Origin of the sequence: Pelomonas sp. SE-A7 (assembly GCF_030345705.1) — a bacterium.
GTDB lineage: Bacteria > Pseudomonadota > Gammaproteobacteria > Burkholderiales > Burkholderiaceae_C > JAUASW01.
In genome coordinates this window covers 1-226,104 of the sequence record NZ_JAUASW010000001.1, presented here as the reverse complement: position 1 = coordinate 226,104, position 226,104 = coordinate 1, and the positions used below count along the sequence as shown (strand labels likewise).

The 226,104-nt window shown below is 67.5% G+C and carries 205 protein-coding genes, 4 tRNA genes and 1 pseudogene (1 of these 210 only partly in view); 93 read left to right on the top strand and 117 right to left on the bottom strand.

The genetic code is table 11. The annotated features are described in order from the left end of the window. The 4 genes from QT382_RS01045 to glk all read right to left on the bottom strand — a co-directional run. Positions 1–1,091: the 5' portion of an alpha-amylase family glycosyl hydrolase gene (locus QT382_RS01045; RefSeq protein WP_289252193.1), read on the bottom strand. Its footprint begins 244 nt before the window's first position; only the first 1,091 of its 1,335 coding nucleotides appear in the window; its start codon is at positions 1,089–1,091; its stop codon lies off the left edge, out of view. Positions 1,092–1,130: 39 nt separating this feature from the next. Beyond that, positions 1,131–2,648 carry a tryptophan halogenase family protein gene (locus QT382_RS01040; protein ID WP_289252192.1) on the bottom strand — a complete coding sequence of 506 codons (1,518 nt, stop codon included), beginning with the start codon at positions 2,646–2,648 and terminating at the stop codon, positions 1,131–1,133. A gap of 74 nt (positions 2,649–2,722) precedes the next feature. Continuing rightward, complete coding sequence (locus QT382_RS01035) at positions 2,723–5,596, bottom strand: TonB-dependent receptor (protein ID WP_289252191.1); 2,874 nt, start codon at positions 5,594–5,596, stop codon at positions 2,723–2,725. A 264-nt stretch (positions 5,597–5,860) separates the two neighbouring features. Then, positions 5,861–6,838 carry a glucokinase gene (glk, locus tag QT382_RS01030; protein ID WP_289252190.1) on the bottom strand — a complete coding sequence of 326 codons (978 nt, stop codon included), beginning with the start codon at positions 6,836–6,838 and terminating at the stop codon, positions 5,861–5,863. Positions 6,839–7,250: 412 nt separating this feature from the next. On the opposite strand from glk, the gene QT382_RS01025 reads away from it, so the two are divergent. The 3 genes from QT382_RS01025 (at position 7,251) to QT382_RS01015 (ending at position 10,639) form a co-directional block, all read left to right on the top strand. Continuing rightward, positions 7,251–9,164, top strand: coding sequence for a glucokinase (locus QT382_RS01025; RefSeq protein WP_289252189.1), 1,914 nt, complete (start codon positions 7,251–7,253; stop codon positions 9,162–9,164). Positions 9,165–9,196: 32 nt separating this feature from the next. Further along, entirely contained in the window at positions 9,197–9,961 is a 765-nt protein-coding gene (locus tag QT382_RS01020) for a substrate-binding periplasmic protein (protein WP_289252188.1), read from the top strand. 84 nt (positions 9,962–10,045) lie between these two features. Further along, a complete protein-coding gene (locus tag QT382_RS01015) occupies positions 10,046–10,639 on the top strand; it encodes a dioxygenase family protein (RefSeq protein ID WP_289252187.1) in 594 nt (197 codons plus the stop codon). Between the two features lie 4 nt (positions 10,640–10,643). Here the strand turns inward: QT382_RS01015 and QT382_RS01010 are convergent, their stop codons facing one another. Then, positions 10,644–11,075 (bottom strand): YciI family protein, encoded by a 432-nt coding sequence (locus QT382_RS01010; RefSeq protein ID WP_289252186.1) that lies wholly within the window; start codon positions 11,073–11,075, stop codon positions 10,644–10,646. A gap of 100 nt (positions 11,076–11,175) precedes the next feature. Between QT382_RS01010 and QT382_RS01005 the strand changes: the two genes are divergently transcribed. Continuing rightward, positions 11,176–13,611 carry a penicillin acylase family protein gene (locus QT382_RS01005; RefSeq protein ID WP_289252185.1) on the top strand — a complete coding sequence of 812 codons (2,436 nt, stop codon included), beginning with the start codon at positions 11,176–11,178 and terminating at the stop codon, positions 13,609–13,611. On the opposite strand, the gene QT382_RS01000 is transcribed toward QT382_RS01005, so the two are convergent. From QT382_RS01000 to QT382_RS00925, 16 genes are all read right to left on the bottom strand, one after another. Next, positions 13,577–15,289 (bottom strand): DUF418 domain-containing protein, encoded by a 1,713-nt coding sequence (locus QT382_RS01000; protein ID WP_289252184.1) that lies wholly within the window; start codon positions 15,287–15,289, stop codon positions 13,577–13,579. The genes QT382_RS01005 and QT382_RS01000 overlap by 35 nt on opposite strands. Positions 15,290–15,557: 268 nt before the next feature. Beyond that, positions 15,558–16,421 (bottom strand): Rossmann-like and DUF2520 domain-containing protein, encoded by an 864-nt coding sequence (locus QT382_RS00995; protein ID WP_289252183.1) that lies wholly within the window; start codon positions 16,419–16,421, stop codon positions 15,558–15,560. Between the two features lie 5 nt (positions 16,422–16,426). Continuing rightward, positions 16,427–17,623, bottom strand: a complete 1,197-nt coding sequence (locus tag QT382_RS00990; RefSeq protein ID WP_289252182.1) for an acyl-CoA dehydrogenase — start codon at positions 17,621–17,623, stop codon at positions 16,427–16,429. A gap of 32 nt (positions 17,624–17,655) precedes the next feature. After that, positions 17,656–18,066 (bottom strand): RidA family protein, encoded by a 411-nt coding sequence (locus QT382_RS00985; protein ID WP_289252181.1) that lies wholly within the window; start codon positions 18,064–18,066, stop codon positions 17,656–17,658. Then, entirely contained in the window at positions 18,063–18,485 is a 423-nt protein-coding gene (locus QT382_RS00980; RefSeq protein WP_289252180.1) for an acyl-CoA thioesterase, read from the bottom strand. The genes QT382_RS00985 and QT382_RS00980 overlap by 4 nt, the downstream gene beginning before the upstream one ends. A 4-nt stretch (positions 18,486–18,489) precedes the next feature. Further along, complete coding sequence (locus QT382_RS00975; protein WP_502929804.1) at positions 18,490–19,197, bottom strand: ABC transporter ATP-binding protein; 708 nt, start codon at positions 19,195–19,197, stop codon at positions 18,490–18,492. Then, entirely contained in the window at positions 19,194–19,943 is a 750-nt protein-coding gene (locus QT382_RS00970) for an ABC transporter ATP-binding protein (RefSeq protein WP_289252179.1), read from the bottom strand. Before QT382_RS00970 ends, QT382_RS00975 begins: the two co-directional genes overlap by 4 nt. Then, a complete protein-coding gene (locus tag QT382_RS00965) occupies positions 19,936–20,895 on the bottom strand; it encodes a branched-chain amino acid ABC transporter permease (RefSeq protein WP_502929803.1) in 960 nt (319 codons plus the stop codon). Before QT382_RS00965 ends, QT382_RS00970 begins: the two co-directional genes overlap by 8 nt. Then, positions 20,896–21,819: a branched-chain amino acid ABC transporter permease gene (locus QT382_RS00960; protein ID WP_289252178.1), complete on the bottom strand. Its 924-nt coding sequence runs from the start codon at positions 21,817–21,819 to the stop codon at positions 20,896–20,898. A gap of 23 nt (positions 21,820–21,842) precedes the next feature. After that, complete coding sequence (locus tag QT382_RS00955; protein ID WP_289252177.1) at positions 21,843–23,018, bottom strand: ABC transporter substrate-binding protein; 1,176 nt, start codon at positions 23,016–23,018, stop codon at positions 21,843–21,845. 18 nt (positions 23,019–23,036) lie between these two features. Next, complete coding sequence (locus tag QT382_RS00950) at positions 23,037–24,650, bottom strand: AMP-binding protein (protein ID WP_289252176.1); 1,614 nt, start codon at positions 24,648–24,650, stop codon at positions 23,037–23,039. 11 nt (positions 24,651–24,661) lie between these two features. Next, the gene (locus QT382_RS00945) at positions 24,662–25,816 is read right to left on the bottom strand and encodes an acyl-CoA dehydrogenase family protein (protein ID WP_289252175.1); all 1,155 of its coding nucleotides are present in this window, start codon (positions 25,814–25,816) and stop codon (positions 24,662–24,664) included. Between the two features lie 2 nt (positions 25,817–25,818). After that, positions 25,819–26,667, bottom strand: a complete 849-nt coding sequence (locus QT382_RS00940; RefSeq protein ID WP_289252174.1) for an enoyl-CoA hydratase family protein — start codon at positions 26,665–26,667, stop codon at positions 25,819–25,821. After that, positions 26,664–27,173, bottom strand: coding sequence for a MarR family winged helix-turn-helix transcriptional regulator (locus QT382_RS00935; protein WP_502929802.1), 510 nt, complete (start codon positions 27,171–27,173; stop codon positions 26,664–26,666). The genes QT382_RS00940 and QT382_RS00935 overlap by 4 nt, the downstream gene beginning before the upstream one ends. After that, positions 27,170–27,919, bottom strand: coding sequence for an SDR family NAD(P)-dependent oxidoreductase (locus QT382_RS00930; protein ID WP_289252173.1), 750 nt, complete (start codon positions 27,917–27,919; stop codon positions 27,170–27,172). Before QT382_RS00930 ends, QT382_RS00935 begins: the two co-directional genes overlap by 4 nt. Beyond that, on the bottom strand, positions 27,916–30,261 hold the full coding sequence (locus QT382_RS00925) for a bifunctional salicylyl-CoA 5-hydroxylase/oxidoreductase (RefSeq protein WP_289252172.1): 2,346 nt from the start codon (positions 30,259–30,261) through the stop codon (positions 27,916–27,918). The genes QT382_RS00930 and QT382_RS00925 overlap by 4 nt, the downstream gene beginning before the upstream one ends. A 198-nt stretch (positions 30,262–30,459) precedes the next feature. Between QT382_RS00925 and kynB the strand changes: the two genes are divergently transcribed. From kynB to QT382_RS00900, 5 genes are all read left to right on the top strand, one after another. Further along, entirely contained in the window at positions 30,460–31,083 is a 624-nt protein-coding gene (kynB, locus tag QT382_RS00920) for an arylformamidase (RefSeq protein ID WP_289252171.1), read from the top strand. Position 31,084: 1 nt separating this feature from the next. Further along, a complete protein-coding gene (gene kynU / locus QT382_RS00915) occupies positions 31,085–32,389 on the top strand; it encodes a kynureninase (protein ID WP_289252170.1) in 1,305 nt (434 codons plus the stop codon). Further along, on the top strand, positions 32,386–33,237 hold the full coding sequence (gene kynA / locus QT382_RS00910; protein ID WP_289252169.1) for a tryptophan 2,3-dioxygenase: 852 nt from the start codon (positions 32,386–32,388) through the stop codon (positions 33,235–33,237). Before kynU ends, kynA begins: the two co-directional genes overlap by 4 nt. A gap of 54 nt (positions 33,238–33,291) precedes the next feature. Further along, positions 33,292–35,103, top strand: a complete 1,812-nt coding sequence (locus QT382_RS00905; protein ID WP_289252168.1) for an aminopeptidase P family protein — start codon at positions 33,292–33,294, stop codon at positions 35,101–35,103. Between the two features lie 131 nt (positions 35,104–35,234). Beyond that, positions 35,235–35,450 (top strand): hypothetical protein, encoded by a 216-nt coding sequence (locus tag QT382_RS00900; RefSeq protein ID WP_289252167.1) that lies wholly within the window; start codon positions 35,235–35,237, stop codon positions 35,448–35,450. Between the two features lie 23 nt (positions 35,451–35,473). Here the strand turns inward: QT382_RS00900 and QT382_RS00895 are convergent, their stop codons facing one another. Together QT382_RS00895 and QT382_RS00890 are read right to left on the bottom strand one after the other, a co-directional pair. Further along, entirely contained in the window at positions 35,474–36,280 is an 807-nt protein-coding gene (locus QT382_RS00895) for a LytR/AlgR family response regulator transcription factor (RefSeq protein ID WP_289252166.1), read from the bottom strand. Continuing rightward, positions 36,277–37,374: a sensor histidine kinase gene (locus tag QT382_RS00890; protein ID WP_289252165.1), complete on the bottom strand. Its 1,098-nt coding sequence runs from the start codon at positions 37,372–37,374 to the stop codon at positions 36,277–36,279. The genes QT382_RS00895 and QT382_RS00890 overlap by 4 nt, the downstream gene beginning before the upstream one ends. A 124-nt stretch (positions 37,375–37,498) precedes the next feature. On the opposite strand from QT382_RS00890, the gene QT382_RS00885 reads away from it, so the two are divergent. Beyond that, positions 37,499–37,936 (top strand): DsrE family protein, encoded by a 438-nt coding sequence (locus QT382_RS00885; RefSeq protein ID WP_502929801.1) that lies wholly within the window; start codon positions 37,499–37,501, stop codon positions 37,934–37,936. A 21-nt stretch (positions 37,937–37,957) separates the two neighbouring features. Here the strand turns inward: QT382_RS00885 and QT382_RS00880 are convergent, their stop codons facing one another. Then, the gene (locus QT382_RS00880; RefSeq protein ID WP_289252164.1) at positions 37,958–38,206 is read right to left on the bottom strand and encodes a hypothetical protein; all 249 of its coding nucleotides are present in this window, start codon (positions 38,204–38,206) and stop codon (positions 37,958–37,960) included. A 490-nt stretch (positions 38,207–38,696) separates the two neighbouring features. On the opposite strand from QT382_RS00880, the gene QT382_RS00875 reads away from it, so the two are divergent. The 5 genes from QT382_RS00875 to QT382_RS00855 are packed head-to-tail and all read left to right on the top strand — an operon-like array spanning position 38,697 to position 42,323. Then, positions 38,697–39,743: an ABC transporter substrate-binding protein gene (locus QT382_RS00875; protein WP_289252163.1), complete on the top strand. Its 1,047-nt coding sequence runs from the start codon at positions 38,697–38,699 to the stop codon at positions 39,741–39,743. 10 nt (positions 39,744–39,753) lie between these two features. Then, positions 39,754–40,335 carry an SCO family protein gene (locus QT382_RS00870; RefSeq protein WP_289252162.1) on the top strand — a complete coding sequence of 194 codons (582 nt, stop codon included), beginning with the start codon at positions 39,754–39,756 and terminating at the stop codon, positions 40,333–40,335. Beyond that, the gene (locus tag QT382_RS00865; protein ID WP_289252161.1) at positions 40,332–40,784 is read left to right on the top strand and encodes a cupredoxin domain-containing protein; all 453 of its coding nucleotides are present in this window, start codon (positions 40,332–40,334) and stop codon (positions 40,782–40,784) included. Before QT382_RS00870 ends, QT382_RS00865 begins: the two co-directional genes overlap by 4 nt. Beyond that, positions 40,781–41,563 carry an ABC transporter permease gene (locus QT382_RS00860; protein WP_289252160.1) on the top strand — a complete coding sequence of 261 codons (783 nt, stop codon included), beginning with the start codon at positions 40,781–40,783 and terminating at the stop codon, positions 41,561–41,563. Before QT382_RS00865 ends, QT382_RS00860 begins: the two co-directional genes overlap by 4 nt. Next, entirely contained in the window at positions 41,553–42,323 is a 771-nt protein-coding gene (locus QT382_RS00855; RefSeq protein ID WP_289252159.1) for an ABC transporter ATP-binding protein, read from the top strand. Before QT382_RS00860 ends, QT382_RS00855 begins: the two co-directional genes overlap by 11 nt. A gap of 3 nt (positions 42,324–42,326) precedes the next feature. On the opposite strand, the gene QT382_RS00850 is transcribed toward QT382_RS00855, so the two are convergent. Together QT382_RS00850 and QT382_RS00845 are read right to left on the bottom strand one after the other, a co-directional pair. Beyond that, positions 42,327–42,905 (bottom strand): GNAT family N-acetyltransferase, encoded by a 579-nt coding sequence (locus QT382_RS00850; protein WP_289252158.1) that lies wholly within the window; start codon positions 42,903–42,905, stop codon positions 42,327–42,329. Continuing rightward, positions 42,905–43,153, bottom strand: a complete 249-nt coding sequence (locus tag QT382_RS00845) for a DUF2917 domain-containing protein (protein ID WP_289252157.1) — start codon at positions 43,151–43,153, stop codon at positions 42,905–42,907. Before QT382_RS00845 ends, QT382_RS00850 begins: the two co-directional genes overlap by 1 nt. 154 nt (positions 43,154–43,307) lie before the next feature. Between QT382_RS00845 and gcvA the strand changes: the two genes are divergently transcribed. After that, positions 43,308–44,231, top strand: coding sequence for a transcriptional regulator GcvA (gcvA, locus tag QT382_RS00840; protein ID WP_289252156.1), 924 nt, complete (start codon positions 43,308–43,310; stop codon positions 44,229–44,231). Between the two features lie 123 nt (positions 44,232–44,354). On the opposite strand, the gene QT382_RS00835 is transcribed toward gcvA, so the two are convergent. The 5 genes from QT382_RS00835 to QT382_RS00815 form a co-directional block, all read right to left on the bottom strand. Continuing rightward, on the bottom strand, positions 44,355–45,788 hold the full coding sequence (locus tag QT382_RS00835) for a hypothetical protein (RefSeq protein ID WP_289252155.1): 1,434 nt from the start codon (positions 45,786–45,788) through the stop codon (positions 44,355–44,357). A gap of 296 nt (positions 45,789–46,084) precedes the next feature. Next, a tRNA-Ser gene (locus tag QT382_RS00830) sits at positions 46,085–46,175 on the bottom strand. A gap of 71 nt (positions 46,176–46,246) precedes the next feature. Further along, positions 46,247–47,542 (bottom strand): serine--tRNA ligase, encoded by a 1,296-nt coding sequence (serS, locus tag QT382_RS00825; protein ID WP_289252154.1) that lies wholly within the window; start codon positions 47,540–47,542, stop codon positions 46,247–46,249. Positions 47,543–47,629: 87 nt separating this feature from the next. Next, positions 47,630–48,616 (bottom strand): 4-hydroxy-3-methylbut-2-enyl diphosphate reductase, encoded by a 987-nt coding sequence (gene ispH, locus QT382_RS00820; protein WP_289252153.1) that lies wholly within the window; start codon positions 48,614–48,616, stop codon positions 47,630–47,632. Beyond that, a complete protein-coding gene (locus tag QT382_RS00815) occupies positions 48,616–49,059 on the bottom strand; it encodes an FKBP-type peptidyl-prolyl cis-trans isomerase (protein ID WP_289252152.1) in 444 nt (147 codons plus the stop codon). Before QT382_RS00815 ends, ispH begins: the two co-directional genes overlap by 1 nt. A 48-nt stretch (positions 49,060–49,107) precedes the next feature. On the opposite strand from QT382_RS00815, the gene radC reads away from it, so the two are divergent. From radC to QT382_RS00800, 3 genes are all read left to right on the top strand, one after another. Then, the gene (radC, locus tag QT382_RS00810) at positions 49,108–49,782 is read left to right on the top strand and encodes a RadC family protein (protein ID WP_289252151.1); all 675 of its coding nucleotides are present in this window, start codon (positions 49,108–49,110) and stop codon (positions 49,780–49,782) included. Beyond that, positions 49,779–50,414 carry a Smr/MutS family protein gene (locus QT382_RS00805; protein WP_289252150.1) on the top strand — a complete coding sequence of 212 codons (636 nt, stop codon included), beginning with the start codon at positions 49,779–49,781 and terminating at the stop codon, positions 50,412–50,414. The genes radC and QT382_RS00805 overlap by 4 nt, the downstream gene beginning before the upstream one ends. A 175-nt stretch (positions 50,415–50,589) precedes the next feature. Further along, the gene (locus QT382_RS00800; protein ID WP_289252149.1) at positions 50,590–51,240 is read left to right on the top strand and encodes a hypothetical protein; all 651 of its coding nucleotides are present in this window, start codon (positions 50,590–50,592) and stop codon (positions 51,238–51,240) included. Between the two features lie 15 nt (positions 51,241–51,255). On the opposite strand, the gene QT382_RS00795 is transcribed toward QT382_RS00800, so the two are convergent. Genes QT382_RS00795 through QT382_RS00785 form a run of 3 tightly spaced genes read right to left on the bottom strand, consistent with a single transcriptional unit; the run spans position 51,256 to position 53,181 of the window. Then, positions 51,256–51,645 carry a group II truncated hemoglobin gene (locus QT382_RS00795; protein WP_289252148.1) on the bottom strand — a complete coding sequence of 130 codons (390 nt, stop codon included), beginning with the start codon at positions 51,643–51,645 and terminating at the stop codon, positions 51,256–51,258. A gap of 10 nt (positions 51,646–51,655) precedes the next feature. Beyond that, entirely contained in the window at positions 51,656–52,459 is an 804-nt protein-coding gene (locus tag QT382_RS00790; RefSeq protein ID WP_289252147.1) for a MinD/ParA family protein, read from the bottom strand. Beyond that, entirely contained in the window at positions 52,456–53,181 is a 726-nt protein-coding gene (locus QT382_RS00785; protein ID WP_289252146.1) for a GGDEF domain-containing protein, read from the bottom strand. Before QT382_RS00785 ends, QT382_RS00790 begins: the two co-directional genes overlap by 4 nt. A gap of 196 nt (positions 53,182–53,377) precedes the next feature. Here QT382_RS00785 and QT382_RS00780 point away from each other — a divergent pair, with 196 nt between their 5' ends. From QT382_RS00780 to QT382_RS00770, 3 genes are read left to right on the top strand one after another with little or no spacing between them, the layout of a single operon-like run. Continuing rightward, a complete protein-coding gene (locus QT382_RS00780; RefSeq protein ID WP_289252145.1) occupies positions 53,378–54,232 on the top strand; it encodes a CheR family methyltransferase in 855 nt (284 codons plus the stop codon). Between the two features lie 37 nt (positions 54,233–54,269). Continuing rightward, positions 54,270–54,938 (top strand): chemoreceptor glutamine deamidase CheD, encoded by a 669-nt coding sequence (gene cheD / locus QT382_RS00775; protein WP_289252144.1) that lies wholly within the window; start codon positions 54,270–54,272, stop codon positions 54,936–54,938. Positions 54,939–54,968: 30 nt separating this feature from the next. Beyond that, complete coding sequence (locus QT382_RS00770) at positions 54,969–56,057, top strand: protein-glutamate methylesterase/protein-glutamine glutaminase (protein WP_289252143.1); 1,089 nt, start codon at positions 54,969–54,971, stop codon at positions 56,055–56,057. A 15-nt stretch (positions 56,058–56,072) separates the two neighbouring features. Here the strand turns inward: QT382_RS00770 and QT382_RS00765 are convergent, their stop codons facing one another. Beyond that, positions 56,073–56,435 carry a nuclear transport factor 2 family protein gene (locus QT382_RS00765; protein WP_289252142.1) on the bottom strand — a complete coding sequence of 121 codons (363 nt, stop codon included), beginning with the start codon at positions 56,433–56,435 and terminating at the stop codon, positions 56,073–56,075. Between the two features lie 304 nt (positions 56,436–56,739). On the opposite strand from QT382_RS00765, the gene QT382_RS00760 reads away from it, so the two are divergent. Then, entirely contained in the window at positions 56,740–57,672 is a 933-nt protein-coding gene (locus tag QT382_RS00760; protein WP_289252141.1) for a LysR substrate-binding domain-containing protein, read from the top strand. On the opposite strand, the gene hemW is transcribed toward QT382_RS00760, so the two are convergent. The 5 genes from hemW to QT382_RS00735 form a co-directional block, all read right to left on the bottom strand. After that, the gene (gene hemW / locus QT382_RS00755) at positions 57,629–58,840 is read right to left on the bottom strand and encodes a radical SAM family heme chaperone HemW (protein ID WP_289252140.1); all 1,212 of its coding nucleotides are present in this window, start codon (positions 58,838–58,840) and stop codon (positions 57,629–57,631) included. The two genes, QT382_RS00760 and hemW, sit on opposite strands and share 44 nt — an antisense overlap. 74 nt (positions 58,841–58,914) lie before the next feature. After that, entirely contained in the window at positions 58,915–59,520 is a 606-nt protein-coding gene (rdgB, locus tag QT382_RS00750; protein ID WP_289252139.1) for an RdgB/HAM1 family non-canonical purine NTP pyrophosphatase, read from the bottom strand. A 5-nt stretch (positions 59,521–59,525) separates the two neighbouring features. Further along, positions 59,526–60,260, bottom strand: coding sequence for a ribonuclease PH (gene rph / locus QT382_RS00745; protein WP_289252138.1), 735 nt, complete (start codon positions 60,258–60,260; stop codon positions 59,526–59,528). A gap of 52 nt (positions 60,261–60,312) precedes the next feature. Continuing rightward, positions 60,313–61,233 (bottom strand): PP2C family protein-serine/threonine phosphatase, encoded by a 921-nt coding sequence (locus tag QT382_RS00740; protein ID WP_289252137.1) that lies wholly within the window; start codon positions 61,231–61,233, stop codon positions 60,313–60,315. Next, the gene (locus tag QT382_RS00735; RefSeq protein ID WP_289252136.1) at positions 61,230–62,198 is read right to left on the bottom strand and encodes a serine/threonine protein kinase; all 969 of its coding nucleotides are present in this window, start codon (positions 62,196–62,198) and stop codon (positions 61,230–61,232) included. Before QT382_RS00735 ends, QT382_RS00740 begins: the two co-directional genes overlap by 4 nt. Positions 62,199–62,229: 31 nt before the next feature. On the opposite strand from QT382_RS00735, the gene QT382_RS00730 reads away from it, so the two are divergent. The 4 genes from QT382_RS00730 to QT382_RS00715 all read left to right on the top strand — a co-directional run bounded on the left by QT382_RS00730 (position 62,230) and on the right by QT382_RS00715 (position 66,388). Continuing rightward, on the top strand, positions 62,230–63,141 hold the full coding sequence (locus QT382_RS00730; RefSeq protein ID WP_289252135.1) for a YicC/YloC family endoribonuclease: 912 nt from the start codon (positions 62,230–62,232) through the stop codon (positions 63,139–63,141). A gap of 18 nt (positions 63,142–63,159) precedes the next feature. Continuing rightward, positions 63,160–63,780 carry a guanylate kinase gene (gene gmk, locus QT382_RS00725; RefSeq protein WP_289252134.1) on the top strand — a complete coding sequence of 207 codons (621 nt, stop codon included), beginning with the start codon at positions 63,160–63,162 and terminating at the stop codon, positions 63,778–63,780. A 22-nt stretch (positions 63,781–63,802) separates the two neighbouring features. Continuing rightward, entirely contained in the window at positions 63,803–64,006 is a 204-nt protein-coding gene (gene rpoZ, locus QT382_RS00720) for a DNA-directed RNA polymerase subunit omega (protein WP_124452325.1), read from the top strand. A 111-nt stretch (positions 64,007–64,117) separates the two neighbouring features. Next, complete coding sequence (locus QT382_RS00715) at positions 64,118–66,388, top strand: RelA/SpoT family protein (RefSeq protein WP_289252133.1); 2,271 nt, start codon at positions 64,118–64,120, stop codon at positions 66,386–66,388. 9 nt (positions 66,389–66,397) lie between these two features. Here the strand turns inward: QT382_RS00715 and greB are convergent, their stop codons facing one another. Then, entirely contained in the window at positions 66,398–66,958 is a 561-nt protein-coding gene (greB, locus tag QT382_RS00710; RefSeq protein WP_289252132.1) for a transcription elongation factor GreB, read from the bottom strand. Positions 66,959–67,098: 140 nt separating this feature from the next. Here greB and QT382_RS00705 point away from each other — a divergent pair, with 140 nt between their 5' ends. Beyond that, positions 67,099–68,163: a CaiB/BaiF CoA transferase family protein gene (locus tag QT382_RS00705; RefSeq protein ID WP_502929800.1), complete on the top strand. Its 1,065-nt coding sequence runs from the start codon at positions 67,099–67,101 to the stop codon at positions 68,161–68,163. Between the two features lie 58 nt (positions 68,164–68,221). On the opposite strand, the gene QT382_RS00700 is transcribed toward QT382_RS00705, so the two are convergent. From QT382_RS00700 to hemC, 6 genes are all read right to left on the bottom strand, one after another. Then, positions 68,222–68,298 (bottom strand) — tRNA-Arg (locus QT382_RS00700). 84 nt (positions 68,299–68,382) lie between these two features. Further along, a tRNA-Arg gene (locus QT382_RS00695) sits at positions 68,383–68,459 on the bottom strand. An 83-nt stretch (positions 68,460–68,542) separates the two neighbouring features. Continuing rightward, on the bottom strand, positions 68,543–69,793 hold the full coding sequence (locus QT382_RS00690) for a heme biosynthesis protein HemY (protein ID WP_289252130.1): 1,251 nt from the start codon (positions 69,791–69,793) through the stop codon (positions 68,543–68,545). A 9-nt stretch (positions 69,794–69,802) separates the two neighbouring features. Further along, positions 69,803–70,903, bottom strand: a complete 1,101-nt coding sequence (locus QT382_RS00685; protein WP_289252129.1) for a uroporphyrinogen-III C-methyltransferase — start codon at positions 70,901–70,903, stop codon at positions 69,803–69,805. Between the two features lie 26 nt (positions 70,904–70,929). Further along, complete coding sequence (locus QT382_RS00680) at positions 70,930–71,688, bottom strand: uroporphyrinogen-III synthase (RefSeq protein ID WP_289252128.1); 759 nt, start codon at positions 71,686–71,688, stop codon at positions 70,930–70,932. A 19-nt stretch (positions 71,689–71,707) separates the two neighbouring features. Next, positions 71,708–72,643, bottom strand: coding sequence for a hydroxymethylbilane synthase (hemC, locus tag QT382_RS00675; protein WP_289252127.1), 936 nt, complete (start codon positions 72,641–72,643; stop codon positions 71,708–71,710). 160 nt (positions 72,644–72,803) lie between these two features. Here hemC and ppc point away from each other — a divergent pair, with 160 nt between their 5' ends. Then, positions 72,804–75,629, top strand: coding sequence for a phosphoenolpyruvate carboxylase (ppc, locus tag QT382_RS00670; protein WP_289252126.1), 2,826 nt, complete (start codon positions 72,804–72,806; stop codon positions 75,627–75,629). Positions 75,630–75,960: 331 nt separating this feature from the next. Here the strand turns inward: ppc and QT382_RS00665 are convergent, their stop codons facing one another. From QT382_RS00665 to QT382_RS00650, 4 genes are read right to left on the bottom strand one after another with little or no spacing between them, the layout of a single operon-like run. Continuing rightward, positions 75,961–76,137, bottom strand: a complete 177-nt coding sequence (locus QT382_RS00665) for a hypothetical protein (protein ID WP_289252125.1) — start codon at positions 76,135–76,137, stop codon at positions 75,961–75,963. 51 nt (positions 76,138–76,188) lie between these two features. Beyond that, positions 76,189–76,998, bottom strand: coding sequence for a LytR/AlgR family response regulator transcription factor (locus tag QT382_RS00660; protein ID WP_289252124.1), 810 nt, complete (start codon positions 76,996–76,998; stop codon positions 76,189–76,191). Positions 76,999–77,028: 30 nt separating this feature from the next. Next, positions 77,029–78,204, bottom strand: a complete 1,176-nt coding sequence (locus QT382_RS00655; RefSeq protein WP_289252123.1) for a sugar-transfer associated ATP-grasp domain-containing protein — start codon at positions 78,202–78,204, stop codon at positions 77,029–77,031. 31 nt (positions 78,205–78,235) lie between these two features. Next, positions 78,236–79,318, bottom strand: coding sequence for a sensor histidine kinase (locus tag QT382_RS00650; RefSeq protein ID WP_289252122.1), 1,083 nt, complete (start codon positions 79,316–79,318; stop codon positions 78,236–78,238). 65 nt (positions 79,319–79,383) lie between these two features. Here QT382_RS00650 and argH point away from each other — a divergent pair, with 65 nt between their 5' ends. Genes argH through dinB form a run of 3 tightly spaced genes read left to right on the top strand, consistent with a single transcriptional unit; the run spans position 79,384 to position 82,590 of the window. After that, a complete protein-coding gene (argH, locus tag QT382_RS00645) occupies positions 79,384–80,787 on the top strand; it encodes an argininosuccinate lyase (RefSeq protein WP_289252121.1) in 1,404 nt (467 codons plus the stop codon). Next, positions 80,784–81,275: a hemerythrin domain-containing protein gene (locus QT382_RS00640; protein WP_289252120.1), complete on the top strand. Its 492-nt coding sequence runs from the start codon at positions 80,784–80,786 to the stop codon at positions 81,273–81,275. The genes argH and QT382_RS00640 overlap by 4 nt, the downstream gene beginning before the upstream one ends. 49 nt (positions 81,276–81,324) lie before the next feature. Continuing rightward, a complete protein-coding gene (dinB, locus tag QT382_RS00635) occupies positions 81,325–82,590 on the top strand; it encodes a DNA polymerase IV (protein WP_289252119.1) in 1,266 nt (421 codons plus the stop codon). Here the strand turns inward: dinB and QT382_RS00630 are convergent. The 4 genes from QT382_RS00630 to QT382_RS00615 form a co-directional block, all read right to left on the bottom strand. Next, entirely contained in the window at positions 82,581–83,366 is a 786-nt protein-coding gene (locus QT382_RS00630; RefSeq protein ID WP_289252118.1) for a PEP-CTERM sorting domain-containing protein, read from the bottom strand. The two genes, dinB and QT382_RS00630, sit on opposite strands and share 10 nt — an antisense overlap. Before the next feature lie 233 nt (positions 83,367–83,599). After that, positions 83,600–83,950 (bottom strand): MmcQ/YjbR family DNA-binding protein, encoded by a 351-nt coding sequence (locus QT382_RS00625; RefSeq protein WP_289252117.1) that lies wholly within the window; start codon positions 83,948–83,950, stop codon positions 83,600–83,602. Then, entirely contained in the window at positions 83,947–84,897 is a 951-nt protein-coding gene (locus QT382_RS00620; protein ID WP_289252116.1) for a tRNA dihydrouridine synthase, read from the bottom strand. The genes QT382_RS00625 and QT382_RS00620 overlap by 4 nt, the downstream gene beginning before the upstream one ends. Next, positions 84,894–85,415: a YgjP-like metallopeptidase domain-containing protein gene (locus QT382_RS00615; protein WP_289252115.1), complete on the bottom strand. Its 522-nt coding sequence runs from the start codon at positions 85,413–85,415 to the stop codon at positions 84,894–84,896. The genes QT382_RS00620 and QT382_RS00615 overlap by 4 nt, the downstream gene beginning before the upstream one ends. A 26-nt stretch (positions 85,416–85,441) precedes the next feature. Here QT382_RS00615 and QT382_RS00610 point away from each other — a divergent pair, with 26 nt between their 5' ends. Beyond that, positions 85,442–85,741, top strand: coding sequence for a 2Fe-2S iron-sulfur cluster-binding protein (locus QT382_RS00610; RefSeq protein ID WP_289252114.1), 300 nt, complete (start codon positions 85,442–85,444; stop codon positions 85,739–85,741). Positions 85,742–85,747: 6 nt separating this feature from the next. Here the strand turns inward: QT382_RS00610 and QT382_RS00605 are convergent, their stop codons facing one another. The 4 genes from QT382_RS00605 to minC form a co-directional block, all read right to left on the bottom strand. Further along, the gene (locus QT382_RS00605; RefSeq protein ID WP_289252113.1) at positions 85,748–87,418 is read right to left on the bottom strand and encodes a serine hydrolase domain-containing protein; all 1,671 of its coding nucleotides are present in this window, start codon (positions 87,416–87,418) and stop codon (positions 85,748–85,750) included. A gap of 281 nt (positions 87,419–87,699) precedes the next feature. Continuing rightward, positions 87,700–87,960: a cell division topological specificity factor MinE gene (minE, locus tag QT382_RS00600; protein WP_289252112.1), complete on the bottom strand. Its 261-nt coding sequence runs from the start codon at positions 87,958–87,960 to the stop codon at positions 87,700–87,702. A 14-nt stretch (positions 87,961–87,974) separates the two neighbouring features. Further along, complete coding sequence (minD, locus tag QT382_RS00595; RefSeq protein WP_289252111.1) at positions 87,975–88,787, bottom strand: septum site-determining protein MinD; 813 nt, start codon at positions 88,785–88,787, stop codon at positions 87,975–87,977. A gap of 22 nt (positions 88,788–88,809) precedes the next feature. Beyond that, the gene (gene minC, locus QT382_RS00590; protein ID WP_502929877.1) at positions 88,810–89,652 is read right to left on the bottom strand and encodes a septum site-determining protein MinC; all 843 of its coding nucleotides are present in this window, start codon (positions 89,650–89,652) and stop codon (positions 88,810–88,812) included. A 666-nt stretch (positions 89,653–90,318) separates the two neighbouring features. On the opposite strand from minC, the gene QT382_RS00585 reads away from it, so the two are divergent. From QT382_RS00585 to QT382_RS00550, 8 genes are all read left to right on the top strand, one after another. Beyond that, positions 90,319–90,504: a hypothetical protein gene (locus tag QT382_RS00585; RefSeq protein ID WP_289252109.1), complete on the top strand. Its 186-nt coding sequence runs from the start codon at positions 90,319–90,321 to the stop codon at positions 90,502–90,504. Between the two features lie 98 nt (positions 90,505–90,602). After that, on the top strand, positions 90,603–92,648 hold the full coding sequence (metG, locus tag QT382_RS00580; protein ID WP_289252108.1) for a methionine--tRNA ligase: 2,046 nt from the start codon (positions 90,603–90,605) through the stop codon (positions 92,646–92,648). Between the two features lie 157 nt (positions 92,649–92,805). Then, complete coding sequence (locus tag QT382_RS00575) at positions 92,806–94,470, top strand: SulP family inorganic anion transporter (RefSeq protein WP_289252107.1); 1,665 nt, start codon at positions 92,806–92,808, stop codon at positions 94,468–94,470. Positions 94,471–94,509: 39 nt separating this feature from the next. Then, positions 94,510–94,713, top strand: coding sequence for a DUF3460 family protein (locus QT382_RS00570; protein ID WP_289252106.1), 204 nt, complete (start codon positions 94,510–94,512; stop codon positions 94,711–94,713). A 13-nt stretch (positions 94,714–94,726) separates the two neighbouring features. Beyond that, a complete protein-coding gene (locus QT382_RS00565) occupies positions 94,727–95,593 on the top strand; it encodes a segregation and condensation protein A (protein WP_502929799.1) in 867 nt (288 codons plus the stop codon). A gap of 110 nt (positions 95,594–95,703) precedes the next feature. After that, positions 95,704–97,506 (top strand): GMC family oxidoreductase, encoded by a 1,803-nt coding sequence (locus tag QT382_RS00560; protein WP_289252105.1) that lies wholly within the window; start codon positions 95,704–95,706, stop codon positions 97,504–97,506. Beyond that, complete coding sequence (locus QT382_RS00555) at positions 97,506–98,129, top strand: gluconate 2-dehydrogenase subunit 3 family protein (RefSeq protein WP_289252104.1); 624 nt, start codon at positions 97,506–97,508, stop codon at positions 98,127–98,129. Before QT382_RS00560 ends, QT382_RS00555 begins: the two co-directional genes overlap by 1 nt. 11 nt (positions 98,130–98,140) lie before the next feature. Then, the gene (locus QT382_RS00550; RefSeq protein WP_289252103.1) at positions 98,141–98,803 is read left to right on the top strand and encodes a 3-keto-disaccharide hydrolase; all 663 of its coding nucleotides are present in this window, start codon (positions 98,141–98,143) and stop codon (positions 98,801–98,803) included. Positions 98,804–98,828: 25 nt separating this feature from the next. On the opposite strand, the gene QT382_RS00545 is transcribed toward QT382_RS00550, so the two are convergent. Genes QT382_RS00545 through QT382_RS00535 form a run of 3 tightly spaced genes read right to left on the bottom strand, consistent with a single transcriptional unit; the run spans position 98,829 to position 100,680 of the window. Further along, on the bottom strand, positions 98,829–99,542 hold the full coding sequence (locus QT382_RS00545) for a response regulator (protein WP_289252102.1): 714 nt from the start codon (positions 99,540–99,542) through the stop codon (positions 98,829–98,831). 39 nt (positions 99,543–99,581) lie between these two features. Continuing rightward, the gene (locus QT382_RS00540) at positions 99,582–100,034 is read right to left on the bottom strand and encodes a MaoC family dehydratase (protein WP_289252101.1); all 453 of its coding nucleotides are present in this window, start codon (positions 100,032–100,034) and stop codon (positions 99,582–99,584) included. Between the two features lie 19 nt (positions 100,035–100,053). After that, positions 100,054–100,680 carry a ParA family protein gene (locus QT382_RS00535; protein WP_289252100.1) on the bottom strand — a complete coding sequence of 209 codons (627 nt, stop codon included), beginning with the start codon at positions 100,678–100,680 and terminating at the stop codon, positions 100,054–100,056. 84 nt (positions 100,681–100,764) lie between these two features. Between QT382_RS00535 and kefF the strand changes: the two genes are divergently transcribed. From kefF to QT382_RS00520, 3 genes are read left to right on the top strand one after another with little or no spacing between them, the layout of a single operon-like run. Further along, positions 100,765–101,388: a glutathione-regulated potassium-efflux system oxidoreductase KefF gene (gene kefF / locus QT382_RS00530; RefSeq protein ID WP_289252099.1), complete on the top strand. Its 624-nt coding sequence runs from the start codon at positions 100,765–100,767 to the stop codon at positions 101,386–101,388. Beyond that, positions 101,378–103,204, top strand: coding sequence for a glutathione-regulated potassium-efflux system protein KefC (kefC, locus tag QT382_RS00525; protein ID WP_289252098.1), 1,827 nt, complete (start codon positions 101,378–101,380; stop codon positions 103,202–103,204). Before kefF ends, kefC begins: the two co-directional genes overlap by 11 nt. 31 nt (positions 103,205–103,235) lie before the next feature. Continuing rightward, positions 103,236–103,667, top strand: coding sequence for a DUF1841 family protein (locus tag QT382_RS00520; RefSeq protein ID WP_289252097.1), 432 nt, complete (start codon positions 103,236–103,238; stop codon positions 103,665–103,667). A 48-nt stretch (positions 103,668–103,715) separates the two neighbouring features. Here the strand turns inward: QT382_RS00520 and QT382_RS00515 are convergent, their stop codons facing one another. The 3 genes from QT382_RS00515 to flgA form a co-directional block, all read right to left on the bottom strand. After that, complete coding sequence (locus QT382_RS00515; RefSeq protein WP_289252096.1) at positions 103,716–104,135, bottom strand: hypothetical protein; 420 nt, start codon at positions 104,133–104,135, stop codon at positions 103,716–103,718. A gap of 22 nt (positions 104,136–104,157) precedes the next feature. Beyond that, positions 104,158–104,487, bottom strand: a complete 330-nt coding sequence (gene flgM, locus QT382_RS00510; protein WP_289252095.1) for a flagellar biosynthesis anti-sigma factor FlgM — start codon at positions 104,485–104,487, stop codon at positions 104,158–104,160. A gap of 151 nt (positions 104,488–104,638) precedes the next feature. Next, a complete protein-coding gene (gene flgA / locus QT382_RS00505; protein ID WP_289252094.1) occupies positions 104,639–105,355 on the bottom strand; it encodes a flagellar basal body P-ring formation chaperone FlgA in 717 nt (238 codons plus the stop codon). A 140-nt stretch (positions 105,356–105,495) separates the two neighbouring features. Here flgA and flgB point away from each other — a divergent pair, with 140 nt between their 5' ends. From flgB to QT382_RS00445, 12 genes are read left to right on the top strand one after another with little or no spacing between them, the layout of a single operon-like run. Beyond that, positions 105,496–105,906, top strand: coding sequence for a flagellar basal body rod protein FlgB (gene flgB, locus QT382_RS00500; RefSeq protein ID WP_289252093.1), 411 nt, complete (start codon positions 105,496–105,498; stop codon positions 105,904–105,906). Positions 105,907–105,925: 19 nt separating this feature from the next. Continuing rightward, on the top strand, positions 105,926–106,336 hold the full coding sequence (gene flgC, locus QT382_RS00495; RefSeq protein WP_289252092.1) for a flagellar basal body rod protein FlgC: 411 nt from the start codon (positions 105,926–105,928) through the stop codon (positions 106,334–106,336). 14 nt (positions 106,337–106,350) lie between these two features. Then, positions 106,351–106,992: a flagellar hook assembly protein FlgD gene (locus QT382_RS00490; RefSeq protein WP_289252091.1), complete on the top strand. Its 642-nt coding sequence runs from the start codon at positions 106,351–106,353 to the stop codon at positions 106,990–106,992. Positions 106,993–107,045: 53 nt separating this feature from the next. Beyond that, positions 107,046–108,440, top strand: a complete 1,395-nt coding sequence (flgE, locus tag QT382_RS00485) for a flagellar hook protein FlgE (RefSeq protein ID WP_289252090.1) — start codon at positions 107,046–107,048, stop codon at positions 108,438–108,440. A gap of 23 nt (positions 108,441–108,463) precedes the next feature. Then, entirely contained in the window at positions 108,464–109,189 is a 726-nt protein-coding gene (gene flgF, locus QT382_RS00480; RefSeq protein ID WP_289252089.1) for a flagellar basal-body rod protein FlgF, read from the top strand. Positions 109,190–109,198: 9 nt separating this feature from the next. Continuing rightward, entirely contained in the window at positions 109,199–109,981 is a 783-nt protein-coding gene (flgG, locus tag QT382_RS00475) for a flagellar basal-body rod protein FlgG (protein WP_289252088.1), read from the top strand. Between the two features lie 15 nt (positions 109,982–109,996). Then, on the top strand, positions 109,997–110,674 hold the full coding sequence (locus QT382_RS00470) for a flagellar basal body L-ring protein FlgH (RefSeq protein WP_289252087.1): 678 nt from the start codon (positions 109,997–109,999) through the stop codon (positions 110,672–110,674). 43 nt (positions 110,675–110,717) lie between these two features. Continuing rightward, on the top strand, positions 110,718–111,845 hold the full coding sequence (locus tag QT382_RS00465) for a flagellar basal body P-ring protein FlgI (RefSeq protein ID WP_289252086.1): 1,128 nt from the start codon (positions 110,718–110,720) through the stop codon (positions 111,843–111,845). 2 nt (positions 111,846–111,847) lie between these two features. Further along, complete coding sequence (flgJ, locus tag QT382_RS00460) at positions 111,848–112,702, top strand: flagellar assembly peptidoglycan hydrolase FlgJ (protein ID WP_289252085.1); 855 nt, start codon at positions 111,848–111,850, stop codon at positions 112,700–112,702. A 19-nt stretch (positions 112,703–112,721) separates the two neighbouring features. Further along, positions 112,722–114,716, top strand: a complete 1,995-nt coding sequence (flgK, locus tag QT382_RS00455; protein ID WP_289252084.1) for a flagellar hook-associated protein FlgK — start codon at positions 112,722–112,724, stop codon at positions 114,714–114,716. Positions 114,717–114,728: 12 nt separating this feature from the next. Beyond that, the gene (gene flgL, locus QT382_RS00450; RefSeq protein ID WP_289252083.1) at positions 114,729–115,940 is read left to right on the top strand and encodes a flagellar hook-associated protein FlgL; all 1,212 of its coding nucleotides are present in this window, start codon (positions 114,729–114,731) and stop codon (positions 115,938–115,940) included. Between the two features lie 6 nt (positions 115,941–115,946). Continuing rightward, positions 115,947–117,152 (top strand): EAL and HDOD domain-containing protein, encoded by a 1,206-nt coding sequence (locus tag QT382_RS00445; RefSeq protein WP_289252082.1) that lies wholly within the window; start codon positions 115,947–115,949, stop codon positions 117,150–117,152. 12 nt (positions 117,153–117,164) lie between these two features. On the opposite strand, the gene QT382_RS00440 is transcribed toward QT382_RS00445, so the two are convergent. After that, positions 117,165–117,767: a hypothetical protein gene (locus QT382_RS00440; protein ID WP_289252081.1), complete on the bottom strand. Its 603-nt coding sequence runs from the start codon at positions 117,765–117,767 to the stop codon at positions 117,165–117,167. Positions 117,768–117,856: 89 nt separating this feature from the next. Here QT382_RS00440 and QT382_RS00435 point away from each other — a divergent pair, with 89 nt between their 5' ends. From QT382_RS00435 to QT382_RS00425, 3 genes are read left to right on the top strand one after another with little or no spacing between them, the layout of a single operon-like run. Continuing rightward, positions 117,857–120,259, top strand: a complete 2,403-nt coding sequence (locus QT382_RS00435; RefSeq protein WP_289252080.1) for a PAS domain-containing hybrid sensor histidine kinase/response regulator — start codon at positions 117,857–117,859, stop codon at positions 120,257–120,259. After that, entirely contained in the window at positions 120,256–122,502 is a 2,247-nt protein-coding gene (locus tag QT382_RS00430; RefSeq protein ID WP_289252079.1) for a putative bifunctional diguanylate cyclase/phosphodiesterase, read from the top strand. The genes QT382_RS00435 and QT382_RS00430 overlap by 4 nt, the downstream gene beginning before the upstream one ends. Positions 122,503–122,511: 9 nt before the next feature. Beyond that, a complete protein-coding gene (locus QT382_RS00425) occupies positions 122,512–124,317 on the top strand; it encodes a GGDEF domain-containing protein (protein WP_289252078.1) in 1,806 nt (601 codons plus the stop codon). 12 nt (positions 124,318–124,329) lie between these two features. On the opposite strand, the gene QT382_RS00420 is transcribed toward QT382_RS00425, so the two are convergent. The 18 genes from QT382_RS00420 to QT382_RS00335 all read right to left on the bottom strand — a co-directional run bounded on the left by QT382_RS00420 (position 124,330) and on the right by QT382_RS00335 (position 141,313). Further along, positions 124,330–125,676 (bottom strand): methyl-accepting chemotaxis protein, encoded by a 1,347-nt coding sequence (locus QT382_RS00420; RefSeq protein WP_289252077.1) that lies wholly within the window; start codon positions 125,674–125,676, stop codon positions 124,330–124,332. A 53-nt stretch (positions 125,677–125,729) separates the two neighbouring features. Further along, positions 125,730–126,443, bottom strand: coding sequence for an RNA polymerase sigma factor FliA (locus tag QT382_RS00415; RefSeq protein ID WP_289252076.1), 714 nt, complete (start codon positions 126,441–126,443; stop codon positions 125,730–125,732). A 17-nt stretch (positions 126,444–126,460) separates the two neighbouring features. Continuing rightward, positions 126,461–127,279, bottom strand: a complete 819-nt coding sequence (locus tag QT382_RS00410; RefSeq protein ID WP_289252075.1) for a MinD/ParA family ATP-binding protein — start codon at positions 127,277–127,279, stop codon at positions 126,461–126,463. A gap of 29 nt (positions 127,280–127,308) precedes the next feature. Beyond that, complete coding sequence (gene flhF, locus QT382_RS00405) at positions 127,309–128,907, bottom strand: flagellar biosynthesis GTPase FlhF (RefSeq protein WP_289252074.1); 1,599 nt, start codon at positions 128,905–128,907, stop codon at positions 127,309–127,311. Further along, entirely contained in the window at positions 128,904–131,003 is a 2,100-nt protein-coding gene (gene flhA, locus QT382_RS00400) for a flagellar biosynthesis protein FlhA (protein ID WP_289252073.1), read from the bottom strand. The genes flhF and flhA overlap by 4 nt, the downstream gene beginning before the upstream one ends. Further along, positions 131,000–132,166, bottom strand: coding sequence for an EscU/YscU/HrcU family type III secretion system export apparatus switch protein (locus QT382_RS00395; protein ID WP_289252072.1), 1,167 nt, complete (start codon positions 132,164–132,166; stop codon positions 131,000–131,002). The genes flhA and QT382_RS00395 overlap by 4 nt, the downstream gene beginning before the upstream one ends. Positions 132,167–132,329: 163 nt before the next feature. Then, entirely contained in the window at positions 132,330–132,968 is a 639-nt protein-coding gene (locus QT382_RS00390; RefSeq protein ID WP_289252071.1) for a protein phosphatase CheZ, read from the bottom strand. Between the two features lie 19 nt (positions 132,969–132,987). Further along, complete coding sequence (cheY, locus tag QT382_RS00385) at positions 132,988–133,380, bottom strand: chemotaxis response regulator CheY (RefSeq protein WP_282826079.1); 393 nt, start codon at positions 133,378–133,380, stop codon at positions 132,988–132,990. 27 nt (positions 133,381–133,407) lie between these two features. Continuing rightward, positions 133,408–134,361 carry a flagellar motor protein MotB gene (motB, locus tag QT382_RS00380; protein ID WP_289252070.1) on the bottom strand — a complete coding sequence of 318 codons (954 nt, stop codon included), beginning with the start codon at positions 134,359–134,361 and terminating at the stop codon, positions 133,408–133,410. 10 nt (positions 134,362–134,371) lie between these two features. Beyond that, on the bottom strand, positions 134,372–135,229 hold the full coding sequence (gene motA, locus QT382_RS00375) for a flagellar motor stator protein MotA (RefSeq protein ID WP_289252069.1): 858 nt from the start codon (positions 135,227–135,229) through the stop codon (positions 134,372–134,374). Between the two features lie 168 nt (positions 135,230–135,397). Further along, positions 135,398–136,123, bottom strand: coding sequence for a class I SAM-dependent methyltransferase (locus QT382_RS00370; RefSeq protein WP_289252068.1), 726 nt, complete (start codon positions 136,121–136,123; stop codon positions 135,398–135,400). A gap of 3 nt (positions 136,124–136,126) precedes the next feature. Continuing rightward, a complete protein-coding gene (flhC, locus tag QT382_RS00365) occupies positions 136,127–136,663 on the bottom strand; it encodes a flagellar transcriptional regulator FlhC (RefSeq protein WP_289252067.1) in 537 nt (178 codons plus the stop codon). Positions 136,664–136,678: 15 nt separating this feature from the next. Beyond that, the gene (gene flhD / locus QT382_RS00360; RefSeq protein WP_289252064.1) at positions 136,679–137,002 is read right to left on the bottom strand and encodes a flagellar transcriptional regulator FlhD; all 324 of its coding nucleotides are present in this window, start codon (positions 137,000–137,002) and stop codon (positions 136,679–136,681) included. A 142-nt stretch (positions 137,003–137,144) separates the two neighbouring features. After that, entirely contained in the window at positions 137,145–138,191 is a 1,047-nt protein-coding gene (locus tag QT382_RS00355) for a glycosyltransferase (protein WP_289252066.1), read from the bottom strand. Between the two features lie 82 nt (positions 138,192–138,273). Beyond that, positions 138,274–138,810: a flagellar transcriptional regulator FlhC gene (gene flhC, locus QT382_RS00350; protein WP_289252065.1), complete on the bottom strand. Its 537-nt coding sequence runs from the start codon at positions 138,808–138,810 to the stop codon at positions 138,274–138,276. A 15-nt stretch (positions 138,811–138,825) separates the two neighbouring features. After that, positions 138,826–139,149: a flagellar transcriptional regulator FlhD gene (gene flhD, locus QT382_RS00345; protein ID WP_289252064.1), complete on the bottom strand. Its 324-nt coding sequence runs from the start codon at positions 139,147–139,149 to the stop codon at positions 138,826–138,828. A 142-nt stretch (positions 139,150–139,291) separates the two neighbouring features. Next, entirely contained in the window at positions 139,292–140,767 is a 1,476-nt protein-coding gene (locus QT382_RS00340; RefSeq protein WP_289252063.1) for a class I SAM-dependent methyltransferase, read from the bottom strand. 15 nt (positions 140,768–140,782) lie between these two features. Continuing rightward, positions 140,783–141,313, bottom strand: coding sequence for a hypothetical protein (locus tag QT382_RS00335; RefSeq protein WP_289252062.1), 531 nt, complete (start codon positions 141,311–141,313; stop codon positions 140,783–140,785). A gap of 686 nt (positions 141,314–141,999) precedes the next feature. Between QT382_RS00335 and QT382_RS00330 the strand changes: the two genes are divergently transcribed. The 8 genes from QT382_RS00330 to QT382_RS00295 all read left to right on the top strand — a co-directional run bounded on the left by QT382_RS00330 (position 142,000) and on the right by QT382_RS00295 (position 148,909). Beyond that, positions 142,000–142,839 carry a flagellin N-terminal helical domain-containing protein gene (locus QT382_RS00330; RefSeq protein ID WP_289252061.1) on the top strand — a complete coding sequence of 280 codons (840 nt, stop codon included), beginning with the start codon at positions 142,000–142,002 and terminating at the stop codon, positions 142,837–142,839. A 356-nt stretch (positions 142,840–143,195) separates the two neighbouring features. Continuing rightward, positions 143,196–144,035, top strand: a complete 840-nt coding sequence (locus tag QT382_RS00325) for a flagellin N-terminal helical domain-containing protein (protein ID WP_289252060.1) — start codon at positions 143,196–143,198, stop codon at positions 144,033–144,035. A gap of 215 nt (positions 144,036–144,250) precedes the next feature. Then, entirely contained in the window at positions 144,251–145,108 is an 858-nt protein-coding gene (locus tag QT382_RS00320) for a flagellin N-terminal helical domain-containing protein (RefSeq protein WP_289252059.1), read from the top strand. A 142-nt stretch (positions 145,109–145,250) separates the two neighbouring features. Continuing rightward, positions 145,251–146,699: a flagellar filament capping protein FliD gene (fliD, locus tag QT382_RS00315; protein WP_289252058.1), complete on the top strand. Its 1,449-nt coding sequence runs from the start codon at positions 145,251–145,253 to the stop codon at positions 146,697–146,699. A 150-nt stretch (positions 146,700–146,849) separates the two neighbouring features. Next, positions 146,850–147,287: a flagellar export chaperone FliS gene (gene fliS, locus QT382_RS00310; protein ID WP_289252057.1), complete on the top strand. Its 438-nt coding sequence runs from the start codon at positions 146,850–146,852 to the stop codon at positions 147,285–147,287. A 58-nt stretch (positions 147,288–147,345) separates the two neighbouring features. Beyond that, positions 147,346–147,645, top strand: coding sequence for a flagellar protein FliT (locus tag QT382_RS00305; protein WP_289252056.1), 300 nt, complete (start codon positions 147,346–147,348; stop codon positions 147,643–147,645). Between the two features lie 23 nt (positions 147,646–147,668). Beyond that, a complete protein-coding gene (locus QT382_RS00300) occupies positions 147,669–148,418 on the top strand; it encodes a flagellar brake protein (RefSeq protein WP_289252055.1) in 750 nt (249 codons plus the stop codon). A gap of 5 nt (positions 148,419–148,423) precedes the next feature. Next, positions 148,424–148,909 (top strand): prepilin-type N-terminal cleavage/methylation domain-containing protein, encoded by a 486-nt coding sequence (locus QT382_RS00295; RefSeq protein ID WP_289252054.1) that lies wholly within the window; start codon positions 148,424–148,426, stop codon positions 148,907–148,909. 25 nt (positions 148,910–148,934) lie between these two features. Here the strand turns inward: QT382_RS00295 and fliE are convergent, their stop codons facing one another. Then, entirely contained in the window at positions 148,935–149,258 is a 324-nt protein-coding gene (fliE, locus tag QT382_RS00290) for a flagellar hook-basal body complex protein FliE (protein WP_289252053.1), read from the bottom strand. Between the two features lie 183 nt (positions 149,259–149,441). On the opposite strand from fliE, the gene fliF reads away from it, so the two are divergent. From fliF to fliR, 13 genes are all read left to right on the top strand, one after another. Further along, positions 149,442–151,145: a flagellar basal-body MS-ring/collar protein FliF gene (gene fliF, locus QT382_RS00285; protein ID WP_289252052.1), complete on the top strand. Its 1,704-nt coding sequence runs from the start codon at positions 149,442–149,444 to the stop codon at positions 151,143–151,145. Between the two features lie 23 nt (positions 151,146–151,168). After that, a complete protein-coding gene (gene fliG, locus QT382_RS00280) occupies positions 151,169–152,164 on the top strand; it encodes a flagellar motor switch protein FliG (protein WP_289252051.1) in 996 nt (331 codons plus the stop codon). Between the two features lie 12 nt (positions 152,165–152,176). Further along, positions 152,177–152,965 carry a FliH/SctL family protein gene (locus QT382_RS00275; protein ID WP_289252050.1) on the top strand — a complete coding sequence of 263 codons (789 nt, stop codon included), beginning with the start codon at positions 152,177–152,179 and terminating at the stop codon, positions 152,963–152,965. After that, on the top strand, positions 152,962–154,386 hold the full coding sequence (fliI, locus tag QT382_RS00270; RefSeq protein ID WP_289252049.1) for a flagellar protein export ATPase FliI: 1,425 nt from the start codon (positions 152,962–152,964) through the stop codon (positions 154,384–154,386). Before QT382_RS00275 ends, fliI begins: the two co-directional genes overlap by 4 nt. Before the next feature lie 36 nt (positions 154,387–154,422). Then, complete coding sequence (gene fliJ / locus QT382_RS00265) at positions 154,423–154,890, top strand: flagellar export protein FliJ (RefSeq protein WP_289252048.1); 468 nt, start codon at positions 154,423–154,425, stop codon at positions 154,888–154,890. 58 nt (positions 154,891–154,948) lie between these two features. After that, on the top strand, positions 154,949–156,586 hold the full coding sequence (locus tag QT382_RS00260) for a flagellar hook-length control protein FliK (RefSeq protein ID WP_289252047.1): 1,638 nt from the start codon (positions 154,949–154,951) through the stop codon (positions 156,584–156,586). A 143-nt stretch (positions 156,587–156,729) separates the two neighbouring features. After that, complete coding sequence (locus QT382_RS00255) at positions 156,730–157,323, top strand: flagellar basal body-associated FliL family protein (RefSeq protein WP_289252046.1); 594 nt, start codon at positions 156,730–156,732, stop codon at positions 157,321–157,323. Positions 157,324–157,357: 34 nt separating this feature from the next. After that, the gene (gene fliM / locus QT382_RS00250; RefSeq protein WP_289252045.1) at positions 157,358–158,362 is read left to right on the top strand and encodes a flagellar motor switch protein FliM; all 1,005 of its coding nucleotides are present in this window, start codon (positions 157,358–157,360) and stop codon (positions 158,360–158,362) included. Further along, positions 158,352–158,801 (top strand): flagellar motor switch protein FliN, encoded by a 450-nt coding sequence (gene fliN, locus QT382_RS00245; protein ID WP_289252044.1) that lies wholly within the window; start codon positions 158,352–158,354, stop codon positions 158,799–158,801. Before fliM ends, fliN begins: the two co-directional genes overlap by 11 nt. 74 nt (positions 158,802–158,875) lie before the next feature. Next, the gene (gene fliO / locus QT382_RS00240) at positions 158,876–159,220 is read left to right on the top strand and encodes a flagellar biosynthetic protein FliO (RefSeq protein ID WP_289252043.1); all 345 of its coding nucleotides are present in this window, start codon (positions 158,876–158,878) and stop codon (positions 159,218–159,220) included. Then, on the top strand, positions 159,210–159,965 hold the full coding sequence (gene fliP / locus QT382_RS00235; RefSeq protein WP_289252042.1) for a flagellar type III secretion system pore protein FliP: 756 nt from the start codon (positions 159,210–159,212) through the stop codon (positions 159,963–159,965). Before fliO ends, fliP begins: the two co-directional genes overlap by 11 nt. A gap of 89 nt (positions 159,966–160,054) precedes the next feature. Then, the gene (gene fliQ, locus QT382_RS00230; RefSeq protein ID WP_289252041.1) at positions 160,055–160,324 is read left to right on the top strand and encodes a flagellar biosynthesis protein FliQ; all 270 of its coding nucleotides are present in this window, start codon (positions 160,055–160,057) and stop codon (positions 160,322–160,324) included. Positions 160,325–160,346: 22 nt separating this feature from the next. Beyond that, on the top strand, positions 160,347–161,111 hold the full coding sequence (gene fliR / locus QT382_RS00225; protein WP_289252040.1) for a flagellar biosynthetic protein FliR: 765 nt from the start codon (positions 160,347–160,349) through the stop codon (positions 161,109–161,111). A gap of 2 nt (positions 161,112–161,113) precedes the next feature. Here the strand turns inward: fliR and QT382_RS00220 are convergent, their stop codons facing one another. The 9 genes from QT382_RS00220 to QT382_RS00180 all read right to left on the bottom strand — a co-directional run bounded on the left by QT382_RS00220 (position 161,114) and on the right by QT382_RS00180 (position 171,361). Further along, complete coding sequence (locus QT382_RS00220; protein ID WP_289252039.1) at positions 161,114–161,620, bottom strand: YfiR family protein; 507 nt, start codon at positions 161,618–161,620, stop codon at positions 161,114–161,116. After that, on the bottom strand, positions 161,617–163,602 hold the full coding sequence (locus tag QT382_RS00215) for a TonB-dependent receptor plug domain-containing protein (protein ID WP_289252038.1): 1,986 nt from the start codon (positions 163,600–163,602) through the stop codon (positions 161,617–161,619). Before QT382_RS00215 ends, QT382_RS00220 begins: the two co-directional genes overlap by 4 nt. Further along, positions 163,580–164,923 (bottom strand): sensor domain-containing diguanylate cyclase, encoded by a 1,344-nt coding sequence (locus QT382_RS00210; RefSeq protein ID WP_289252037.1) that lies wholly within the window; start codon positions 164,921–164,923, stop codon positions 163,580–163,582. Before QT382_RS00210 ends, QT382_RS00215 begins: the two co-directional genes overlap by 23 nt. Before the next feature lie 147 nt (positions 164,924–165,070). Beyond that, on the bottom strand, positions 165,071–166,387 hold the full coding sequence (locus QT382_RS00205; protein WP_289252036.1) for an ABC transporter permease: 1,317 nt from the start codon (positions 166,385–166,387) through the stop codon (positions 165,071–165,073). A 2-nt stretch (positions 166,388–166,389) separates the two neighbouring features. Then, positions 166,390–167,559 (bottom strand): ABC transporter permease, encoded by a 1,170-nt coding sequence (locus QT382_RS00200; protein WP_289252035.1) that lies wholly within the window; start codon positions 167,557–167,559, stop codon positions 166,390–166,392. Positions 167,560–167,574: 15 nt separating this feature from the next. After that, positions 167,575–168,261, bottom strand: a complete 687-nt coding sequence (locus QT382_RS00195) for an ABC transporter ATP-binding protein (RefSeq protein WP_289252034.1) — start codon at positions 168,259–168,261, stop codon at positions 167,575–167,577. Beyond that, entirely contained in the window at positions 168,258–169,463 is a 1,206-nt protein-coding gene (locus QT382_RS00190; RefSeq protein ID WP_289252033.1) for an efflux RND transporter periplasmic adaptor subunit, read from the bottom strand. The genes QT382_RS00195 and QT382_RS00190 overlap by 4 nt, the downstream gene beginning before the upstream one ends. A gap of 114 nt (positions 169,464–169,577) precedes the next feature. Then, positions 169,578–170,219 carry a response regulator gene (locus tag QT382_RS00185; RefSeq protein WP_289252032.1) on the bottom strand — a complete coding sequence of 214 codons (642 nt, stop codon included), beginning with the start codon at positions 170,217–170,219 and terminating at the stop codon, positions 169,578–169,580. Beyond that, the gene (locus QT382_RS00180; protein ID WP_289252031.1) at positions 170,216–171,361 is read right to left on the bottom strand and encodes a hybrid sensor histidine kinase/response regulator; all 1,146 of its coding nucleotides are present in this window, start codon (positions 171,359–171,361) and stop codon (positions 170,216–170,218) included. Before QT382_RS00180 ends, QT382_RS00185 begins: the two co-directional genes overlap by 4 nt. 301 nt (positions 171,362–171,662) lie before the next feature. Between QT382_RS00180 and QT382_RS00175 the strand changes: the two genes are divergently transcribed. Genes QT382_RS00175 through QT382_RS00155 form a run of 5 tightly spaced genes read left to right on the top strand, consistent with a single transcriptional unit; the run spans position 171,663 to position 177,096 of the window. Further along, the gene (locus QT382_RS00175) at positions 171,663–172,082 is read left to right on the top strand and encodes a hypothetical protein (RefSeq protein WP_289252030.1); all 420 of its coding nucleotides are present in this window, start codon (positions 171,663–171,665) and stop codon (positions 172,080–172,082) included. Positions 172,083–172,135: 53 nt separating this feature from the next. Further along, positions 172,136–172,498: a response regulator gene (locus QT382_RS00170; protein WP_289252029.1), complete on the top strand. Its 363-nt coding sequence runs from the start codon at positions 172,136–172,138 to the stop codon at positions 172,496–172,498. A gap of 31 nt (positions 172,499–172,529) precedes the next feature. Further along, positions 172,530–174,635: a chemotaxis protein CheA gene (locus QT382_RS00165; protein ID WP_289252028.1), complete on the top strand. Its 2,106-nt coding sequence runs from the start codon at positions 172,530–172,532 to the stop codon at positions 174,633–174,635. Between the two features lie 51 nt (positions 174,636–174,686). Then, positions 174,687–176,501, top strand: a complete 1,815-nt coding sequence (locus QT382_RS00160; protein WP_289252027.1) for a methyl-accepting chemotaxis protein — start codon at positions 174,687–174,689, stop codon at positions 176,499–176,501. Positions 176,502–176,547: 46 nt separating this feature from the next. Further along, the gene (locus QT382_RS00155) at positions 176,548–177,096 is read left to right on the top strand and encodes a chemotaxis protein CheW (RefSeq protein ID WP_289252026.1); all 549 of its coding nucleotides are present in this window, start codon (positions 176,548–176,550) and stop codon (positions 177,094–177,096) included. Between the two features lie 67 nt (positions 177,097–177,163). On the opposite strand, the gene QT382_RS00150 is transcribed toward QT382_RS00155, so the two are convergent. Further along, positions 177,164–179,716 carry an ABC transporter permease gene (locus QT382_RS00150; protein ID WP_289252025.1) on the bottom strand — a complete coding sequence of 851 codons (2,553 nt, stop codon included), beginning with the start codon at positions 179,714–179,716 and terminating at the stop codon, positions 177,164–177,166. A 97-nt stretch (positions 179,717–179,813) separates the two neighbouring features. On the opposite strand from QT382_RS00150, the gene QT382_RS00145 reads away from it, so the two are divergent. Next, on the top strand, positions 179,814–180,641 hold the full coding sequence (locus tag QT382_RS00145; protein WP_289252024.1) for a dioxygenase family protein: 828 nt from the start codon (positions 179,814–179,816) through the stop codon (positions 180,639–180,641). 23 nt (positions 180,642–180,664) lie between these two features. Next, positions 180,665–180,738: transfer RNA gene (locus tag QT382_RS00140), tRNA-Gly, on the top strand. Positions 180,739–180,778: 40 nt separating this feature from the next. Here QT382_RS00140 and asnB read toward each other — a convergent pair. Then, positions 180,779–182,635, bottom strand: a complete 1,857-nt coding sequence (gene asnB / locus QT382_RS00135; RefSeq protein WP_289252023.1) for an asparagine synthase (glutamine-hydrolyzing) — start codon at positions 182,633–182,635, stop codon at positions 180,779–180,781. A gap of 328 nt (positions 182,636–182,963) precedes the next feature. Between asnB and QT382_RS00130 the strand changes: the two genes are divergently transcribed. The 3 genes from QT382_RS00130 to QT382_RS00120 all read left to right on the top strand — a co-directional run bounded on the left by QT382_RS00130 (position 182,964) and on the right by QT382_RS00120 (position 189,472). Continuing rightward, entirely contained in the window at positions 182,964–185,621 is a 2,658-nt protein-coding gene (locus QT382_RS00130) for a helix-turn-helix transcriptional regulator (protein ID WP_289252022.1), read from the top strand. A 92-nt stretch (positions 185,622–185,713) separates the two neighbouring features. Then, positions 185,714–186,772, top strand: a complete 1,059-nt coding sequence (locus tag QT382_RS00125) for a beta-keto acid cleavage family enzyme (protein ID WP_289252021.1) — start codon at positions 185,714–185,716, stop codon at positions 186,770–186,772. Between the two features lie 195 nt (positions 186,773–186,967). After that, positions 186,968–189,472: a sensor domain-containing diguanylate cyclase gene (locus QT382_RS00120; RefSeq protein ID WP_289252020.1), complete on the top strand. Its 2,505-nt coding sequence runs from the start codon at positions 186,968–186,970 to the stop codon at positions 189,470–189,472. Here QT382_RS00120 and QT382_RS21110 read toward each other — a convergent pair. The 9 genes and pseudogenes from QT382_RS21110 to QT382_RS00080 form a co-directional block, all read right to left on the bottom strand. Continuing rightward, the gene (locus QT382_RS21110; RefSeq protein WP_502929876.1) at positions 189,457–190,029 is read right to left on the bottom strand and encodes a GGDEF domain-containing protein; all 573 of its coding nucleotides are present in this window, start codon (positions 190,027–190,029) and stop codon (positions 189,457–189,459) included. The two genes, QT382_RS00120 and QT382_RS21110, sit on opposite strands and share 16 nt — an antisense overlap. Beyond that, positions 190,027–190,896 (bottom strand): annotated as a pseudogene (locus QT382_RS21105) (MASE4 domain-containing protein); the annotation flags it as partial. The pseudogene QT382_RS21105 and the gene QT382_RS21110, both read right to left, overlap by 3 nt. A gap of 149 nt (positions 190,897–191,045) precedes the next feature. Beyond that, entirely contained in the window at positions 191,046–193,094 is a 2,049-nt protein-coding gene (locus QT382_RS00110; protein WP_289252018.1) for a PKD domain-containing protein, read from the bottom strand. Between the two features lie 82 nt (positions 193,095–193,176). Beyond that, complete coding sequence (locus QT382_RS00105; protein ID WP_289252017.1) at positions 193,177–195,579, bottom strand: efflux RND transporter permease subunit; 2,403 nt, start codon at positions 195,577–195,579, stop codon at positions 193,177–193,179. A gap of 15 nt (positions 195,580–195,594) precedes the next feature. Continuing rightward, the gene (locus QT382_RS00100; protein ID WP_289252016.1) at positions 195,595–196,560 is read right to left on the bottom strand and encodes a WD40/YVTN/BNR-like repeat-containing protein; all 966 of its coding nucleotides are present in this window, start codon (positions 196,558–196,560) and stop codon (positions 195,595–195,597) included. Between the two features lie 10 nt (positions 196,561–196,570). Continuing rightward, positions 196,571–197,920 (bottom strand): DUF1329 domain-containing protein, encoded by a 1,350-nt coding sequence (locus tag QT382_RS00095; RefSeq protein ID WP_289252015.1) that lies wholly within the window; start codon positions 197,918–197,920, stop codon positions 196,571–196,573. Between the two features lie 17 nt (positions 197,921–197,937). Beyond that, positions 197,938–199,599: a DUF1302 domain-containing protein gene (locus QT382_RS00090; protein ID WP_289252014.1), complete on the bottom strand. Its 1,662-nt coding sequence runs from the start codon at positions 199,597–199,599 to the stop codon at positions 197,938–197,940. Between the two features lie 90 nt (positions 199,600–199,689). Next, positions 199,690–201,222, bottom strand: coding sequence for a methyl-accepting chemotaxis protein (locus QT382_RS00085; protein ID WP_289252013.1), 1,533 nt, complete (start codon positions 201,220–201,222; stop codon positions 199,690–199,692). 11 nt (positions 201,223–201,233) lie between these two features. Beyond that, complete coding sequence (locus QT382_RS00080) at positions 201,234–202,133, bottom strand: TauD/TfdA dioxygenase family protein (RefSeq protein WP_289252012.1); 900 nt, start codon at positions 202,131–202,133, stop codon at positions 201,234–201,236. A 133-nt stretch (positions 202,134–202,266) separates the two neighbouring features. On the opposite strand from QT382_RS00080, the gene QT382_RS00075 reads away from it, so the two are divergent. Then, on the top strand, positions 202,267–203,271 hold the full coding sequence (locus QT382_RS00075; protein WP_289252011.1) for an AraC family transcriptional regulator: 1,005 nt from the start codon (positions 202,267–202,269) through the stop codon (positions 203,269–203,271). On the opposite strand, the gene QT382_RS00070 is transcribed toward QT382_RS00075, so the two are convergent. From QT382_RS00070 to QT382_RS00020, 11 genes are all read right to left on the bottom strand, one after another. Next, positions 203,268–204,509 carry an EAL domain-containing response regulator gene (locus QT382_RS00070; RefSeq protein WP_289252010.1) on the bottom strand — a complete coding sequence of 414 codons (1,242 nt, stop codon included), beginning with the start codon at positions 204,507–204,509 and terminating at the stop codon, positions 203,268–203,270. The genes QT382_RS00075 and QT382_RS00070 overlap by 4 nt on opposite strands. Before the next feature lie 173 nt (positions 204,510–204,682). Continuing rightward, positions 204,683–205,318, bottom strand: a complete 636-nt coding sequence (locus tag QT382_RS00065; RefSeq protein ID WP_289252009.1) for a DsbA family oxidoreductase — start codon at positions 205,316–205,318, stop codon at positions 204,683–204,685. Beyond that, the gene (locus QT382_RS00060; protein ID WP_289252008.1) at positions 205,315–206,286 is read right to left on the bottom strand and encodes a quinone oxidoreductase family protein; all 972 of its coding nucleotides are present in this window, start codon (positions 206,284–206,286) and stop codon (positions 205,315–205,317) included. Before QT382_RS00060 ends, QT382_RS00065 begins: the two co-directional genes overlap by 4 nt. 21 nt (positions 206,287–206,307) lie before the next feature. After that, positions 206,308–207,612 carry an MFS transporter gene (locus tag QT382_RS00055; protein WP_289252007.1) on the bottom strand — a complete coding sequence of 435 codons (1,305 nt, stop codon included), beginning with the start codon at positions 207,610–207,612 and terminating at the stop codon, positions 206,308–206,310. A gap of 8 nt (positions 207,613–207,620) precedes the next feature. After that, on the bottom strand, positions 207,621–208,631 hold the full coding sequence (locus QT382_RS00050; RefSeq protein ID WP_289252006.1) for a YeiH family protein: 1,011 nt from the start codon (positions 208,629–208,631) through the stop codon (positions 207,621–207,623). After that, on the bottom strand, positions 208,628–210,256 hold the full coding sequence (locus QT382_RS00045; protein ID WP_289252005.1) for a 3-(methylthio)propionyl-CoA ligase: 1,629 nt from the start codon (positions 210,254–210,256) through the stop codon (positions 208,628–208,630). The genes QT382_RS00050 and QT382_RS00045 overlap by 4 nt, the downstream gene beginning before the upstream one ends. A gap of 153 nt (positions 210,257–210,409) precedes the next feature. Next, the gene (locus tag QT382_RS00040) at positions 210,410–211,942 is read right to left on the bottom strand and encodes a methyl-accepting chemotaxis protein (RefSeq protein WP_289252004.1); all 1,533 of its coding nucleotides are present in this window, start codon (positions 211,940–211,942) and stop codon (positions 210,410–210,412) included. Positions 211,943–212,076: 134 nt separating this feature from the next. Beyond that, the gene (locus tag QT382_RS00035; protein ID WP_289252003.1) at positions 212,077–214,398 is read right to left on the bottom strand and encodes a response regulator; all 2,322 of its coding nucleotides are present in this window, start codon (positions 214,396–214,398) and stop codon (positions 212,077–212,079) included. Continuing rightward, entirely contained in the window at positions 214,380–215,351 is a 972-nt protein-coding gene (locus QT382_RS00030; RefSeq protein ID WP_289252002.1) for a diguanylate cyclase, read from the bottom strand. The genes QT382_RS00035 and QT382_RS00030 overlap by 19 nt, the downstream gene beginning before the upstream one ends. After that, the gene (locus QT382_RS00025) at positions 215,351–220,198 is read right to left on the bottom strand and encodes a CHASE domain-containing hybrid sensor histidine kinase/response regulator (RefSeq protein WP_289252001.1); all 4,848 of its coding nucleotides are present in this window, start codon (positions 220,196–220,198) and stop codon (positions 215,351–215,353) included. The genes QT382_RS00030 and QT382_RS00025 overlap by 1 nt, the downstream gene beginning before the upstream one ends. Before the next feature lie 98 nt (positions 220,199–220,296). After that, positions 220,297–221,793: an NAD-dependent succinate-semialdehyde dehydrogenase gene (locus QT382_RS00020; protein WP_289252000.1), complete on the bottom strand. Its 1,497-nt coding sequence runs from the start codon at positions 221,791–221,793 to the stop codon at positions 220,297–220,299. A 184-nt stretch (positions 221,794–221,977) separates the two neighbouring features. On the opposite strand from QT382_RS00020, the gene alaS reads away from it, so the two are divergent. Together alaS and QT382_RS00010 are read left to right on the top strand one after the other, a co-directional pair. Then, the gene (alaS, locus tag QT382_RS00015; protein WP_289251999.1) at positions 221,978–224,605 is read left to right on the top strand and encodes an alanine--tRNA ligase; all 2,628 of its coding nucleotides are present in this window, start codon (positions 221,978–221,980) and stop codon (positions 224,603–224,605) included. A gap of 145 nt (positions 224,606–224,750) precedes the next feature. After that, positions 224,751–225,275: a GNAT family N-acetyltransferase gene (locus QT382_RS00010; protein WP_289251998.1), complete on the top strand. Its 525-nt coding sequence runs from the start codon at positions 224,751–224,753 to the stop codon at positions 225,273–225,275. Between the two features lie 628 nt (positions 225,276–225,903). On the opposite strand, the gene QT382_RS00005 is transcribed toward QT382_RS00010, so the two are convergent. Beyond that, positions 225,904–226,104, bottom strand: a 201-nt coding sequence (locus QT382_RS00005; protein ID WP_289251997.1) for a hypothetical protein, incomplete at its 5' end; no start/stop codon positions are given.

The window sequence follows — 226,104 nt, the reverse complement described above, 5'->3', positions numbered from 1 at the left end:
TGCAGCTCGTAGCTCTTCCACTGGACGGCGTCCTTCTCGAAGAACTCCAGCCGCTTGTCCAGCCGCGACTCCTGGCCGCCGTAGACCAGGGGCATGCCCGGCAGCGTGAACGTCAGCGCCGCCAGCGCCTGATAGGCCTCGCCGTAGAGCTCGCGGTCCGTGCCGTGCCAGGAGTTGAAGTCATGGTTGCTGGTGAAGCGCATGCGGTAGGCATGGCGCGGATAGACCTTGGCCGCCTTGCCCCCGTTCTCGGCCTTGAGCCAGGCCCGCAGCTCGGCCGCGCCGGCCTTGCCCTTGCCTATGGCCTTGAACACGTCGGCCAGGTCCCAGCTGTAAGTCATGTCGAAGGCACTGCGGTGCAGCTCGGGCTTGTCCGACTCGGCCAGCATGAAGACCGGCTTGATCGCATCGAGCTCGCGGCGCGCCCGCTCCCAGAAGTCGGTGGGCACCAGGCTGGCGACGTCGCAGCGGAAGCCGTCCAGGTCCACTTCCCTGAGCCAGAAGGCCATGGCCGAGATCATGGCCTTGCGCAGGTCTTCGCTGCGGTAGTCCAGGGCAACCACGTCGGTCCAGTACTCGGGCTCGGGGCCCTCGTGGAAGGTGACCGGAAAGATCTCGCCCTTGTCGTTCAGCTTGTACCAATCCTTGTGCTGCGTGGTCCAGGCATGGTCCCAGGCCGTGTGGTTGGGCACCCAGTCCAGGATGATCTTGAAGCCCAGGCCATGGGCCTGCTTGACCATGGCCTTCATGTCGTCCAGCGTACCGAACTCGGGGTTGACGGCCGTGTAGTCGCTGATCGAGTAGTAGCTGCCGAGGCCGCCCTTGCGCTCCTTCTTGCCTATCGGTTGCAGCGGCATGAACCAGAGGATGTCGGCCCCCAGCTTGCGGATGCGCGACAGGTCCTTGGCAAAGGCCTTGATCGTGCCTTGCTGCGTGTGCTGGCGCAGGTTGACCTGGTAGATCGTGGCCTGGCGGGACCAGGCCACATGGGGCATGTCGGTTGCAGCGTTCTGGCTCATGGCTTGGAGAGGCAAGGCGCCCAGGCAGGCCGTGGCGGCCACGGCCTGTAGCAGCCGGAACAGGGATCTCATGGGAATCAATCCTTTCGCGGCCGGCAGGCGGCCTGGCGCCTACATCTTCAGCGGCGCGGCCTTGCAATGCTGCGCGATGTAGGCCGAGTGCTCGGGCATCACGTCCACGCACTTGCCAATCACCTCGCGCACCGCTTCCAGGAATTCCTCGATGCCGGCCTCGGTCTGCACGTCCACCAGCGGGTGGTAGCCGCGGGTCTCGAGGTTCTGGCCCTCCATCACCTGCAGCCAGCCCACCTCGGTGAACAGCTCGTTGTTGAAGCGGAAGATGCGGCCGTGGCTGCGGTAGAGGTCCATCTTCTCCTTCAGCGTCTCGGGAATCTCCATCGAAGCGCAGGCCTTCCAGAACTCCGAGTCGGTGCGCTGGTTCAGGTGGTAGTGCAGGATGATGAAGTCGCGGATGCGCTCGAAGTGGAAGCGGCTCTGGCGGTTGAATTCCTCGACATCGGTGGCGCTGAAGCCCTGGTCGGGGAAGAAGTCGATCAGCTGCTGGATCGAGGCCTGGATCAGGTGGATGCTGGTCGATTCCAGCGGCTCCAGGAAGCCGCTCGAGAGGCCGATGGCCACCACGTTCTTGACCCAGCTCTTGTTGCGCATGCCGGTCTTGAACTTGATCATGCGCGGGTCGGCCAGCGGCTTGCCGTCCAGGTTGGCCAGCAGCGTGGCCGCGGCCTCGTCGTCGCTTATCGCATTGCTGCAATAGACATGGCCGTTGCCGATGCGGTGCTGCAGCGGGATGCGCCATTGCCAGCCGGCCTTGTGCGCCGTCGAGCGGGTGTAGGGGGTCAGCACCGGCGCCGACTCGCAGGGCACGGCCAGCGCGCGGTCGCAGGGCAGCCAGTGCGTCCAGTCCTCGTAGCCGGTCTCGAGCAGCTGCTCGATCAGCAGGCCACGGAAGCCGGAGCAGTCGATGAACAGATCGCCTTCGATCCGCTCGCCGCTCTTGAGCACCACCGCGTCGACATGGCCGTCACCCTCACGCCGCGTGGCATGAGAGATCATGCCCTCGGTGCGCTTGACGCCGCGCTGCTCGGCCAGCTTGCGCAGGTAGCGCGCATAGAGGCTGGCGTCGAAGTGGTAGGCGTAGGCGATCTCGCCCAGCGGCGAGTTCGGCAGGTCGGCCTGGGCCGGCAGGAACTTGTTGGCCTTGGAGGCCATGCGGGTGATGGAGTACTCCTCCAGCGGCCGCGCCTTGCCGGCCATGTGCTGCTTGCGCCAGTACTGCTCGAAGGGCACGGTCCAGAGGTCCTGGCCCACGCGGCCGAAGCCGTGCATGTAGCGGTCGCCCAGCCGGCCCCAGTTGACGAACTCGATGCCCAGCTTGAAGGTGCCCTGGGTTTCGCGCACGAACTCGTTCTCGTCCAGGCCGATGGTCTTGTTGAAGCGCTGGATCATCGGGATCGTGGCCTCGCCGACGCCGACGATGCCGATCTCGTCGGACTCGACGAGTCGGATCTCGTAGCGATTGCGCAGCACGGTGGCCAGGGCCACGGCGCTCATCCAGCCGGCGGTGCCGCCACCGACGATGACGACGGTCTTGATGGGGGTCTGCTTCATGCTCGAAGAATAAAGAAAAAAGAACCCCTGCGGGCCAGGGCCGGCAGGGGTCAAGTCGAGGAGCCGGAGGAGGCTTACAGCTTGTAGTTGATGCCGAACAGGTAGGTCTTGCCGTACTTGATCTTGTCGGTCACCACGTTGCGGTCCGTGTTGTAGCGCTGGAACTCCGAGTTCGTCATGTTGTTGCCCTGGGCCAGCAGGGACAGGCCCTTCAGCCAACCGGACTGGAACTCGTAGGACAGCTGCAGGTCCACGATGGACTCGCCCTTGATGAAGGTGAGCTGGCGGTTGTCCTGGAAGTCGCTGACCTCACCCAGGAAGTCCGAGCGATGGCGCTGGGCCACGGCGATCTGGAAGCCTGCCTTCTCGTAGTAGAAGCGCAGGTTCGTGACCTTCTTGGACAGGCCCGGCATCGGGATCTTCACCGTGCCCACGTTCTCCACCGAGAAGCCCGAGGTGGGCAGCTCGACCGAGCTCGAGGTGTCGGAGTGGTTCAGCATGATGCCGAAGCCGTCCAGCCACGAGGACACGAAGTTCAGCGGCACGTTGATCGCGAACTCCATGCCGTGGATGTTGCCGCCTTCGCCATTGATGGGCTGGTTCAGCAGGCCCACGGTCGAGCCCTTGTTCGGGCCGGTGGTCGGCAGCGGCGTGGCGGCGCTGGTGTAGGGCTTGAAGTCGAACACCGTCGGCACGCGCAGGATGTAGCTGTCCAGCTTCTTGTAGAAGCCGGCGGCGCTGAAGTAGCCCTTGTTGCCGAAGTACTTCTCGTACGACAGGTCGATGGCCTTGGCGCGGAACGGATTCAGCTTCGGGTTGCCGCCGTCGCCGGTCAGGATCTGCACACCGGTGTTGTTGACCGTGTAGCCCAGGCTGGCCCGCATGTCGTTCATGTTGGCCCGCGACAGCACCTTGGCCGCAGCGAAGCGCATCACCTGGTCACCACCCAGGTCGAAGTTCATGTTCAGGCTGGGCAGGATGTCGGTGTAGGTCTTGCCCTGGGCCACGGTGGCACCCGGGCAGGTCGCGGCGGTGTTGCCGGTGCAGTTCGCACGGTCCACGTTGAAGCCGGTCGACGACTGGTCGGTGTGGACCATCTGGAGGCCGACATTGCCGCGGTAGGGCAGACCACCCAGGTCGCCATCGAGGTCGCCCTTGAAGTAGCCGGTGGTGACCTTTTCCTTGACGCTCCAGTCCTTGTTCAGGATGTCGGAGTCGACCTTCTTGGCCAGGTCGTAGATCGAACCCAGCGAACCACGCGGATCCCAGGACACGACCTGCAGGCCCGTGGTGCCGGCAATGGCCACATCAGAGCCCGGCACGGCGGTGGCGCCATAGGGGTCCGTGCCCTTGATGAACAGACGGCCTTCCTGGGTCTGGCGGATCTTCTCGCGGTTCGTCACGTTGATGCCGAACTCACCGCTGACGATGGGGCCCCAGCCCAGATCGGTCTTGCCCGACAGGCGGAAGCTGTCGATCTTGTCCTGCACATGCGGCAGGGCGACATAGCCGGCCTGCGGCGAGCCTTCGCCACCCGACCAGCCGTCCACGTCGGTCAGCTTGGCGATGGCGCGGTCGGCATAGCTCAGGCTGGTCGTGTACTTCACGTCGGTGAAGTTCTGGCCATTGAAGCCGGTCCAGCTGATCGAACCCAGGCCGGCAGCGCTCTTGTTGCCATTGCCCGGCTGGCCGGCCGTGGTTTCGTAGCGCGAGGAGTCGCGAACGACCTTGGACTGCGAGATGTCGGCCAGCAGCGTCCAGTCCTTGAGCTTGAGCTTGTTGTTCCAGCCCCAGGACTTCAGGCTGTCGTCACCGCCTTCGAAGTGGTTGCGCACCACGCCCTTGTAGTTGCTCAGCGTGCCCGATGCGACCACGCCGTTGGCGATGGTGTAGTTGGTGATCTGGCCGCGCGGGTCGTAGGCGCTGTTGTCATCGTCGCCGATGGCGCCTTCCAGACCGGTCTTCTTCAGACCGAAGCGGCCCTTGGAATAGAAGTAGTCGAAGGTCGACTCGAAGTCCTTGTTGGGCTTCCACTGCAGCGTGGCCATGCGGCCTTCACGGGTGGCCGTGCTGTTCTCGGTATCGGCGGTGAAGCCGCCCATCACGTTGACCTTGTTGACACCGGTGGTGCAACCGGCCGGCGGGGTCGGGCCGTCACAGGCCAGCAGCGGCGAACCAGCGCCACCGCTAGGAGCGAACGGCAGCGTCCAGCCGCCCCAGGAATTGAACTTCTGCTGGTCGGCGCCCTTCTCGTCGAACTTGACCAGGCCCACGGCCACGCCGATGGTCTTGTCGGCGAACTGGTCGATGTAGCTGACCGACTTGCGCGTGCCCGTGCCTTCACCGGCACCCGAGGCCACGCCGGTGCGCTGCTTGCGGTAGTTGACCGCGGCCTGGCGGCTGCTGAAGTTCAGCGGACGCACCGTCTGCAGGTCGATCGTCGAAGCCAGGCCCTGGCCGACCAGGGCGCCGTCCGGGCTCTTGTAGATCAGCACCGAAGCCAGCAGCTCCGACGGATAGAGGTCGAACTCGACGCCGCGGCTGTCGCCGCTGGAAGCCTGCTCGCGGCCGTTCAGCAAGGCGCCGTTGAAGTCGGGCGACATGCCGCGCACGCTGACGCTGGAGGCCTTGCCGGTGGACTTGTTGCGCTGCGAGGCGACGCCCGGCAGACGGGAGACCGATTCAGCGACGCTGGCATCGGGCAGCTTGCCGATGTCTTCGGCCGAGATCGCTTCGATGATGGAGTCCGAGCCCTTCTTGGCCGAGATCGCATCCTCGATGCCCTTGCGGATGCCGGTCACCGTCACGGTCTCCAGCGTCTGCGGTTGGGCCTGCGGCTGCTGCGCGGGCGCAGTCTGCGCATGGGCGCCAGCCATCATGAGCACCGTGCAGCCAGCCACCACCGGGCTGAGACGGAAAAGCTCACGCGTCTGTCGTGCTTTCGTCATCGTTTGTCTCCTGAAGCTTTCTTGGAACAACACAGCCCCGCAACGATCTGGAGTAGTTCTTGTCGGGGATTCGGGAACTTGTTTTGAAGAATTCTGTACTAAAACTAGATCGCATCCAATACAAAGGAACCCCTAAGTTCGCTTTCTTGATTGCGGATTTGCACAAAAAACACAGGCAAACCTAGGGTAACCACCATGCAATCCGGGTGAAATCAAAGTGCCGCTGCCATTCGGTGGTTTGCATTAGTAGTTCAACTACATGAACTACAGGTCAATCTGCTCCAAGGCCAGTGCCGCACCACTGAGGGCCGCCAGCGTGTCGGTGATCAGCACCGTGGGCACGACCTCGAGATAGCCGCGGAACCGCCCCTTGGCCTCGAATCGCTCGCGAAAGCGCGAACGGAAAAACAGCTCACCCAGCCTCGGCACGATGCCGCCACCGATATAGACACCCCCCCGCGCACCCAGGGTCAGGGCCACGCTGCCGGCGAAGCCGCCGAGCAGGGCGCAGAACACTTCCAGAGTGCGGACGCAGAGCGCATCACTGCCCGTGGTACCGGCCTCGACGATCTGCTCGGCAGTCAAGGCCGGCGCCACCATATGCCCGGCCTGTCGCGCCACGGCACCATGCAGGACCGGCAGCCCGATGCCAGACAGCAGCCGCTCGGCCGAGACATGGGCGTAGTCCCGCCGCACCAGGGCCAGCAGCTCGCTCTCATAGTCATCGGCCGGCGCCAGCGTGGCATGGCCACCTTCGCCCGGCAGCGCTACCCAGCCGTGCGCGGTCTCGATCACGCCGCCGACACCGAGCCCGGTACCCGGGCCGATCACGGCCAGCGTGCCCTTGGGCGTGGGCAATCCATCGGGCGCATGCAGCTGGTCGCCGCGCAGCCGCGGCAGCGACAGGGCCAGTGCCTCGAAGTCGTTCAGCACCAGCAGCTTGTCCAGGCCCAGGCGTGTGCGCACGGCCTCGATGGAAAAGCTCCAGGGACTGTTGGTGAACTCGACCCGATCACCGGCAATCGCGGTCGCCACGGCCACCGCGCCCAGCACCGGCTTGATAGGCAGAGCATCCGCCCCGCCCGGCAAGCCTGCCAGGTAGGACTCGACCGCCTCGGCCAGCCCGGCATGGGCAGCCACCGGCAAGGTGCGCACATGGACCACCGATCCGCCACTCTTCTCGACCAGACCGAAGCGGGCATTGCTGCCGCCGATGTCAGCCACCAGGCAGGGCTGATTCATCGGCCAAGCCTCCAGGCTGGCAGGACGAAACACGGGAATTGGCGCACGCAGGAACGCAAAGGCAACAGAGCTGACACGGGCTGAACCCCGCCCCCGCGGTTGGCCTGGCCGCAATGCGAACGGCGCCGACCCCGGGGGCTGAAGGATTGGTACAAGTTGGCAGAAGGTAGCAAAACTACATCATCTTCACAAGAGCATCGCCACTCATCTATGAGATTGTTGGTTTTCGTCAGTGAAGATCGACTGTAACTTGGCTACAGACCCCTGGGTTTCATCGACTCGCCAGCGGCTTGGGGATGGCGACAATGAAGCAAAATTTCCTGACGCCACCGGCGCCATGCCCCAAATCGGGGAGCCTAGGCGCCTTGATAATCGCGCGCCACCTGCTCCCCAGCCTTCTCGAAGCGCCGCCATGCCTCCATTCGACAACCCTCGACTGATTGCCGACATTGGCGGCACCTATGCCCGGTTCGCGCTGGAGGAGGCGCCGGGCGAGTTCAGCCAGATCGCTTCGCTGCGCTGTGCCGAGCACCCCGACTTCCACGCCGCCGTCAGCGCCTACCTGGCCTTGCTGCCGGCCAGCATCGAGGTGCGCCACGCAGCCATCGCCATCGCCAACCCGGTCGAAGGCGATTCGGTGCGAATGACCAACTACCACTGGCAGTTCTCCATCGAGGAAATGCGCCAGCGCCTGGGGCTGGACACCCTGGTCGTGGTCAACGACTTCACCGCCCTGGCCATGGCCGTGCCCCGTCTCAAGCCCAGCGACCTGCGCAAGATCGGCGGCGGCGAGGCGCGCCGCCAGAGCGTCATCGGCGTGCTGGGCTCGGGCTCGGGCCTGGGCACCTCGGGCCTGATTCCCTCGGGCGACGGCTGGATCTCGCTGGGCGCCGAGGGCGGCCACACCAGCTTCTCGCCGCGCGACGAGCGCGAGATCGACATCCTGCGCTTCGCCTGGCAGCAGTTCGAGCACGTTTCCTTTGAGCGCCTGGTCTCCGGCCCTGGCCTGGAGCTGATCTATCGCGCACTGGCCCAGCGGGCCGGCGTGGGTGCCACGCCGCTGTCAGCACCCGACATCACGCAGCGCGCGCTGGAGGCCAGCGACCCGGTCTGCGTCGAAGCCCTGGAAATGTTCTGCGCCCTGCTCGGCACCGCGGCGGCCAACCTGGCCGTGACCCTGGGCGCCCTGGGCGGCATCTATATCGGCGGCGGCATCGTGCCGCGGCTGGGCGCCTATTTCGACCAGTCGCGCTTCCGCAGCCGTTTCGAGGACAAGGGCCGCTTCCGCGACTACGTGTCCGGCATCCCGACCTATGTGATCACTGCCGAGCAGGCCACCTTCATGGGCGCCTCGGCCATCCTGGATGCCCAGCTACGCACACTGGAAGGCACGCCGGGTTCGGCCATCCTCAGCCAGATCCGCCGTGCCCGCAGCGAGCTCTCGCCGGCCGAGCTGCGCGTGGCCGAACATGTGCTTGCCCACGCGCGCGACGTGCTCAACGACCCGATCGCCGAGATCGCCAAAGCCGCCCACGTCAGCCAGCCCACGGTGATCCGCTTCTGCCGATCGCTGGGCTGCGAGGGCCTGTCGGACTTCAAGCTGCGCCTGGCTTCGGGCCTGACCGGCACCGTGCCGGTGACCCACACCCAGGTGATGCACGACGACTCGGTGGTGGAGCTGGGCACCAAGGTGCTGGGCAACACCGCCTCGGCCATCCTGCAGGTGCGCAGCGAGCTGAACCGCGAAATGATCGACCGCGCCATCGAGCTGCTGATCCAGGCCAACCGCATCGAGTTCTTCGCCGTCGGCCATTACGGCGTCGTGGCCCAGGATGCGCAGTTCAAGTTCCTGCGCTTCGGCGTGCCCAGCAGCGCCCATACCGACCCGCGGCTGCAGACCCTGGCCGCCGGCGTGCTGGGGCCGCGCGACGTGGCCGTCATCATCAGCAGCAGCGGCAAGCTGAGCGAGCTGCTGGAGGTAGCCGACAAGGCGCGTGAACGCGGCGCCGCCGTCGTCGCCATCACGGCCAGCCAGTCGCCGCTGGCCAAGAAGGCCGATGCCACGCTGATCGTCGACCATGTCGAGGACGTGTCCACCCACCTGCCCATGATCAGCCGCATCCTGCATCTGCTGGTCATCGACATCCTGACCGTCGGCGTGGCCATGCGCCGCAACCCCGACGGCGTGCCGGCCCTCAGCGGCAGCGCCGACGAGGCGCTGGACGAAGCCCAGCCCTCGCCGGTCAGCCGGCCGGCCGCCCGTAGCGCCGCCCCCGGGGTCAGCATGGCCTCGCCGCTGGCCAAGCTGACCTCGCACAGCCGCTGAGGCAAACGGACTGACAAGACACGATGGCGGGCATGCTGCGCTGCTTGCTGTTCTGCCTGGCCGGCATGACCGGCGGGGCGCAAGCCGCCATCAGCATCTGCTTCAACCAGGAGCTGAACGACCCGGCCGCCCATCCGGTGGCCGTGGAGCTGATCCAGGCCGTGGCCCGGCGCGCGCCTGAGCTGGAGATCCGCCTGGTCCCGCTGCCCTGGGCCCGCTGCCTGCGCGAAGCCGCGCTCGGTGAACACGACGGTGCCCTGGCCGCCAGCCATACGCCCGAACGTGCCGCCGGCCTGGCGTTTCCGCTGCAGGCCGACGGCCAGCTCGACGACAGCCGCCGCATGTTCGCGCTCGGCTACTGGCTGCTGCGGCCGACCGGCAGCCCGCTGCGCTGGGACGGCCAGCAGTTCCGCGGCCTGGCCGAAGCCCAGCAGCCCCTGGGCGCGCAGCGCGGCTATTCCATCGCCGAGTTCGCGCGTCAGCACGGAGCCGCGGTCGACGACGGCTCCCCCACGGCGCAGGCCATGATGAGGAAGCTGGAGCTGGGCCGTTTGTCCGGCGTGCTGGTCTCCCAGGCCCATGCCAAGGACCTGGCGGCCGATCCGCAATGGGCCGGCAAGCTGGAGACGGCCGGGCCCCTGCTGCTGCGCAAGTCCTACTTCCTCGTGTATTCACACGGCTTCATCGCCAAGCGCGGAGCCCTGGCCGAGCGGCTCTGGAGCCTGCTGGCCCAGGAGCGCGAGAGCCCGGCGTTCAAGCGGCTCTACCAGCATCAGCTGGGCGCCGGCCAGCCCTGAAGCCACCGCGTCTGCTGGTTTGCACTCTCCCTCAAGGCAAGGAAGCGGGCCAGAATGCCGGTCCCTCCTGCTCCGAGGTCCCCCATGTCCGTGCTGCTGCGTCAGCATCGCCTGAATGACCGCCGCCAGCTCTTGCAGCTGACCGCCGGCACCCTGGTGCTGGGCGCCGTGCCGGCGCTCGCGGCAGCCAACGAGGACGTGCCGGAGACCGAAGCCAACTGGGAAGGACCGTTCTACAAGGCCGGCGCGCCGCTGCGCTCGTTGCTGCTGGAGCCCGGCATGGCCGGCACGGTGCTGACCCTGAACGGCCGGGTGCTGGACGTCCATGGCCAGGCCCTGAAGCGCGCCCTGCTGGACTTCTGGCAATGCGACAGCCAGGGTGTCTATGACCAGGCCGGCTACCGGCTGCGCGGCCGCATGGAAACCGACGAGCAGGGCCGCTTCCAGTTGCGCACCATCAAGCCAGTGGCCTACGGCCTGGGCTCGGCCCGCAGGCCTGCCCACCTGCACGTCAAGGTCAACGCGGTCGGCGGCCCGGTGATCACCACCCAGCTCTATTTCCGCGGCGACCCCGAACTGCGCGCCGATGCCGAGGCCAAGCCCTCCCTGGTGCTGGCGCCGCAGCGCCTGGGCAGCGAGCTGATCGCCCGCTACGACTTCGTGGTCCGCACCGGCTGAAGGCTCAGCGCGGCTTGGCCGCCTCGATCTCCGCCCTCAACCTGTCCTCCTGCTCGCGCAGCTCCGGCGTGAACTCGGTGCCGAAGTCCTCGGCTTCGAAGACCGGGCGGATCTCGATGATGGAATCGCTCTCCATGGGATTGGGGCAGCGCCTCACCCAGGCGACCGCCTCGTCCATGGACTTGACCTGCCAGAGCCAGAAGCCGGCAACCAGCTCCTTGGTCTCCGTGAAGGGCCCGTCGGCGACGCGGCGGTCCGGGCCGCTGAACAGCACCCGCGCCCCGGCCGAGCTGGGCTTGAGGCCCTCGCCCGCCAGCATGATGCCGGCCTTGACCAGTTCCTCGTTGAAGGCGCCCATGGCGGCCAGCAGTTCGGTCCTGGGCATCTGGCCGGCCTCGGACTCGGCCGTGGCCTTGACGATCACCATCACACGCATCTCGCATCTCCTTGGGTTCTGACCGGCATCCGCGCCGCATCTGAACACACGACGGACGGCATGGCGGCAAATCGACACGCCTCGACTATGCTCGCCGCCCATGGCCCGTAGACACCCTCGCCCCCCGCTGACCCTGCTGGCCGCGCTGGCCCTGCAGGCCTCGCTGCCGGCTCAGGCCGAAAGCCTCAAGCTACCGGGCCTATCGGCACCGGCCGAGATCCTGGTCGACCGCTGGGGCGTGCCTCACCTCTATGCGCAGAGCAACGATGACCTGTTCTTCCTGCAGGGCTACAACGCGGCGCGCGACCGGCTGTTCCAGATCGACCTGTGGCGGCGTCGCGGCCTCGGCCGCCTGGCCTCGATCTTCGGCCCCAACTTCGTCGAGCAGGACCGCGCCTCGCGCCTGATGCTGTACCGCGGCGACATGGCGGCCGAATGGAAGCGCTACGGTCCCTCGGCCCAGCGCATCAGCGAACGCTTCGTGGCCGGCATCAATGCCTTCATCGACCAGGCCTCGCGTGAGCCCGATCTGCTGCCCTTCGAATTCCGCTACTTCGGCTATGCGCCGGAGAAATGGCAGGCCGAGGACGTGGTGCGCATCCGCAGCCATGGCCTGACCCGCAACCTCAGCTCCGAGCTTTCGCGCGCCGTCATGGCCTGCCGGGGCTCGCTGGCCCATGACGAGGTGCGCAACAAGCTGTCGCCCGCCTGGGAAACCAAGCTGCCCGAGGGCCTGGACCCCTGCATCCCGCCCGAGGTCTACCGCAGCTATGCGCTGGCCACCCAGGGCGTGCAGGTCGCCGGCCGCGAAGACCGACGCGGCGCCTGGGACGGCGCCGACGAAGCCTCGCTGCAGCTGGCCGCCGCGCCATTGCGGCCGCCCGAGGGCAGCAATGCCTGGGTGCTGGCGCCGTCCAAGACCGCCACCGGCCGGCCCATGCTGGCCAGCGACCCGCACCGTGCCCTGGCCAGCCCCTCTCTGCGCTACATCGTCCACCTGAATGCGCCGGGCCTGTCGGTCATTGGTGCCGGCGAGCCGGCCCTGCCGGGCGTCTCCATCGGCCACAACGGCACGATCGCCTTCGGCCTGACCATCTTCGCCACCGACCAGGAAGACCTGTTCGTCTACGAGACCCGGCCCGGCAAGCCCGATGAATACCGCTACCGCGATGGCTGGGAGAAAGTGCGGCGCGTCAGCGAGAGCGTGCCGGTGCGCGGCGGCAGCCCGGAGAAGGTGGAGCTGGTCTTCACCCGCCATGGCCCGGTGCTGCATGCCGACCCGGCCCGCAACCGCCTCTATGCGCTGAGGACCGCCTGGACCGAGCCCGGCACGGCGCCCTACTTCGGCAGCATCGACTACATGCGGGCCCGCAATTTCGAGGAGTTCCGCAAGGCCATGGCCAACTGGGGTACGCCCAGCGAAAACCAGCTCTATGCCGACACGGCCGGCAACATCGGCTGGGTCAGCGGCGGCCTGGCGCCGATCCGCAAGAACTGGGACGGCCTGCTGCCGGTTCCCGGCGACGGCCGCTACGAATGGGGCGGCTTCTGGAGCGGCGAGCAGTTGCCCTGGTCGTACAACCCCAAGCAGGGCTGGATCGCCTCCAGCAACGAGCAGAACCTGCCGACCGGCTATCCCTACCAGGAGCGCAAGCTGGGTTTCGAATGGGCCGCCAACGCGCGCTGGCAGCGCGTGGCCGAGCAGCTCAAGGCCAAGCCCCGGCTGGACATGGAAGACATGAAGGCGCTGCAGAACGACCTGCTGTCGATCACAGCACGGCGCGCGCTGGCCGTGCTGCGCGAAGTCAAGCTGGAGTCGGGCACGGCCAAGACGGCCGCGGCCCTGTTGCTGGCCTGGGATGCCCGCGTCAGCGGCAGCTCGCCGGCCGCGGCGCTGTACGAGGTCTGGTGGTCGCGCCACCTGGGCGCCGTGGTCAAGGACGCGGTGCTACCGGCCGCCACCGCCCGACTGCTCAGCTCGGCCGACACCGAGTTCGTCATCGACGCACTGGAGCAGCCGGCCAAGCCGCTGGGCGGCACGGCCAAGCGGGACGAGCTGCTGGACCGCAGCCTGGCCAAGGCCTGGGAAGAGATGGTGCGCGTGGCCGGCAGCGATGCCGCCAGCTGGCGCTGGGAAAGGCTGCACCAGGTGATGCTCCCGCATCCGCTGGGGCGTGCCGCCGAGCCGGCCGTGCAGGCCCGGCTGAGCGTCGGCCCCTTCCCAAAGCAGGGCGGCAACGACACGGTCAACATCTCAAGCTATGACCCGTCCAGCCTGCGCCAACTGGGCGGCGCCTCGTTCCGCATGCTGATCGACGTGGGCAGCTGGGACGAGTCGCTGGCGGTCAACACGCCGGGGCAGTCCGGCAACCCGGCCAGCCCGCATTACCGCGACCTGGCACCGCTGTGGTTGAAGGGGGAGTACTTCCCCCTTCTCTACACGCGGGCCCGGGTCGAGGCGGCGACCGGGCAGCGCATCGAGCTGCTGCCCGCCGCCGCCGTCAAGCCGCCGCCGAAACCGGCTGCGTCGCGCTAGCGATGCGCAGCTTGGGCAGCTCGCGGTAGGTGAAGCCGCGCCACAGCCATTCCATGGGGCCGTAGCGGAATTTGCTCAGCCACCAGTGGCTGAACGCGATCTGGCCGGCATAGACCGCGACCACGAACAGCATCTGGACACTGCGCGGCATGCCCCAGTGGCCGAGGCCGTAGCCGTAGAAGTACAGCGTGCAGATCAGCGACTGCATCAGGTAGTTGGTCAGCGCCATGCGGCCGGCCGGCGCCAGCCAGCGCACGAAGCCGAAGCTCTTGCTGTGCAGGGCCACCACCATCAGGCCCACATAGCCCAGGCAGGCCGGCAGGTTGCCCAGCGTCCTCAGGCCATGGGCGATGCCCCAGCCGTCGTACTGGTTGCCCGGCGTGTGCGAGACCGTGATGAAGCAGGTGGCCAGGCCCAGGCCTATGCCGACCGGCAGGCCCCACAAGGCCATCTTGCGGAACAGCGGCAGGTGGCGCTCGGTGTTGTCCATCACGCCGGAGCGAACGAACCAGGCGCCCATCAGGAACATGCCGACCAGCAGCACGGCGAAGCCGGCGTCGCCGGCCGCCTTCTCCGGGAACTGGGCGGCGCGGCGTTCCATCACCTCGTAATAGCTGCCGGTGGTGAAGAGCTTGGTTTCCTTGACGCGGTTCTCGGCGCCTTCCTTCAGGCGCTTTTCCTTGTCCTTCTTGGCCTGGGCGGCCTTCTCGGCCTTGGTCAGGGGCTTGGGCTTGTCGGCGGCCGAGGCGGCCTTGGCCATCGAGGCCGCGGCCTGGACCGGCGAGGCCGAAGGTGCCACCAGAGCCACGGCCGAAGCCGGTGCCTCAGCGGTCACGGCCGGCCTGGCTTCGCTGCCGGCAGGGGCGACCGTGGGATCGGGCGAGAAATGCTGGACCAGTGAGCCGGCCGTCATGCTCAGGCCGGCGAACACATAGATGCTGGCGGCCATGCGCAGGCTGCGCTTCTCGGCCGGCTCGTAGTACTTCCAGGACAGCCAGCCGGTGATCAGGAGCATCGGACCGAAGACCGACAGCGGCAGGCGGGCCTCCATCGGCCCGTCAGGCAGGGCCCAGAACACGCCGGCGGCGATGCTCATCAAGAGGCCGATCAGCATCAGCAGGAAGCTGAACAGCGGAATGCCTTTGACCTTCTTGGGCGAGCGCATGTAGACGCCCAGCAGTCCGGTCAAAATCAGGCCGACCATGACGGCGAACATCGCATTGGCCACAAAGCCGAGGCCCAGGGCCACGAGGATGCCAATGAAGATGGGCCAGGGCCGGCCGTACAGCACGATCATCAGGCCCAGCGCACCGACGGCGTAGCTGAACAGGATGTCGCCCTCCCAAAGGAAGATGTAGTGCAGGGCCCCGAACACGCCCAGGGCCAGCACGCGGCGCAGATAGACCTTCTTGAACTCGCGGCCGGCCTTCTCGGCGCGCACCAGCATCACCGCGAAGCCCATGCCGAACAGCAGGGAGAAGATGGTCCAGAACTTGCCGGCCACGAAGTAATTGACGAACCAGTTGGCCAGCCACTCGATGCCGGTGGCGTCACGCGGAATGCCGTCGTTGAACGCGGAGAACGGTCGGTTGAACCATTCGATGTTCATCAGGAAGATGCCCAGCAGCGCGAAGCCGCGCACCACATCGAGGGCCTCGATGCGCTGTCCTTCGGCCACGGGGGCGAAGGACGCTGGGGGGGATGATGCCGTCGATGCGGCCTCTTCGGGTCCTGCTGCAGCTTGCGCTGAATTCATGGGAACGCTCCTCGGTAGAGTCGAAGCTGGGGTCGGCTTTGTTTGCGTGACAGGGTTTTGCCCCGTCCGCGGTGCCGGTGCCGCGCATCCTCGCAGTCCGGGCGACGAATGGAAGCCCCTATGCGACAAAACGACAATAGGCCGGCCTGACCGGCTCAGCGAGCGATGTTTCCCTGATACAAGCGCCGGCTCAAGACGCCAGCAGCAGGCGCAGCCGCTCCAGCTGGGTCGGACTCAGCCGGCCGGACTGCGCCGCCAGCTCCAGCTGCCGGCGCGAGAACTCCCGGTACAAGCGCCCATGCTCACCGCCCAGCGCATCCAGGGCCCGCAGGTGCTCGGCCACAACGCCGGCATCGCCGCGCGAGATCGGCCCGGCCTGGGCCCCTGCCAGGCCACGGCGCTCGGCCGCTTCCAGCGTGGAGCGAGCCAGCGGCAGCAGGGCCTTCAGGGTTTGCTCGGGGGTCAGGCCCAGGGTCTCGCCCCAGATCTGGCGGGACTCGTCCAGCATGGACAGCAGAAAGCTGGCGGCATAGCTGGCAGCGCCGTGATACGCGGCGCGCTGCCCGGGCTTCAGGTCCAGCGGCTGCAGGCTCAGGCGCAAGGCCAGGTCCTTCAGCCTTTGACGCAGCTCCGCGCTACTGGCCTCGATACCGACGCTGCAACCCGGCAGACGCTGCAGGGCCAGCTCGGGGTCTGAAAAGATCTGCAGCGGATGAAAGCCGCCGACGGCCGCACCGGCCGCCCTCGCCGCTTCAAGCGCGCTCAGGTCGGTAGCGCCGCTGCAATGCACGACGGCCTGGTCGGCCCGCCAGGCAAGCGCCTCGCACTGCGAGCGGATCGCGTCGTCGGGCACGCACAGGAACACGAGAGAAGCGCGCGCCGCAGCGTCCTGTGCCGGCAGCGCACGGCAGGCAGTCAAGCGCGACGCCAGCGCCTCGGCCTGCTCCGGCCTTCGGCTGCCCAGCGCAGAAACAGACTGGCCCGCGGCGTCGAAGGCGCGGGCCAGGGTCTGGCCGAGGCGGCCACAGCCGATGATGGCGATGCCGCCATCCATGGCCGTCAGAACGCGGCGATGCCCGTCTGGGCGCGGCCCAGGATCAGCGCATGGATGTCATGCGTGCCCTCGTAGGTGTTGACCACTTCGAGATTGACCAGGTGGCGGGCGATGCCGAACTCGTCGCTGATGCCGTTGCCGCCCAGCATGTCGCGCGCGGTGCGGGCAATCTCCAGGCTCTTGCCGCAGCTGTTGCGCTTCATGATGGAAGTGATCTCGACCGCGGCCGTGCCCTCGTCCTTCATGCGGCCCAGGCGCAAGCAGCCTTGCAGGCCCAGGGTGATCTCGGTCTGCATGTCGGCCAGCTTCTTCTGCACCAGCTGGTTGGCGGCCAGCGGCTTGCCGAACTGCTTGCGGTCCAGCGTGTACTGGCGGGCGGTATGCCAGCAGTCCTCGGCCGCGCCGAGCGCGCCCCAGGCGATGCCATAGCGGGCGCTGTTCAAACAGGTGAACGGGCCCTTCAGGCCGCGCACCTCGGGGAAGGCGTTCTCCTCCGGGCAGAACACCTCGTCCATGACGATCTCGCCGGTGATCGAGGCGCGCAGTCCGACCTTGCCGTGGATGGCCGGGGCGGAGAGGCCCTTCCAGCCCTTCTCCAGCACGAAGCCGCGTATTTGTCCATTTCCTGCGCCTTCGTCCTCCTTGGCCCAGACCACGAAGACATCGGCCACCGGGCTGTTGGTGATCCACATCTTGGAACCGGTCAGCGAGTAGCCGCCGGCCACCTTCCTGGCGCGCGTGACCATGGAGCCGGGGTCCGAGCCATGGTTGGGTTCGGTCAGGCCGAAGCAGCCTATCCATTCGCCGGTGGCCAGCTTGGGCAGGTATTTCTGCTTGGTCGCTTCGTTGCCGAATTCGAAGATGGGCACCATCACCAGCGAGCTCTGCACGCTCATCATCGAGCGGTAGCCCGAATCGATGCGCTCGACCTCCCGGGCCACCAGGCCGTAGCTGACGTAGTTGAGGCCGGGGCCGCCGTACTCGGCCGGGATGGTCGGACCCAGCAGGCCCAGCGAACCCATCTCGCGGAAGATCTCCAGGTCGGTGCGCTCATGGCGGAAGGCTTCGAGCACGCGCGGCGCCAGCCTCTCCTGGCAGTACGCCGCCGCAGCGTCGCGCACCATGCGCTCGTCTTCAGTCAGCTGCTCGTTCAACAGCAGCGGATCGTCCCAGTGGAAACTGGCCTTGGTCTTGGTGCTCATGTCTTGTCTCTATTGATGCGGGATGGCGGCCATTATTGCGGGATCACCGCGGTGACCTCGATCTCGACCTTGGCGCGGTCCTCGATCAGGCCCGCCACCTGCACAGCCGTCATGGCAATGCCGTATTCGCGGCCAAGCACCTCGCGGTAGACCTGGCCGACCTCGCGGCCGCGGGCGACGTACTCCCGCTTGTCGAGCAGATACCAGGTCATGCGCGTGATGTGCTCAGGATTCGCACCGGCCTCGGCCAGCAGGGCCTTGATGTTCAGCAGGGCCAGGCGGACCTGGGCGACGAAATCGTCGCTCTCGAACTGGCACTGGCCGTTCCAACCGATCTGGCCGGCCACGAAGACCTGGCGGCCGGTAGCGGCCACGGCATTGGCATAGCCGCGCGGCGCGACCCAGCTCGCGGGCTGAAGAATCTGCTTGCTTGTGGTGGTCATTCGTTCACTCCTTGCGCCCGTTCCAGCGCGGCGCGCAGGTCGGCGGGAAATTCTTGTGCCTGGTGCGTCTCCAGCGAGGTGCAGACCAGCACCTGGTCGAAGCCGACGCGCAGGCCGTCATCACTGCTGAACTCGACACGCAGCGTCAGCGAGGTGCGGCCGAGACGCTGAATGGCGATGCGCTGGACCAGCTCATCGCCCATGCGGCTGATGCGCTTGAACTCGGTGTTCAAGCTGACCGTCGGCAGCCCGACGCGGCGAGGCCCCAGCAGCTCGGCGTAGGCAATGCCCAGGCCCTGGCTGATCCAGTCTTCGATCACGGCATTGAGCATCTCGAAATAGCGCGGATAGAAGACGATGCCGGCCGGATCGCAGTGGCCGAAGCGGACTGGCTCGCGTCGTTCGTAGACGAAGTTCATCTCTTCAGACTCCGAGGTAGCGCTGCCATAGGCCATGGTCGGCATCGAGCTGCTCGCTGGAGCCTGACCAGGCGACCCGGCCGCGCTCCAGGATGGTGTGTCTATCGGCCAGCTGGATCAGGCGCTGCACGTATTTGTCGACCACCAGAATGGTCTGGCCCGAGTCGCGCAGCTGGCGCAGGCAGCGCCAGATCTCCTCGCGTATCAGCGGGGCCAGGCCCTCGGTCGCCTCATCCAGGATCAGGAGCCGCGGATTGGTCATCAGCGCGCGGCCTATGGCCAGCATCTGCTGCTCGCCGCCCGAGAGCTCGTTGCCCATGTTCTGCTGCCGCTCCTTCAGCCGCGGGAACAGGGCATAGACCCGCTCCAGCGTCCAGGGCTCGGAAGCCTCATGGCGATTGGCCGCAAATGCCAGCAGCTGCTCGCGCACCGTCAGATTGGGAAAGATCTGGCGGCCCTCGGGCACCACGGCCAGACCGGCGCGGGCGACGCGGTCGGCACTCCAGCCGGTGATGTCCTGGCCCGCCAGGCGGATGCGGCCGCCCCCCGGCGCCAGCCAGCCGACCAGGCAGCGCAAGAGCGTGCTCTTGCCCATTCCGTTGCGGCCGAGCAGCGTGGCGACCTGGCCCGCCTCGATGGACAGGTCCAGGCCGAACAGCACCTGGCTGTCGCCATAGCCGGCTTGCAGGCCCTGGATTTCGAGCAAGCTCATGCGTGGACCTCGTCGCCCAGGTAGGCCGCCTTGACCTCGGGATGATTGCGGATCTCGTCCGGCGAGCCCGTGGCGATCACGCGGCCGGCCACCAGGGTGGAGATGCGGTCGGCCAGACGGAACACCGCGTCCATGTCGTGTTCCACCAGCAGCACGGTGAAGCGGCCCTTGAGCGCCAGCAGCAGCTCGACCATCTGCTCGCCCTCCTCCGGCCCCATGCCGGCCATGGGCTCGTCAAGCAGCAGCAGGCGGGGCTTCGTTGCCAAGGCCAGCGCCAGTTCCAATTGACGCTGCTCGCCATGGGCCAACACGCCGGCCATCGCGCCAGCTTGCGGAGCCAGGCCTACCCGAATCAGCAAGGCCTCGGCCTCCTCGCGCAGGCCGGCATCGCGCTCGGCCACGCCGAACCAGCGGGCACCGCGGCGCGCTTGCAGCGCGAGGCGCAGGTTGTCGAGCACCGTCAGGCGCTTGAAGATGCTGGTGATCTGGTAGGAGCGGGTCAGGCCGGCCTTGACATGGGCGGCCATGTCGGCGCGGGTCAGGTCTTGCCCGGCAAAGCGCACCGAGCCGGCGTCGGGCATCAGCGCGCCCGAGAGCTGGTGGATCAGCGTGGTCTTGCCCGCGCCGTTGGGGCCTATCAAGGCATGCAGCTCGCCTTCGTTCACCTCGAACGAGGCCTGGTCGGTGGCGACCAGGGCGCCGAAGCGCTTGACCAGGCCCTGGACCTGCAGGAGCGGCTCAGCCATTCGAACTCCTGCGGGCCCAGAGACCGGCCACACCGCGCGGCGCGAACAGCACGACGGCCAGCAGCAGCAGGCCCAGGCCCATCTGCCAGTGGATGGTGTAGCTGGACAGCAGCTCCTCCAGCAGCAGCAGCACGGCCGCGCCCAGGGCCCCGCCCCACAGCGCGCCGGCGCCGCCGATGATGACCATCACCATCAGCTGGCCCGACTGCGACCAGTGCAAAAGCTGCGGCGTGACCAGTCCGCCCAGATTGGCCAGCAGTGCGCCCGCCAGGCCGGCGATGGCGCCGGCCAGCACGAAGGCCTGCCACTGCACGGCACGCACCGGCGCGCCCAGGGCGTTCATGCGGGTCTCGTTCTCGCGCTGGCCCTGCAGCAGCCAGCCGAAGGGACTGTTGAGCAGGCGCTTCAAGCCGGCCAGCACCAGGGCCGCGATCAGCAGCGCTGTCCAGTACAGCTGGGCGTCGTCCTTGAGGTCCAGGCCGAAGCCGAGCTGCGAACGCTGGGCCAGCGGCAGGCCGTCGTCGCCGCCATAGGCCTTCAGCGAGACCATCAGGTAATAAAACATCTGGGCAAAGGCCAGCGTGATCATGATGAAGTAGACGCCGCGGGTGCGCAGGCTGATCCAGCCGATCAAGGCCGCGGCAAGACCTGCCACCAGGCACGCCGCCGGCCAGGCCACATAGGCCGAGACCACGCCGGCATCGGCCAGGATGCCGACCGTGTAGGCCCCGAGCCCCACATAGGCCGCATGGCCGAAGCTGACCAGGCCGCCGAAGCCCAGGATCAGATTGAGGCTGGAGGCGGCGATGGCGAACACCAGGATGCGCGTCGCCACCACGGTGTAGAACTCCAGGCCCATCGCCTGCAGCGCAGGCGGCAAGGCGGCGAGCAGAGCCAGCAGAACCCAGCTCCAGCGACCCAGGCCGCGGTGATGAAGAGACAAGGCCGTCACTCAACCACTCCTGGCGGGGAAGAGTCCCTGAGGCTTCCAGAACAGCACGGCCGCCATCAGCAGATAGATCAGCATCGAGGCGAGCGCCGGCCCGACGTTGGAAGCCACCTCCGGCGTCGCCAATTGGCGCAGCAGCATGGGCAGCAAGGTGCGGCTGGCGGTATCGACCAGGCCGACCAGCAGCGAACCCACCAGGGCGCCGCGTATCGAGCCAATGCCGCCGATGACGATGACGACGAAGGCCAGGATCAGGATGCTCTCGCCCATGCCGACCTGCACCGCCAGCAGCGGCCCCAGCAGCGAGCCGGCCAGCGCGCACAGCGCGGCGCCAAGTCCGAACACCAGCGTGAACAGCCTCCGCGTATCGACGCCCAGGGCCATCGCCATGGGCCGGTTCGAGGCGCCGGCCCTCACCCACATGCCAATGCGGGTCCGCGTCACGCCCAGCCACAGGCCCAGCGCCACGGCCAGGCCGACGCCGATGATCAGCAGTCGATAGCTGGGATACAGCAGGCCGGGCAGCAGCTCGACCGGACCGGACAGCGCCGCCGGCGTGTTCAGCATCAGCGGCTGTTCGCCCCAGACCATGCGCACGCCCTCGTTCAGGATCAGGATCAGCGCGAAGGTGGCCAGCACTTGCGACAGGTGGTCGCGCTGGTAGAGCCGCCGCAGCAGGCTCCACTCAAGCAGCATGCCCAGCAGGGCCGTGCCCAGCATCGCGGCCACGACCGCGGCCACGAAACCACCACCGGCCGCGAGCACGGCAGCGGCCAGATAGGCGCCGACCATGTAGAGCGATCCATGGGCCAGGTTGATCATGTCCATGATGCCGAACACCAGGGTCAGCCCGGCGGCCAGCAGGAACAGCATCAGGCCGAACTGCAGGCCGTTGAGCAGCTGCTCGGTGACGAGGATCCAGTCCAAGCCTCAGCCCCGCATCTTCTTCATCACTTCATCTTGCAGCTGGCCGCATAGGCATCCGCATGCTGGCTGAAGATCTTGTACAGCGTCCGGTTGGTCACCTGGTTGGCCGTGTTCTTGGTGATCACGCGCAGGTAGTAGTCCTGGATCGGGTACTGGTTGTTGTTGAAGCGGAAGTCGCCGCGCACCGAGTCGAACCGTGCCGCCTTCAGCGCCTTCAGCAGGGCCGCCTTGTCCTCGACCTTGCCCTTGACGTCCTTGACCGCGCCGTCCATCAGCCGCGCCGCGTCATAGCCCTGGCTGGCATACAGCGAAGGCAGGCGGCCGTACTCGGCCTTGAAGTCGGCGACGAATTTTCGGTTGGCCGTGTTGTCCATGTCATGGGCCCAATGCGAGCTGTTGAACATGCCCAGCATCGGGTCGCCCACGGCGCGTATCACGTCCTCGTCGGCCGAGAAGCCCGGGCCGAACAGCGTGATGTCCTTGGACAGGCCGGCGCCGACGAACTGCTTGATGAAGCTGATGCCCATGCCGCCCGGCAGAAAGATGTACATGGCATCGGGCTTGGCGGCACGCGCCTGGGCCAGCTCGGCCGCATAGTCCAGCTGGCCGAGCTTGGTGTAGATCTCGTCGGCGATGACCGCGTTCGGGCCCTTGTAGAAGCGCTTGAAGCCGGTGATCGCGTCCTTGCCGGCTGGGTAGTTGGGCGCCAGCACCACGAGCTTCTTGAAGCCCTTCTCCAGCACCGTCTTGCCCACGGCCTCGTGCAGGTTGTCGTTCTGCCAGGCCACGTTGAAGAAGTACGGGTTGCACTGCTCGCCGGCGTACTGCGAGGGGCCGGCGTTGGCGCTGATGTAGGGCACCTTGGCGTCGAACACCGTCGGACCCACGGCCAGCATCACGTTGGAGAACACGATGCCGGTCATCAGGTCGACCTTGTCGCGCTTGAGCAGTCGTTCGGCGGTCTGCTTGGCCACCTCGGGGTTCTGCTGGTCGTCGGCCGTGACCAGCTCGATGGGCACGCCGCCCAGCTTGCCGCCGCTGTGCTTGAGGCCCAGCAGGAAGCCGTCGCGGATGTCCACGCCGAGGCCGGCACCGGCGCCGGACAGCGTGGTCAGCAGGCCGACCTTGACCTTGTCGGCGGCCATCAAGGGCGTGGCGGCCAGCAGCGCCAGGGCGGCGCAGAGAATCGTCTTCCTCATCGTTCTCTTCTCCATGTCTCAGGGGGTTTGGCGCAGACGGAAGCGTTGCAGCTTGCCGGTCTCGGTGCGCGGCAGGGTGGCGCGGAACTCTATCGCACGAGGGTATTTGTACGGGGCGATGTTCGCCTTGACGAAGGCCTGCAGCTCCTTGACCAGATCAGGCCCGGCCTCATGGCCGGCACGCAGCACCACGAAGGCCTTGACGATCTGGCCGCGCTCCTCGTCGGCCTCGCCGATCACGCCGCATTCGGCCACGGCCGGATGGGCCAGCAGCGCGCTCTCGACCTCGGGTCCGGCGATGTTGTAGCCGCCCGAGATGATCATGTCGTCGGTGCGGGCCTGGTAGATGAAGTAGCCGTCCTCGTCCACCAGGTAGGAATCGCCGGTCAGGTTCCAGCCGTTCAGCACATAGTTGCGCTGGCGGTCGTCGGCCAGGTAGCGGCAGCCGGTCGGGCCCTTGACCGCCAGGCGGCCCACCTGGCAACGCGGCAAGACCTGGCCCTCATCGTCCAGCACACAGGCCTGGTAGCCCGGCACCGGCAGGCCGGTGGCGCCGGCCCGGGCCGTCTCCTCGGTGTGCGAGATGAAGATGTGCAAGAGCTCGGTCGCGCCTATGCCGTCGATCATCTCGAGGCCGGTCACGTCCTTCCACAGCTGGCGCGTGGCCGCCGGCAGGGCCTCGCCGGCGCTGACGCATTTGCGCAGGCTGCTGAGGTCATGCTGACCGACCAGCGGCGCCATGGCCCGATACGAAGTCGGCGCGGTGAAGCAGACCGTGGCCCGGTACTGCGCGATGGCAGGCAGCAGCAGATCTGGCGCCGCCTTCTCCAGCAGCACGGTGGAGGCGCCCACGCTCATCGGAAACAGCACGAGACCGCCCAGGCCAAAGGTAAAAGCCAGCGGCGGGCTGCCGATGAAGACGTCGTCGGCCGTGGCGCGCAGGCAATGTGGCGGCCAGCAGCGGCAGATCGCGATCACGTCGCGATGGAAATGCATGGTGCCCTTGGGCTGGCCGGTCGTGCCCGAGGTGAAGGCGATGATGCAGCAGTCGTCGGCCGCGGTGTCCACGTTGGCGAACACCGGGCTCTTGGCTCGAGCCCGGGCTTCGAGACCGTCGGCCGCCTCGCTCATGTAGTTGCAGACGGTCTTCAGCGTGGGGCACTGGACCTGGGCCAGCGACAGCTCCTCGGCCAGCCGCGCATCGCATAGTGCATGGCTGACCTCGGCCTTCTGTATCACCTGGCCCAGCTCCTTGGCGCGCAGCAGGGGCATGGTGGCCACGGCAATGGCGCCGACCTTCATCACCGCGAACCAGCAGGCTGCCAGCATGGGCGAGTTGGCGCCGCGCAACAGCACGCGATTGCCGGGCTTTACGCCCAGGTCTTCGACCAGGACATGAGCGATGCGATTGGCCTCGGCCTGCAGCTCCGCATAGCTCCAGCGCACGCCGGCGCCCTGGATGCAGAGCCGGCCGCCCTGCCCTTGCTCGACCCAGCGGTCCAGCAGCTCGTGGCTGCAGTTCAGCTGCGGCGGGAACTGCAGCTCGGGCAGCTCGAACACCAGCTCCGGCCATTGATCGCGCGGTGGCAGGTGGTCGCGCGCAAAGCTGTCTACATGTGCGGTGGTGGCCATGGTTCTCACGCTCAGCTTTTCAGGAGGTCTTTGCCGATGATCAGTTGCTGGACTTCGCTCGCGCCCTCGTAGATGCGCAGCGCCCGGATTTCTCGGTACAGCGATTCGACGACCTCGCCGCTGCGCACGCCGCGCCCACCGTGAAGCTGCACGGCAGCATCGATCACGCGCTGGGCGCCTTCGGTGGCCATCAGCTTGGCGATAGCGGCCTCGCGGGTCACGGTCTGGCCCTGGTCGCGCTGCCAGGCGGCGCGGTAGACCAGCAGGGCCGAGCTGTCGACGGTGCAGACCATGTCGGCCAGCTTGGCCTGGGTCAGCGGCAGGTCGGCCAGGCTGGCCCCGAACATGGGTCGGGTCCTGGCCTGGTGCAGGCCTTCCTGCAAGGCGCGGCGGGCAAAGCCCAGCGAGGCGGCGGCCACCGAAGTGCGGAACACGTCCAGCGTGCGCATCGCCACCTTAAAGCCTTCGCCGGGCGCGCCGACCATGGCTGACTTCGGCACGCAGCAATTCTTGAAGCGCAGCCGCGCCAGCGGATGCGGGGCGATCACCTCGATGCGCTCGGCGATCTCGAAGCCCGGCGTGTCGGCATCGACGATGAAGGCCGAGATGCCTCGGGCCCCGGGCGCTTCACCGGTGCGTGCGAACACCACGTAGAAGTCAGCGATGCCGCCGTTGGAGATCCAGGTCTTCTCGCCGTTCAGCAGATAGCCCTCGCCGTCGGCCACCGCCGCGCACTGCATCGCGGCGACATCGGAACCGGCCTCGGGTTCAGACAAGGCAAAAGCTGCCAGCGCCTCACCGCGAGCCACTCGCGGCAAGTAGCGCTGGCGCTGTTCGGCCGTGCCGGCCAGCGAGATCGCGCCCGAGCCCAGGCCCTGCATGGCAAAGGCGAAATCGGCCAGGCCGTCATGGCGCGCCAGGGTCTCGCGCAAGAGGCAGATGGCGCGGGTGTCTATCACCTCGGCCGCACCGCCCAGGGCCGTGCCGGCGATGGCGTGCTTCAGCCAGCCACCCTGGCCCAGCTGCTTGACCAGGCCCTTGCAGGCCTCATCGACATTGGAATGATCGACATGGCCCAGATGCTCGGCGCACCAGGCCTCCAACTGCTCGGCCAGGCCGCGATGCGCCGCATCGAAGAACGGCCATTCAAGATGCTTGAGGTGCACGTTCAGTCTCCCTTGAACTCGGGCTTTAGCTTGGCCACGAAAGCGTGGTACGCCCGGTGAAAGTCCTGGGTCATCATGCAGATCGCTTGCGCCTGGGCCTCGGATTCGATGGCCTCGTCCACGCCCATGGCCCATTCCTGGTGCAGCATCTTCTTGGTCATCGCATGGCCGAAGCTGGGGCCTGCGGCAATCTGCTCGGCCCAGGCCAGCGACTCTTCAAGCAACTGCTCCGGCGCGGGCATGCGGTTCAGGAAGCCCCAGCTGAAGGCCTCTTCGCCGCCCAGCGAGCGGCCCGAATACAGCAGATCGGACGCACGGCCCTGGCCCACGATGCGCGGCAGCAGGCTGCAGGCGCCCATGTCGCAGCCGGCCAGGCCGACGCGGGTGAACAGGAAGGCGGTCTTGCTGCGGGCCGTGCCAACACGCAGGTCGGAGGCCATGGCGATGATGGCGCCGGCGCCGGCGCAGATGCCGTCAATCGACGAGATCACCGGCTGCGGGCAGGCCCGCATGGCCTTGACCAGGTCGCCGGTCATGCGCGTGAACGCCAGCAGGTCGGGCATGCTCATCTGGGTCAGCGGGCCGATGATCTCGTGCACGTCGCCACCGGAGCAGAAGTTGCCGCCGGCACCCTGGACCACGATGACCTTGACCTCGTCCACATAGCTCAGCGTGCGGAACAGATCGCGCAGCTCGGCATAGGACTCGAAAGTCAGCGGGTTCTTGCGCTCGGGCCGGTTCAGCGTGATCAGGCCCACGCTGCCGCGCTGCTCCCACAGAAAGTGCTCGGGCTGCCAGCCCTGCAGGCTGCGGTGGTTGCCGCTGGCCAGATGTTGGTTGCTGCTGCTCATGCGTTGCTCTTCCTCTCGTCCTGTTCCAGCTGCGCCAGATGGCTCTTGAGCCCGGCCAGCAGCGTGTAGATCTCGCTCTTCTGCTCGGCGTTCCAGCCGCCCAGCAGCTCGACCACCCATTGCTCATGGGTGGCCGCCCATTTCCTGAACTGGCGCCTGCCGGTCGCGGTCAGCTTGACCGTGAACGAGCGGCGGTCGGTGGCATGCGGCTCGCGCACGACCTGACCCTCGGCCTCCAGCTGGTCCACCACGCCGGTCACATTGCCGCCGGTGACCATCAGCCGTCGCGACAGCTCGCGCATCGTCATGCCTTCGGGATGACGCTCCAGTTGGGCCAGCAGGTCGAAGCGCGGCAAGGTGGTGGCGAAGTCCTGGCGCAGGCGCTGGCGGATCTGATCCTCGATGCGCGTGGTGCAGGCCAGGAGGCGCAGCCAGAGCCGGAGCGCCTGGTGGTCCTGGTCGCTGACGCGCGATTCCAGGTCGGGGCTGTGGTCCTGGGTGATCACATGGTCTCCCCGCCGCTGACCGCAATCGCCTGGCCGGTGATGGAGCCGCTCTCGCGACGCGCCAGCCACAGCACGGCGGCGGCCACCTCCTCGGGCTGTATCAACCGGCCCTGCGGATTGCTCGCTGCCAGTTCGGCGCGGGCCTCAGCCGCCGAGCGGCCGGTCTTGGCCTGGATGGTGGCGATGGCGTTTTCGACAATCTCGGTCTCGGTGTAGCCGGGGCAGACCGCGTTGACCGTGAGATCGCCCTTCTTCGCCAGCTCCAGCGCCAGCGAACGGGTCAGGCCCAGCACGCCATGCTTGGCCGCGCTGTAGGCCGCCACATAGGCATAGCCCCTGAGCGCGGCCGTGCTGGCCACGTTGATGATGCGGCCGAAGCCCTGCTCCAGCATGCCGGGCAGCGCCTCGCGGCAGCAAAGGAAGGTGCCGGTCAGGTTGACCTGCAAGAGCCGCTGCCAGGTCTCCAGCGAGGTCCTGGCCAGCGGCGCGGTCTCGACCTGGCCGGCGTTGTTGACCAGGATGTCCACGCCACCGGCCGCGGCGAACGCCGCCTTGACGCTGGCTTCGTCGGCGACGTCGCAGACCTGGATCGCCACCTCGCCCATCAGCAGGGCCTGCTGCTTCTCCAGCCGCTCCAGGCTGCGGCCCATCAGCGTGACCCGCACACCTTCCGCCAGCAGCGAAGTGGCAATGGCGGCGCCAATGCCGCTGCCGCCGCCGGTGACGATGGCTCGTTTGCCTTTCATACACCCAGCGCCTTGTTGGCCTGCTCGGCCGCCGCCACATTGCCGGCGCGCTGGCGTTCGAACTCGCGCTCCAGCTGCGACTTGCCGGACAGGTATGGCTTCGGCCAATCCAGGCCCACCGGGCCGCGATAGCCTATGCGCGCGGCCTCGGTCAGGGTCCAGGCCGGATTGGCCAGATGCGGACGTGCGACCGCACAGAGGTCGGCGCGGCCCGAGGCAATGATGGAGTTCACATGGTCGGCCTCGGAGATCGCGCCGACCGCGATGGTGGCTATGCCCACGCGGTTGCGGATGCTCTCGGAGAAAGGCGTCTGCCACATGCGGCCGTAGACCGGCTTCTGCGCCTTGGTGACCTGGCCCGAGGACACATCGATCAGGTCGGCGCCGGCCTCTTTGAAGGCCGCGGCGATCTGCACTGCGTCTTCCGGCGTGATGCCGCCCTCGGCCCAGTCATGGGCTGAGATACGCACCGACAGCGGCTTGTCCTCAGGCCAGACGGCGCGCATGGCCTTGAAGACTTCGACCGGGTAGCGCAGCCGGCTTTCCAGCGAGCCTCCGTAGTCGTCCGTGCGCCGGTTGGTCAGCGGCGAGATGAAGCTGGACAGCAGATAGCCATGGGCGCAGTGCAGCTCCAGCCAGTCGAAGCCAGCGGCCGCGGCGCGGCGGGTGGCGGCGACGAAATCCTCGCGGACCCGGTCCATGTCGGCCCGGTCCATGGGCTTGGCCGTCTGGCTGACGCCCTCTATGTATTGCTGGCTGGAAGCAGCCAGCAAGGGCCAGTTGCCTGCAGCCAGCGGCTGGTCTTCGCCAGCGCCCTCCCAGGGCACGCAGGTCGAGCCCTTGGGGCCGGCATGGCCCAGCTGCATCGCAATCTTGGCGCTGCTGCTGGCGTGCACATGCTCGACGATGCGCCGCCAGGCTTCGCCCTGCTCGTCGGTCCACAGCCCCGGGCAGCCGGGCGTGATGCGGGCGTCGGACGAGGTGCAGGTCATCTCGGCGAACACCAGGCCGGCGCCACCCAGGGCACGGGCACCGAGGTGAACCAGGTGGTAGTCACCGACCAAGCCGTCCGCGCAGCTGTACTGCGCCATGGGCGAAACCACGACGCGGTTCTTGAGCTCGACGCCGCGCAGCTTGAAGGGCGTGAACATGGGCGGCACCTGGGCCGCCACGCCGGACCGGCCGGCCAGCCAGCTTTCGAACTCGCCCACATAGCGCGGGTCGCGCAGCCGCAGGTTCTCGTGCGAGATCCGCTGCGAGCGGGTCAGCAGCGAATAGGCGAACTGCTCGGGGTCCAGCCGCGCATGGCGCTCCACGTTCTCGAACCATTCGGTCGAGTTGCGCGCCGCGTTCTGGATGCGCAGCACCTCGATCGTGCGGCTGGCCTGGTAGGCCTCCAGTGCTGCGCCGAGCTCGTTGCCGCTGGCGGCGATGTCATGCGCCAGTGCGATCGAATCCTCCAGCGCCAGCTTGGTGCCCGAGCCAATCGAGAAATGCGCCGTGTGGGCCGCATCGCCCATCAGCACCACCGGCACGCCATCCTCGGCACGGCGGTGGACCCAGGTCTTGCAGACCACGCGCGGAAAGCGAATCCACTGCGCCGAGCCGCGCAGATGGCTGGCATTGGAGATCAGCTTTTCGCCGCCCAGCACCTGCTCGAACAGCTTCTCGCAGAAGGCGATGCCCTCTTCCTTGCTCATGTCCTCCAGGCCGGCGGCGCGCCAGACTTCCTCGGGCGTCTCGACGATGAAGGTCGAGGTCTGGTCGTCGAACTTGTAGGCATGGGCCTGGAACCAGCCCCATTCGGTCTTCTGGAAGTCGAAGCTGAAGGCGTCGAACAGCTTGTTCGTGCCCAGCCAGACGAAGCGGCATTGGCGCAGGTCCACGTCGGGCAGGTAGCTGGCGGCGTACTTCTGGCGGATGCGGCTGTTCAGGCCGTCGGCCGCAATGATCAGGTCGGCCTCGATCCCGGCGTCGTCCTGCACATCCTGCTCGTAGCGGATTTCCACGCCCAGCTCGACGCAGCGGCGCTGCAGGATGTCCAGCAGCTTCTTGCGGCCAATACCGCAGAAGCCGTGGCCGCCGGAAACGATGCGGCGGCCCTCGATGTGGACCGCGATGTCGTCCCAGTGGTTGAAGGCGTCGAGGATCTCGTCGGCGGTCTGCGGATCGGCCTCGCGCAGCGCGGCCAGGGTCTGGTCCGAGAACACCACGCCCCAGCCGAAGGTGTCGCCGGCGCGGTTGCGCTCCAGCACCACCACCTGGTGTGCCGGGTCCTGCTTCTTCATCAGCAGGGCGAAATAGAGGCCGGCCGGGCCGCCGCCAATACAGCAGATGCGCATGGGTCGATGCTCGCCGCTCAGGGGTTCAGGAATGCGACGAACTTTAGGCATCGATAGTTGAAGTGTCAAATACATGCAAACCCGGCCACCATGACCAGGGGCGGCTTGACAGCCCGTTGGAATTAACCGACACCACGACCAGCCCGGCCGCGCTAAGGTCCGCCCCGAATTTTTCCTGCCCTTGCCTGCCCGCCCACCATGCCTCGCCTCTGGGACATCTCACCGCTGGTCTCGCCCGACGCACCGATCTTTCCGGGTGACGAGCCCTATTCGCTGCGCTGGACCGCACGGCTTTCGCCGGACTGCCCGGTCAACCTGAGCGCGATCACCATGTCGCCCCATGTGGGCGCCCATGCCGACGCGCCGCTGCACTACGGCGACGGCCAGCCGAGCACGGCCGAGGTGGCGCTCGATGCCTACCTGGGCCCCTGCCGCGTGATCCATGCGATCCACTGCGGACCGTTGATACGCATCGAGCATCTGCAGCATGCAGCGGCCAATCTGCCGCCCCGCGTGCTGGTGCGCTGCTGCGAGAAGGCCGACGAGCGCTGGAACCCCGACTTCACGGCCTATGCGCCCGAGACCGTCGAATGGCTGGCCTCGCAAGGTGTGCGCCTCATCGGCCTGGACACGCCCTCGGTGGACCCCGCCTCAAGCAAGAGCCTGGACAGCCACCAGCAGCTCCTGCGCCTGGACCTGCGGGTGCTGGAGAACCTGGTGCTGGACGAAGTGCCCGAGGGCGACTACGAACTGATTGCCCTGCCGCTGAAGCTGGCCGGCGCCTGCGCCTCGCCGGTGCGGGCCATCCTGAGAGAACTCTGAAATGACGACCACGAGACAAGACTGCGAAGTCCTCGACGCCGAGGACAGCCTGCGTGAACTGCGCCATCAGTTCGAACTGCCCGAGGGCCTGATCTACCTGGACGGCAATTCGCTGGGCGTGCTGCCGCGCGAGACCGCGGCACGGGTGCAGCAGGTGCTTGCGCAGGAATGGGGCCGCGACCTGATCAAGAGCTGGAACACCGCGGGCTGGATCCACCTGCCCGGCCGCATAGGCGACAAGATCGCCCGGCTGATAGGCGCCTGGCCCGGTGAATGCGTGGTCGCCGATTCGACCTCGCTGAACCTCTACAAGGTGCTGGCGGCGGCGCTGCAGATGGTGGCCCGCGATGCTTCGCCGCAGCGCCGCACCATCGTCTCCGAGCGCAGCAACTTCCCCACCGATCTCTACATCGCCGAGAGCCTGGCCCGGCAGCATGGCTTCGAGCTGAAGCTGATAGCCGCCGTGGAAGAACTGCCAGCGGCCTTGAACGACAGCACGGCCGTGCTGATGCTCACCCAGGTCAACTACCGCACCGGCTACATGCATGACATGGCGGCGGTGACTGCAGCCGCCCATGCGGCGGGGGCGCTGACGGTCTGGGACCTGGCGCATTCGGCCGGCGCGATTCCAGTCGATCTGAACGCAGCCCAGGCCGACTTCGCCATAGGCTGTGGCTACAAGTACCTGAACGGCGGCCCCGGCGCGCCGGCCTTCGTGTGGGTGAATCCGCGCCACGCGGACCGCTTCTGGCAGCCGCTGTCCGGCTGGCTGGGCCATGCGGCGCCGTTCCAGTTCACGCCCGACTACCAGCCGGCGCCCGGCATCCAGCGCTACATCTGCGGCACGCCGCCCATCCTCTCGATGGCGGCCTTGGAATGCGGCGTGGACACGGTGCTGGCAGCCGAGCCGCTCGGTGGCATGGCGGCGCTGCGGCGCAAGTCCGTGGCGCTTTGCGAGTGCTTCATCGAGCTGGCCGAAGAGCGCTGCGGCGTGCTCGGTGTACGCCTGGCATCGCCTCGCGACGCAGCCCGGCGCGGCAGCCAGGTCTGCCTGAGCCTGGAGGCGCCGCTGCACGAGGCCGGCTATGCGGTGATGCAGGCGCTGATAGCCCGCGGCGTGATCGGCGACTTCCGTGCCGGCGATCCGGCCCGTCTGGAGGTCCTGCCCCACATCCTGCGCTTCGGCTTCACGCCGCTCTATGTCGGCTTCGCCGACGTGTTCGATGCGGTCGAGCATCTACATGCGGTGCTGACGACAGAGGAATGGCGCCGCCCCGAGTTCAACAAGCAAGGCGCCGTGACATGAGCTGTCCCCACCACCCCACCGAGTCCATCGTGAAGGACGAAGGCGCCCAGCTCGACTTCTCCAAGGACATGAGCTACGGCGACTACCTGCAACTGGACCAGATCCTCACGGCCCAGAAGCCGCTCTCGCCCGAGCACAACGAGATGCTCTTCATCATCCAGCACCAGACCTCGGAGCTGTGGATGAAGCTGATGCTGCACGAACTGCACGGCGCCGTGGCCTGCGTGGCGGCCGACCAGTTGCCCGAGGCCTTCAAGATGCTGGCGCGGGTCTCGCGCATCATGGAGCAGCTGGTCCACGCCTGGGATGTGCTGTCGACGATGACGCCACCCGAGTACACGGCGATCCGGCCCTATCTCTCCAACAGCAGCGGCTTCCAGAGCTGGCAGTACCGCGAGATCGAATTCATGCTGGGCAACAAGAACCCGGCCATGCTCAAGCCCCATGCCCACCGGCCCGATTTGCTCAACCAGGTGCAGGCCGCCTACCAGTCGCCCTCGCTGTACGACGAGGTTCTGCGCCTGATGGTCCGGCGCGGCATTGCCATGCCCGAGAGCCACACGCAGCGTGACTGGACGCAAGCCTATGCGGCCAGCGACGAGGTCAAGGCGGGCTGGCTGGTGGTCTACCGCGACCCCAAGAACCACTGGGACCTGTACCAGATGGGCGAGGAACTGGTGGACCTGGAAGACGCCTTCCGGCTCTGGCGTTTTCGCCATGTCACCACGGTCGAACGGGTGATCGGCTTCAAGCGCGGCACCGGCGGCACCGGCGGTGTCAGCTACCTGCGCAAGATGCTGGATGTGGTGCTGTTCCCTGAACTTTGGGCCCTGCGGACCGAGCTATAGGAAAATTGGCGCTTTCGCCCCCAAGCCACAAGCCCGGAGAGAGAGAGAGCCGACATGGACACCCGCACCCACACGATCACGCTGCGCCTGGAACGAATCCGCGACGCCCTGCGCGCCGCCGGCTGCCACGCCGCCCTGATCCCCTCGGCCGATCCGCATCTCTCCGAGTACCTGCCGGACCGCTGGCAGGGTCGCCAATGGGCCTCGGGCTTCACCGGCTCGGTGGCCACGCTGGTCGTGACCCTGGACGGCGCCGCCCTGTTCGCCGACAGCCGCTACTGGACCCAGGCCGAGGCCGAGCTGGCCGGCACCGGCATCGAGCTGATCAAAGTGATGACGGCCGCCGCCTCCAACTACATCGACTGGATGGTCGCCAAGCTGCCCGCCGGCCAGACGCTGGCGGTCGATGGCCAGGTGCTGGGCCTGGCCCTGGCCCAGCAGATCCGCGCTGCGCTGACCGCCGCCGGCCTGAAGCTGAACACCGGCGTCGATGTGATCGCCAGCAGCTGGCAGGACCGCGCCGACCTGCCCACCGCCCCGGTCTACGAACACCTGCCGCCGCAGGCCAGCGTCAGCCGGGCCGACAAGCTGGCCCAGGTGCGTGCCGCCATGGCCGCGCGCGGCGCCAGCCACCATTTCATCTCCACCGTCGATGACGTAGCCTGGCTGCTGAACCTGCGCGGCGCCGACGTCAGCTACAACCCGGTCTTCATGGCCCACCTGCTGCTGGACGGCCAGCAGGCCACCTTGTTCCTGGCCCCCGGCAAGATCGATGCGGCACTGCAGGCCCGCCTGGCGGCCGATGGCGTCAAGCTGGCCGCCTATGAGCAGGCACCGGCCGCCCTGTCGGCCCTGCCTGCATCCGCGACCCTGCTGGTCGATCCGCGCCGCGTGACCCTGGGCCTGCGCGAGGCGGTGGCGGCCGGCGTCAAGGTGGTCGAGTCCATCAACCCCAGCACCCTGGCCAAGAGCCGCAAGACCCTGGAAGAGGCGGTCCATGTGCGTGAGGCCATGGAGCAGGACGGCGCCGCCATGTGCGAGTTCTATGCCTGGTTCGAGGCCGCCCTGGCCGCCGGCGAGCGCATCACCGAGCTGACCGTGGACGAGCATCTCTCGGCCGCGCGCGCCCGCCGCCCGGGCTTCGTCGGCCTGAGCTTCAACACCATCGCCGGCTTCAATGCCAACGGCGCCCTGCCCCATTACCGCGCCACCGAAGAATCGCACAGCGAAATTAAGGGCGACGGCCTGCTGCTGATCGACTCCGGCGGCCAGTACCTCGGCGGCACGACCGACATCACCCGGGTCTGGCCGATTGGCCAGGTCAGCGCCGCGCAGAAGCGCGACTACACCCTGGTGCTGCAGGGCACGCTGGCCCTGTCGCGCACCTGCTTCCCGCGCGGCACCTTGAGCCCGATGCTGGACGCCATCGCCCGCGCGCCCATGTGGGCCCATGGACTGGACTACGGCCATGGCACCGGCCATGGCGTCGGCTATTTCATGAATGTGCATGAAGGCCCGCAGAGCATTTCCAAGGCGGTGCCGGAGGCCGCCATGGCCATGGAGCCGGGCATGATCACCTCGATCGAGCCGGGCATCTACCGGCCGAGCCAATGGGGCGTGCGCATCGAGAACCTGGTGCTGAACGTGGCGCTGGAAACGCCGGAGCAGGGTCAGTTCGGCGACATGCTGGCCTTCGAGACGCTGACACTGTGCCCGATCGACACGCGCTGCATAGACCTGGCCCTGCTGCGCCCGGACGAAGCCGCCTGGCTGAACCAGTACCACGCCGAGGTGCGCCGCCGCCTGAGCCCGCTGGTCTCGGGGCCGGCTCTTGCCTGGCTGCAGGCCCGCACCGAAGCGATCTGAAGGAAAAGCGCGGAAAACGGGCGACGAAAGGCGATTTCCTCGCCTTGACTCGCCTGGAAGCGCCCTGCACTGGCACCTAGACTTGTGGCGTGGTCGCCGCTTGCGCGGCCCGCAGCAGCAAGGAGCCGGTCATGGACAGCCAGACACTTCTTACCGCCGCCCGCCGCTGGCGCGCCGAACACATGATCAAGAGCTATGTGCACCGCTTTTCTGACAGCTGGTTGCACAGTGCGCTGATGATCGCCGTGGTCGTCGTCGCCACCATCGCCATGGTCAAGGCCATCGAAGTCGGCGTGACGGTATTGCAACTCGACAAGGTGGTGGTCACCGGCCAGCCCAGTCGCTGACGGCCAGTAGCTTTCTCGCCAGCTCACATCTGCCGGAACAGGTGCAGGTAGCTGCGGCTGACCGGCAGCACTTCCGAGCGGCCGCGCAGATGGATGTCGGCCGTCTCGTTCGGGCCGCGCGTCAGGTGGCTCACCGAGCGCAGGTTCACCACCACCGAGCGGTGGACCTGGGCAAAGTACTTGGGGTCCAGCTGTTCGATCAACTCGCGGATCGACATCCTTATCAGGGCCTCGCCCTCGGCCCAGACCACCAGGGTGTATTTCTCGTCCGAACGCAGGAAGTCGATCTGGTCCACCGGAATCAGCTTCAGCGTCTGGCCCACCGAGGCCCGCACCCACTGCAGATGGCCCTCGCCGCTTGAGGACGAGGCGCTGGCCGCCGGCCGGCGCAGAACGTCAGCCAGCTGCTCAATCGCCGCTTCAAGAACGCTCGCGCTCAGCGGTGCTCCGGCCGCGGGCGTGTCGGCAAGGCGCTCACGCAGCCGGCCTATGGTGTCGGCCAGGCGCTGTTCCTCGAAGGGCTTGACCAGGTAGTCCAGCGCCCCCTGCTCGAAGGCCTGGACCGCGTACTGCTCATAGGCCGTGACAAACACCAGCTGCGCCCGGCGGCCGATCTGGCGGGCGGCTTCCACGCCATTCAGGCCTGGCATGTGCACATCCAGGAAGACCACATCGGGCCGGAACTGCTCGAAAAGCTCCACGGCCTCACGGCCGTTGCGGGCCTGGGCCAGCACCTGCAGTTCGGGCCAATGGCGGGCCAGCGAGCGCTCCAGGCTGTCGCGCAGCAGCGGTTCGTCATCGGCGATCAAGGCGGTGGGCAGGCGGCTCATTGGGGTCGAAACTCGATCACGGCGCGCAGGCCGTGCGGTTGATTTTCAGTGAGGTCCAGGCGGGCGGAGTCGCCGTAGAACATCTTCAGCCGCTCGCGCAGATTGCGAAGGCCGGTGCCTGAGCCGACCGACTGGGTCAGGCCCACGCCGCTGTCGCTGCACCAGATCCGCACCAGGCCACCGGGCCGGGTTTCTCCACCGAGCTCGATGCGGCCGCCGACCTCGCTTGGGTCTATGCCATGCCGCACCGCGTTCTCGACCAGGGTCAGCAGGGCCATGGGCGGGAAGCGCAGGCGCTGCAGCGGCTCGGGCAGTTCGATCATGTAGCTGAGGCGGTCGGGCATGCGCAGGTGCATCAGCTCCAGATAGGCCCGCACCAGGCCCAGCTCGTCGGCCAGGCTCGAGGTCTCGTCGTGCAGGCGCGGCATGGCGGCACGCAAGTAGCTGATCAGGCTGCGCAGCACCGGCGCAGCCTGGGGCGAGCCGGTCTCGACCAGGGCCCGGATATTGGCCAGGGTGTTGAACAAGAAATGCGGTTCGACCTGGGCTTGCAGCACACGCAGCCGGGCATCGAGCGCGCGACGTTCCAGTTCGCTGCGTTCCAGCTCGAAGCGCAGAGACTCGTTGCGAGCCTCGGCATCGCGCTGGCGGTAGAGCGCCCCCATGGCCAGCAGCGGGGCAACCAGCAGGCCTGAGCCGGCGATCCACAAGAAACCCAGCAAGCGGCCTTCGCTGCGCATCAGCGCCGTCAGGTCGCCTCCGACCGAAACCAGATAGACCAGCAGTGTCGCGGCCGGCACCGTCAGCACAACGACCACGACCTGCATCAGCCAGCGCGCCATCCAGCGCGGCAGCCGCCGCGGCCATTGGCCGGCGGCAGAAAACGCCAGCAGGCCCAGCAGGGCCACGAACAGGGTGCGGCCCAGCAGCACCGGCAGCGGTGTGATGAAGATCGGGTCCAGCAGGCAGGCGGCCAGCGCGCCCAGGGCCAGCGTCAGCGCCACCCGCTTGGCCGACAGCGAGGCCACGAACCCGCCCCAGGCCTCTCTATGGCTGGGAACGGGCACAGGCAGGACCGGGTGACTGGAACTCATGGCCGCGAGCGTAACCACTGGCGCTGGCCGGTCCAAGCCAGGAGCGGCCGGCAGGCGACGAATGACGGTTTGCCGCCCTTGAACGGCGAAGCACAATGCAGCACCCCACCTGGAGCTGTGCACCATGTCGTCGATTCGCAAATTCCTGTTCGCCCTGATGAGCCTGGCCGCCCTGGCCCTGCCCCTGTCCGCCCAAGCCCAAGCCGCCGGCCCCGACCAGGTGGTCTATCACATCAGCGATACCGCCAGCCAGGCGCTGGGCGGGCTGCGCAACATCAAGAACCACCTGGACACCGATCCCAGCGCCAAGATCACCGTCGTGACCCATGCCCAGGGCGTGGACTTCCTGATGCAGGACGCCAAGGACCGCAACGGCAACCCCTACGAGATCGCGGTGCAGGAGCTGGTCGGTCGGGGCGTGAAGTTCGAGGTCTGCGAGATCACGCTGAAGAACCGCAGCCTCAAGAAGGAGCAGTTCATCGTCGAGGCCCAGTTCACGCCCTCCGGCGTGGTGCGCCTGGCCAAATTGCAGCGCCAGGGCTACGCCTACATCCGCCCCTAAGCTGAAGCGCCCCCTGCTGGCTCAGGCATGAGCCAGGGCGCCGCACATCACCACGTCGCGGCCGGCATTGACGGCAAAGCGCAAGGCCTCGGCCGGCGTGGACCAGGCGAAGCCGCCGGCCAGCGATTCGTCTCTGTAGGTTTCGCGGCGGGATTTGTCGCCCCTTACCCGCATCACGACCACGGCGGCCACATAGCCATAGGCCCTGGGCCTTTCGACGGCGCCGGCGTAGATCCGGTAGTCGCCCGCATCGACTTCTTGGAAATGCATGTCCGGCTCCTGAGCGGCTGAACTGCTGCCGCGAGAGCCGCACTTTGCGCCGCCGGCCTGGGCTGCCGTATCACCATTTGGTGGGAGCCCCTCCACTGGCTAGTGGAGGCATCGGTAACTCGCGGCAGGCCGTCCGCAGTGTGCACTTGGCACTGGACGGGCCTGCCGCAATACCCGGCCGCGCGCTCAAATATCGCTGCAGCAGCCGCCTCCTCCCCAGGAGTTCTATATCGCCTCGGGTTGGGCCTCGAGGCGCAGCCTGCGCTGGGCTGTGAATGCGTCGAACTATAAATCAATCAAATCGATCATTCAATGGAATTTTCAAGCAATTCGCATTAAATCAATCAATGCTCTCGCGGTCGGCAATAGATCACGGCGGCGCGGGGGCCTTCAATCGCCCATGGACCCCGAGGCCGCCCCGCGCAAATGCCGATTCGGCGAAGGCCGGGTCTGGCCCAGAATCCGGGGGTCCGCGGCCCCAGCAGTTCCGATGTTTCCCGCTCCGCCCTCTCTTCCCGACCCCGACCGCCGCCTGCTGCTGCAGCGCGCCCTGGCCGCCGGCCTCCCAATGCTGGGAGCCAGCAGCGCAGCCCGGGCCGCCGCCAAGCCCCTGCAAGTGGGCGGCCTGCCTGTCACCTGCAACCTGACCCTGCCCGTGGCCTGCATGGCCAGGGGGGCGGCCAATGCGGCCGACAAGAGCGGCGGCCCCAAGTACGACTACGAGTTCAGCAAGTACAACGGCTGGCCCGAGATCAAGGAGTCCTTGATGACCGGGCGCATCCAGGCGGCCTACATGCTGGCGCCGCTGGTGATGGACCTGGCGGACAAGAAGATCCCGGTCAAGATCGTCTCGCTGGGCCATCGCTCGGGTGCGGTGATCATGGTCAGAACCGATTCGCCCTACAAGAAGTTCAAGGACCTGACCGGCAAGCGCATCGCCATCCCCAGCCGCTTCGCGGTGGACTTCCTGTTCCTGCGCAAGATGCTGGCGCTGGAAGGCATGTCGCCCAAGGACCTGCAGATCGTCGAGATGCCGCCGCCCGACATGCCGGCGGCCCTGTATGCCAAGGCAGTGGATGCCTATTGCACCGGCGAGCCCTTCGGTGCCGCCGCCCAGCGTGCCGGCTATGCCCGGGTGCTGCGCATGACCCGCGACGAATGGCGCAACTACATCTGCTGCGTGCTGACCGTGCGCGAGGAACTGGTGCGCGAGAACCGGCCCATGGTCCAGGACCTGGTCAACACCGTACTGGGCGCCGGCCAGTGGCTGGACCAGCAGCAGGCCAACCGCGAGAAGGCCGTGGCCATTGCGGCCGGCCGCAAGTTCTTCAATCAGGACCCCAACATCATCCGCTTCGTGATGGAGAACCCGACCGACCGCGTGACCTATGGCGACCTGCGCATGATCCGCGCCGAGTTCGACGAGCTGATGCAGCTGTCCATGGATGCCGGCACCCTGAAGGCACCGGTGGCCTACGAGAAATACGTGGACGAGAGCTTTGCGCGTGCCGCCAAGGCTTCGGCCATCCTGCTTTGAGGTCGCCGTCATGACGATCATGCGCGCCCTCGCCGGCCTGGCGCTTTGCCTGGCCTCTCTCACCCTGGTTGCCGCCCCCGCGCTGAAGGCCGGTGTGTTCGACCCGCCGCATGCAGCGCCCGAGTTCTCGCTCAGCGGCTCGGATGGCCAGGAGCTCAGGCTCTCGCGCTACCGCGGCAAGCTGGTGCTGCTGGTGTTCGGCTTCACGAACTGCCCCGAGGTCTGCCCCACCACGCTGGCCACGCTGGCCCAGGCACGCAAGTCGCTGGGTGCGAAGGCCGCTTCGGTCCAGGTGGTCTACGTGACCGTGGACCCCGAACGCGATGACCTGGCGCGCATCCGCCAATACCTGGGCGCCTTCGATGCCAGCTTCGTCGGCGGCACCGGCAAGCCGGCCGTGCTGGAGAGTCTGCGGCGCGACTATGGCGTGATGGCGACCAAGGTGGGCCAGAGCGCAGGCGGCTACGGCATGAACCACTCGACCTCGGTCTATCTGATCGACCGCGAGGGCCGGCTGCGCGCCCTGATGCCCTATGGCCGCAAGGCCGCCGACTTCGTCCACGACCTCCAGCTGCTGCTGGCCGCCAAGTGAAGCGCAGCTTCGCTCTGCTGGCGGCAGGCCTCGCCGTTTCTCTGCTGTCGCTGGCCGGCTGGGCGGCGCTCGCACCCATCGACATGCCGGCACCCGAGGCACGGGAACAGCTGTTCGAGATCCCGGCCGGCACCTGGAAGCGCCGCATGGCCGGCGATGCGGTCGAGATCCTGCCCGACACGCTGCACCTCAGGCTGGGTGTCAAGGACGTGCTGCTGCTGCGCAACCGCGACGAGGTGCCCCAGGTCTTCGGCCCGGCGCTGATCATGCCCGGCCAGAGCTTTCGCCTGCCCTTCGAGGTCGCCTCCACCTACAGCTTCGCCTGCACCGCCCACGCCAGCGGCCAGATGAGCGTGGTGGTCGCGCCGCCGCCGGCCCAGGGTCTGGAAAGGCTGCGCTGGCGCATGAGTCACTGGCTTCGACAACTGCAAGGCGAATTACGCACATGACGAGTCGCTCCTCCCAGGCGGGGTCGCTGCCGGCCCGCCTCCTGCCGCCGCTGGCGGTCATTGCCATCGTCATCGGCGTCTGGTGGTGGGTCGTCGCTGCCTCCGAAAGCCCCATCTTCCCCACGCCCTGGCAGGTCGTCACCGGCACGCTGGAGCTGGCCCAGGACGGCACGCTGTGGGAGCACATCACGGCCTCGCTCTATCGCGTCGGCCTGGGCTTCGGCCTGGCGGTCGCGGTGGCGATTCCGCTGGGCCTGTGGATGGGCTGGGTGGCCGGGGCCTACCGCACGCTCAATCCGATCTTCCAGATGCTCCGGCCGATCTCGCCCATCGCCTGGATTCCGCTGGCCATCCTGTGGTTCGGCGTCGGCGACCTGTCGCCGATCTTCCTGATCTTCATTTCCTCGGTGTTCCCGATGATCGTGCAGACCACCTCGGGCGTTCACACCATAGAGCGGCGTTACCTGCGGGCGGCGGCCAACTTCGGCGTGTCGCGCACCGTGCTGTTCCGTCGCGTGGTGATTCCGGCCGTGCTGCCCGAGATCATCGTCGGCATGCGCATAGGTATTGGCGTGGCGTGGCTGGTGGTGGTGGCGGCCGAGATGATTGCGCTGCGCTCGGGCCTGGGCTACCTGATCATGGACTCGCGCAACGCCGGCAACCGCTACGACCTGGTGATCGCCAGCATGATCATCATCGGCCTGATTGGCCTGCTGCTCGACGGCGCGACCCGCCTGCTCGAGCGACTGAAAACCGTGCGGTGGCGCTATGTCCGATAAGAACAAGAAACCCAAGATCGTCATCGACGCCATTCGCAAGAGCTTTGCCTCGGCTCGCGGTGAAGCTCTGCCAGTCATCGCCGGCGTCAGCCTCGAGGTCGAAGACGGCGAGTTCGTCGCCATCGTCGGCCCCTCGGGCTGCGGCAAATCGACGCTGATGAACCTGATCGCCGGCTTCGAGAAGCCCGATGGCGGCGCGGTGCGCATCGACGGCGACGAGGTGAAAGGCCCGAGCCCCAAGGGGATCGTCATCTCCCAGCATGGTTCGGTCTTCCCATGGCTGACCGTGCAGCAGAACCTGATGTTCGGCCTCAACGACGAGGACCACGGCGAACAGCACGCCGAGCGCGCCGCGCTGGCGGATCACTATGCCGAGATGGTCGGGCTCAAGGGCTTCGAGGGTGCCTATCCGCACGAGCTGTCCGGCGGCATGCTCAAGCGCGTGGAGCTGGCACGGGCCCTGATCGTCAAGCCCGAGGTGCTCTACCTGGACGAGCCCTTCTCGGCGCTGGATGCGCTGATGAACATGAAGATGCGCAACGAGCTCTTGCGCATCCTGGCCGAGGAACGGCACACGGTGCTGCTGATCACGCACGACGTCGAAGAGGCCATCTACATGGCGGACCGCGTGCTCGTGCTGTCGCCACGGCCCACGGCCATCCAGGCCAGCTTCAAGATCGATCTGCCGCATCCGCGTCGCCTCGCCAGCCCTGAAGCACAGGCGCTGCGCGAAACGCTGCTGAAGGAATTGGGGCTCTGAGCCTCAGACCGGATAACGGACCTTGACCAGCTGAGGCCCCTGCGGGTTGGCCAGCACCTGGGCGCCCAGGCCACGCATCAGCACCTGCATGCGGCGGTTGTCGGCCAGCACGTCACCGACCAGGGCCCGTATGCCCTGAGCACGGGCATGCGTCGCGAGGCGCGCAATCAGCGTGCGGCCCAGGCCCAGGCTTTGCCAGGCATCGGCCACCGCCAGCGCGAACTCGGCCTCGTCCGGCCGGGCTGGGTCACGCACGAAGCGGGCATCGGCGACGATACGTTCGGTGGCCACGAATCCAGATGCCTCGGCATCGGAGGGTGCCAGCTCCTGCGCAACGAGGGCTACATGCTCACGCTGGTCGACCTCGATCATCAGCCGCAGCAGCGTGGGGCTCAGCCGCGGCAGGCCGACATGGAAGCGCTGATGCCTGGAGATCAGAGACAGGCCCTCGCCGACAAAGGCCTGCTCGGCAACCGCATCCTGCGGTGTGATCGCCCGCAGCAGCACGGCCCGATCCGGACGCAGGCGCAGCAACTCCGGGCGTATCGCCTGGGCGTTGGCCTGCAGCAGCCGGGCGTCCATCAGGCACTCGCGCAGCTGGGGCGCAGGTCCAGCACGGCCGGGCCACCCAGGGCACTGACTATGATGGGCTCGCTGCCGTCCACATCCAGGCCCTCGCCGGCTTCGAGCACCAGGTCGCGGCGGTCGTTGTCTATGGTCACCCAGAGCGTGCCGCCGGCGCTGGACAGGCGCGCATGGGCGGCTTCCGTCAGACGCGTGCTCTGGCCCTTGGCGAGCTGCAGTTGGGTGCGGGTGGCTTGGATCAGCATGAGGAGCTCCTCGGTCAGGTGCGATGCATGCGGGATTGGCATGCTGCAGGCCGGGGCAACGGGTCTTGCACATTGGCCTGCTTGCGACGAATATTGGCAGCCCGTCGGGCATGCTTCAAACGAATCCTCGGAACATCTCGCATTCCTTCAGCGCATGCAAAACAAGCCCTTGGACCGTTTGCCGCCACTGGACCTGCTGCTGTCTTTCGAAGCCGCAGCCCGGCATCTGAGCTTTACCAAGGCGGCCACCGAGCGTTTCGTCACACAGTCGGCCGTCAGCCGGCAGATGCGGGCCCTGGAAGAGGAACTGGGCCTGACGCTGTTCACCCGCAAGCACCGCGCCCTGGTGCTGACAGCCGAAGGTCAGCGCTTGCTCGCTTCCTGCACAAGCGCCTTGAGCACGCTGCGAGGCACGGTCCGCGAGCTGCGCACGCCGCAGCAGCGCGAAATGCTGGCGCTGACGACCACACCCGGCTTTGCCTCGCTCTGGCTGATCCCGCGGCTGACCGCCTTCACCCGGGCCCACCCCGGCATCGACGTCCGCATGGACGCCACGCTGGACAACCGCAACCTGGCGGCCGAGGGCTTCGACCTGGCAATCCGCTATCTGCCGATTGGTCGCTCCGGTGGTCAGCGACTGTTCGAAGAAGCGATGGTGCCGGTCTGCAGCCCGCGGCTGACCGCCGAACTGGAACAGCCCTTGCGGCAGCCGTCAGACCTGGCCCGGCACACCCTGCTGCACCTGGCCATGGACAGCGACGTCAGCGGCATCCCCGGTGAATGGGAGCCGTGGCTGCAGGCCTGGGGCCTGGTCGATCTGCGTCCGGCCGCCAAGCTGAGCTTCACCTCCTATGCCGAGGCGATCGCAGCGGCGGTAGCCGGCCAGGGTGTGGCCATAGGCCGTCGCCCCTTGGTCGATGCGCTTTTGGCCAACGGCCAGCTCGTCACGCCCTTTGATGCACAGGTCGCCTCGCCGCGCGCCTACCAGCTCATGGTCGATCTCGCCTCACGCAGCCGGCCCGCCGTGCGTGCCTTCGAGCAGTGGCTACTTGAACAGGCCGTGGCCACGCGCGCCTGAGGCGGTACCGAAGCACAGCCCCCCTGCACCTCGCGGACACTCGATGAAAAACGGGCACCGGAAGGTGCCCGCATGCAACGGCAAGAGTCGAGCGAAGGTCGGTCGCCCCCTGCAGCTACCTGCTCAGAAGGAGCTGCCGTTCGACGTATTGTTGTTGCCGTACGGACGCTGCATGGGCAGGAAGGCCGCGGCGCCACCGTTAAGGCTCAAGTTGTAGGTTCCCTTGATGTTCGCGACCGGTGCATTGATCGTGAAGGTCACGGAACCACGGATACCGGCGCTGAACGAGCACACGTCCTTGGCATCGATCACGGTCTGACCTGCTGCCAAGTTGCCAGTGGCCGCTGTGCCTGCCGTCACCGTCTTGCCGGTTTCAGCCTGACAAGATGCCGAATACACCGTTGCAGGTCCCACGTTCTGGAAAATGAAGCTGGTCACCACGCCGGCGCCGTTGTCGGTCGAGAAGTAAGGGGCCGACAGTTGGACAGCATTGGCCGTCCAGGTCCACCAGCTGGTGTTGCCACCGGCCAGGGTTTCGTCAGCGCCCGTGACCACGTCGGCCAGAACCGAAACACCGAAGCTGCGGCTGGTGCCCAGCGAGGTGTTGCCAGCGGCAGTCATGTTGACAATCACGTCCTGGGCCGTGTTCGCCGCGTTGAAGTTGGCCGGCAACAGAGTAAACGTAGCCGAGCTTGCGCCGGTCGTCACCGTCGGGGCAGCGCCGGCAGTCGGCGTCACCGTGACCGGCGTCGTGGCATGCAGGCCGGTGAAATTCGTGCCGGAGATGGTCACTGCCAACGACGTACCGTCAACCGTGAACTCCCATGCCGTGGCGCCATCTGGCTTCAGCCAGGTGGTGGCACCACTGTTGTTGTTGACGGTGATCTTTGCAGAGGCCACCGAGGTGGTATCGACCGGGGCAGCGCCACCGGCGACGAAACCATACAGCGGGCCGTTCGTGTTGTTCACGTCAGCGGTCGTGGCGGTGTCCGACGAAGCGGTGAGGGTCAGCGCGTTGCCCGACAGAGCAGCCGTGGCGGTCACGTCAGCCGAGTTGTCGATGCGAGCGGTTTCACCCAGGTCCCACAGACCAACGGTCACGCCACCGGTGTTGCCAGCGATGTTCAGCGTGTGGGTGTCCAGCACCAGGCCGGGGAAGTTCAGCGAGACCAGGTCCGCGCCGGCGGGGCCCGAGAAGGCCGTCGTCACGTCGACTTCATAGGCGCATTCCGTGGTGCTGGCGCGCTTGATGGTCGGCGTGAACGCGCCGGTGGCAGCGCCACCCAGCGTGATCGTCGGCAGAGCGGCCGTGCAGCTGGCAGCAGTGAACGTGGCGCCGGCGGTCGGCTTGACGATCACGGTGAAGTCCTGAGCCGTGGTACGTGCAACGCCCATTTGGTAACGGATGGTCGGCAGCGTGATGTCGGTCGTACCGACCAGCGACTCAACCGCGTACTTGGTCGACGTAGCAGGCAGCGTGATCGTGCCGGCGAAAGCAGCCGATGCGCAAATCGACGCAATAGCCAGAGCACAAGACTTGATCGGGAACTTATTCATGAAGAGTTACTCCACAAACTGTTGTTGCCACATGAATCGATGCCGAATTTGCCCGGCAACTGGCGCAGAGCCGGGGGGAGTCTCTCACCTTCGCCCTTCGCTGGGTCAAATTTTTGCCTACCGTTGCATGGATGCCAGCGGGTACCCCTTGCGATCTCACGGAGGACGGCGCTACGGCGGGACTCGATCGGTCTGTTGCAGCTTGCTCAACCCGTAGCAACTATTGGCGATGAATGCCCGCGCTCGACCCGAGCGGGCAAAAAGAAACCGACCCCCTAGGGGGTCGGTTCTCATAGTGGCGGAGAGGGTGGGATTCGAACCCACGGTGCGGGGATACCGCACGCCTGATTTCGAGTCAGGTACATTCGACCACTCTGCCACCTCTCCAGGTTCGGCACTCGCGTGGTCTGCAGCGAGTTGAGCCCGCAAGTATAGCGGGCTTTTTCAGCTTCTCGACGTCAGGCGCGAAGAATTTCTGCACCACCCAGGTAAGGACGCAGAGCCTCGGGCACGGTCACGCTGCCATCGGCGTTCTGATAGTTCTCCAGAACGGCCACCAGCGTGCGGCCCACGGCCAGGCCGGAACCATTCAGCGTATGGACAAGCTCGTTCTTGCCCTGCGCGTTCTTGAAGCGCGTCTGCATGCGGCGAGCCTGGAAGCCCTCGCAGTTCGAGCAGGAGCTAATCTCGCGGTAGACGCCCTGCGCCGGCACCCAGACCTCGAGGTCGTAGGTCTTGGCCGCGCCGAAGCCCATGTCGCCGGTGCACAGGCTCATCACACGGTATGGCAGACCCAGCTTCTGCAGGATGGCCTCGGCATGGCCGACCATCTCTTCCAGCGCCTCGTAGCTGTGCTCGGGCTGGACGATCTGCACCATCTCGACCTTGTCGAACTGGTGCTGGCGGATCATGCCGCGGGTGTCGCGTCCGGCGCTGCCCGCTTCCGAGCGGAAGCAGGGGCTGTGGGCGGTCAGCTTGATCGGCAGCACCGCAGCGTCCAGCACCTGCTCGCGCACGGTGTTGGTCAGCGAGATTTCCGAGGTCGAGATCAGGTACTGCTCGGCCGCATCATCGTCACCGCCGCGCAGCACCCAGAACATGTCTTCCTTGAACTTGGGCAACTGGCCCGTGCCCTCGAGCACCTCACGGTTGACGATGTAGGGCGTGTAGCACTCGGTGTAGCCGTGCTCGCTGGTCTGCACGTCTAGCATGAACTGGGCGAGCGCGCGATGCAGCCGGGCCATCGGGCCCTTGAGGAAGCTGAAGCGCGAGCCGCTGAGCTTGGCACCTGTGTCGAAGTCCAGGCCCAGCGGAGCGCCCACGTCCACATGGTCGCGGAGCTCGAAGTCGAACTGGCGCGGCGTACCCCAGCGGCGCACTTCCACATTGCCGGTCTCGTCGGCGCCCACCGGCACGCTCTCGTGCGGCAGGTTGGGCACGCTCATCAGCATGGTGCTCATCTCGGCCTGGATCACATCCAGGCGCTCGGCGCTGGCCTTGAGCTCATCGGCTATGCCGCCGACCTCGGCCATCAGGGCCGAGGCGTCTTCGCCCTTGCTCTTGGCCATGCCGATCTGCTTGGACAGGCTGTTGCGGCGGGCCTGCAGCTCCTCGGTCCGCACCTGCACGGCGCGGCGCTCGGCCTCCAGGGCCGAGAAGCGCTCGACGTCGAGGTAGGCCTGGGGATTCTTGCGGGTCTGGAGGCGCGCAACGACCGCGTCCAGGTCCTTGCGCAGCAGGGTGATGTCAAGCATGGGAATTCGTTCCTTGATTTCGACGGGATTCTAAGAAGCCAAAGCGGCGCCAACGAGGGCGCCGCGGACAAGAGCGATCGCCAGGCGTCAAGATCGGGAACTGCTGACCTCGGCCATGGACTTGTCGCCCAGGCCCAGCGGCAGCGGAAAGCGCACATGCTCTTCCACGCCTTCGAGCTTGCGCACCGCCGTGGCGCCGAAGGCCCGCAGCCTGGCGATCACGGCCTGCACCAACACATCAGGCGCCGAAGCCCCGGCGGTGAGGCCCACGCGTGAACGGCCGTCCAGCCATTCGGGCTTCAGGTCCTCGGCCGCATCGACCATGTAGGCCGGCGTGCCCAACCGCTCGGCCAGCTCGCGCAGCCGGTTGCTGTTGGAACTGGTGGGGCTGCCCACGACCACGACCACGTCGACCTGCGGCGCCAGCACCTTGACCGCGTCCTGGCGGTTCTGCGTGGCGTAGCAGATGTCCTGCTTCTTGGGCTCGCGCACCAGCGGGAAATGCTGCTTCACCGCCGCCAGGATCTCGGCCGCATCGTCCACGCTGAGCGTGGTCTGCGTCACCACCGCCAGCTTGGACGGATCGTTGACGCGCACATGCGGCACGTCCGAGGCCTCTTCGACCAGATAGATGCCGCTGCTGAGCTGGCCCATCGTGCCCTCGACCTCGGGATGCCCCTTGTGGCCGATCATGATGAACTCGTAGCCTTCCTTGTGCAGCTTGGCCACTTCCACATGGACCTTGGTGACCAGCGGGCAGGTGGCGTCGAAGACCTGGAAGCCGCGTGCCGCCGCTTCCTTGCGCACCGCCTGGCTGACGCCATGAGCGCTGAACACCAGGGTGGCGCCGGCGGGCACCTCGGCCAGGTCTTCGATGAAGATCGCACCGCGCGCCTTCAGGTCGTTGACCACATAGGTGTTGTGCACGATTTCGTGGCGCACGTAGATGGGGGCGCCGAACTTGATCAGCGCACGCTCCACGATCTCGATGGCCCGGTCCACGCCGGCGCAGAATCCGCGCGGCTCGGCCAGCACGATTTCCTCAGGGGCCTGGTTCAGCGTCAGATCGCTCATCACAGCACCCCGATCAGCTGGACTTCGAAGCTCACCGGCTGGCCGGCCAGCGGATGGTTGAAGTCGAACAGCAGCCAGTCCTCGCCGACTTCGCGGATCAGGCCGGCATATGCGCCCTGCCCGTCCGGCGTCGGGAACTGCACCACGTCGCCGACCTTGTATTCCTCGTCCGGATCGCCCAGCCGGCGCAGCAGGGCCAGCTTGACCCGCTGCAGCAGCTCGGCATTGCGCTCGCCAAAGGCCTCGCCGGGCGCCAGTTCGAAGCGGGTGTGCGAGCCCTCGGCCAGGCCGAGCAGGCGGGCCTCGATGGCCGGCGCCAGTTCGCCCGTGCCCAGCGACAACGTGGCTGGCTTGTCGTCGAAGGTGTTGATCAGCTCGCCCCCATCCGGGCCGGAAAGCCGGTAATGCAGGGTGAGGAAGGAGCCGGGCTGGACAAGATTCACGGTGGGAGCAGCTTGGATAGACTGCGCGGATTTTAAGGCCCTCCCGCCATGCCCCTGGACCAGCTGCCCAAGCCCGCCCGCCCGCGCGAGAAGCTGCTCGAGCGCGGAGCCGCGGCCCTGGCCGATGCCGAGTTGCTGGCCCTCTTGCTGCGCACCGGCGCCCAGGGTCGGCCGGTGCTGCAACTGGCCCAGGACCTGCTGGACCAGTTCGACGGCTGGCCCGGCCTGCTCGGCGCCGACGCCAAGGCGCTGGCAGCCGTCAAAGGGCTGGGCCCCGCCAAGCGCGCGGAGATCGCCGCGGTGCTGGAGATCACCCGTCGCTCGCTGCAGTGCGAGCTGCGGCAACGGCCGGTCCTGGATTCGCCGGACCAGGTCAAGCGCTACCTGCAATTGCATCTGGCCGAGCTGGCCCACGAGGTGTTCGCGGTCCTGTTCGTCGACAGCCAGCACCGGCTGATCGCGCTGGAAACCCTGTTCCGCGGCAGCCTGAGCCAGACCTCGGTCTACCCCAGAGAAGTCGCCAAGCGCGCATTGGAGCTGGGGGCGGCCGCCGTCATCCTGGCCCACAACCACCCGTCCGGCGTGGCCGAGCCTTCACGCGCCGACGAGATGCTGACCCAGGCGCTGCAAAAGGCCCTGGGCCTGCTGGACGTGCGGGTGCTGGATCACATGGTGGTCGGCCAGGGAGCTGTCGTCTCCTTTGCCGAACGAGGCCTGCTGTGAAGCGCGAGGCCCTGGGGCTGGCCGACCTGAAGCAGCTGCAGCGCGAGCTGGCGCTGCGCCGCAAGCTGGAGGAAGAACGGGCCGAGCGCCTCGCTGCAGCCCTGCGCCTGGCCGACCAGGAAAAGCGCGTGTTCGAGCTGAGCATAGGACCGGTCACGCCGCTCGCCCGCTCGAACCGCTACGAGCACCCCAGCCAGCCGCCGGCCCCGGAACCGCGGCAGCGCGAAGCCGACGAGAAGGCCGTGCTGCTACAGGCCTTGTCGGACGACTTCGACGTTGAGAGTCTGCTTGAAACCGATGAATCACTGTCCTTCCGCCGCCCGGAGATCAGCCTCGAGGTGGTGCGCAAGCTGCGCCGAGGTCATTGGGCGCTGCAGGCGCAGATCGACCTGCATGGCCTGCGCCGCGACCAGGCCCGGGATGCGCTGGGGCATTTCGTCCACGAGGCCGCCCGGCGCGGACTGCGCTGCGTGCGCGTGGTGCATGGCAAGGGCCATGGTTCACCCGGGCGTGAGCCGGTGCTGAAGTCGCGGGTGCGGCGCTGGCTGGTGCAGAAGAACGAAGTGCTGGCCTTCGTCCAGGCCCGGGGCAGCGACGGCGGCGCCGGTGCCCTGATGGTCCTGCTCGGCTGAGCTTCGACGCCCATTCTGGGCCGGCCGCCGGCCCCTGCCCTATCGCGGCAAACCCTCAGTTGCCGACTCGCCAAAAGCCCGCCTTTGGGAGGCTTGCGTCCGCGTCAGTTCGGGCCTAGTCTGGCCTGGCCGTTTCATGCAGTCCTTCTTCTTCAACCCACGCAAGGAGCAAGCAATGAACATGATCCAGAAGCAAGGCCCATCGCGCTTCACCGGCGTCGGCGTCGTGGTCCTGGTCCACGCCCTGATGATCGCCGGCCTGACAAGCGCCTTCCAGCGTGTGGTGTCAGACAAGAAGCCCGAGCCGACCAAGTACATCCCCATCGAAGAGCCCAAAAAGCCCGAGCCGCCAACGCAGGTGGTCAAGCTGGCCGATCCGACCAAGACCCTGGTGCAGCCCACGATCACCCTCATCGACCCGCCGATCTTCGAGGTGCAGCCGCCCACCGAGTCCAAGCCCACGTTTCAGCCCTACCACCCGCCGAGCACCGAGCAGCAAGGCACGCCGGTTGGCAGCACGCACCAGGCCGCGGTCCAGCAGCCGGCGAAGGCCTCAAGCAACGTGGTCTCGCCCCGAAGCATCTGCACGCGCATGGGCCGGCCCGACCTGCCCTCGGTGAACTGGAGCGGCGAGGCGCTGTTCCGTGTCTTGGCCACCGTGCAAGGCGGGCGCGTCGTGTCCACCGAGTTCCAGCTGATGAGCGGCGCGGTGGACGGCAAGACCCGGCGCCAGCTGCAGACCTCCATCGCCAATGCCTTGCGCGACACCTATGAATGCCCGGGCGAGCACCGCTTCGAGCAGGACTTCAACATCAAGGTCGACTGAGGCAGCGACCGCGGGCTAGACGTTCCGCATCCAGTCCGCGGTGTTCATGAAAGCGGCGTCCAGCCGCTCCTGCAGCGCCGGGTCGAGTTCGCACTCAAGCATGGCCCGGCGCATGCATTCCATCCACTGATCGCGCTCGCGAATGCCGATGCGGAAAGGCAGATGGCGAGCCCGCAGCCGCGGATGGCCGAAACGCTCGATGTAGTGGTCCGGCCCGCCTAGCCAGCCGCACAGGAACCAGAACAGCTTGTCTCGCGAGCCTTCCAGCGATGGCGGATGGATGGACCGCAGCGCAGCATAGGCCGGCTCCAGGTCCATCAGGTCGTAGAAGCGGTCGACGAGGTCGCGGACGGCGCGCTCGCCGCCCACCCAGTCGAAGGCGCTGGCCGGAGACCCCTCGCTCATCAAGCAGCGCTCAGGTCAGCAGCCGGTTGGCCAGCGCCTTGATGCCTTGCGCGGCCTCGCTGCCCGGGTACTGCTCCAGCAGCAGCTGGCGCTTGAGCACGGCCTGGCGCACGGTGGCGTCGTTGCGGACCTCGCCCAGCAGGTCGAGCCGGAAGGGCTGGCCCGGTTGGCTGCCGACAAAGCGCTGCAGCACCTGCTGCAGCTGGCCGCAGATCACCCGGCCTTCGCCCAGGCGCGAGGCCTGGTTGACCAGCAGGCCGACCTGGCGGCGGTCCTGCTGCGTGGCCAGCACCTTGATGGTGGCGTAGGCGTCGGTCAGCGAGGTGGGTTCGGGCGTGGCCACCACCATCACGTCGGTGGCCAGCGAGACAGCGAACAGCACCACGTCCGAGATGCCGGCGCCGGTGTCCAGCAGCACCCAGTCAAAGCGCGGCTTGACCGAGTCGACGATGGCCAGCAGGCGGTCGCGCACCTCGGGCGTGAGCCGCGAGTACTCGACCATGCCCGAGCCGGCCAGCAGCACCGAGAAGCCGCCAGGCGCCGGCAGGATGGCCTGCTCCAGCGTGGCCTTGTCGGTGAACACGTCGTGCAGGGTCAGCTTGGGATGCAGGTTGAGCACCACATCCATGTTGGCCAGACCCAGGTCGGCATCGAGCACCAGCACCCGCTCGCCGCGGGCGGCCAGGGCCGCGGCCAGATTGGCCGTGACGAAGGTCTTGCCGACGCCACCCTTGCCGCTGGTCACGGCCAGCGTGCGGGCTCCGCCACCACGAGCGGGGCGGACGGGCGCGGCGGGGTTAGCGGTCGTGCTCATTCACTGTCCTGAAGCTGCGTCGCAGCAAACAACATGCCTTTTTCCTCGGCGCTCACCAGCGACTCCATCTGCGCTTCCATGCAGGTGCGGTTGCGCCCCTCGGCCTTGGCCCGGTAGAGCTGGCGGTCGGCCCGCTCCATCCACAGCAGCGACGAGGAGCGCACCCATTGCGGCGCAAAGGCACCGCCGACGCTGATCGTCACGCTGATGCTCTTGCCGGGCGCCACTTCGACTGGCAGTCTGGCCACCTGCTCGCGCATGCGCTCGGCCACGGTCTGGCCAAAGCTGCTGGGGCAGTTGGGAAGGATGATGGCGAATTCTTCGCCGCCGACACGGGCCACCGTGTCCATGGGCCGCACCACGTCGCTGATCGCCCTCGATACGGCCTGGATCACCAGGTCGCCGGCCGCATGGCCATGGGTATCGTTGACCGCCTTGAAGTGATCGATGTCCAGCACCAGCAGCAGGGCAGGCTCGCCCGATCGGGCCACGCGGTCGATTTCGCGGGCCATCGCCATCTCGAAGCTCCGGCGGTTGACAAGGCCGGTCAGGGCATCCTTGCTTGAGAGATCGCACAGAGCGTCGAGCACCCCTTGCAGCCATTCGGCGCTGTAGGGCTCCGCTTCCGGCAAATAGGCGCCGGCCTGCTGCAACAGTTGCAAGGCGGTGTCGAGCGCCAGTTGGCGGGCATCGATCAGCGGGGACGGGACGGGGGTGTTCAAGGCGCTCTTTTTGCGTGTCGCGGCAGTCTAGCAGCGCGGCAGCCGGCAGCATGGAGGGAAACGAGTCGTGATTCAAGCCTCAGTTTCACTCATCCGGGCGGGGGCCCAAGGGACTGGCTTGGGGGCAGAATACCTGCTATTCGCCCGACAGCGTCCGCCGGACCGCAAGAGCAATACCAAGTCACCGAGTCCCCCAATGCCCGCTGCCCCGAACGCATCGTCCTCTGCCGAGTCGATCGACCACGAGTTCAGCTTCAGCAAGGCCGACTTTGACCGGGTCCGTCATCTGATCTACCAGCACGCCGGCATCAGCCTGCACGAGGGCAAGCAGGCCATGGTCTACAGCCGGCTCTCGCGCCGCCTGCGCGACACCGGCCACCGCAGCTTCGCGGCGTACCTGCAATGGCTGGAACAGAGCAGCGGACCCCAGGGCGCCGCCGAGTGGCAGGAGTTCGTCAACTGCCTGACCACCAACCTGACGTCGTTCTTTCGCGAAGACCATCACTTCCACGCGCTGGCCGAGGACCTGAAGGCGCTGAACGCCCGGCCTGTGCGCATCTGGTGTTGTGCGGCGTCCACGGGTGAAGAGCCCTACTCCATCGCCATGACCTGCCAGGAAGCCCTCGGCTCGGGCACGCCGGTGCAGCTGGTCTGCAGCGACATCGACACCAACGTTCTGAACACGGCGCGGCGCGGCGTCTACAACGCCGACTCGCGCGGACTGAACCATGTGCGGCTGCGCAATTTCTTCCTCAAGGGCACCGGCGCCAACGAAGGCAAGATCCGGATCAAGCCCGAGCTGGCACGGGGCATCGAGTTCCGCACGTTGAACCTGATGGACACGCAATGGTCTTTGGGCGACCCTTTTCACATCGTGTTCTGCCGCAACGTGATGATCTACTTCGACGCGCCCACCCAGCGCAAGGTGCTGGAGAGGATTCATCGGGTGATGAAGCCCGGCGGCCTGCTCTTCGTCGGTCATTCGGAGAACTTCACCGAGTCCAAGGACCTGTTCCGCCTGCGCGGCAAGACCATCTACGAGCGCGTCTGAGCCGCGCCTCCAACAAGAACCTGTCGGGACCCACTAGATGAGCACGCCCCAGACCTCTGCCATCAGCGGCAGCTCCATCCTCGGCGGGGCCGGCGCGGCCCGCGTGGCCCAGCTCAAGGCAATGCCGCGCAAGCAGGGCGAGGCCTCGTTCTTCTTCTACGACGCGCATTTCAAGAACGCGGCGGTCAAGATCCTGCCCGGCGAGTATTTCGTCGATAACGAGGACATCCTGGTGATGACCACGCTGGGCTCCTGCATCGCCGCCTGCCTGTGGGACCGCCATGCGCAGATCGGTGGCATGAACCACTTCATGCTGCCCGAAGGCACGGGCGACTCGGGCCGCTACGGCTCGTTCGCGATGGAACTCTTGATCAACGAGATGATGAAGCGCGGCGCGTCCAAGGGCCGCATGGAAGCCAAGATCTTCGGCGGCGGCGCGGTGATCGCCGGCATGAACACCATCAACGTCGGCGAGCGCAACACCAACTTCGTGATCGACTTCCTGAAGCTGGAGCGCATCCCCATCGTGTCCAAGGACGTGATGGACGTCTATCCGCGCAAGGTCTGCTTCCTGCCGCAGAGCGGCAAGGCCATGGTCAAGCGCCTGGCGCCCACGAACACCGAGGCCCTGGTCCAGCAGGACAAGGCCGCCGCCCAGAAAGCCCAGCCGGTTGTGGCCACCGGGGGCTCCGTCGACCTGTTTTGAGCCGCGTCAAGCAGCAAAGAGAGAAAGAAAATGGCCAAGACCACCGTCGTCGTCGTTGACGACTCTGCCCTGGTGCGCAGCATCCTCACCGAGATCATCAACCGTCAGCCGGACATGCAGTGCATTGGCGCCGCGAGCGACCCGCTGGTGGCGCGCGAGATGATCCGCAACCTCAACCCCGACGTGATCACGCTGGACGTCGAGATGCCCCGCATGGACGGGCTCGATTTCCTGTCGCGCCTGATGCGGCTGCGGCCCATGCCCGTGGTGATGGTGTCCACGCTGACCGAGCGCGGCGCCGAGGTGACGCTCAAGGCCCTGGAACTGGGCGCGCTGGACTTCGTGGCCAAGCCCAAGATCGGCGTGGCCGACGGCATCCGCCAGCTGGCCGACGAGATCACCGAAAAGATCCGCATCGCCGCCAAGGCCCATGTGCGCCGCCATGTGGCGCCGCCGGCCGCTGCGCCGGGTGCGCCGGCAGCGGCCAAGCCGATCACCGTGGCCAGCATCGGCCGACTCTCGACCGAGAAGATCATCTTCATAGGCGCCTCCACCGGTGGCACCGAGGCCACCAAGGACGTGCTGGTCAACCTGCCGGCCGACTGCCCGGCCGTGGTGATCACCCAGCACATGCCACCGGGCTTCACCAAGAGCTATGCGGCGCGGCTGGACGGCCTGTGCAAGATCCGCGTCAAGGAGGCGGTGGACGGCGAGCGCATCCTGCCCGGCCACGGCTACATCGCGCCGGGCGGCCTGCACCTCAGCGTCGAACGCTCGGGCGCCAACTACATCGCCCGCGTGCAGGACGGCGAGCCGGTCAACCGCCACAAGCCCTCGGTCGAGACCTTGTTCCTGTCCGCTGCCCGTGTCGTCGGCCCGAATGCGCTGGGCATCATGCTCACCGGCATGGGCGCCGATGGCGCCAGGGCCATGAAGGTGATGAAGGACGCCGGCTCCTACAACTTCTGCCAGGACGAGCAGAGCTGCGTGGTGTTCGGCATGCCGCGCGAGGCGATCGCGGCCGGTGCGGCCGATGAAGTGCTGCCGCTGAACCAGATCGCACCTCGCCTGATCGAGCGGCTGCGCAGCACCGCAGGCATGTCGCTGAATCGCGTCTAGGCGCGGCGACTGTCTTCAGTCGTATTTCGGCTCACCGAAGGCGAAGCTGGCCGAGCGGATCAGCCCGTCCCTGACCTCGTAGATCGCCAGCAGTTCCGCGCGGCCGAAGCCGCGCGGGTACTCGCGATGGACCTCTTCGTGGTCGACCACCGTGTGGCCGACCACGGTGCGCGAGATCAGCCTAGCCTGCAGGCGAGGATCGCAGAAGCGGACGGCGATTCTTTCACCCATGGCTGCATGGCCACACGCCAGCAGCCGACCGGGTAACTCGTACTGGCTGGCGTCTTCGGCATAGGTGCCGAGCCAGCTTTGCAGGTCGCGGGCGTTGTAGGCGTCGAGCTGGGCTTGGACGACTTGCTCGGGGCTGGCACTGGACATGGGGCGGTCTTCTCCTCGTAGGCGGGTGGGTTCAACAAGAGTTCCTGGCGGTCGACCCTGGCGATCTGCATCTCGTAGCTGCTGTCGGTCAGCGCCTGGGCCTGGCCGGCCAGCAGCAAGGCCGAAATCAGCGCCAGAACGACCACCAGCAGCGTCGGCGTCAGCGTGGCCGGCTGGGTGGCTCTCTTGGGGCAGGTGATGCAAGGGTTCATGGTCGGCCTCCTGTTGCTGGTCATCGTATTTACCCAGCGACGCGCAAACAAACGCTTTATCCTTGCCATCTTGGTTAGCCAATCTATCCAACATGATCCGCCTGCCGCTTCAATACCTGGCTGCCTTCCGTGCAGCCGCCCAGGCCGAAAACCTGCGGGCCGCCGCCGAAAAGCTGTTCCTGACGCACAGCGCCGTGAGCCAGCAGATCCGCGCTTTGGAAACCCAGCTCGGCTTCGAGCTGTTCGAACGCCAGGGCCGGCGCATTCGGCTCAATGCCGCCGGCCATACCCTGCTGGCCGGCGTCGAACGGGCCTATGCCGAACTGGAGCAATCCCTGCAGGCTGCTGCCGCCATGCATGGACAGGCACAGCGCAGCCTGCGCGTGACGGTGCTGCCCTCGTTCGCACAGCGCTGGCTGATGCCACGCCTGGGCCGCTGGTCGGCACGCCATCCTGAGATCGCTCTGGAGCTGCATGCCTCACAGCAACTGGTCGACCTGGAGCGCGAGGGCTTCCATCTGGCCTTGCGCCAGGGGCGCGGGCCCTGGACCGGCATGGTCAACGAGGCCCTGTTCGAATCACCATTCCTGCCGGTGGCAGCGCCCGGCCTGGCCCACCGGCTGATCGGTGCACCGCCGGCCCAACTGGCCGGCGAAATGCTGTTGGGCGACGCAGCGCTATGGATGAGCTGGTTCGAGGCCGCAGGCTCACCGCAACGCGTGACACCGGTGGCCAGCTTCAACGACGCGGGTCTGTTGCTGCAGGCGGCCGAGCAAGGCATGGGCATTGCGCTGTGCCGCGAACTGCTGGCCGCCGATGCGCTGCTCGATGGTCGGCTGGTGCGGCTGTCCGCCCCCTGCATGCTCGACAACGAACAGCGCAGCTACCACCTGGTCTATCCGCCAGCGCTCAGGGACGATCCGGCGCTACGCGCCTTCTGCGACTGGCTGAAGTCGGAGATCGCGCAGTCGCGCGCCGCGCTCAGCGGGAGTCCGGCGCGAGAAACAGCGCCTGCAGATCGCTGAGGAAGTCAAAGCCGCGCGGCGTGGCGGCAAGGCGCGCCACATCGTCGACCAGCAGTCCCTTGGTCCTGCCCTGCTCCAATGCCCGCGTGATGCTGGTAGCGCCTAGGCCTGTTCGCTCCAAGTAGCTGACCAGAGGAACGCCTTCGACGAGGCGCAGCGCATTGAGCATGAACTCGAACGGCAGCTCGGCCGCCGCCACCTCGTTCTCGTTCGACATGGCCTGGCCTTCGAGCGCCTTCTGCATGTAGGTGGCCGGCTCGCGCCAGCGCACCTGGCGCAGGATGCGATGCGGAAAGCTCAGCTTGCTGTGGGCGCCGGCACCAATGCCGAGGTAGTCGCCGAACTGCCAGTAGTTCAGGTTGTGGCCGCAGCGATGGCCGGGACGCGCATAGGCCGAGACCTCGTAGCGCTGCAGACCGCTGACGCCGGTGCGCTCGGTGATCAGGTCCAGCATTTCGCTGGCCAGGTCCGGGTCGGGCAGGTTCGCCGGCGTGTCGATGGCAAAACGCGTGTTGGGCTCGATGGTGAGGTGGTAGACCGAGAGGTGCGGTGGGTCGAAGGCCAGGGCCTGGTCCAGCTCATGGCCCAGCTCTTCGAGCGTCTGCCCGGGCAGCGCATACATCAGGTCGATGTTGAAGGTCTCGAAGGCCGAGGCTGCCTCGGCAATCGCAGCCTTGGCCTGGCCTGCGTTGTGGACACGGCCGAGCTGCTTGAGCTGGGCATCGTCGAAGCTCTGAACGCCAATGGAGAGCCGCGTGACACCGGCGTCGCGGAAGCCCTTGAAGCGCTCACGCTCGAAGGTGCCGGGGTTGGCCTCCAGCGTGATTTCGCAACCGGGCTCCAGCGGCAGCCGGGCTCGCAGATCAGAGATCAGCTCGCCTATCTGCTCCGGCGCGAACAGGCTGGGCGTACCGCCGCCGATGAAGATGCTGACCACCGGCCGGCCCCAGATCAAAGGCAGCGCCGCCTCCAGATCGGCCCGCAGTGCGGCGATGTACTGACGCGCCGTATCGGCCGGCAGCTCGCCGCCCTGTCGCCACTCATGCGAATTGAAGTCGCAATACGGACATTTGCGGAGGCACCAGGGCAGGTGCACGTACAGGGCCAATGGCGGCAAGGCCGGCAGCGAGAGCTGGCCTGCACGCATCAGCTTGATGACGTCAGCCATGGCGCAGGGCCGCCCCAAGGCATGGCTGCGCCCCTTCGGGGGGCAGGCCGCGAAGCGGACGTGGGGGCGTCATATCAGCCAAGATGCCAGACCTCGCGCATTTGCTTCACCAGATCGACCGAGGCCAAGGCTCTATGACTCAGGCGGTTCTTCTCTTCGGCACCCAGCTGCGCCACGCTGCGGCCCAGCGGGGGAATGAACATCAAGGGGTCGTAGCCGAAGCCGCCCTCGCCTTGCAGCGAGGCCAGGATCTCGCCCTGCCAGCGGCCCATTGCGACCAGGGGCTCCGGATCGTCGGCCGAGCGAACGGCGACCAGCGCGCAGACGAAACGTGCGGCGCGGTTCTCGACGCCGGACAGCTTCTCCAGCAGCACGGCATTGTTCTCGGCATCGCTCTTGGGTCGGCCGAACAGCGTCGCATAGCGGGCCGACAGCACGCCCGGCGCACCGCCCAGCGACTCGACAGCCAGGCCGGAATCGTCGGCCAGCGCCGGCAGGCCGCTGGCCTTGGCCGCATGTCGGGCCTTGGTCAGCGCGTTCTCGACGAAGCTGTGGAAAGGCTCCTCGGCCTCGGGAATGCCCAGCGAGCCCTGGGTCACCAGCTCGACGCCCAGCGGCGCGAACAGGGCCTGCAGTTCCTTGAGCTTCTTCTCGTTGTTGGACGCCAGGACCAGCTTCATGCGCTTCAAGCCTTCAGTGCAGCCTGCTGGGCGGCCAGCAGCTCGCGGATGCCCTTGTCGGCCAGGTCCAGCAGCGCGTTCATCTCGGCGCGGCTGAAGGCCACGCCCTCGGCCGTGCCCTGCAGTTCGACAAAGCCGCCGCTGCCGGTCATCACCACGTTCATGTCGGTGTCGCAGGCCGAGTCCTCGGTGTATTCCAGGTCCAAGAGCGGCGTGCCATTGACGATGCCGACCGAGATGGCGGCCACGGCATCGCGGATCGGCGAGGTCGTGATCTTTCCTTGGGCCTTCAGCCAGTTCACCGCATCCTGTGCAGCGACGAAGGCGCCGGTGATGGCGGCAGTGCGGGTGCCACCGTCGGCCTGCAGCACGTCGCAGTCGATGGCGATGGTGCGCTCGCCCAGTTGCGAGAGATCGAACACGCAGCGCAGCGAGCGGCCGATCAGGCGCTGGATCTCCTGCGTGCGGCCGCTCTGCTTGCCGCGGGCGGCCTCGCGGTCGCCGCGGGTGTGGGTGGCGCGCGGCAGCATGCCGTACTCGGCCGTCACCCAGCCTTCGCCCGAACCGCGCTTGTGCGGCGGAACCTTTTCTTCGACCGAAGCCGTGCACAGCACCTTGGTATGGCCGAACTCGACCAGCACCGAACCCTCGGCATAGCGCGTGTAGTTGCGGGTGATGCGCACGGGGCGCAGGGCATCGGCCGCGCGGCCATCGGCGCGCTGCTGCTGGGTATCGCTCATGGGGGAATCCTTGGAAATGAAAGCAGCCCTGGGGCCGCCTTGAAAGCTACAACTACTTCTTCTTGGCCGAGCGCTGCTGGATCGCGTCCTGGATCTCGCGCACCGAGCGCTCGATCTCGGCCTCGTCGAGGTCTTGCGGCCGGTCGGCAGCGGCATCGGCCTGCTGGATGGTCGTGGCGAAGTCCTCGTCGCTCAGCACCTCGGTGGACAGCGAGGAGTCGCTGGGCTCTTCCACCTCGTCGAAACCTTCCCACTCGACTGCCACGGCGGTGACATTGTCGCAGCGCGGCCCGCCCTGCCTCAGCGCCAGCTCGACCAGGTCGGGCACCGAGTCGGTCACCTGGCGCGAACCCAGGTGCCGGGTGATGTCCTCGTCGGACACCGCACCCCAGAGCCCGTCCGAGCACAGCAGCAGGCGGTCGCCGGTCTCCAGCACCATGGGGCCGTGCAGGTCGACCATGGGCTTGCCCGGGCTGCCGAGACAGGTGAACAGCACATTGCGGTTGAAGCGCTCGGTGGTCGGCGTGAGCCGGCCCAATGCATCCTGCAGTTCGCTGTAGGAATGGTCGCGGGTCCGCGCCACCAGGCGGCCGCCGCGGACCAGGTAGAGCCGCGAATCGCCGCAATGGGCCCAGAACACCTTGTTGCCCTGGATCACGCAGGCCACGACGGTGGACCGCGGCGTGTCCGGTAGCTTGCGCTCGCCGGCGTAGCGCAGCAGCTGGTTGTGCGCCGCCAGCACGGCGTTTGCCAGATAGCTGTTCGGATCCGCCAGCGAAGGCTTGGCGTCGCGCTGGAACTCCAGGGCCATGGTTTGCAGCGTCAGCTGCGAAGCGACCTCGCCCTCGGGATGGCCGCCCATGCCGTCGGCCACCGCAAACAACCCGGACTCGCGGGTGTAGCAGTAGCCCATGCGGTCTTCGTTCTTCTCTCGTCCCCCGCGTCTGCTGACCTGGTAGACGCTGAATCTCACGCCTTGGCCCCGGCTTTGAGGTTTTCGAGCTGCAGCTTGAGCCGCTCGCTGAAGCTGAGCTTGGTGTAGCGGCGCTCGGTCTCCCGGCCCAGCTCCTTCTGCAGCGCGAACACGCTCTGCGGGCGCGAGAGCGGGTCTAGCGACATGCACCACTCGGTCACCTCGATCAAGTTGTCCGAGTAGACATTGCGCAGCCGCGACAGGCTCAGGCTGAGGCGGTCCTTTTCGATGCGCTGCGGCGCATCGTTGGGCGGATAGCCCTGCATGCAGGCATAGATGCAGGCGCCGATGGCGTAGATGTCGGTCCAGGGGCCCAGCGTGCCGTCGCGGCGGTACATCTCGGGCGCGGCAAAGCCGGGCGTGTACATCGGGCGGATGAAGTTGCCTTCCTTGCTCAGCACCTCGCGAGCCGCGCCGAAGTCCAGCAGCACGGCCTTGTTGTCGTTGGTGATGAAGATGTTGGCCGGCTTGATGTCCAGGTGCAGCATCTTGTGCTGGTGGACGATGCGCAGGCCGCGCAGGATCTCGTCGAACAGGCTGCGGATGGTGGACTCGCGGAACACCTTGTCGCGCTTCATGTCGCGCGCGGTGACGATGAAGTCCTGCAGGGTGTCGCCCTGCAGGTAGTTCATCACCATGTAGACGGTTTCGTTCTCGCGCAGAAAGTTCAGCACCGAGACGACGCTGGGGTGCGAGATCTGCGCAAGCGAGCGGCCTTCTTCGAAGAAGCTCTTGAGGCCAAGTCGGTACAGCGGCTGCTTCTCGGGCTTGACGCGCGGTGTCAACTCGCCCGGTGAACGCTCGGCCAGCGAGGAAGGCAGATATTCCTTCAGCGCAACCAGGTGGTGCTCGGGATCCTCGGCCAGGTAAACCACCCCGAAGCCGCCAGCCGCCAGCCTCTTGATGATCTGATAGCCCCCGACCACCGTTCCTGCGGGCAAGGGCGCCGGTTTGGGCTTTGACATAATCGCGTTTGCTTTGCTTACCGAATGCTTGATGCCAGTCTATAGCATGACGGGCTACGCCTCTGCCACGGCGCAGCCCTCCGCACACTCTGAAACTGGGCCCACTTCAAACGCCAGCGTGACCGTCGAGTTGCGATCGGTCAATGGGCGTTTTCTCGACCTCTCGATGCGCATGCCCGAGGAGCTCCGCGGCCTGGAACCGGCCCTGCGCGAGCTTGTGGCCGCCGGCATCAAGCGCGGCAAGGTCGAGCTGCGCATCAATACCCAGCGCGAGGCGGACAACGCCTGGCCCCAACCCCAGCCCGAACAGCTCAATCGACTGGCCCAGCTCGAAGCCACTGTGACGACCTGGCTGCCGAAGGGCCGGCCTCTGAGCGTCCAGGAGGCCTTGCACTGGTGCAAGAGCGGCGGTACGGCCGAAAAGTTGGACGAACCCACGCTGGATGCCGCCCGCCGCTGCGTGTCTGGCCTGCTGGAAGCCCGCGAACGCGAGGGCGAAAAGCTGGTCGCCGTGCTGATGGAACGGGTTTCCCGGCTGCGAGAGCTGGCCGCCCAGGCCGAGCCCCTGGTGCCCGAGGTGGTCCAGAAGCAGCAGCAACGCTTCCTGGAGCGCTGGTCCGAGGCCCTCGCCGCTACCGGCTCGCCGCAAGCGGTCTCCGAGGAAGCCTCGCGCGAACGGGCCCTGAACGAAGCCACGGCCTACGCCATCCGCATCGACGTGGCCGAAGAGCTGGCCCGGCTGCGCGCCCATCTGGACGAGATCAGCCGCCTGCTCAAAAAGGGTGGCGAGCTGGGCAAGCGCCTGGATTTCCTGATCCAGGAGCTGCTGCGCGAAGCCAACACCTTTGCCTCCAAGTCGGCCGCCATCGAGCTGACCAATATCTCGGTCGAGATGAAGGTCGCGATCGAGCAGTTGCGCGAGCAGGTTCAGAACATCGAATAAGGCCCAGGGAGGCGCACCATGGAATACCCCGGCAATCTTTTCGTCGTCGCCGCGCCCAGCGGCGCCGGCAAGTCGAGTCTGGTGACGGCGCTGCTGGAGCTGGACTCCAAGCTGGCGGTTTCCATTTCTCACACCTCGCGCGCCCCCCGCGGCCAGGAGCAGGATGGCCGCGAATACTGGTTCATCAGCGCCGACGAATTCCGTGCGAAGGTCGCCCACGGCGACTTCTTCGAATGGGCCGAGGTCCACGGCAATCTCTACGGCACGTCGCGCGCCGGCATTGAGAAGCGCCTGGCCGATGGCGAGGACGTGGTATTGGAGATCGACTACCAGGGCGCGCTGCAGATCAAGCAGCTCTTCCCCTATGCCGTGCTGATCTTCATCCTGCCGCCGAGCTGGGAGGAGCTGAAGCAGCGCCTGAACCGCCGTGGCGACACCGAACCGGAGGTGATCGCCACCCGCATGAGCAATGCCAAGGTGGAAGTGGCGCAGGCCCAGCACTTCGATTTCGTGGTCGTCAACGCGGTGTTCGAGACCGCTCTTTTCGACCTGAAAGCCATCGTCCACGCACAGCGGCTAAAATACGCCGCTCAGCGCCGGAACCGCTCTGCCGTCTTCCGCGCCCTAGATCTCCCCTGAACACCGAACTGGAACCGCAAACATGGCCCGCATCACCGTCGAAGATTGCCTGACCAAGATCCCCAACCGCTTCCAGCTGGTGCTCGCCGCGACCTACCGCGCCCGCATGCTGAGCCAGGGCCACACGCCCAAGATCGAAAGCAAGAACAAGCCGGGCGTGACCGCCCTGCGCGAGATTGCGGCCGGTGAAGTCGGCATCGAAATGCTGCGCAAGGTCCCGGTCTAAGCGACCCACCTTCCCTGCCACGGGCGCCTTCGGGCGCCCGTTGTCGTTATTGGGGCGCAGGGCATCGCCCCCTTGCCCGGCCGGGCCGGATTGTTCAGGTAAATTCCCCGCATGGGTTTCCGATCATTTGCCGCCGCCCGACTGCCTGCCGCCTTGACCGGCCTGGCGGTCCTGCGCAGCCAGCCCGAGCCGACCCCGGCCGAGGCCGCCAGCTTCGACGCGCTGGTCCACCGCCTGTCCTACCTCAGCAAGGCGGACATCAAGCGGGTCCGTGAGGCCTACAAGTTCGCCGACGAGGCCCATCTGGGCCAGCTGCGGGCCAGCGGCGAGCCCTACATCACCCATCCCATCGCGGTGGCCGGCATCTGCGCCGAATGGCGGCTGGACGTGCAGGCCATCATGGCTGCGCTGATGCACGATGCGATGGAAGACTGCGGCATTACCAAGTCCGAGCTGATCGAGCGCTTCGAGGCGCCGACCGCCGAACTGGTCGACGGACTCACCAAGCTGGACAAGCTGCAGTTCTCGACCAAGGAGGAATCGCAGGCCGAGTCCTTCCGCAAGATGCTGCTGGCCATGGCCCGCGACGTGCGGGTCATCCTGATCAAGCTGGCCGACCGGCTGCACAACATGCGCACGATGGAGGCCATGGCCGCCGTCAAGCAAAGGCGCATTGCCCGCGAGACGCTGGACATCTACGCGCCCATCGCCCACCGGCTGGGCTTGAACGAGATCTACCGCGAGCTGCAGGAGCTTTCGTTCAAGTTCATCCACCCGTGGCGGCATTCGGCACTGAGCAAGGCCATCGCCAAGGCGCGCGGCAACCGGCGCGACCTGGTCTCGCGCATAGAGCGAGATGTGCTCAAGGCCTTCGGCGAATCGGAGCTCAAGGTCGAGATCCAGGGCCGTGAGAAGACGCTGTACTCGATCTACAAGAAGATGCGCGACAAGCACCTGAGCTTTGCCCAGGTCAGCGACATCTTCGGCTTCCGCATCATCGTCGGCGACCTGCCCAACTGCTACCTGGCGCTGGGCGTGCTGCACCAGCTCTACAAGCCGCAGCCGGGCCGCTTCAAGGACTACATCGCCATCCCCAAGCCCAACGGCTACCAGTCGCTGCACACGACGCTGGTCAGCCCACTGGGCACGCCGGTGGAGTTCCAGATCCGCACCGAGACCATGCACATGGTGGCCGAGAAAGGCGTCGCCGCGCACTGGCTGTACAAGAGCAACAGCCAGCATGCACAGCAGCTGGGTGCGCATTGGCTGCAGTCGCTGCTGGACATCCAGGACGAGACCCGCGACGCCAACGAGTTCCTCGAACACGTCAAGATCGACCTGTTCCCTGACGCGGTCTACGTGTTCACGCCCAAGTCCAAGATCATGGCCCTGCCGCGCGGAGCCACGCCGGTGGACTTCGCCTATGCGATCCACTCTGACGTGGGCGACCACACGGTGGCGGCGCAGATCAACGGCGAGCCGGTGCCACTGCGCACCGAGCTGCACAGCGGCGACGTGATCGAGATCGTGACGGCCGAAAGCGCGCGCCCCAACCCGGCCTGGCTCAGCTTCGTGCGCACCGGCCGGGCCCGCTCCAAGATCCGGCACTTCCTCAAGAACCTGGAGCAGGAAGAGTCGCGCGAGCTGGGCCAGAAGATGCTGGCCCAGGCGCTAAGAGCCGAAGGCCTGGCCCTGCCCAGCCGCGATCCCGAGAACCAACAAGCCTCCCAGCTCTGGCAGCAACTGGCCCGCTGGGCCGGCAACCGCCACATGGACGAGTTGCTGACCGAGATCGGCCTGGGTCGAAAGATCGCCACCATCGTGGCCAAGAAGCTGGCACGCATGCTGGCCGAACAGGGTGAGCGGCCCGACGCGGTCACGCTGACGCTGGGCCGTTTTGCCACCGACGATGCGCCGGCCCAGGGCATGGTGACCATAGACGGCAGCGAAGGCGCCTCGGTGCGCCTGGCCACCTGCTGCCGCCCTATCCCGGGCGACGACATCAAGGGCTACCTGGGCCGCGGCGAAGGCCTGGTGGTCCACACGGCTGAATGCCAGGTCGGTCGCCGGCTGTTCCAGCGCGACGCCGAGCATTGGATTGCCGTGGCCTGGGCCGAGGAGCTGAGCCGCCCCTTCGAGGCCGCCGTGGGCCTGCTGCTCACCAATGCCAAGGGCGTGCTGGCCCAGGTGGCGTCGGCCGTCAGCAGCGCGGAGGCCGACATCACGCATATCTCGATGGCCGATGATCCGCAGTCGCACGAAACGGCCGAGATGAGCCTGCTGCTCTCGGTACGGGACCGCCTGCATCTGGCCGACGTGTTGCGCACGCTCAAGCGCAGCACCTCCGTGCTGCGGGTCTGGCGCATCAAACCCGGCGCCTGACGGAGCGGCTCAATGGCCGGGCTCGGGGTAGCGGACCTCGATGACCTCCAGAGTCTCCAGCCCGCCCGGCGTCATCAGCTGAACCTCGTCACCCTCGCGGGACTTCAGCAAGGCCCGCGCGATGGGCGACACCCAGGACACCTCGCCGGCCAGGCTATCCGACTCGTCTATGCCCTTGATCGTGATGGTCCGCTCCTCGCCCCTGGCATTGGCATAGGTGACCGTGGCGCCGAAGAAGATCTGGTCGCTGCCATGATGCAGGCTGGGATCGGCCACCTCGGCAATGTCCAGGCGCTTGGTCAGGAAGCGCAAGCGGCGGTCGATCTCGCGCAGCCGCTTCTTGCCATACAGATAGTCACCGTTCTCGGAACGATCGCCGTTCTTGGCCGCCCAGGACACGGTCTCGACGATCTTTGGCCGCTCCACATCCAGCAATTCCATGAATTCGGCACGAAGCCGCGCATAGCCCTGCGGAGTCATGTAGTTGCGCGTGCCTTGCGGCAGCGGACGCATTGAAACGCCATCCTCGTCGTCCTCGCTATCGTTTTCCTTCGTGAAGGCCTTGTTCATGCCCTGTATTGTGGCGCCCTGAACCAGTAATCCAGAGTGAGGCCCAAGCGCTGCGCGCTTGAACTCGCCAAAGCCAAATGAGCAATGGACCTCTTTCCGGCCTTCGCATCATCGAGTTCGCAGGCATAGGCCCCGGCCCCATGGCCGGCATGCTGCTGGCCGACATGGGGGCCGAGGTCATCGTGATCGAGAGACCCGCGGCGCTGCGAACCCTGGGTGGCGGCGGAGCGATGAATCGTGGCAAGCGCTCAGTCTGTCTCGACCTGAAAAACGAAGCCGGCCTGGAAGCCGCCAGACGCCTGATCTGCAGCAGCGACGCGCTGATCGAGGGCTACCGACCCGGCGTCATGGAACGGCTGGGCTTGGGGCCGGCAGCCTTCGAGGCCGAGCATCCACGCCTGGTCTATGGCCGCGTCACCGGCTGGGGCCAGACCGGTCCGCTGGCACAGGCGGCTGGGCACGACATCAACTATGTCGCGCTAACTGGCGTCTCCAGCATCGCTTCTCGCCCGGGCGAGCCGCCTACGCTGCCGGCAACCATGATCGGGGACATGGCGGGCGGCGCCATGTTCCTGGCCTTCGGCGTCGTCTGCGCCTTGCTGGAGGCCAAGCGGTCGGGACGCGGCCAGGTCGTCGACGCCGCCATGATCGACGGCGTCGGCCTGCTCTCAGGCCTGGTGCACTCGCTGCGTGGAAGCGGCGTGTGGGGCGACGATCCGGCGCGCAACTTCTTCCTGCACCAATCGCCTTTCTATGACTGCTTCGAATGCGCCGACGGCCTCTTCGTGAGCCTGGGCGCCATCGAGCCGCCGTTCTACCGTGAGCTGTTGACCCGATTGGGGCTCGATGACGTGGACCCGGCGCGTCAATACCGCTTCGTGGATTGGCCAGACCTGCGCGAACGCGTCGCGGCGCGGGTCAGGGAAAAGACTCGCAAGGAATGGTGCGAACTGATGGAAGGAAGCGACGCCTGCTTCGCCCCGGTGCTGACGATGGCGGAAGCGCCGATGCACGCGCATCAGCAGGCCCGCGGCAACTTCGTGCAAGTCAATGGAAAAACCCAGCCGGCGCCGGCGCCCCGTTTCTCGCACACACCACCGCGGACGCCAGGGCCATCTCCAGAGCCTGGCCGAGACACGGTGGAATTGCTTCGCTCGCTGGGATTGGCCGACACGCAAATTGCCGCGGCCAGCAATGGCGACTGAGCCAAAAAAGCAAAGAGGCCAGCGATTTCTCGCTGGCCTCTTGCCGTTTCTTCTTGTTTGGCGCGGCTGGCAGGATTCGAACCCACGACCCCTTGGTTCGTAGCCAAGTACTCTATCCAACTGAGCTACAGCCGCATTAACTTGTCAGTGAGCCGGACTCTCATCTGGCTCGCGAGCTTCAATTGGCCCGCTGATTTTTCTTATTCTCTCCCGGTATTCTGGTGCGGCTGGCAGGATTCGAACCCACGACCCCTTGGTTCGTAGCCAAGTACTCTATCCAACTGAGCTACAGCCGCCCGAAGCCTTGCATTCTAACCCGATTTTCGAAGCCTCAGCAAGAAAACCGCAGGATTCATCAATCCTGGCCGCAATCGGGTCCCTACTGAACCAAGGCCGCCGCCTCATGGCAGCGAGCGCGGCGCTCCATGTCTCCATCATTGCCCGCAAGTTGCGCCAGCGCCAGCCAGCTGCGGCGGCGCGCCGCAACGGGCAGGCTGCGGTCTTCGCAAACCTGCTCAAGTATCAATCGCGCCTTGCCCCAAAGCTGACGTTCGGCCAGCGCATGACCCAGGGCATAGCTGATGAAGGCGTCACGCGGCCAGCGCTGCTGCGCCGATTCCAGGCGCTGCAGCCACTCCGGACCCAGGCCGGGCAAGGCCATGACCAGCGCCTCGGCCAGTGCTGCACGTTCGTCAGCCGAGGACTGCTCGCCTATCTGCTCCCAGAACGGGCGCAGCCAGCCGCGGCCATCTTCCGGTGCGCCCAAAGACGCGGCCACATGGGCTGCACGGGCGGCGACAAAGGCGTCCCGACGATCCGCCTGGTCGAGTTGCTGCCAGACCATGCGAAGCTGGTCGCCGTCCCGCGCCGCTTCCAGCGCCTCGATGGCGAGTGAACGCAGCAGCCCCTGGGCCGCCAGCTTGGAAAAGCCCTGGTGCTTGGCCAGCAGGCGCGCCGTGCGGAGCGCTTCAAGCGATTGTCCCGCCTGCCGCTGCGCCTGCAGCTTCAGCCGCAAGGCCTGGGTCCGACGGGCCAGGCCTGGACCCAGGTCGGCCAGCAGATCCAGGGCACGGTTCGAATCCCTGTCGTCCAGCGCCCATTCGGCGGCCAGCAGGCGTGCACCGTCCTCGACCACACGGGCCGAGCTTTGGCTGCGCACCAAGTCCATGGCCTGCTGCAGTTGTTCATCACGGCGACGCCGGTCCTGCAGCCTGTGCGCGCTCTGAGCAGCCAGCAGATGGCTCAGCGCCAGGAAGCCGCCCTCCTGGCTCAGTTCCGAGGTCTGGGCGTTGATGTTGACTGCCTTCTGCGCAGCCTTCTGGGCGCGCCCGTAGCGACCGCCGAAGAACTCCGCCAAGGCCTCGCGCAAGGCACCCTGCGCGCTGCGGTCCCGCTGGGCCACGCGCCACTCGCGAGCCCGGCGCGGCAAACTGGTCAGCGAGCTGATCGTGTTGATCAGCGTGACCACGGCAAAGCAGCTGCCCAGCAACAGCAGCAGGAACAAATTCAGCGACAGGTCCAGTCGCCAGCCGTTCCAGTAGAAGCTTGCCAGTCCGTCGTTGCTGCCCAGGGTCAAGGCGGCAATCACAGCCACGCCGAACAGCAGGATCAGCCAGATCACGCCACGCATCGCTGCTCCTCAGCGACCGGGCACGGCTGCTGTCAGCGCAGCCAGCGTGTCATCGGGGCGCGGAAGCACGACCTGGCGTGCCTGGCCTTGGACCTGGCGCAGCAGCTCGGTCGCCACGCCAACCTTGCGAGACTGCGAATCGAAATAGCGCTCCAGCAGGCCCTGCACGTCGCGCAGGTCGGCCTGGGCCGAGTCGTACTGACGGCTCAGCAGGGCCAGCCTTGCGTTGAGCAGACGCAGCTTGAGGTTCTCGCGCAGGAAGAAGCGCTGGTCGGGCGCCAGCAACATGGCTTCCGGATGCTCGACACGGGTCACCCGGATCAGGCTGCGGGTCTCGTTCCAGACCAGGCCCCAGGCCTCCTGCCAGCGTTCGCTGGCGGTATCCCACCAAGAGGAGTCGGCCGCCTTGTTGCCCGATGCCGGCTTGGCCGCGGGCTTGGCTACTCGACGGTCGCGCACCTGTTGCTGCGCGTCGGACTTGTCTGCGCTGGCAAGCAGCGGCAGCTCGTCGAGCAGGCGAGCCACTTCGTCCAGCTTGATTGCAAGCGTGGCCACGTCGACGACGCTGACCGACTTCACCCGGTCCAGATCACGGACCACGGCGCGACGTACGCCTTCCATGCGGGGCTGCTTGTTGCGAGCAAGGCGCTCATCAGCCTGGCGCAGCGCCGATACCAGCGGCTCGGCGCTGCCGGTGATGGCCGATTGCTGGAGCGCCACGCGGATCGAGGCCTCGATGTCGCCGATCACGTTCTCATCGCGCGAACGCGACATCGACTGGATCAGCTCTTCCAGCTGGCTGCGCTGCAACGCCACCTCGGCCAGGCGAGCATCCAGCAATGCCACCTTGGCCGCCGTATCGCGGCTCAACTCCTGAGCCTGACGCGATTGGGCCCTGGCCTCGCTGGCCTCGCCCTGGCTGCTGGCCTGGCGGCTCACCAGCTCGCGTTCCAGCATCTGCAGCCGGCTGTGGCTGAACCAGGCCATGCCAAGACCAGCCACGGCCAGGACGGCCACGGCGCCAAAAGCCAGTTGGGACCAGGGAATAGGCTTGGCCGGCGGCGCGGCGGGCGCGCTCTCGGCGGCGAGGGTGTTGTCGTTGTCGCTCACGGTTCGAACGATTGTAGGGGTGGCCCTCAGCGGGAAAGCAGGCTGCGCCAGGCTTGGGCGACAGCCGCGGCATCGGGTCGCGCCGATGCGACACGAGGCCATCCGAGCCGGCTTGCGGTCTCGGCAATTCGGGCATGTGTGGCAATGGCCAGGCTCTGCGGCGAAGGCCTGAATCCCAGCGTCGCCAGGTTGTGGATCGCCTCCGAACTGCTGAACAGCCAGACGTGGTCTACCGGCTCGGCGCCTATCTGCTCAAGCAGCTGCGTTTCGTCGGCATTCAAGCGCGGACAACTGCGCCGATAGATATTGAAGGCCTCGACCCGGGCACCCCGCTCCTGCAGCCGTTCGGCCAGCCAGTCGCGTCCGCCCTCGCCTCGCAGCATCAGGGCCAGCCGGCCCTGCCAGTCGAGATCCTTGAGCAAGGGCCAGAGATGCTCGGAGTCGAAGCTCTCCGAATCGGCCGGCGGTTGACGCAGCAGCGATGCCGGCACACCCGCCTGCAACAGGGCCTGCGCGCTGCCTGGGCCAACCGTCACAGCCAGAGTCGCCGCCGGCCAGTCCTGCTGCTGTGGCCGGGCGGCAAAGAAATGCTCGACGGCATTCGGGCTGACGAACATCGCCAGCGCCGCCTCAGGCAAACGGGCCCAGGCCCTCGAGGCTGCGCTCGCATCCTCACCCGGCTCGATGGCAATCAGTGGCAGGGCCACGGCATCGACGCCCTGTGCGGCCAGCCGCGCCAGCCAGTCCGCACATTGAGGCCGAGGCCGGGTCAGCACCAGGCGCATGGCTTGAGTCCCGCTGCCCTCAGGCGGCGGCAGCGGCCGCGAGATAGGCCTGGCCGCCCTGGGCTCGCAAGGCGTCGGCCGCTTGCTGGCCCAGCGCGCGAGCTGAGGTCTCGTCGGCGACGACGGCCTCGAACTGCGCCTTGAGCAAGGGCAGCTCATGCTGCTCGGGATGGCCCAGCGCCACCGCCAGCTGAAGCATGTCGCCCTGCCACCGGGCATGAGCGGCCAGCGGCATGCTGCAGCTGCCACCCAGGGCCCGCGAAACCGCACGTTCGGCCTGCGTGGCCAGCCAGGTCGGCCGGTCGATGAGGGCCGCCAGCTGCTGCTTGAGTACGCCGGCATCGGCCCGCAGTTCCAGGCCGAGCGCGCCCTGACCGGCGCAGGGAATCATCTGGTCGACCTCGAACAGGGCCCTGATCCTGTGGCCCAGCCCCAGCCGCTTGAGGCCAGCAGCCGCCAGCACGATGGCTGCGTAACCGCCCTCATCCAGCTTGCGCAGCCGGGTGTCGAGGTTGCCGCGCACCGGCTCCACCTTCAGGTCGGGCCGCATGGCCTTGACCTGGACGACGCGGCGCAGGCTGGAGGTGCCGACCACGGCGCCGGCCGGCAGTTCGGCCAGGCTGGCGTAGTCGTTGGAGACGAAGGCGTCGCGCGGATCCTCGCGTTCCAGGATGGCCGCGAGCTCGAAGCCCTCGGGCAGCTCCATGGGCACGTCCTTCAGCGAGTGCACGGCCAGCTGGGCCCGGCCCTCTTCCAGCGCGGCTTCCAGCTCCTTGACGAACAGGCCCTTGCCACCGACCTTGGACAGCGTACGGTCCAGGATCTGGTCGCCGCGCGTCGTCATGCCCAGCAGGCTCACGGCCAGGCCGCGGGCTTCCAGCAGGGCCTTCACATGCTCGGCCTGCCACAACGCCAGCCGGCTTTCCCGGGTGGCGATCACTACGGTATCGGTCATGGCCAGGATGCTAGCAGCCCGCCTAGGGCAAGCCCGGACCCCGCATTGACGAAGGCTCGCGCAGAAATTCGATTGCTGCGGTGCATCGAAAACACCGAGAAACTGCTAAAGTCAAAAATAAGTAACTTGGTTACATCGACTTCCACGAGCCGCACCGACCATGCCTGCCAAGCCCGCCGCCTCCAAGCCCTCGGCCGTCCCGGCCAAGAAGTCCGCCGCCGATACCAAGAACCAGCCGCTGATGGACGACATCCGGCTCCTGGGCCGCATCCTCGGCGAGGTGATTCGCGAGCAGGAAGGCCGCGAGGCCTACGAGCTGGTCGAGCGGGTGCGCAAGCTGGCCGTGGCCTTCCGGCTCAAGCGCGATGCCCAGGCGGGCAAGACTTTCGACAAGCTGCTCAAGGGCCTGTCGGGCGAGCAGACGGTCAGCGTGATCCGCGCCTTCAGCTATTTCTCGCACCTGGCCAACATCGCCGAGGACCGCCACCACGTGCGCCGCCGCGAGGTCCACGAGCGTGCCGGCAGCCTGCAGGCCGGCTCGCTGGCCTATGCGATGGAGAAGCTGCACGAGGCCGGCGTGCGTCCCAACGAGATCGCCCGCACGCTGCAGCATGGCTTCATCTCGCCGGTGCTGACCGCCCACCCGACCGAGGTGCAGCGAAAAAGCATCCTCGACGCCGAGCGCGCCATCGCCGAGCTGGTGGGCCAGCGCGACAGCCTCTACACCGAGCGCGACAAGCGCGACAACGAGAACCTGATCCGCGCCCGCATCACCCAGCTCTGGCAGACGCGCATGCTGCGCTATTCCAAGCTGACCGTGGCCGACGAGATCGAGAACGCGCTGTCCTACTACCAGGCCACCTTTCTGCGCCAGATCCCCAAGCTCTACGCCGAACTGGAAGAAGCCCTGCCCGGCCACGAGCTGAACAGCTTTCTGCGAATGGGCCACTGGATTGGCGGCGACCGCGACGGCAATCCAAACGTCACCGCCACCACGCTTCGCCATGCGCTCAAGCGCCAGAGCGAGGTGGCGCTGCGCCACTACCTGACCGAGCTGCACGAGCTGGGCGCCGAGCTGTCGATCTCGGCCCGGCTGGCCCGCATCACGCCCGAAATGCAGAGGCTGGCTGAGCGCAGCCCGGACCTGAACGAACACCGCATGGACGAGCCCTACCGCCGTGCGCTGACCGGCATGTACGCCCGCCTGGCGGCCACGCTGCATGAGCTGACCGGCACCGAGGCGCTGCGCCATGCTGTGGCGCCGCAGGACCCTTACCTGTCGCCGGACGAGTTGCTGGGCGACCTGCGCATCCTCGAGGCCTCGCTGCGCAGCCACCATGCCGAGGCCCTGATCGCCCCGCGCCTGAAGCCGCTGCTGCGCGCCATCCAGGTGTTCGGCTTCCACCTCGCCACGCTGGACCTGCGCCAGAGCTCGGACCAGCACGAGGCCGTGATCGCCGAGCTGCTGGCCGTGGCCAAGGTCAGCCCCGATTACCTGGCACTCGATGAAGCGGCCCGCCGCGAGCTGCTGGTCCGCCTGCTTTGCGATGCACGGCCGCTGCGCGTGATCCAGCACGGCTATTCCGACAAGACGCAAGGCGAGCTCGCCATCTTCGAAGCCGCACGCGAGGCGCTCAGGCGCTTCGGCCGCGAGTCCATCCGCCACTACATCATTTCGCACACCGAGTCGGTCAGCGACCTGCTGGAAGTGCTGCTGCTGTGCAAGGAAGTGGGCCTCTTGCGCGGCACGCTGGACGATGGCGCCGTCTCCGACCTGATCGTCTCGCCGCTGTTCGAGACCATCGCCGACCTGCGCCTGGCGCCGACCATCATGCGCGAGTTCTATGCGCTGCCTGGCATCGCTGCACTGCTGCAGCGCTCGGGTGGTGAGCAGGACATCATGCTGGGCTACTCCGACTCCAACAAGGACGGCGGCGTGTTCACCAGCTCCTGGGAGCTGTACCGCGCCGAGATCGCCCTGGTCTCGCTGTTCGACGAGCTGAAGAAGAAGCAATCCATCACGCTGCGCCTGTTCCATGGCCGTGGCGGCACGGTGGGCCGCGGTGGCGGCCCCAGCTACCAGGCCATCCTGGCCCAGCCGCCGGGCACGGTGAACGGCCAGATCCGCCTGACCGAGCAAGGCGAGGTGATCGCCTCCAAGTACGCCAACCCCGACATCGGCCGGCGCAACCTGGAGACCCTGGTCGCCGCCACGCTGGAGGCCACGCTCTTGCATCCGACCAAGGGCGCGCCCAAGAGCTTCCACGACGCCGCGCAGGCGCTCAGCGACGCCAGTTTCAAGGCCTACCGCGGACTGGTCTACGACACCAAGGGCTTTGCCGACTACTTCTTCGCCGCCACGCCGATTCGCGAGATCGCCGAGCTGAACATCGGTTCGCGCCCGGCCTCGCGCAAGGCCACCCGGGCCATCGAAGACCTGCGTGCCATCCCCTGGGGCTTCAGCTGGGGCCAGTCGCGCATCGCCCTGCCCGGCTGGTGCGGCTTCGGCTCCGGCGTCGAGAACTTCCTGGGCAAGGAAGCCAAGGCCCGCGCCGCCAACCTGGCCCTGCTCAAGCGCATGCACAAGCAGTGGCCGTTCTTCAGCACCCTGCTGTCCAACCTGGACATGGTGCTGGCCAAGACCGACATAGGCATTGCCGCCCGCTACGTGGAACTGGTCGAGGACAAGCGCCTGGGCAAGAAGATCTTCGAGGCGGTGAAGCGCGAGTACGAGCTGACCCAGTCGGTGCTGGCCCTGATCACCGGCGAAGGCAAGCGCCTGGCCGCCAACCCGGCCCTGGCCCGCTCGATTGAGCACCGCTTCCCCTACATCGACCCGCTCAACCACCTGCAGGTCGAGCTGATGCGCCGCTATCGCGCCGTGCCGCCTGAGAAGCGCGCCGAGGACCCGAGCATGGAGCGGGTGCAGCGCGGCATCCATTTGTCGATCAACGGCATTGCGGCGGGGCTGCGCAATACCGGCTGAAGCCGGCTACGGGGAATTCGCCGCCTGCCTGGCCTGGTGCTCGGCGGCGAGTGCCGCCGGGGCCTGACCGGCCGCGCGAACATCGGCGAGGTAGATGCCGAACTCGCCCAGCCTGGCCATCAAGTTGCTCGCGCCGGACCTGCATCAACGCCGATGCATGCGCAAGCGGCGGATCGCTGCTGCGCTCGCCCCGGGCGGACCTCGCCTGCGGCTTCTTGAGGGCGGCCTCGTAGGCCTGGACACCTCGAGTACACCAGGCGGCGTCATTGCGCGGGTCGAGCAGCCAGGCCGTTTCGCGCTGGGCCACGGCCTCCGCCCGGTCGGCCTGCGACTACGACTTTTCGGCCAGCGCCCAGGCCGTAGAGCGCTGCGGAGCCACTGCACCGTCGACTGCAAAGGCGGGACCGGCGCTTGCCAGCGCCTGCACGGCATCGGGCGGCGCCGCCCGACCACTGAAGTTCCAGGCGGCAAGCAGGCCCAGCAGCAACATTGCCAGCAAGACCAGCAACAGCGCGACCGTCCTGGTCCTTCTCCCCGACAAGCCTCAGTCCCTCAAGCGTCAAGAGGATGAAGACAGCGCCTCGCGCACCGCACTCACCTGGCGGCGCGACACGGCCAGCCATTCGTCCACCATGGCGATGCGCACGGCCCAGCCCTCGGTGCCTTCGCCGGCTTCTTCGTCGCCCGGCATGCCGGCCAGCTTCTGCAGCTCGCGCACCGCCGACCTGGCCACCAGGGCATTGCGGTGCACGCGCAGGAATCGATCACCCAGGCGCTGCTCGTAGTCCGACAGGCTGCCGTCCATCACCAGGCTTTGCTGGGCGGTGCGCAGGGTCAGGTACTTGAGCTCGGCCTTCAGGTACAGCACCTCGGTGATGGGGATGCGCAGCATGCGGCCCCGGTCGCTGACCACGATCACGCCTTCGTCCGGCGTCTCGGCGCCGGGCCGGCCCTGCGCGGCGGCGGCCCGCTCGCCCAGGCGTTGGGCCACGCGGGCCAGGGCGGCCTGCAGGCGTTCGCGGCGCACCGGCTTGGTCAGGTAGTCCATGGCATCGAGCTCGAAGGCGCGCAGTGCATGCTCGCCATGGGCGGTGACGAAGACCACGGCCGGCGTGGGAAGGCCCTGCAGCTGGCGGTCGCGCAACGTGTCGGCCAGTTGCAGGCCGTCGGGGCCCGGCATCTGCACGTCGAGCAGGATCAGGTCGCAGGCATGGTCACGCAGCCAATGCTGGGCCTGCGATGCCGTGCCGGCCTCGGCCACCACCTCGGCCTTGGGTTCGTTGCAGGCATCGACCAGGCCGCGCAGCCGCATGCGGGCCAGCGGCTCGTCATCGACCAGCAGGACTTTGAGGACCAGGCTTCTCTCCATGGCGTCAGGCGTTCGTCGTGGATGGATTGGCTAGAGACTCTGGACCCAGGGCTGGGCCGCCGCATCCCCATGAGTCCTGAGGAACTGGCGCGTCTGCGGCGTCAGCAGGCCGTGGCCATGCAGCTGCAGGAACTCGGTCGCTCCCAGGTCGTTGAGCTCAAGGATACAAGGCCCGTCGGCCGTGAACGCCACATCCCAGTGCTGGATGTGCATCAAGGGGAACAGCGGCCCGACCTTCCGGCAGGCCGCGACCACCTCGGCCCAGCGCGGCAGGCAGAAGCCGTCCAGCGACTTTCCGGTCTGCGGATGCAGGGCCAGCGGCTCGGACTCCGGCTTCATGCCGCCGATCATGCGGCTGACCCGGCCGCTGTCCAGGTCAATGTCGGCCACCAGGTTGCCGTACTTGCCCAGACTGAAGTTGTCCACGCTGTTGGGCCGTACCGCGACCTTCCAAATGGCCCGGATCAGGCGCACGCCCGCTTCCTCGTTCAGGCAGACCACGCGCGCGCCGCAGACCGCCGGCCACCCGTTGAACTCGATGATCTCGGGCGCCGACTCGAGCATCGGTTGGAACAGGCAGCCGCAGGCCGGCCGGTGGTAGCGGGTATCGGCCGAGCGGCTCACCAGGGCCAGCAGCTCGTCCATCGCCAGGGTCTTGCCGGCCATGGTCAGCACGCTGTCGGTGCTCTTGTCGTAGGACTTCAACGCCTGGGTGCCGACGCCCTGCTGCGAGAAGCTGGGCTTGACGAACAGCGGATACCGCACAGCATCGCGCAGGAAGCGGCCCACCTCGTCGACCGAACGCAGATGCTGGCCCAGGCCCTCGGCCAGCGCCGGCCCGGGGTAGTAGCAGGCATGGACAGGCGCCAGCGGCAGGCCGGCCCCGGCCGCCAGCTTGTAGAACGAGATCTTGTCGAAGCCAGGCAGCGAGGCGACCCGCGGATTCAGCGCCAGACTGAACTTCTGCTGCAGCCGCCAGCCGAGGAAGTCCGCGGCGCCGCGGCCCTGTTGATAGCCATCGTCATAGAGCCGGTACCAGTAGTAGTCGCTGATGCCGCATTGGCCGCCCATCTCGCGCAGGGCCAGGATCTCGCGTGCCTGGCGCAGCGGGCTCTTGCCAACGCGGCGCTGCGCCGCCTGCGCGAAGCGCCGGTACTCGCCCAGTTGGTTGAGGCGATCTGCCAGCCGGTTCGTTGCGCTCGACATCGTTCCCCCGGGGTTGTCGCCGCGCCTTGGCCTAGCGCGGCAGGCTGATCCGGACGCTGTAGCGCCCCGCCTCGGCCTGGATCTCGAACTTGGCGGCCACGTCATGCATCAGCCTCAGCCGCTGCCTCACGTTCTGCAGCGCCATGCCGTGGCCCCGCGTGGTCGCCGGAGCGCCGAGGCTGTTGACCACTTCGACCAGCACTTCGCCACCTTGCGCCCGGGTGCGGATCTCCAGGTCCCCGCCTTCGCCATTGGGCTCCACGCCGTGGCGTACCGCGTTCTCCACCAGCGGCTGCAGCAGCAAGGGCGGCAGCTTGGCGCGGTCGGCCGCCGGGTCCAGCTGCCAGCGGATGCGCAGCCGTTCGCCGAAGCGCATCTGCTCAATATCCAGGTAGCGTCGCGCCAGCTCGATCTCCTCGCCCAGGCTGACCGCGGTCTGGCTGTCGGCCAGGGCCACGCGGAACAGCTCGCTCAGGTCCTCCAGCATGGCCTCGGCCTTGTTCGGGTCGATCTGGACCAGGGCGATGGCGCTGTTCAAGGTGTTGAACAGGAAATGCGGGCGGATGCGCGATTGCAGCTCCACCAGCTGGGCCAGTGCCGCGGCCGGCCGCTGCGAACGCTCGCGCAGTTTGAGCCAGGTCAGCAGCATGGTGGCCGCGGCAGCACCGCTGAGGCCCACGCTGACCAGACGGAACAGCGGCGTGGCCTCCTCGCTGGCCAGCGAGAGGAATTGCCAGCCCAGCAGCGCACAGCCCGCGCCGAGCAGTCCCAGGCCCATCCATTGCAGAGGCTCGGCGAGGCGGGCCAGCAGGCGGCGCAAGGCGCAGACGATCAGCAGCCACAGCAGCACGCCGGTCAGGCTGACCACCGTGCCGCTGGCCAGCATCTCGACCCAGCGCGCAAAGCCGGGCGCCGCCAGCGCCAGGCCCAGGCCCAGCAGCACCTGCACGCCCAGCACGGCGCGCAGCACCAGGCCGACGTGGCAGACGTCGAACAGGCGTTCGGGATCGAACAGTGGCGTGAGGACTTCGGGTGCGGGCTGGGTGGGCGCAAAGCCCAGCATGCTGCTGAGGCTGCGGGTGTCGGACCAGAGGCTGTCGCGGGAGTCGGGCATGGGGCTCGATAGAATCGCGGGCTCTTGCATTCTCACCCAGCGACGGCCCCCGGTCGCCCCTCAAGATGTCCTCCGACAACCAACTCGCCAACAAGTCCCAGGCCTGGTCGGCCCTGTTCTCCGAGCCGATGAGCGAGCTGGTCAAGCGCTACACGGCCAGCGTCGATTTCGACCAGCGCCTGTGGGCGGCCGACATCCAGGGCAGCCTGGCCCATGCCGAGATGCTGAACGCCCAGGGCATCCTGAGCGCCGAAGACCATGCCGCCATCCAGAAGGGCATGGCCCAGATCCGCAGCGAGATCGAGGCCGGCAGCTTCCAGTGGAAACTGGACCTGGAGGACGTGCACCTGAACATCGAGGCGCGGCTGACCGAGCTGGTCGGCATCGCCGGCAAGCGCCTGCACACCGGCCGCAGCCGCAACGACCAGGTGGCCACCGACGTTCGGCTGTGGCTGCGCGGCGAGATCGACGAGCTCTCCCAGCTGCTGATCGCCCTGCAGAGCGCCCTGGTGGAGGTGGCCGAGAAGAACGCCGAGGTCATCCTGCCGGGCTTCACCCACCTGCAGGTCGCACAGCCGGTGGCTTTCGGCCATCACCTGCTGGCCTATGTGGAGATGTTTGCCCGCGATGCGGAGCGCCTGCAGGACGTGCGCAAGCGCGTCAACCGCCTGCCGCTGGGCGCCGCCGCCCTGGCCGGCACCAGCTATCCGCTGGACCGCGAGCGCGTGGCCCGTACGCTGGGCATGGAAGCCGTCTGCCAGAACAGCCTGGACGCGGTGTCGGACCGCGACTTCGCCATCGAATTCACCGCCGCGGCCTCGCTGGCCATGGTCCACATCTCGCGCCTGAGCGAAGAGCTGATCCTGTGGATGAGCCAGAGCTTTGGCTTCATCGACCTGGCCGACCGCTTCTGCACCGGCTCTTCGATCATGCCGCAGAAGAAGAACCCCGACGTGCCCGAGCTGGCCCGCGGCAAGAGCGGCCGCGTGGTCGGCCATCTGATGGGCCTGATCACGCTGATGAAGGGCCAGCCGCTGGCCTACAACAAGGACAACCAGGAGGACAAGGAACCCTTGTTCGACACGGTCGATACCTTGAAGGACACGCTGCGCATCTTTGCCGAGATGTGCGGCGGCATCACGGTCAAGCCCGAGGCCATGGAACGCGCAGCTTCACGAGGCTATGCCACGGCCACCGACCTGGCCGACTACCTGGTCAAGAAGGGTCTGGCCTTCCGCGATGCCCACGAGATCGTGGCCCATGCGGTCAAGATCGCCATCCAGCAGGGCGTGGACCTGTCGCAGCTGCCGCTGGCCGAGCTGCAGAAGTTCGACGGCCGCATCGAGGCCGACGTGTTCGAGCTGCTGTCGCTGCGCGGCTCGCTGAACGCCCGCAACATCCTGGGCGGCACCGCCCCCAGCCAGGTGCGCGCCCAGGTCGCCCGCCACCGCGCCCGTCTGTCGTCATGAGCGCGCTGCTGACCTGGAGCGATTCGCTCGTCCTGAACCAGCCGCAGCTCGATGCCACGCACCAGGAGATGGTGGACCTGATCAACGGCCTGGCCGCGGCCCTGGCGGCCGGCGGCGACGCCATGCCCGCCTTCCAGGCCTTGCTCGATCACACCGAGGCGCATTTCGCGATGGAAGAGCGCTGGATGGCCGACACCGGCTTCGCGCCCGAGAACTGCCACAGCAGCCAACACCAGATGGTGCTGAACGTGCTGCACGAGGTGAAGCGCCATGCGCTGGAGCTGAACGACCTGGAACCGATGCGCATCATCGGCGGCGAGCTCGCGCAGTGGCTGCCGGCCCATGCCGAGATGATGGACGCGGCCCTGGTCTTCCACATGGGCGAGGTCGGCTACGACCCGGTCACTGGCCACAAGGCCAAGCCCCTGTCCGAGGTGGCGATCAGCAGCTGCGGCAGTGCCGGCAGCTGCAGCGACGAGGCCCGCTAGCCCGTCCTGCTGACAAGGCCCGTCAGCAGGCTCGCGCCACAATCGCGCGATGGAAGAAAGCCCGCCGTCCCTGCCCGAGCGCCTGATCGCGCACCTGGACATGGACGCCTTCTATGCCTCGGTGGAGCTGCTGCGCTACCCGGAGCTCAAGGGCCTGCCCGTGGTGGTGGGCGGTCGGCGCGAGCATGCACCACGGCTGCGCGAAGACGGCACGCGCGAATACTCGCGGCTGCGCGACTACACAGGCCGCGGCGTGATCACCACGGCCACCTATGCGGCGCGCGACCTGGGCGTCAACTCCGGCATGGGCCTGATGAAGGCAGCGCTGCGCGCACCCGACGCCATCCTGCTGCCCACCGATTTCGATTCCTACCGCCACTACTCGCGACTTTTCAAGGCTGCCGTGGCCGAGGTGGCGCCGGTGATCGAGGACCGCGGCATCGACGAGATCTACATCGACCTCAGCGAGGTGCCCGGCGTCCGCGAACCGGTCGGCCACGACCCGCTGGGCGGGGTCAAGGCGATTGCACGCGAGATCAAGAACTCGGTCCGCAATGCCACCGGCCTGACCTGCTCCATAGGCATCACGCCGAACAAGCTGCTGTCCAAGATCGCCTCCGAGCTGGACAAGCCCGACGGCCTCACCGTGCTCACCCTGGCCGATCTGGAGACCCGCATCTGGCCGCTGGCGGCGCGCAAGATCAACGGCATAGGCCCCAAGGCCGCGGCCAAGCTTTCGTCGCTGGGCGTGGAGACCGTGGGCGACATCGCCGAGAAGCCGCTTCCCTGGCTGGTCGAGCAGTTCGGCAAGACCTACGGCGCCTGGCTGCACGAAGCCTCGCATGGCCGCGACAAGCGGCCCGTGGTGACCTTCAGCGAGCCGGTGTCCATCAGCCGCGAAACCACCTTCGAACGCGACCTGCATGCGGTGCACGACCGCGCGCTGCTGGGCCGTATCTTCACCGAGCTGTGCGAGCAACTGGCCCGCGACCTGGGCCGCAAGGGCTACCAGGGCCGCACCATAGGCATCAAGCTGCGCTTCGAGGGTTTCGTCACCGTGACCCGCGACCTGACGCTGGATGTGCCGGTGGCCGATGCGGCTTCGATACGCCGCGCGGCCGGCCTCTGCCTCAAGCGGGTGGACCTGGGTCGCCGGCTGCGGCTGCTCGGCGTGCGGGTGGGCAGTCTCTCGCACCCCGGCGATCCCGTGCCAGCCCCAAAGAAAAGGCCGTCCCTGGGGACGGCCAATGCCGACGAGGCGCAGGCTGGAGTCGAACAGGCCAGCCTTGCCTTGTTCGACCCCGATCAGGCCTGACGACGGCGACGCGCCACCAGGGCGACCAGGCCAAGTCCGGCCAGCGCCAGCGAACCTGGCTCCGGCACGTTGGCCCAGTGCACGGTGTAGTCCTTGGCGACCGCTCCCTGCAGCGATGGATCGCCGAAGTTGTAGGCCTGCATGATGACCGCCGAGTAGCCGGTCGCGCCACCTATCGTCTGGTCGGAGTAGGCCAGCGCCCCGTTGACGAAGTAGTCGAAACTGCTGCCCGTGAAGTTGATGCTGAAATCGGTCCATTGGCCGAACTGGACGGCCAGGTCCAGATCGACCCAGCCGGTCTGCGTATCAGCATCCCAGACGCGGTAGCGTGCATCGCCGCCGTAGTTGGTAAAGCCGATGATGGCGTAGCCGAGCTGAGCGCCGCCGGAGGCGACACCCCACATGTCGGTTCGCACGTTGCCGGCCTGACCGTCGCGCCAAGCAGCATCGACATAGAGGCTGGCGTCGATCGACGAACCGGCGCCGCCGCTCACCGCATGCTGCATGCCCTGCGTGTTGTAGAAGGCCGACTGGTACGGGCCGGACCGGTTGGCCAGCGCATCAGCCTGGCTGATGCCGATGGCCAGCACATCGCCGCGGCCCTTGTAGGCGCCCATGTTGGCGAACTGCGCGGGGGCGTAGCGGTCGGTGACCCAGCCCGTGGGCACGTCGCCGAAGGCCGGCATCACTGGGCCGGCCTGGGCGGCCGTACCCGCGCAAAGCGACACCGCCACGGCGCCAAGGAATCGGCGCCAAGCGTCGAATCGAATCGTCATTGTTGACCTCCTTGCATGAATGAATCAGGCGAATCTCGCCCATGTTCGCCACATGGCGCACAGCGGACTGGGCGTCAAGGACGGGGCGCAAGGAGCGCAATTTCAATGCCAGCCTGGCCTGCGGGCAGAGCTGACGCAGGAGAGCAAGGATGGACGCGTAGTTACCAAGCCAGCAGCGGGTGCGTCGCTGTAAATCCTGTCGACAAGGGCCTGGTGCGCGCTGCGCACAAGACTCAGAGCCCCAGGATCTGCTTTTGCAGCTTCTTGGTCAGACCGGCCAGCACCAGCGCATGCGAGCGCTCGACCAGGGCCTTGAGCTCGGCCAGCGGCAGGGCCTTGGGATCGGACAGCTTGACCCACTTGACCCGCGCCAGATAAGGCGCCGGCTCGAGGCCGGGCATGTCGGTCAGTTCGAGGAAACGGTGCTCGTCCACCTTGAACGAGCAGCCGTTCCAGTCCGGCAGCGGACCGCCGACGAAGAACATCTTGCCGCCCACGCTGGCCACCCAGTCGGCGCCCCACTTGATGTCCTCGGTCGCGCCGGGCAGCGACATCGCATGCTTCTTCAAGGCGGCATAGCTCATGCGTCGACTCCTTCGGGTTCTGGATGGAAGAACTGCTGCTCCAGCAGCTGGGGATCATTGACGGTGCGAAGCCTCAGATAGGCTTCCTCGGCCTCGGGATAGCGGCGGCGCAGGTAGTGCAGCCATTGCTTGAGCCGGCCGGCCTGGTGCTTGGCCTGCACATGCTCGCGGACCAGCCGCCAGAAATGCAGCATCAGCGGTTGCAGCTCGTCCCAGTCCATGCTTGCGCGACCGGCTTGCGAGACCGCCAGGGCCAGGCCCGGGTCGGCCACCATGCCGCGGCCCAGCATCAGGTCCTGGCAGCCGGATTCGGCCTGGGCGCGCCGCGCATCCTCGACGGTCCATATCTCGCCATTGGCCACCACGTTGACCGGCACGGCCTCGCGCACGGCGGCTATGCGGTCCCAGTAGGCCGGCGGCTTGTAGCCGTCCGCCTTGCTGCGGCCATGGACCACGATTTCCTCGGCGCCGGCCTCGACCATGGCCTGGGCGCAGTCCAGCGTGCGGCTGTAGTCCATGTAGCCCAGGCGCATCTTGACCGACAGCGGCATGGCCTCGGGCATGGCCTGACGCACGGCCTTGACGATCTCGTGGATCAGCTCGGGCTCGTCCAGCAGCACGGCGCCGCCGCGATGGCGGTTCACGCATTTGGCCGGGCAGCCGAAGTTGAGGTCGATGCCCGCCGGCTTCAGCTCGGCCAGGCGGCCGGCGTTGTCGGCCATGCAGACCGGATCCGAGCCCAGGAGCTGGGCGCGCACCGGCACGCCGGCCGGCGTCAGGCCACCGTTCAAGAGCTCGGGGACTATGCGGGTGAACACGCGCTTGGGCAGCAGCATGTCGGTGATGCGGATGAATTCCGACACGCAGCGGTCTATGCCGCCAACGCGGGTCAGCACGTCGCGCAGCATGTGGTCGAGCAGGCCCTCCATGGGCGCCAACAAAATCATTCGAGCTTCTCCAGCTCCAGCTTGATCAGGTAAAGCCGCAGGTCGAACTCCAGCTGCGCGTAGTCAGGCTCCATGTGCTGGCACAGCTGGTAGAAGGCCTTGTTGTGCTCCAGCTCGCGCAGATGCGCCAGCTCGTGGACCACGATCATCTTCAGGAAGTTGGCTGGCGCCTCGCGGAACAGGCTGGCGATGCGGATCTCGCGGCGCATCTTCAGCTTGCTGCCCTGGACCTTGGGCGCGCGGGTATGCGTGCCCAACGCATGCTGGATCACGCGCAGCTTTGCGTCGTAATGCACCTTGTCCAGCGGCGGCGCATTGCGCAGGTGGCGCTCCTTCAGCGCCTGGCAGTAGTCGAACAAGGCCTTGTCGCTGCGCACCTCATGCGCCTCGCCGTGGCGGCGGGCCAGCGATTCGGCCAGGCGGCCGTCGGCGATCAGGGCCTCGACCTGCTGGATCAGCGCAGGCGGATAGCCGGCCAGGAATTTCAGTGCAAGGCTGCCGGGTGCGAGGGAAGACATGGAGGCGGAGCAGGCATGATGGCGTCATGCCCAACAAGACGGAACAGAGCAGGGACTACGAGGTGCGGATTGTCCCGCAGCCGCAGACCTGGCGCTGCGCCGGCGATCAGACCCTGCTGCTGAGCGCCCTGGCGGCCGGTCTCAAGATGCCGCATTCCTGCCGCAACGGCAGCTGCCGGGCCTGCATGTGCCGGCTGCTGGAAGGCCGCATCGAGTACCGCATCGAGTGGCCCGGCCTGCTGGCCGAGGAGAAGGCCGCGGGCTGGATACTGCCCTGCGTCGCCAGCCCGCGCAGCGACCTGGTGCTGCGGCGGGCGGGCGACTGAGCACCCTCAGTTCTTGCGCAGCAGTTTCAGCTGGGCCGGCCCCTGCTTCAGCGTCAGCGAGGCCGCGCGGCCCTCTTCGTCGCTGAATTCCAGCGTGGCGTCGACACCCACGGTGCGCAGCAGGCGCGGCGAGACCGCCTTCATTTCTATGGCCGGCTGGCCCGGCGCCTGGCTGAGCAGCAGGCCCTTGTCATCGACGAAGAGCTTGATCGAGAACTGAGGCGAGCTGTACTCGCCGAGCAGGGCCTGCAGCTGCGCCGGCGTCAAGCTGATGGCGGCAGACTCGGCCGGCAGATCGCCGCGGCGCGGCGAGCGATCGCCCTCGCCCTCGCCGTCGGCCATGACGCGCAAGGCCACCGCCTTGCCGCCGGCATCGCGGTCGAACTGGAACAGGGTCAGGGCCTGGGGCACGGCGAAGCGGTCGCCGCCCAGCGCGATCAGCTTGACCGGGCTGCCGCCGCTGCGCTGCGAAGTCAGCACGCCATCGACGACGCGCACCGAACGGGTCTGCCGTTCGTCGGGTCCGTACACCCCCTCCAGCGCCTTGAGCTGCTCGGCCGCAACGGCCACCGCTACCGGCTCGGCAATAGGCTCGCCGATGGCAAAGGCGGCAAGCTTGCGCGCCACCAGGTCCATGCTGAAACCGGGGCCGTCGCTGTTGCGCAGGATGACCACGGTGGTCTGCGTCTGTGGCAGGTAGTTCAGCGTGGAGACGAAGCCGTGGATGCCGCCGCCATGGCTGAGCAGGGCCTGTCCGCGCACGGTCCCGGTGCCGATGCCGAAGCCGTAGTTGCGCGGTTTGGCCGGGCCTTCGGGCGTGACCATGCGCTGGTAGTTCGCTGCCGAGATCAGCTTGCCGCCGTGCAGGGCCAGGTTCCAGCGCCACAGCGCCTCGGTGTTGCCGATCAGCGCGCCGGCCGCATGGGGCTGGGTCATGCTGAGCAGGCCGGCCGGGGCCAGCTCGCGCTTGTCGTTCAACGTGTAGCCCTGGGCCATGCCCTTGAACAGCCGGTCCTCGGCCTGGAAGAACACACTGCCCAGCTGCTGGGGCGCCAGCAGGCTGTCGGTCAGCTGCTGGTGCCAGGTCTTGCCCGAGATGGCCTCGACCACGGCACCCAGCAGCACATAGCCCGAATTGTTGTAGGCCCAGGCCTGGCCGGGCGCGAAGTCGGCCGGCAGGTCCTTGAATTCCTTGATCAGCTCGCCGGTACTCAGCGCGCGGCGGATCGGGTTGCTCATGTAGCCCGGAATGCCGGTGTAGCTCTTGACGCCCGAGGTGTGGTTGAGCAGCTGCAGGAGCGTGATCTGACCGCCATTCGGATAGTCGGGCAGGAACTTGGACAGCGGATCGTCCAGCCTGGCCTTGCCCTCGTCGATCTGCTTCAGCAGCGTGGCGGCGGCGAACTGCTTGGTGACCGAGCCAATGCGCATCAGCTGGTCGGGCTGCATGGGCACGCCCAGCTCGATGCTGGCCATGCCGCGGGCGCTCTTGTAGAGCAGTTGGTCGCCACGCGCCACCAGCACGGTGATGCCGGGGCCCTCGCGGTTGATCTTCTGTTCGTCCAGCAGCTTGTCGGCATAGGCCGCCATGGCGGCGGGCGTGGCCGGCTGGCCGGCCTGGGCTGCTGCGGCCAGCAGGGCCAGCAGCAGGGCGGTGGAAATCTGGGGCTTGCGCATGCGCGGGTCTCCGGGGGCTTGCTCTTGAAGCGGCGCAGCATCGCAGCGGCCTGGCCGAGCAACAAGCCGCCCTGCGACAGGCTGCATGAATCAGGGGACAGGCCGCGAAGCCTCTTCATCCACACGGACTGTGGACAAGTCCGTGAACAGCCTGCGGGCGAGCGCCGCAAGTGCTTGGCCCGCCAGGACTTTCCTTGCCCTGCTGCAGATTGAGGCAGTGCCGAAAAGCAAGAAGCCACCGCGGGCGGTGGCTTCTGTTCTGGGCACTTCGAAAGCGACGCTCAGCGCGCGCCTTCCGGCAGCTCGATCTTGACCTCCAGCACGTCGAGGTCGTCCTGGCGCTCCATGTGGACCTTGATGTCGGCCGGATTGATGGACACGTACTTGGAGATCACGGCCACCAGCTCGCGCTGCAGCTGCGGCAGGTAGTCGGGGCTGGAGCTACGACCGTTGCGCTCATGCGCGAGGATCAGCTGCAGCCGCTCCTTGGCGACGCTGGCGGTGTTCTTTTTCTCACCGAGGAAGAAGGACAGGAATCCCATCTGCTTCTCTCCTATCAGCGGCCGAACAGGCGCTTGAAGAAACCGGGCTTGACGGCTTCGATGAAGCGCATCGGCTTGTCCTCGCCCAGGAAGCGCGACACCACGTCGGCATAGGCCTCGGCCACTTCGCTGCCCTTCATGTGGATGGCCGGCGTGCCCTGGTTGGAGGCCTGCAGCACGATCTCGCTCTCGGGGATCACGCCGATCAGCGGCGTGCGCAGGATCTCGTGGATGTCTTCCAGAGAAAGCATCTGGCCACCCTCGACCCGGTTCGGGTTGTAGCGGGTGATCAGGAGGTGCTCCTTGATCGGCTCCTTGCCTTCGATCGCACGCTTGGTCTTGCTGTTGAGCATGCCCAGGATGCGGTCCGAATCGCGCACCGAGGAGACCTCGGGATTGGTCACGACCAGAGCCTCGTCGGCGAAGTGCATCGCCATCAGCGCGCCGGTCTCGATGCCGGCCGGCGAGTCGCAGACGATGTAGTCGAACTCCATCTCCTTGAGCTCGTTCAGCACGCGCTCGACGCCTTCCTGCTTGAGCGCGTCCTTGTCGCGGGTCTGCGAGGCCGCGAGGATGTAGAGCTTCTCCAGCTGCTTGTCCTTGATCAGCGCCTGGCTCAGCTTGATCTCGTCGTTGATCACGTTGATCAGGTCGTAGACCACGCGGCGCTCCACGCCCATGATCAGGTCCAGGTTGCGCAGGCCGACGTCGAAGTCGATCACCGCGGTCTTGTAGCCGCGCAAAGCGAGGCCCGTCGCAAAGCTGGCGCTGGTGGTGGTCTTGCCGACCCCGCCCTTGCCCGAGGTCACCACGACGATCTTGGTCATCGAATCCATCCTTCTAAAAAAATCAGAGCTTCAGGGCTTCCATGACGAGCTTCTCGCCATCGAGCCTGACTTGTGCCGGCTTGCCGAACACGTCGGCCGGCAAGGGGTTCTCGGTCGTGCGGTAGATGCCGGCAATGGCGATCAGCTCCGCTTCCAGGCTGGCGGCAAAGATGCGCGCCTCGGTGTTGCCGCGCGCGCCGGCGATGGCCTTGCCGCGCAGCGGTGCGTAAACGTGGATGTGGCCGTCGGCGATCACCTCGGCCCCATGGTTGACCAGGGCCATCACCACCAGGTCGGCGCCCTTGGCATAGACCTGCTGGCCGGAGCGCAGCGGCTTGTCGACGACGACGGTGCGGGGACTCTCGGCCGGCACCTCGCGCACGACCTCGCGCACCACTTCCTTGACGACTTCCTTGACCACGGTCTGGGTGCGGGGCTCGGCCGCGCGCGGCTCGGCACGCGCGCCCAGCGGCGCCTCGACCAGCCCCAGGGCAAGTGCCTGCTCGCGTTGGACCTCGTTGGCGCCGGCCACGGCCACCGGCCGCAGCTTGTATTCGCGCAGCAGCTTCAAGAGACCGGCGAGATCCAGGCGATTGGCCGCTTCGGTCAGGCTCAGCTGGCCGGACTCGGCCTCGGCCGGCATGGCCGGCAGCTGGGAAAGATCGATCAGCAGGCCGTCGTCCTCGAAGCTCTGGCCGTCCAGGCGCTGGTGGATGTCGGCCGAAAGGGCTTCCAGATCGGTGCTACGCAGCACCAGGGCCAGCAGGCTGACCGAGGCACTCTTGAGCTCGAAAAGTTCGGCGGCGCGGCCGCCGCTCACGGCCTGGGATCCCCCTGCCTCACTGGCCTTCCGGCCCCTCACCATACCCGCCATCTGTTCGGCCATGAAACGCTGTTGGATGCAAAGCGGGCATTTTAGGGGCCGCACCTGCAGGCCCTTCTAGGCATTGGCCCCAAGCCGCGTTGCGCGCAGTTCGGCGCCGCTCCAGGTCCCTAAAAAATTGCTCTTGAGGGCTTGACTTATCCCCATTGCGACGCAAGCGGCCGGCCGTCAGCTTCTTGCTGCGTTGCAACTGCTCGTTTTCCCGAAATCCCCAGGCCGCCCCGGCGAGTCGCTGCTAAGTCGTTGATTCCTATGAAGCGATTCGGGTCGCCTAAAAATTAGGCAGCGAAAGCCGGCCCGCGTCGCTTCAAGGGTTTAGCGAGGGCTGGGCTGGCTTCTCCACAAAGTTATCCACACGAAAAGTGGATAGGTGCATGGGACATTAAGAATCAGCAACTTAGCCGCGAATGGTGAGACCGGGTCGCAGCTTTCCGCGCTAAGCACTTGGCGTCGTGTCCGACATAGTTCGTCTGGCGGACCTGGGCCCGGCAAAGACAAAGAAATCGGATAGCCCGGGCAGATTTATCCCCAATTGTTTTGTTTTCGTGACAGTGGCCGCCAGCTGGATCCCGGGCCGTTCAAGCGGCCGTGCCGCGGCTATATTGGCGAGGTTGCCGGCATGTCGCCGCCGACTGTCAGGAGCGAGGCTTGGCCACACCGAACTATTCCTATGAAAAACGCCAGCGCGAGCTGGCCAAGAAGCGCAAGAACGAAGAGAAGCGTCAGCGCAAGCTGAACCGTACCGAGGGCGGCGCCGAACAGACCGATGGCGAAGCGGACGCGGGCAGCGATGCGCCCGCGGTGCCACAAGGCGAGCAGCCTTCAGAGAGCTGAGTCTTCGGACCGCGGGAGCGGGCCCCTAAAATCGCGCATTTGCCCGCTGCCTGGCTCGCCGCCCGGTGAGCGCCCAAGTCCGTACCGCCGGCCCCGCCATGACCCGCAAGCTCTTCGTCACCACCGCCCTGCCCTACGCCAACGCCAACTTCCACGTTGGCCACATCATGGAGTACACGCAGGCGGACATCTGGGTGAGGTTCCAGCGCATGCAGGGCCAGGAAGTGCATTTCGTCTGCGCCGACGACGCCCACGGCGCGCCCATCATGATCGCGGCCGAGAAGGCCGGCATCACGCCGCAGCAATTCGTCGCCAACATTGCGGCCGGCCGCAAGACCTACCTCGATGGCTTCCACATCAGCTTCGACAACTGGCATTCGACCGACGGCCCGGAAAACCATGAGCTGTCGCAGTCGGTCTATCGCTCGCTGCGCGATGCCGGCCTGATCGAGGTGAAGACCATCGAGCAGTTCTTCGATCCGCAGAAAGCCATGTTCCTGCCGGACCGCTTCATCAAGGGCGAATGCCCCAAGTGCGGCGCCAAGGACCAGTACGGCGACTCCTGCGAGGTCTGCGGCGCGGTCTACACGCCCATCGAGCTCAAGCACCCGTTCTCGGTGCTGACCGGCGCCACGCCGGTGATGAAGAGCTCGGAGCACTACTTCTTCAAGCTCAGCGACCCTCGCTGCGTGAACTTCCTCGAAGGCTGGACGCAGACGCCCAACCGCCTGCAGAGCGAGGTGCTCAACAAGATCAAGGAATGGTTCACCAAGGATGAAAACGGCCAGGGCGGCCTGGGCGACTGGGACATCAGCCGCGACGCGCCCTACTTCGGCATCGAGATCCCCGATGCACCTGGCAAGTACTTCTACGTCTGGCTGGACGCGCCCATCGGCTACCTGGCCTCGCTGAAAAACTACTTCGGCAAGATCGGCGCCGACTACGACGCCTTCATGGCCGACCCGTCGGTGGAACAGATCCACTTCATCGGCAAGGACATCACCTACTTCCACACGTTGTTCTGGCCGGCCATGCTGCATTTCAGCGGCCGCAAGACGCCCAACCATGTCTACGTGCACGGCTTCCTGACCGTGAACGGCGGCGAGAAGATGAGCAAGAGCCGCGGCACCGGCCTGGACCCGATGAAGTACCTGGGCCTGGGCCTCAATGCCGAGCACCTGCGCTACTACATCGCGGCCAAGCTCAACGCGCGGGTCGAGGACCTGGACTTCAATCCCGAGGACTTCGTCGCGCGCGTCAACTCCGACCTGGTCGGCAAGTACGTCAACATCGCGTCGCGTGCCGCCGGCTTCCTGGCCAAGCGCTTCGGCGGACACCTGAGCGCCGACCTGGGTGTCGAAGGCCGCACCCTGCTGGACGGCCTGCGTGCGGCCGCGCCGATGATCGCCGAGCTGTACGAGACCCGCGAGTTCGGCAAGGCGCTGCGCGAGACCATGCTGCTGGCCGACCGCGTCAATGAATACGTGGACCAGAACAAGCCCTGGGAGCTGGCCAAGCAGCAAGGCCAGGACCAGGTGCTGCACGATGTCTGCAGCGTCTGCATCGAAGCGTTCCGCCTGCTGACCATCTACCTGAAGCCGGTGTTGCCGGCGGTGGCGGCGAAGGTCGAGGCCTTCCTGAAGGTCGAGCCGCTGCAGTTTGCCGATGCATCACGTGCCCTGGGTGCCCATCAGATCGGCGCCTACGAGCACCTGATGCAACGGGTCGACCCCAAGCTGCTCGAAGCGCTGTTCGAACCGCCGGCGGCTCCCAAGGTCGTGCCCGGTGGCGAGGACCTGGCGCCCGAGATCAAGATCGACGACTTCACCAAGGTCGATCTGCGCATCGCCAAGATCGTCAAGGCCGAGCCTGTCGAAGGCTCGGACAAGCTCTTGCGCCTGACGCTGGATGCCGGCGAAGGTCGCACCCGCAATGTCTTCAGCGGCATCAAGAGCGCCTACAAGCCTGAGGATCTCGAAGGCAAGCTCACCGTGCTAGTGGCCAACCTGGCACCGCGCAAGATGAAGTTCGGCGTCAGCGAAGGCATGGTGCTGGCCGCCAGCCACGCCGACGAGAAGGCCAACCCGGGCATCTTCGTGCTCGAGCCCTTCCCGGGCGCCCAGCCGGGCATGCGGGTGCGCTGAGCCCTGCCGGAGCGAATGCCATGACCGCCTTCGCTCCGCCCGCCCGCATCCTGCTGCAAAGCCGTCGCCGCCGCTTCATCGCGCGGCTGCATCACTGCGGTCCGCCGCGGACCTCTCTCCCCCACATGCCTTCCCGCAATGCATCGGAGAGACGTCCATGGTCCGCCTTCATCGCTTTCGTCCACGGCTGCTGGACCTCTGGCCGCACTACACGCGCCAGCGCTTTCTTGCCGACCTCGGCGCCGGCCTGACCGTCGCCATCGTCGCCCTGCCGCTCGCCCTGGCTTTTGCGATCGGCTCGGGGGTCAAGCCCGAGCAGGGCCTGGTCACGGCCATCGTGGCCGGCTTCCTGATCTCGCTGCTGGGCGGTTCCAGCGTGCAGATAGGCGGGCCGGCTGGTGCCTTCATCGTCATCGTCTACGGCATCGTGCAACGCTACGGCCTGGCCAACCTGCTGGTCTCGACCATGCTGGCCGGCCTGCTGCTGATGGGGCTGGGCGCGCTGCGACTGGGCGTGCTGGTGCGCTACATCCCGGTCGGCATCGTGCTGGGCTTCACCAACGGCATTGCCGTGCTGATCGGCTTTGCGCAGCTGAAGGACCTGCTGGGCCTGCGCATCGCACAGATGCCGGCCGACTTCTTCGGCCAGTTGCACACGCTGGCCTCGAACCTCGGGAGCTTCAGCCCCGGCGCCCTGCTGTTGGGCCTGGCCTCGGCCGCCCTGGTCAGCCTCTGGCCGAAGAGCTATGCGATGCCTATGGGCGAGCTGAGATGGCGTGACCGGCTGCTGCGCATGGCCGCCCATCTGCCGGGCACCCTGGTCGCCCTGCTGGGCGCCGGCCTGGCCGCCCATCTGCTGTCGCTGCCGGTCGAGACCATAGGCTCGCGCTTCGGCGAGATTCCGCGCAGCCTGCCTCCGCTGGCCTGGCCCGAGCTGAGCTGGCAGGGCGCTCAGGGCCTCGTGATGCCTACGCTGACCATCGCCCTGCTCGGCGCCGTCGAATCGCTGCTGTGCGCCCGCGTCGCCGATGCACAAGGCAGCTCGCCTCGCCACGATCCCAACCAGGAGCTGATGGCCCAGGGCGTGGCCAACTTCGTCGCGCCTCTGTTCGGCGGCATCCCGGCCACCGGCACCATGGCCCGCACCGTCACCAACCTCCGCGCCGGTGCCACCAGCCCGGTAGCCGGCATGGTCCATGCTCTGGCCCTGCTGCTCATCGTGCTGGTTGCTGCGCCACTGGCCGCCCACATCCCGCTGGCGGCGCTGGCCGGCATCCTGCTGGTCGTGGCCTGGAACATGGGCGAATGGCACGAGTTCGCACGTCTGCGTCGCTTCAGCCCGCAATACCGCACCATCCTGGTCGGCAGTTTCGTGCTGACCGTGGTCGTGGACCTGACTGTCGCGGTCGAGGTGGGCCTGGTGCTGGCCTGCCTGTTCTTCGTCTACCGGATGAGCAGCCTGTTCCGCGTCGAGGCAGCCCCGGCGGGACCGACCGGCGCTCGCGTGATCAGGCTGCACGGCGCCCTGTTCTTCGGCGCGGTCGGCAAGGTCGAAGGCCTGGCCGAGGGCCTGGCCCCGGAATGCCGCCAGCTGGTACTCGACGCCCAGCCGTTGTTCGCCCTGGACACCTCGGGCCTGGATGCCCTGGAGCAGTTGCGCCGCGACCTGGCCAGCCAGGGGCGCCGCCTGGTGATCTGCGGCCTGGCGGAGCAGCCGGCCAGCCTGGTGCGCCGGGGCGGCCTGGCCGATGCGCTGGGCGAACAGGGCCTGTTCCCCGACCTGGCGGCCTGGCAGGGCCGACAGGCCGCCGGCGGCGGCTAAAATCGCCGCCTTTCCCTCCTCCGCGACGAGTCCCTCACCATGCCGCTGTTCTGGAAGCCCTACAAGTCCGAAGTCACCCAGTTCATCGACGAGCTGAAGGCCAAGAAGCCGACGCTGGAAGCCGAGCAGCGCGCCGGACGTGCCCTGCTGTGGGACAAGCCGGTGGACCGCGATGCCCAGGCCGATTTCCGCGCCGCCCGCGTGGCCCAGCAGGCCTACGTCTACCAGACCAAGTCGGACTGATTCCGGACTTCCCGTGAGCAGCGAATCGGCCGAGGCCGAGATCACGGCAGCCCTGAGCGGGGCGCCGTCCACCGAAGGCAGCGTGCCCGAGGTGGTCGACCATGTGGCCGTCGCCCGGCTTTATGGCGAGCCGCTGTTCTCGCTGCCCCAGGACCTCTACATCCCGCCGGATGCGCTGGAGGTCTTCCTCGAGGCCTTCGAAGGCCCGCTGGACCTGCTGCTCTACCTGATACGCCGGCAGAACTTCAACATCCTCGACATCCCGCTGGCCGACGTCACGCGCCAGTACCTCAGCTACGTCGACCAGCTGCGCAAGACCAATCTCGAGCTGGCCAGCGAGTACCTGCTGATGGCGGCCATGCTGATCGAGATCAAGTCGCGCATGCTGCTGCCGCCCAAGAAGACGGACGACGGCGCCGAGCCCGAGGATCCGCGGGCCGAGCTGGTGCGCCGGCTGCTGGAGTACGAGCGCATCAAGCTGGCCGCGGCGCGCCTGGATGCCCTGCCCGTGCTGGGTCGCGACTTCCTGCGGGCCCAGGTCCATATCGAGCAGTCGCTGCAGCCGCGCTTCCCGGATGTGGATGTGGTGGACCTGCGCCAGGCCTGGGCCGAGCTGCTCAAGCGCGCCAAGCTGAACCAGCACCACAAGATCAGCCGCGAGGAGCTGTCGGTGCGTGAGCACATGAGCATCGTGCTGCGCAAGCTGCAGGGCCAGCGCTTCGTCGAGTTCGAACACCTGTTCGACCCGAGCCGCGGCCCCCAGGTGCTGGTGGTGACCTTCATCGCCATGCTGGAGCTGTCGCGCGAGCGCCTGCTCGAAGTGACGCAGGCCGAGGCCTTCGCTCCCATCTACGTGCGCCTGGCCTACACGCCGGCCTAGGCAGGCCCCGCCGCTGTGCGCGCGGCGCCCCTCGCTCCGCCGCGCCGCGAGCCGGCCTCTCCGCTCACCGGCATACTCCGCCGCTGGATTCGTTCCGCCAGGAGAGCACCGTGCCTTACGTCAGCATCAAGACCAAGCAGCGCGAGTACGACGTCATCGTCGTCGGCTCCGGCGCCGCGGGCGGGCAGACGGCCTACACCCTCGCCATGGACGGCGTGAAGGTGCTGATGCTGGAAGCCGGCCGCAACTACGACATCGTCAAAGAAACACCGATGTTCCAGACCAACGCCGACGCACCCCTGCGCGGCGCCAGCACGCCGGACAAGCCCTTCGGCTTCCATGACGCCACCATAGACGGCGGCTGGCAGGTGCCCGGCGAGCCCTACACCCAGGCCTCCGACGATCCGACCCAACGCTTCGACTGGTGGCGCGCGCGCATGCTGGGCGGCCGCACCAACCACTGGGGCCGCATCTCGCTGCGCAACGGGCCCTACGACTTCAAGCCCAAGAGCCGCGATGGCCTGGGCTTCGACTGGCCGGTGACCTACGACGAGATCGCGCCCTATTACGACAAGGTCGAGATGCTGATCGGCGTCTACGGCAGCAACGAGGGCATGGAGAACACGCCCGACTCACCCGAGGGCGTACTCCTCCCACCGCCGGCCGCGCGCGTGGGTGAGCGCCTGATCAAGAAGCATGCAGCGCCGCTGGGTGTGCCCGTCGTATCGATCCATCGCGCCGTGCTCACCAAGGCGCTGGACCACACGACACTGCCCGCCAAGCTGCATCCCGGCAACAAGCGCGCGCAAGCCATCCTCACCAAGGACATGCAACGCCGCGCCGCCTGCTTCTGGGCCACGCCCTGCGGCCGCGGCTGCTCGATACGCGCCACCTACCAATCGCCGGCCGTGCACCTGCCGCCGGCCCTGGACACCGGCAATCTCGACATCCTGTGCGACGCGATGGCCTACGAGGTCGTGCTCGGAAAGAACGGCAAGGCCCGTGGCGTGCGCTTCATCGACAAGAGCACCGGCAAGCACGAAGAGGCGCTGGGCCGCGTGGTGGTGCTGGCCGCCAGCGCGGCCGAGTCGGCGCGCATCCTCTTGAACTCCAAGTCCACGGCCTTCCCGAACGGCCTCGCCAACAGCAGCGGCCTCGTCGGCAAGTACTTGATGGACACCGTGGGCAGCGACCTCTGGGGCCATGTGCCGGCGCTGGAAAGCCTGCCGGCCCACAACGAAGACGGTGCCGGCGGCGGCCATGTGTATTCGCCCTGGTGGCTCTACAAGGAGCAGCTCAAGGGCGAGCTGGGCTTTGCACGCGGTTATCACATCGAGATTTCCACCGGCAAGCGCATGCCGGGCCTGGGCACGGGCGCGGGCCTGCAATGGCTCAACGGCGGCAACTACGGCAAGGCCTTCAAGCAGGACGTGCGGCGCTACTACGGCTCCTACGTCTACTTCTCGGGCCGAGGCGAGATGATCCCCAACGAGAAGTCCTTCTGCGAGATCGACCCGGCGGTGAAGGACCGCTACGGCATTCCCGTGCTGCGCTTCCACTGGCAGTGGAGCGAGCACGAGACCCGCCAGGCCGCACACATGCAGAAGACCTTCGCCCAGATCATCGAGGCCATGGGCGGCAAGGTGCGCAGCGGCCCGCAGCTCGATGGCGTGAAGGCCATCGCCAGTGGCGGTTCCATCATCCACGAGGTGGGCGGCGCCATCATGGGCGCGGAGGCCAACAAGTCGGTCACCAACCGCTGGTGCCAGACCTGGGATGTAAACAACCTCTTCATCACCGACGGCGCGCCCTTCGCCTCGAATGCCGACAAGAATCCGACGCTGACGATCATGGCGCTGGCCTGGCGCACGGCCGACCACATCGTCGAACGCCTGCGCCGAAAGGAACTCTGATGGACCGCAGAACCTCCCTCCAATGGATGCTGGCCGCCTCGGCCAGTGGCCCTGCCCTTGCCGCCGGCACCAAGATCGAACGCAAGCCGCCGATGACCGGCAACAGCGGCATCGGCACCGACCCCGACCTGGCCCGCCGCTACAAGAGTGGTGAGCTGTGGCCGCTGTCCTTCACCGAGCGGGAGCGCCGCTGCGCTAGTGCTCTTTGTGCGCTGATCATTCCGGCCGACGAGGGCTCGCCCAGTGCCGCCGACCTGCAGGTCCATGTCTTCATCGACGAATGGGTCAGCGCGCCCTACCCCGATCAGCAGCGCGACCGCGCCATGATCCTCAAGGGCCTGGCCTGGCTGGATGCAGAGAGCGAGAAGCGCTTCGGCAGTGTGTTTGCCGCCGCGAGCGTGGCGCAGCAATCGCAGATCGCCGATGCCCTCTGCAAGCCCTTAGCAGCGGATGCACCACTCGCCGAAGCCGCACGCTTCTTCGCCCGCTTCCGCGACCTCACGGCCGGTGGCTTCTACACGACGCCCGAAGGCATGAAGGATGTCGGCTTCGTGGGCAACACGCCGTCTGCAACTTTCGACGGCCCGCCGGTGGCCGTGCTCAAACTGGTGGGAGTCTCTTGACCATGATGAAAATGAACCGCCGCTCCCTGCTGGCTGCACTCACCTTCGCCTCTTCCTCCGTCGCAATGGCTGCAGACACACCCAACACCCTCAGCACTGCGGAAAAGGCCGAGGGCTGGCAGCTGCTGTTCGACGGCCAGTCGCTCGAGCACTGGAAGGCCAGCGACCAGCCCGGCAGCTTCAGCCTCAAGGACGGCGCCATCGTCGTCAAGGGCCCGCGCTCGCACTTGTTCTATCTGGGCCCGGTGGGCAAGCACGACTTCAAGAACTTCGAGCTGAAGATCGACCTGAAGACCTTTCCCAAGGCCAACTCCGGCGTCTACTTCCACACCCTGTGGCAAGAGGTGGGCTGGCCCAGCAAGGGCTACGAGGTGCAGGTCAACAACTCGCACAGCGACCCCAGCCGCACCGGTGGGCTCTGGGGCGTGGCGGACTATCCGCAGGTCACCGCGCCGGATGGCCAGTGGCAGACCTTGAGCATCCGCGTCGAGGGCCTGCGCGTCGTCACCCGCATCGACGGCAAGCTGATCGTGGACTACACGCAGGAAGCCAATCCGCCGCGCAAGAAGGGGCTGGAAGAGCGTCTGATCAGGAGCGGCACCTTCGCGCTGCAGGGCCATGACCCGGAGAGCGAAGTCCACTTCCGCAGCATCAAGGTGAAGCTGCTGGATTGATGATGAGCCGGCGAGGCCGGCTTCTTCAGGCCTCGCTGTGCCGCCAGGCCGAAAAGCTGTTGGCGGGCTGGCGCTGGGCCATCTGGCTGACCGCCAGCACGGCCTGGGTGCGCGAATTGACGCCCAGGGCCTTGAGCACGGCAGCCACATGGTCCTTGACCGTGTCCACCGAAACCCCCAGTTCCCGCGCAATCAGCTTGTTGGGCAGGCCTTGCAGAAGCAGGGCCAGCACATCGGTCTGGCGCGGCGTCAGGCCCAGGCCGTCAAGGCTGGCCGGCGGCTGGAAGGCCTGCACGTCCTGGCGAACCGGCTGCGCCTCGGGCTTGGCAGGCAGCGACTCGTTCGTGCCAATCGCCATCGGCGGCACATAGATGCCGCCCGACATCACCAGCTTGAGCGCGCTGGACAGCATGTCGGTGCTGATGCGCTTGGGCACGAAGCCCATGGCACCCAGGTCGATGGCGCGGATCACGTCGCTGGCGCGGTCCGAGGCCGAGATCACCACCACCGGCAGCGCGGGGTAGCTGGCGCGGAACTCCTCCAGCACGTCGAAGCCGTCGGCATCGCCCAGCTGAAGGTCCAGCATCACCAGGTCGAAAGCGTTGTCGGCACGCAGGGTCTCGCGGGCGGCGGAGGCGTTGTCCAGGCCTACCACGCTGACGTTGTCGCTCAGACCCTCGATCACGAGCTGCAGCGCCGACAGGATCAGCGGATGGTCGTCGATCAGCAGCACTCGCATGCTCGGGTCCCAGTTCTTGTTGTGAGACCGGGATCATACTCAGCTGTAACGCCTTGTCAGCGACTCCGCGACACAAACCGGTTTGTCACTGCCCTCGCGCTCGACCGTCACCTCGACCGTCAGCTGTGCGCCGCCGGCAATGGCCTCGTAGTTCAGCAGCTTGAAGCGTGCCCGCAGCCGGCTGCCTACCGGCACCGGCGCCGGAAAGCGCACGCGGTTGAGCCCGTAGTTCAGGCCCATGCCGCTATCGGCAATGGCGAAGCCGGCATCGAAGAAATACGAGAGCATGGACAGCGTCAGGAAGCCATGGGCGATGGTCGAGCCGAAAGGGCCCTGCGCCGCCCGCTCGGCATCCGTGTGAATCCATTGCTGGTCGTCGGTGGCATCCGCAAAGCGCTGGATGCGCCCCTGGTCGATCTCGACCCAGGGGCTCAGGCCGATCTCCTGCCCCACGCGGCCGGCCAGTTCGGCCAGCGTCTCGAATCTCTGCATCTAGAAAAGCGACGAATCGCTAGGAATCCAGCCAGGCACACAGCGGCTGCCACTGCGCCAGGTCGCGCTCGACCCGGCCCGGCGCCACGTCCCAGAGGCTGGCGCCGCGGGCCGCCAACTGCACGTAGTTCTGCGTGTCGCGCAAGAGGCCCAGGACCGGGACCTCCAGCGTGTGCAGGAACTGGTGCAACTGCTCGACCGACAGCGTGCCCTCCTTGGCCCGCATGCCGACCACGGCGACCTGCGGACCGGCGCCGTGGCGCTTCTTGCGCAGATCATGCAGCTCGGTGATGAAGTCGTATGTCGCCTGGATGTCAAACAGGCTGGGCTGCAAGGGGATCAAGAGCTTGTCGGCGATGCGGACCAGGTCTTCCAGCGGCTTGCCGTGCAGGCCCGCCGGCGTGTCCAGCACCACGTGACTGACGCCCTTGGGCGGCTTGACCAGGTGCTCGTCGATCATGCCCCAGCCCTGGATGGGCGGCAGCTGCGGCGGCCGCACCGACAGCCAGCGGCGGCTGCTCTGTTGCCGGTCCACATCCCCCAGCATCACGGCCTTGCCCTGGCGGGCCAGGTAGCCGGCGATGTTGCTGGCCAGGGTGCTCTTGCCAACGCCTCCCTTGGGGTTGGCGATCAGGATCACGGGCATGCTTGCTCCTTGCAGGACGACAAAGCCGGGGCCATGTTAGCCCGAGGCTGGCCGGCCGCCGTTGCGGGGATACTCGCAGGCCCCATGGCCGAAATCCTAGTCATCGCCGCCCACCCCGACCTGCAGGCCTCGCGCGTCAGCCACGCGCTGCGCCAGGCCATAGACAAGGCCGGCTTCCCGCCACAGCGGCTCGAGCTGCGCGACCTTTACCGCCTCTACCCCGACTACGCGATTGACCTCGTGGCCGAACAGCAGGCGCTGAGCCAGGCCTCGCTGATCGTCTGGCTGCATCCGCTGCACTGGTACGGCATGCCGGCCTTGATGAAGCTGTGGGTCGACGAGGTACTGGCCCATGGCTGGGCCTATGGCGAAGGCCAGCGGGCCTTGCGCGGCAAGCGGATCTGGCTGGTGACTTCGACTGGCGGCAGCGAGGCCTCCTATGCGCCGCGCGGCTACAACGGCCATGCGCTGCAGGAATTCCTGCTGCCCCAGGCCCAGATCGCCCGGCTCTGCGGCATGCAGATCCTCAAGCCGCAGGTGGTCTATGGGGCCCATGAGATCAACGACGAGGAGCTGCACCAGCAGGCCCTGTCCTTCGTGCAGCGGCTGCTGGACTATCCGGACGGCTGCGAGGCGCCGGAGGTGGACGAGGTGCTGAGCTGCTGGAGCCTGCCGGGAGAAATGGAAGGAACGGGCGATGGAGCATGACGCCCAGTGGCTGCGCCTGCCGCTGGTCTTCCTGGCGGCGGCCGTGCTCATCGTGCCGCTGGCACGCTGGCTGCGCCTGGGGTCCATCCTCGGCTACCTGATCGCCGGCGTGCTGTTGGGGCCGGCGGCGCTGGGCCTGGTCAGCAAGCCGGCCACTGTGCTGGAGTTCGCCGAATTCGGCGTGGTGCTGATGATGTTCCTGGTCGGCCTGGAGCTGGAGCCCAAGCGGCTGTGGGCGATGCGCCGGCCCATCTTCGGCTGGGGCACGCTGCAGCTGCTGGGCTGCACCGCAGCGCTGATGCTCATCGGCCTGATGCTCGGTGCGCCCTGGCGATTGGCGCTGGGTGCCAGCCTCGGCCTGGCCATGTCGTCCACGGCCGTGGCCCTGGCCGTGCTGGCCGAACGCAACGTGGGCAAGACCACGGCCGGCCAGAGCGTTCTCAGCGTCGCCCTCCTCCAGGACATCGCCGCCATCCCGGTGCTGGCCCTGATCCCCATCCTGGCCCTGAGCGGCGCCAACGCCGAGGAGGAAGGCTCCTGGCAGGCGCTCAAGGCCCTGGCCGCGGTGCTGACCATCGTGCTCGGCGGCCGCCTTGCCCTGCGCCCGGCGCTGCGCTGGATCGCCCGCAGCGACATCCCCGAGATCTTCACCGCCGCCGCCTTGCTGCTGGTGCTGGGCACGGCCGCGCTGATGCAGACCGTGGGTCTGTCGATGGCTCTGGGCGCCTTCCTGGCCGGCGTGCTGCTGGCGGAGAGCGCCTACCGGCGCGAGCTGGAAACCGACCTGGAGCCGTTCAAGGGCCTACTCCTGGGCTTGTTCTTCATGGCCGTGGGCATGGGGCTGGACCTGCAGGTGCTGCGCGACAAGCCGCTGGAAGTGCTGGGCCTTCTCCTGATCCTGCTGCTGGCCAAGGGCACGGTGCTGACGCTGATGGCCAAGGCCATGCAAATCCCGGTGCTGGAGCGGCCCTTGTTCGTACTGCTGCTGGCCCAGGGCGGCGAGTTCGGCTTCGTGGTGTTCCAGCTCGGCCAGCAGACCGGCCTCTTGAACAGCACCCAGGCCTCGGCCCTGATCGCCGCCGTGGCGCTTTCGCTGGCCTGCACGCCGGCCCTGCTGCAGGGCGCCGAGCGCCTGTTGACGCCGCGCCTGGCCCGCCGCCATGTGCCGCAGGGCGCCGCGATGGATGCCCAGCAGCAGGCGCCCATCATCATTGCCGGCTTCGGCCGCTGGGGCCAGATCATCGGCCGCCTGCTGTTTGCCAATGGCTACGAAGCCACCGTTCTGGACCACGATGCGGAGGCGGTCGAGAGCCTGCGGCGCTTCGGCTGGCGGGTCTATTTCGGCGACGCCAGCCGGCTGGACCTGCTGCGCACCGCCGGGGCCGACACCGCCCGGGTGCTGGTGCTGGCGGTCGACGACGTGGAGCAGAGCCTGGCCATCGCCGCCCTGGCCCGCGAGCATTTCCCGCATCTTCAGATCGCCGCGCGGGCCCGCAATGTCCGCCACTACTACAAGCTGCGGGCCATGGGCGTCACCCTGATCGAACGCGAGACCTTCGACTCGGCCCTGATGAGCGGCCGCTCGGTCCTGGAGCTGCTGGGCGAGGAGCCCCATGCGGCACGCCGCCAGGCCTGGCGCTTCCGCCAGCGCAACCTGGCCCAGCTGGAAGAGACCTGGCCGCTGCACAAGGACGAAGCCGCCCTGATCGCCGCCGCCAAGCAGGGTCGCCAACAGCTGGAAGAGCTGTTCGCCCAGGAGCGCGAGCAGCGCCAGCAGCAGCGCAGGAAGCCGGCCGGCTGGGGACAGGGCGACTGAGGCCAGGACCCAGGGCTGCGACAATCCGGCCATGTTCGCCCCCTCCCAGATCGAGGTGCGCAAGTTCTTCTGCGCCACCTACCGCAAGCTGCGCGACAAGCAGCCCCTGATTCCCATGGAAGCCCTGGCCGCCGGCTGGATCGATGAGCATCCCGAATACCACGAGCTGCTGGGCGACGAGGAGCGGGCGCTGGCCGAGGTCTACACGGTGGAGGAAGGCAAGACCAATCCCTTCCTGCACCTGTCCATGCATCTGACCATCACCGAGCAGGTGTCGATAGACCAGCCTACCGGCATCCGCCAGGCGGTCGAGCTGCTGGCGGCCCGCCGCAACTCGCTGCACGAGGCCCAGCATGCAGCCATGGACTGCCTGGGCGAGATGATCTGGGCCTCGCAGCGCAGCGGCATGCCGCCGGACGGCCACCAGTACCTGGATTGCGTGCGCCGAAAAGCGACCTCCTAGAAAATCGAAAGCCACCCCTCGGGTGGCTTTCTTGATTGGCGAGGCCGTTCAGGCCTGGAAGGAGCCGCCGTAGCTGCGGCGCTCGGTGCGGCCGCTGGCTCCATACAGGCCGCCGCCGGCCTCGGGCGGCATCAGGACATCCATGGCGCGGTCCAGGGCCGCGGTGGCCCGGGCCAGCGATTCGCGCTGGGCGGCCACACGGCCGCCGGCAGCGACCAGTCGGTGGCGCAGCGCGGGTGGCACGCTGCCGGCCTTGGCAGCTTCGGCAAAGCTGACTATGGCCTGCTGCAGCACCTGCTGCAGACGGCTGGCCTGCTGCTCGATCTCGTTGCTGTCGCGGCGCAGCAGGGCTTCGCCCAATGCGTTCAGGCAGCTTTCGACGTCGACCAGCGGCTGCTCCAGCTCGGGCGCGGCCAGCAGGCCGGCTGGCAGAGCCAGGCGTTCAGGCAGGGCGGAGGCCTTGTCCATCATGGGTGGATCCGTGCTGTGTTCAGTGCGAGGTGCGCGAGCGGCCGACCAGTTCCTGCGCATTGGCGATCAGCTTGTCAGCGATGGCCTCGGCATTGATGGTGAACTTGCCTTCGGCGATGGCCTGCGAGATGCGCTGGACCTTGGCAGCGTCGAAGCTGCCGTCGTCGGCTTCGCTGGCGGCCAGCGTGGAGGCGGTGCTGGAGAGTTCCACCTTGGCGCTCGCTTCCGGGAGCCTGCGCCCCCCTTCGACTTTGGCCGACCCCGGGCGAGCCTCGGTCGAGGCAGCCTTGTCCGCACCAGTCTGGGGCGTCGAGGCCAGCTTGTTGTCGGGGTTGTTGGTGATCTTCATGGTCATCTCCAGGGGGCTCGGGCTGCTGCACGAGCACGTCCGTTCACCGCTCTATCGACTTTAGCGGCGAGGACTTGAGGGGATTCTGCAGAACTGGGGCGGGAAAACGGCAGGATTCCGCTCGCCGGCCCATTTGGGCAGCGTTTTCGGTTCATAGCAGCACTTCCACCCGGCGTTCGGCGACCGGCCGGCCTGTGACGATGCGCCCGTTTTCGAAGCGCACCCTCACCTCTTGGCCTTCCAGCCCGGCCTGCAAGGCCTGGCCTTCGCTGCTGACTGCATAGCCCGCGCCCTGCGCCACCACCAGTACGTGCTCGCCAGCTGCGAACCACTGGCGGGCCTTCAGGTGAATGCTTCGGGGCGCCTCGCCGGCCGCCAGAGGCTTTGCCAGCGTGCGGCCCAGCAGTTGCCCGGCCTCGGTGTAGACCGTGCCCGACTGGGCTGCGATGTCGGTATCGGCCAGTTGCAGCTGATCTTGAGCGATCACGGTGCCGGCCGGCAGCGGCGAGCTGGCCACCAGCACCTTGGCGATCACCTGGACCTGCATGGGCAGGCTGACGTTCCAGCGCGTGGCGCCCTTCAGGCAGCGCAGGCCTATGCGGCTGCGCCCCCAGGCGGAGAGCCCGGCCGGCATATAGGGTTCGACCTGCTCGCAGGGCGCCAACCTGAGGCGCGGATCGAGCTGGCCCAGCTGCACCTCGACCCGGGCCTGGGCCGGGGCCGCCGCGCGGGCCGCGGTCAGCGCGAGCTGCTGCACGCGCGCGAGCACCGCCGGATCCAGCCCTGCGGGCTCGGCAAGCGAGCCGCCCGCCACCGCTGCCAGCAGCAGCGCGGCGCAGCGAGGACGGACTGCGGCGGTATTGACCATGGCCAGGATTCTGGAGCCCGGCCGAAGCGCCCAGGGCGCCGAAATGCGCAGCAATCCACGTTCTTTTCGGACTCAAGTTTTGCAAGCCCCCCAACACAATCCTGTCCATGCGCCGAAGTGGCGCGCCCCGGGTCCCCGCCATGTTGAACCGCCTGACCGACACGCTGAACTTCCAGACCGAAGCCCTGGTGCTGCGGTCCGAGCGCCAGCGCCTGCTGGCGAGCAACATCGCCAATGCCGACACGCCGGGCTACCAGGCCCGGGACTTCGATTTCGCCCGCGCGCTGCGCGAAGCCACGGCCGCCCAGCAGACGAACACGACCGGCGGTTCGACCAGCACCCCGTTCCAGCCGCTGTTCAGCGCCCGTCACGAGCTGCAGCGCCAGTATTCGCTGCCGGCTCAGACCAATCTGGACAGCAACACGGTGGACATGGACCGCGAGCGGGCCAGCTTCGCCGACAACTCGGTCAAGTACGAGGCCACGCTGCGCTTCATCAACAGCAGCGTGCGTACCGCGCTGGATGCGATGAAGTCGCACAACGCGGCTTAAGTAGCAGGAGGACCCGGCCATGTCGATGTTCCAGATCTTCAACGTCTCCGGCAGCGCAGTCAGCGCGCAGAGCCAGCGGCTGAACACCGTGGCCAGCAACCTGGCCAATGCCGACACCGTGGCCGGCCCCGACGGCCAGGCCTACAAGGCCCGCCAGACGGTGTTCCAGACCCTGCTGATCAACAACGACCCCGGTGCCGCGGGCGTCAAGGTTGCCAACATCAGCGAAGACCAGACGCCAGGCCGGCGCGTCCACGATCCCAAGCATCCGCAGGCGGACGCCGACGGCTATGTCACCTACAGCAACGTGAACACGGTCGAGGAGATGGTCAACATGATCTCGGCCTCACGTTCCTACCAGAACAACATCGAAGTCATGAGCACGGCCAAGAGCCTGCTGCTCAAGACCTTGCAGCTCGGCCAGGGCTGAGCGAGGAGTCAAGCATGGACGTCGGTTCCGTCGTCAACACCACCGGTTCGGGCAGCACCACGACCGCGACCAAGAATGCGCAGGACACGCAGGACCGCTTCCTGAAGCTGCTGGTCGCCCAGATGCAGAACCAGGATCCGATGAACCCCATGGACAACGCCCAGGTCACGACCCAGATGGCGCAGATCCAGACGGTCAGCGGCATCAGCACGCTGGACACCAGCCTCAAGGCCCTGTCGTCCCAGATGGCCCAGACCCAGGCGCTGCAGAGTGCCTCGCTGATCGGCCGCGACGTCACGATTGAAGGCAACCGGCTCAAGTTTGGCACCGACACGGCCACCGGCGTCTACCAGCTCGATGGCGCCGCGGACCGCGTCAAGCTGGAAGTGCTGAGCCCGGCCGGCTCCGTCATCGACACGGTGGAGCTGGGCGCCCAGAGCAAGGGCATGCAGGAGTTCAGCTGGCCGATGAGCAAGGCCGGCGGCAACGCCAGCCTGAACTACCGCATCACCGCCACCAGCGGCACGGCGGCAGTGACCAGCACCACCTATTCGCAAGACAAGGTCGAGGCCATCAACATCAGCGGCTCCAAGGCCCTGCTGCAGCTGAGCACGCTCGGCACCATCGACTACAGCAAGATCGTGACGATCGACTAGGCCGCCGCCAACATCGTCCACGACCACCCTCTCTTACAGCAAGGACTCGCATCATGGGCTTCCAGCAAGGTCTCTCCGGTCTGAACGCCTCGAGCAAGAACCTCGAGGTCATCGGCAACAACATCGCCAATGCCAACACCTTCGGCGCCAAGTCCTCGCGGGTCGAATTCGCCGACCTGTATGCCGCCTCGCTGAGTGGCGGCAGCGCCAGCAGCATCGGTATCGGCACCCAGTTGGCGGCGGTGGCCCAGCAGTTCACCCAGGGCAACATCACCATCACCGAAAGCTCGATGGACCTGGCCATCAACGGCGGTGGCTTCTTCCAGCTCAGCGACGGCAAGAACCCGGTGGTCTACAGCCGTAACGGCCAGTTCAAGGTGGACCGCGAAGGCAACATCGTCAACAACGGCAGCCTGAGGCTGCTGGGCTATCCGGCCGACTCCAACGGCAAGATCCAGCCCGGCCTGGCACAGCCGCTGAGCCTGCCGACCAAGGGCATCGAACCCAAGTCGACCACCCGGGTGGACATGGAGTTCAACCTCGACTCGCGGGCCGCCGCGACGGCACCGTACACGCTGTCGGATCCGACCGACCCCAACTCCAAGGTCGACGCCCTGGGCATCACGCTCAACGACCCGAGCACCTACAACAACGCCACCTCGATGACGGCCTACGACGCCAAGGGCCAGCCGGTGGCGGTGACCATGTACTTCCAGAAGGCCAACAACCCGGAAGCGGGCACCGGCTACGACGTCTGGAACCTCTACATCACGGCCAACGGCAAGCCGGTCGAACTCGACTCGGCCGGCGCGGCCATCGTCCTGGACGCCAACGGCAATCCGACCACGCCCTACACCCAGCTCAAGTTCGCGGCCACCGGCGGCTCGCCTGTCGTTCCCGGCCCCGGCATCAAGCTGGACCTGCGCCTGCCCGCCGGCACCAATGCCTCCGGTGCCTCGACGCTGCCCATTCCCTACGACGATCCGCTGAACCCCGACCCCAATCTGCTCGGCATCGAGTTCGACATCACCGGCGCGACCGAGAGCGGTGCCAGCTTCGGCGTCACCGACCTGACGCAGAACGGCTATGCACCGGGCCAGCTGACCGGCATCGTGGTCGAGAAGAACGGCATCGTGACTGCCCGCTATTCGAATGGTGAATCCAAGCCGGCCGGCCAGGTCGAGCTGGCCTCGTTCCGCAACAACCAGGGCCTGGCGCCGCAGGGCGGCAACGTCTGGGCTCGCACCAACACCTCGGGCGAACCGGTGGTCGGCGTGCCCGGCGACGGCAACCTCGGCGTGCTTCAGCCCGGCGCGCTGGAAGAGTCCAACATCGATCTGACCGCCGAGCTGGTCAACATGGTCACGGCGCAGCGCGTCTACCAGGCCAATGCCCAGTCCATCAAGACGCTGGACTCGGTGCTGCAGACGCTGGTGAACCTGCGCTGACCCTGAGCCTCTAGGAGCACGTCATGGACCGCATGATCTACCTGTCGATGGCCGGGGCCAAGGCCTCGATGCAGCGCCAGGACGTGCTGGCCAACAACCTGGCCAATGTCTCGACCAACGGTTTCCGCGCCGAGCTGGCGGCCTTCCGCGCCGTGCCGGTGCGCGGCGACGGCGCCAGCACGCGCGCCTATGCGCTCGAGACGACGATAGGCTACAGCAGCGACGCCGGCGCCATCACGCCGACCGGCCGCAACCTCGACGTGGCCATGAAGGGCAATGCCTGGCTGGCCGTGCAGGCCCTGGACGGCACCGAGGCCTACACCCGCGCAGGTGCGCTGGACGTCAACGCCGAGGGCCTGCTGGTGCAGCGCAACGGCCTGCAGGTGATGGGCGACGGCGGCCCCATCCAGGTGCCGCCCGACAGCGAGCTGACCATAGGAAGTGACGGCACCATCAGCGCCAAGGGGCCGACAGGCCGGCCGACCAATATCGCCAAGCTCAAGCTGGTGACGCCCGAGGCGCCGCTGACCCGCGGCACCGACGGCCTGTTCCGCGCCGGCGATGGCGACCTGCCGGCCGATGCCACGGCACGGCTGCAGGACGGCGCCCTTGAAGGTTCCAACGTCAGCCCGGTCGAGACCATGGTCGCCATGATCGCGGCCTCGCGCCAGTTCGAGCAGCAGATGAAGCTGCTGCAGATTGCCCAGACCCAGGGCCAGCAGTCCGCCAAGCTGCTCGGCACGTCCTAAGGAATAGCCATGATCCGCTCACTCTGGATTGCCAAGACCGGCATGGAAGCCCAGCAGACCCAGCTGGACACGATCTCGCACAACCTTGCCAACGTGGCCACCAACGGCTTCAAGCGTTCGCATGCGGTGTTCGAGGACCTGATCTATCAGAACCTGCGCCAGAGCGGCGCCAACAGCACCGAGCAGACCCAGCTGCCCACCGGCCTGCAGGTCGGCCTGGGCGTGCGCCCGGTCGCCACCTCGCGCATCTTCAGCCAGGGCAATCTCCAGCAGACCAGCAACAACCTGGACCTGGCGATCAAGGGCAGCGGTTTCTTCCAGATCCAGATGCCCGATGGGACGACGGCCTACACCCGCGACGGCGCCTTCCAGCTCGACGCCAACGGTCAGATGGTCACCAGCAATGGCAACACCGTGCTGCCCGGCATCACCATCCCGGCCAATGCCCTGAGCGTGACGGTGGGCCAGGACGGCACCGTCAGCATCACCGTGCCCGGCCAGGCGACCCCGCAGACCGTGGGACAGCTCCAGCTGGCCACCTTCATCAATCCGGCCGGCCTGGAGCCCAAGGGCCAGAACCTGTTCGCCGAGACCGCTTCGTCGGGCACGCCCAATGCCGGCTCACCCAATGCCAACGGCATAGGCTCGCTGCAGCAGGGTTTCGTCGAAACCTCCAACGTCAACGTGGTCGAGGAACTGGTCTCGATGATCCAGACCCAGCGCGCCTACGAGCTGAATTCCAAGGCCGTGCAGACCTCGGACCAGATGCTGCAGAAGCTCGCCCAGATCTGAGCAGGAGTGGCGCTCATGAAGTTCTTCCGCCTTGGTCTTCTCGCCGCCGCCTCCTGGCTGCTGTCCGGTTGCGGCGCGCTCTATCCGCAGCCGCATGTGGAAATGCAGAACCAGCCCGTGGTGATGATGCCTGCGGCCGCCAACACCGGCCCCTCCAACGGCTCGATCTATCAGGCCAGCAGCTACCGGCCGCTGTTCGAGGACCACCGCGCCCGCCTGGTCGGAGATACCGTCACCATCCAGATCACCGAAAAGGTCTCGGCCAGCCAGAGCTCGACCAGCGAGCTGGCCAAGGACGGCGCGCTGTCGGCCGGCGTCACCGCCCTGCCCGGCATCTCGTCCAATTCCTTCGGCCGCGCCTCGGCCGGCGCCACCTCGTCGAACAAGTCCACCGGCAAGGGCGCCAACCAGAACAACAACGAGTTCAGCGGCACGATCACGGCCGTGGTCACGGCGGTGCTGCCCAACGGCCATCTGATGATCCAGGGCGAGAAGCAGATCGGCGTCAACCACAACGTCGACGTGCTGCGCTTCTCCGGCCAGGTCGACCCGCGGGCCATAGGCCAGGGCAATTCGGTCGCCTCGACCCAGATCGCCAATGTGCGCATCGAACAGCGCGGCCGCGGCGCCACCGCCGACGCCCATGGAATAGGCTGGCTATCCAGGTTCTTCTTGAATCTTTGGCCGACTTAAGTTTCGGAAGAATCGGCAGACAGGACCCTCTCCTGCTGCCGCCATGTTTTCCGTACAAGCCCCCCGAAATCTGCTGAAGGCCGTCGTCGCGCTGGGGCTGCTGATCGCCGCCGCGCTGCAACCGGCCCTCGCCACCCGCATCAAGGAAATCGCCGCCGTCCAGGGCGTGCGTTCCAACCCGCTGACCGGCTACGGCCTGGTCGTGGGTCTGGACGGCACCGGCGACCAGACCACGCAGGCCCCGTTCACCGGCCAGAGCCTGTCGGCCATGCTGCAGCAGTTCGGCATCCTGCTGCCGCAAGGCGTGCAGATGCAGCCGCGCAATATCGCGGCCGTGCTGGTGACCGCCAGCCTGCCGCCGTTTGCGCAGCCGGGCCAGCAGCTGGACATCAACGTCTCATCCATAGGCAACGCCAAGAGCCTGCGCGGCGGAACCCTGATCGCCACGCCGCTCAAGGGCGCCGACGGCCAGGTCTATGCCCTCGCCCAGGGCAATCTGATCGTCGGCGGCGCCGGCGCCGCGGCGGGCGGCTCCAAGGTCCAGATCAACCACCTGAGCGCCGGCCGCATCCCGGCGGGCGCCCTGGTCGAGCGCGCGGTGCCCAATGCCCTGCAAAGCGGCGACGCCATCCAGCTCGACCTGAACGCCAGCGACTACGCCACGGCCCGCGCCGTGGTCCGCGCCATCAACCGCGCCAAGGGCGATGGCACCGCCCAGGCGTTGGACGGGCGCGTGATCCGGGTCAAGGCCCCGGCCGGCACCGACGAGCGCGTCGCCTTCCTGGCCGATGTCGAGAACCTCTCGCTCGAGTCCAGCGAGCCGGCCGCCAAGGTGGTCATCAATGCCCGCACCGGCTCCATCGTCATGAACCAGGCGGTGCAGCTCTCGGCCTGCGCCGTGGCCCATGGCAGCCTGTCGGTGACCATCAGCACCACGCCCATCATCAGCCAGCCGAACGCCCTGTCCGGCGGACAGACCACGGTGGCCGAGAAGACCGACATCGCGATCAGGCAGGAGCCCGGCAGCCTGATCCAGTTGCCCGCCGGCACCAAGCTCAGCGAGGTGGTCAAGGCCCTCAATGCGCTGGGCGCCACCCCGCAGGACCTGCTGGCCATCCTGCAGGCCATCAAGAGCGCCGGCGCCCTCAACGCCGAGCTCGAGGTGATCTGATCATGAGCAGCAGTCCCGTCTCCGCCAACACCGACAACCGCTCGATCGAGGCGCTGCGCGCCGCGGCCGCGCGCGACCCCAAGTCCTCGGTGCGCGAGGCGGCCAAGCAGTTCGAGGCCCTGTTCATGCAGGAAGTGATGAAGAGCATGCGCTCGGCCACGCTGTCCTCGGGCCTGCTCGACAACTCGGCCACCCAGCTGGGCACCGAGATGCTGGACACCCAGTTCGCCCAGAAGATGACCGGTCTGCCTGGTGGCCTGTCGGACGCCATCACCCGCCAGCTGCAGCGCCAGATGGGTGTGAGCCCGGACAAGGCCGAGCCCGCCAAGCCGGCCGCCCTGCCCTCGCTGACCCGGAAGAACGTCCAGCCCCATGTGCAGGACTTCATCCAGAAGCACGACAGCGCCGCCAAGGCGGCCTCAAGCGCCACTGGAATCCCCGCCAGCTTCATGCTGGCCCAGGCCGCCCATGAGTCGGGCTGGGGCAAGCGGGAGATCGTGGCCAAGGACGGCACGAACTCGTTCAACGTGTTCGGCATCAAGGCCACGCCGGGCTGGACCGGCAAGACCGTGGACGTGCAGACCACCGAGTACGTGGACGGCAAGCCGCAGAAGGTGACGGCAAAATTCCGCGCCTATGCCAGTTACGAGGAGTCCTTCAAGGACTACGCCCGGCTGCTCGGCAACAACCAACGCTATGCTCAGGTCGTGGCCCAGGCTCAGGCGGGCGGCAATGCGAGCGCCGAGCGCTTTGCCCAAGGTCTGCAAAAGGCCGGCTACGCCACCGACCCCGACTACGCCAGCAAGCTGGCCCGGGTGATCAACACCACGGTGCGCGTGCAGCGCGCCATGGCCTGAAGACGAAGGGAGCTGAGCGATGGGAACCTCCGCGCTGCTGTCCCTGGGCATGCGGGCCATGTTCGCGAACCAGGCCGCCCTGAACACCGTCGGCCAGAACATTGCCAACGCCAACACGCCGGGCTATTCGCGCCAGCAGGTGGTGCTGACCACGCCCGAAGGCCAGTTCACCGGCTCGGGCTTCTTCGGCAAGGGCGTCAATGTCCAGACCGTCACGCGGGCCTACAACGAGTTCCTGACCAAGGACGCGGCGGCTTCCAAGTCGCAGGCCTTCATGGACTCGACCCGGCTGACCAACCTGCAGCAGCTGGAGAAGCTGTTCCCGCCCGGTGACCAGGGCCTGGGCCAGGCGGCCAACCAGTTCCTCAATGCCATGGTCGACGTGGCCAGCCGTCCCAGCGACCCCTCGGCCCGCCAGGTCGTGCTGGGCCGTGCCCAGGAGCTGGCGGCCCGCTACGCCAGTGCCGGCCAGCAGCTGGCCGACCTGCAGGCCGGCCTGGTCAGCGACCTGCGCGCCAACATCAACGTGGTCAACCAGCTGGCCACGCAGATCGCCGCGGCCAATGACCAGATCGCCCGCAGCACCGGCTCCGGCCACACGGCCAACGACCTGCTGGACCAGCGCGACCAGCTGATCAACAAGCTCAGCGAATATGTGCAGGTGAGCACCCTGCCATCGGAAGACGGCACGGTGGGCATCTTCATCGGCGGCGGCCAGCGCCTGGTGCTGGGCTCGATCGCCCAGCAGCTGGACGTCGCGCCCGACACCTATGACGGCAATCGGGTGCAGCTCTCGATCACCGAATCCAGCGGCAAGCGCCGCCTGGACGAGAGCGTGCTGACCGGCGGCTCGATCACCGCCCTGCTGCGCTACCAGAACCAGGACCTGCAGGACGCCCGCAACCTGGTCGGCCAGTTGGCCGTGGCTTTCGCCAAGCGTGTCAACGACCAGCAGGCCCTGGGACTGGACTCGTCCACGCCCCCCGGCAAGGGCTCGCCCATCTTCAGCTTCGCCGAACCGAAGACGCTGCCGGCTTCGACCAATGCGCGCAATCCGGACGGCACCTTTGCCTCGATGCTGACCGTGCAGATCACGGACGCCAGCCGCCTGCGCCCTGAGTCCTACGTGCTCAAGGCCGACCCCAGCGGCACGCCCGATTCCTACATCATGACGACGCGCCCGGGCGGCACCAGCGTCACCCTGACGGCCGCCCAGATCGAGTCGCAATACGGATTCCGGGTCACGGCAAGCGGCGCTGCCTTGGGCCCTGAAGACGCCTTCCTGGTCGAGCCGGTGGCCCAGGCCGCCGTGACCATGAAGCGCACGCTGGACTCCACCAACGGCATTGCCGCCGCCGCTCCGATCACGGCCGTGGTCGACGTCAACAACACCGGCACGGCCACCGTCGAGTCGCTCTACGTGGTCAACAGCAAGTACGACCCGGCGCTGCAGCCGATGTCGGTGCTGTTCGGCACGGTCGATCCGGTCGACCAGAGCGTCAACTACACCCTGACCCTGGCCGACGGCAGCACGCTGCCCGGCAAGTGGCGCCCGGGCGCCAAGATCGGCAACGAGCCGGCGGCCGGCATCGACCTGGGCTTCGAGCTGACCCTGAACGGCGTGCCGCGCGACGGTGACGTGATCACCACCGGCATCACCCAGTTCCCGGCTTCGAACAATGCCAATGCCAAGGCCTTCCTGAACATCCAGACCGAGATGTTCGTCGGCCGCACGCCCCAGCCCGACGGCAGCGTGCGGGCCGGGGCCACGCCTTCGGATGCCTATGCCGCGGCCATGACCAATATCGCCTCGCGGGTCCAGGGGGCGCAGTACCTGAGCGAGGTCTCGACCAGCGTCGCCAGCAATGCCGAGGCTACGCGTGCCGGCCAGGTCGGCGTCAACATGGACGAAGAGGCGGCCCGGCTGATGCAGTACCAGCAGGGCTACCAGGCGGCCGCCAAGATGCTGCAGACCGCGCAGACCATCTTCGACGAACTGCTGAAGCTGGGCTGAAGGAGCTAGAACATGAGAATCGCCACCCTGAACATGTTCGATGCCAGCATTGCCAACCTGCAGAAGCGGCAGGAGAACATGCAGTCGGCCCAGGAAAGGCTGACCTCGGGCAAGCGCGTGCTGCTGGCCAGCGACGACCCCACCGGTGCCGCGCGCGCCGAGCGGGCCATGGCCGCCATCGGCCGGGTCGATGCCAACCAGCGCGCCCTGGAAGCCAGCCGCAACGGCATGACCCTGAGCGAAGCCGCCCTGGGCGATGCCACCGAACTGCTGCAGCAGGCCCGGGAGACCATGCTGTCGGCCGGCAACTTCAGCTATACCGATGCCGAGCGCCAGGGCCTGGCCAACAAGCTCAAGGGCCTGCGCAGCCAGCTGCTGGGCATCGCCAACCGACCGGACGGCAGCGGCGGCTTCCTGTTCTCGGGCCAGGGTTCGGCCAACCCGCCCTTCGTCGACCAGGCCGGCGGCGTGCGCTTCAACGGCACGCCGGGCTCGGTGCAGACCGGCAACTTCGACAACTTCCCGCTGACCGTTGACGGCCGCCGGACCTGGGAGCAGGCCCGCACCGGCAACGGCACCTTCGTGACCGAGCCGATGGACAACGTCAACACCGGCGCCTCGCCCAAGGCCTGGGTGGACTCCGGCCGCGTCACCGACGCCACGCTGCTGACCGGCCACGAATACCGCATACAGATCACCGGCGACGACCCCAGCGCCACCTACGACGTGATCGACGTGACCACCGGCGGCTCGGTGGCCACCGGCTCCTACCTGAACGGCGGCGGCATCAGCTTCGAGGGCATTGCGGTCTCGCTGTCGGGCCGGGTGGTCGATGGCGACCAGTTCTCCATCAAGCCCTCGACCAGCGACCTGAAGCTGTTCGACGTGCTGGACCGGGCGATCAGCGAGCTCTACACCGGCTCGCGCACCAATGTGGAGATCGCACAAAGCAACTCCGGCCGGCTGCGCGACCTCGACTCGCTGATCAGCAATATGCAAAATGTCCGCAGCCAGGTCGGCGAACAGTTGAATAATCTGGACGGCACCGAAGGTCGCATGGCGGCGCTGAAGCAGTACAACCAGTCTGAACGTTCGTCGGCCGAGGACCTGGACATGATCGAGGGCATCTCGGATTTCCAGAACCAGCAGAGCGGCTACGATGCAGCGCTGAAGACGTATGCGATGGTGCAGCGCATGAACCTGTTCCAGTACATCAACTCCTAGGTTTGGATGAGCAGTAGCAGCAGCAGTTTCGCGATCTGGGGCTCGGTGGCCCTGGGATACGCCCCGATGATCGACCGTCAGCATCAGGTCACCGCGACCCGGCTGACGGTTTTTCCATTGCGCCCGGACCTGCGCCTGGACGCCGCCGAGCTGATCGCGGCGCTGGCCGCGGCCTGGCCCGAGGGCGGCAAGACCGTGGTGCTGAACGCGGTCAGCGAAAGCCTGCTGGCCGACCTGCTCAAGACCCCTGCCCCCAAAAACCTGCTGATCGAGCTGCCGGCCTTCATGGCCACGGACTCGGCCCAGGCCGAATCGCTGGCCGGCGTGCGCCAGCGCGGCGGCAAGCTGGTGCTCAAGGGACGTCCGCTGCAGGCCGTGGCCGCCGAGCTGCAGCCCTGCTTCGGCCACTCGCTGCTGGACCTCGACGAAGAGCGCGGCGGCGACGGCAACCCGCCCTGGCCGGGCTGTCCCAAGCTGGTGTCCGGCGTGCGCAGCTCGTCCGACATCGAGGAAGCCTTCAAGCGCAATGCCACAGCCGTGATGGGCTGGCCCATGCAGGGCAGCTACGAGGCGCCGGCCGGCGCACCGGCCAAGGTCGAGATGCAGAGCGACCTGCAGGTCATCGTCCAGCTGATGGCCCAGGTCGACCAGGGTGAGGACAGCGACAAGATCGAACGCACCTTGCAACGCGACCCCACCCTTGCCTTCAAGCTGCTGCGCTACATGAACTCCGCCGCTTTCGGCCTGCCGGTCGAGGTCAGCTCCTTCAAGCACGCCATCATGCTGCTGGGCTATGCCCGGCTGAAGCGCTGGCTGGCCCTGCTGCTGGCCACGGCCAGCAAGGACCACAGCATGCGTCCCATCATGTTCGGCGCCCTGCGCCGCGGCCTGCTGATGGAAGAGCTGGCCAAGGGCATGAGCGAGTCGGAGATGCGCGACGAGATGTTCATCTGTGGCCTGTTCTCGCTGCTGGACCACATGCTGAAGCAGCCCTTCTCAAAGCTGCTGGAATCCATCCCCATGCCGGAGCGTGTGCGCCAGGCCCTGGTGGACGAAAGCGGCCCCTACCAGCCCTACCTGGAGCTGGTACGCGCCATCGAGCACGAGTCGGCCTTCGACTACCGCAGCGCCGCCGACCAGCTGATGCTGGGCGCGCAGGAAATCAACGACTGCGTGATGCGCGCGCTGGCCAAGGCCGCGCAGCTCGAGTGAGCTGTTGAAGCTTCAGCGCAGCGCCCGGGCCGTGCCCAGGTAGCCGCTGAAGCGTCCCTGGGCATCGAGGCAGACCTGGGCCCGCAGCAGCCAGCGGCCCGAGAACTGGACGGCCGGCCCGGCGTCCACCCGCCCCTGCACCAGCAGCTCGCCCAGCGGCGCCTGCTCATCAAGGCGCTGGCGCAGCCGGGCCTCGCCGCCGTCCACCAGCTCGAACCTTTCCCACAATGCCTGGGTCGCGGCACCGCCCACCCAGGACGACGACGGCGCCCCCAGCGGCGCCTGCCAGCGCACCAGGTGATGGCCGGCATCGGTCTGCCACAGCCAGTCCGGCTGCAGATGGGCCAGGGCCTGGGCATGGAGGCGAGCCTCGCGCAGGGCCTCGCCATAGCGCTGGCGCGTCAGGCGCACGCCCACGTGCCAGCCCACGGCCGTCATCACCACGACCAGCACCGTGCTCAGCAGGAGCGTGAGCAGCACATGGCCTTGCTGCGGCTCGGACAGCACCAGCCACAGCAGCGCTGCCACGACGGCCAGCGCCAGCAGCAAGCCCAGGGCCCACCAGGGTGGACGACGCGACGAGGCGCCGGCTTCGCTGAGACTGTTGTTCGTCATCTCAACGATTGTATGTAGCGCCCTGTCGATAACCCGATCAGCGTTGCCCCCGCTAGACTCGGCCGGATCGAAGTACCAAGCTCCCGTCCATGACCGCGCCCGATCCGCAGCGGCCGCTTGCTCCCGAGCCGGCCGAAGCCCTGCCGCAATTGCCCGCCAGCCTGGGACTGGCGGACCTGCAATTGCTGGCTGACCAGTTGCCGCTGGGCGTGCTGCTGATCGATACCCAGCAGGCGCGGCTGCTGCATCTCAATCGCGAAGCCGAGCGCCTGCTGGGCCTGCGCCGTCAGCAGGCGCTGGGCCAGACGGTGCAGGCCGTCCTCGACCCGGCACTGGCTGCCCTGTGCGAGCCGGCCCGCTGGCTGGCCCTGGCCCAGGGCCGCCGCGGCGCCCGCGAGGAACTGAGCATCGGCGGCCATCTCAGCGTTCAGGTGCAGCGCAGCGTGCTGGCCTGGAGCGGCCTGCGTCGGCCGGTGGGCATGCTGAGCCTGGCCGACCTGGGCTCCAAGCGCCAGCTGGAACGGGCACTGCGCGAGAGCGACACCCGCTTCCGCGAGGTCACCGACGCGGTGCGCGAATGCCTGTTCGTCACCACGCCGGAATGGGACCGCCTGCATTTCGCTTCGCCGCTGCTGCTCGACATGCTGGGCCTGAACAGCATGGACCTGCGCCAGGGGCCCCAGCTGTTGCGCGAGCGCATACATCCCGACGATCGGGCGCTCTACGACCGCCGCCTGCTGGCCCAGGCCCAGGGCGAGCCCGGCGACATGGTATTGCGGGTCCAGCACCCGACCAAGGGCCAGCGCTGGCTCAGGCTGCGCACCCGGCTGCAGGCCCATGGCCAGGCCGAATCGCTGGTCTACGCCATCCTGGCCGACATCACCGAAGAACACGAGAGGCACCGCGAGTTGCAGCGGGCGCGGGATGTGGCCGAGGCCGCCAGCCGGGCCAAGAGCGAGTTCATGGCCACCATGAGCCACGAACTGCGCACGCCCATGAACGGCATGCTGGGCATGACCGAGCTGCTGCTGGGCACGCGGCTGGACTCGGTGCAGCGGCACTATGCCGAGACCTCCTACCGCAGCGCCGAGACCTTGAACCGCTTGCTCGACAACGTGCTGGACTTCGCCCGCGCCTCCTCCGGTCAGATGAAGCTCGACCGGCAGGACTTCGAGCTGTCCAGGCTGGCCGAGCGCTTGCAGCAGGCCCTGGCGCCGCGCGCCGAAGGCAAGGGCCTGCAGCTGGAACTGCGGCTCAGCGCCCTGCTACCGCAGCGCATCCAGGGTGATTCGGCCCGGCTTCAGCAGGTGCTGCAGCTGCTGCTGGACAACGCCATCAAGTTCACCCGCGAGGGCCGCGTGGCCCTCAACATCGGCCTGCAGGCCGGCACGGCCCAGCGCCTGCTGTTCGAGGTGGTCGACAGTGGCGAAGGCATTGAGCCGGAGCGGCTGTCACGCTTGTTCAAGGCCTTCAGCCCCGGCGACAGCAGCCTGTCGCGCGCCCATGGCGGTGCCGGCATGGGCCTGGCCACGGCGCGCCAGCTGGTCGAGTTGATGGGCGGCGAGATCGGCGCCGAAAGCCAGCCCGGCCAGGGTTCGCGCTTCTTCTTCAGCCTGCCGCTGGAAAGCAGTGACGACCCGGCCGCCGCGCCGGCCGAAGTGGCCGAGTCTCCGGCACCGGCCCATGCCATCCTGGTCGTCGAGGACAACGCGGTCAACCAGGAGGTGCTGCGCGAGATGCTCGCCCAGCTGGGCTACCAGGTCGAGGTGCGCAGCGACGCACTGCAGGGCCTGCAGGCGCTGTGCGAGAAGCGCTACGACCTGGTGCTGATGGACATCCACATGCCCGGCATGGACGGCATGGAGGCGCTGAGCCTGTTCCGCCAAGGGCCGGGCACGCGCTTCGCCTTTCGCACACCGCCAGGCACGCCGGTCGTGGCGGTCACCGCCAATGCGCTGGATGGCGACGAGCGCCGTCTGCTGCAACATGGCTTCGACGACTACCTGTCCAAGCCGCTGCGTCGCAACCAGTTGATCGACATGCTCAAACGCCGCCTGCCGGTGAGCAGAGCGGACGCCTCACCGGAGCCTGCCCTTATGGAGTCTTCTCCCCCGTCCCCGCCGGCCAGCGGCACCACCCAACTCGACGCCCTGGCCCTGGCCAAGCTGCGTGAGCTGGACCCCACCGGCGGCAACCAGTTGCTGAACCGCATCATCCAGGCCTACATGAAGTCGCTGGACCGGCTGCTGCCCGATCTGGCCCAGGCGCGGGCGGCCGGACTGGACCTGGGCGGCATCCGCCATGTGGCCCATACGCTGAAAAGTTCGTCTGCCAGCTTGGGCGCGCTGGCACTGGCCCAACGCTGTGCTGAAATAGAGGCGCTGGCCCGCAACGGCCAGACCGAGGGCCTGGAGGCCCAGCTGGACGACATGCTCGCCGAGATCGAGGGCGTGCGTGCCGCACTGAACCAACTGCTGACAACCGCTTCATGACTGCACTGGGCTCCCAGCTCGACGATGACCTGCCCGAGCAGCCGCGCGTGCTGCTGGTCGACGACGACGAGGTCAACCTGCTGTTGACGGCGATCGCGCTGCGCGAGCGCGGCTTCGACATCACCGAAGCCAGCAGCGGCGAGCAGGCCCTGCGCATGATTGCCGAATGGTGCCCGGACGTGATCGTGCTGGACGCGCTGATGCCCGAGCTGGACGGCTTCGAGACCTGCGTGCGGCTGCGCGAGCTGCCCGGCTTCGAATCGATCCCGGTGCTGATGCTGACCGGCCTGGACGACGAGGCCTCGATCAACCGGGCCTACCAGGTCGGCGCCACCGACTTCTTCGTCAAGTCCAACCAATGGAGCCTGCTGGCCGGCCGGCTTCGGTATCTGTTGCGCAGCTCGCGCACCCGCATCGAACTGGAGCGCAGCAAGGCTCGATTGGCCCGCGCCCAGGACCTGGCCCGCATGGGCAGCTTCGAATGGCACCGCGACTCCGGCGGCTTCGTGCCGGCGGTCGAGGCACTGCGGGTGTTCGGCAAGAGTCCTGTCGAGAGCCTGGACTTCATCGGCGCCATGCGCATGGTGCCGACCGACGAACGGGCCCAGTTCCTGCGGCTGCTGCGCGACGTGCTGGCCCACAATTCGGTGCTGGTGACCGACCTGCCGGTGACCCTGCTGGACGGCCGCCAGCGCGTGATCCACATCGAGGCCGAGCCCGAGTTCAACGAGCACGGCAACGCCAGCGGCTACACCGGCGTGCTGCAGGATGTGACCGACCGCCGCATGGCCGAGGACAAGATCCGCCAGCTGGCCAATTTCGACGCCCTCACCGGCCTGCCCAACCGCCACCAGCTGATCTGGCGCGCCGAACGCGCCATCGACCAGGCGCGCCGCAGCGGCCATGAGGTCGGCCTGCTGCTGATCGACCTGGACCGCTTCAAGATCATCAACGACACGCTGGGCCACGCGGCCGGCGACGAGCTCTTGATGGAAGTGGGCCGGCGGCTGCGCCGCTGCGTGCGCCATTCCGACCAGGTCATGGAAGGCATGCTGGAGGCCGTGGGCTCGCGCTCGCACCGCTCGCTGGAGGCCGTGGGCCGCCTGGGCGGCGACGAATTCGTGGCCCTCTTGCCCGAGATCACCGACGAACGCGACGCCGAGCGCGTGGCCGACCGGGTGCTCGAGTCCATGCGCGAGCCGTTCTTCATCGCCGGCCAGGAATGCTTCGTCACCGCCAGCGTGGGCATTGCGCTGTATCCCCGTGACGGCATGAGCATGGCCGACCTGCTGCGCAATTCCGACGTGGCCATGTATGCGGTCAAGAACCAGGGCCGCAACGCCTCGGCCCTCTACACACCGCAGCTGGCCGGCCGCGGCCGCGAGAAGCTGGAGCTGGAGTCGGCCCTGCACAAGGCCATAGAGCGCGACGAGATCGTGCTGCACTACCAGCCCAAGGTCGACGTGCGCTCGGCCCGCATGGTGGGCGCCGAGGCCCTGATGCGCTGGAAGCGCGGCGACAAGCTGGTGCCGCCGGGCGACTTCATCCCGCTGGCCGAGGAAAGCGGCCTGATCGTGCCGCTGTCCGAATGGGCGCTGCGCGAGGCGGCCCGCCAGGCCAAGGTCTGGCAGCTGAACTTCGGCTTTGCCGATTCCATCGCGGTCAACCTGCCGAACCGGCTGTTCGAGCGCTCCGACCTGGTCGAGCACATCCACCAATGCGTCAGCGCCTATGGCGTGCCGCACCGTGCCATCCAGCTGGAGATCACCGAGACGGGCCTGATGAAGGACCTGCAGAACGTGATTCCCTCGCTGCACCGGCTCAACGAGGTCGGCGTCGAGATCTCCATCGACGACTTCGGCACCGGCTATTCCTCGCTGGCCTACCTGACCACGCTGCCGATCTCCGAGGTCAAGATCGACCGCAGCTTCGTGCGCGACCTGGGCATCACGCCGCAAAGCTCGGCCGTGGTCACGGCCATCATCGCGCTGGCCCGTTCGCTGGGCCTGCGCGTGATCGCCGAGGGCGTGGAGACGCTGCGCCAGATGGAAGTGCTGCACCGCCTGGGCTGCTCGCTGATGCAGGGCTTCCTGTTCAGCAAGCCGCTGCCACCCGACGAGTTGGAACATTGGTTGGCCCAGACCGTCTTGCCGCGCAAGGCGCCCTGGATTGCCCAGGCCAATCCGGAGTCGGCGGCGCTGGACGCCGCCAGCGAGCTGGCCCGTCCGCTGGGCAAGCGCTGACTGCACCGCATGAAGCAAACGCCGGCCCAGCTCGCCAAGGCAGCCCTGCAGCGCCTGGTGCTCGCCAAGCAGGAGCCAACCCCCGAGAACTACGCCCGTGCCTATGCCGCCGAGGCCGGCGAACCGGCGCCCGGCGAAGCCCTGCCCGAGAAGGCCGAGCGCCTGCTGGGCCGGCTGGTCGGCCTCAGCGCCCATGACGCCCAGGCCCGGCTGGACCTGAACACCGCGATCAAGGAAGGCCGCTGGGACGACGCGCTCAAGCGCGCCGAAAAACTGGCCCAGAGCGAAAGCGCCGGCGCCCAGGCCGAGGCCCTGGCCGGCTTGCTGGAGCGCCTGATACGTGGCCTGGAGCGCGGCGGCCGCTCCTGGACCGTGGCACGCAAGAAAGACGGCGTGCAACGGGTGCTGGAGAGCAATCGAAGCGACCAGCAACGCCTGATTTCGCGGTTGCGCCAGCTGGTGTCCAGCTGGGACAGCGATTCGGCCGGCGGCTCGGTCGACACCGCGGTGGACGAAGAGGAAGGCGGTACGCCCAGCCAGTTCTTCACCGAAGACGAAATGCAGCAGGAGGCGCCGCCGAGCACCCGCAGCGGCGGCCTGGACACGCTGGTGCCTGACAGTGGACGCTGGCCCGACGTGGCCGACACCCTCAACGGCACGGTGCGCCATGCGCTGCGCAGCGAAGATGCCCGCGCCATGCAGCTGTCGGCCGAGCTGGACAAGGCCCAGGCCCGGCTGCGCGAAGGCCGGGTGGACGAGGCCGAGGTCCGCCAGATCGACACCCTGTGCCAGCGCGCGCGGCTGATGCTGGACCACCGCTCCCATCTGTTCGGCCAGATGGGCGGCCTGGTCAAGGAGCTGACCGCCAGCCTGGTGGAACTGGCCGAGGACGATTCCTGGGCCCAGGGCCAGTGCGAGGCCATGAACGACCAGCTGACGCAAGGGCTGTCGGCCCGCGGCGTGCGCTCGGTCGGCGAGCTCTTGCACGGCACACGCGAACGCCAGAAGGCGATCCGCGAGGAGCGCAGCAAGGCGCGCGATTCGCTGAAGTCGCTGATCCACAAGATGCTGGCCGAGCTGGGCGAGCTGGGTCAGCATACCGACCGCTTCCAGGACAGCGTGGGCCGCTATGCCGAGGTCATAGAAAAGGCCGATTCGCTGGAAAGCCTGGCCGGCGTGGTGCGCGAGATGGTCGAGGAAAGCCGCAGCGTCCAGGCCCTGGTCAAGCAGACCCAGAGCCGGCTCAGCGAGGAGCATTCCAAGGCCACCGAGCTGAGCCGCAAGGTCGAGGCGCTGGAAGACGAGCTGCGCCGGCTCTCGGCCGAGGTGCAGACCGACCAGCTGACCAAGATCGCCAACCGCCGCGGCCTGATCGCCAGCTTCGGCACCGAGCAGGCCAAGTTCGAGCGCGAAGGCTCGCAGCTGGCACTGGCCCTGCTCGACATCGACAACTTCAAGAAGCTCAACGACACCCTGGGGCATGCGGCCGGCGACCAGGCCCTGGTCGCGCTGGCCGCCCGCTGCACCGAGCTGCTTCGTCCGGGCGACCTGGTTGCCCGCTACGGTGGCGAAGAGTTCGTGCTGCTGCTGCCGCGCACCCCGATTGAAGAAGCGGTGCAGGTGCTCACGCGGCTGCAGCGTTCGCTGTCGGCCAGCCTGTTCATGCACGAGGGCCAGCAGGTCTTCGTCACCTTCTCGGCCGGCGTCACCCTGTACCGCCGCGGCGAGACGCTGGAGACGGCGCTGGACCGCGCCGACGAGGCGCTCTACCAGGCCAAGCACACCGGCAAGAACCGGGCTTGCGTGGCCGAGTAGCCCGCGCTTTCTTCAGAACTTGAAAGCCAGCCTCAGGCCGCCCCAGTGGCGGCCCTTGACCGTGATGGGCGCGCTGGCCTCCTTCAGGAGCACGAACTTGCCGCCGCCCATGTCGCGGCGGTAGGTCTGCAAAAGGAAGGGCTTCTCGTTGCGGGCCGAGGCCAGGCCGGTGCGGTCGTTGAAGACTCGGCGGTAGCGGCTGTTGGCCGTGTTCCAGACCACGTCGCCGGCGCGCTGCGGTTGGCAGTACTGGCGGTTGTGCGTGGCCACGTAGCCGTTGCGGTCCACGGCGATGCAGAACACCACCTTGTCGCTGAGCTGGAGCATGCGTTCCTGCACCGCCGGGAACAGCTGGTCGGCCAGCTCGACGAAGCCGGTGAGGAATTGGGCCGGCTCGGTGCCCGCGATGGGCCGGTAGCTGGCGTCGAACACCTGGTCGTCACGGATGCGGCCGTCGCGCAAGGCCTGCTCCAGCAGCGACGAGATCTCGCCGGCCGCCTCCTGGGCGGCGCGGATGAAGGGTGAATCCTCGACCTCGACGCCGCTCTGGGCGATCTGCTCGATCAGGGTCTCGGACACGCTGAGGAAGCGGTCGCTGCAGGCGAAGGCCACCTCCAGGTCGGTCATCACGCGCCGGGCTGCGGCGCCGGCGCTGGCCAGGCGGTCGGCCAGGGCTTGCACCGTGGCCTGGCTGGCCTGGGCCGAACGGTCGATGGCCTCGACATCACGCTCCATGTCGGCAAACGCGGCATGAATGCCCGCGCCCTTGGCCTGCGATGAGCGGCCACCGTCATTGCTCAGCTCGCGGCTGAAGGCATCGATGCGGGCGTCCAGCGTCGCCACCGTGGTCACGATGGCCTTGGCCGACTGCTCGACCTGGGCGGCCAGGTCCTTGACCGCATCGGCCACCACGCCGAAACCGCGGCCGGCCTCGCCGGCCCGCTTGGCCTCGACCGAGGCATTGAAGGCGACCAGGCGGGTCTGCAAGGCAATCTTGGTGATCTGGCCCGCGGCGTCCTCGACCTGCTTGAGGTTCTGCACGATGCCACCGACCTCGCCGGCAATGCGGCCCAGGGCCTCGCGCGAATGTTCGACCGCGCCGCGCGTCAACTGGGTGGACTGGCTGATCTCGGCCTGCGAACGCTGCACCTGGCCCAGCTCGGCGGCCAGGGCGCTCATGGTTTCGTCCTGGGCCTGCACCGCCTTGCGGGTGTCTTCGAGCACGCCGCGCACCTCGGCCGCATCGCGGCCCACGGTGGACACCGTGTGCGAAAGGGTCTGGATGGTCTCTAGCGGTCCCCGGCCGGCCGGCTCGGTCCGCGACGGCGCCGGATAGGCGCTGCTGCGCTTGCTGAACATGCGGCTGTCTCCACGACGCGGCTCTTGGCGGCCGCCGCGAATCAGCTTAGCAGTTACCAGTCGCGCAGCTTGACCCGAAGTCGCGCAATCGCCTGGCTGTGTAGCTGGCAGACACGCGACTCCGTCACCTTGAGCACGGCGGCGATCTCTTTCAGGTTCATGTCATGTTCGTAGTACATGGACATGACGAAACCTTCGCGCTCGGGCAGGTTCTTGATGGCACCGACCAGGGCCTCGCGCATGCGATGGTCCTGCAGCATGGCCATGGGGTTGGCGGCCTCGTCGGCCACATGGCGGTCCAGGTAGTCGTCGTCGCCGTCGTCGCCGGACATGTCTTCAAGGTAGACCAGCTGGGTGCCGCGCACCTTGCCGAGCAGCTCCTGGTAGTCCGGCAGGCTCAGGCCCATCTCGACGGCAATCTCACTCTCGTGCGGGGCGCGGCCCAGGCGCTGTTCCAGCTTGTGGACCGCGGATTCGATCTCGCGCTGCTGGCGGCGGGTACCGCGGCTCATCCAGTCGCCGCCGCGCAACTCGTCCAGCATGGCGCCGCGGATGCGCTGGGTGGCAAAGGTCTCGAACTGCACGCCCTGGGAGATGTCGAAGCGGGAGAGCGCGTCGGTCAGGCCGATCAGGCCGACCTGGATCAGGTCGTCCAGCTCCACATTGGCCGGCAGCTTGGCAATCATCTGATGGGCCAGGCGACGGACCAGCGGGCTGTACTGCTTCAGCATCGCGGTGGTCTCAAGGCGGCCCTTGGCGGTGTACATCGTCTTCTCCTGCGTACTCACAGCGACGCCACCGGGGTGGCGCGCCTCGGCTGGCGCACGATGGGGCGCAGCGGCTCCGCGTCGGCCGAGGCCTCAAGCATCGCTCCAGGCGGCGCGGCGATCAAGAGTTCACGGGCCAGAAAGCGCATTTCCGCGGACATTGGCACACTGGCGCGCTGGCGCGGGTCCAGGCAGGCCCAGTCGCGCAGCACCGCGCCCAGGAATCCATCTGCGCAGGAGCTGATCTGCTGGGCGATTCTTTCCGACAGGCGCAGCTGCGGCGGTGCGGCCAGCAGCAGGCTGTAGACCATCAGGCCGGCCCGCTGGGCCAGCCATTTCATGCCGGCATAGGCATGGGTGACGCTTTGCGGGTCGGTGTCGGCCAGCAGCACCGGCCGCAGCTCGCGCGAGGCGACCACCCGGGCCAGCTCGGCGGCCGGGGCATGCAGCAGCACCACGTCGGCCTGCGGGCAGGCCTCGGCCACCGCCTCCAAGAACTGGGCCGCCGAGCCATTGGCATTGATGTAACGCATGGGCAGGCCGCGGGCCGCCAGATACGACACCGCGCCAGACAGACGCTCTATGCAGGCCGACAGGTCCACCGCCGCCAGCTCGTTGGCGGCCGGCGACATCTCGCCAGCATCCACCACCAGAGTATGCAGGCCCAGCTCTGAGAAGGCGGCGCACAGGCCTTCCAGCAAGGCGCCCGAACCCACCACATGAGGATTCGAGAGCACCGGCACGAAGCGCATCTGCGAGCCGGCGAACAGGCGTCGCAGGCCGTCGGCCTGGTCCAGCGGTCGCTGCTGCTTCGGGGACGGTTGGCGTTCGTGCATCGGGTGCCCTGGCGTCTGGAGGTTGCGGTTCAGCAGTTGCCCATGGGCTGGGCCATTTCCATGGCCGGGCCGCCGGCGAAGATCAGGTTCACGTCGGAGGCGTCCATCCGCCAGGCCGGTGCGGCCACGCTGCGCAGCGCGCGCTGCACCAGGGCCGGAGCGGTCAGGCGGTGCCAGTCCTCGGGCACGCGCTGGCCGTTGGTGACGGCGAGCACGCGCAGGCGGTGGCGGATCATGGTGTCAAGGGCCGGCGCCAGGCGTACGGCTTCGTCGATCTTGCTCAGCACGATGCCGTAGGCCTCGCTGCCCTTCCAGGCGCTGACCACGTCGTCGATGGTCTCGCCCTGCTGGGCGGCATTGACCACCAGCAGCTTGCGGATACTCGGATGCTTGAGCATGTCCAGCAGCTCGGCCGTGCGGCTGTCGCGCTGGGCCATGCCGGCGGTGTCGATCAGCACCATCTTCTTGTTGGCCAGCAGCTCCAGCAGGTCTTCCAGCGAAGCGCGGTCATGGGCGGTATGCACCGGCACGCCGAGGATGCGGCCATAGGCGCGCAGCTGCTCATGGGCGCCGACCCGGTAGGCATCCAAGGTGATCAGGCCCAGGTGGGCGGCGCCGAAGCGGGTGGCAAAGGCGGCGGCAATCTTGGCCGTGGTCGTGGTCTTGCCCACGCCGGTCGAGCCTATCAGGGCGAATACGCCGCCCTGCTCTTCCAGGGCCGGCGAATGCTCATCGGTCTGCAGATTGCGGGACAGCACATTGGCAGCCCAGGTGCTTTCGTCCGGGCTGTGGTGCTCGGCCGGCAGGCCTTCGACCAGCTTGCGCACCAGGGCCGGCGAGAAGCCGACCTCGAGCAGCTTCTGGGTCAGCTGGGCCTGGGCCGGCTGGCGCTGCAGCTTTTCCATGAACGCCAGGGCGCCGAAGCGCTCCTCGATCAGGCCCTTCATGGAGCGCAGCTCGTTGAGCATGTCCTGCTGCTCGCGGCGGCCGCGGCCCAGGTCGCGCTCGGCCAGCGTGGGAATGGCGGGCGGCTCGATGCGGATCTCGTCGCGCAGCACCGGCGGCGTGATGCGGCGCGGTGCCGGCTCGGGCATGGGCTCGGGCTGCACGGCGCGGCGCGGCTGCATGGCCTTGAGGGCCGCCTCGGCGCGGGCACGGCGGGCGTGCTGCATCGAGGTCACCGATTCGTCTTCATCACGAGCCGGCATCGCCATGGCCGGCGGTGCCGGCGGCAGCACCGGGTCGGGCTGGCCGTTCAGCTCGGCCTGGCGGCGCTTGAGCATGCGCTCGCGCACATAGTCCTGGAAGGACAGCGTGCTCATGGCCAGGGTCTGCACATCCTGGCCGACCTCGCCGCCGGCAAAGCCGGGCTCGACGCGCGACCGGGCGCGCAGGCCGCCGGTTTCAGCCGGACGGGCCTGCACGCGGCTGGGCGAGCGCGGCTCGGCGCGCGGGGCGCTGGCAGCGGCACGTTCGATCTGGTCCATGCCTTCGGGCGCCATGGCCAGCACCTCGACGCCGCCGGCGCAAGGCTTGTTGGACAGCACCACGGCTTCGTCACCAAAGGCCTGGCGAACCAGGGTCAATGCCTCGCGGGACGTACGGGCAGTAAAGCGCTTCACATTCATGCCGTACCTCCAATGATCGAGCCAATGCGGATGGAATGGGTTTCAGGAATCTCGCTGTGCCCCAGCACCTTGAGCCGCGGCGCGGCGCGGCGCAGCAAACGGGCCATGGGGGCGCGGATCAAGTCGGGCACCAGCAGGCAGGCGGGCACGCCGCGGTCTTCCTGGCTTTGCATGGTGTCGGCGGCGCTGCGGGCCAGGGTGTCGGCCACGCCGGGGTCCAGGGCCGCACCATGCGGGGAATTCAGGGCTTGGGTGACCAGGCGTTCCAGCTCGGGCTCCAGCGCGATCACGTCCAGTTCCTTCACCGGGCCGTAGATCTGCTGGACGATGGCCGGCGAGATATGGACGCGGATGCGGCGGGCCAGCTCGATGGGGTCGGTGGTCAGCGGGGCGTTCTCCGCGATGGCCTCGACGATGGAGCGCATGTCACGGATGTGCACGCCCTCGTCCAGCAGGAGCTGGAGCACTTTTTGCAGTGTGGCGATGCCGACCATCTTGGGTATCACGTCTTCAATCAACTGGGGCGCTTGCTTGGTCAGATGCTCAACCAGTTGCTGGGTCTCGGTGCGGCCCAGCAGCTTGGCCGCGTGCACTTGCATCAAGTGTGAAAGATGGGTGGCAATGACGGTCGAGCAATCAACGACGGTAAATCCGGCCAATTGGGCAGCGTCGCGCTGGCGCTCGTCGATCCAGACAGCGGGCAGGCCGAAGGCGGGGTCGGTGGTCTGGGTGCCGATCAGCTTCTGCGTCGCATGGCCGGGATTGATCGCCAGCCACATGCCCGGGAAGGCCTCGGCCTCGCCGACCACGGCGCCGCGCAGGCTCAGACGGTACTGGCTGGGCCGCAGCTCCAGGTTGTCGCGGATATGGACCGAGGGCGGCAGGAAGCCGACCTCCTGGGCGAACTTGCGCCGCACGCCCTTGATGCGCGACAGCAGATCGCCTTCGCGGGTCTTGTCGACCAGCTGGATCAGGCGGTAGCCCACCTCCAGGCCCAGCACGTCCACCGGCACTAGGTCTTCCCAGCTGGCCTCGCCACCGGGTTCGGTGGTGGCAGGCGGCGGCGCGGCGGCCGCAGCGGCCGCCGCGGCCACGGCCTCCTGCTGCTTGCCGCGCATCCACCAGGCCAGATAGCCCGCGCCCGAGGCGATCAGCAGGAAGACCACATGCGGCATGCCGGGGATCAGGCCCAGCGCGCCGATCACGCCGGCGGTGATGGCCATGGACTTGGGCGAGCCGAAGACCTGGCGGCCGATCTGCGAGCCAATGTCCTTGTCCTTGCCGACACGCGACACCACCATCGCGGCCGAGACCGAGATCAAGAGCGCCGGCACCTGGGCGACCAGGGCGTCGCCGACGGCCAGCAGGATGTAGCTGTCGGCGGCCTGGCCGGCCGACAGGCCATGCTGGGCCACGCCGATGATGAAGCCGCCGATGATGTTGATGAACAGGATCAGGATGCCGGCCACGGCATCGCCGCGCACGAACTTGCTGGCACCGTCCATGGAACCGAAGAAGTCGGCTTCATCGCCCAGCTCGGCGCGGCGGCGCTTGGCTTCCTTCTCGTCGATCAGGCCGGCGTTCAGGTCGGCGTCCACCGCCATCTGCTTGCCGGGCATGGCGTCCAGGGTGAAGCGCGCGCCGACCTCGGCGATGCGCTCCGCACCCTTGGTGACCACGATGAAGTTGATCACCACCAGGATGGCGAACACGATCAGGCCGACCGCGAAATTGCCGCCGATCAGGAAATGGCCGAAAGACTCGATCACCTTGCCGGCCGCGCCGGTGCCGGTGTGGCCCTGCAGCAGCACGACGCGCGTCGAGGCCACGTTCAGCGACAGGCGCATCAGCGTGGTCAGCAGCAGCACCGAGGGGAAGGCCGCGAAGTCCAGCGGCTTGATCATGTGCGAGGCCACCATCATCACCATGACGGCCATGGCGATGTTGAAGGTGAACAGCAGGTCCAGCGCGAACGGCGGCAGCGGCAGCACCATCATCGCCAGCACCAGCAAGACGGCGATGGGGGCTCCCAGCGCGCGCAGGACGGCCGCACGCGGGCCCAGCAGGGCTTGCAGACGCTGCATCAGCGGATTCATTCCTCAGCCTCCTCGTCGGCCATCGCGACGGGCTTGTTGTGCGGATCGAGCTCGGCCGGCACCGCCGGATCGGGCTGCACTGGCATGGCACCCCGGCCGGCCAGCGCGGCCTTGAGCTGGTAGACATAGGCCAGCACATGGGCCACGGCGGCGAACAGGGCGGCCGGTATTTCCTTGTCCAGCTGCGAATGCGCGTATAGGGCACGGGCCAGCACGGGCGACTGCAGCACCGGCACCTTGGCGTCCTTGGCGAGGTCGCGGATCTTCATGGCCAGCAGGTCGGCGCCCTTGGCCACCACGATGGGCGCGCCCATGCGAATCTCGTCGTACTTCAGCGCCACCGCATAGTGGGTCGGGTTCATCACGACCAGGTCGGCCTTGGGCACGGCCGCCAGCATGCGGCGCTTGGCAATCTCGCGCATGCGGGCGCGGACCTTGGCCTTGATCTCGACGTTGCCCTCGACCTCCTTCATTTCCTGCTTCGCTTCCTGGCGCGACATCTTCAAGCGCTTGAGGTAGAGGAAACGCTGCAGCGGCACATCGATGACGGCGAACAGGGCCAGGGCCAGTCCCAACAAAGCCAGGCCGGACATCAGCTGGCGGCCGGCGTAGCTGAGCGCGGCCGGCAGCGGCACGGACATGATGCCCACGTAGGCCGCCATGCGGTCCTTCAGCACCACGGCGCCGACGGTGCCCAGCACCAGGGCCAGCAGCACCGCCTTGAGCGCCTGGCCCAGGCCCTGCCACTGGACCAGGCGGGCAAAGCCGCTGACCGGGTCCAGGTGCGAGAAGCGCGGCGCCAGCGGCTTGAAGGTCAGGTTCCAGCCGCCGCTGGCCAGGTTGGCCGCCACGGCCACCAGCATCAGCAGTGCGCCCATGGGCAGCACGAACATCATCAGCCGGCCGGTCATCTGGCCCAGGCGCTCGCCCAGCACGCCGGGGCGGGCGAGCAACTGGGCGTCGAAGCTCAGGCCGTCGCGCAACAGCTGCTGGGTCCAGTCGCTGAGCATGGGGGCTGCGGCTGACAGCATGGCCCCGGCCGCCAGCAGCATGGCGAAATGCGCCAGGTCGCGTGAGCGCGGCACTTGGCCCTCGGCCCTCGATCTCTCGATCTTTTTGGCTGAGGCGGGAAGGTTGCGGTCCTGTGCGTCGAAGTCGGCCATGGCGGGGTCGGGCGCCCGTGGAGCGCCGTCCCGTCATTGTTGGACGCGAGGGGTGGAAACTTAAGCCGGATAAGGCCGGCAAACAGGCCTGTCTTTCGGCCCTGTCTTCATGACAAAGGGCTGCGGCCTCCCGGCAGCAGCCCCTTCATGGAATCCCGGAGCTTCAGAAGCCCAGGCTGGCCAGCAGGTCGTCGACCTCGCCCTGGTTGGCCACCACATCGGTGCGGCCTTCCGGGTTCACGACCGGGCCCTGCAGGATGTTGGGGTCGACCTTTTCGCGCTGGTCCGGCGGCACGACCTGGACCAGCAGCTTCACCAGGCTGTCTTCCAGGTCGTTGGCCAGGGTCACGACCTTGGCGACCACCTGGCCGGTCAGGTCATGGAAGTCCTGCGACAGCATGATGTCGGTCAGGTGCTGGTCGATGTGGGCGGTGGAATCCTCGACCTGCTTGACGAAGTTGAACACCGCGCCGCTGGCAACGGCCTTGACCGGGTCGGCCGTGATGGCCTTGGCCATCTCGGTGGTGGCGGCCGAGATGCGCGCATGCTCGACCTTGGCCTGGTCGACCGAGTTCAGCACCTTGTTGGCGGCTTCGGCGGTCTTGTTGGCGATGTAGGTGAGCCGGCTGCGGGCGTCGGGCAGGCCGTCGGTGGCGGTTTGCAGCTTGGGCATCACGCCCAGCTGCTGCATGGTGTCGTGCAGCACCCGGGTGATGGTGCCGAGCTGCTGGAACACCTCCGGCGAGACCATCAGGGCCTCGTTGCCCTTGGCCAGGTTGTCGAAATGATCGGCTTGTTGCATGGTCTGGGCCTCCTCTTTCTCAAGCGGCGGCGGCCAGCTTCTGCATGATCTTCTGGACCTTTTCCTCGAGCGTCGCCTTGGTGAAAGGCTTGACGATGTAGCCGGCGGCGCCGCTCTGGGCGGCCAGCACGATGTCTTCCTTGCGGGCTTCAGCGGTCACCATCAGCACCGGCAGGTGCTTGAGGTTGGCGTCTTCCTTGATCGCCTTGAGCAGCTCGAAGCCGGTCATGTTCGGCATGTTGATGTCGCTGACCACGAAATCGAACTTGGACTGCTTGAGCATGTTCAAGGCTTCGACGCCATCTTCGGCTTCTTCGCAATTGTTGTAGCCGATCTCCTTGAGCAGGCCGCGCACGATGCGGCGCATGGTGGAGAAGTCGTCAACGACCAAGAATCTCATTTCAGTGCTCATGGCATTCCTCGCAAGGGCTTAACGGCTTTATCGGGGCTTGGGCGCCGAACTTGTTGAAACATTTTCACTCGCTTGTCCGGGCCCCGGGGCACTTTCGTCATCGATATCGGGAAGATTTTTCAAAACCGCGTCTTCTGCATCGCGGTTCATCACGATGATACTGATGCGCCGATTGGCCGGGCTGCGTGGATCCTGCGTGTCCAGCAGCTTGCTCGAGGCCAGGCCCTGGACGCGCAGCATGCGCTCCTCGGCCAGGCCGCCGGCCACCATCTCGCGCCGCGAGGCATTGGCGCGATCGGCCGACAACTCCCAGTTGCTGTAGCCCTTGTCCCCCCCCGGGAAAGGCGTGGCATCGGTATGGCCCTCGATGGTCAGCCGGTTCGGCACCTCGGTCAGCACATTGCCGAGTTCGCGCAGCAGGTCGCGCATATAAGGCTTGAGCACAGCGCTGCCGCTGTCGAACATGGGCCGGTTGTTCTCGTCCACGATCTGGATGCGCAGACCGTCCTTGGTCATGTCCAGACGGATCTGGCCACCCAGGTTGGCCAGCCTAGGGTTTTCCTTTAGAACATCCTCGACCTTGGCCTTGAGCTCCTGCAGGCGCGTGCGCTCGGCGCGGCGCTGCTCTTCCTTGAGCGCGCGCAGGTTGATGGTCGAGCGCTTGCTCTCGACCTCGCCTTCCTTGACCTGGCCGGACTGGCGGGTCAGGTCCTTGCCACCACCCTTGATCACATGCGAGGCATCGCCCGAACCGGAGCCGCCTGCCAGGGCGACCTTGAGCGGCGACTGGAAGTAGTCGGCAATGCCCTTCTTGTCGCCCTCGGTCGTGGAGCCGAGCAGCCACATCAGCAGGAAGAAGGCCATCATGGCCGTCACGAAGTCGGCGTAGGCAATCTTCCAGGCGCCACCATGGGCGGCATGGCCGCCCTTCTTGACGCGCTTGATGATGATGGGTTGGAGCTTCTTGGCGTCACCAGCCATGGCTAGCCTCTCACTTCTTCTTCACGTGGCCTTCGAGCTCCGCGAAGGTGGGCCTCTCGGTGGAGTACAGCACCTTGCGGCCGAATTCGATGGCCACCTGCGGCGCATAGCCCTGCATCGAGGCCAGCAGCGTGGTCTTGATGCACTGCAGCTCCTTGCCGTTCTCGTCCACCTTGGCCTCGAGCAGGCCGGCCAGCGGCTCGGCGAAGGCATAGGCCAGCAGAATGCCCAGGAAGGTACCGACCAGGGCCGAGCCGATCATGCCGCCCAGCACGGCCGGCGGCTGGCCGACCGAGCCCATGGTGTTCACCACCCCCAGCACGGCGGCCACGATGCCGAAGGCCGGCAGGCCACCGGCCAGGCGCTGGATCGCCTGCACGGCCGCATGGGCCTCGTGGTGATGGGTGTCGATCTCGCTGTCCATCAGCGACTCAATCTCGTGCGCGTTCAGATTGCCCGAGACCATCATGCGCAGGTAGTCGGTGATGAACTCGGCGACATGGTGGTCGTTGCCGACGACCGGGTATTTCTGGAACAGCGGCGAGCTGTGCGGATCCTCGACGTCCTTTTCGATGGACATCAGGCCTTCCTTGCGGGCCTTCTGCAGGATGTCGTAGAGCAGGGCCAGCAGCTCCATGTAGCGGGCCTTGGTGTACTTGCTGCCCTTGAAGCATTCGCCCAGGCCCTTCATCGTGGCCTTCATGACCTTGGGCGGGTTGGTGGCCAGCATCGCGCCGATGGCGGCGCCGAAGATGGTGGTCATCTCGAACGGCAGCGCATGCAGCACCACGCCGATATTGCCTCCGTGGGCGATGAACACCCCGAAGATGCAGGCCATGGCAAGCAGCCAACCGATGATGACAAACATGGGCGTTTTCTACCTGGAAAGCAGCGGACGACAGGCAGCCACCTTCCGAGGCGGTGCCGGCTTAGCGATCATTTCGGCGCAAAGCTGGATGACTTGAGCACGGGGGCCTCGGAGCAGCCACCCCTGCATCATGGCAGGACTTTGGCCGCTGCCTGACCCAGCCGATGTTCAGCCGATGCGATAGACCCACAGTCGGCGGCCATCCAGCAGTTCCAGCGATCGATGCGGCCGGCGCCCCGCCACCTCGAAGTCCAGGCTGACCAGCCAGGCCCCAGGCTTCAACTCCGTGGCCGCCTTGGTCCAGGCGCGCTCCATGCTCTCGGGCCGCTGGAACAGATAGACCACGCGGTAGACCGACCAGTCGGCCGCCCACATATCGCCCTGGCGGACCTCGGCCCAGTGGCAGCGCAGACGCACCAGCAGCGCAAGCAGACGACTCCATTCGATGCCATCCAGCCTGGCCTCCGGATAGACCCGATGCAGCTCGATCAGCCCGGCGCCCAGGCCGCAGCCCGCATCCAGCACCCGCTCGTCCGGCTGCAGGGGCACGACGGCCGGCAGCTCTTCAAGCGCGCCGACCGGCGTAGGGAACAACGGCGCATCGCGCCAGCTGCCCTGCGGATAGGCCAGCAGCAAGAGGCCCAGCGGCAGCAACCAGGCCCAGGCCGGCAAGGCGCCCTGCCCTGCAGCGGCCAGCAATGACAGCGGAAAGCCGGCCGCAATGATCAGCCGGCGCCAGCGCCTGGCATGAGGCCAGGCCAGCAGCAGGCCCAGGCCACTAGCGGCGGCCAGCGCGATGAACGGGCCGGCCAGCGGCTGAAGCACGAAGTACAAAAACCAGCAGGCCGCCCAGCTTGCGAGGGCGGCCAGCGGCCAGATCAGGGTGGAGCTCAAGCGTCAATGCATCTGGATGGCGCCAGTGGAGCGGCCCTTGCCCGCCCGCGCCGGCGGGTTGCACAGTCCGCACACATAGTGCCTCGCCACCTCGTGCGGATGCGTCACGAAGTGTCCGCTGCACTTGCTGCACTTGGTCATGGTCAGCATGCCGTTGTCCACGAACTTCACCAGCCGCCACGCCCGCGTCACCGACAGCAGCTCTTCCAGCGACTGCGCCTTCACCTGCTCCTGGTACAGCTGGTAGGCCTTGATCACCGTGTCGATCTCGTCCAGCTCCGCCACCTTGTTCAGGTACTCGTGGATGTTCAGGAACAGGCTGGCGTGGATGTTCGGCTGCCAGGTCATGAACCAGTCCGTCGAGAACGGCAGCTGGCCCTTGCTCGGGCTCTTGCCCGAGACTTCCTTGTACAGCCGCAGCAGCCGCTCGTAGCTCAGGTCCGTCTCCGACTCCAGCACTTGCAGCCGCGCCCCCAGGTTGATCAGCGTCACCGCACGTTCGATCTGGCGGGCTTCGGTCAGGATGCTCTTCTGGCGCATGTCTGATTCTCCTGATCAGGCGGCTTCTTGATGACGGCCAGCCATCAGGATGCTGGCGTGCAAGCGAGACACTTGGTCGTTCGCCGCCGTCTTGCCGTGGCTCGTGAGCAGGCCCCACACCAGGTCGTCGTCCATGCGGAAGCGGCACAGCAAGGTGTTGCCGCTGGCGATCTTCATGATCTGCGCCGGCGACAGCGTGCTGATCAGGGTCGCCGTCTCTTCCGAGATGCCCAGCCGGTACAGCGCCTGCTCGCGATCCGAGCGGATCAGCGTCTGCGCCAGCATCAGGTAGTTCAGATTCGCTTCGCGGATCTCGGCAAGGACTTGTTCAGTGTTCATGGCGGCGGCTCCTGCCGGCTTGATGTCTTGGAGCTCATTGTGAAGAGCCGAACTGCCCCTTCAAATCAGCCCAGTTCCAGCCTTGCTGTCACCGCCTTCGCCGGCCTTTTGTCAGGCGAATTCCTACAGCACCGTCCAGATGTCACGGATGGCCGGGGGCAGGATAGGCGAGCCGCAGCTCGGCTGCCAACTCTGCACGGCCCGTTCCCTCCATCACGAGGGCCAGGTTGTGGGCCGCCAGGAAGCTGCCGCGGCCGGCCACGGCGCCTGGCTGTTCAGGGCGTTCGCCCAGCTCCAGGCAACGGGTCCAGGCCTGCTCGATCATGGGCAGCAGGTCCTCGGCCCGTGCGGGCTCGTCGGCCGCCAGGTCCAGCAGCAGATCGCCCAGCACGAAGAAGAAGTCCGGCGAATCCGCGCAACGAGCCAGCTGCGATTCGGCCAGCGGCATGGCCCGTTCATGACGCTTGAGCTTCTTGAGCGCGAACAGCCAGCGTGTCATCAGCTCCGGCCACCAGGACTGGTCCTCGGCGCCAGGCAGGGCTGCGGCCCGGGCGAACGCCGCGGCCGCTTCGGCGAAGTCTTCATAGACATCGGCATCCTTGCCCAGCTGGTAATGCAGATAGGCATCGTCCGGTGCGGCGGCCAGGGCCTTCTCGAGCAGTTGGCGGTTGCGCCCTCGCTTGGCCTCCAGTCGATCAGGCAGATAGCCGTCATGGCCGACCACGATGTCCAGCGCCCGGACCGGCAGCTGGTGCTGCGGCTGCTCGTGGATGCTGCCGGCATAGCGCACCGAGCCCGGCAAGACCCGGCTGAGCCGACCCTGACCCTGGCGCAGCTCGCCATCGAAGAACTGGTCCCTCAGCTCGACGCTGGCGACGAAATCCGGCTTCAGCTTGCGCAAGGCACTCAGCGCCTCGCCGCCCGAGATCAGCCATTCGTCGGCGTCCAGCACGAGGTGCCAGTCGGCGCCAGCCAGATCCAGGGCCCGGTTGCGGGCCACCGAGAAATCGTCGATCCAGGTGAAGTGCTCGACCCGCGCGCCGCAAGCGGCCGCCAGGGCCGCCGTGGCATCGGTCGATCCCGTGTCCAGCACCAGCATGCGGTCGACGAACGGCGCCACGCTACGCAAAAGCCGCTCGATACGAGCGGCTTCGTTACGGGCGATGACGACCAGGCAGGTGCTGTACATCAGTACCGCCCGGCCGCCCGAAGGGACTGATGCGCCCCCTCGGGGGGCAGCGAGCTTGTCGAGCGTGGGGGCTTCATTTCGCTCAATGCATCTGTATGGCGCCACTGGAGCGGCCCTTGCCCGCCCGCGCCGGCGGATTGCACAGCCCGCACACATAGTGCCTCGCCACCTCGTGCGGATGAGTCACGAAATGCCCCGAGCACTTGCTGCACTTGGTCATGGTCAGCATGCCGTTGTCCACGAACTTCACCAGCCGCCACGCCCGCGTCACCGACAGCAGCTCTTCCAGCGACTGCGCCTTCACCTGCTCCTGGTACAGCTGGTAGGCCTTGATCACCGTGTCGATCTCGTCCAGCTCCGCCACCTTGTTCAGGTACTCGTGGATGTTCAGGAACAGGCTGGCGTGGATGTTCGGCTGCCAGGTCATGAACCAGTCCGTCGAGAACGGCAACTGGCCCTTGCTCGGGCTCTTGCCCGAGACTTCCTTGTACAGGCGCAGCAGCCGCTCGTAGCTCAGGTCCGTCTCCGACTCCAGCACTTGCAGCCGCGCCCCCAAGTTGATCAGCGTCACCGCACGTTCGATCTGGCGGGCTTCGGTCAGGATGCTCTTCTGGCGCATGTCTGATTCTCCTGATCAGGCGGCTTCTTGATGACGGCCGGCCATCAGGATCGAAGCGTGCAGACGCGAGACCTGATCGTTCGCCGCCGTCTTGCCGTGGCTCGTGAGCAGGCCCCACACCAGGTCGTCGTCCATGCGGAAGCGGCACAGCAAGGTGTTGCCGCTGGCGATCTTCATGATCTGCGCCGGTGACAGCGTGCTGATCAGGGTCGCCGTCTCTTCCGAGATGCCCAGCCGGTACAGCGCCTGCTCGCGATCCGAGCGGATCAGCGTCTGTGCCAGCATCAGGTAGTTCAGATTCGCTTCGCGGATCTCGGCGAGGACTTGTTCGGTGTTCATGGCGGCGGCTCCTGCTGGCTTGATGTCTTGGAGCTCATTGTGAAGAGCCGAACTGCCCCTTCAAATCAGCCCAGTTCCAGCCTTGCTGTCACCGCCTTCGCCGGCCTTTTGTCAGGCGAATTCCTACAGCACCGTCGAGATTTCACGAACTGCCGGGTACGCCGGGCGCGCCGCGCACCGGCCAGTCCTCGGGCAGACCGCCGAAATCGGCCCGCAGCAGGCGCACCTTGTTGCGCTCATGGGGCGTGGTCTCGATCTTGCGCAGCACGACGCGCATGAAAGAAGCGAAGTCCTGCTCGCAGGGCTGGACCTGCTCGTCCAGCCAGGTGAATTCGATCAGCTCGAAGCGGTGCTCGAACCAGCCCAGGTACCAGAACCAGTCGCAGTAGTAGCGCCAGCTGTGCTCGTTCATGGCTCGCACATGGGTCGGGTCCTGCCAGGCGGCCGGCGCCTTCTCGTAAGGCACCTCGATCTCGGCCTCGCCACCGAGCTGCAGCAGGTTCAGCAGATTGCCCATCAGCTGCGGCAGGTCGCCCACATGCTCCAGCACATTGTTGGCGTAGACGATTTCCAGCTGGCCAGCTTCCAGAGACAGCTCGCCAGCGAGCGCGCTGTGCGCCCGCAGCGGCAAATCCAGCGGCCGGGCCAGGTCCAGCAGCAGATCCGGCTGGGCCGACTCCAGGATGTCGACATTCAGGAAGCCCGGCTTGTAGTCCTTGCCCGAGCCCAGGTTGAGCCAGACCGGTCGCCAGACCTCGGCCGCGCGCGCCGGCAGGGCCTGCTCCAGATGCTGGAGTGCCAGGCGGTAGTCGTCGAGCGGGTCGGCCGCCACGAAGTGCTGCAGCTGCTTACGGCTCTGCGCATAGAACTCGTCCTTGCCGAAGCGATGGGCGAAGAAGTCGGCCAGGCTGGCCTCGTCCACCCAGTGAACCGCGTCCTCGAAGGATGCATGCGGCCGGGTTGCCGGTCCGCGCTCGGCGATCACCGGCGTGCCCAGCGACAGGCAATGCGCCACCCGCGTCTGCTCGAAGCGGCTGCTGGCGTAGTAGTGGGCATTGAAGACCGCCTTGGACAGGCGGATGTAGTCATCGCGCTCCGGCCCGTAAAGCGGCGAGTCGAATTGCGCCACCTGCACGCCCTGGGCCTCGATGCGGGCCAGCATGCGGGCGCGGCGCTCGTTCAGGATGCCGAAGAAGAGCAGGTCGAACGGCCGCTGCTCCAGCGGCATCGGTTCGATGTCAGCCAGGTACGGGGCGTGCAGCAAGGGCAGCAGCGGTGCGTCCGGCTGGCCGTAGGCGGTGCGGTTGTCGCCGTCGTACTCCAGCACGCAGTTCGTGCGCAGCAGCTCCAGGTAGGCGGGTGCCAGCTGGGCACCGCCCTCACCCAGTTGCTCCAGGTTGACGAAGGCGCAGCGGTATCGCTTCAGCAGTTCGGCATCGAAACCCAGGTGGGCGCCGAACACGATATTGATGGCGTCATGCCGCAGCCGGTTCTTTCCCAGGCTGAGCTCAGCCCCGAGGCGACGGAACTGGTAACGGAAATAGCGCGCCTGGTCCAGGAAACCGAGCGCATGGAGGTCTCCTGCCGGCTGCAGGATGCAGAGGTGCAGGCGGCTCAAGCTGGAATCCGGGGTTCAGGGAGCGCTGGGGCGGCCGACCTCGGCCAGCTCCTTGATCATCAGCTGCACCGCGGCGGGCACGCTGGCCGGTGTTGCGGTTTCCAGGCGGGCCAGCTCGGTCTGGGCCAGCACCAGCAGCTCGGGCGCTTCCGACACCAGGCTGTTCAGGGCCGGACCATGGGTCAGCTTCTGCAGCTGCGCGCGGGCCTCGATGGTTTCACCCAGGCCGGACAACGCAAAGCCGAGGGCATAGAGGCTGGGCCCGTGGAAGGGCGAGATCTCCAGCGCCTTGCGGGCTTGCGACACGGCATGCTGCAGCTCGCCGGCGCTGAGCAACAGGGCGGCCATGTCGCTGAGCAGCTCATGGCTCTTGGGTTCTTGCTGCAGCGCGGCATGGAGCAGGTCCAGGCCATGGCCCAGCCGTCCCTGGCTGGCTTCGGCAAAGGCGGCGTTGCGAGCGGCGGCCAGCAGCATGGCGGCCTCCTCACGGATTTCGGGGCTCAGCTGCGGTTCGGCAGCGGCCAGTGGCGTCTTGCGTGCGTGCATTGAAATCTCCATTCAAGAGTGAATCGAGGCCTCAGCCGAACAAGATTCCAAAACAGGCGCGAGTGCGCGCGTATCGGCCACGATGGAACAAACTTTAGGCAGACCCGAACTGCTCATTCGTGAGAAAAGCGCTGCTTCAGCCGGCTTCATCCAAGCCTGTCCAGACCAGGACGAGCCGAAATCCTGTACATGGCGGCGCGCCCCGGGAATCCCGGCCGTGCAGCCTGTTTCAGCATCTCGAACGCTAGACAGAAGGACCCGACCCCCACAGAGCAAGCCCCCCCGCCACGAAGGCGCCCTCACCCGCCAGCCGTCCGCTTCGGCACCCGCTCCTGTTGCACCCCCACGGCGAAGCGATGAACTGGCAGAAAGTCACGGCGCTTTTCGACCGATCCAGCCTATTGACAAACAGCGCTCAAGTTCCGCTTGGCGCTGTCCGATACCCAATCCAACGGGTCTGGAAACAGACGCGTGGTCCGGTGGATAGGCCGTAGGTCGGGCACCCGCGAGGGTGTGCGGCTGGATGGAGGACTTTGCCGGGCGGTATGGAGGTCGCTGGCCGCAAGGCCGGGGACAGCCATGTCTCGAGAGCCCGCAAGGGCGCTCGGTTCACGTCAGCCTTGTTCCGTGGGGGTACGAGGCACGGGTCCTAGCCATTCGTCTAGCAGCTGAAACAGGAGCAAATCATGCCCGCCATCATTAACACCAACATCAACTCGCTGAATTCCCAGCGAAACATTGCGACCTCGCAGGGGGCGCTGGCCACCGCCATGCAGCGGTTGTCCTCGGGTCTGCGCGTCAATTCCGCCAAGGATGACGCCGCCGGCCTGGCGATCGCCGAACGCATGAACACCCAGGTCCGCGGCATGAACGTCGCGGTCCGCAACGCCAACGACGGCATCTCGCTGGCGCAGACGGCCGAAGGCGCACTGTCCAAGGTCGGCGACGCCCTGCAGCGCATGCGCGAACTGGCGGTCCAGGGCCGCAACGCCACCAACACCACCTCCGACCTGGACTCGCTGGGCAAGGAATTCGGTGAGCTGGCCAAGGAAATCACCCGCGTCACCGGCGGCACGACCTTCAACGGCCGCGCCATCCTGGCCGGCGCCTCGGGCACCCAGACCTTCCAGATCGGCGCCAACACGACGGCCAACGACACGGTGGACGTGACCACCAAGGACATGACCGCCGATGCCGACGTGACGGCCGTGACCGGTGCCACCTTCGACAACACGTCGACCTCGGCCTCCCTGGGCACCATCATCGACAACATCGACAAGGCGATCAACACGGTCAACGGTGAGCGCGCCACGCTGGGCGCCTCGCAGAACCGCTTCGACGCCGTGATCTCCAACCTGATGATTTCGGTCGAGAACCAGAGCGCGGCCCGCAGCCGCATCATGGACGCCGACTTCGCCAGCGAGACCGCCAACCTGAGCCGCGCGCAGATCCTGCAGCAGGCCGGCACGGCAATGATCGCCCAGGCGAATCAGATGCCACAGAACGTCCTGTCGCTTCTTCGATGACCCTGGGCCAGCCCCGCTGGCCCTGACAAGCACCGAAATTCAAAGCGCGGATGTAGTCACTCCGCCAGCACAAGCCCCCTGAGAACGCCGCCCGACCCAAGAGGGTCGGGCCGGCGTCGCTATGCAAGAAAGGATTTAAGTCGATCCAGGTGTCGTCGATAACACCTCCAACGGGTCCGAAACGTATCAAGGACTGCGTTGTCCGGTCAGCCGACCGACGATTCGTGCATGCGTCACGAAGGCGTTAGTTCGGATGCGGACGGTGAGGAGGCCATGGCGCAAGCCAGAGCCTGTTGTCGAACCGCTAGAGGCTACGGACAAGGAACCGAAACCTTAGACACCGAAAGGATTGCATCATGCCCGCCATCATCAATACCAACCTGGCATCGCTCAATGCGCAGCGTGCGCAGGCCGCGTCGCAGCTCTCGCTGCAGACCTCGATGCAGCGCCTTTCGTCAGGCCTGCGAGTCAACTCTTCCAAGGACGACGCCGCCGGCCTGGCCATTGCCGAGCGGATGAACACCCAGGTGCGCGGCATGACCGTCGCCATCCGCAATGCCAACGACGGCATCTCGCTGTCGCAAACCGCTGAAGGCGCCCTGTCCAAGGTGGGCGACGCGCTGCAACGCATGCGTGAACTGGCGGTTCAGGGCCGCAACTCCACGAACACGACGACCGACCTGGGCTCGCTGGGCAAGGAGTACGCCGAGCTGTCCAAGGAAATCACCCGCGTGGTCGCCGGCACGACGTTCAACGGCAAGGCCATCCTGGCCGCCGACTCGGGCACCCAGACCTTCCAGATCGGTGCCAACACCACCTCCAACGACGTGGTCGACGTGGTCACCACGGACCTGACGGCCGACGCCACCATCACCGCGGTCACCGGTGCAACCTTCGACGACACCTCGACCGCCGCCTCGCTGGGCACCATCATCAACGACATCGACACCGCGCTGAATTCGGTGAACTCGCAGCGCGCCGTGTTCGGTGCCTCGCAGAACCGCTTTGACGCCGTGATCTCGAACCTGATGGTCTCGGTCGAGAACCAGACCGCCGCCCGCAGCCGCATCATGGACGCCGACTTCGCGTCCGAAACGGCCAACCTCAGCCGCGCCAGCATCCTGCAACAGGCCGGCACCGCAATGATTTCCCAGGCCAACCAGATGCCGCAGCAAGTGCTGCGTCTGCTGCAGTAACAAGGCCAGTTTTCCCCTCGCGCGCGCGAACGCGTGGGCGGGTACGGAAGTCAGGCAAGCATCGGGCAACGACCGCCGGGTCGGGGCCTGGTGCTTCTTTTTTGGCCGTGATTTCCGCGCTTGATCCGGCTTTTGGAAAATTCCGGCACTCGCAGAATTCGTTCATCGGGTAGGTCAAATCCTGCCCGGCGACCCGAATTTGCAGGAGTGCTGAAATGCCCCAAACCATCAACACCAACATCGCCTCGATCAACGCCCAGCGAAATCTGAATTCGTCGCAGGGCTCGCTGGCCGTGGCGATGCAGCGGCTGTCCTCCGGCATGCGGGTCAACTCGGCCAAGGATGACGCCGCCGGCCTGGCCATCGCTGAGCGCATGAACGCTCAGGTGCGAGGCATGAACGTCGCCATCCGCAACGCCAACGACGGCATTTCGCTGGCGCAGACGGCTGAAGGCGCGCTGGCCAAGGTGAGCGACACGCTGCAGCGGATGCGTGAGCTGGCGGTCCAGGCGCGCAACGCGACCAACACCAGCGCCGACCGCGACTCGCTGGGCAAGGAATTCCAGGCTCTGGCCAAGGAAATCGACCGCATCATCCGCGGCACGACCTTCAACGGCAAGACCATCCTGGGCGCCGATGCCGCCACGCCGCAGACCTTCCAGGTCGGCCCCAACACGACGGTCAACGACACCATCGACGTGACCACGGTCGACCTGACGGCCGATCCGACCATCATGGCCATCACCGACCCCACGGTGACCACCATCGACAACACCTCGGACCCGACCACGCTGGGCACGGTGATCGACAACATCGACCTGGCGATCAACACCGCCAGCGAACAGCGTGCCGCCCTGGGTGCGACCCAGAACCGCTTCGAGGCTGTGATCGCCAACCTGCAGATCTCGGTCGAGAACCAGAGCGCCGCTCGCAGCCGTATCATGGACGCCGACTACGCGGCAGAAACCTCGGCCTTGAGCCGGGCCCAGATCCTGCAGCAGGCCGGCAATGCCATGGTGGCCCAGGCCAACCAGCTGCCGCAGCAGGTGCTTTCGCTGCTGCGCAACGGCTGATTTCACGAGCCAGGCAAGAAATTCAGGCCGGTTTGTAAAGCCGGCCTAAAGTTTTTCCGGTGCCGGCCGATGAATGGTTCAGCACCGGCAAATGCCGGGGTTCGCGGCATCCTGCCCGAGGCCCGGCGGCTGGAGATCTGACATGGCAACCATCACTTCGGCAGGCATTGGCAGTGGTCTGGACATTGAGTCCCTGATCACCAAGCTCGTTGCCGCCGAGCGCACTCCCATCACCCAGTTGCAGACCCGGACCGACGGGCTGAAGACGCAGCTGTCGGTGCTGGGCAAGCTGCAAAGCGCGGTGGCCACCATGCGCGACTCGGCTTCCAAGCTGTCGCAGCCGGCCACCTGGCAGGCCAGTCTGCCCTCCTCTTCCGATTCGACCGCCGTCACCGTCAGCGCCGGCAGCGCCACCACGCCGGGCAAGATCGCGGTCTCGGTGTCGCAGCTGGCCGCTTCCCAGACGCTCTCGACCAAGTCCTTCGCCAACAGCACCACGGCCCTGGGCGGCGGTTCGATCACGATAGAGCTGGGCAGCTGGAACGAAGACCAGACCGAGTTCACGACCAAGACCGGCACCACGGCCGTCACCATAGACATCGCCCCGGGCGAGGACCAGCTGACGCAGATCCGCGACAAGATCAACGCGGCCAAGGCCGGTGTCGTGGCCTCGGTGGTCACCGATGCCTCCGGTTCGCGCCTGGTCATCCGCTCGAGCGAAACCGGCCTGACCAATGCCTTCCGCATCAGCGTCAACGACAGCGACGGCAGCCCCGGCGATGACGAAGGCCTGTCCGCCCTGGCCTACGACCCGACGGTCGGCGTCAGCTCCATGGCCCTGAACCTGGCCGCGGCCAATGCCATGGCCGTGCTCAACGGCATGCCCGTGGAGTCCGAGAGCAACACGATGAAGGACGCGATCGACGGCCTCAACATCAGCCTGCTCAAAAAGACCACCGGCGACGTGACGCTGAGCGTGGACCAGGACAAGGAAGGCATCAAGAAGGCCATCAACGAATTCGTCACCAACTACAACGCGGTGGTGACGATGATCCGCGACCAGACCAAGTACGACCAGGCCAACAAGACCGCCGGCGCCCTGCAGGGCGATTCGACCGTCAACGGCCTGCAGCGCCAGCTGCGCAACCTGGCCGGCGCAGGCACGACCCTGTCGGGCAGCAGCAGCCTGACACGCCTGGCCGACCTGGGACTGGATCCCGGCTCCGACGGCCTGCTCAAGGTCAACAGCAGCAAGCTGGACAAGGCGCTGACCAACCTGGACCAGGTCAAGAGCTTCTTCTCCGGCATCGACGCCAGCGACGCCGGCAACAACGGTTTGGCCGTGCAGTTCCGTGCACTCGGCGACACCATCCTGAGCACCGACGGCAGCCTGACCAATCGCCAGGCGGGCATCCAGTCGCGGATCACGGCCAACGGCAAGCGAGCCGACCAGCTGGAAGACCATGTCAGCCTGACCGAGGCCCGGCTGCGCGCCCGCTACACGGCGCTGGACACGCAGATGGGCAAGCTGAACGGGCTGTCGACCTACGTCACCCAGCAGATGGCTCTGCTCACCAAGAGCAGCAGCTGAGCCCCGATCACGCCGAGAACTAGCTCACGCCGGGCCGGTTCGAGGCGGAACTGGGCGGTCTTTACCTGCCAATCCTGCCGAACACCCCCTCAAGTTCGGGTCCGGGGCGCCGAAAATCCTTTCAACAAGGTCCATCGGAAAGCTCCAGCAATGTACGGCCAAGCATCGCCCTTCGCTCCGCGCAACCTGCGTGCCAGCCACCTGTACAACAAGATCGGCGTCGAGACGGATGTGCTCAACGCCAGTCCGCACCGCCTGGTGAGCCTGCTGTTCGACGGCCTGTTCGACGCCATGAACCAGGCGCTGGGCGCGATCCAGCACGGCAACGTGGAGCTCAAGGGTCGGTCGCTGACCCGCGCCGTGCGCATCCTGGATGAAGGCCTGAAGGCGGGCCTGAACCTGGAAGCCGGCCCGCTGGCCGCCGACCTGCGCGACCTTTACGTCTACACCTGCGCCCGGCTGACCCATGCCAATCTGCACAGCGATCCGCGCGCGGTGCAGGAATGCGTGCAGCTGTTGCAGCCGATCCGCGAAGCCTGGGCCGGCATCGCCCCTCGTGTCGACTCCGCCACGGTCCGCGCCGCCTGAAGCGCCGCAGCCGTTGCCCAGGACTCGACCCATGAATCAGAATCCAGCGGATCCCGCCATGAACACCCATCTCCTCAGCTACTACGAAGCCATCGAGCAGGCCAGCGCCGACATGCTGTCGGCGGCCCGCAACGGCAACTGGGACGAAGTCGTCAAGCTTGAGAGCGCCTGCGTGCTGCTGATCTCGCAGCTCAAGCATGCCGCGACCCAGACTTCACTCGCGCCGGAAGAGTCGCAGCTGAAAACCCGCATCATGCAGCGTATCCTGCTGAACGATGCCGAGATCCGTCATCTGGCCGAGCCCTGGCTGGAGGACCTCAACCAGGTGCTGGCCGGCAGGAGCAAGACGGTCCACTGATTGAGGAAGGCGCCCCGCCAGGCATGCACGAGGCTCTCCCTGCGCTCACGGCCGATGTCGATCAGGTCGATGTCGGCACTTTTCGTCTGGACTCGCCCCTCGAGATCCAGGCCCTGCTGCGCGAGCTCCAGGTCCAGCGCTGCCCCCTGAGCCTGAACACGCCCGAAGGCGAGACCTGCCGGGCCACCGTGCTGGCGGTCGACCCGGACCGAGGCGTGATCGCGCTGGACAGCAGCGCCAGTCCCGGACTCCTGCGCGCCCTGGCGGCCAGCGGCGAGATCCAGGCCCAGGCCTTCCTGGACAACATCCGCCTGCAGTTCGAGGTCGAAGGCCTGGTGCTGGTGCAGGATGGCGGCGGCACCTTGCTGCAGGCCAACCTGCCTCAACCGCTCTACCGCTTCCAGCGCCGCCAGGCGTTCCGCGTGGCGACGGCCGGCCAGAGCTATCCGGTGGCCAAGCTGGAGCAGCCCGCCACCGGCCTGCTGCGCATGCGGGTGCTGGACATCAGTGTGGGCGGCGTTGCGCTGCTGCTGCCACCCGACCTGGCGGCCCCCGCTTCCGACGCGCTGCTGGAACGGGTCGAGCTGGAGCTCGACCGCGACACCCGTCTTGTCACCGACCTGCGGCTGCAGCATGTCAGCGACCTGCCGGCTCAGGACGGTGCGCAGCAGTTGGGCTGCGCCTTCGTCGCCCTGCCTGCGTTGTCGCTGCGCGAGCTGCAGCGTTTCATCGACCAGGCGCAGAAGCGCCGCCGCCTGCTGAACAAGGCCTGAGCGGCATGAGGCGGCCGGATTCGCGCGGATTCACGCTTCTCGAAGTCGCCGTGGTCATGGTGGTGATCGGCATCCTGCTGGCGGTGGCCATCCCCAACTACACGCGCTTCCAGGAGCGCCAGCGCATGCAGATGGCCGCCCAGGCCCTGGTGCTGGACCTGCAGCTGGCACGCAGCCAGAGCAGCGGCGGCAGCACCTTCGTCAACTTCGTGCACGACGGCAAGGCCTGGTGCTGGGGCGCCAACCGCGACAGCCCCTGCGACTGCATGCGCCAGCTCTGCAACATCAAGAACGAACACAGCCGGGACTGGCCCAAGGTCTGGCTGGTCTATGCCAGCAATGCCCAGTTCGGCGGCGGCGTCGGCCGTGCCATCGAGTTCGGCCCGACCGAGTTCTCGACCGCGCACGGCGGCCAGGTCCGGGTGGACGTCAATGCACTGGGCCGGCCCTCGCTGTGCGGCAAGGACGCGCCCAAGGCAGCTCCCTGCTGACCCGCGCCAACGGGGCTGGGCCCGTTCAGACCTGCATGTTCATGATTTCGGAATAGGCCGAGACCAGGCGGTTGCGGACCTGCACCGCAGCCTGGAAGCCTATCTGCGCCTTCTGCATCGCGACCATGGTCTCTTCGAGGCTGACGGTCGGGTTGTCCAGCTGGACCTCGCGCTGCAGCCGGCCGGCCTCGTTCTGGGCCGCGCTCACCGACTTCATGGCCTGGCTCATCGCATCTGCGAAGCTGGCGCCACCGGTGGCCTTGGCCGTGGCCAGGGGCTGACCTGTTGGGGTCAGTCCGGCACGGGCGGCGGCTTGGGCGAAATCGAAGGGTCTGAGCTTGAGGTCCATGGCCTGCTCCTGCCACAGGACGGATGCGTGGCAAGGTGAGGCAATGGTAGGCAGGCCCGCGCCGCCCTAAGGAGGGAACTGCAGCCCCTTCATCGGCCTGTTCGCCGCATTCTTGAGGGGGCATTTCCGAATAATCGGCGGGGCGGGCATTGCAGCTCGGCCCGCGAGCAAACGCACGATCCCATGGACAACGCCCTCAGCCCCAACCTCAACGCCGGCAACGTCATCGACGCCGAACCGACCACGCCCGGTTTCGCGGCACGGGTCGCGGCCATGCCGCTGCGCTCCAAGCTGAGCTTCGTCGCCGGGCTTGCAGCGCTGGCCGCCGCCGTGCTGGCGATGACGCTCTGGTCCAGCCAGGGCGACTTCCGGCCGGTGTTCACCGGCCTGTCGGACAAGGACGGCGGCGCCGTCATCGCCCAACTGGCCGCGATGAACGTGCCTTACCGCAACGAGCCAGGCGGCACCATCCTCGTGCCGGCTTCCCAGGTCTACGACCTGCGCATGAAGCTGGCCGCGGCCGGCCTGCCCAAGGGAGGCTCCGGCAGCAGCGTGGGCTTCGAGCTGATGGACAAGACCTCGATCGGCCAGACCCAGTTCAACGAGCGCCTGAATTTCCAGCGCGCGCTGGAAGGCGAGCTGACCCGCACCATCACCGCCCTGGCCGACGTGGCCGACGCCCGCGTCCACCTGGCCATGCCGCAGCAGAACGGCTTCTTCCGCGAGCAGCAGAAACCCAGTGCCTCGGTGATGCTGACCCTGCGCGGCGGCCGTTCGCTGGACCGCGCCCAGGTGGCCGGCATCGTCCACCTGGTCTCCGCCTCGGTCCCTGAACTGCATCCCAAGGCGGTCAGCGTGCTGGACCATACCGGCGCCCTGATCTCCACGCCGCCCGACAGCGGCAACGGCCTGGACGGCCAGCAGCTGCAGTACAAGCAGCAGGTCGAGGCCAACCTCAACAAGCGCATCTTCGAGCTGCTGGAACCGGTGGTCGGCCGCGACAACCTGCGCTCCACGGTCACCGCCGACGTGGACTTCTCCCAGGTGGAATCGACCGCCGAGGAGTACAAGCCCAACCAGGGCCAGAACGCCAATGCCTCGGTCCGCGTGCAGCAGACCAGCGAATCGCAGAACGCCACGCCGCAGCAGCCCACCGGCGTGCCGGGCGCAGCCACCAACCAGCCGCCGGTGCCGGCCACGGCACCGATCAACGGCGCTTCGGCCCCGCTGCAGGCCACCCAGGGCGGCGCTGGCAACAACAACTCCCGCCGCGACGCTTCCACCCAGTACGAGCTGGACAAGACGGTCCGCGTGACCCGCAATGCCACCGGCGTGGTGCGCCGGCTGAACGCGGCCGTGATCGTCAATCACCGCACCACGGTCGACCCCAAGGGCAAGTCCAGCAGCGCCCCCCTGCCCCAGGCCGAGCTGGACAAGCTCAACGAGCTGGTCAAAGAGGCGCTGGGCTTCAGCGCCGAGCGCGGCGACTCGGTCAAGGTGGTCACGGCGCCCTTCGTCCAAGAGAAGGTCGAGACCGTCGAGGTGCCGGTGTGGAAGCAGCCCTGGCTGCTGGACATGCTGCGTGCCGCCATCGTGCCGGTGGCCCTGGTCATCGTCGCCCTGATCGCCGTATTCGGCATGGTCCGCCCGGCCATCCGCGCCGTCGTGCCGCTGCCGCCCGAGGAAAAGACCGCACAGGCCGCGGCCGGCCAGCAGCTGGACGCCGTCGTGGACGAGCAGAATCTGCTGCCTGAGGCCGGTTCGCTGCCCCAGCTCGAGGCCCCGCTGCAGAACGAGAAGCTCGAGAAGGCGCGCATCCTGGCCCGTGAGAACCCGGTCGCGGTGGCCAACATCATCCGCGGCTGGATCAGCGGCGAAGTCGAGTAAGCAGCAGCGGCAGGAGAGACACCATGGACGAGCAAGGCATAGAGGACGGCGCCATCCTGCTGATGTCACTGGGCGAGGAAGAAGCCTCCGAGGTCTTCAAGCACCTGCAGCCCAAGGAAGTGCAGCGTCTGGGCGAGACCATTGCCAAGCTCAAGGTCATCCCGCGCGAACGGGTCGATCAGGTCCTGACCCGCTTCGACTCGGTGGCCGAGACCCAGAGCATGCTGGTCTCGGACACCGACGAATACGTGCGCACCGTGCTGCGCAAGGCCCTGGGCGACGACAAGGCCAACCTGCTGCTGGACCGCATCCTGCAGGGCAGCGACGTGTCCTCGATCGAAAGCCTCAAGTGGATGGACGCCACCTCGGTGGGCGAGCTGCTGCGCAACGAGCATCCGCAGATCATCGCGGCCATCCTTTCGCACCTGGACCATGACCAGACCAGCTCGGTGCTCAAGACCTTCACCGAACGCCAGCGCAACGAGGTGCTGATCCGCATCGCCACGCTGGACGGCATCCAGCCGATGGCGCTGAAGGACCTGAACGAGGTGATGAGCCAGGTGCTGGCCGGCGGCGAGCGCATGCGCAAGAGCACCCTGGGCGGCGTCAAGACGGCGGCCGAGATCATCAACATGATGGGTTCCAGCGTCGAAGCCTCGGTGCTGGACTACATCCGCGAGGCCGACGCCGACCTGGCCCAGAAGATCATGGACAACATGTTCACCTTCGACGATCTGGAGAAGATCGACGACAAGGGCATCCAGTCCGTGCTCAAGGAAGTCCAGAGCGAGTCACTGGTCGTGGCCCTCAAGGGCGCCAGCCCCGAGCTGCGCGAGAAGGTGTTCCGCAACATGTCGACCCGCGCCGCCGAGACGCTGCGCGAGGACCTGGACACGCGCGGCCCGGTGCGGCTGTCCGAGGTCGAGGCCGAGCAGAAGGAAATGCTCAAGATCGTCCGCCGCCTGGTGGACGAAGGCCAGATCGTGCTGGCCGGTGGCGGAGACGACCAGTTCGTCTGAAGCTGAGCTCCCATGGTCACAAAGCCTCCCCGCCAGGTTCCGCCGCCCGAACGCCGTTCGGGCGACGAGCGGCGCAATACCTACGGGCGCTTCATCCCGCGCGAGGAGCTGGCCGGCTTCGCGGCCTGGAACCTGGATGCACTCAGCGGCACGCCGACCAATCCGCGCGGCGGCTACACAACGCCGCCGCCGGCTGCCGCTGCCGAGCCGGAGGCCCCGCCTCCGGCGCCCGAACCCGACCTGCAGGAACAGCTGCATGCCGCCCGTCAGGCCGGCTACCAGGACGGCTACCGCGACGGCATGGCCGCGCTGGATGCCTTCAAACACAGCTTCGCCACCCAGATGAGCGCCCAGCTCGGCAAGCTGGTGGCCGGCTTCGACGCCGAGATGCGCGAGCTGGAACAGCAGATGAGCGAGACCCTGGCCCGCTGCGCCGTCGAGCTGGCCCGCCAGGTCGTGCGCAGCGAGCTGCAGCAGAACCCCGAATTCATCGCCCGCGTGGCTCACGATGCGGTGGAGGCCCTGCTGCTGTCGGCCCGCCACGTGCGGGTGCGCGTGAACCCGGCCGACCTGGCCCTGGTGCAGCAAGGCGCCGGCGAGGAGATGGCAGCCCGAGAGGCCCAGATCATTCCCGACCCCGAGGTGCCGCGCGGCGGCTGCAAGGTCGATTCCGACATCTCCAGCGTCGATGCCACGCTGGCCACGCGCTGGCAGCAGGCCGTGGCCGCCATGGGCCAGAGCTCGCTGTGGGAAGACCGCCGCGGATCGGCCGATGCCGAGGATGCGGGAGAGCAGCCATGAATGCGCGGCATGAGCGCTGGAACCGCTACCTGGAAGACCTGCAGGCCTTCGCCGCCAACCCGGTGGCTCTGGAGCCGCAGGGCAAGCTGATCCGCGTGGCCGGCCTGGTACTTGAGGCCACCGGCGTGCGCGTGCCGGTCGGCTCGGTCTGCGAGATCCACATGCCCAGCTCCAGCGCCAACCCGCGGCGCGGCATGGCGCCGGTCAAGGCCGAGGTCGTGGGTTTCTCGGGCGACCGGGCCTACCTGATGCCCACCGACGAGGTGCAAGGCCTGTCCAGCGGCGCCCTGGTGCTGCCGCGCGTGGTGCCGGCCCAGGCGCCTCAGCTGGGCCATCCCCAACACCTGTGGCGCCGTGGTGAAGACCGCGGCCTGCACCTGCCCATGGGCGACGGCCTGCTGGGCCGGGTGGTCGATTCGCACGGCCATCCGCTGGACCGCCGCGGCCCGCTGGACCTCGTGGCCGACGAGCCCATGATCCGCCGGCCCATCAACGCCATGGACCGCGAACCCATACGCGTGCCGCTGGACACCGGCGTGCGCGCGATCAATGCCATGCTCACCGTGGGCCGGGGCCAGCGCATAGGCCTGTTCGCCGGCACCGGCGTCGGCAAGTCGGTGCTGCTGGGCATGATGGCCCGCTACACGCAGGCCGACGTGATCGTCGTCGGCCTGATCGGCGAACGCGGCCGCGAGGTCAAGGAATTCATCGAAGACATCCTGGGCGAGGAAGGCCTGCAGCGCTCGGTCGTCGTGGCCGCGCCGGCCGATGCGCCGCCGCTGGTTCGCATGCAGGGCGCCACCTATGCCACGGCCATCGCCGAGCATTTCCGCGACCACGGCAAGCATGTGCTGCTGCTGATGGATTCGCTGACCCGCTATGCCATGGCCCAGCGCGAGATCGCCCTGGCGATCGGCGAACCGCCGGCCACCAAGGGCTATCCGCCGTCCTGCTTCGCCAAGCTGCCCCAGCTGGTGGAGCGCAGCGGCAACGGCGTGTCCGGCGAAGGCTCGATCACGGCCTTCTACACCGTGCTGTCCGAGGGCGACGACCAGCAGGACCCGATTGCCGATGCCGCTCGAGGCATCCTGGACGGCCATATCGTTCTCAGCCGCGAGCTGGCCGAGGCCGGCCACTACCCGGCGATCGACGTCGAACGCTCGATCTCCCGGGTCATGACCAATGTGGCCAAGCCGCCCCATGTCGAGGCGGCGCGGCGCTTCCGCCAGCTTTTGGCGAAATACAACAAGGCCCGCGACCTGATCCAGCTGGGTGCCTATCAGCCGGGCGGCGACCCGGAACTGGACCTGGCCGTGCACCTGCACCCCGAAATGAACCGCCTGCTGCAGCAAGACATGCACAGCGCAGCGGCCTTGGCGTCAAGCATTTCACAACTCGGCCAAATCGTGGCTCAAGCCTGAGCACCAGCGACCGATAAGCGAAGAAGGAGTCCCCCGATGAGCGCCAGCCACAACCTGTCGGCCCTGTTGATACTGCTGGAACGCGCCGAAGCCGAGCGCGATGCCGCAGCACAGGTGCTGCAACAGGCCCTCGCCCGGGCGGCGGCCGCCCGGAGCCAGGCCACCCAGCTCAGCGACTACCGGCTCGAGTACCAGCAGCGCTGGACGCGCCAGTTCACGCAGCGGACCACGGTCGACATCCTCGGCTGCTACCAGACCTTCGGCACCCGCCTGGACCAGGCGATTTCCAGCCAGGGTCATGTGGCCAGCCACGCCGAGGGCCATGTCGAGCAGGCCCGCGAGCAGTTGCGCGAGCGCGAGCTGCGCGTGGCCTCGGTGCGCAAGCTGATCGAGCGGCGCCAGCTGGAGCAGCTGCAACGCCAGCGTCGCCAGGAACAGAAGGCGACCGACGAGCAGGCCGCCCGCGCCGCTCTGCAGCGCTTCGCCCCGGCCCTGAGCCTGTAAGTAAGGCAGCGATCGGCGGCTGCGGCCGCCCGGTCCGCGACTCCACAAGGATTCCGATATGAGCAGTTCCACGCCCAACACCACCGCCGGTGGCCGCGCCAGCCAGGCCTTGCTGCCCACGCTGGGCCTCGGCAATGGCCCTGCCCGAACTGCCGGCAGCGAAGCCGGCGCCTTCTCCGACCTGCTGCGCGACCAGATCACGACGCCGCCGCCGGCGCCTGCGCCGACGCCGCGCACGGCCGACCAGCCGGCGCCGAAGTCCGCGCAGCCGTCGGCGGAGAAACCCTCAGAAAAGCCGGGCGAGCCCATGGCCGACAAGCCTTCCGCCCGCCCGGCCGACAAGGCCGCCGCGCCGGCGACCCGGAACCCGGCCGACCAGGGCGCCAGCGGGCCGGCCACCGAGTCAGCCGACGCCGGCGATGCGGCCGTGGCAAGCGAAGAAGCCGCGATCCCGACCCAGGGCCGTCTGGATCCTCGCAAGCGCCTGGCAATGCAAGCCAGGCTGGAGCCCGGTCAAGCCGGCACGGCCGAAAGCCCCAAGCTCAAGGCCACCGCTGCCCTGGCCTCGAAGCTCGAAACGCTGGATGACGGCAGCGCCAGCGCCTGCCGGACCGCGGAGCCCGCCGAACCAGCCACCGCCACTGAGGAGCTGGATCCGAGCGTGGCCCAGGTCATCCTTCAGATGCTGAATGCGCCGCTGGCCAGCACACCCAAGGCCGGCAAGGCCTCCCAGGCCACGCCGGAGCGGCCGGAGGATGAAGTGGAGGTCCGCCCGGCAGCGGGCTCTCTGCCCCTGCCTGCAGGGCTGCCGGTTGCCCAGCAGGCAGCTCCTCAGCCCCTGGCCGACGAGCCTGCCGGGCCCACGCAGGTCGCGCCGCTGGTTCCTCAGGCAGGCAAGAATTTGCAGGCATTCGTTCCGCTGCAACCGGCAGACATGGAACTGCCCGCCCCGATGCCCGCCAGGCATGCCACGGTTGACGATGAGCCCATGCCGGTCTCGCTGCTGCAGCCGTCACCCACGTTCAAGCAGGTCGTGGCGGTCGCCGGCGCTGCCCCGATCGAAAGGCCAGTCAAGGCCACGGCGGAAGTCGCCGCGCCTCCGTCGGTCTCGACGGCTGCGCCTGTCGCCATGGCGGCCGATGCGCCGCCCATGTCAGCGCCAGGCGCACCGGTCGCCGGGTTTGCCCAGCAACTGCAGAGCCTGGCAGCCAGTCCCGGCACGGAAGCGGCGCAGCCGGCTCACGCCAAGCTGGCCCTGCCCCAGCGCCTGCACAGCATCGAGTTCGCGCCGGCCATGTCGGCCCGGCTGGCCGTGCTGGCGGCCGACGGCATCCAGCAGGCCCAGCTGCAGCTCAACCCGGCCGAGATGGGCCCGGTGTCGGTGCAGATCGTGGTCGATGGCCAGCAGGCGCAGATCGCTTTCCACGCCAGCCAGGCCGAGACCCGTCAGGTGCTGGAGCAGAGCCTGCCGGAACTGGCGGCCGCCCTGCGCGAGCAAGGCCTGACGCTGAGCGGCGGTGGCGTGTTCGAGCAGAGCCAGCAGCAGGCGCGCCAGCAAGCCGGTGCGGACGACGGCGTGAACCAGGGCAGCTGGATGCGGGTCGGAGACGAGGGCGATGCGGCCCTGCCCGGCAGCCCGACCTCTCGCCCGGCCAGCACTGGTGGTGGCCGTGGCATGCTGGACCTTTACGCCTGATTGCAAAACCTGAGCGCCATAACTGACCGCTTTGCCCTGTTATTTTTTGCATGAGCCGGGCCGGAGTTCTCAATAATCGGTGACAGCTGCGCCCCATGCCCTTGCCGGGCCGAGGCCCAAGCCAGACCACAGGAGCCCTTTTCATGGCAACAGCCGCCGCCGACACCAATGCCGCACCCGCAGGAGGCGGCAAGAAGAAGCTGATCATCATCGTGGTGGCGGTGCTGGTGCTCGTCCTGGTGGCTGCCGGCGCCTTCCTGGTGCTGAAGAAGAAGCCGCCGGCCGAAGGCGAGGACGGCGAGGAAGCCGCACCGGCCGCCCATGCCACGGCAGCACACAAACCCGACCCCAGCCATCCGCCGGTGTTCGTGCCGCTGGACCCGTTCACGGTCAACCTGGCCGACAAGGACGTGGACCGCTTTGCCCAGGTCGGCGTGACGCTGGAAGTCGGCGACGCCAAGATCGCCGACCAGGTCAAGGCCTTCATGCCGGCCATTCGCAGCAATATCCTGATGGTGCTGTCGCACAAGACCTCGGCCGAGCTGCTGAGCCGCGAGGGCAAGGAAAAGCTGGCCAAGGAAATCATGCGCGAGTCGGTGCGCCCCATGGGCGTGGAGCTGCCCGACGAGGACCACGAGGAAGCCGAAGACACGTCCAAGAAGAAGAAGGCCAAGAAGAAGGCCGCCGTGGTCAGCCCGGTGACCCAGGTGCTGTTCTCCAACTTCATCGTCCAGTGACGACGGGACCCCGCCGAGCACGCGACTTGCAGCCATGAACCAGCAGATCCTCTCCCAAGACGAAGTCGATGCACTCTTGCAGGGCATCACCGGCGAGAGCCAGAAGCTCGAGGCCGAAGAGGTCCAGCAAGGCGGCATACGCGACTACAACCTGGCCAGCCAGGAACGGATCGTCCGTGGGCGCATGCCCACGATGGAGATCATCAACGAGCGCTTCGCCCGCAACATCCGGGTCGGCCTGTTCAACTTCATCCGCAAGAGCCCGGAAGTCGCCATCGGCGGCATCAAGGTGCAGAAGTACAGCGCCTTCCTGCGCGAGATCGTGGTCCCGACCAACTTCAACATCGTCTCGGTCAAGCCGCTGCGCGGCTCTGGGCTGATCGTCTGCGACCCGACCCTGGTGTTCGCCGTCATCGATTCGCTGTTCGGCGGCATCGGCAAGTTCCATGCACGTATCGAGGGCCGCGACTTCTCTGCCACCGAGCAGCGCGTGATCCTGCGCCTCGTGGAGGTGATCACGGCCGAGTACCACAAGGCCTGGAAAGGCATCTATCCGCTGGAGCTGGAATACCAGCGCTCGGAGATGCAGCCGCAGTTCGCCAACATCGCCACGCCCAGCGAAATCGTGGTCTCGACCTCGTTCACGCTGGAAATCGGCGAGACCAGCGGCACCGTCTATTTCTGCATCCCCTACTCCACGCTGGAGCCTATCCGCGACGTGCTGTACAGCACCACGCAGGGCGACTCCACCGAACCCGACCGCCGCTGGGTCAACCTGCTCAAGCACCAGATCCAGGCCGCCCAGGTCGAGGTCGTGGCCGAGCTGGGCACGGCGCCGGCCACGGTGGAGCAGTTGCTGGCCTTCAAGCCCGGCGACTTCATCGAGCTGGATCTGGATCCGCTGATCATGGCCAAGATCGACGGCGTGCCGGTGTTCGACTGCCACTACGGCACGTCCAACGGCAAGTACGCGCTCAAGGTCGAAAACATGCTGACCGGCCCCGACCAGGGCTGGCTGGGAGCCCGCAATGTCACCTGACGAACCGTCTCAATCCGAACAGGACGCGATGGCGGCCGAATGGGCTGCCGCGCTGGCCGAGGCCGGCGGTGGCGGCTCCACCGAGGTTGCCGAGGAAGTCGCGCCGCCGCAGGAGCAGGTCGCCGCGGCCAGCTTCGCCAATTTCTCGCCGACGCCGGGCAATATGCCGGGCAGCGACATCAACATGATCCTGGACATCCCGGTCCAGCTGACGGTTGAACTGGGCCGCACCCGCATCCCGATCAAGAACATCCTGCAACTGGCCCAGGGCTCGGTGGTGGAGCTGGATGCACTGGCCGGCGAGCCCATGGACGTGCTGGTCAACGGCTACCTGATCGCCCAGGGCGAGGTGGTGGTGGTGAACGACAAGTTCGGTATCCGCCTGACCGACATCGTGACGCCTTCAGAACGGATGCGCCGTCTCTCAAAAGGACAGTAAGCACGCTTTAGAGGCCGGAATCCGCCCCTGAACGGCGGATAGGCCTTCGACCCTGCGGCCCACAATGGGCCGCAATGACTTCCAGCCTGCTCCCCTTCCTCTGGTTCCTGGCCATCCTGTGCCTGATTCCGCTGGCACTGTGGCTGCTCAAGCGCACGCCGTTGGGCGGTGCCGCGGCCGGCGGCCAGATGCGCACCGTGGCCATGCTGCCGCTGGCGCCCAACCAGCGCATCGTCATCGTCGAGGTCGGCCAGGACGCCGACAAGCGTTGGTTGGTGCTGGGCGCGACCGGCCAGCAGATCTCCACCTTGCACGTGATGCCACCGCAGCCCGATCTGGCGCCCGCAGCCGTGGCTCCGTTCGCGCAGCAGCTCAAGGCCCGCCTGAGCGGCAAGCCGGGGGCCGGCGATGCCCAATAGCAGGAAGACCTGGCTGCTGCTGGCCGCCACCCTGCTGGCAAGCACTTCAGCGCTGGCCCAGCAGGCGCAGCCGGCCACGCTGCCGCTGATCATCGGCCAGGGCGCCGGCGGCAACAGCTACTCGGTGCCCATCCAGACCCTGCTGTTCTTCACCGCGCTGGGCTTCCTGCCGGCGGTGCTGCTGATGATGACCGGCTTCACCCGCATCGTCATCGTGCTGTCGCTGATGCGCCAGGCCCTGGGCACCCAGGCCGCGCCGCCCAACCAGGTGATCGTGGGCCTGTCGCTGTTCCTCACCTTCTTCGTGATGAGCCCGACGCTGGACAAGGTCTATGCCGACGCCTGGCAGCCCTACAACGCCGGCCAGATCAGCTTCGAGGTGGCGCTGCAGAAGGCCGAGGTGCCGATGCGCGGCTTCATGCTCAAGCAGACCCGCCAGTCCGACATGGCCCTGTTCTCGCGCCTGGCCAAGCTGGACCCGGCGACCAAGCCCGAGGCCGTGCCCTTCAAGGTGCTGGTGCCGGCCTTCGTCACCAGCGAGCTGAAGTCGGCCTTCCAGATCGCCTTCCTGATCTTCATTCCCTTCCTGGTGATCGACATGATCGTCAGCTCGGTGCTGATGAGCCTGGGCATGATGATGCTGTCGCCGGTGCTGGTGGCCCTGCCCTTCAAGCTGATGCTCTTCGTGCTGGCCGACGGCTGGAACCTGCTGCTCGGCTCCTTGGCCGCCTCCTTCGTGACCTGAAGTCATGGACCCCCACGCTCACTTCGTTCCCTGCCCCCCGAGGGGGCGCTCAGCCTCCTTGAGGCGGCTCTGCGGAGGCTGACATCACCATGGATGCCCAACAAGTCTTCACCTTCGGCCAGCAAGGCCTCTACATCCTGATGCTGGTGGCGGCGCCGGTGCTGCTGGCCGTGCTGGCGGTGGGCGTGCTGGTCAGCGTTTTCCAGGCGGCGACGCAGATCAACGAGGCCACGCTGAGCTTCGTGCCCAAGGTCGTGGCCGCCGTGCTGACGCTGGCCGTGGCCGGGCCCTGGATGATGACCACCCTGGTCGAATACATCCAGCGCACGCTGCAGAGCATTCCCTCGGTCGTTGGCTGAGCCGACGAAGAACCTACCCTCCATGTTCAGCGTCACCGAGGCCCAGCTGCTGGCCTGGCTCAGCCCCTTGCTGTGGCCCACGGTCCGGCTGCTGGCCCTGTTCTCGGGCATGCCCATCTTCAGCCAGCGCAACGTGCCCATGCGGGTGCGCGTGGGGCTGGCGATCTTCATCTCGGTGGCGGCCCAGCCTTCGCTGCCCGAGATCCCGCCCGTGCCGCTGGACTCTCCTCCGCTGCTGATGCTCTTGCTCGTACAGCAGCTGCTGATCGGCCTTTCGATGGGCTTCGCCGTGCGCCTGGTGTTCGCATCGCTCGAGTTCGCCGGCGAAATCATCGGCCTGCAGATGGGCCTGAACTTCGCCGGCTTCTTCGACCCCGCCACCGGCGGCCAGGGCACGGCCACCGCCCGCTTCTTCGGCTCGATGGTGGCCTTCCTGTTCGTGGCGATCAACGGCCACCTGCTCCTGATCAGCGCCCTGGTGCAGAGCTTCCAGACCTTTCCCATCGGCGACGAGCCCTTCCATTTCCTGCGGGTGGCCCAGCCCCAGGCCTGGGGCGCGGAGATCTTCCGCATGGGCCTGTGGATCGCCCTGCCCCTCGTGACCATGCTGATGTTCGTGAACCTGGTGCTGGGCGTGATCTCGCGCGTGGCGCCGCAGCTGAACGTGTTCTCGGTCGGCTTTCCACTCACCGTCAGCATCGGCCTGATCGGCATGGTGGCCACGCTGCCGCTGATGCACCAGCCGTTCATGGTGGCGCTCGAGCGCATGCTCGCCGCGTTCAGCTAGGCCTAGCGAACCTCGCGCGCCAGCTTCAGCAGCTGCGAGCTGAGCGTCAGCCCGCGCCGTCGGGCCTCGGCCAGGTTGACGCGGAAGCTCAGGCCGTTGGGCTCCACCGCCAGCACGATGGAGCAGCCGGCGCGGAAGGCCTCGGGGCTGTCGCCTATGACCAGGATGGGCGCATCGGCCAGCACCTGCATCCAGCGCTGCAGCTCTGTCCGCTCGTTCATCGCCAGCACCAGGGTCTGGCACTGGCCGGCCTGCTCGGGCGCGCTGATGCGATGGAAGTGGATGCTGGCCACCTCCAGCGGCTTGCTGGCCAGCGCCTTGATCGCCTCGGGCAGCGGGCCCCGGCCGGCCACGCAATAGCCGAACTCGCGCAGCGGCGGCGGCGGCCATTGGGTGTACTGGACGAAACGGTAGACAAACGCGGCCTTGAGCTGCGCCTCGATGTCGTCGGCCCGGCCGGCCCCGGCGAGCAGGCACAGCAACAGGCCGATGCACAGGCTGCGGCTCATGGCAGGCGCCTCACCAGGCTCAGACGCAGGCTGCGGCGCTCCTGCAGCAATGGCGGCCCATCGGGATCGGTGCGGTCGTAATAGCGCTTGTCCAGCAGGTTGTAGACACCCAGCGACCATTCGGTCTGTGCGTCGGGGCGCCACAGCAGGTTCAGGTGCTGGACCGCATGGCCGGCCAGCTTGATGGCGCCGGCCTGACGCTCGCTCATGGCCAACAGCTGCCAGGCGAGCTGCCAGGGGCCGGCCAGCGGCTGCACCCAGCGGGTCTTGAGCAGGCTCACCGGCGAGTTGCTGAGCGCTTGTCCGTCCTGGTCGCGGCTGCGCTGCACCGAGAGCAGCGCCGACACCTGGGTGCCCCCACTCCAGCGCTGGTCGATCCCGATGTCCAGGCCGCGATTGCGGACCTGGCTGCGGTTGTCATACGTAAATTCGTCGGCATTGAGCGTGATCAGGTCACGCAGCCGCGAATGGTGGACCGCGAGGCTGTATTGCAGCCCCCCCCCGTCCAGCGCCTGCTCCCAGGCCAACTCGGTGCTGCGGATGCGCTCGGGGCTGGGCTTGTCCCGTTCCACCGACATGTTGATGTCGAACTCGAACAGGTTGGCCGCCCGATAGGCATTGCCGTGCAGCAGCTTGAGGCTGGCGTTCTCGTTCGGGCGCCAGACCCAGGCCAGGCGGGGATTGCCGGCGCCGGCCGCATAGCGGCTGTCGTCATAGCGCCAACCGATCACCAGCTCCTGGTTCTCGGCCAGGCTCAGCTCGTCCTGCAGGTAGGCTCCGATCCGGCGGTCCTGCCCCCAGGACTCCTGAATAAACGGCTGGCCCAGCACGCCGTAGCTGAGCCTCTGCACCAGGTCATGCTGGGCCTCCAGGCCGAACAGCCAGCGCTGGCCGGCCCAGCGCTGGGTGGCCAGCTTGAGTTCGGCGCCGTTCCAGCGGCCCAGCGCCCGGCCGCGAAACGTGCCCATGCCGCCGTCGGGGCTCGCGAACGGCGTGTCGCGGTGGTAGAGCGAGCGCTGGCTTGAGGCGCGCAATTCCCAATCCCATTCGGGACCCAGACTGCCCTCGTACTTCAGCGACAGGTAGCTCGACCGCACCAGGTCGCGCCCCTGTACATAGACCGGCGGTTCACTGTCCAGCAACACGTCCGCCAGACCCAGGCGACGCTCGGCGACGCCGGCATGCAGGTCGAAGGCGCCACTGGACCAGCCGAAGGCCAGCTTGCCGGTCCGATCCCACTGGCGGTGGCGCAGCGCGCCGCGGTCCAGGCGGCGCGTCTCCAGCATCAACGGCAGCTGGCGCTGGATAGAGCTGCTGGCCGCCAGCCACCAGTCGCCGCCGTCCTCCAGTCGACGGCCGTAGGAGCCGCGCCCCTGCAGGGAATGGTCGTTGCCGAGGCTCAGGCCCAGCTGGGTGCCGCCGAGCTTGTCCAGCCGCTTGGTGAACACCTGCACCACGCCAAAGAAGGCGTTGTTGCCATAGACCGCCGAGCCCGGCCCGGGCGTGAACTCCACCCGTTCGATCAGCGAGGCGTCGAGCTGGAACTCCGGGCCGACCTGGGCGGCGTCGTAGATGTTCTCGTTGATGCGCATGCCGTCGATCAGGACCAGCAGCCGGGCATTGAAATCACCGGGCCGGCCCAGGCCGCGCGCGCCTATGAAGGTGAAGGTGCCGTTGTAGGTCAGGTACAGGCCGGGCAGGCTGTTCAGCACATCACCCAGGTTGCGGTAGCCGTGATTGCGGATGTCGTCGGCGGTGACCACATAGGTCAGCGCCGGCGCCCGGTCGGCACTCTGGGCAAAGCGCGAGGCGGTGGAGACCTCGGCCCGCCGCGCCGCGCCCGGCAGGCTGCGCTTGAGCAGTTCCTCCAGGCTCTGGTCCTGCTCGGCGGCGGGAGCGGCTGTCTGCGCCTGCGCCATGCCGCCCAGCAGCAGGCACAAGGCCAGCAGAGGCGCGGCCTCAGGCGTTCGGCGGGTCCTCATGCCGCAGTGCCCGTCTGAAGGTGTTCTTGCCGGCCCGCTTGGCCGCGTACATGGCGCCGTCGGCCCGGTTGAGCAGGCCGGCCGCATCGCGTGCATCCAGCGGGCAGAAGGCCAGGCCCACGGTGGCGCCCACCGGCATCAGCTCCCCATGGACCAGCATGGGCTCGCGCACGGCGGCCACCAGACGGCCGGCCAGATGCTCGGCGCCGGCCTCGTCGGGCAGCGTGGGCAGCAGCAGCGCGAACTCGTCGCCCCCCAGTCGGCACAGCCGGTCCGACAGCCTCAGCACGGCCGACATGCGCCGCGCCACCTCGCGCAGCACCTCGTCGCCGGCCTCGTGGCCGTGGCGGTCGTTGACCATCTTGAAGTTGTCCAGGTCGATGAACATCAGCGCCGACAGGCACTGGTCGCGCACCGTCTGCGACACCATGCGCTGGATCTCCTGCTGGAAGAAATGCCGGTTGGGCAGCTGGGTGAGACTGTCGTAGTGAGCCAGCTGCTGGTACTGCAGGCCCACGGCCTGCTCGGTCTTGAGCTGCTGGTTCAGGTCGGCCTGCCAGACCTCGATGCGCTTGAGCATCTCGTTGAAGCGCTCGGTCAGGCGGCCGACCTCGTCGGGCCGGTAGAGCCGGCCACGGCGGCTGTAGTCATGGGTCTGGGCGACCTGCTCGGCCAGGTCCGAGAGTTCGACCAGCGGGGCCAGCGCACGGCGTTGCACCGTCTGCAGCGCCCGCGCCGCCAGCGCTATGGCGACCAAGGTCAGCACCGCGGCCATCAACAGCATGCGCAGGACGTCGCGCTGCAGGCTCTTGAGGCTTTCGCGCAGCCGCAGAGAGCCGAGCGTCTCGCCCTTGAACTGCACCGGCACCCAGACCTGAAGCTCGTCTTCCACGAGTTCGGTGCGAGCCTGTTGCAGCTCGCTCGGCGCCGCCACCCGCGGCGGCACGGCCAGGCCCGGCGCCTTCCACTGCCCGACCAGGCCCTGGCTGGAGTCCAGCACCAGCACCTCGAGCAGGTCGGCCCGGCGCGAGAAGGCAGCCAGCTCGTTGCGCACGGCGTCACGGTCGCTGAAGGCCAGGGCCGGCGCCAGGCTGTTGGCCAGCAGCACCGCGCTGAGTTCCGCGGCCTGCACCTGTCGATCGCGCACCCGCAGCCAGGCCAGCGTGGCGATCAGCGCCAGCGTCAGCAGCAGAGTGAGGCTCAGGACGGCCAGATTGAGCCGGGTCAGCCGGCTGACGAGGGAACGGGGAGCGGCCGGCCTGTCCTCGACAGGCGCCGCTTGTTCATCCGCGAATCCATGCTCGGTGGCGAGATTGCTCATGGCCTGTGGCTGACCGTTGCGCCCTATTTGAAGCGAAATCGGTCGGCGCGACCAGCACATGAATCGGCGGTTTCCCGCGGCGCCTGGAAAACCCTCGGACGGCTCCACGCATCAGGCCGGACACGATAGTGCCCGGCCCGAGAGTCATCAGAGTTCGCGCAAGGCCGCCGTCACCGGCTGCGAGGCCGCGCGCACCGCCGGGAACAGGCCGCCGATGAAGCCTATGGCCAGGGCCCACTTCAGCCCTTCCCAGAGCAGCTGGCCCGACACCTTGAGCTCGAAACTGAGCTTGCCCACCGAGTTCATGGCCATGGTCGAAGCCGCGAAGCCGTTGAAGATCAGGTAGGCGACCAGGCCGCCGATCAAGCCGCCTATGGCCGCGAGCAACATCGTCTCCAGCATCACCGCCACCACGACCGGCAGGCCGCGGAAGCCAATGGCGCGCAGGGTCGCGATCTCACGGGCCCGCGTGGCCACCGCCGCGAACATGGTGTTCAGCGCACCGAACACCGCGCCCACGGCCATGATGCCGCCGACCACGATGCCGATGATGCGCAGCATCTGCGTCATCTGCTCGGACTGCTTCTCGAAGAACTCCAGCGTGGTCGAGGACTCGGTCTTGAGCTGCGGGTTGGCCTCCAGCGCAGCCTTGAAGGGCTTGAAACTCTCGGCCCCCTCCAGCTTGACGGTGACCGAGTTGCGGCCACTGCCTCGCTTGTAGCTGTCGTTCACCACATTGGCATCGGCCCAGATCTCGGACTCCATCGCATCGCCCGAGGCGAACACGCCGACGATGGTCCAGGTCTCGCTGCCGAGGCGCATGGTCTTGCCCACCTGCATGCCGGCGAACTGCTTGACCGTGCCCTTGCCGACGATCAGCTCGCGCAGGCCCGGCTGGAAGCGCCGGCCTTCGACGATCTTGACGTTGGGCCGCACGTCGAAGGCGCCGTCGCCCACGCCGCGGAACTGGGCGCTGCCGTCTTCGTCAGGCGCGGCGAGGATGGGCAGGTTGGCTGCCACCACCGTCTCGGCCGAAACCAAGGGCTCGCCCTTTGCGTTGCGGGCAATGCCCGCCGTCTGCGAGATCTGCACCACTTCGTCGCGGCCCAGCGTCGAGGCCACTTCAGCCGCCGAAGCGCCGCGCAGCACGATGGCCGTGTCGGTGCTGCCCGACTTGCGCAGCGTGTTGGCGTAGCCCTCGGCCATGGCCAGCAGCGCCACCAGCACGCCGACCACGCCGGCAATGCCGACGACGATGACGGCCGAGGCGCCGAGGCGCTGCGTGAGCGTCGCGATGCCCACCGCCGCCACCGAGCGGGCTTGCGCTCCGGTACGGGTCAGCCCCATCCACAGCGCCATCAGCACGGCCAGGCCCAGCGCGCCCATCCAGGGCAGCTGAACCCAGGCGACCAGCACCACGACCACCAGCACCACGAGGCCCAGCTTCTTCAGGAAATTCATCATGATCAAGCCCTCCCCGCCAGTGCGTCGGTGATGTTGAGCCGCATCGCATTGAGCGCCGGCAGCAGGCCGACGATGAGGCCGAACAGCAGCATCAGGGCCAGGCCCAGAGCCCAGCTCTTGGCGCCTGCGGCCACGAGGTTGAGCATGCCGCCACTGCCGGCGCTGATGATGGGACCGAGGATGCTGGACAGGCCCATGCCGATCACGCCGCCGATCAGGAGCAGCAGCACCGCTTCGGCCAGCACCATCACCAGCACGCTGGTCTCGGAGAAGCCCAGGGTCTTGAGCACGGCGATCTCGCCGGTGCGCTCCCGCACCGCCTGCATCATGGTGTTGCCCGAGAGCAGCAAGAGCGTGAAGAACACGGCGCCCATGATGGCCGAGGTGATCAGGCCGATGTCGGCGAATTGCTTCATCCAGGAGGCCGTGGCGGCCTGCTCGGTCATCGTGCGGGTTTCATGGTCGGAATTGGCCGAGATGCCATCGATGGCCTTGAGCACCCGGTCCGCCTGGTTCACATCCTTGACGCTGCTGACGTACCAGCCGACCTGACCCTGGTTGTAGGGCGTGGTGTCGTCGAAGTACTTCCAGTTCAGCAGGAACATCTGGTCGTACCAGCCGTCGGTCTTCATGTTGCCGACCTCGATGATGCCGGCGACCTGGAACTGCCAGTTCTTGCTGCCGTTGCGGTCCGGAAAGATGGTGGACATCAAGGGAATCTTGTCGCCCACCTTCCAGCCGAAGCGCCTGGCCAGGCCAGCGCCGACCAGCGCCCCGTTGCGGGTCTCGGCAAAGGCCTTGCGATGCTCGGCGCTCACCTTGATCTCCGGATAGAGGTCCAGGTAATTGGGCGCGACGGCGAAGCTGAAGACCTGGTTGTGCGGGTCCTGGTAGGCACCCCCGAACCAGTTGGCGTAGGTCACATCCTTGACGCCATCCACCGCGCCAATCTTCTGCGTCAGCGCCATCGGCAGGAGCTGGATGAAGCTGAGCTTGGAGCCGGTCTGCAGGCGCGAGGCGCCGTTGGCGCTCTGCCCCGCTTCGTCAAATGAGGTGCGCACCGCGTCCAGCAAGCCAAACAGCAGGAAGGCCGTGATGATGGAGATCAGGGTGAGGAAGGTGCGGCCCTTGCGCCGGAACAGCGCGGCCCAGATGAGATGGAGGTATTTCATCGTGCCACCTCTTGATCAGGCTGTGGCCTGCTCGACCAGCGTGCCCTTGTCCAGGTGCAGGGTGTGGCTCGCGCGACCTGCGGCCTTGGGGTCGTGAGTCACCATCACGATGGTCTTGCCATGCTCGCGGTTGAGCGCCTGCAGGAGGCTCAGGACGTCTTCGGCCGATTGGCGGTCCAGGTCGCCGGTCGGCTCATCGCAGACCAGCAGGGTCGGATCCGAGACGATGGCACGGGCGATGGAGACGCGCTGCTGCTGGCCACCCGAAAGTTCCGTGGGCTTGTGCGTGGCGCGGTCCGCCAGGCCCACCAGCTCCAGCGCAATCGCAGCGCGCTTCTTGCGCTCCGCCGCCGAGAGCTTGGTCAGCAAGAGCGGCAGCTCGACATTGCGCTGCGCCGACAGCATGGGCATCAGGTTGTAGAACTGGAACACGAAGCCGACCTTGGAAGCGCGCCAGCGCGCCAGCTGGGCGCCGGAGAGCTGGTCGATGCGCTGGCCGTCCACGGTGATGCTGCCGCCGCTGGGCGCGTCCAGTCCGCCCATCAGGTTCAGCAGCGTGGTCTTGCCGGAGCCGGACGGGCCCATCAGCGCCAGGAAGTCGCCGCCGGCGACGTCGAGGTCGATGTGGTGCAGCACCTCGACGGTCTGCTTGCCTCGGGTGTAGACCTTGGACAGATCACGGATCTCGATCAGCTTGCTCATTTCGCTTCCTTTGCTGTTTCGACCACGGCGGCGCCGTCTTTCAATTCCACGGGCGGCGAGACGACCACCTTGTCGCCCGCCTTCAGGCCCTCGGTCACCCAGGCCTGCTTGTTCACCTCGGGGCCGGTCTTGACCAAACGCTGCTCGACCTTGCCCTCACTTCCTACGACGAACAACTTGCCGCCATTCGACAAGGCCTCGCGCGGAATCAGCACGCCGGGCAGCGGCGCCGCCGTGGGGGCGGCCTTCTCGGCCAGGAAGCTGACGCGCACGCCCATGTCGGGCACGACGCGCCCGTCCTTCTGCTCCAGCGCCACGCGCACCTTGACCGTGGCCTTGCCGCGGTCGGCGGTGGGGATCACGGCAATCACATGGGCGGGAATCCGCCAGTCCGGATAGGCATCGAGCACCGCCTCGCAGGCCATGCCGGCCTTGACCTGGCTGATGTAGGCCTCGTTGACGTCCACGCTGACTTCCAGCGAGTCCATGTCGACGATGGTGCCCACGCCGGTGCGGGTGAAGCCGCCACCGGCCGACAGCGGCGAGACGATCTCGCCGACCTGGGCGGCCTTGACGGTGACCACACCGGAGAAAGGCGCGCGCACCACGGTGTAGTCGAACGTGACCTGGGTTTGCGCCACCTGCGCCGCTGCCGCCTCGACCGCGCGCTGGGCGGCCTCAAGCTGGGCCTGCAGCGTGGCCACGCCGGTGCGCGCCTGCTCCTGGCTCTGCCTGGAACTCATGCCGCTGGCGGCCAGCTCGTTGGCGCGGCGCAGGTCGGCCTCGGCCTGCGCGAGCTGAGCGCGCACCTGGGCCACCGTGGCCTGCGCGCTGCGGGCATTGGCCTGGGCCACGTTGAGCGCGGCCCGCAGGCCGCTGTCTTCGAGCCGAGCCAAGACCTGACCCTTGCTGACGCGGTCGCCCTCGGCGATCAGCACCTGGGTCAATGTGCCGGTGATCTGGGTAGACACCGTGGCCTGGCGCTGGGCCACGATATAGCCCGTGGCCTGCAGCACGGCATTGCCGGCCGTGTTGCTGCTACGTGGCACGGCAGTGGCCGTCTGCACCGGCAAAGGCTTGGCCTTCATGAAGTACCAGGCCGCTCCGCCGGCCGCAGCCAGCACGACGAGACCGACGACCACACCGATCAGCCAGCGTGGCGGACCGCCATCCTCGTCGCGATGGTCGCGGCTGATACGCAATTCATTGAGACGCTGGGTATCGATGATGGCCTCCGTCGTTGGGCGAGGCGCATCGTAGCCGAGCAGGCGCGCGGCTTTTGTCAGGAGTGCTGCCGGGAGTGCCCCGGGGCCTTGCTAGGACTCGACCAGGCCGTTGCGGATCGCGTAGACCGTCAGCTCGGAGTTGTTGGCCAGGCCCAGCTTCTCCAGCACGCGGGCCCGGTAGACGCTGACCGTCTTGGGGCTGAGCATCAGCTCCTCGGCGATGTCGGAGAGTCGCTTGCCCGAGGCGATCATCACCAGCGTCTGCAACTCGCGGTCGGACAGCTTCTGGTGCGCCTGCTCCATCACCGGCGCCGTGAGGCTCTCGACCAGCATCTGGGCGATCTCGGGCGTCACGTACTTGCGACCCTGGGCCACGGTGCGCACCGCCTGCACCAGCAACTGCGGGTCGCCGCCCTTGTTCACATAGCCGAAGGCGCCGGCGCGCAGCGAACGGATCGCGTACTGGTCCTCGGGATACATGGAGACGATCAGCACCTTGACCGGCGAGCCCTCGTCCTTGAGCACATGCAGCACGTCCAGGCCGCTGCGGCCTGGCATGTTGATGTCCAGCACCAGCACATCGCAGGCGATCTCGGGCTGGCGCATCAGGCTGCGCAGCTCGCCGTAGTCGCCGGCCTCGCCGATCACCTCGATATCGGCGGCATCGGACAAGGTGTCGCGGATGCCGCGGCGTATCAACGCGTGGTCATCGCAAAGAATCACTTTGATCATGCACTGCCCCAGGAAGACGGATCATGTTTTATGGCCGAAGCCTCTTCTTGCCCCAACTGCTCGGCCCGCGACGCTTCCAGCGGCACCGACAGGATCAGGCTGGTGCCACGCGCGCTGCTGGACAGGTCGACCCAGCCGCCCACGGTGGCCGCCCGCTCATGCAGGCCGCGGATGCCGAAGGAGCGCGCCTTGGCCAGGTCACCCGGGCTCAGGCCCGTGCCATTGTCGCTGACCTCCAGCGTCAAGACGCCCGAGGCCACGCTCAGCTCTATGTCCACCCGGCTCGCATTGGCATGCTTGGAGACATTGGTCAGCGCCTCCTGGGCCGTGCGGTAGGCCACCAGGGGCACGCCGGCCGGCAGGTTGATCTGCTCGGAGGTGGTGTTGATCAGCGTGCTGATGCCGGTGCGCTTCTCGAAGCGCGCGCCCATCCACTGCACCGCAGCCACCAGGCCCTGCTCCAGGATGGCCGGCCGCAGGTTGTGCATGATGCGCTGGCTGGCCTCGATGGCCGAGCTCACCGTCTCCAGCGCCGACTGCACCCGCTGGCGCACGCCCTCGTCCTGCGCATGGCGGGCCATCCAGGCCAGGTCGAACTTGATGGCAGTCAAGGAACCGCCGACGTCGTCATGGATCTCGCGGGCAATCGCCGCCCGCTCCATCTCTATCGAGGTCTGCAGGTGGCCGGCCAGCTCGTGCAGGCGCTGCTTGGAGCGCAGCAGTTCGCGGTCGGCCTCGGCGCGGGCCTGCTCGGTCTCGTTGGCCTCGATCGCATGCAGCAGCGCCGGCGCCAGCCGCGTCAGGTTGTTCTTGAGCACATAGTCCGAGGCGCCTATGCGCATCGCGGCCACCGCCGTGTCCTCGCCGATCTCGCCCGAGACCAGGATGAAGGGCACGCTCAGGCGTGCATCCTTGACCATGTCCAGCACCACCAGGCCCGAGAAACCCGGCAGGTTGTAGTCGCAGATGATGGCGTCCCAGGCTTCCGTCAGCGCCTGCCGCACTTCTGCCAGGGTGTCGACACGAGGAATGTCGACGGCCAGCCCGGCACGGCGCAGCTGGGCCTGGATCAGCAGGTGATCGAGCTCGGAATCTTCGACATTCAGGACGCGCAGACGCCGGTCTGCCAGGGGGGCCGCCATAGGGCGCGAGTATGCCGCCAGCGCACTGACGCCTCGGGGCGGCGGCCAGGCCGCTGCGACTGCAAAACCACGCCTGCCGTCGCGAAAAGGGATTACCCTAGGCAGAAATCCGGGCAAAACGTCGAACAGTTGCCACGCCTCAGGAAGTTCGCGATTGCCCCTGTCGACACCGGGGACGGAATTGCCGAAGATCCGTTTACAAAAGGATACGGCCGGGTCGCTGCCCTAGCGTCCGGATATCACCGTTGGAGACGCACATTAGATGAACGACGCAGCGCCAGCCCCTGACGATGAAGTCGGCATGCAGCCCCTGCTCGCAGCCGCCGAGCTGCAGGACCACCTGATGACGGTGACCAACGACCTGGAGCGCTTGCAGCGCCTGCTCGACGATGCCGGCGAGGCCCTGTCAGGACATTTCTACAGCGCATCGAGCCAGCTCAATCAGCTGCTGCGCGAGGCGGCCGAAGCCGGCCTCAAGAGCGACGGCCTGCAGCAGATCATGGCCGACGTGGCGGGGGCGATCACCGCCCTGCAGTTCCAGGACATGGCCACCCAGCTGATCGCCCACACCAGCCAGCGGCTGCGCAACTGTTCCGACCAGCTGGCCCGCGACACCTTTGGCGACGACGAAGACGGTCTGGCCGTGGTGGAAATAGCGCCACTGCGACCCAACCCTGTCACGCAGGACGAGATGGACGCCGGCTCGATCGAACTGTTTTGACGACAGAATCCACAGCAAATCAACCCAACAAGAGTTACCCCGGAGAAATAGCGATGCACTCAATCCTCGCCGTGGACGATTCGGCCTCGATGCGCCAGATGGTCACCTTCACGCTGAAGAACGCCGGTTTCAACGTGGTCGAGGCCGTGGACGGCCAGGATGCCTGGGAAAAGTCCAACCAGCGTGATTTCGACCTGGTGCTCACCGACCAGAACATGCCTCGCATGGATGGCATCAGCCTGACCAAGAAGCTGCGCGAGAGCCCCAAGTTCAAGACCACGCCCATCCTGATCCTGACCACGGAGTCCAGCGACCAGATGAAGCAGGCGGGCCGCGCAGCCGGTGCCACCGGCTGGCTGGTCAAGCCCTTCGATCCGGCCAAGCTGATCGAGGTGATCGGCAAGGTGATTCGCTGAGACCCGGGACGCAAGCTAGCAGGAGCCAAGAATGGGAGAGATGACCTCCGAAGGCGCCAGCCTGAGTGCCGGCATTGACCTCAGCCAGTTCTACCAAGTCTTCTTCGAGGAGGCGGGCGAGAACCTGGACAACATGGAGCAGATGCTCCTCAACCTGAATATCGAGACGGCGGACGACGAGGAGTTGAACGCCATCTTCCGCTGCGCCCACTCGATCAAGGGCGGCGCAGCGACCTTCGGCTTCAGCGACGTGGCCGAGCTGACCCACATCATGGAGACGCTGCTCGACAAGCTGCGCCGCCACGAACTGCAGGCCACGGCACCGATGGTGGACGTGCTGCTGCAGTCCGGTGACGCGCTGCGCGCCCAGCTGGCCCGCCATGCGGGGTCCAGCAGCGACGTGGTCGACACCGCCGACCTGATCAACAACATCCGCACCTTCGTCGAAGGTGGCTCGCCGGCGCCCGCCGCTCCGGCCGCACCCAAGGCTGCACCGGCTCCGGTGCCGGCCGCCGCGCCGGCCAATGCGCCCAAGACCAGCGCCCGCCTGATCGAGCTGCAGGTCGGCCCGATGGACAACCCGGCGCAGGCCGACAACCTGGTCGACCTGTTCAAGGAAATCACCGACCTCGGCACCATCGAACCGCTGGACGGCGGCATGTCGGCCGACGGCATGCGCCGCTTCAAGGTGCTGACCAGCTCGAGCGACAACGACCTGCTCGACCTGTTCAGCTTCCACGTCTCGCGCGAGCAGGTAAAGATCCTGCCGCTGGGCGATGGCTTCGGCTTCCACGAGGGTGCGCCCGGCGCGCCCAAGGTCGAGGAGAAGGACCAGGGCTACGGCTTCTTCGACGACGCGCCGGGCTCGCCCGGCGGCACCGGCGAGGTCAAGCCGGTGACGGCCGCCGCACCCGTCGCTGCCGCCCCCAAGGCGGCGCCCAAGGCCGAGGCCAAGGGCGCACCGGGCGGCATGGACCAGTCCACGCTGCGCGTGTCGGTCGAGAAGGTCGACCAGCTGATCAATCTGGTCGGCGAGCTCGTCATCACCCAGGCCATGCTGGCCCAGAACAGCAGCGGCCTCGACCCGGCCGTGCACCAGCAGCTGGCCTCCGGCCTGGCCGATCTGGAGCGCAACACCCGCGACCTGCAAGAGTCGGTGATGTCGATCCGCATGATTCCCATGTCGGTCGTTTTCAACCGCTTCCCGCGCATGCTGCGCGACCTGGCGTCCAAGCTGGGCAAGAAGGTCGAGCTGGTCACGCAGGGTGAAGCCACCGAGCTGGACAAGGGCCTGGTCGAGAAGATCACCGATCCCCTCACCCACCTGGTGCGCAACAGCTGCGACCACGGTATCGAGATGCCCGCCGACCGCGCTGCCAAGGGCAAGCCAGAACAAGGCACGATCACCCTGGTCGCCTCGCACCAGGGTGGCTCCATCGTCATCGAAGTGCGCGACGACGGCCGCGGCCTCAATCGCCAGAAGCTGATCAGCAAGGCGCGCGAGAAAGGCATCGACGCCCCCGACTCGCTGACCGACAACGAGGTCTACAACCTGATCTTTGCGCCGGGCTTCTCCACGGCCGACCAGGTGACCGACGTGTCCGGCCGAGGCGTGGGCATGGACGTGGTGAAACGGAACATCACCCAGCTGGGCGGCACGGTCGAGATCGACTCGGCCGAAGGCTACGGCATGAAGGTCTCGGTGCGGCTGCCGCTGACGCTGGCCATCATGGACGGCATGAGCGTGGGGGTCGGCGAAGAGGTCTACATCCTGCCGCTGGCCTCGGTGGTCGAGTCCTTCCAGGTCCAGTCCGACACCATCAAGACCGTCGGCGGCTCGGGCCGCGTGGTCGAGGTGCGCGACGAATTCATGCCGGTGGTTGAGCTTGAGCAAGTTTTCAACGTGCCGCGCTTTGACTTCGAGCATGTGTCCTCCATCATGGTGGTCGTCGAGGCCGAAGGCGGCCGCGTCGCCCTGCTGGTGGACGAGCTGCTGGGGCAGCAGCAGGTGGTGGTCAAGAACCTCGAGGCCAATTACCGCAAGGTGACCGACGTCTCTGGCGCCACCATCATGGGCGATGGCCGGGTCGCGCTGATTCTCGACATCGGCAGCCTGATCCGCCGTTCGCGCCACTGAACCCGGCCGGCCGAGCCCCTCGGCCGGACCGTCTTACCTGCAGGAATAACAATGTCGTTGAGCGCACTCATTCGCCAATTCAGCATCCGCACCCGCATGATCGGGGCGATCGCCATGGTCCTCGGCCTGCTCCTCGTCGTCGGCGCGGTCGGCCTGACGGGCATGAACTCGCTGCGCACGCAGACCAAGCAGTTCGCCGAGATGTCGGTGGCCGAGGCCAACAACATGAGCCGGCTGATCGCCGCCATGGGTGATCTGCGTCGCTACGAGAAGGACATGATCATCAACATGGCCAGCGCCGACGAGGTGCGCAGCCATCGCAAGCGCTGGGACGAAGCCCGCCAGGTGCTGGCCACTGCGTCCAAGGAAATGCTCAAGGGCGAGGAAGACGCCGACAACAAGGTCCTGCGGCAAATGCTGCCCTTGATCGACAGCTATGCCGACAAGGCGCTGCCGGTGTTTGGCAAGCTGGAGTCGGGTGGCTACACCGACGTGGCCGTCGCCAACAAGGAGATGAGCGCCGCCAAGGACTCGATCAAGGCGGCCGAGAAGCTGCTTGAGGAGCTTCGCGATGCCCTGAGCAAGGAATCGCTGAGCGCGCAGGCGCAGGCCGAGGGTACCCAGTCCCGCGTGCTGACCTGGTTCGTCGTCGTGCTGGTGCTCAGCGCCGTGGTGGTCGCCCCGTTGACCCTGCTCAACATGAAGAGCATCTGTGATCCGCTGGCCGAGGCCGAGGCCCTGGCCGAGGCGATCGCCGAGGGCGATCTGACCAGCCAGATCAAGAACATCGAAGGCAAGGACGAGGCGACCCATCTGATGAAGTCGCTGGAAAAGATGCAGCAGGCCTTGCAGAGCCTGATCGGCCAGCTGCGGACGGCGGCCGACAGCATCCGCACCGCCTCGGTCGAGATCGCCACCGGCAATACCGACCTGTCGGGCCGTACCGAGCAGACCGCCTCCAACCTGCAGCAGGCTGCCTCCTCGATGGAGCAGCTGACTGGGACGGTGAAGCAGACCGCCGATTCGGCCCGCACCGCCAACCAGCTGGCCTCGTCGGCCTCGCAGGCAGCAGCGCGTGGCGGTGAAGTCGTGGGCCATGTGGTGACCACGATGGAAGACATCAACACCAGCTCCAAGAAGATCTCCGACATCATCGGCGTGATCGACGGCATCGCCTTCCAGACCAACATCCTGGCGCTGAATGCCGCCGTGGAAGCGGCACGTGCGGGCGAACAGGGCCGCGGCTTTGCGGTCGTGGCCGGTGAGGTCCGCTCGCTGGCCCAGCGCTCGGCCGAGGCCGCCAAGGAGATCAAGACCCTGATCGGCGCCAGCGTCGAGCGGGTCGAGACCGGCTCGCGCCTGGTGCAGGAAGCCGGCAACTCGATGAGCGAGATCGTGGCCGGCGTGCAGCGCGTGACGGACATCATCGGCGAGATCTCGGCCGCCGCCAGCGAGCAGAGCGACGGCATCGCCACGGTCAACCAGTCGGTGGTGCAGCTCGACCAGATGACGCAGCAGAACGCTGCCCTGGTGGAAGAATCGGCCGCCGCCGCGGAAAGCCTGCGCGACCAGGCCGAGCGTCTGGCCCATTCGGTGGACCGCTTCCGCATCAGCGGCACTGCGCCGGCACGCACGGCTTCGGCCCCGCAGCCGGCCAGCGCACACAAGGCTGCCGTAGCCCGGCCTGCAGCCCCGGTCGCCAGCAAGATGGTCAAGCCGGTCGCCGGCAAGCCCGCCCCGGCCAAGGCGGCTGGCGCACCGGCCGTGCGCCCCTCGCCTGCTCCCAAGTTCACCGCACCACCGCCCGCGCCAACTCCGGCACGCGCGCCGGCTCCGGCGGCGGACGGGGACTGGGAAACCTTCTGAAGCCCGATTACATTCCTAGACCATTGACCACTGCAGAAGGCCAACAATGGACAACACGCAAGCAACCTCCACCGCCGTGGTGCCCCGCGACAGCGGCGCTCTGGTCGTCAACCAGAAGGCCCATATTCCGCACAACGGCGAATACCTGACCTTCCGCCTGGGCTCCGAGGAGTACGGCATCGACATCCTCAAGGTGCAGGAAATCCGCTCCTACGAGCAGCCCACCCGCATCGCCAACGCGCCCGAGTTCATCAAGGGCGTGGTCAACCTGCGCGGCGTGATCGTGCCCATCGTCGACCTGCGCCTGAAGCTGGGCTGCCCCACGGCCGAGTACAACAGCTTTACCGTGGTCATCGTGCTGAACGTGAAGAACCGCGTGGTCGGCGCCGTGGTCGACTCGGTGTCCGACGTGCTGGAACTGAGCAAGGACGCGATCCGCCCGGCCCCCGAGCTGAGCTCGGCCGCGGTGGACACCAGCTTCATCACCGGCATCGGCGCGATCAACGAGCGCATGCTGATCCTGATGGACATCGAAGGCCTGATGAGCAGCGCCGAGATGGGCCTGATGGACAGCGTGACCGCCGCCGCCAGCTGAAGCGGTCACCAAGCCTCAATGGCAAAGGGCGCCCTCGGCGCCCTTTTTTCATGCCCGTCGTGCAGGCCTACTGCGTATCGGCCTCGCGCAGCGTGGCCACCACCGGCCGCGTCAGCACGCCGCGCAGGCCCCACCAGCCCGCGGCCTGAGCCAGCAAGGCACCGGCCAGGGCGCTGGCCAGCGGCACCCAGGCGCTGGCGTTCCAGCTGAACTCGAACACATAGCGGGCCAGCAGCCAACCCAGCAGCAGGGCCACGGCCCCGGCCAGGCCGCCCGCCAGCGCGCCCAGGCCCAGCAGCTCGGCCCGCTGCACCTGGGCCAGCAGCCGACCACTCGCGCCCAATGCCCGCATCAGCGCGTATTCGCGGGTGCGTGCATCGCGGGTGCTGGTCACCGCCGCCAGCAGCACCACCAGGCCGGTGGCCAGCGTGAAGGCGAACAGGAACTGCACCGCCTGTATCACCTGGTCCAGCACCTGCTGCACCTGCTTGATCTGGGCCGACACGTCGACCACGGTGATGTTCGGAAACTCGCGCGTCAGCGCCGCGTCGAGCGAGCGGCCCTTCGGCGACTTGTAGGCCGCGATGAAAGTGCTCGGCAGCTCGGCCATCTGCTCGCGCTGGAACAGCACGAAGAAATTCACGCGCATCGAACTCCAGTCAACCTTGCGCAGATTGGTGACCCGGCCCTCGACCTTCTGGCCCGCCACGTCGAAGGTCAGCCTGTCGCCCAGCTTCAGGCCGAGCTGCTCGGCCAGGCCCTGCTCGACGCTGAGGCCGTCCTGGTCCTCGGCCTTCCATTCGCCGCGCACCAGCTGGTTGTGGGCCGGCAGGGTCGTCATGTGGCTGAGGTTGAACTCGCGCTCGACCAGGCGCTGGGCCCGGTCCTCCTTGAACTGCTTGGGGCCGATAGGCTTGCCGTTGAGCTCGACCAGGCGGCCGCGGATCATCGGATACCAGTCCAGCCGCCCCACCCCGCCGGCTTCCAGCCGCTGGCGGAAGCTCTCGCCCTGCTCGGGCATCACATTGATGACGAAGCGGTCCGGCGCATCGGCCGGCGTGGCGGAACGCCAGCTGTCTATCAGGTCGGTGCGCAGCAGCACCAGCAGGGCCAGGGCCAGCAGGCCCACGGCCAGCGAGGACACCTGCACGATGGCGAACACGGGCCTGGCCGCCACCTGGCGCGTGGCCAGCAGCAGCCAGCGCGGCGCGCCATTGCCGTTGACGCTGATCGGCACCAGCTTGCGCAACAGCAGCACGGCCAGCCAGGCCAGCAGCGCAAAGAGGCCCAGGGCCACGGCAAAGCCCAGGGCCGAGATCAGGCCCAGCTTCACGTCCGCCGCAATCGCCATCAGGATGGCGCCGAAACCGAGCACGCCGCTGCCCAGCACCAGCAGCGAGCCAGCCTTGAGCGAGCCGAGCTCGCGCCGCATCACCCGCAGCGGCGGCACGGCGGCCAGCTGCAGCACCGGGGGCAGGCCGAAGCCCAGCAGCAGCGAGAGACCCAGCCCCAGGCCCAGCAGACCGGGACGAGCACTCGGCATGGGCAGGCTGACGTCGATCAGCCCCGACAGCAGGGCCACGAAGCCGTAGTGCAGTGCAAAGCCCAGGGCCACGCCGGCCAGGCTGGCGATCAGGCCGGCCGAGCCGAACTCCAGCGCATAGGTCCAGGCGATGCGGCGCTGCGGCTGGCCCAGCACTCGCAGCATGGCGCAGTCATCGAGATGGCGCGAAGCGAAGTCGCGGGCCGCCAGGGCCACGGCCACGGCGGCCAGCAGGGCGGCCAGCATGGCCACCAGGTTGAGGAACTTGCCGGCGCGGTCCAGCGTCTGGCGCATCTCGGGCCGACCGTTCTCCAGCGATTCGAGCCGGATGCCGCGCAGCTTCTGTGTCTCCACCAGCTTGGCGGCGCGCTCGACGAAGGCCTTGATTGCCTCGCTCTGCGCCGCACTGCCGGCCACGGCCAGGCGGTAGCCGACGCGGCTGGCCGGCTGGATCAGGCCGGTGGCCGCCAGGTCCTCGGCATGGATCATCAGCCGCGGCGCGAAGTTCATGAAGCCGGCCCCGCGGTCCGGCTCGTTGCGGATCACGCCGGCGATGCGCAAGCGGCTGTCGCCCAGCAGCACCGTCTGGCCGACCTGCAGACCGAGCGCATCCAGCACCGCCGGATCGACCCAGGCCTCGCCGCGCGGCGGCACGCCGACGCTGCGACCGTCCTCCAACTGCAAGCGGCCGCGCAAGGGATAGCCAGTCTCGACCGACTTGACCGCCACCAGGCGGCTGGCCCCGCCCTGCTCGTCCGGCGCCCGCGCCATGCTGGGAAAGGCAGCGCTGCCGGCCTGGTCCAGGCCCAGTTCCCTGGCCAGCTCGCGCATCACGACTGGCGTCGGCTGGTCGCTGGAGACCAGGGCATCGCCGCCCAGCAGCTGGCCGGCGTCGCGCTTCAGGCCCTGGTCGAGACGGTCCGACAGAAAGCCGACCGAGCACAGAGCCGCTACCGCCAGCATCACGGCCAGCATCAACAAGCGCAGCTCGCCGGCGCGGGCATCGCGCCAGAACTGGCGCCAGGCCAGCACCAGGGCCGAGGGAGGGACAGCGGAAGCAGCAGCGTTCTCAGGCATGGCCCGACTGTAGCGGCGCCCTGCCATGCAAGCCGATTGAATGGGTCGTGCAAGATTCCAGTGCCCGTGGCCGGCTTCGCGGGCGTCCAATTCAGGCATGAACACCCATGCCCCCCTGTTCCTGTCCCACGGCTCGCCGATGACGGCCCTGGAGCCGCGCGAGGCCGGCTCCTTCATGCAGCAGCTGGGCGAGCAGATAGCCCGGCGTTCGGGCCGTCCGCGCGCCCTGCTGCTGATCTCGGCCCATACCTCGGCCCGCCTGCCGGTGCTGCTGGCCGGCGCCCGTCACCAGGCCATCTACGACTTCGGTGGCTTCGACCCCAAGCTGCAGACGCTGCGCTACGACGCGCCGGGCGCGCCCGCCCTGGCCGGCGAAGTGCAAGCCCTGCTGGGCGGGGCCGGCATCGAGGTGACCCAGGTCGACCAGGGCGGCCTGGACCACGGCATCTGGGTGCCGCTGCGCTACCTCTACCCCGAGGCCGACATCCCGGTGCTGCCGCTGGCCTTCGTGCGCACGCAAAGTCCGGCCCAGCAGTTCGCGCTGGGCGCCGCGCTGTCCAGGCTTGCCGAAGACGGCGTGCAGATCATCGGCAGCGGCAGCATCACCCACAACCTACGTCGTGCCCTGATGGGCGGCGCGGCCATCGACGCGCCGGAGATCGCGCCGTCGGCCGAGTTCCGGCAATGGATGGTCGAGCGCAGCGAGGCGCGCGACTGGGACGCCCTGCTCGACTACCGCCGACAGGCCCCGCATGCGCTGGACATGCATCCCACCGACGAGCATCTGCTGCCCTGGTACGTCGCCGCCGGCGCGGGCGGGCGCGAGCACGCACCGCGCCGCATCCACCAGAGCCTGGCCTATGGCTGCCTAGGCATGGACGCCTATGCTTTCGGGCCCGATGCCGAGGCCTGGGAAGCGGTCTGAGCTGCCTATAATCCGCGCCGATCGCGGGTGTAGTTCAATGGTAGAACTTCAGCTTCCCAAGCTGACTACGTGGGTTCGATTCCCATCACCCGCTCCATGCGCTGCCAGGGTCCGGCTCTGGCGACCGGGCTCGCCGCCTAGGCGGCCAATGGCGCGGGTTGATCCAGGAAGCTCCTGGCCCACAGTTCCAGGCTCAGTGCCCGCCACAGCTCAAAGCCGGCTTCGAGCTTGCCGCTGCGGTGGTCGGCCAGGCGCCGCTGCACCGCGGCCGCATTGCTCCAGCCACGTTCCACGAACGATCTCGAATGGAAGATGTCGGCGGCATAGGCGCCGAGCTCCTCGCGGAAGAAGCGTCCTTCGGGCGGCATATAGGTCAGCTTGTCGCGACGCTGCAGAACGGCGTCGGGCACGATGCCATCGACCGCACGCCTCAACACCGCCTTGGTATGGCCGTCCGAGATGAGCTGATCGCCATCCATGGAGAAGACCTTCTCGACCAGGCGGTGATCCAGGAAGGGCACGCGGGCCTCGATGCTGTGCGCCATCGAATTGCGGTCCAGCGAATGCAGCAGCTCGGGAATGCCCCAGCCGGTGAACATGTTCCAGAGGCGGCTACGCAGCCGGTCCGGAAATTCCGCGCCCTCCCGCATCGGCGACAGCGGGTTGTCGCGCAGGCTGGCATGCACGAACTTGTGCGCGCCGGAGCGCATGGAGCGCAGGCCATGCTCCAGCCGGCCCGAAATGAAGGGGCGGATCAGCAGGGCCGTCGCCGCGCTGACCCCGATGCCGCTGCGATGACGGTAGGCCGCGAACTGGCGCCTGAACTCGCCGACCCGGCCCTGCCGCAAGAGGTCGACGAAGCGATAGCCGATGAACGGCGCATAGCCGGCAAACACCTCGTCGGACCCCTGTCCGTCGAGCATGACCTTCATGCCGCCGGCGCGTGCCGCCTTCATCACGTACCACTGGGCTGCGATGCTGCTGGAGTTGAACGGCGAGTCCTGCGTCCAGACGATCGCGTCCAGGTCCCGGACCAGGTCTGCGGCCGTGAAGCTGACCCAATGGGCAGCGCCGCTGACCGCGCCGACCACGGCCTCGGCATAGGGTCGCTCGTTGAACCCGGGGTCATCAAAGGCGGCCGTGAAAGTGCGTGGCCGCGCATGCGGCTGCAGCTGCGCGACCGCGCAGGTGATGGTCGAAGAATCGAGCCCGCCGGACAGGCTCATGCCGTACGGGGCATCGGTTCTCAGGGCCAGCCTGACCGCATCAAAGACGAGGTCCCGGACTTCCTCATGCGGCTCCAGCGACGACGCCTGACCCGCGTTCAGCGTCCAGTAGCGCTCGATGCGCAGCCCGCGCACATCGAAGGTCATCGAATGGGCGGGCGGCAGCGCCGAAATGCCGGCGAAAAAACTGTCGGCCGTGTGGTCCAGCCGCTCATGCTCCAGGTAGTCGCGCACCAGGCGCAGGTTCGCTCCTAGCGGCGCCTCACGGTCTGCTGCGAAGGCCTTCAGCTCACTGGCGAACTGCAGGCGCGATGGCGTAGCACGGTAGTAGAAGGGCTTGATGCCGAAGCGGTCGCGCGAGCAGAACAGCCGCCGCTCCTGCGTGTCCCAGAGCGCGAAGCCCCACATGCCGTTGAAGTGCGTCACGCAGTCCGTACCCCATTGCCTGTACGCGGCCAGCACCACCTCGGTATCGCTGTGCCCGCGGAAGCGGTGGCCATGGGTCTTCAGCGCTTCGCGCAGCTCGACATGGTTGTAGATCATGCCGTTGAAGATCAGCTGGTAGCGACCGTCGTCGCTGGCCATGGGCTGCGCCCCCTGCTCGCTCGCGTCCAGGATGGCCAGCCTGACCGACACCAGCACGGCATTGCTGCTGGCAAATACCCCCTGTGCGTCCGGTCCGCGATGCGAAATCGCCTGCGCCATGCGCTCGACCAGCCGCCGGTCCACCGCGGAGGCAAATGACACTATTCCACTGACGCCGCACATCCGCGTTTCCGATTCCTGGGAGTCATAGCTGCGACAGCCACAGGGCCGGGCGAGCCGGCTGGCTGTCAATTCATTTCGCGGCCCGACGAGCGGGTCAGCGGCGATTCACATGCTGGGGGCTTGGACCGAAGCGTCCGGTTCAAGCCGCTGTCAGCATAGCGTGGCAAGGTCCTTTTCCGACATAGGAAAACTGCTGCCCCACCCTATCCAGGTGGGCTGAACCTGACTGGACCCTGACCTCCGCCACCGGCCGGCCGGCGGGCAAGCCCGCATCGGCTGTTGGAAGCACCACCGCTAGGATGCAGAGCTCCGCCTCGTCCATGCCGTCTTGAGCTCCTCCAGCCCCGCCCCTGACCTGCTGCTGCGCGTCACTCCGCCCCGCGTGCCGCGCCAGCTGCTCACGCGCAGCGCGCTTCAGATGGCCGCGCCGCGATTGCGGGAGCGGCCGGGCCTGCTGGTCCAGGCCCCGGCCGGCTATGGCAAGACCTCGCTGTTGGCGCAGTGGCGACTGGAATTGATCGCCCATGGCAGCGCGGTGGCCTGGCTGTCGGCCCAGTCGCGTGACGATGAGCAGCGGCTGTTGCAGGGCCTGACTCTGGCCGTGCGACTGGGCGCGAGCCGGCCCGGCTTTGGCCAGCAATGGCAGGACCAGATCGTCGCGCCGACCGACGCACTCGAAGGCGTCACCCGCTGGCTGGCCGAGCTGGCCCAGGCCGCGCTGGACCTGGTGCTGATCGTCGACGAGGCCGACCGCCTGCCGCCGGCCAGCCGCGCCCTGTTGACCTATCTGCTGCGCAACCAGCCACCGAATCTGCGCATCGTCATTGCCGCGCGCAGCGACTGCGAGCTGGATGTCGACGACCTGCTGAGCTATGGCCATCTGCTGCGTCTGGGTCCCCTGGAACTGCGCTTCGGCCTGGGCGAGGCGCTCGAGCTGAGCCGCAAGCTGCTGGGCCCGGCCCTGGACCATGACATGGTGGCCCGTCTGCACGAACTCTGCGAAGGCTGGCCGCTGGGCCTGCAGCTGCTGCTGAGCGCCATTGCCAACGGTGCCGATGCCCGGGCTGCGCTGAGCAGCCTGCCCGGCACTGGCTTGCGCGAACAGCTGCTCGACCTGCTGCTGTCCAAGCTCGATGCCGAGGATCAGCGCTTCCTGGAGGACGGCAGCATCGTCGACCACCTGCATCCGGCCCTGTGCCAGGCGCTGAGCGGCTGGCCCGACGCCGCCGAACGCCTGGCCCGCCTCAGCCGCGACACCCCGCTGCTGGCCAGCGCCGAGCAAGGCGAATGGCTGCGCCTGCACGCACTGGCCCGCGAACGGCTGCGGCAGCGGGTGTCGGCCAGGCCGCCGCCGGAGCAGGCCGCCCTGCATGCGCGCGCCGCCGCCTGGCTGGCCCAACATGGCCAGCTGGAAGCCGCGGCCCGCCAGGCCTGGGAGGCCGGCGAACGGGAGCAGGCCCTGGACCTGGCCGAGCGCAGCCTCTACGAAACCCTGACCCGCGACGGCCGGCAATCGGCGGTGCGCGAATGGCTGGAGCGCCTGCCGCCGCAAGCCGTGGAGCATCGCCCCAGGCTTCAGCTCGCAGCCGCCTGGACCCTGGCCCTCAGCGAGCGCCACGTCGAAGCAGGTCGCCTGGTCGAAGGCCTGCTGGCGCGGCCTGGCGTGGACGCGGCCCTGCGCTGCGAGTGCGCGCTGGTGCTGAGCGGCGCCGCCGTCTTTGCCGACCTGCCGGACCGATTTGCCGCCCTGCACGATCCCTGGGACCAGCAGCCGCCGCTGCAGGATCCGCTGTTGCTGCAGGTCCATGCCAACCGCAGCGCTTTCCGTCGCCTGCTGGCCGGCGAGCCGGCGTTGGCCCGACTGCGCTTGCAGAACCAGGCCGGCGCCAGCGGCTACATCGCCCATTGGTCCGACCTGATCGCCGCCATGAGCCAGCTCTGGGAAGGCCAGGTGGCGGCGGCCGACACCCAGCTGCGTGCCGCCCTGCACCGGGCCGAGGCCGAGCTCGGCCGGCGCAGCCCGTTCGCCTCGATGCTGGCAGCCTTGCTGGCCGCGACGCTGTGGGAGCAGGACCACGGCACCGAGGCCCAGGCCCTGCTGGCCAACCGGCTCGACGTGCTGGAACGCAGCGCCCTGCCCGAGGCCGTGCTGCTGGGCTTTCGCACACTGGCCCGCATCAGCAGCGCCGAAGGCTCGGAGCCGCGTGCGCTCAGCCTGTTGGCCGCGCTCGACGCGGTGGGCCAGGCCCGCGCGTTGCCGAGGCTGCGCATCGCCAGCCTGGCCGAGCAGGTGCGCCTGCATGCCCGTCGCCATCGGGCCGAAACCTGCCGGGCCCTGCTGGTCGATCTGGACAGCCTGCTGGCCGACCCGGCCTTGCCGTCCAAGGCCGAATCGCCGTTGTGGTGGCGTGGCGTGGACATGCTGGCCGCCCTGGCCCGTGGCCATGCGGCGATTGCGGCCAGCGACTGGCGCTGCGCGGTGCTCGCGCTGGGCGAGGCCGTCGAAGGCGCGCAGCGCCTGCACCTGGGCCGCTTCCGCATCGAGGCGCAGGGCCTCAAGGCCTATGCGCTGGATCGTTGCGGCGAACGCGCGGGCCGCGCCCTGATCGCCGAAACCCGCGACCTGGCCGAGGCCATGGGCCTGCGCCGGGTGTTCGCCGATGCCCATCCCGCGCTGGGCGACTGGGTGCATGAGCTGGCGAGGCCGCACGAAGCGGTGGCCGCCCAGCCGGCCGCGCCCGCGCCTGCGCCGCAGCCCGTTGCATCGCGCCTGCCGCCCTCGATGGCGCTGACGCCCAAGGAGCGCGAGGTGCTGGACCTGCTGGCCCGCAACCTTTCCAACAAGGAGATCGCCCTCGCCCTGCAGGTCGGCGAGGAGACGATCAAGTGGCATGTGAAGAACCTGTTCGCCAAGCTGGATGCCGGCACGCGCAAGCAGGTCGTGGCCCGGGCCCGCATCCTCGGCCTGCTGCCGCCGCAGGAATAGCGGCCGCCCCCCTCCCCGCTGGGGGGGCGCAGGCCGCCTCTGCTCCTTAACCTGCATGGCAAGTCCAAGCCTCGCATCAAGGAGCCTCCGCCATGAACTTCCTCGACGGTTCGCTGTTCGTCGAAAACCAGGACAAGCTGGTCATCACCGCCGCGCCCTACGGCCCGGAATGGATTCCTTCCGACTTCCCCGAGGACATCCCGGTCACGATGGAGGCCCAGATCCAGAAGGCGGTGGACTGCTGGAACGCCGGCGCCACCGTGCTGCACCTGCATGTGCGCGAGCTGGACGGCCGCGGCAGCAAGCGCCTCTCGATGTTCAACGAGCTGATCGCCGGCGTGCGCAAGGCCGTGCCCGAGATGATCATCCAGGTCGGCGGCTCGATCTCGTTCGCCCCGGTTGGCGAAGGCGAGATCGCCAAGTGGCTGTCGGACGACACCCGCCACATGCTGGCCGAGCTCGAGCCCAAGCCCGACCAGGTGACCGTGACGGTCAACACCACGCAGATGAACGTGATCGAGCAGATGGACCGGGCGGACATCGCCGGCACCTCGCTGGGCGAGCCCAACGGCATGCGCGCCTACAGCGAGATGGTGGTGCCCTCGAATCCCAGCTTCTTCGAGGAGCATGTGCGCCGTCTGACAAAGGCCGGCATCCAGAGCGCATTCCAGTTCTACAACATCAACAGCTACGAGACTGTGGAGCGGATGATGCGCCGCGGCGTCTACAAGGGCCCGCTGGTCTGCAACTGGGTGGCCATCGGTGGCGGCATGGACCAGCCGACCATCTACAGCCTGGCCAACTTCCTTCGTGCCATCCCGGACGGCACGATGCTGACGGTCGAGAGCAGCATGCGCAACACGCTGCCGATCAACATGATGGGCATCGCCCTGGGCCTGCACGTGCGCTGCGGCATCGAGGACAACCTCTGGAACCAGACCCGCACCGCAAGGATGACGACGGTGCAGCAGGTCGAGCAACTGGTGCGCATGTCCCGCGAGTTCGGCCGTGAGATCGCGAGTGGCCGGGAGGCGCGCGAGATCTGCAAGATCGGCGTGTTCTACGACAGCGTCGAAGCAACCCTGGCCGCCCATGGCATGGCGCCCAACGCCCCCGGGCGCCAGCAGGGCTTCCTGGACAAGGCAGCCTGAAGTCAGGCCGGTATCGATCGATCCAGCGGCCGTTGGCCCCTGGATCCGGCGAAACCGGTGGACGACTGATTTTCATCAAGCACGGAAGCGGGCCGCCGGCAGCACAATACCGGTTCGCAATGCGCCCTCGAGAGCGCGCCAAGACCAAGCAGGGAAGCCTGGGCGTCATCGCAACGCCACGTTGGGAACCGAAAAGTGCATGCCATCGCCGGTGGCCGGAGTCTGCGTCCGCCGGGCCTGGGGTTCGCCCTGCGCCTGGCCGGCGTCGCCCTGGCCTATTACCTGACCGCCCGCCTGGGCCTCCTGATCCCGTACATCGGGTCTCATGTGTCGCTGTTCTGGCTGCCCACGGGCGTGGCCATTGCAGCTTATCTGCGCTGGGGCGGCGCAATGGCCTCGGCCGTGCTGCTGGCCGCCTTTGCGGTGAATCTGCAGCTGGGCGGCCCGGCCTGGGCCGCGGCCGGCATCGCGCTGGGCAATGCCGGCGGGCCCTGGCTGTCGGCCCGGCTGCTGAAGCACTGGGAATTTGATCCGGCCCTGACCCGCCGTCGCGACCTGGGCGTCTATCTGCTGGCCGTGCTGCTGGGCATGCTGGTCACGGCCAGCAATGGCACGTCATGGCTGCATGCGGCCGCCGCGGTCCCGTCCGGCCAGGGCCTGGCGACCTGGATGACCTGGTGGACCGGCGATGCGGTCGGCGCCTTGCTGGGCGGCATTCCGCTGGTGGCGGCTTCGGGCGGGGCACTGCGTCAGGGCTTTGCCGGACGCGCCGGACGCATCAACCTGGTGCTGCTGCTGCTGGCGGTGTTCTGCGCCTGGATCGCGTTCTCGCCCTGGACCGCGCCGCCGCCGGTGCTGTCCTTTCCGCTGCTGGCCCTGCCGCTGTTCCTGATCACGCTGCTGGCCCTGCGTTCGGGCGTCTGGACCGCCTCGGTGGCCGTGCTGCTGCTGTCCGGCACGGCGGCCTGGGGCACGGCCGCCGGCGCCGGCCCCTTCGTCGGCCACGACACCCATGCCGGCCTGCTGGCCCTGTGGAGCTATGTCACGGCGCAAGCCTGCACCAGCGTGCTGATCTGCGGCCTGGCGGCCGAGTTGCTGGCCAGCAAGCGTCAGCAGCAGGCGCTGTTCCTGCATGCCAACGAAGCCATCCTGATGGTCGATCCGGACGGCCGCGTCGGCGCCGTCAACCCGGCCGCCCGCAAGCTGCTGGACCTGACGACCGAAACGGCAGCTTCGCTCACGCTCGGCGAGCTGGCCCATGGCAATGGTCTGGTGCTCAAGCGCTGGCTGTCCGAAGGCGCGGGCCAGCAACAGTACCTGGCGCTCAGGGGTGCGGGCGGCCGCGCCATCGACGTCGAAGCCCAGGCCGCCCGCCATCTGGATGCTCGTGGCCGCTGGCAGACCCAGCTGATGCTGCGCGACGTGACCGAACGGCGCGAGGCCGAGGCCCGGCTCGCCAGCAACGAAGAGCGGCTGCGCGCCATCACCGACAACGCCCCGGCGCTGATTGCCGACCATGATGCCGAGACCCGCTACCGCTTTGCCAACCGGACCTACCTGGATTGGCTGGGGATCGCGCCGGAGACCATCGTCGGCCGCACGGTGCGCGACGTCCTGGGCGAGCAGGTCTGGGCCGAGATCGGCCCCCACATGGAAGCCGCCCAGCGCGGCGAATCGGCCAGCTACGAGCGCCATGTCCGCAGCCTGCAGGGCGAGCGCTGGATCCACGTGAACCTGGTCCCGCGCCGCGGCAGCGACGGCAGCATCGGCTTCTACGCGCTGGCCAGCGACATCACGCCGCGCAAGCGCGCCGAGGCGGCCTTGCGCCAGAGCGAGCGGCGCCTGCGCTCCATCGCCGACCGGCTGCCGATGCGCATCTCCTTCATCGACGCCCAGCAGCGCTACCGCTTCATGAACCTGGCCTACGAGGGCTCGTTCGGCCGCTCCCGCGACGAGTTGCTGGGCCTGACCGTGCGGGAGCTGGTGGGTGAGGCGGCCTACGCCCAGGCCGAGCCCTACATCCAGCGGGCCTTGCGCGGCGAGGCCGTGTTCTTCGACAGCGAGATGACCACCCGGGAAGGCTATCGCTGCTACCGCGTCAGCTACCTGCCCCAGTTCGCCGAGGACGGCGCCGAGGTGTTGGGCTTCGTCGCCATGGTCCAGGACACCACGGCCCACAAGCTGGAAGAGCGCCGTTTGTTCGAGCTGAGCCAGTCCGACCCGCTGACCGGCCTGCTCAACCGCGCCGGCTTCGAGCAGCGGCTGCACGAGGCCATGCAGCGCAGCCGGGCGACCGGCAAGCCGATGGCCCTGCTGCTGCTGGACCTGGACGGTTTCAAGCAGATCAACGACAGCCTGGGCCACCAGGCCGGCGACCTGCTGCTTTGCGCCTTTGCCGGCCGGCTGTCGCGAGCGCTGCGCGTCGGCGATGCCGTGGCGCGGCCGGGCGGGGACGAATTCGCCGTCGTGCTGGAAGGCCTGGCCGAGGCCGCGCATGCCAGCCATGTGGCAGCCAACATCGTCCAGGCCATGCATGCGCCCTTCCTGCTGGAAAGCCGGACCGTGACCATCACCACCAGCGTGGGCGTGGCCGCCTATGCCGGCGAACAGGAACTCGATCCACGCACGTTGACGCGATTGGCCGATGCGCGGCTCTATGCCGCCAAGGCCGCCGGCCGCGACCGCTACTGCGACGACTGAAGCAGAGGCGCCTGCACCACCCGATCGCGCCCCTGGTCCTTGGCGCTGTAGAGCGCCTGGTCGGCCTGCCTGATCAGGCAGGCCAGCTGTTCCTCCAGCGTTTGCGCCACCGGCATTGCGGTGGGCACCAGGGTTGCCACGCCCACGCTGACCGAGACGGCGCGGCCCTCGCGAGAGGACTGCAGCCCGGTCGCCAGCTGGGCCACCTGGGCCCGCAGCCGCTCACCCATGCGCCGCGCCGTGTCGGCATCGGCCTCGGGCAGCAGCACGGCGAACTCCTCGCCGCCGTAGCGGGCCAGCATGTCGGAGCCGCGCTGCAGCGAGGCCTGAAGGCCCTGGGCCACACTGCGCAGGCAGTCGTCGCCGGCCTGGTGGCCATGCCGGTCGTTGTAGTCCTTGAAATGGTCGATATCGACCATCAGCAGCGACAGCGGATGGCCGGAGCGCAGGCAGCGCCGCCATTCCGTCATCAGCCCGGCATCGAAAGCCCGCCGATTGGCAACGCCGGTCAGACTGTCGAGCAAGGTGATGCGCTGCAAGGCCCCGGCAAACTGCACCAACTGGCGGTACAGAAGGCCACTCTCGACCAGCAGCACCAGCAGCACGAAGCTCGAAGCCAGCAGGCCGTAGACCCGGCCGGCATAGAAGCCCAGGTCGAAGCGGCCCTGGTTCAGCACGGCCGACAGCGCGATGTCGATCAGCCAGGCCACCATCACCACCATCAGCCACAGGTCCAGCACCGAATGCGGCCGGCTCAGCCACAGCAGGACCAGGGCCACCATGCTGAAGCACCAGACGGCGCCGACCACCAGGATCATGGCCGGCGTGTAGCGATTGCCTTCCATGATGGCCGGCAGCAGCGCGATCCAGCGTGTGGCCAGCAGGCTCAGCAGCAGCACCGGTACGGCCAGCACCGCCAGCAAGGCCAGCGTCTGCGGCCAGATCCTGTGCATGGCGGACTGCCTGGGATCGGCGATCTTGTCCTGCCGCTTCAACAGCGCGTAGGCACAGACGAACAGCGGGAACCCGCCATGCCAGAACATGTAGAGCCAGGCCGTGGTCTGCGGCCCGGCCCCAAGCAGACCGGTCGGCGCGAACAGGCCCGGGAAGGTCAGGGCATGCACGACCGTCATCTGGGCCGTGAACAGATAGGCCGCCGCAAGCACGAACAGCGAGCGGCTGCGCAGCGACAGGAACTGATTCAGCAGCAGGGCCGCGGTCACCAGGTCGGTGACGATCAGCGCCGACTCGTAGGCCGGAATGAAGGCCCAGAACGCCTGCAGCTGGGTCCTGGCCTGCGGCGCCATGATGGCGAACAGCAGGACCGACAGCGCGACCACGGCCAGCGCCAGGCGCCGCTCGGTGCGGCCGGCCTGCAGCGTGGACAGGAACAGGGCTTCCTGCTTGAGCAGCCTGTCTGGCATCGACTCCTCGTCTCGCTCTGGGGCCGCGCTGCATGGGCGCTGACCTGGCGGACTCCCTGGCCCCCTTGTACCGCGTGACCGGCGCGCTTTCAATCGCCGATTTCAGGCATGGTCAGCGCGGACGGCCGCGCAGATCGCGCGGCGGCCGGCTACTGCAGCTGGCCCTGGGCCGTTGCCGAATTGCCGGCGCCGTCCCAGGCGGTGACGCTGACGACGCGGCCACCAGAGAGGCTGCTGCAGGTGACGCTCAGGCCTTCCGGCTTCGTGCCGTCCGGGCAGCTCCAGCGCACGGCCAGCAGCGTGCCCTGGCCGCCGGTGGCGTTCAGCGTCAGTCGCGTCCTGTTGATGTCACCCTTCTCCACCGCGCTGCTCACATTCAGCAGCAGAGGCGCATGGATGGTCAGCGTCTGGCTCCAGGCACGCGACTTGCCGGTCGTGTTGTCAGTGACCCGGGCGGTCACCTTGAAGGCGCCCGGCGTCGTGAACGCATGACTCAGGCGTTGCGCACTGTCGCTCGCCACGCTGGCGCTGCCATCGCCGAAGTCCCACACGATCTGACTCAGTGCATGGGCCGGCTTCTGCCAGTTGCTCTGCGGCTGACCGGTGGACGCGTAGAAGCTGATGCTGCCGGCCATGCTTGCCAGCTTGGTCGAGTAGTACTGCAGGCCCGGCAGGTCCGGCACGCTGCTGTCGAACTGCGCCTTCACCAGCTCCTTCGCGGACTTGACCTTGAAGCCCAGGGCAGAGGCCGTGGCATAGCCGGCATCGGCGATCAGCTGGCCCAGGTCGGGGCCCACGTTGTACTTCAGGAAGTCAGCCGAACCGATCTGCGCCGTGCTGTAGTCGCCGGCCGCCCAGTTGTAGCCGAGGAAGTCGCCGGCCGTGCCCACGGCGTTGACCGATTGCGCGTCGAGCACCGCGTTGCGGATCGCGTCGTTGACCTCGGGGAAGGATTCGCCCGGGTTGCTGACGTACATCAGCGGGCCGATGCGCAAGGCCGTGACATAGGTGCCCATCGTGGTGGCTCCGCTGCCGCTGACCGAACAGTTGCCCACGCACCAGGGGGCCGCGAGGGCGCGCGGGATCGAGCAGTTGCCGCCCAGCGCTGCATTGCAATTGGGACCACCAAAGGGCCCGTTCGATGCGTTGTACTTCATCAAGGACAGCAGCCCCTGGTTGCCGGCGCTGGAGCCCACGGTGATGTTGGGAATCAGCATCTCGGCGCTGGCCAGCGTGTCGGCCTTCAGCGGCTGGGCCTTGGCCATGGCCAGGTGCACGGCGTTGACGAGGTACTCGCCCTGGTAGGCGACCTCGGCATAGTCGGGATTCTGGCCCGGAGGCTCCTGGCGGCCCAGCGTGCCCGAGCCCACAACGGCGGTGCCGCCGAAGGCCGAATCGAGCTGCTTGCGCACATAGCCCGGCGTGTCGGCCGAGTAGCCCTGCACCACCGTGCCATTGAACGGGCGGAACTGGTCCGGATGGGTCGGCACGCTCACATGCAGCGCGTTGGTAGCGCCGGTGGCCGGGTCGCGCGCCCACAGGATGGGCAGACGGCTGTCGACACCGAAGCCGTCCGGATGGTTGGTGCCCTGGCCGTTTTGCCAGACCATCGCCGCGATGTCGCCATTGGCCACCCACAGCTCCGAGGTCTTGAGATTGGCGGCTGCCTGGTCCACCGCCTTCACGACGGCATCATGAACCAGCTTTACGTAGGCGCGGTTCTCGGGGCCCATCAGGCCCCAGATGCCGACCACGGTCGGCGTGGCATGCGAGTGCGTGGTCGACACCAGCACCGCCGAGCGGTCGACCTTGAAGCCGCGGTCGACGAGCTTCTGCGCTGCATCCACACGGGCGCCGAACTGGCCGTAGCCGGCCTCGGCGCCCTGATATTCGGCGAACCAGCCGGTGCTGTCGACAACGGCGAACGCCACGGCCTTGTCGCCCTTGGCGACCACGAAGGCGCGCACCTCCAGCGGGTCATTGCTGAGCTGGATGGCGGGCTTGGCCTTGTCGGACGAGCCGCCGGCGAACACCGGCGTCTGCGGCGCGATGCTGACCGAGGCCGCGCCCACCTGGAACAGCGCATTCGGATTGGTCGGGGTGACTGACGCTGCCGGCGCCGCCGGATCGGAGCTGCCACCACAGGCGGCCAGCACGACGGCCAGGATGGCGGCCATCCCGGCGAGGATCTTCTTCATCTCGATGTCCTTGGAACTAAAGGGTGTGAAATGGAAAACGCCGGGCCGGCGCGACGGCCGGCCTTGCGTTGGCCGCGACGGATCAGCCGCGGCTCGGCGGCTGCGGCCGCGAGGGAAGCAACCAATGCGAGAGCGCCGGAATCAGCAGCACCGCGCCCACCATGTTCCAGACGAACATGAAGGCCAGCAGGAGGCCCATGTCGGCCTGGAACTTGATCGGACTGAAGGCCCAGGTCGCCACGCCGGCCGCCAGGGTCACGCCGACCAGCACCACCACCTTGCCGGTGAACTGCAGCGAGCTGCGGTAGGCCTGGCCCAGGCTCGCGCCGGCGCGTTGCTGGGCCAGTTGCACCGACAGCAGATAGAGCGCGTAGTCGATGCCAATGCCGACTCCGAGCGCGATCACCGGCAGCGTGGCCACCTTGACGCCCAGACCCAGCCACACCATCAGGGCCTCGCACAGCACCGAGGTCAGCACCAGGGGCACGATGGCCACGACCACGGCGCGCCAGGAACGGAAGGTGATGAAGCTCAGAGCGATCACGGCCGCATAGACCAGACCCAGCATCTGCACCCAGGCCTTGCGCACCACCTCGTTGGTGGCGGCCTCGATGCCGGCACTGCCCGCGGCCAGCAGGAACTGACGCTCCTCGGTGTTGTGCTCGGCGGCAAAGGCGGCGGCAGCGGCCGAGACCTTGTCCAGCGTGCCGGCCTTGTGATCGGCCAGGTAGGCGATCACCGGCATCACCGAGCAGGCGGTGTTGAACAGGTCGGGGTTGTTGACGCTGGCCTGCTGGGCCGCGTAGTTCAGCGCGTCCTGGTTGCGGGCCAGGGTCAGCCACTTGGGCGCGCCTTCGTTGCTGCCGGCCACGATCTGGCGCACCGCATTGGTCAGGGCCACCGTGGTCTGCACGCCCTCGACCTGCTGCAGCTGCCAGGCCAGACGATCCGCCTCGACCAGGGTCTCGTACTTGAGGCAGCCCTCGGCCGGCGTCTTGACGATGACGGCGAAGGCATCGCTGGACAGCGAGTAGTGGCTGGTGATGTAGGCGTTGTCGCGGTTGTAGCGCGAGCTGGCGCGCAGCTCGGGTGCACCGGGGTCCAGGTCGCCGATCTGCAGCTGGCGGCTGGTCCACCAGCCACCCAGCCCCAGCAGCGCCGAGACCAGCACCGTGGCCAGGGCCCAGCGCCGCTGGGTGAAGCGCTCCAGCCAGGCCCAGAGCCGGTTCATGCCGGTGCCCTGCTGCTCGGCCTTGAGCGCGCGGGCCGCGGCCTTGGGGCTGACGCCCACATGGCTCAGCAGCACCGGCAGCAGGAGCAGGTTGGTGAAGATGAGCACGGCCACGCCGATGCTGGCGGTCAGCGCCAGATCCTTGATGACGGCAATGTCGATCACCATCAGCACGCCGAAGCCCACGGCATCGGCCAGCAGCGCGGTCAGCCCGGCCAGGAACAGGCGGCGGAAGGTGTAGCGTGCGGCGACCAGGCGATGGGCACCGCGGGCGATGTCCTGCATGATGCCGTTCATCTTCTGCGCGCCATGGCTGACGCCGATGGCGAACACCAGGAAGGGCACGAGGATGGAATAAGGGTCCAGCTCGAAGCCCAGCAGGGCCACCAGGCCCAGCTGCCAGACCACGGCCACCAGCGAGCAGGCGATCACCAGGCCGGTGCTGCGCAGGCAGCGTGTGTAGCCGTAGATGATCAGGGCCGCCACGGCCGCCGCCAGGGCGAAGTAGACCGCCACCTGGTACAGGCCTTCGATCAGTTCGCCGACCAGCTTGGCGAAGCCGATCACCTGGATGCGCACCGTGCCCTTGGCCTCGTGCTTGGCCCGCAATTGCTCGATGGCCTGCGAGAGCGCCCGGTAGTCCAGCGCCTTGCCGCTGGCCACGTCCTGGTCCAGCAGCGGCACCAGCAGCATGCTGGAGCGGAAGTCGGTGCCGACCAGGCTGCCGACGATTCCTGAGCGCGCGATGTTGGCGCGCAACTGCTCGGTGGCCGAGGCCGACCCGTCGTAGTTGTCGGGCATCACCGGACCGCCGCGGAAGCCTTCTTCCGTCACCTCGGTCCAGCGCACGCCGGGCGCCCACAGCGACTTGACCCAGGCCCGGTCCACGCCCGCGGTCAGGAAGACCTCGTCGTGAATCTCCTTCAGCGCCTGCTGGTACCTGGCGTCGAAGATGTCGCCGCTCGGGTTCTCGACGACCAGGCGCAGCGAGTTGCCCAGGCCGCGCAGCTCCAGCTTGTGCTCCAGGTAGGCCTGGATGTGCGGATGGCTGCGCGGAATCATCTTCTCGAAGCTGGCGTTCAGCTTCAGCTTCGTCAATGCCGCCCAGGCCAGCACCACGGTGGCGAGCAGGCAAAGCAGCAGACCCCAGCGGCGATGGTTGAAGACGGCGCGCTCCAGGCGCGAGCCGGAGCGGGTGTCGAACTGTTCCAGCGTGGCCGGCAGCAGTTCGGCTTGTTCTATCGGGCCGTGCATAAGGTCCTCGGGCCCTCAGGGCAGGTTCTGGGTCTGCAGGCCGCGCGGACCGACCAGCAGCAGGCCGCGCTGGCCGACCGTGGCCAGACCGGAGATGGGCAGCGGCCGCTGCAGCTTCAGTGGCTGGAAGCTGCGGCCCTCGTCGCGGCTGAGCAGCACATGGCCGGCCTGGCTGGCCAGCAGCCAGTGGCCTTCGGCCGTGCGGGCGCTGCCGGTCAGGCCGACCTGCAGGCCGGTGGCAACCGGCTCCCAGCTCCTGCCACCATCCACGCTGCGCAGCGCATGGCCGCGCAGGCCGTGGATCAGCAGCAGGCCGCCGTCGCCGGTGATGCCGAACAGCGTGCCGGCATAGGGCTGGCTGAGCGCTGCGAAGCGCTGCGCCTTGTCGTCCCAGCGCAGCAAGAGGCCCTGCTCGCCGGCCAGGTAGAGGCTGCCGGCAATGCGGCGCACCGCATACAGGTGCAGGGCCTTGGGGTTGTCGCTCTGCGCCGCGGGCAAGCCGGTCCAGGTCTTGCCACCGTCGCCGGTGCTCAGGATCTGGCCGAAGGCGCCGACCGCCCAGCCGCGACTCGCGTCGTCGAACCAGACATCGAGCAGCGGGCTCTCGGCCCCCTGGGGCCCCAGCTGGCGACCATCGAACTGGCGCTGCCAGCTCTTGCCGCCGTCGCTGCTGGCGAGGATGACGGCATCGTGGCCCACGGCCCAGCCGTGCAGCGCGTCCGGGAAGCTCAGCGCCACCAGGTCGGAGCTGACCGGCACCGAGGCCTGCTGCCAGGTCCGGCCTTCGTCGTCGGAGCGCAGCACATGGCCGCGCGAACCGGCGACGACCAGGCCGGCGCCGACCCGCGCCACCGCCGACAACGAGGCCTTGGGCGCCAGGCGACTGGCCTGGGCCGGCTGGTCCAGCGGGTCGCGGAAGCCGGCGGCCGAGGCCGCCATAGCGGCCGCCGCCAGCAGCAGCGGGAGCACGATGCGCTTCATGGTCCGACTATCAGCGGATGCCGGCGCCGGCCAGCGAATCCGGCGTCCATTCACGCTCGGCCAGCGGCTTGGTGTGGCGCAGGCCGCCGGTTTCGGCGATGAAGCCGGTCAGCGCGTAGACACCGCCGATCAGGTCGTAGTGGCCGAACATGTCGGTGTACGGGGCCGGCAGGTCGTAGCTCGGTGCCATGTAGGCAAAGCCGGCACGGTAGAGCTGGCCGCGGGCGTCGTACGAATCCGAGGCCAGGGCCGCCCAGGAATCCTCGTCCAGGTAGAAGGTGCGCTTGCTGTAGACATGGCGCTTGCCTTCGCGCAGGGTCGCCTCGACGACCCAGACGCGGTGCAGCTCCCAGCGCACCAGGTCGGGATTCAGGTGCTTGGCCTTGAGCAGATCGTCCTGCTTGGCCCCATAGACCGCCGCATAGGCGTTGTACGGAACAATCATCTCCTTCTTGCCGACCAGCTTGAAGTCGAAGCGGTCCATCGAGCCATTGAAGATGAAGGTGTCGTCGAAGGTCGACGCACCGGCCGTGCCGGGGTTGGGCGTGTCGAAGGCCAGGTCGGGCGCGACCTTGACCCGGCGCTGACCCGGCAGATAGGTCCAGGCCCGGCGCTGCTTCTCACCCACGTCCAGCGGGTCGATGATCAAGAGGCCCTCGCCGGCGCGGCGGGCCGGTCCGGTGTAGCTCAGCTTGATCTTCCAGTAGGTGTCGCTGGTCTTGGCCGGATCCCAGTACGGATACTCCTGCGTGCTGACACCTTCGGTGGCCAGGATGGGCCGGCCGCTGGCATCGACATTGAGGTTGCGGTACTTGGCCTCGTAGGCCTGGCCGTTGAAGCGCAAGAGATGGTTCCACATCGCCTCGTAGCCGTTCTTGGGAATCGGGAACGGGAAGCCGGCATGGGCATCGGCAATCGAACGGCCGTCGTTGGTGGTCTTGGCCTTGACCGCATTCTTGGCCGTGCCCTCGATCACCCACTTGGGGAAGGCCACGCTGCGCTGGGTCGGGTAGACGTCGATGCGGAAGCTGGCCGGGTACTTCTGCAGCAGGGCCTTGCTGCCCTCGGTCAGCTTGTCGGCGTACTGGGCCAGGCTCTTGGCATCGATGCTGTAGCGCGGCTTCTCGCTGGAATAGGGATTGGGGCGGATGCCGTCGCCGGACTTGTAGCCAGCAGGCAGCGTGGTCAGGCCGCCGGTGTAGGCCGGGATGGAGCCATCCTTGTTGGCGCCCTTCTCGGCGCCGACGCCGGTCAGCAGGCCGCCCAGTTGCTTGGCCTCTTCGGCCGTGACGCCGGCCAGGGCCGGCAGCGAGCCGACGGCCATCAGGGCCAGCAGCAGATTGATGGATTGGTTCTTCATGGTGCGCACTCCTGGCGTCAGAAGGTGGTCTTGAAGGTCAGGCTGACGAAGCCGCGGTCGCGCAGCAGCGTGGTGAAGCCGTTCTGGGCCGTGACAGCCGTGCCGTTGTCCTTGTACTGGCCGACGTAGTCGATGTACTTCAGGTCGATGCGGTACTTCTGCTGGATGTCGAAGCTGATGCCGGCGCTCAGATTGCCCATGGCCTCGTTGCCGCCGAAGACGGTGGCGGCATTGCCGCGCAGGCCGACCGAGTAGGTCAGCGGTGCCGAGACATCGACGCCCGGCATGGCCTGGAACCAGGTCGGCGTGAAGGCCAGGCCCACGCCCAGGTAGCCCTTGGTGGAGCAGCCGTCCCACAGGTCCTTGCCGGCGCAGGGCGCATAGCCCTGGGCATTGAACAGGTTGGCGCCGCTGCGCACCTTGGTGTACTTGCTGGCGGTGAACTCCACCGCCCAGCTCGATGCATCCCACAGGCCGGTCTGGCCGCCCACGCCCAGCAGGTTGACCAGGGCATGGTGGGTGTCGCCACGCGGGCCGTTGGTCGCGCCTTGCGCCGGCAGGCCCGGCGAGATGCCCAGCACCTGGCTGGACAGCGGCGTGTTGTGGCGGATCGAGTACTCGGCGCCCAGGCTGAGGCCGGCAATGCTCTTGGCCAGGCTGATGCCGAAGAGCTTGATGCCGTCGGCATAGACCAGGTTGTAGCGGCTGTTGTTGGGCGCCACCTGGGTGATCAGCGACTGCGGCATCTTGTCGGCGAAGTCACGCACATAGAAGCCCAGCGTGCCGTCCAGCCACTCGGGGCTCCAGCGCAGGGCCAGGCCCCATTCGCCGCGCTGCTTGGGACCGACCGTGCCGCCGTTGGCGGCAAAGCCCAGGCCGGCCGAGATGTACTGGCGGTTGGGGCCGTTGAAGGCGAAGTCCACCGGGCCCAGGTAGGTGCCGCCTTCCGGATAGCGGAACGGCTCCCACTGCAGCATGTACTGGCCCTGCAGCGAGACGGTCTCGCTGAGCTGGGCCTGCATGGACAGCTGGTTCAGCGGGCGGAACAGCTCCTTGGCCTCGGTGCCCGGCGTGGCAAAGCCCTTCTGCAGGTCCAGCGGATTCTGCGAATAGGCGATGCCATGCATATTGCCACCCAGCAGCAGGGACTCGCCCCAGTAGACCGTGTGGCGGCCCAGCTTGAGCTGCACCGGCACCTCGCCGGCATCGAAGCCGCCGAACACGAAGGCGTCCATGAACTCGCCCGAGCCGCCGCGGTACAGGCGCTGGATCAGCGGGCTGTAGGTCTTGCCGGTGTAGCTGGGGATGGCCGAGAACGGCGCGTTGGGATTGGTGCGGCTGGCCTGGTCGTAGGCGTAGTCGCGCCAGGCCGTGGCGCTGACGCGGACGCCATAGCGCTTCTTCCAGACCAGGTCGAACTCGCTCAGCAGGTCGACCCGCTTGGCCACGGCCTCGCCCTTGTCGAAGCTGAAGGTGCCTTCGTCGGCGATGGCCGAGTTGCCGATCTTGATGTCGCGGTCCTCGACCCGCTGCGCGTAGTTCAGGCGCAGCGTGTTGTCGAAGCGGATGCTGAGGTCCGGATTGCCGGTCGTCAGCTCGCCGGCGCCGGCTGTGGCGGCCAGCAGGGCCAGGGCCAGGGGGCTCAGGCGCAGGACGGAAAGGGAGGTCTTGGGGCTCACGTTGTCTCCGCGGGTTGTTGTAGTGATCACGCGGAAATTCTGGATTTCGCCCCCCGCGCTTTCCCCCCTCTTGGCCGGGGGGGACGCGGCTCAGACGCGGAACTGTTCGACGACTTGCTTCAGCGAAGCGGCCTGCTGCTCGAGGCTCTCGGCCGCGGCCGCGCTCTGCTCGACCAGGGCCGCGTTCTGCTGCGTCATCTGGTCCAGCTGGGCCAGGGCCGCGACCACACGCTGGATGTCGTCGGACTGGCGCCCGCTGGACTCGCTGATCTCGCCGACCAGCTGGCTCAGTTGCTGCGAGCCGGCGACCACCTGGTCCATCGTGCGCCCCGCCTCGGCCGCATGCTGGCCGCCGGCCTCGATGCGGGCGCTGCTTTCGGCGATCAGTGACTTGATCTCGCGCGCGGCCTGGGCGGCGCGTTGGGCCAGGGCCCGTACCTCGCCGGCCACGACCGCGAAGCCGCGGCCCTGCTCGCCGGCCCGCGCCGCTTCCACGGCCGCGTTCAGCGCGAGGATATTGGTCTGGAAGGCGATGCCGTCGATCACGCCGGTGATGTCCGAGATGCGACGACTGGCGCCGCCGATCTGGTCCATGGCCTGGACCAGGCGGGCCACGGCCGCGCCGCCCTGCTCGGCCACGCCGGCCGCCTCGCCAGCCGAGGACGCGGCCTGCTGCGAGGTCTCGGCGTTGTGCTGGACCGTGCGGCTGAGTTCGTCCATCGCTGCCGCGGTCTGCTGCAGGCTGCCGGCCTGAAGCTCGGTGCGCTGGCTGAGGTCGGCATTGCCGCCGGCAATCTGGCTGCTGCCGGTGGCGATGCTTTCGCTGCTGTCGCGCACCTGGCGGACGATGCCGCCCAGCTGCTCGCCCATGGCCTGCATGGACCGGATCAGCTGGCCGGTTTCATCGGCCGCCGCCGCACCGGCCTCGACGCGCAGATCACCGGCCGCGACCTGCTCGGCCAGGCCCACGGCCCGGCGCAGCGGCTCGACCACCGAGCGCAGGATGTTGCGCGCCAGCAGGCCCAGCAGCAGCAGGACGATGGCCGTGATGGCGATATTGCGGACGCGTGCCGCCTCGTAGCCGGCGCGCTCCTCGCGGTCACGCCGCTCGGCGTCGTCCAGCTGCAGGACGATCAGCCCGTCCATGCCTTCGACCACCGGCCGCACGGCCGCATCCAGCGGCTGGTCGGCCAGGTCGCGCAGCGCGATCAGGCGCTCGCCCTGCAGCGCCTCGCGCAGCTCGGCCAGCCGGGGCTCGGCGGCCTTGATCAGGGCCGCGACCTTGGCCGCCTGCTCGCGCTCGTCGGCCTGGGTCACGGCTTCGGCATAGGCCTGCCAGGCCTTGGCGGCCGCGGTGCTGGCCTCGTCCCAGCGCTTCAGCGCCTGCGCCGTGTCCAGTGCACCATTGACCGCCTTGCGGGCGGCATCGCCGAGGCGGTCGCCATAGACCTCGGACACCTGCTTGAGCTGGCGCAGCGCCACGATGCGCTCCACATACAGCGCATGCATGGATTCGCTGGACTGGCGCTGGCGCAGCAGGTTGGCCACGACGGCCAGCACCAGCAGGCCGGCCATGACGACGACCAGGGCCAGCAGCCTGGCCCGAATGCTCAGGGCTCGCATGTCGGCCCCGCTCAGTAGGTCGCTTCGCCCTGGATGCCCGCGCGCTCCATCTTTCGATGGCAGGGCGGGTAGTCCATCACGGCGTAATGCTGGGTGCTGCGGTTGTCCCAGAAGGCCACGCTGTTCGGCTGCCAGCGCCAGCGCACCTGGTATTCGGGGATGGCGGCCTGGCTGATCAGGTACTGCAGCAGCTGACTGGTGCCGGCGCTGTAGTCCTGGCCGTAGCGGATGTTCTCGGGCCGGTGGAAGTTCGTGAAATGGGTGGTGAAGGCATTGACGAACAGCACCTGTTCGCCGGTCTCCGGATGGGTGCGCACCACCGGATGCTCGGCGTCGGGGAACTGGGCCTTGAGAGCCAGGCGCTTCTCGATGGGCATGGCGGCACCGAACGTGGCCTCGATGCTGTGGCGGGCGCGCAGGCCGGCGATCTTGAGCTTGATCTCCTCGGGCAGCCTCTCGTAGGCCAGCACCATGTTGGCCCACATGGTGTCGCCCCCCACCGGCGGTGCCTCGACGCAGCGCAGCACGCAGCCGAAAGGCGGCTTCTCGCGCCAGGTGGCGTCGGTGTGCCAGGCGTTCTCGTAGCGGTCGTTGGGGCTGTCGGGCGACTTGTAGATGCGCACCAGGCCCGGATGGTCAGGGTCGGAGCCGGCCACCGGATGGTCCTCCAGCTCGCCGAAATGCCGGGCAAAGGCCACGTGCTCGGCCCGCGTGATGTCCTGGTCGCGGAAGAACAGCACGCGGTGCTTCAAGAGCAGCTGGCGGATCTCCTGCACCAGGCCGGCATCGCGCGAGGCCGCGCCCAGGTCGACATTTGACAGCTCGGCGCCCAGGGCGCAGCTCAGCGGCTCGACCCGGATGGCCCGGGTCAGTGACGTGGCAGCGACGACGGCGGGACTGGCGGGGCTCATCGGCTTGTCTCCTGGAACAAGGGTAGTTTGCCGCGGAGTTTGGAGTCGCTGCGGTCTTCCCGCTTGACTTGGCAGGACCCCCACTTACCATTCCGTGCCATTGCCGCCCCGGGGTTTCCCCAGCACCGCCCGCATGACCGCCCTAGTCCGCGCCGCCGCCCTGACCAATTTCACCGAGCTGGCCAGGGGCTTCGGTCTCGATCCGTTGCGACTGATGAGCGAGGCCGGGCTGCAGGCCCGGGTGCTGGACGACCCGGACCTGCGCATCCCGGTCGAGCGGGTCGGCGAACTGCTGGAGCGCGCCGCCCAGCTCAGCGGCTGTGACTCCTTCGGCCTGCGCATGGCCGAGACCCGCCAGCTGTCCAACCTCGGACCGGTGGGACTGCTGATACGCGACCAGCCCACGCTGCGCGAATCGCTGGCCGTGCTGCTGCGCTACCACCTCGCGCTCAATGGCGGCATCGCGCTGGTGATCGAGGAGGAGGCCGGCGTGGTCGTGATCCGCGAGGAGGTGGTCACCGGCGGCGGCTCGGTGCGCCAGGGCATGGAGCTGGCGGTCGGCGTGATGCTGAGGCTGATGCGCCAGTTCCTCGGTGCCGACTGGCGGCCCAGACGCGTCTGCTTCACCCATGAGGCGCCGCGCGATATCGCCACCCATCTGCGCGTGTTCGGCCCCTGCGTCGAGTTCCGCCACGACTTCAACGGCATCGTCTGCGGCCGCCAGGACCTGGACACCTGCAACCCGAATGCCGATCCGGCCATGGCCCGCTATGCCCAGCAACTGCTGGACGCCAGCCTGAGCAGCTCGCAGTCCACACCCCGGCTGGTGGACGACGTGCGCCGCACCGCCCTGCTGCTGCTGCCCAGCGGCCGCTGCTCCATCGAGCAGGTGTCCGACCAACTGGGCCTGGTCTGCCGCACCGTGCAGCGCCGGCTCGCCGACGAGGGCACGAGCTTCTCGGAGCTGATCAACCAGCTGCGCACCGAGCTGGCCCAGCGCCATGTGCAGGGCAGCGACCGACCCTTGACCGAAGTGGCGGCCCTGCTCGGCTTCTCGGCGCCCAGCGGCTTCTCGCGCTGGTACTCGACCCAATTCGGCAGCAGCCCCAGCGAGGCGCGCCAGCGCGGCAAGGCCTAGGCGGCGACGGCGTGAGCCTCGACCAGGGCGCTGAGCCGCGTCCGGTTGCCGCGCACCCAGTCCAGCACCTCGGCACCGGGCACGGGCCGGCCGACCAGGAAGCCCTGGGCCTGATGGCAGCCCAGTTCGCGCAGCAGCTGCCAGTCGGCTTGCGTCTCCACGCCCTCGGCCACCACGCGCAGGCCCAGGTTGCGGCCCATATCCAGCGAGGCGCAGAGGATGGCCCGGCGGTTGGCCCGCTCGGCCGCGCCGTGCACGAAGATGCGGTCGATCTTTAACTCGGTGAAGGGGCTGCGCGACAGCGTGTGCATGGACGAATAGCCGATGCCGAAATCGTCCATGGACAGGCCGAAACCCTTGAGGCTCAGCCGCGCCAGGTGGGCCATCGCACGGCCGCCCAGCATGGTGGTCTCGGTCACCTCCCAGGTGATGCGCTGGGCCGGCAGCTTGTGGGCGGCGACCCGCTGGATCAGCTGGTTGACGAAACCGATGTCGGCCAGGTCGTCGGCGCAGAGATTGAAGGAAAGACCCAGCTGTGGCATCGATCGGTGCCATTGCGACAGCCAGCGCAGGCCCTGCTCGACGATGGCCAGCGTGAAGGCGCCACGCAGCGGCGTGCCCTCGATCTGGCGCAGGAAGTTCTGCGGCCCCAGCAGGCCATGCGTGGGATGCTGCCAGCGGGCCAGGGCCTCGAAGCCATGCAGGATGCCGCGGGCCATGCCCAGCTTGGGCTGGAAATAGGCAAGGAACTCGCCGCGCTCCAGCGCCAGGCGCAAGGCCGCTTCGGAGGTATCGACCTCTTCGTCAGGCAGGAGCTGGGACTGGCCGGGACCGGATTTCTCCAGCAGGCGCTCCAGCGCATCGGCCCTCACCGGCTTGGGCAGCGTGCCGAGCAGGCGCAGCCGCCGCTGGCCCTGGAACATGCTTTCGATGGTTTCAAGCAGGCGCGGGTCGCGACCGCTGGTGACGATCAGCTGCTCGACCTGGCCGGACTGGACCAGATGCTGGACCAGCTCGATGCCGTCCATGCCGGGCATGTCGATGTCGGTGAGCAGCAGCGAGACGCGCGGGGTGTCCGGCCTTTGCAGCAGGCGCAGCGCTTCCAGCCCGTCACGGGCCTGCAGCACAGGACCCGGGCGGCGCTCGCCGAGCATTTGCACCAGCTGCGCGCGCTGCAGATCACTGTCTTCGACGACCATCGCCGCCGGTGGGCCGGCGTGCCCCGCTGTCGCTTGCATCGAACCTCTCCTGATCGCCGGTGGCAGCTGCTTCCGGTCCGGTCGCGCTGCGGTTTCTCGGCGTTGTGACCATCTTCAAGCAAGTCTTTGCGCATGGACGGGCCGTGCGTCGGCGCGGCTCCCTAATGTCAACTATTCCCGAATCGGCGTGCGCTCTGCGAGCAGCACGGGCTTCAGCCGCGCAACAGGCCAGGTTGCACGGCCTGGCCCATCACCGCCAGCAAGTCGCTGGCCGGGCGGGCACCGCTGATGGCATAGCTGCGGTTGAAAACGAAGTAAGGCACGCCCGGCGTCTGCAAGGGCGAGACGGCCGGCCGCGCCACAGCGGCAGGCACCACGCCGAAGCCGTCGGCCAGGGCGGCCAGCAGCAGGGGATCGGACAGCGATTCACCCTGCTGGAAATGCGCGGCGAACAGTCGCTCCAGCAGCAGCTCGAAGCCCTCGGGCTCGAGTTGCTCGCGGGCATCGGCCAAGAGCGCATGGGCCAGGCCGGTATGCGGCATTCGTTCGATGCGCTCAAAGGCGAAGTCCAGGCCCGCCGCACGTCCTGCGGCCTTGACCTGGGACTGGCGCACAGCCACGGCCGCGGCGCTACCGAGCCTGTGCTCGTAGAAGGCCTGGAAAGGCAGGCCCTCTTCGGGCAGGTCGGGCAGCAGGGTTTGCAGATGCCAGTGGACTTCGACCGCCAGCTCCGGATGCTCGGCCTTGAGCAGGGCGCGGGCCCGCTCGAAATGCCGCTTGCCGATCTGGCACCAGGGGCAGATCAGCTCCACATGGATGTCGACGCGCAGCCGCGGATGGGTCGTCATGGGATCAGCACCGTCGCGCCCACGGTCTCGCGCGCTTCCAGCGCACGATGGGCCTCGGCCGCATCGGCCAGGGCAAAGCGCTGCTGCGGCTTGCTGACGATTCTTCCCTGCAGCACCAGGTCGAACAGCTCGTCGGCCATCTTCAGCATGTTGGGCCGCGGCAGCGCGTAGTCGACCATGGCCGGCCGGGTCACCCACAGCGAGCCCTTCATGGCCAGCAGCATGGTGTCGATGACGACCGGGCCCGAGCTGGTGCCGTTGCTGACCAGGGTGCCGCGCTTCTGCAGGCAGTCCAGCGATCCCATCAAGGTGTCCCTGCCCACCGAGTCGTAGACCACCGGCACGCCGCGGCCCTCGGTGATCTCCTTGACCCGCTCGACGAAGTTCTCGCGCCTGTAGTTGATGACGTGGGTGCAGCCATGGGCCTTGGCGATGGCGGCCTTCTCGTCCGAGCCCACGGTGCCTATCATGGTCACGCCCAACGCCCGCGCCCATTGGCAGGCGATCAGCCCCACGCCGCCGGCAGCCGCGTGGTACAGGATGGTGTCGCCGGCCTTGAGCGGAAAGACCTGGCGGAACAGGTACTGGGCGGTCAGGCCCTTCATGATCAGGGTCGAGGCGGTTTCGTCGTCGATGCCGTCGGGAATCTTGATCAGCACCTCGGCCGGCATCACGCGCCGTTCCGAATAGGCGCCCAGCGGGCCCAGCAGGTAGCCGACGCGGTCGCCCACGGCCAGGAAGCTGACGCCCTCGCCCACCGCCTCGACCACGCCCACCGCATCCGAGCCCAGGCCTGAAGGCAGGGCCGCCGGATATCGGCCGCTGCGGAAATAGATGTCGATGAAGTTGACTGCGATGCCGGTGTGGCGCAGGCGCACCTGGCCGGGGCCGGGGTCGCCGACCTCGACCGTCTCGAACTGCAGCACCTCGGGGCCACCGGTCTGGTGGAAGCGGATCGCCTTGCTCATGGAAATACCTCGTCTTCGGAATCATTCCGCGCTGATGCGGACGTTGGCCACGGCGCGCATGTCGGACTCGTAGGTCCGCATCGCCCGCACAAAGGCCGCGGCGGCCAGCAGGCCGAACAGCGGTACCAGGCTCAGGGCCGCGTTCAGGCCCATCTGGTCGGACAGCCAGCCGGTCAGGAAAGGACCGACCGCCAGGCCCAGCAGGTTCTGCGCCAGCGACAGCACGGCGGCGCCGGTGGCGCGCATGGCCGGGTGGATCACGTCGAACACCACGGCCGAGATCGGTCCCACGGTGCAGGCCATCACGAAGCCACCGGCCAGGATCAGGCCGAACTGGGCCGGTCCGGCCGGCATCAGGGCGAAAGCGCTGACGAAGATCAGCAGGGTCAGCAGGCACAGCCCGGCCACGATCAGCAGACGCAGCCGCGCGCGGCCCAGCGAGCAGCGGTCCACCACCGTGCCCCAGATGAAGCCGCCCAGCGCGCCGGCCAGCACCACCAGGGCGGCCTGTCGTCCGGCCACGTCGGCAGCCAGGCTGTGGTAGCGGTTCAGGAAGCTGGGCAGCCAGGACCAGATCGAGGAAACGACGATCAGCTGCATGGCCGCGCCCGAGCAGACCCAGACCAGGGTGCGGTTGCGGGCCAGCGTGTGGACCGTGCGGCGGACCAGGCTGGCCACCGTCTGGTAGCTGCCCGAGGCGGTCTGGCCGTGGATGTCCACGGTCTTGTAGTCGCGCACCAGCATGTAGAGCAAGGCCAGGGCAAGACCTGGCACGCCCACGGCGCCGAAGGCCGCCTGCCAACCCCAGTGCGCCGCAATCCAGCCGCCCAGCAGCACACCCAGCACCGAGCCCAGCGAAGCCGCCGCGAAGAAGGCACCCAGCAAGGCGCTGCGCAGCCGCCGCGGAAACAGGCTGGCGATCAGCGCGGCACCGACCGAGCCGTAGCCCGCCTCGCCTGCGCCGACCAGGGCTCGCGCCGCGAACAGCTGGCCATAGCTGCGCGCGAACATGCAGGAGATCGAGGCCAGGCTCCAGACCGTGGCCATCACGACCACGCTCTTGACGCGGCTGTAGCGGTCGGCCAGCAGGGCCACCGGCAGGCCACCGATGGCCACCACGACCGAGATCACCGACACCAGGCCGCCCAGCTGCTTGTCCGACAGGCCCCAGTCGGCCTTGATGTAGGGGAACAGCGAGACGATGACCTGGCGGTCTATGTAGTCGAACAGCATCAGCCCGAAGGTCATCGCGAACGCGAACCAGGCCTGGGCCGGCCGTATCAGGTAGTTGTCGCCGCCTGGGCGGCTGTCATGGGGCAGGTGCATGGGTGGTCTCAGCGCATCAGCTGCATCATGCCCAGCACCAGCAGGGCCAGGAAAATGGTTTCGCCCAGCATCAGGGCCACCGGCTTGATGCCCACGGTGGCCAGCTCCTTGAGCTGGGTCTTCATGCCGATGCCGGCGATGGCGGCGATCAGGCACCAGCGGGAGAGCTCGCTGCCCGCCATCTGCACGGCCTTGGGCACGAGGCCGGTGCTGTTGATGGCGACCAGCACCGCGAAGCCGACGGCGAACCAGGGCAGCAGCGGCGGGCGTTCGCCGCCGGTATCGGCACCACGCGCCCGCGTCAGCGCCGCTGCGAAGACGATGACCGGCAACAGCATGGCCACGCGCATCAGCTTGACCACAGTGGCCATGTCGCCGGTCTCGCGCGACAGGCTGTAGCCGGCGCCCACCACCTGGGCCACGTCATGGATGGTGCCGCCCAGGAAGATGCCGGCCGCCTGCGGGTCCAGGCCCAGGGCCCTGGCGATCATCGGGTAGACGATCATCGCCAGCGTGGACAGCGCGCTGACGCCAATCACGGTGAACAGCGTCGCCCTCTCCTTCTGCGGATGGGCTGGCAGGGCAGCCGCCAGTGCCAGCGCCGCCGAGGCGCCGCAGATGGCGGTGGCGCCTCCTGTCAGCAGGCCGAAGATGGACGGAAAGCCCATCAGGCGGGCCACCAGCATCGACACGGCGATCGTGATGACGACCGAGCCCACCACGATCAGCAACGGCTGCCAGCCCAGCTGGGCCACCTGGTCGGCCGTGATGCGCAGGCCCAGCAGGGCCACGCCGACGCGAAGCAGCTCGCGGGCCGTGAAGCCAATGCCGGCGGCACAGGCGCCCTCGGCCGAAAGGAAGTTCATCGCCAGGCCCAGCAGCAGCGCGAACAGCATCACCGGCGCGCCATAGTGCTCGGACAGGAAACTGGCCGCCGCGGCGACCACGCCGCAGGCCATCAGGCCCGGGAACAGCTGGCGAGCACGGCCCTGCAGGCCGCCGATCGCGACACTGCTCATGCCCGCTCCAGCAGGTGGTCCTGGAACTGCTCGCGCAGCTTGTTCTTCTGCATCTTGCCGGTGGCACCCAGCGGAATCGCGTCGACGAAGACCACGTCGTCCGGCGTCCACCACTTGGCGATGCGGCCTTCGTAGAACTGCAGCAGCTCCTCTCGCGAGACCTCGGCGCCGGGCTTCTTCACCACGATCAGGAGCGGACGCTCGTCCCACTTGGGATGGCGCGCGGCGACGCAGGCCGCCACGGCCACGGCCGGATGGGCCATCGCAATGTTTTCAAGGTCGATGGAACCGATCCATTCGCCGCCGCTCTTGATCACGTCCTTGGCCCGGTCGGTGATCTGCATGAAGCCGTCGGCATCGATGGTGCACACGTCCCCGGTGGGGAACCAGCCGTCCACCAGGACCGCACCGCCCTCGCCTTTCAGGTAGTCGCTGACGATCCAGGGGCCGCGCACCAGCAGCTCGCCGCTGGTCCTGCCGTCCCAGGGCAGCTCCTCGCCGGACTCGGCAATGATCTTCATGTCGACGCCAAACACCGCCCGCCCCTGCTTGGCCTGGACCGCGTAGCGTTCTTCGCGCGGCAGGTCCAGCTGATCGTTCTTGAGCACGCAGGCCGTGCCCAGCGGGCTGATCTCGGTCATGCCCCAGGCATGCAGCACCTCGACCGCATGGTTTTCCTGGAAGGCACGCATCATGGCCGGCGGGCAGGCGGAGCCGCCGATGATGGTGCGGCGCATGGTGCTGAAGCTGAGCCCGTTGGCTTCGACGTAACTCAGCAGGCCCTGCCAGACCGTGGGCACGCCGGCCGAGACGGTCACGCGCTCGCCTTCGAACAGCTCGTGCAGGCTCTTGCCGTCCAGGCCCGGGCCCGGCAGCACCAGCTTGGCGCCGACCATGCAGGCCGCATAAGGCAGGCCCCAGGCATTGACGTGGAACATGGGCACGACCGGCAGGATGGTGTCGCGCGCCGAGCAGCTGAGCGAATCCGGCAGGGCCACGGCATAGCTGTGCAGCAGGGTCGAGCGGTGGCTGTAGAGCACGCCCTTGGGATTGCCGGTCGTACCGCTGGTGTAGCAGAGGCTGGAAGCGCGGTTCTCGTCGAACTCGGGCCAGTCATAGGCATCGCCGGCGGCCTCGACCAGCTCCTCGTAGCACAGGAGGTCGGGAATCTTGCTGTCGACCGGCATGCGCGAGCGCTCGCACATCAGCACGAAATGGCGCACGGTCTTGAGCCTGGCGGCGATGGCCTCGACCAGGGGCAGGAAGCTGAGGTCGAAGAACAGGGCCTGGTCCTCGGCATGGTCCGCGATCCAGGCCATCTGGTCGGGATGCAGGCGCGGGTTCAGTGTGTGCAGCACACGGCCGGAACCGGAGACGCCGTAATAGAGCTCCAGGTGGCGATAGCCGTTCCAGGCCAGCGTGCCCAGGGTGGCGTCAGCGGCCAGGCCCAGGCCGTCCAGCGCATTGGCCACACGGCGGGCCCGCGAGGCCATGTCGCGGAAGCTGTAGCGGTGGATGTCGCCCTCGACCCGGCGCGACACGATCTGCTGGGAGCCATGGTGGCGCTCGGCATGCAGCAGCAGCGAGGACACCAGCAGCGAACGCTGCATCATCAAGCCGTTCATCGTTTCCTGTCTCCGGGGCCGGCGGCCCATTTCTTCGATGCGCCGATTCTTGGACCGGAGAGGAAAACGCGATTGCCGCGCGACGACGCGGGCTTACCAATTGGCGCCAGGCCCAGGGGCAACCCTAGGCCTGTGTCGTGGCGGCGACGCGGGTCAGAGCTTGAACAGCGCGACCACCTTGGACAGGGTCTGGGCCTGCTGCTGCAGGCTGTCGGCCGCAGCGGCCGATTCCTCGACCAGGGCCGCGTTCTGCTGCGTCACCTGGTCCATCTGCATCACGGCATCGCTGATCTGGTCTATGCCCTGGCTCTGCTCGCGGCTGGCCAGGCTGATCTCGGAGATCAGCTGGCTGACCCGCTGGACCTGGGACACGATGTCGTCCATGGTGCGGCCGGCCTCGGCCACCTGGCCGGCGCCGGTCTCGACCCGCTCGACACTGGCCTGTATCAGTGTCTTGATCTCCTTGGCCGCATCGGCCGAGCGGCTGGCCAGCGTGCGCACCTCGCCGGCCACGACCGCAAAGCCGCGTCCCTGCTCGCCGGCACGAGCCGCTTCCACGGCCGCATTCAGCGCCAGGATGTTGGTCTGGAAGGCAATGCCGTCGATCACGCCGATGATGTCGCTGATCTTCTTGGACTGGTCGGTGATCTGGCCCATGGTCGTGACCACGCCCTGCACCACGTCACCGCCCTTGCCGGCCACGCTGGAAGCGCTGGCGGCCAGGCGGTTGGCCTCGTCCGAGGTCATGGAGTTCTGCTTGACCGTCGAGGTCAGCTCCTCCATCGAGGCGGCAGTCTCTTCCAGGCTGCTGGCCTGCTCCTCGGTGCGCTGGCTCAGGTCCAGGCTGCCGCGGGCGATCTCGGACGAACCGGCGGTGATCGACTCCGCGCAATCGCGCACCTGGCTGACGATGTCCACCAGGCCCTGGTTCATCTTGGCCAGGGCGCCCAGCAGCTGGGCGGTCTCGTCATTGCCCTTGACCTCGATGCGCTTGCGCAGGTCGCCGGAGGCCACGGTCTCGGCGATATCGACCGCCTCCTTCAGTGGCCCGGTGATCGAGCGCACGATCATCAGCGACAGCACCGAGGCCGCGCCCAGCGTGATCAGGAACACCACGATGCTGCTCCACAGCAGGGTCTTGAAGGCATCCTGGCTGGCCTTGTATTCCTCCTCGGCCACGCGCAGCTGCAGGTCGATCAGCTCCTGGATGTCGCCGGACAGCGGATCGATGGCCGGGTACATCTCGGTCTCGGCAAACTTGGCGAGCCCCTCCATGTTGCCGCTGCGTGCCAGCTCCAGCAGCTTGCCCGCGGCCGCCTCGGCGGTCTTGAGGGCGGGCTTGGTCTTGTCGATCAGGCCCTGCTCCTCCTTGGTCAGCTCGGTGGCCAGGTATTCCTTCCAGTTCTTGTCCACGTCCTTCAGCGCCTGCTCGATGGCCTTGATGCCGGCATCGGGCTTGAGCGCGCCGGCCCGCATCTTGTGGGCGCCGTCCACAACGGCCACGGCGTAGCCATCGGCCACGGCATTGAGCTGCTTGATCGGCACCATGCGGTCGCCGTAGAGCGAGCGCAAGGTGTCATTGGAGCGATCCAGCCGCATCAGCGAGATGAGCACCACCAGGGCCAGCAGGCCCAGCAGGCCCAGCACCAGGAAAGCCAGGCGCTTGCTGATAGAGATCGAGTTCATGCTCTCTCCTTGTTCTATCGAAATGACACAAGTCATAACCCAACAACCAGGAAGCTTTCGCTTCGTGCTGCTCGAAATGTAGATCGGGAGTGAGCCTTCGGCGAGAGATTCCGGGGGACGAGGCCCCCGGGGATTCACGGAGCCGCTGCGCGCCCTGCGCCCAGGGCCAGGTCTTGCCCGGCTGGCTGAAGCTCGACGAGTCGCACGCCGAGCAGGCGGCCAAGCGTGGCGACGACGTCCGCCAGCATGAAGGGCTTGCTGACCGCGTCGTCGAAGCCGGCGGCGAGGAAGTCGTCACGCCGCATCGTGAGGCTGGAAGCCGACACGGCGACGATGGGCAGCTGGCCGGTGCGCGGCTCCGCGCGCAAGCGCTTCAGCGCCTGGATGCCATCCAGGCGCGGCATGCGCAGGTCCATGAAGATGATGTCCGGTGGTGCGGCCATGGCTTTCTCGCAGCCCTGCTCACCGTCGGCGGCCTGCTCGGTGGTGATGCCCAGCGAGTTCAGCGCCTCGGCCAGCACGCGGCGGTTGTCGTCGTTGTCGTCGACCACCAGGGCCCGGACCGGCCGGTCGACACGGCCGCGCGGCGGTTGCTGCGCTGCCTTGAGCGCCAGTTCGGGCGCGGTCTGCAGCCACAGTTCGACATTGGCCTCGCAGCCCGGGTCGATATTGCGCAGCCTGACGCGCCCGCCCATGGCCTGCACCAGGCCGCGGGTGATGGCCAGACCCAGGCCCGGGCCGCCCTTGGCCGATCCGGCCTCGCCCTGGTGGAAGGGCTCGAACAGGTGCTCGGCCTCGTCCTCGGGCAGGCCGGGGCCGTCGTCGCGCACCAGGAAGCGGTAGCGCTGCTGGCCCAGACTCTCGGCTCGCAGCTCGACCCGCAAGCGGGCGAACTTGAGCGCATTGCCTATCAGCTGGATCAGCACCTGGTTGAGCTTGTGCCGGTCGGCCCGCACCGGGCAGGGGCTGGGAATGCGCAGGTCCAGCTTCCAGCCCAGGCTCTGGTGGCGGCAACGCAGCTCGAACAGCTCGTCCAGGCCGCGCAACAACTCGGCCAGGTCGAAGGCCTCCTCCTGCAGTTCGATCTGGCCGGACTCGATGCGCGCCATGTCCAGCACCGAGTTGATCAGGCCCATCAGGTGCTGGCCGGCCCGCGCGATGGCATTGACCTTGTGGCGCGGTTCTGCGCCCAGCGCTCCGTCGCGCTGCAGGAGCTGCACATAGCCCTGCAGGTCGTTCATGGGCGTACGGATCTCGTGGCTCATGGTCGCGAGGAAGCGGGTCTTGGCGCGCGCCGCATGCTCGGCCTGCAGCAGGGCCAGTTCGCGTTCATGCTCGGCCTCGCGCCGCACCTTGATCTCGATCTCCAGCTCACGGGCGGCCCGCGCCAGCTCGCTGCGCTGGCGGGTCTGGCCGCGCCTCAGCCAGGCCAGCAGCAGGCTGCCCACGGCCAGCAAGAGCAGCAGCAGGCCGAGGCCGCGGGCCACGACCTCCACCGGCTTGTAGGCCTCGTCCAGGTCGATCTCGGTGGCCAGGCCCAGGCCGAGTTCATCCAGCCACTGCCAGGCACCGACCACGCGCACGCCGCGATAGTCGCGGTAGCCCTGCACGTCACTGCCGCTGCGTCCGGCAATCGCCTCCTGGGCCATGTGCGTCAGCGGCCAGTTGGCTGGCGCCAGGCGGCTGCGCTCGGCATTGACCAGGTTGACCCCGGGATCACCCAGACGCAGATGGAGGATGGCGGAATTGAGTTCGGTGGGTAGCAGGCCGATCTGGTGCAGATGGTCAGGAAAGCGGCTTTCCGAGAACAGCTCGCCTTCGGGGCCGAAGGCATAGGACTCGCCGCTGCTGCCTATGCGGGCGACGGCCAGCGTGCGCGAGAAGCCGGAGCCGGCCAGGCGATGCACCAGCAACGCATGGTGGATGGGCTGGCCGCTGCCGCTTTCCAGCGGCAGGGCCAGGCTGATCCAGGCCGGATGGCCGGGGCCGCGGCGCTGCACGCCCAACACCGTGTTGTCGCCCCGGCGCAGCCGAGTCAGGCCGGCCGCCTGGGTGAAATCAAGGCCGCGGGGCCATTGCGTGGTGCTGGCCAGCACATGGCCTTCGACGCTGATCAGCGTCACGGCCTGGGCCTGCAGCTCCTGCTCCAGCTCCAGCAGCTTGTGCTCCAGCGGCGTCGGCTTGCCGCTCGCCAGCAAGGCCGGCAGGCCGGCGGCATCGATGCGGTGCCGCGCACGCTGCCATTCGCCATCCAGCCACAGCTGCAGCGACTCGCGGTTGGCGCGCAGCGTGGCCTGCAGCTGGCTCTCCAGCGCGTTCTCCTGGCTGCGCGTCAGGACCAGATAGGTGGGAATGCCGACCGCCAATGCGATCAGCAGCGGCAGCCACAGCAGGCTGTCGAGCCAGCGCGACTCGCCGCGGGCTTCAGTCGGCGCGTTCACAGCTGCTGCGCGCATGCGCGGGCGCGTCCCTGGGCCTTGGCCCGGTAGAGCTGTTCATCGGCCGTGGTGATCAGCTGGGCCGACTCAAGGCCGGCATGGGGCTGGACACTGGCGACGCCCAGGCTGATGGTCACCACCGGCGAGGCATCGGATTGTTCATGGGGCATCTGCTGTTCGCGCACCGCCTGCTCCATGGCCATGGCGACGGCCAGCGCGCCTGCGAGGTCGGTCTCGGGGAGCACGCAGGCGAATTCTTCGCCGCCGAAGCGGCTGAGCAGGTCACCCGGGCGCTTCAGGCAGTCCTTGAGCGTGGTGGCCACGCGCCGCAGGCAGTCGTCGCCGGCCAGATGGCCGTAGTGGTCGTTGTAGTTCTTGAAGAAATCCACGTCGGCCAGCACCAGCGAAAGCGGTGCGCCGCTGCGGCGGCCACGCTGGAACTCGAGCTCGAAGCGCTCGTCGAAATGCCGACGGTTGTAGAGCCCGGTGAGACCGTCGAGGAAAGCCAGGCGCCTGAGCAAGTCGGTCTGCAGCTTGAGGCTCAGCTGGGCCCTGACCCGCGCCCTCACGACGCCGGCGTTGAAGGGCTTGGAGATGAAGTCCACCGCCCCGACCTCCAGGCCGCGGGTCTCGGCCTCGGCGTCCTGGTGGGCGGTGACGAAGATCACCGGAATGTCGGCGAGGTCCGGCGTTCTCTTGAGTTCGCGGCACAGCTCGTAGCCGTCCATGCCCGGCATCTCGACATCGAGCAGCAGCAGGTCGGGTTGGCGGTCGCGGCACAGGCCCAGGGCCTGCGTGGCCTGGGTGGACATGAAGACCTGGTAATCGGCGGAAAACACCTGGTAGAGCGCCTGGATGTTGAGCGGTTGATCATCGACGAGCAGCAGGCGAGGCTTGCGCCCCAACAGCCTCAAGAGACTGCCCGGGTCGTGTGCCGAACCGCCATCCACCAGCGGGACCAGATCATCCATCAGCATGCTCCCTGGAGCAGATTCTGGCATTGAGCGCGGGCCGCCTCAAAGTCCAGCTCGGTGATGGCGGCCTGCAATGAGGCAAGACCTGGCCCCAGGGCCTGGCCGTGCTGCTGGCGCAAGCGCTCGAAGGCGTCCAGCGCCGCCAGGTCAGAGTCGGCCAGCAAAACCATCAGGGCCTGCAGCTGCGGCTCCAGCGCTGGAGCCCCGGCCTCCAGGGGCTGCGATTGCAGGGGCCGCGCCAGAGCCTCGGCAATCTGGCCCAGCGCCTGGCAGGCCTCGGCCAAGGCAGCCTCGAACCGACGCAGTTGTTCCTCGTCGGCTTGCGCGTCGGCGCGCATCCGGGCTTCCAGCAGCTGGGCATGGGCGCTGAGCCGCTCAGCCCCCAGCGTTCCGGCCAGGCCTCGTAGGCTGTGCAACTCCCCGGCGACCTGAGGCGCCAGGCCGGCCGCGAGCAGCTCACGCAGGCGTTGCGGCAGGTCGCGCTGATTGCGCACGAAGCTGCCGGCCATCCGCGCCAGCAGGTCTCGTTTGCCACCCAATCTGTCGAGTGCGCCGCCCAGGTCTACGCCCAGCTGGCGCACGGTCTCCAGCAGCAGGGCAAGGTCTTCATAGCCGCGTCGGGGCTGACGGCCGGCCGCATTGCCCCGGCCGCAAAGGCGGTTCAGCAAGGCAACCAGGTGGTCGATCTCGAACGGCTTGCCCACATGCTCGTCCATGCCCGCGGCGCGGCTGGCCGCCTGATCCGAAGGCATGGCGTTGGCCGTCATGGCGATGATGGGCAGCTCTCGCCGGCCCAGTTGCTCGCGGATCACGCGAGTGGCGGCATAGCCGTCCATCACCGGCATCTGTACGTCCATCAGCACGGCATCAAATGGCGGGTCGGCACTGCCCACCAGGCTGACCGCCTGCTGGCCATCGCCGGCGAGCTGCACACAGGCACCCTCGTCTTCCAGCAGCTCGCAGGCCACCTGCTGGTTGTTCGGGTTGTCTTCGACCACCAGCAGACGCAGGCCGGTCAGGCGCTGCAGCGATGGGAGGCGCACCGGCTGGCCGGGATCATCGCCCGGACGACGCGCGTCCAGCACCGCATCGAGCAGCATCGAGGCCGTGACCGGCTTGACCAGGAAGCCATTGAGCAGCCCCTGTTCCTGCTCGCTGCGCTGGGCCAGCATCTCGCGGCCATGGGCCGTGACCATGACCAACAGCGGCGTCCCGGCCTCGGGCGCCAGTTCGCGGATGCGCTGGCTGGTCTCCCAGCCGTCCATGCCCGGCATCTGCCAGTCCACCAGCACCACCTGGTAGGCCATGACATCCCTGCGTGCGGCCAGCTGCGCCAGCGCTTCGCTGCCCGAGCCCACGGTGTCGACCCGCCAGCCCAGCGAGCGCGCCATGCTGCCCAGCATCTCGCGGGCGCTGGGGTTGTCATCGACGATGAGCACTCGCAGTTCAGGGCCGGTGGGCCGCGGGGCCGGTAGCTGTTCGGCCGCAAGTACCGGCAGGCGCAACTGGAAATGAAAGCGGCTGCCCGCCCCCAGCACGCTGTCCAGCCGGAGCTGGCCGCCCATCAGCTCGACCAGGCGCTGGCTGATCGACAAGCCCAGGCCGGTGCCACCGAAGCGCCGCGTGGTCGAGGCCTCGGCCTGGGTGAAGCCGGCGAAGATCTGGGCCTGGTGCTCGGGCGCTATGCCAATGCCGGTGTCGCGCACCGCGAACTCCAGCAGCACCGACCGGGCATCGCGCTCCAGCATCCGCAGCTGGACCACGACCTCGCCCTTCTGGGTGAACTTGATCGCGTTGCCACCCAGGTTGATCAGCACCTGCTGCAGGCGCAGCGCATCGCCCTGCAGCAGCGGCGGCAGCTCGGCGGCGATATCGAACAGCACCTCGACCGGCTTGTTGCCCACCGTGGCCGACAGGATGACGGACAGCTCGCGGAACAGCTGGTCGAGCCGGAACGGATGCGGGTCCAGCGTCATCTTGCCGGCCTCGACCTTGGAGAAGTCCAGGATGTCGTTGAGCAGGCCCAGCAGCGAGCGGGCGGCGCCGTCGGCCTTGCCTGCGTAGTCGGACTGGCGCGGGTTGAGCGAGGTCTTCTGCAGGAGCCGCAGCATGCCCAGGATGGCATTCATGGGCGTGCGGATCTCGTGGCTCATGTTGGCCAGGAATTGGCTCTTGGCCTCGCTGGCCTGCTCGGCCCGCTTCATGGCCTGCTGAAGCGAGGCCTCGTGCTGTTTCTGGCGGGTCAGGTCGATGGCCACGCCCAGGTGGCCGAGCATCTCGCCCTGGGCCGTGGTCATCAAGGTGACCGTCAGCTGGACCGGGATGCGGCTGCCGTCCTTGCGCACATAGGTGCATTCCTGCGCCTGGCCCAGCGTAGCGCGGTCTATGAAGATCATGCGGGGGTCGATGGGTCGCATCAGCCGCACCGACAGCTCCGCCGCGCGCTGCCGCAACTCCTCGGGGTCGCAAAACATATCGACCGCGCTGCGGCCCATGACTTCCTCGGGCGCATAGCCGAGCAGCCTCTCGGCGCCCCGGTTGAAGACCGTGATGCCGCGCGACTCGGAGGTAGCAATGACGGCCACGTCCACCGCGGCGTCCAGCACATTGGCCAACAACAATCCTGTGCGCGCAATTTCAGCCTCGGCGCGCTTGCGCTCGCTGACGTCGAGATAGGTGGCCACGAAGCCGCCACCTGGCATGGGCGCGCCACGCACCTCGATCACACTGCCGTCGCGGCGCCGCCATTCGACCTGATGCGGCTCGCTGCTGCGGGCCCGTGCCAGGATCTTGGCGATATGCCGCTCGGCCCGCTCGACCGGGCCGTACTCGCCGCGCAGGGCGTTGTAGCGGACGATGTCGTCGTAGCGGGTGCGCCCGACCTGGAACTGCTCGTCGGGCAGCTCGATCAAGGCGCGGAACTGGGCGTTGTAGGCCTGCAGCTTGAGCTCGGCGTCGAACACGCTGAGGCCGCAGGGCAGGTTGTCCAGCACGCTGCGCAACACCTCGTTGTTGCGCACGGTGCGGGCCTCCAGCGCCCGGCGCGCCGTGATGTCCTGGTAGGCGCCCACCAGCTTGCAGATGCGCCCATCGGAACCGCGTTCGGCCGCTTCGCCGACCACGCGGACCCAGATGAAGCGCCCCAGCGCCGTGGTCAGCGGCAACTCGAAGTCCCAGCCTTCGCCGGTCTGCTCGGCCTTGTCCACAGCGTCGCGAAGCAGGCTGCGACCGCCGGCGGCGTAGTACTGCAGGGCCTCGTCCAGCGTGGGCATCAGCCCGCTGGGTTCGTCATGGAGATGGCAGGCCTGCTGCGACCAGCGCATGGTCCGCGCCGGCAGGTCCAGCTCCCAGCCACCGACGCCGGCCAGGCGGCCGGCCCGGTCCAGCATGGCGCTGCTGGCCCGCAGCTCGGCCTCCATCGCCTTGCGCTCGGTGATGTCCAGGGCGATCTCGATGAAGCCGCTGAGCTGGCCGTCGGCACCACGTATCGGCTGGATCTCGGTCTCGGCCCAGTACAGGCTGCCGTCCTTGCGGCGGTTCTGGATCTCGACCCGGGCGCCAACACCGTCCCGCGTGGCGATGATCAGCTGCTGCAGTGCTTCCTGCGAGGTCTCGGCCGCGGTCAGCAGCTCGCCCGGCGTACGGCCCTGGGCTTCGGCAGCGCTGTAGCCGGTCAGCTGGGTGAAGGACTCGTTCACCCAGTTGATGCGCAGTTCGCGGTCGCCGCTGAGAACCGCATTGCTGGTGGCACGTGCGACCCGCGCCAGGCGCTCCAGGTCCTCGGTCATCTCCTCGGCCAGGGCCAAGGCCCGGCGCCGGCCCGAACTCAAAAGCCAGGTGACCCAGGCCAGGGCCAGGCTCAGCAGGGCCCCGGCAGCAGCGAGCAGACGGGGGCGCTGCAGATTGGGGCTGGCATCGAAGGCCACGGTGCTGCGCGTGCGCAGCAGCAGGTCCCGCCCCCCCAGGCCGATGCGCTGCTGCCACTGGAAGCGCCCGGCCACCGAGGCCGGGCCCGAGGCATGGATGAGTTGATCCGGCTGGACCTGCCCACCGTCGTAGAGCTCGAATTCGAGCAGGCCGTCGGCGACTTCACGCAAGCCCGCGGCAAGGTCCTCTGCCACCAGCGGTGCATAAGCGAAGCCAAGCAGCGATTGAGGGGGATCCCAATCGGCGTGCGGCTGATTGCCGCCACTGCGATAGACCGGGAGCAGCAGCACCCAGGCCGAAGCCGTGCTCTCCTCCTGCAACAGACGCAATCGGCCCGACAAGGTCAGGGCACCACTGCGCCTGGCCTGCAAGGCAGCGGCGTAGCGAATCGGTTCTGCATTCATGACCAAGCCCAGCGCCTCGCCATTGCGGGCGACGGGCTCGACGTAGCGCACCACATACTGTTCGGCGTCGGCCAGCTGGCTCTGCAGGGAGTACTGGTCCAGGCCGTTGGCCCGCTGCGACTTGACGAAGGCCGCCAACTGCTCGCGGGGCACCGCCTGCACGAAGCCGAGGCCGCGCGTACCGCGCAGTTCACGCGTCAGACTCAGCGATTCGACAAAGGCCCGGAACTGCTCGCGCCGCACTTCGCCCGAAGCCGAGAACAGGCCGCGTGTGGCTTCAAGCGCCAGCACGCTGGCCCGCAGGCGGCGCTGCAGCTCCCCCTCGACGCGCTCGCTCAGGTTGGCGAAGCGACCTTGGACCTCACGCTCCGCCTCTTCCTGCCAGATCATGGACAGCAGGCCGGTGCTGGTCAGGCCGCCGACGAGCACCAGCAGGGCGGGCCAGGTTTCGGCCAGCACCACGAGACGGCGCCAGAGCTTGGCGATCCCGGAACCCAAAAGCGATACCGGCATGGGCGGGCCGCCCCTCTCGGGCGGGCTTCATCGGTGATGCCTCGATGTTCGACCCGGGCGCCGTGCCGGCACCCCCGTGGAATCCCTGGCGAGTTGGCCTAGGCCTGGATATCCCCCAGGCACAAATACTTGAGCTCCAGGTAGTCGTCTATGCCCTGGCGAGCGCCCTCGCGGCCCAGTCCGCTCTGCTTGACCCCGCCGAACGGCACCTCGGCCGTCGAGATCAGCCCGGTGTTCACCCCCACCATGCCGTACTCCAGCGCCTCGCCCACCCGGAAGATCCGCCCCACGTCGCGGCTGTAGAAATAGCTCGCCAGGCCGAACTCCGTGCTGTTGGCCAGCTGAATCGCCTCGGCCTCGGTCTTGAAGCGGAACACCGGCGCCACCGGGCCGAAGGTCTCCTCGCGGGCGCACAGCATGTCCGGGCTCGCATCGGCCAGCACCGTGGGCTCATAAAAGCGCAGCCCCAGCTCCTCGGCCCGGCGCCCTCCGACCACCACCCTCGCCCCCAGCGCCAGCGCATCCGCCACATGGGCCTCGACCTTGGTGATCGCATCGTCGTCGATCAGCGGGCCCTGGTTCACGCCCGGCGTGAAGCCGTTGCCCAGCTTGATGGTCGCCACCTTGGCCGCCAGCTTCTCGACAAAGGCCTCGTAGACCGAGTCCTGCACATAGAGCCGGTTGGCGCAGACGCAGGTCTGGCCGGCGTTGCGGTACTTGCTGACCAGGGCGCCTTCGACCGCGCTGTCCAGGTCGGCGTCCTCGAACACGATGAAGGGCGCGTTGCCCCCGAGCTCCAGCGAGAGCTTCTTGACCGTGGGCGCGCACTGGCGCATCAGGATGCGGCCCACCTCGGTGGAGCCGGTGAAGGACAGGTGGCGCACCACCGGGCTGTCACACAGCAGCTTGCCGATGGCGATGGACTGCTCGGCATCGGCGCTGAGCACATTGAGCACCCCGGCGGGCATACCGGCGCGCTGGGCCAGCTCGGCCACGGCCAGGGCCGACAGCGGCGTGGCCTCGGCCGGCTTGATCACCACGGTGCAGCCGGCGGCCAGGGCCGGCGCGACCTTGCGCGTGATCATGGCGATGGGAAAGTTCCAGGGCGTGATCGCGGCGCAGACGCCTATGGGCTGGCGGATCGCCAGGTAGCGCTTGTTGTTGTCGGTGGTGGGAATGGTCTCGCCATAGGCACGGCGGCCTTCCTCGGCGAACCACTCCAGGAAGCTGGCGCCGTAGAGCACCTCGCCGCGGGCTTCGGCCAGGGGCTTGCCCTGTTCGGCGGTCATGATGCGAGCCAGGTCGTCGGCATGGCGCAGCAGCAGCTGAAACCAGCGCTGCAGGATGGAAGCGCGCTCCTTGGCGGGCTTGGCGCGCCAGGCGGGCCAGGCGTTGTTGGCGGCGGCAACGGCGGCTTCGGCATCGATGGCGCCGAGGTTGGCCACCTCGGCCAGCAACGCACCGGTGGCCGGGTCGTGCACCTCGAAGCGCGCGCCGCTGCTGCCGGCCACCCATTCGCCGCCTATCAGGGCCTGGGTCTTCAGCAGGCTGGCATCGTCCAGCCGCTCCAGCGGGGCCTGGGAAGGGTCGGTCATCGCTTGCTCCATTGCTCGTCCACGGCTCGCGTCCTTGGCAGATTCCAGCAGGTCAATTCCCTGCGTTGGAGGGGCAACTCTACCCGGCCGGAAGACGGCTCGCGGGAGGCTGCCCGCCTATAATCGAAAGCTCCGAAAAATCAAGTAGTTACCGCTTGCGGTCGCCGCAGAAAGCCAGTCCGGAATGAAAGCAGCCGAGATTCGTCAGACCTTCCTGAAATTCTTCGAGTCCAAGGGCCACCAGATCGTTGCCTCGAGCCCGGTCGTCCCCGGCGACGACCCGACGCTGCTGTTCACCAACGCCGGCATGAACCAGTTCAAGGACGTGTTCCTGGGTTTCGACAAGCGTGCCTATTCCCGTGCCACGACCAGCCAGAAATGCATCCGCGCCGGTGGCAAGCACAACGATCTGGACAACGTCGGCTACACCGCTCGCCACCACACCTTCTTCGAGATGCTGGGCAACTTCAGCTTCGGAGACTATTTCAAGCATGACGCGATCCAGTTCGCCTGGGAGCTGCTGACCACCAAGTTCATGCTGCCGGCCGAGAAGCTGTGGGTGACGGTCTACGCCGAAGACGACGAGGCCTACGAGATTTGGAACAAGGTGGTGGGCGTGCCCGCCGAGCGCATCGTGCGCATCGGCGACAACAAGGGCGGCCGCTACATGTCCGACAACTTCTGGATGATGGGCGACACCGGCCCCTGCGGCCCCTGCACGGAAATCTTCTACGACCACGGCCCGGACGTGGCCGGCGGCCCCCCGGGTAGCGCCAACGAGGACGGCGACCGCTACATCGAGATCTGGAACAACGTCTTCATGCAGTTCAACCGCACCGAAGACGGTGTGATGCACAAGCTGCCCAAGCCCAGCGTGGACACAGGCATGGGTCTTGAGCGACTGGCGGCCGTGCTGCAGCATGTGCACTCGAACTACGAAATCGATACCTTCGTCGGTCTGCTGGCTGCGGCCAAGGCGGCTGTGGACGCGGCAGGTGGCGGTGACTGCGACAAGGAATCGGCCTCGCTGAAGGTGATCGCCGACCACATCCGCGCCTGCTCGTTCACCATCGTCGATGGCGTGATTCCCGGCAACGAAGGTCGCGGCTATGTGCTGCGCCGCATCGCCCGCCGCGCGATCCGCCACGGCTACAAGCTGGGCGCCCGCAAGCCCTTCTTCCACCAAATCGTCGGCGAGTTGGTGAACCAGATGGGCGATGCCTACCCGGAGCTGCGCCAAGCGCAGGCCCGAGTGACTGAGGTGCTGAAGCAGGAAGAAGAACGCTTCTTCCAGACCATCGCCAACGGCATGGAAATCCTCGAGGCGGCGCTGGCCAAGGGCGAAAAGCAGGTCGACGGCGAAACCGCCTTCAAGCTGCACGACACCTATGGCTTCCCGGTCGACCTGACGGCCGACGTCTGCCGCGAGCGCGGCGTGACGGTGGACCAGGCCGGCTTCGATGCAGCGATGACACGCCAGCGCGAACAGGCCCGTGCGGCCGGCAAGTTCAAGATGGCGGCCGGCCTCGAATACAAGGGCGCGGCCACGGCCTTCCATGGCTACGAGCAACTGGTCTGTGAGACCAGCAAGGTGACGGCTGTCTATGTGGATGGTGCGCTGGTCAATGAAGCCAAGGCTGGTGACGACGCCGTCGTCGTGCTGGACCACACACCTTTCTACGCCGAGAGCGGCGGCCAGGTCGGCGACAGCGGCGAGCTGCGCAACAACACCAGCCGCTTCGCCGTGGAAGACACGCTGAAGATCCAGGCCGACGTGTTCGGCCACCATGGCCGCGTGCTGGAGGGCTCGATCAAGGCTGGCGATTCCTTTGTCGCCCGCGTCAACGCCGAAGCCCGCGCCAAGACCGTCCGCAACCACAGCGCGACGCACTTGATGCACAAGGCCTTGCGCGAAGTGCTGGGCGGACATGTGCAGCAGAAGGGCTCGCTGGTCAATGCCGAGCGCACCCGCTTCGACTTCGCCCACAACGCACCGATGACGGCCGCCGAGATCAAGCGTGTCGAAGCCATCGTCAATGCCGAGATCCTGGCCAATGCCGGTGCCAAGGCCGAGGTGATGGCCTTGGATGACGCTCAGAAGAGCGGCGCCATGATGCTGTTCGGTGAAAAGTACGGTGAGACCGTGCGCGTGCTGAGCATCGGCTCATCCAAAGAACTCTGCGGCGGCACACACGTGAAGGCCACTGGCGATATCGGCCTGTTCAAGATCGTCGCCGAAGGTGGTGTGGCGGCGGGCGTGCGCCGTGTCGAGGCGGTCACGGGCGAGAACGCGCTGGCCTATTTGCAGTCGCTGGAAAGCACGGTGCAGGCCGTGGCCGGCACGCTGAAGGCCGCGCCGACCGAGCTTGAACACCGAGTCCACGCTGTGCTCGACCAGGTCAAGTCGCTGGAGAAGGAACTGGCCGCGGCCAAGAGCAAGCTGGCGTCGGCTCAGGGCGACGAGTTGCTGACCCAAGCCGTTGATGTGAAGGGCATCAAGGTGCTTGCCGCAACGCTGGTCGGCGCCGACGCCAAGACCCTGCGCGAAACCATGGACAAGCTGAAGGACAAGCTGAAGACAGCAGCCATCGTGCTGGCGGCTGTCGATGGCGACAAGGTCCAACTGGCAGCCGGCGTCACTGCCGACTCTGTCAGCAAGGTCAAGGCCGGCGAGCTGGTGAATTTCGTCGCTTTGCAGGTCGGCGGCAAGGGCGGAGGCAAGCCCGATATGGCCATGGCCGGTGGCAACGATGCCAAGGCATTGCCGGCAGCCCTTGCTAGCGTGCAGGCCTGGGTGGCCGAACGCGCCTGAAGCATCGGAACCGAACGTCCAAAGACTTCTTTTGGGGTAAATGCGAAGGGCCCTGCGGGGCCCTTTGTTTATTGTTCAGAATGAAGCCACTTGACCCGACTACAGCCGGTTGAAGAACCAAAGCCGGGCGAGTGAAAGGGGTCCAATGTCCGACGTGACCATACGCCGAGCTGCCGTCGGCGATGCTGCTGCTTTTTGCGAGTTGATGAGCGATGCCGAGGTCTTTGGCAATCTGCTGCAAATGCCTTACCCCAGCGAAGAGCTCTGGCGCCAGCGTCTGGCGGATGGCTCATTGCCAGGCAAGGTCGACCTGCACCTGGTCGCAGTGCGTGAGGGACATGTGGTCGGCAGCGCCGGCCTACATCCTGTCAGTCCTGCGCTGCGCAGGCGTCACGCACTGATGCTAGGCATTTCGGTACGCCCTGACGCCCAAGGGCACGGTGTCGGTTCGACGCTGATGGCGGCCTTGCTCGACTACGCGGACAACTGGGCTCAAGCCCTGCGCGTAGAACTGAGCGTGTATTGCGACAACGAGCGAGCCATCAAGCTCTATCAACGCTTCGGATTCGAAATCGAAGGCCGGATGCGGGCCTATGCGATGCGTCAGGGTGCCTATGTGGATAGCTTTGCAATGGCCCGCCTGCATCCCAGGCCTCCAGCCTGGACGTGAATTGACACCTTGCTGAACGGAGTAAGGACGGCTAGAAGCGCTCAGATTGGGCGTACGAGACCTCGTCCGGCTTGCTGCTGAGCCACATGGAGGGTTGGCTCAATGTGCTGGCCTTCGATCACGACGCGGGGCAGCTTAGCAGGCACCGGAGCAACAGGCGGCGGTGGAGTGCTACCCAACCGCTTGCCGGTAATCACCAATCGGGCAAGCTTGACCACTTCACTAGCTTCGGCCGGCGCTGCAGGCAGCATCAAGCCAATAGCGCATGTAACGCTGAAAGCTAGAACTCGAATGTCACTCGGTCGCATGGGATCTGTCTCCGCCAGGCTCGGCTCGTTGGTTGAGCCTTGCAATGGACGAAGTATTCACAGCGCCACGCCCAGATGCCATGCACAAGCGACGAACTGCAGTCAGCCGCGACCAACCGGGGATACGCGGGAGTGAACTCCGGCATGGGTGACCAATTGCTGCCTGAGGCCAACTTGTCTCCTTCGCGTCGGCAAAACAGAGCCGATGGCGGAGAAGTCGACAGCACGCCTCAGTCGCCCAACCAGCTCGAAGGCACTACGACCAGAAGGCCAGGCGACAGACGCTGAATCGTCATACATCTCATGGCAATACCTGCAGATCAACAGTGGGATTGCCCAAAAACTTTTTTGGTCAAGTGCTTACGAAAGCTGTATACCGCCATTCCAGCATCGCATGTCAATCCCGCAAAAGCAAAACCCCCAGCCTCTTTGGAAGGCTGGGGGTTTGCGGGGTAAATAGCCTGACGATGACCTACTTTCACACGGGAATCCGCACTATCATCGGCGCTGACTCGTTTCAC

Excerpts from the sequence above, each read along its gene's own strand:
- ispH (WP_289252153.1), bottom strand. The coding sequence starts at position 48,616 with ATGAGCGATCTGACGCTGAACCAGGCCCCTGAGGAAATCGTGCTGGCC.
- argH (WP_289252121.1), top strand. The coding sequence starts at position 79,384 with ATGTCCTCCGACAACCAACTCGCCAACAAGTCCCAGGCCTGGTCGGCC.
- QT382_RS00065 (WP_289252009.1), bottom strand. The coding sequence starts at position 205,318 with ATGACGACCCATCCGCGGCTGCGCGTCGACATCCATGTGGAGCTGATC.
- QT382_RS00020 (WP_289252000.1), bottom strand. The coding sequence starts at position 221,793 with ATGACCGACCCTTCCCAGGCCCCGCTGGAGCGGCTGGACGATGCCAGC.
- fliS (WP_289252057.1), top strand. The coding sequence starts at position 146,850 with ATGTACGGCCAAGCATCGCCCTTCGCTCCGCGCAACCTGCGTGCCAGC.
- QT382_RS00835 (WP_289252155.1), bottom strand. The coding sequence starts at position 45,788 with ATGAATAAGTTCCCGATCAAGTCTTGTGCTCTGGCTATTGCGTCGATT.
- QT382_RS00465 (WP_289252086.1), top strand. The coding sequence starts at position 110,718 with ATGTTTTCCGTACAAGCCCCCCGAAATCTGCTGAAGGCCGTCGTCGCG.
- QT382_RS00125 (WP_289252021.1), top strand. The coding sequence starts at position 185,714 with ATGAACTTCCTCGACGGTTCGCTGTTCGTCGAAAACCAGGACAAGCTG.
- kefC (WP_289252098.1), top strand. The coding sequence starts at position 101,378 with ATGGAGCATGACGCCCAGTGGCTGCGCCTGCCGCTGGTCTTCCTGGCG.
- QT382_RS00415 (WP_289252076.1), bottom strand. The coding sequence starts at position 126,443 with ATGTACACCGCCAAGGGCCGCCTTGAGACCACCGCGATGCTGAAGCAG.
- fliF (WP_289252052.1), top strand. The coding sequence starts at position 149,442 with ATGGACAACGCCCTCAGCCCCAACCTCAACGCCGGCAACGTCATCGAC.
- QT382_RS00215 (WP_289252038.1), bottom strand. The coding sequence starts at position 163,602 with ATGAGGACCCGCCGAACGCCTGAGGCCGCGCCTCTGCTGGCCTTGTGC.
- QT382_RS00195 (WP_289252034.1), bottom strand. The coding sequence starts at position 168,261 with ATGAGCAAGCTGATCGAGATCCGTGATCTGTCCAAGGTCTACACCCGA.
- QT382_RS00975 (WP_502929804.1), bottom strand. The coding sequence starts at position 19,197 with ATGAGCTTGCTCGAAATCCAGGGCCTGCAAGCCGGCTATGGCGACAGC.
- QT382_RS00060 (WP_289252008.1), bottom strand. The coding sequence starts at position 206,286 with ATGAGCAAGGCGATCCGCTTCCACCAGACCGGTGGCCCCGAGGTGCTG.
- QT382_RS00970 (WP_289252179.1), bottom strand. The coding sequence starts at position 19,943 with ATGGCTGAGCCGCTCCTGCAGGTCCAGGGCCTGGTCAAGCGCTTCGGC.
- QT382_RS00605 (WP_289252113.1), bottom strand. The coding sequence starts at position 87,418 with ATGCGCAAGCCCCAGATTTCCACCGCCCTGCTGCTGGCCCTGCTGGCC.
- QT382_RS00445 (WP_289252082.1), top strand. The coding sequence starts at position 115,947 with ATGAGCAGTAGCAGCAGCAGTTTCGCGATCTGGGGCTCGGTGGCCCTG.
- QT382_RS00760 (WP_289252141.1), top strand. The coding sequence starts at position 56,740 with ATGATCCGCCTGCCGCTTCAATACCTGGCTGCCTTCCGTGCAGCCGCC.
- QT382_RS00470 (WP_289252087.1), top strand. The coding sequence starts at position 109,997 with ATGAAGTTCTTCCGCCTTGGTCTTCTCGCCGCCGCCTCCTGGCTGCTG.
- gcvA (WP_289252156.1), top strand. The coding sequence starts at position 43,308 with ATGCAAAACAAGCCCTTGGACCGTTTGCCGCCACTGGACCTGCTGCTG.
- fliD (WP_289252058.1), top strand. The coding sequence starts at position 145,251 with ATGGCAACCATCACTTCGGCAGGCATTGGCAGTGGTCTGGACATTGAG.
- QT382_RS00055 (WP_289252007.1), bottom strand. The coding sequence starts at position 207,612 with ATGCACCTGCCCCATGACAGCCGCCCAGGCGGCGACAACTACCTGATA.
- QT382_RS00640 (WP_289252120.1), top strand. The coding sequence starts at position 80,784 with ATGAGCGCGCTGCTGACCTGGAGCGATTCGCTCGTCCTGAACCAGCCG.
- QT382_RS00540 (WP_289252101.1), bottom strand. The coding sequence starts at position 100,034 with ATGCAGAGATTCGAGACGCTGGCCGAACTGGCCGGCCGCGTGGGGCAG.
- gmk (WP_289252134.1), top strand. The coding sequence starts at position 63,160 with ATGGAATACCCCGGCAATCTTTTCGTCGTCGCCGCGCCCAGCGGCGCC.
- QT382_RS00050 (WP_289252006.1), bottom strand. The coding sequence starts at position 208,631 with ATGAGCAGTGTCGCGATCGGCGGCCTGCAGGGCCGTGCTCGCCAGCTG.
- ppc (WP_289252126.1), top strand. The coding sequence starts at position 72,804 with ATGCCTGCCAAGCCCGCCGCCTCCAAGCCCTCGGCCGTCCCGGCCAAG.
- QT382_RS01015 (WP_289252187.1), top strand. The coding sequence starts at position 10,046 with ATGTCCGTGCTGCTGCGTCAGCATCGCCTGAATGACCGCCGCCAGCTC.
- QT382_RS00010 (WP_289251998.1), top strand. The coding sequence starts at position 224,751 with ATGTCCGACGTGACCATACGCCGAGCTGCCGTCGGCGATGCTGCTGCT.
- QT382_RS01025 (WP_289252189.1), top strand. The coding sequence starts at position 7,251 with ATGCCTCCATTCGACAACCCTCGACTGATTGCCGACATTGGCGGCACC.
- QT382_RS00620 (WP_289252116.1), bottom strand. The coding sequence starts at position 84,897 with ATGATTTTGTTGGCGCCCATGGAGGGCCTGCTCGACCACATGCTGCGC.
- QT382_RS00535 (WP_289252100.1), bottom strand. The coding sequence starts at position 100,680 with ATGCCCGTGATCCTGATCGCCAACCCCAAGGGAGGCGTTGGCAAGAGC.
- rpoZ (WP_124452325.1), top strand. The coding sequence starts at position 63,803 with ATGGCCCGCATCACCGTCGAAGATTGCCTGACCAAGATCCCCAACCGC.
- QT382_RS00515 (WP_289252096.1), bottom strand. The coding sequence starts at position 104,135 with ATGGACAAGGCCTCCGCCCTGCCTGAACGCCTGGCTCTGCCAGCCGGC.
- QT382_RS00550 (WP_289252103.1), top strand. The coding sequence starts at position 98,141 with ATGAACCGCCGCTCCCTGCTGGCTGCACTCACCTTCGCCTCTTCCTCC.
- QT382_RS00795 (WP_289252148.1), bottom strand. The coding sequence starts at position 51,645 with ATGAGCGAGGGGTCTCCGGCCAGCGCCTTCGACTGGGTGGGCGGCGAG.
- flgG (WP_289252088.1), top strand. The coding sequence starts at position 109,199 with ATGATCCGCTCACTCTGGATTGCCAAGACCGGCATGGAAGCCCAGCAG.
- rph (WP_289252138.1), bottom strand. The coding sequence starts at position 60,260 with ATGAGCGATACCCAGCAGCAGCGCGCCGATGGCCGCGCGGCCGATGCC.
- QT382_RS00395 (WP_289252072.1), bottom strand. The coding sequence starts at position 132,166 with ATGGCCGACTTCGACGCACAGGACCGCAACCTTCCCGCCTCAGCCAAA.
- minE (WP_289252112.1), bottom strand. The coding sequence starts at position 87,960 with ATGGGATTCCTGTCCTTCTTCCTCGGTGAGAAAAAGAACACCGCCAGC.
- kynB (WP_289252171.1), top strand. The coding sequence starts at position 30,460 with ATGCCTCGCCTCTGGGACATCTCACCGCTGGTCTCGCCCGACGCACCG.
- QT382_RS00330 (WP_289252061.1), top strand. The coding sequence starts at position 142,000 with ATGCCCGCCATCATTAACACCAACATCAACTCGCTGAATTCCCAGCGA.
- QT382_RS00040 (WP_289252004.1), bottom strand. The coding sequence starts at position 211,942 with ATGAACTCGATCTCTATCAGCAAGCGCCTGGCTTTCCTGGTGCTGGGC.
- QT382_RS00110 (WP_289252018.1), bottom strand. The coding sequence starts at position 193,094 with ATGAAGAAGATCCTCGCCGGGATGGCCGCCATCCTGGCCGTCGTGCTG.
- QT382_RS00070 (WP_289252010.1), bottom strand. The coding sequence starts at position 204,509 with ATGCAAGCGACAGCGGGGCACGCCGGCCCACCGGCGGCGATGGTCGTC.
- flhF (WP_289252074.1), bottom strand. The coding sequence starts at position 128,907 with ATGAATGTGAAGCGCTTTACTGCCCGTACGTCCCGCGAGGCATTGACC.
- QT382_RS00220 (WP_289252039.1), bottom strand. The coding sequence starts at position 161,620 with ATGAGCCGCAGCCTGTGCATCGGCCTGTTGCTGTGCCTGCTCGCCGGG.
- hemW (WP_289252140.1), bottom strand. The coding sequence starts at position 58,840 with ATGGCTGACGTCATCAAGCTGATGCGTGCAGGCCAGCTCTCGCTGCCG.
- flgM (WP_289252095.1), bottom strand. The coding sequence starts at position 104,487 with ATGAAGATCACCAACAACCCCGACAACAAGCTGGCCTCGACGCCCCAG.
- QT382_RS00205 (WP_289252036.1), bottom strand. The coding sequence starts at position 166,387 with ATGATGAATTTCCTGAAGAAGCTGGGCCTCGTGGTGCTGGTGGTCGTG.
- QT382_RS00325 (WP_289252060.1), top strand. The coding sequence starts at position 143,196 with ATGCCCGCCATCATCAATACCAACCTGGCATCGCTCAATGCGCAGCGT.
- metG (WP_289252108.1), top strand. The coding sequence starts at position 90,603 with ATGACCCGCAAGCTCTTCGTCACCACCGCCCTGCCCTACGCCAACGCC.
- QT382_RS00780 (WP_289252145.1), top strand. The coding sequence starts at position 53,378 with ATGCCCGCTGCCCCGAACGCATCGTCCTCTGCCGAGTCGATCGACCAC.
- QT382_RS00650 (WP_289252122.1), bottom strand. The coding sequence starts at position 79,318 with ATGCCCGACTCCCGCGACAGCCTCTGGTCCGACACCCGCAGCCTCAGC.
- QT382_RS00030 (WP_289252002.1), bottom strand. The coding sequence starts at position 215,351 with ATGGATGATCTGGTCCCGCTGGTGGATGGCGGTTCGGCACACGACCCG.
- QT382_RS00095 (WP_289252015.1), bottom strand. The coding sequence starts at position 197,920 with ATGAAGAACCAATCCATCAATCTGCTGCTGGCCCTGATGGCCGTCGGC.
- QT382_RS00930 (WP_289252173.1), bottom strand. The coding sequence starts at position 27,919 with ATGAAAGGCAAACGAGCCATCGTCACCGGCGGCGGCAGCGGCATTGGC.
- QT382_RS00180 (WP_289252031.1), bottom strand. The coding sequence starts at position 171,361 with ATGGCGGCCCCCCTGGCAGACCGGCGTCTGCGCGTCCTGAATGTCGAA.
- QT382_RS00790 (WP_289252147.1), bottom strand. The coding sequence starts at position 52,459 with ATGAGCACGACCGCTAACCCCGCCGCGCCCGTCCGCCCCGCTCGTGGT.
- kynA (WP_289252169.1), top strand. The coding sequence starts at position 32,386 with ATGAGCTGTCCCCACCACCCCACCGAGTCCATCGTGAAGGACGAAGGC.
- QT382_RS00320 (WP_289252059.1), top strand. The coding sequence starts at position 144,251 with ATGCCCCAAACCATCAACACCAACATCGCCTCGATCAACGCCCAGCGA.
- flgK (WP_289252084.1), top strand. The coding sequence starts at position 112,722 with ATGGGAACCTCCGCGCTGCTGTCCCTGGGCATGCGGGCCATGTTCGCG.
- QT382_RS00025 (WP_289252001.1), bottom strand. The coding sequence starts at position 220,198 with ATGCCGGTATCGCTTTTGGGTTCCGGGATCGCCAAGCTCTGGCGCCGT.
- QT382_RS00875 (WP_289252163.1), top strand. The coding sequence starts at position 38,697 with ATGTTTCCCGCTCCGCCCTCTCTTCCCGACCCCGACCGCCGCCTGCTG.
- flgF (WP_289252089.1), top strand. The coding sequence starts at position 108,464 with ATGGACCGCATGATCTACCTGTCGATGGCCGGGGCCAAGGCCTCGATG.
- QT382_RS00955 (WP_289252177.1), bottom strand. The coding sequence starts at position 23,018 with ATGAGGAAGACGATTCTCTGCGCCGCCCTGGCGCTGCTGGCCGCCACG.
- QT382_RS00035 (WP_289252003.1), bottom strand. The coding sequence starts at position 214,398 with ATGCGCGCAGCAGCTGTGAACGCGCCGACTGAAGCCCGCGGCGAGTCG.
- QT382_RS00615 (WP_289252115.1), bottom strand. The coding sequence starts at position 85,415 with ATGTCTTCCCTCGCACCCGGCAGCCTTGCACTGAAATTCCTGGCCGGC.
- QT382_RS00845 (WP_289252157.1), bottom strand. The coding sequence starts at position 43,153 with ATGCTGATCCAAGCCACCCGCACCCAACTGCAGCTCGCCAAGGGCCAG.
- motA (WP_289252069.1), bottom strand. The coding sequence starts at position 135,229 with ATGTTTGTCATCATCGGTTGGCTGCTTGCCATGGCCTGCATCTTCGGG.
- QT382_RS00705 (WP_502929800.1), top strand. The coding sequence starts at position 67,099 with ATGGCCGGCATGCTGCTGGCCGACATGGGGGCCGAGGTCATCGTGATC.
- fliQ (WP_289252041.1), top strand. The coding sequence starts at position 160,055 with ATGGATGCCCAACAAGTCTTCACCTTCGGCCAGCAAGGCCTCTACATC.
- QT382_RS00155 (WP_289252026.1), top strand. The coding sequence starts at position 176,548 with ATGGACAACACGCAAGCAACCTCCACCGCCGTGGTGCCCCGCGACAGC.
- flgJ (WP_289252085.1), top strand. The coding sequence starts at position 111,848 with ATGAGCAGCAGTCCCGTCTCCGCCAACACCGACAACCGCTCGATCGAG.
- fliN (WP_289252044.1), top strand. The coding sequence starts at position 158,352 with ATGTCACCTGACGAACCGTCTCAATCCGAACAGGACGCGATGGCGGCC.
- QT382_RS00715 (WP_289252133.1), top strand. The coding sequence starts at position 64,118 with ATGGGTTTCCGATCATTTGCCGCCGCCCGACTGCCTGCCGCCTTGACC.
- QT382_RS00950 (WP_289252176.1), bottom strand. The coding sequence starts at position 24,650 with ATGGCCACCACCGCACATGTAGACAGCTTTGCGCGCGACCACCTGCCA.
- QT382_RS00335 (WP_289252062.1), bottom strand. The coding sequence starts at position 141,313 with ATGCACGCACGCAAGACGCCACTGGCCGCTGCCGAACCGCAGCTGAGC.
- QT382_RS00870 (WP_289252162.1), top strand. The coding sequence starts at position 39,754 with ATGACGATCATGCGCGCCCTCGCCGGCCTGGCGCTTTGCCTGGCCTCT.
- fliG (WP_289252051.1), top strand. The coding sequence starts at position 151,169 with ATGGACGAGCAAGGCATAGAGGACGGCGCCATCCTGCTGATGTCACTG.
- QT382_RS00890 (WP_289252165.1), bottom strand. The coding sequence starts at position 37,374 with ATGAGTTCCAGTCACCCGGTCCTGCCTGTGCCCGTTCCCAGCCATAGA.
- kefF (WP_289252099.1), top strand. The coding sequence starts at position 100,765 with ATGGCCGAAATCCTAGTCATCGCCGCCCACCCCGACCTGCAGGCCTCG.
- QT382_RS00905 (WP_289252168.1), top strand. The coding sequence starts at position 33,292 with ATGGACACCCGCACCCACACGATCACGCTGCGCCTGGAACGAATCCGC.
- QT382_RS00940 (WP_289252174.1), bottom strand. The coding sequence starts at position 26,667 with ATGAGCAGCAGCAACCAACATCTGGCCAGCGGCAACCACCGCAGCCTG.
- fliR (WP_289252040.1), top strand. The coding sequence starts at position 160,347 with ATGTTCAGCGTCACCGAGGCCCAGCTGCTGGCCTGGCTCAGCCCCTTG.
- radC (WP_289252151.1), top strand. The coding sequence starts at position 49,108 with ATGCCCCTGGACCAGCTGCCCAAGCCCGCCCGCCCGCGCGAGAAGCTG.
- QT382_RS01005 (WP_289252185.1), top strand. The coding sequence starts at position 11,176 with ATGGCCCGTAGACACCCTCGCCCCCCGCTGACCCTGCTGGCCGCGCTG.
- QT382_RS00210 (WP_289252037.1), bottom strand. The coding sequence starts at position 164,923 with ATGAGCAATCTCGCCACCGAGCATGGATTCGCGGATGAACAAGCGGCG.
- QT382_RS00520 (WP_289252097.1), top strand. The coding sequence starts at position 103,236 with ATGTTCGCCCCCTCCCAGATCGAGGTGCGCAAGTTCTTCTGCGCCACC.
- QT382_RS00850 (WP_289252158.1), bottom strand. The coding sequence starts at position 42,905 with ATGGACGCCCGGCTGCTGCAGGCCAACGCCCAGGCGATACGCCCGGAG.
- QT382_RS00570 (WP_289252106.1), top strand. The coding sequence starts at position 94,510 with ATGCCGCTGTTCTGGAAGCCCTACAAGTCCGAAGTCACCCAGTTCATC.
- QT382_RS00295 (WP_289252054.1), top strand. The coding sequence starts at position 148,424 with ATGAGGCGGCCGGATTCGCGCGGATTCACGCTTCTCGAAGTCGCCGTG.
- fliP (WP_289252042.1), top strand. The coding sequence starts at position 159,210 with ATGCCCAATAGCAGGAAGACCTGGCTGCTGCTGGCCGCCACCCTGCTG.
- QT382_RS00105 (WP_289252017.1), bottom strand. The coding sequence starts at position 195,579 with ATGCACGGCCCGATAGAACAAGCCGAACTGCTGCCGGCCACGCTGGAA.
- QT382_RS00575 (WP_289252107.1), top strand. The coding sequence starts at position 92,806 with ATGGTCCGCCTTCATCGCTTTCGTCCACGGCTGCTGGACCTCTGGCCG.
- QT382_RS00085 (WP_289252013.1), bottom strand. The coding sequence starts at position 201,222 with ATGCGAGCCCTGAGCATTCGGGCCAGGCTGCTGGCCCTGGTCGTCGTC.
- QT382_RS00075 (WP_289252011.1), top strand. The coding sequence starts at position 202,267 with ATGACCGCCCTAGTCCGCGCCGCCGCCCTGACCAATTTCACCGAGCTG.
- serS (WP_289252154.1), bottom strand. The coding sequence starts at position 47,542 with ATGCTTGACATCACCCTGCTGCGCAAGGACCTGGACGCGGTCGTTGCG.
- flgL (WP_289252083.1), top strand. The coding sequence starts at position 114,729 with ATGAGAATCGCCACCCTGAACATGTTCGATGCCAGCATTGCCAACCTG.
- QT382_RS00160 (WP_289252027.1), top strand. The coding sequence starts at position 174,687 with ATGTCGTTGAGCGCACTCATTCGCCAATTCAGCATCCGCACCCGCATG.
- fliO (WP_289252043.1), top strand. The coding sequence starts at position 158,876 with ATGACTTCCAGCCTGCTCCCCTTCCTCTGGTTCCTGGCCATCCTGTGC.
- QT382_RS00735 (WP_289252136.1), bottom strand. The coding sequence starts at position 62,198 with ATGTCAAAGCCCAAACCGGCGCCCTTGCCCGCAGGAACGGTGGTCGGG.
- QT382_RS00145 (WP_289252024.1), top strand. The coding sequence starts at position 179,814 with ATGAACACCCATGCCCCCCTGTTCCTGTCCCACGGCTCGCCGATGACG.
- rdgB (WP_289252139.1), bottom strand. The coding sequence starts at position 59,520 with ATGAAGCTGGTCCTGGCGTCCAACAACGAGAAGAAGCTCAAGGAACTG.
- QT382_RS00545 (WP_289252102.1), bottom strand. The coding sequence starts at position 99,542 with ATGCGAGTGCTGCTGATCGACGACCATCCGCTGATCCTGTCGGCGCTG.
- QT382_RS00765 (WP_289252142.1), bottom strand. The coding sequence starts at position 56,435 with ATGTCCAGTGCCAGCCCCGAGCAAGTCGTCCAAGCCCAGCTCGACGCC.
- QT382_RS00690 (WP_289252130.1), bottom strand. The coding sequence starts at position 69,793 with ATGCGTGGCGTGATCTGGCTGATCCTGCTGTTCGGCGTGGCTGTGATT.
- QT382_RS00985 (WP_289252181.1), bottom strand. The coding sequence starts at position 18,066 with ATGACCACCACAAGCAAGCAGATTCTTCAGCCCGCGAGCTGGGTCGCG.
- QT382_RS00440 (WP_289252081.1), bottom strand. The coding sequence starts at position 117,767 with ATGACGAACAACAGTCTCAGCGAAGCCGGCGCCTCGTCGCGTCGTCCA.
- fliM (WP_289252045.1), top strand. The coding sequence starts at position 157,358 with ATGAACCAGCAGATCCTCTCCCAAGACGAAGTCGATGCACTCTTGCAG.
- flhC (WP_289252067.1), bottom strand. The coding sequence starts at position 136,663 with ATGCGCCAGAAGAGCATCCTGACCGAAGCCCGCCAGATCGAACGTGCG.
- QT382_RS00255 (WP_289252046.1), top strand. The coding sequence starts at position 156,730 with ATGGCAACAGCCGCCGCCGACACCAATGCCGCACCCGCAGGAGGCGGC.
- flhD (WP_289252064.1), bottom strand. The coding sequence starts at position 137,002 with ATGAACACTGAACAAGTCCTTGCCGAGATCCGCGAAGCGAATCTGAAC.
- QT382_RS00045 (WP_289252005.1), bottom strand. The coding sequence starts at position 210,256 with ATGAACGGCTTGATGATGCAGCGTTCGCTGCTGGTGTCCTCGCTGCTG.
- QT382_RS00900 (WP_289252167.1), top strand. The coding sequence starts at position 35,235 with ATGGACAGCCAGACACTTCTTACCGCCGCCCGCCGCTGGCGCGCCGAA.
- QT382_RS00175 (WP_289252030.1), top strand. The coding sequence starts at position 171,663 with ATGCAGCCCCTGCTCGCAGCCGCCGAGCTGCAGGACCACCTGATGACG.
- QT382_RS00655 (WP_289252123.1), bottom strand. The coding sequence starts at position 78,204 with ATGTCGAGCGCAACGAACCGGCTGGCAGATCGCCTCAACCAACTGGGC.
- QT382_RS00275 (WP_289252050.1), top strand. The coding sequence starts at position 152,177 with ATGGTCACAAAGCCTCCCCGCCAGGTTCCGCCGCCCGAACGCCGTTCG.
- QT382_RS00420 (WP_289252077.1), bottom strand. The coding sequence starts at position 125,676 with ATGTTCAGCAAGCGCAGCAGCGCCTATCCGGCGCCGTCGCGGACCGAG.
- motB (WP_289252070.1), bottom strand. The coding sequence starts at position 134,361 with ATGGCTGGTGACGCCAAGAAGCTCCAACCCATCATCATCAAGCGCGTC.
- QT382_RS00430 (WP_289252079.1), top strand. The coding sequence starts at position 120,256 with ATGACTGCACTGGGCTCCCAGCTCGACGATGACCTGCCCGAGCAGCCG.
- flgB (WP_289252093.1), top strand. The coding sequence starts at position 105,496 with ATGTTGAACCGCCTGACCGACACGCTGAACTTCCAGACCGAAGCCCTG.
- alaS (WP_289251999.1), top strand. The coding sequence starts at position 221,978 with ATGAAAGCAGCCGAGATTCGTCAGACCTTCCTGAAATTCTTCGAGTCC.
- QT382_RS00860 (WP_289252160.1), top strand. The coding sequence starts at position 40,781 with ATGACGAGTCGCTCCTCCCAGGCGGGGTCGCTGCCGGCCCGCCTCCTG.
- QT382_RS00800 (WP_289252149.1), top strand. The coding sequence starts at position 50,590 with ATGAACATGATCCAGAAGCAAGGCCCATCGCGCTTCACCGGCGTCGGC.
- flhC (WP_289252065.1), bottom strand. The coding sequence starts at position 138,810 with ATGCGCCAGAAGAGCATCCTGACCGAAGCCCGCCAGATCGAACGTGCG.
- QT382_RS00610 (WP_289252114.1), top strand. The coding sequence starts at position 85,442 with ATGCCCAACAAGACGGAACAGAGCAGGGACTACGAGGTGCGGATTGTC.
- QT382_RS00170 (WP_289252029.1), top strand. The coding sequence starts at position 172,136 with ATGCACTCAATCCTCGCCGTGGACGATTCGGCCTCGATGCGCCAGATG.
- QT382_RS00390 (WP_289252071.1), bottom strand. The coding sequence starts at position 132,968 with ATGCAACAAGCCGATCATTTCGACAACCTGGCCAAGGGCAACGAGGCC.
- QT382_RS00885 (WP_502929801.1), top strand. The coding sequence starts at position 37,499 with ATGTCGTCGATTCGCAAATTCCTGTTCGCCCTGATGAGCCTGGCCGCC.
- QT382_RS00555 (WP_289252104.1), top strand. The coding sequence starts at position 97,506 with ATGGACCGCAGAACCTCCCTCCAATGGATGCTGGCCGCCTCGGCCAGT.
- cheD (WP_289252144.1), top strand. The coding sequence starts at position 54,270 with ATGAGCACGCCCCAGACCTCTGCCATCAGCGGCAGCTCCATCCTCGGC.
- asnB (WP_289252023.1), bottom strand. The coding sequence starts at position 182,635 with ATGTGCGGCGTCAGTGGAATAGTGTCATTTGCCTCCGCGGTGGACCGG.
- QT382_RS00080 (WP_289252012.1), bottom strand. The coding sequence starts at position 202,133 with ATGAGCCCCGCCAGTCCCGCCGTCGTCGCTGCCACGTCACTGACCCGG.
- fliE (WP_289252053.1), bottom strand. The coding sequence starts at position 149,258 with ATGGACCTCAAGCTCAGACCCTTCGATTTCGCCCAAGCCGCCGCCCGT.
- minC (WP_502929877.1), bottom strand. The coding sequence starts at position 89,652 with ATGGTGAGGGGCCGGAAGGCCAGTGAGGCAGGGGGATCCCAGGCCGTG.
- cheY (WP_282826079.1), bottom strand. The coding sequence starts at position 133,380 with ATGAGCACTGAAATGAGATTCTTGGTCGTTGACGACTTCTCCACCATG.
- QT382_RS01010 (WP_289252186.1), bottom strand. The coding sequence starts at position 11,075 with ATGCGTGTGATGGTGATCGTCAAGGCCACGGCCGAGTCCGAGGCCGGC.
- QT382_RS00425 (WP_289252078.1), top strand. The coding sequence starts at position 122,512 with ATGAAGCAAACGCCGGCCCAGCTCGCCAAGGCAGCCCTGCAGCGCCTG.
- QT382_RS00625 (WP_289252117.1), bottom strand. The coding sequence starts at position 83,950 with ATGAGCTATGCCGCCTTGAAGAAGCATGCGATGTCGCTGCCCGGCGCG.
- flgE (WP_289252090.1), top strand. The coding sequence starts at position 107,046 with ATGGGCTTCCAGCAAGGTCTCTCCGGTCTGAACGCCTCGAGCAAGAAC.
- greB (WP_289252132.1), bottom strand. The coding sequence starts at position 66,958 with ATGAACAAGGCCTTCACGAAGGAAAACGATAGCGAGGACGACGAGGAT.
- QT382_RS00305 (WP_289252056.1), top strand. The coding sequence starts at position 147,346 with ATGAACACCCATCTCCTCAGCTACTACGAAGCCATCGAGCAGGCCAGC.
- QT382_RS00770 (WP_289252143.1), top strand. The coding sequence starts at position 54,969 with ATGGCCAAGACCACCGTCGTCGTCGTTGACGACTCTGCCCTGGTGCGC.
- QT382_RS00995 (WP_289252183.1), bottom strand. The coding sequence starts at position 16,421 with ATGGATGGCGGCATCGCCATCATCGGCTGTGGCCGCCTCGGCCAGACC.
- QT382_RS01020 (WP_289252188.1), top strand. The coding sequence starts at position 9,197 with ATGCTGCGCTGCTTGCTGTTCTGCCTGGCCGGCATGACCGGCGGGGCG.
- QT382_RS00355 (WP_289252066.1), bottom strand. The coding sequence starts at position 138,191 with ATGTACAGCACCTGCCTGGTCGTCATCGCCCGTAACGAAGCCGCTCGT.
- QT382_RS00895 (WP_289252166.1), bottom strand. The coding sequence starts at position 36,280 with ATGAGCCGCCTGCCCACCGCCTTGATCGCCGATGACGAACCGCTGCTG.
- kynU (WP_289252170.1), top strand. The coding sequence starts at position 31,085 with ATGACGACCACGAGACAAGACTGCGAAGTCCTCGACGCCGAGGACAGC.
- QT382_RS00100 (WP_289252016.1), bottom strand. The coding sequence starts at position 196,560 with ATGAAGCGCATCGTGCTCCCGCTGCTGCTGGCGGCGGCCGCTATGGCG.
- QT382_RS00660 (WP_289252124.1), bottom strand. The coding sequence starts at position 76,998 with ATGGAGAGAAGCCTGGTCCTCAAAGTCCTGCTGGTCGATGACGAGCCG.
- QT382_RS00300 (WP_289252055.1), top strand. The coding sequence starts at position 147,669 with ATGCACGAGGCTCTCCCTGCGCTCACGGCCGATGTCGATCAGGTCGAT.
- QT382_RS00200 (WP_289252035.1), bottom strand. The coding sequence starts at position 167,559 with ATGAAATACCTCCATCTCATCTGGGCCGCGCTGTTCCGGCGCAAGGGC.
- flhD (WP_289252064.1), bottom strand. The coding sequence starts at position 139,149 with ATGAACACCGAACAAGTCCTCGCCGAGATCCGCGAAGCGAATCTGAAC.
- QT382_RS01040 (WP_289252192.1), bottom strand. The coding sequence starts at position 2,648 with ATGAAGCAGACCCCCATCAAGACCGTCGTCATCGTCGGTGGCGGCACC.
- fliI (WP_289252049.1), top strand. The coding sequence starts at position 152,962 with ATGAATGCGCGGCATGAGCGCTGGAACCGCTACCTGGAAGACCTGCAG.
- QT382_RS00435 (WP_289252080.1), top strand. The coding sequence starts at position 117,857 with ATGACCGCGCCCGATCCGCAGCGGCCGCTTGCTCCCGAGCCGGCCGAA.
- dinB (WP_289252119.1), top strand. The coding sequence starts at position 81,325 with ATGGAAGAAAGCCCGCCGTCCCTGCCCGAGCGCCTGATCGCGCACCTG.
- glk (WP_289252190.1), bottom strand. The coding sequence starts at position 6,838 with ATGAATCAGCCCTGCCTGGTGGCTGACATCGGCGGCAGCAATGCCCGC.
- flgC (WP_289252092.1), top strand. The coding sequence starts at position 105,926 with ATGTCGATGTTCCAGATCTTCAACGTCTCCGGCAGCGCAGTCAGCGCG.
- QT382_RS00680 (WP_289252128.1), bottom strand. The coding sequence starts at position 71,688 with ATGCGCCTGGTGCTGACCCGGCCTCGGCCTCAATGTGCGGACTGGCTG.
- QT382_RS00855 (WP_289252159.1), top strand. The coding sequence starts at position 41,553 with ATGTCCGATAAGAACAAGAAACCCAAGATCGTCATCGACGCCATTCGC.
- flgA (WP_289252094.1), bottom strand. The coding sequence starts at position 105,355 with ATGGTCAATACCGCCGCAGTCCGTCCTCGCTGCGCCGCGCTGCTGCTG.
- QT382_RS00490 (WP_289252091.1), top strand. The coding sequence starts at position 106,351 with ATGGACGTCGGTTCCGTCGTCAACACCACCGGTTCGGGCAGCACCACG.
- QT382_RS00990 (WP_289252182.1), bottom strand. The coding sequence starts at position 17,623 with ATGAGCACCAAGACCAAGGCCAGTTTCCACTGGGACGATCCGCTGCTG.
- QT382_RS00410 (WP_289252075.1), bottom strand. The coding sequence starts at position 127,279 with ATGCACGAACGCCAACCGTCCCCGAAGCAGCAGCGACCGCTGGACCAG.
- hemC (WP_289252127.1), bottom strand. The coding sequence starts at position 72,643 with ATGACCGATACCGTAGTGATCGCCACCCGGGAAAGCCGGCTGGCGTTG.
- QT382_RS01035 (WP_289252191.1), bottom strand. The coding sequence starts at position 5,596 with ATGACGAAAGCACGACAGACGCGTGAGCTTTTCCGTCTCAGCCCGGTG.
- QT382_RS00185 (WP_289252032.1), bottom strand. The coding sequence starts at position 170,219 with ATGATCAAAGTGATTCTTTGCGATGACCACGCGTTGATACGCCGCGGC.
- fliJ (WP_289252048.1), top strand. The coding sequence starts at position 154,423 with ATGAGCGCCAGCCACAACCTGTCGGCCCTGTTGATACTGCTGGAACGC.
- QT382_RS00165 (WP_289252028.1), top strand. The coding sequence starts at position 172,530 with ATGGGAGAGATGACCTCCGAAGGCGCCAGCCTGAGTGCCGGCATTGAC.
- QT382_RS00630 (WP_289252118.1), bottom strand. The coding sequence starts at position 83,366 with ATGACGATTCGATTCGACGCTTGGCGCCGATTCCTTGGCGCCGTGGCG.
- flhA (WP_289252073.1), bottom strand. The coding sequence starts at position 131,003 with ATGAATCCGCTGATGCAGCGTCTGCAAGCCCTGCTGGGCCCGCGTGCG.
- QT382_RS00925 (WP_289252172.1), bottom strand. The coding sequence starts at position 30,261 with ATGCGCATCTGCTGTATTGGCGGCGGCCCGGCCGGCCTCTATTTCGCC.
- QT382_RS00150 (WP_289252025.1), bottom strand. The coding sequence starts at position 179,716 with ATGCCTGAGAACGCTGCTGCTTCCGCTGTCCCTCCCTCGGCCCTGGTG.
- QT382_RS00880 (WP_289252164.1), bottom strand. The coding sequence starts at position 38,206 with ATGCATTTCCAAGAAGTCGATGCGGGCGACTACCGGATCTACGCCGGC.
- QT382_RS00980 (WP_289252180.1), bottom strand. The coding sequence starts at position 18,485 with ATGAACTTCGTCTACGAACGACGCGAGCCAGTCCGCTTCGGCCACTGC.
- QT382_RS00730 (WP_289252135.1), top strand. The coding sequence starts at position 62,230 with ATGCCAGTCTATAGCATGACGGGCTACGCCTCTGCCACGGCGCAGCCC.
- minD (WP_289252111.1), bottom strand. The coding sequence starts at position 88,787 with ATGACCAAGATCGTCGTGGTGACCTCGGGCAAGGGCGGGGTCGGCAAG.
- QT382_RS00260 (WP_289252047.1), top strand. The coding sequence starts at position 154,949 with ATGAGCAGTTCCACGCCCAACACCACCGCCGGTGGCCGCGCCAGCCAG.